This is a genomic window from Streptomyces daqingensis (genome assembly GCF_014645895.1).
Lineage (GTDB): Bacteria > Actinomycetota > Actinomycetes > Streptomycetales > Streptomycetaceae > Streptomyces > Streptomyces daqingensis.
This window is the reverse complement of the sequence record NZ_BMMP01000004.1, coordinates 114,865-339,288: the sequence shown is the minus strand read 5'-3', so window position 1 is coordinate 339,288 and position 224,424 is coordinate 114,865. Positions and strand designations below refer to the sequence as shown.

The window sequence follows — 224,424 nt, the reverse complement described above, 5'->3', positions numbered from 1 at the left end:
TGCCGAGCTTGTACTGGTTCCAGACGTAGAGCGGGAGCGATTCCTGCGCGCCTGAGAACGGGTTGGGGTTGATCAGCGGGTTGCCGAAGACGAGCAGCATCACGGGTGCCGTCTCGCCGGCGATGCGGGCGACGGCGAGCATCACGCCGGTGGCGATGCCGCCCATGGACGTGGGCAGTACGACCTTGAGGACGGTGCGCCACTTCGGAACGCCCAACGCCAGCGACGCCTCCCGCAGTTCGTTCGGGACGAGCTTCAGCATCTCCTCGGTGGAGCGCACCACGACGGGCATCATCAGGATCGCCAGCGCCATGGAGCCGGCGAATCCCGAGGGGCCGAAACCGAGTCCGAGGTTCCAGAAGGCGAGGACGAACAGTCCGGCGACGATGGACGGGATGCCCGTCATGACGTCGACGAAGAAGGTCACCGCCTGCGCGAGCCGGCCACGGCCGTACTCGACGAGGTAGACGGCCGTGAGCAGTCCGACGGGGGCGGCCATCAGCGTTGCCAGACCGACCTGTTCGACGGTGCCGAGGAACGCGTGGTAGACGCCGCCGCCTTCCTCGATGTTGGTCATGCCGCCCATCGAGTGGGAGAGGAAGTAGCCGTCGAGGAGTTCCGCGCCGCGGCTGACGGTCGTCCAGGCGAGGGAGACCAGGGGGACCACGGCGGCGGCGAAGCAGACCCACACGACGCTCGTCGCGACCTTGTCCCTGGCCTGGCGGGAGTCCTCGACGAGGCTCGTCAGCGCGTAGGTGACGATCACGGACAGCAGGGCGGCGATCAGCCCCTGCTGGACGCGGCTCTCCCAGCCGGCGAGGCTGCCCCCGCCGACGCCCAGGCCCACCGAGACCAGGACGACCAGCGCCGGGGTCCAGCGCGGCAGGCGCCGGCGGGCCAGGGAGGGGCCGGCGGAGGGCGGGCCGGTGACCTGCGGCCTGTCCGTCAGTGCGTTGTCGCTCATACGTGCCCTCGCTCCCGGGTGGTGCCTGCTCGGCGAAGTGCCCTTCCGTGCCTCATGCGTCGGCCCCCGAGTACTCCTTGCGGCGGGCGATGATGTAGCGGGCGGCGCCGTTGACGAGCAGGGTGATGACGAAGAGGACGAGGCCGGAGGCGATCAGCGCGTCACGTCCGAACTCGTCGGCCTCGTTGAACTTCGCGGCGATGTTCTGCGCGAACGTGCCGCTGCCGGGGTCGAGAAGGTGCCAGGTGAAGACGGAGCCGGGGGAGAGCACCGTCGCGACGGCCATGGTCTCGCCCAGCGCGCGTCCCAGGCCGAGCATCGAGGCGGAGATGATGCCGGACCGGCCGAAGGGCAGCACCGACATGCGGATGACCTCCCAGCGGGTGGCGCCCAGCGCCAGCGCCGCTTCCTCGTACATCTTCGGTGCCTGCAGGAAGACTTCGCGGCAGACGTTCGTGATGATCGGCAGGATCATGATCGCCAGCAGGATGCCGACGGTGAAGATCGAGCGTGCCGGGCTGCCCGGGTTGGACATCTCGAAGAGCGTCGTCCAGCCGAGGAACCGGTCCAGCCAGCGCGTGAGCCCGTCCAGGTAGGGGACGAGGAAGAGCGCGCCCCACAGGCCGTAGATGATGGAGGGCACCGCGGCCAGCAGGTCGATGACGTAGGCGAGCGGCGCCGCGATCCTGCGGGGGGCGTAGTGCGAGATGAACAGCGCGATGCCCACGGCGACGGGCACGGCGATCACCATCGCGATCACCGAGCTGACGGCCGTCCCGAAGGCGAGGATGCCGATGCCGAACGCGGGCGGATCCCCCTGGGGGTTCCACTCGAAGGCGGTCAGGAAGTTCGCCGAGTTGGCGGAGAGGGCGATCGACGCGCGGTAGGTGAGGAACGCGGCGATGGCCGCCATGATCACCAGCAGCGTGATGCCGGAACCGCGGGACAGACCGCGGAAGATCTTGTCGCCGGGGTGGACCGCCCTGCCCTTGACGGCGGACGGATCGCTGTCCGGCGGCGTCGGGGGCGGGGCCGTCGGGGCCGGCGAGGTGTGTGAGAGGTCCATGGTGTCTCCGGTCTGGGTCGGGGAGTCCCCTGGCGGCGGTGCACCGGACGGGCGGCCGGCGGGTACGCCGGGCAGGCCGGGGGTGGCGGGGGCGGTGGCCCGCGGAGGGGGCGGACGCCGGTGGCCGGCCCGCTGCCGGGCCGGCCACGTCACGCGCCGTGGCGGGGGAGCAGCCACGGTCCCGGCCGGGTACGGCCCGTCAGGACAGCTCCGGGATGGTGCTGCGGACCTTCTTCGCGACCTCCTCGGGGAGCGGCGCGTAACCCAGCTTCGTCAGCGTGCTCTGGCCGTCCTCACCGGCGGTGTAGGACAGGAAGGACTTGACGGCGTCGAGGGTGTTCTTCTCGTTGCCCTTGTCGCAGGCGATCTCGTAGGTGACGAGGACGATCGGGTAGGCGTTCTCGGCCTTGGTGGCGTAGTTCAGCTCCAGCGCGAGGTCCTTGCCCTTGCCGACGACCTTCGCGTCGGCGATGGCCCTGGAGGCGTTCTGGGACGTGGCCGCCACGGGCTCGCCCGCACCTGTGTCGATCTTGACGCTGTCGAGGTTGTTGGCGGTGGCGTAGGACAGCTCGAAGTAGCCGATGGCGCCGTCGGTCTGCTTGACCTGCTGGGCGATGCCCGCCGAACCCGACGCGGACTGGCCGCCCTCGGCGGGCCAGGACTTCTCGTCCTCGTACTTCCAGTCGTCCTCGGCGGCGGTGCCCAGGTACTTGCCGAGGTTCTGCGTCGTGCCCGACTCGTCGGAGCGGTGGAAGGCCTGGATGTCGGTGGCGGGGAGCTTCTTGCCCGGGTTGAGCTTCTTGATCGCCGGGTCGTTCCACTTCTTGATCTTCGAGTCGAAGATCTTGGCGAGAGTGGGCGCGTCCAGGGCGAGGTCCTCGACGCCGGAGAGGTTGTACGAGACGGCTATCGGGCCGCCCACCATCGGCAGGTTGACGCCCTGGCCGCCCTTGCAGACCTTCTTCGACGCCGCGACCTCGTCGGGCTTGAGCGCGGAGTCGGAGCCGGCGAAGGCGGTGGTGCCCTGCAGCCACTCCTGGATGCCGCCGCCGGAGCCGATGTCCTTGTAGTTGATCTGGGTGTTCCCGCACGCCGCCTGGTAGTTCTTCACCCAGGCGTCCACCGCGTTCTTCTGCGCCGTGGAGCCGGAGGCCAGCAGCTTGCCCTTGCCGTCGCACTCGATGCCGGCGGCGGCCTTCTCGGTGGTCTTCGAGGTGTTGTCGTCCGAGCCGCAGCCGGTGAGTACCAGGGCGCCGGAGACCGCGACGGCGCCGAGCGCGAGGGCGCGAAGCCGGTTCGTGCGCTGAAGCTTCACTTTCGTTCAGTTCCTTCCTGGAGCCCGCCGGCGGGGCGGCGCGCGAGACGTCTGTGGGTTCTGGCGGCCCCTGGGCGCGCTGCCCGGCAGCCGGTCGGGAGGCGGGCAGTCCGCGCTCCGTACGGCTGAAATTAGACAGATCAGGTGAAGCGGCCCACGGAGGTGAATGAACGCGCGGTGAACCTCGGCGGTCAGCTCGATGGCGCCGTGCGAGGCGGCGGAGGGGCCTGTTTTCGGGGAGTACCCGCGGGTAGGTCTTCCCCGGCGTGACCAGGCGCGGGGCGCTCCGGAGGGACTGGTTCAGGGGTCCGGGGCGGCGCCTGCGGGCCTGTTGTTCTCGGTAAGCGCGTGGCACCATCCGCTGAGTGGGCGGAAGTTGACGGGTTCTGACGGGCCGTCCGCCGCCCGCGACCCGGCAGGTGCGGCACGCATGCGGCAGTGCCTGCGGCGGACGTGACCACGAGGGGGCAAGGGTGGGCGGTACGGCGAAACACCGGGCGGTTGTGGCGGCCTGCGTGCTCGGAATGCTGGCGGTGCCCGCGGCGGGGACGGCCCACGCGGACCCGGGCGGCCGGGACGGCGGCGAGGGCGCGTCCGGTGCCAGCGGCCCGAGCCTCGAGGACGTCCAGAAGCAGATCGACCGGCTCCACGACCGGGCCGAGGCGGCGGCCGAGGCCTACAACGGCGCCGAGGAGCGGGCGAAGAGCCAGGCGAAGGCCGTGAAGAGCCTGAAGGAGAAGGCCTCCTCGCTGCGCGTGAAGCAGCGCGAGTACAAGAACACGGCCGGCGCGCTCGCCCGCGCCCAGTACCGCAGCGGCGGGATGCCCGACGAGGCCCGGCTGATCCTCCGCGAGTCACCGGAGGCGTTCATGCGTGACGCCTTCATCATGCGGAAGGGCCAGCGGGCGGCGATGGGCGTGATCACCACGCTCGCGCGCAGCGAGTTCAAGCTGGAGAAGTACGCCGACGAGGCCGCGGCCAAGCTGAAGGCGCTGGAGGCGAACCGCAAGCGGAAGGCGGCGGCCAAGAAGAAGGTCGAGAGGGAGCTGGAGCGGGCCGAACAGCTCGAATCGCGCCTTGCGAAGGACGAGTTGAAGCGGCTGCGGCAGCTGGAGGACGAGGCGGCCTGGGCGCGGCAGTCGAAGTGGCTGAAGTCCGGCGTGCTGGACGACATCAGCGGCAAGGCCTCGAAGGCGGGCAAGCGCGCGATCGCCTACGCCACGAACCAGATCGGCAAGGACTACGAGTGGGGCGCCGAGGGTCCCCGTACGTTCGACTGCTCGGGGCTGACCCTGCGTGCGTGGCAGGCGGCGGGCGAGGAGATACCGCGGACGTCGCAGGAGCAGTGGAGGCAGCTGCCGCGGGTGCCGCTGCGGGAGATGCGCCCCGGTGACCTCATCATCTACAAGCGTGACGCGAGCCACGTCGGCATGTACGTGGGCGGGGGCGAGATGGTCCACGCGCCCCGCACGGGGCGCCAGATCACCATCGCGGGCGCGGGCTCGCTGCTGATCAAGGGCGTCGTGCGCCCGGACAAATGAGGACGAACGGGCTCCGGTGTGCAGGCATATGCCATGTGACGTTTGCCGACATCCATTCCGTACATACGTGCGGGGGCGCTAGGGTCCCCTGACAGCCCGGACGACGCAGGCGCGGTGGACCAGCGCCGTTGGCCGGGCCTGGTGGCGTGCCGGCTGGCACGCGGCCGCACCCTCGGGGGGAGGGAAGGAAGCACACATGCCCGTAGGCGTGCCACGCGAAGACGCGGTGTCCGCGTCGCCGCGCGCGTCTGTACCGCGTCAGGCCGGTGGGCCCGGCCGGGCCGCGGCGCCCGCGAAGAGCGGGCTGTCGCTGCTGGTCATCGAGGACAGCCGCGCCGGAGGGCGCAGCGTCCCGGAGATGCTCGACGCCGCAGGCGGATACCTCCCGGGAGACCGGCTCTCCGACGCTTCGGGCGAGCGCATCAAGGTACGGACGGCGCGCAACCTCACCGAAGCCGAACGGCTGCTGACCGACGACGTGCAGTGCATCCTGCTCGACCTCGCCCTCACCGGCGCCCAGGGCGGAGCCACCGCCCACGAGTCAGGTGCGGAGGAGGCAGGGCGGGGAGCCGGCGCGGCGGCCGGAGCCCACGACGCGGACCGGCCCGGCGAGCGGGACGGAGAACAGTCGGACGAGCTGGAGATGCTGCGGCACGTGCTGCGTCTCGCCCCGCGCCACGCCGTACTCGTACTGACGGACGGCGCCGACGCGGAGCGCGCCGCCGAGGCCGTGCGGGTCGGCGCCCAGGACTACCTCTTCCGCGACGAGCTGGACGGACGGCTCCTCAATCGCGCCATCCGGTACGCCGTCGAACGCAAGCGCTCCGACCTGGCTCAGCGGCAGCTCACCGAGTCCCGGCTGCGCGCCCAGGAGAACGCGCGGCTGGAGCGTGGGCTGCTCCCGACACCGCTCCTCGCGGGCAGTGAGCTGCGCTTCGCCGCCCGCTACCGCCCCGGACGCTCCCGCGCCCTGCTCGGCGGCGACTTCTACGACACCGTGCGCACCGCCGACGGCACGGTCCACGCGATGATCGGTGACGTGTGCGGCCACGGCCCCGACGAGGCCGCTCTCGGCGTCGAACTGCGCATAGCCTGGCGGGCGTTGACGTTCGCCGGCCTCTGCGGTGACCAGCTGCTGGGGACGCTGCAGAAGGTGCTGGAGAACGAGCGTCCGAGCGACGAGGTCTTCGCGACCCTCTGCACGGTCGACATCTCCCCCGACGGGCGCCGGGCAGGGGTCTGCCTCGCCGGGCACCCCTCGCCGCTCGTCGCCGGCGCGGGAGGCACCGCACCGAGGCTGCTGCCGTACGACGACAGCGGTCCCGCACTGGGAGTGGTGCCGCGGGCCCGTTGGCCGCGGCGGCAGGTCGAACTGGGCCGGACCTGGAGCCTGCTGATGTACACCGACGGCCTCATCGAGGGCCATGTCGGCGAGGGGCGCCAGCGTCTCGGGCAGGAGGGGATGCTGGAGATCGTCACGGCGCGCATGGCGCAGGGGGCCCACGGCGAGCAGCTGCTCGACGCGACGATGGAGGACGTGCGGGGCCTGAACGGCGGCGAACTCACCGACGACGTCGCGGTGCTGCTCCTCGACCGAGGATGAACCGCGACCGGCGGGAGTGAACGGGGAAGCGCGGGAGCGGACCGGGGGAGGCGGGGTCACCGCTACCGGAGGGAGTTCACCGCGTCCGGCGCGAGTGAACGGCGGAAGGCGAAGCGCTGCGCGGTCAACCGTGTCCGTCGACGAGCCGGCTCCCCGGCTCAGCGGCCGTTGAAGGGCCCGTAAGGCCCGTCGCTGCTGCTGCCGCCCTTGCGCGGGCCGTTCCCGCTGACCTGCTTGAGGGCGGGGCGGACGTCGACGATGTAGACGATCGTCGCGATCAGGCCCGCCACCTGCAGGAAGAGGATGTTGAACATGTTCGCCGCGATGGTCAGGCCGAGAATGATCAGCCAGAAGACCTTGCTCTGCTTGCTCGCGGCGGCGTAGGCGCCGGTCGGACGCATCGCGCCGTCGATGAAGGCGAACACCGCCATGGCCAGGAGCACCATGGAGATAATCCCCAGCACTCCGAAGAACCCCTCCATCATCACGTCCACATCCCTGCGCGTTCGTAAGTGTCCTGAGTCGGTGAGCCGCTGAGCGTACCGGCCTGTCCGGCGGTCGCCCGTCGCCCCGTGAGCGGCTCGCCCTGCCACCGTACCCGCTCGCCGGACCGGTCATCCGGCCGATGCCCCCGAAGTCAGGACTCGTCGGACTTCGGCGCGGACTTGCGGCCGCCGTTGGACTTGGCGGTGCCGGTGCGGGCGTTGCCGGCCTTGCCGTCGCCGTTCTTCTGGGCGGCGGACTTCGCGCCGCCGGCCTTCGGGGCGTCGCCGGCCGTCCCCTTCTTGCCCGTGGCGGATTCGCCCGTGGCGGACTTGCCGGTGGCGCCCTTGGCAGGGGTGGTCTTCGCCGTCGTGGTGCGGCGGGCGCCCGCCGTCGCGGTCGTCGGCGAGGCACCGTCCGCGGCCTTCGCCCCGGCCGGCTTGGCAGTGCTGCGGCGGGGCTCGGCCGGCGGCTCGGCGACCTTGACCGGCTCGCGCTCGACCGTGACCTCGGGGACGTCGCTCTCGCCGCGCCAGTTCTTCACGGCGCCGCGGCCGCGGTCGGCCAGCTCGTCGTAGGTCTCGCGTGCCTTCACGGCGTACTCGGCTGCCATGCCGAGGCTCTGCAGCGCGAGGTGCTGTGCCTGCTCGCGCAGCTTCTTGATGTCGGTGTCGATGTTCCCCAGGGTCTGGCTGACCTTCGCCTGGGTCTCCTTCGCCTGCTTGCTGACGCGCGCCTGGACGTCCTTGGGGTCGGTCGCGCGTACGGCGGCGATCCGGTCCGGGGCCTCCTCGCGGATCTTGTCGAGCACGCCGGCGGCGAAGTAGAGGGGCTTGGGGTCGGTGAGCGTCCTGCGGAGGTCGTTGCCGTTGGGCATGGAAGGTCTCTCCCTGCTGATGTAGTGCTATCGGGCGTCGGCCTCGGGGGCCTCGGCTTCGTTCGTGCGGGTGTCCGCGGTCGTTTCGCGCTTCCGGGCGGGCCCGGTTCCCGCGTCCTGCCCGGGCTCCTTGGACGCCGTATGCCCGTTCTCCTTGCGGAACGACTCGTAGATCTGGAGCAGCGCCTGCTTCTGCCCGTCGTTGATCGAGGAGTCCGCGAGGATGGCGGCCGGGACCTGCAGAAGGTCCTCCCGCTCCCGTTCGTCGAGGATCCCGGCCTGTACGTACAGCGTCTCGGCCGAGATCCGCAGCGCCTTGGCGAGCTGCTGCAGGATGTCGGCGCTGGGTTTGCGCAGGCCGCGCTCGATCTGGCTGAGGTACGGGTTGGACACCCCGGCGGCGTCGGCGAGCTGCCGCAGCGAGAGCTTGGCGTTGCGCCGCTGCTCGCGCAGGAACTCGCCCACATTGCCGACGTTCAGGGAAGCCATGGTCTCCACCATGCCCCCACGTGCTAACTATTGCAAGCAAATCGCTTGCAAGTGTGGCGCATCTGTCACCGTGCCCATGTTCAGGGGCCTTGCCGTCGAGGGCCGCCGCCGTCACACGGTCGCCACGGCGAGCACAGTGGAGCTCGAAAGGCACAGGCCGGGCCGCGTGGGCAGGTAGCGCGCGCGGAGCGCGTCCGCGTCCAGCAGGGTCACGGTGCGGAACCCCGCCTCAAGGAGGAGGGATTCGACCTCGGCGACGGTGTAATCGGCGAGGACGGGCTCGCCTTCGGTGGCGACGGCCGCGTCTGCCGACGATCTGACGGCCCGTCCGGCACCGTCGAGCTCCTCGTCCGCGCAGACGAAGTCGGCGACCAGCGTCGTTCCTTCCTGCCGGGAGGCGATGGCGCGCAGAGTGGTCCGGGTCGCTGACTGCGGGAGGTACATCGTCACTCCCAGCCAGTTCCACGTCGCCAGCCCCGGCAGATCCGTCTCCTGAAGCTCCGTGGTGACCAGGTCGGCGGATACGAACCGGACGTTCGCCGCCTCCGCCACCCCTGCGTGCGCGAGCGCCGCCCGCTTCCAGGCCTGGGTGTCCGGATGGTCCACCTCCCAGATGCGGAAGAGACCGGCACGCGGATGCCGCCAGGCGAACGTGTCCAGGCCGGCCCCGAGCAGCACGTAGTCGGACCGGCCCCCGGACAGGCCCGCTACGGCCTCGTCCTCGGCCACTCGCGCGCGGAGCGCGTGGCGCAGACGCAGGGACCGGCGCACCTGAGGAGGCCAGCCGGCGATCGTCTCCTCCAGGTGCGGTCGTTCCGAGGCCGGGACGAGCTGTCCGGCCAGCGTGTCGTCCAGTACGCACACGGGGTCCTCGCGGGCGTGTTCTGCCCTGAGCAGGGCGCTGCCCATCGCCGAGCGGCTCGCGCGTCCAGGCTGCATGTATGTCCCCTTCGATCAGCCGTTGCCGTTGAGGTAGCGGTGGCCCGAGCGGAACCGCCGGCGTGCGACTGCGCAGCAGGGCGCGCGTGATGCGACGGGTTACGGGCTGGATGTCGATGCGGAGGGCGTCAGCCGGCGCTCACAACTCCCGGTCCGCCGGGGGGCGGAGCGGCTCCCAGGGACGCTTCATCGACCAGAAGCCCCAACGCTACTGCGGCTGCCGCCGGTTGGGCAGCCCACAGACATAACAGCGCTGTTATATTAGCGCTGTGACATCTGACGACCCGACGACGCGCCCTGACCCGTGGCAGTCGCTGCACCAGCTCCTGGCCGATCTGGACGCCGAGATCGAGCGCGTCTACACCGAGCGCGGCATCGAGGGGGTGAGACCGCGGTTCGCCTCGCCGCTGATCCGCCTCGCCCACACCGGCCCGCTGACCATCCGCGAACTCGCGGCGTCCCTGGGCCGGTCGCACTCCGCGATCAGCCAGACCGTCGCCGCCATGCGCAAGGAAGGGCTGGTCATCTCCGAACCGGGACCCGACGCGCGGACCCGCCGGGTGGAGCTGACCGGTCGCGGCCGCTCGCTCGTGCCGTTCCTGGAGGCGGAATGGCGCGCCACCCACGCGTCGGTCGCGGAACTGGACGCGGAGATCCCGCACGCGCTGACCGCCGCCGTCGCGGAGCTGCGGCGCGCCCTGGAACGCAGGCCGATGCGGGAGCGGATCCTCAGCCACCTCGTCGAGCCGGAGTCATGAGGCGGGGTGGCCGGTTCCTCGACACCCGGCCGCTGCGCGGCAGCCGGCCGTTCCGCGCCCTGTGGGTGGGCACCTCGGCCTCCCAGTTCGGCGGGCAGATCGCCACGGTGGCGGTGCTGGCCCAGGTCTGGGAGCTGACCCGGAGTCCCGTGGCCACCGGCGCCATCGGGCTCGCGACCGGCCTGCCGATGGTGTTGTTCGGACTGATCGGCGGCACGCTGGCCGACGTCCTCGACCGCCGTGCCGTGGTGCTCGCCGCCACCGCGGGGCAGCTCCTGGCCTCCGCCGGGCTCTGCGCCCAGGCCCTGGCCGGGAACCGGAGCGTGGTGCTGCTGCTCGTCCTGACCGCCGCCAACACGGCCGGCGCCGCACTGGGAGCGCCGGCCCGGCGCACCCTTCCCGTCAGGCTGCTTCCGGCCGATCAGGTCGCGGCCGGGCTCGCCCTGAACAACCTCTCCTTCCAGGCGGCAATGCTGGCCGGTCCCGCGCTGGCCGGAGTCGTCGTCGCCCGGTGGGACTTCGCCACCGCCTACGCCGCGCAGGCGGGGGCCGTCGCGGTCGCGCTGCTCGCGGTGGCGCACCTCCCCGCCGTGCGTCCCGAGGGAGGGGAGGCGCGGAGCGACCGGCGCCGTGCCGGGCGCGGCGGCTGGCGGATCGTCCTGCGCCGTCCGACGCTCTGGGGCTCGATGGCCACTGACCTGTCCGCGACGTTGCTCGCCATGCCCGTCGCCCTCTTCCCGCTGGTCAACGAGGCCCGGTTCGGGGGCAGTCCGCGGACGCTCGGCCTGTTTCTCTCGGCGGTGGCAGTCGGCGGCATCGCAGCGGGCCTCTTCTCGGGCACGGTGACGCGCCTGCGCCGAGGCGGCCTGGTTCAGCTGATCGCGGCAGGCGTCTGGGGTGTGGCGCTGGCCGGGTTCGGGCTGGCCGGGGCGCTGTGGCCGGCGTTCGGCTGTCTGGCCGTGGCGGGCGCCGCCGACACCGTCTCGGTGGTCACCCGCGGCGCCCTGGTCCAGCTGGAGACTCCCGACGCGTACAGGGGGCGGGTGTCCTCGATGGAGCACGTCATCGGCGTCGCGGGCCCCGAACTCGGGAACCTCCGGGGCGGCTTGCTGGCGTCGGTCACCTCCGCGCCCTTCTCCCTTGTCGCCGGGGGGCTCACGGCCGCGTTGGCGGTCGCCGCGGTGGCCGCGGTCAACGCGCCCCTCCGCGCGTACAGGACGCCTCCTCGGGCACCGGCCGACTCCGGGGCGGATGTCCCCGAACCGAATGCCTCCGATCCGGCCGCCCCCGAACCGGGCACCCCCGGTGCCCGGGCGTCGAGATGAGAGGTCAACCGAGCTCGGTCTCGGCGGAGTCGAGGTACGTACGCCCGGAAACCGTGAGGCGGCCGGCCGGCCGTCGTGGTTGACTCCTCCGCCGTGACCGGACTCAGCGATCCCGCGCTCGTCGACCTCCGCGCCTACGCGTACGGCGAGCCGGACACCTGCGTGACGAGCCGCTGATGAGCAGCGACCTGGTGGTGGCCGGCGCCGGCATCGTCGGTGCCTCGGTGGCCTACCACGCCGCCAGGGCGGGGGCCGCCGTGACTCTCGTCGACGCCGGGCGTCCGGGGGCCGGAGTCACGGCGCAGTCGTTCGCCTGGGTCGGAGCGGCCGGCGTACGCACCGGCCCGGCCGCCGCGTTGCGGGTGACCGCGACGGCGGAGTACCGGCGGCTGGAGGCCGAACTGCCGGGACTGCCGGTGACCTGGTCCGGCTCCCTTTCCTGGGACGCTGCGAACGTCCCGCCGGAAGCGGGGCCCGGGCAGGAGATCGTCGACGGTGCCACCGTCGCGGCGCTGGAGCCCGCCCTGCGGCAGCCCCCGGAGCGGGCCGTCTGGGCGCCGGGCGACGGAGCCGTCGACCCGGTGGGCGTGACCGGGCGGCTGGTCGAGGGCGCCCGCGCGCACGGCGCCCGGTTCCTTCCGGACACCCCGGTGACCGCGGTCCGCCGGGACGCCGCGGGCCGGGCCGCCGGAGTCGAGACGGCCGAGGGGCTTCTTCCCGCCGCGCACGTGGTGCTCGCAGCCGGGGTGGCGACGGCCGCGCTGGGTGCGCCGCTCGGGGTGCGCGTGCCGGTGGATCCGTCGCCGGCGACGCTTTTCCGGTTCCGCGCTCCGGCCGGTCTGGTACGCACCGTGGTCAGCAACCGGGACTTCGATCTCCGCCAGGTGACCGCGGACCGGCTGATCGCCGCCGCGGACTCGTCCGAACGCGCCCTCGCCGCCGTCCGGTCCACTTTCCGGGGCGCCGCGGACGTCGAGCTGCTCAGCGCCCGGACCGGCGCACGCCCCATGCCGGCGGACGGCGAGCCGATCGTCGGCCCGGTCGCCGCGGTGCCCGGCCTGTACGTGGCGGTGCTGCACGCCGCGGTCACGCTCGGCCCGGCCGTGGGGCGCCTGGTCGCGCGCGAACTGATCGACGGCGTCGCCGAGCCGGTGCTGGCGGGCTGCCGCCTCGACCGCTTCTAGCCTCCCGGTCACGGCTCCCGGCCGCGTCCCCCGGTCGCGACTTCCGTTCTTGGGTGTGACTCCGTTTCAGGCCCGCGCCTCGCGCTGCGCGCAGCGGCGTGAGCGTCCGCCCGCGTCCGCATCGCTCTTTCCGTGATGGAAACTCTTCGATAGTCTTTCCGTCATGGAAAGCAACGGAGCGGATGACGCTCGTGCCTCCCTGGACGCCGTGGCCGCTACCCGTGCCGGTGTAGCCGGCCGGATCGCCGCGCCCTGGTGGTATCACCTGGTGCTGGGTCTGCTGGTCGCCCAGCACGTGCTCGCGCAAGGGCTCGAGAACGCCAACTGGACGCTGCCCTCGATGGGGTTGCTGCTGGCCGGGTGTCTCGTGCTCACGCTGGCCTACCGCCGCCTGGCGGGGCTCTCCACCGCCAAAGCCCAGGGCACGCGCAGCCGCAACGTGCTGACCCTGCTCGGCCTGGTCGCTCTGGCCTGCGTCGCGAGCGCTTCGCTGACCGGGTCCGCGGCCGTCTCGTGGGTCGCGGCCGGGGTCGTCCTCCTTGCGACGATCGTCCTCGGCAGGCTGTTCGAGGCCGCTCTGCGGCGAGAAATCGCGGCCGACCCGGATCACTCCTTCTGATGTTCGACGAGATCGTGCACGCGCCCAACAGGCTCAGGATCTGTGCGTTCCTGGCCGTGGTGCGCGAAGCGGAGTTCGGCACCCTGCGCGACGAACTGGGCGTCGCCGACTCGGTCATGAGCAAGCATCTGAAGGTCCTCGCCGACGCCGGGTACGTGAAGGTGACCAAGCCGCGCGGTTCGGGCCGCGTGCGCACCTGGGCGGCCCTGACCCGCGCGGGCAGGAAGGCCTACGAGGACCACCTCTGGTACCTGCAGGCGCTGGCCGCCGATGCCGCTCGCGGCCCCGGCGGGAGCACCGGCGCGAACTCCGGCGGGTGAGCATCAGGGCAGGGGCCGGACGGCGGGACGTCAGCCGGTGAAGGGCTCCGGCCCGAAGTGGCCCCAGGCGATGAAGGCCGCCAGCGCGAGGTAGACCAGGTTCAGCGCCACGAACCGGTGTTCGCCGCGCCGTCCGTGCGTGATCATCGCGCCGATCATCAGCAGCACCCAGCAGACGGCGGTCACGGGCACCAGCACGGGCGCGACGCCCAGTGCGGCGGGCAGCAACAGCCCGGCTGCCGCCAGCAGTTCGAGGACGCCGAGGGTCTTCACGAAGCCGGTGCCGACGTCCGCGGTCCACCCGCCGCCCTCCGCCGCGGCCAGTCTCTCCTTGGGCACGAAGGCCTTGGTGACACCGCCGAGCAGCGCTACCGCAGCCAGCAGCCATGCGGCGACCCACAGCGCGACATTCATCTTCCGCTCCTACTGCCGGGGAACCCTTCCGCTCCGTACGACGAGGCAGCGGCCCCCGGCGTGACATCCCCTGATCCGGCGCGGCACAGGGGAGTGCGCGCGGACGCCGGGAGGTCCCCCGGATACGGTCTGGCACCGCGTCCGAAGGACCGCCTGCCGGCTGCCGTCCGACGCCGCCGCGCTGCGGTCGTGATGCCGCGTCGCGTCAGAGGCCGCTGCCCGGCAGCGCCGTGGAGGTCAACTCCTGCCCGGCTTGGCCGTGTTCTTCGCGGGAGCCGAGCCCACCGCTTCGCAGCGGGGAACGCTGTTGGGCGGCGCGCAGTCGTCGGGCGTGTTCTTGTAGACGCGGCTCTGGTTGAGGTTCACCTTGGGCAGCGCCTGCTTGGCGGGCGCCTTGGTGATGGTCCGCTCCGGGCCGGGGATGGGCCTCGTGTAGATGCCGAAGCGGCGCCCGTCGTTGTGGATGCCGCCGCCGCTGCCGGGGCCTCCGTTCGCGGCGTTGCGGGTGACGGTGCTCCGGTACAGGGTCGTCGGGTCGGTCTCCCCGATGAAGATTCCGCCGCCGAGCGTCTGCGAGATGTTGTCCCTGACCTTGGTGGAGTTCAGGCGCAGCGGCCCGATCTCGTTGTCGATGAGCAGGGTCATGATGCCGCCGCCGAGACCGCCGCCCGAGGTTCCGACCTGATTGCCGTCGACCGGCGTGTGGTTCAGCCTGCTGTCGCCTCCGTTCGCGAGACCGCCTCCCCAGGCGTCGGCGGTGTTGTCGCGGATGGCGCCGCCGTCCGTCCTCATGGTGCCGTTGGTGGCCGCTCCGCCGCCGACGAAGCTGGAGTTGTCGCGGACCGTCGAGTTCTTCATGGTGAGCGTGCCCAGGCTGTTCCAGACGCCGCCGCCCAGCCAGTGGGAGGTGTTGTTCCTGACGGTCACGTCGTTCAGGGCGACCGTTCCGCGCTCGTTGTAGAGGGCCCCTCCGTTGCTGTCGTAGAACGGGCTCGCAGGGGCCTCGCCGCCGCGGACGGTGAGCGAGTTCAGGGTGAGGTGGCCTGTCTGCCGTACGTGGAAGATGCGGAAGGCGCCGGAGGCGCTCAGGGGCCGCTGGATCGTCGTGCGGTTCCCGGAGATGCGCACCTTGCCGGTGATCTCGGGCAGGCCGTCGTCCTCGTTGTCGGCCTGCGGGAGGGAGTAGATGCAGTGGGGGGCCAGAACGATGCTGCCGCCGCGGGCGTTCGCGTTGTCGATGGCCGTCTTCAGCGCTGCGATGTCGTTGCACGGTACGCGGGTCGGAGCCTGCGCCTGGGCCTGCCCTGCGGGCAGGAGGGCGAGGCACAGGCCGAGACCGGTGGCGGCGGTGAGGGCTGCGCGTCTGAACGTGTCGGTCATGCGGCTTCCTTCGCTGCGGGAGGGGGCGCGGTAGGCGGCGGCGCCGCCGTGTGCGGGCGCACGGAAGGACGGGGCGTTCGCCGCTTCTGCGAGGTCTCGTGCTCCTGACGGGTTTCTGACGGATCGGCAGTTCGAGGTCTATCCGAGGTGCGTCGCCGCCGCACACGGAGATCGACCGTCTGGCGTCCCCGGGCCCCGCCGCCTGGTCGCGGCGCGTCGGTCCCGTCCCCGGGGCGCGTGCGCCGGGCTCGTACGGGCGCGGGCGCGGGCGCCGGAATCCGGTTGTCCGCCGTTCCGGCGCGCGGCTAACGTGCCGCGGTGGACCACTTCCCGAGCGCCTGGACGGCGCTGCTCAGCGCGGTCGCCGAGGTTCCGGACGAGGAATTCGAGCGGCCGTCGGGCTGCCGGGGCTGGCTCGTCCGGGACCTGGTCTGCCACCTCGTCATCGACGCCCAGGACGTCCTGATCACCCTGGTCACGCCCGCGGACGCCGAACCGACAGCGGACGACGTCACCTACTGGCGGCTCGTCGGGCCCCCGACCGGCGAGGACCCTCTCGACGCGCTGATCCCGCGGCTGGCCGCCGCCTACGGAGAGCCGGAGCTGCTGAAGTTCCACCTCGACGACGTCGGTTCCGCCGCGGGCCGCGCCGCCCGGCTCGCCGACCCGGCCGGACGCGTCGGCACCCGCGGCGAGGTGCTGACCGCTCGCGACTACCTGTCGGCGTACGTGCTCGAAGCGACGCTGCACCATCTCGACCTGGTCGCGCACCTGCCCTCGGCCGCCGGACCGCCCGCGGCGACTCTCGCGGCGGCCCGCATGTCGCTGGAGAGGATCGCGGGCGCCCCGTTCCCCGCTTCCTTCTCCGACGGGGACGCGCTGCTGATCGGCACCGGGCGCCGCGCACCGGACGCCGCGGAGGAGGCGGCGCTGGGCGGTCTCGCGGCGAGGGTGCCGTTCATCCTGGGCTGAGCCCGTGGCGCGGCGGCGAGCCCGCGCCCGGCGCGCGACCTGCCCGGCACCCGGCCTGTGCCGTCTCCCGCGGCCGTCTCGCTCAGTAGGCGCGGGTTGCGAGGAACATGCCCGCAGAGCGCAGCCGGCCGACGAGGGCGTCCCCGAGACCGGTGGCGGGGGTGAGCACTCCGCCGCCGCTGTCCGGCAGAGCGGCACGGTCCAGGACGAGGGCGAGTGCCGCTTCGCCGAGCATGACGGCGGTCGCTTTGTAGCCCGGGTCGCCGCTGGCCTTGAACCGTGCCGCGTAGCGGGCGCCGCTCGTGGTCCCGGCGAAGGTGTCCAGCGTGAAGTGGCCCTTCTCGCGTGTACGCGGGCCAGGACCCTCGCCCGGAGAGGGCAGGGCCCGGTCCAGCAGCGGCCGGGTGGGGCGCAGCGCCAGACCCGCGAAGAGGGCGCCGACGAGGCCCGCCGTGCCGGCCGCCACCAGCGGCGAGAGCACGGACGGCCCGAGCCGCATGGCTTCGCGGTAGCGGAAGCGCGCGCCGTAGGCGTGGCCGCGCAGGGCGGCGCTGCGCCGGACGATCCGCGTGTTGAAGGGCGCCATCGGGAAGGGGGCGAGAACGCCGCGCAGCGGGACGCCCGCTGCGGACGCACGGCCCGTCAGCAGGTCTTCCTGGCGGCCGAGTTCGGGTTCGCGCTCCCGGTCGGGGCTGAGGGTGTAGGGGTCCGCGGCGAGGCGGCGGGCCTCGCGGTCGTGCCGCATCGTGTCGATCTGCTGCCGTACCGAGTCGATGGTGCCGCCGCTGACGCCGCCGCTCAGCGCGGTCAGGACGGCGGTGGTGTCCGTCAGCTCGCCGGTGCCGTCCGCGCGGACCGCCTCGTGGAGCAGATGCACGTTGAGGTCGGAGGGTACGGAGTCGAAACCGCAGGCGTGCACGATGCGGGCGCCGGTGGACGCGGCCGTCGCGTGGTGGGTGTCGATGCTTTCCCGGATGAAGAGCGCCTCTCCGCACAGGTCGGCGTAGTCGGTGCCCGCCCGCGCGCAGGCGCCGACGAGTTCGCGTCCGTACCGCGTGTACGGGCCGACGGTGGTGGCGACCGCGTGCGCCGAACCGGCCAGCTCCTCCAGCGCCGCACGGTCCCCGGCGTCGGCGACGACCAGGGGCCAGTCGCGTGCGCGCGGGCCGAGTCCGTCGCGCACGGCGCGGAGCTTGTCCTCGCTGCGCCCGGCGAGCGCGATCCGGGTGCCCTCGGGCGCCGCCCGGGCCAGGTGACGGGCCACCAGGCCGCCCACGAAGCCGGTGGCTCCGTAGACGGCGACGTCGATGTCTCGTACGCGGGAGTGCGTGCTGGTCATGGCCGTGTCCTTCCGGTCTCCGGGCCCCCGGGCGGGCGCCCGTGCGGGGCGCCGTCGTGCCAACGTATCCGCACCGGCCGCCTGACCACGGCGCGGCCCGGCGGGTGCCTCCTCCGCGGGTGACCGGCCAGGGGCTCGTCGGGACGCGCGGCCGAGAGCCGGACTTCCGCCCGCGGCGATGTGGCCGCAGGCTGATGGCATGCAGAACACCACAGCCACCGCCGGTGAGGCGGAGCACCCCGGCGGCCTCTCCCGGCTCGCCCTCGCACAGGCCGAGTTCGACCCCGAGGTCGTCTACCTCGACACCGCCTCGCTGGGCCTGCCGCCCCGCCGTTCGCTGGACGCGCTGAACGGCGCGCTGGACGAATGGCGCACCGGCCGGGCCGCACCGCCCGCCTACGACGCGCCGCTCGCGGCGTCACGGGACTCGTACGCGCGGCTGGTCGGCGTCGACCCCTCCTGGGTGACGGTCGGCAGCCAGGTCAGCGCGTTCACCGGGCTCATCGCGGCGAACCTTCCCGACGGAAGCCAAGTGCTCACCGCGGAGGGCGAGTTCACCAGCGTGGTCTTTCCGTTCCACGCGCAGGCGCGGCGCGGCGTCGAGGTGCGCGAGGTCCCGCTGGAGCGGCTCGCCGAGGAGGTGACGTCCCGTACCGCACTCGTGGCCGTGGCGGCGGTGCAGTCCGCGGACGGACGCGTGGCCGACCTCGACGCCCTCACCTCCGCGTGCGAGGCGACGGGGACGCGCGTCCTGCTGGACGTGACGCAGGCGGTCGGCTGGCTGCCCGTCGACGCCTCACGCTTCGCGTACACCACGTGCGGCGGGTACAAGTGGCTGCTGGGGCCGCGCGGCACCGCCTTCTCCACCGTCCAGCCCGCTCTCGCGGACGAGATCATTCCGCACGGAGCGTGCTGGTACGCGGGCGGCGAGCGCTGGGACAGCCTCTACGGCGGCCCGCTGCGGCTCGCCTCGGACGCCCGCCGGTTCGACTTCTCCCCCGCGTGGCACGCCTGGGTCGGCCAGGAGCCCGCGCTCGAACTGATCGAGGGCATCGGCACACGGGCGCTCCACGAGCACAACCTCGGACTGGCGAACCGCTTCCGCAAGTCGACGGGGCTGCCCGCGGGGGACTCGGCGATCGTCAGCGTGGCGGTGGACGACAGTGCGCACGAGCTGCTGAAGAGTGCCGGCGTCGTCGGGAGCGTGCGGGCGGGCAGGCTGCGTCTCGCGTTCCACCTCTACAACACGGAGGCCGACGCGGACCGTGCGGCGGAGGTGCTGGAAGGGCACCTCGACGAGGCGGCGGAGGACGGCGCGCGGAGCTGAAACGCGCCCCGCGACGCGTCCGTCCGCCTGATGCCGCAGCGGTGGCGGCGCCCGCGACGCTGCGGCCCTGGCCGTCCGGACGGACGAACTGCCGTCCGGACGGCCAGGGCCGCTCTCAGGGCACGGAACGCCCCTGCAAGGGCGTCGGGCGACAGGCCGTCAGGACTTTTTGACGGTGATGCCCCCGTTGCTCGTCGACAGGTCGAGGCGGTGGTCGCCGGACGGGTCGTCGCGCACGCCGATGTTCTTTTTGCCGTTCTTCGTCTCCGCCGAGACCTCGTAACGGCCGTCCGGCGCGGTGACGGAGATCGCGCCGTTGGACGTCCTGGCCCGCACGTCCTGCGGTGTGGCCAGCCTGACGTCGATCGCGCCGTTGGAGGTCTCGGCCCGCAGGCGGTCGCCCTTGAGGCCGCGTCCGTTGATACGGCCGTTGGTGGTGTGCACGTCGACGGTGCCGTCCACGTCGTCCAGGTCGACGGCGCCGGTGTCGGTGCGCACGTCCACCTTGCCCACGCCGGAGAGGCTGACACCGCCGGTGGTGGTGCGGCCGCTGACGGGGACCCTGGGCGGCAGGTCGACGGTGTAACTCACCTCGCAGTCCTCGCCGCAGCCGCGGAGCACCAGCACGCCGTTCTCGACGCGGTGGGTGGCCGCCGGTTTGTCGCCGCTGAACTCGACCCGGCGGTGCACGGCGACGTCGGTGACCGTCTGCTTGCTACGGAGCTTCACCCCGCCCGTGCGGATGTCCAGGCGCACGGAGGTGACCTTCTCCGAAAGAGTGACGTCGTCCTCGAAGGTCTCACCGGGCACGAGCCCGCACGCGGACAGCGCGGACGCGCAGGCTCCGGCCGCGACGGACGCCCCCAGGAGGCGGAGCTGCCTGCGCATGATTTCTCCCCGTTCAGTCGGAAGACACCCGGAAAAGGGCGCCTTCGGTGGTCTGTGCCCGATGAGGTTATGGCACCGGTCGCGGCGCTGCCATGAGGCAAACCCCCGGTTCGGGCGAGGGGTTGCCAGCAGGACGGGGCGGCGGGACGGCACGTGCCGTGCGGCGGCTCCGGCCCCCTGGCCCCGGCCGCGGACGGCCGGAACGGCCGCGTCAGAACCCGGGCGGACGGCCCGTCAGAGACGGGGCGCGCCAGGACGCAGGGGCGTCGGGCGGCCGGCCGGGCCGTGGCCCGGGCCAGTCGGGCCGGGACCTTCGGACGTCGGGTACGGGACCTGCGTCCCGGTCCGCCGGACCGAGGCACGTGCCGTCCAGGGACCGATGTCCACGCGCGGGACCCGCGTCTAACGTGCCGTCATGCGTATCGGATTCTTCGGAACGGGAAACGTCGCCGGGGCACTGGCGGGACGCTGGGCCGCCGCGGGACACGACGTCGTGCTCGGATCGCGGCACCCCGAGGAGCGGGCGAAGCCGGGACGTGCCGTCACCGGGCTCGCGGAGGCGGCCGGACACGGGGAGGTGCTCGTCAACGCCACGCCCGGTGACGCCTCGCTGGACCTGCTGCGACGTGTCGGGGCGCCCGCGCTGGAGGGGAAGGTGCTGATCGACGTCGGAATCGGCTTCACCGAGGACATGGCGCTCGCTCATCCCGTCGTCTCCCTCGGTGAGGAGATCCAGGAGGCGTTCCCGGCGACGTACGTCGTCAAGACGCTGGCCACCATGACGGCCTCGGTCATGGCGGACCCGGGCGGGCTGCGCAGCCCCGGCAACGTCTTCCTCTCCGGCGACGACGCCGGGGCCAAGAGCACCGCCGGCCGCCTGCTCAACGACCTCGGCTGGCCCGACGCCGCGCAGCTGGACCTGGGCGGCATCGCCACAGCGAGGGGCCAGGAGCACTACGCGCTGCTCTTCCTCGGCGTCGCCGGAGCGCTCGGCACCCACGCCTTCAACATCTCCGTGGTCACGGGCTGATCCGCTGCCGCGGGAGCCGCCGGAGCGGCACCACCCCGTCCGCGGCGCGGACCGCGGCTCTGCTCTCGGCGACATCCGGCCGCCGCACGGACGCGCCGGGGCAAGATGACGGGCATGGCCCTCGGATTCAGCGGCGACGTCGCCCACTACTACGCGAAGTTCCGGCGGGGCTACCCGCCGGAGGTCCTCGAAGTCCTCGCCGGTTCCTTCGAGTTGGGCCACACGGACACCGTGCTCGATCTGGGCTGCGGCACCGGCCAGCTCACGGTCCCCCTCGCCGGGCGGGTCGGCGCGGTGATCGGCATGGACCCCGAACCCGACATGCTCCGCCATGCGCGCGAGGCAGCCGCCAGGCAGGACGCCGGCAACGTCACGTGGGTCCTCGGCGCGGACACCGACGTGCCCGCCCTCGGGAAGCTGCTGGGCGGACGGGCCCTCGCGGCGGCGGTGATCGGGCAGGCGCTCCACTGGATGCGGCACGCCACGCTCTTCGGCGAGCTGCTGCCGCTGCTCCGCCCCGGCGGAGGGATCGCCGTCGTGGCCAACGGCGCGCCCGCGTGGCTGCAGGACAGCGACTGGTCGCGGGCCCTGCGGGGCTTCCTCGAGGAGCACTTCGACACGGAGCTGCGGGACACGTGCGGCACGGCGGAGCGGGACCGGCTGCGGTACGCGCGCGCCCTGGAGGCGGCCGGGTTCGAGGACGTCGCCACGAGGCACGTCTCCTACGTCGTGGAGCTTTCCCTGGACGAGGTCGTCGGCGGCGTCTTCTCCGCCCTTCCCGAGGACCTGCTGCCGGCTCCCGGCGCCCGTGCCGGCTTCACGGCCCGCGCGGGCGAGGCGCTGGGGGCGTCGGACAGCTTCACGGAGCACGTGGACGTCTCCGTCCTGACGGCCCGGGCCCCCGGGAACGGCAAGGGCCCGGGCACGCGTCCCCGTACGTGAGGCCCCGGGAACGGCACGGCCCGCAAAACGGCACGGACCTGCGCGTACGTCCCCGCCGGCGGCCTGCTCCGGTCCGTCCTTGACCTTGCCCTTGGGGCAGGCCGCAGCATCGGCGGGGCCGGGCGGGCCGCCCGGCGTGAGGAGGAGCGGACATGGGGCTGCTGACGATCGGGGCGTTCGCGAAGGCGTCCCGGCTCTCGCCGAAGGCGCTGCGCCTCTACGGCGAGCTCGGACTGCTCCCGCCCGCCCGCGTCGATCCGGTGACCGGCTACCGCCTCTACGCCCCCGGGCAGCTCGAACAGGCCCGGCTCGTGGCGTGGCTGAGACGGCTCGGCATGCCTCTCGCCCGCATCCGCGACGTGACGGCCATGGACGGGCCGGCCGCCGCACGCGAGGTGGAGGCGTTCTGGGCGGAGGTCGAGGACGACGTCGCCGCACGGCGCGGCATGGCCGCCTTCCTCGTCGACCACCTGTCACGGAGGGAAGGGCACATGCCGAACCACGACCGGCCACTCGCCATCAGCTACGCCGCACTGTCCGACACGGGCCTCGTACGGCAGACCAACCAGGACGCCGCATACGCCGGTTCACGGCTGCTCGCCGTAGCCGACGGGTTCGGCCGCGGGGGCGCACCCGCCAGCACGGCGGCAGTCGAGACGCTGCGGAGGCTTGAGACGGACGGCGCGCTCACGGATACGCTCTCCGCCGCAGACCTGCTCAACGTCCTGGAGGAGCGCATCACCCAGGCAGGGCGGGCGGTGAGCGCCGCGGCGGCGCCGGGGGCGGGGACGGAGGAGGCCGGGGAAACCGGGGAAGCGGTCGCGGACGACGGCGCCCGGGGCCGCGCCGTACCGGGTGAGGCGCTGGACCGACCGGGTGACGGACAGGCAGACGGCCCCCGGGACGAGGCCGGTACGACACTCACCGCGATGCTGTGGGCGGGCTCCCGGCTCGCCCTCGTCCACATCGGCGACTCCCGCGCGTACCTGCTGCGCGAGGGCGGCTTCTTCCAGATCACCCACGACCACACGCTCGTACAGCAGATGGTCGACGAAGGGCGCATCACCGCCGAGGAAGCGGCCTCCCATCCGCAGCGCGCGCTGCTGATACGGGCGCTCGGCGCGGCCCGGGAGACCCGGCCCGACGTGCGGCTGCAGGACGCCCGGCCGGGCGACCGCTACCTGCTGTGCTCGGACGGGCTGACCTCCGTCGTGCCCTCGGAGAGGGTCCGCGAGGCGGTCGCGGGAGGGGCCGCGCCGGAGGAGACCGTGCGCGAACTGGTCCGCATGGCACGGCAGTCGGGCGGGCCGGACAACGTCAGCTGCGTGGTGGCGGACGTGCGTGCGGCGTGACCCCGCCCGGGGAGGGACGCGGCGCGACCCTCCCCGGTAAGCGGACGCCGGTCAGGCGCTCTCGCCGAAGAGGCGCAGCAGCTCCGTCTTCTCGAACATCCGGGCCGTCTCCACCGCCGAGGGCTCTCCCGCCCGGGGGTCGGCGCCGTGGTCGAGGAGCATGCGCACCACCTCGTCCTCGCCCTTGAAGACGGCGCCCGCGATGGGCGTCTGGCCCTTGTCGTTGGGCTTGCCGGGATCCGCGCCGCGGTCGAGGAGGACCCGCACCGCCTGGGCGTGGCCGTGGTAGGCCGCCAGCATGACGAGGGAGTCGCCCCTGTCGTTCGTGAGGTCCGCGGGGATGCCGGCGTCGACGTAGGCGGCGATCGTGTCGGTGTCGCCATGCCGGGCCAGCTGGAAGATCTTCTGGGCGAGTTCGAGGACCTCGGGGTCGTGCGCGGGTTCGTTGCTCTCGGGCGTGGGGGCGTCGGTCATCGCGTTCTCCTCGTCCTGCTGCGCCGGGGCGGGCCCGCCGCACCTCCGTCGGAGCACTGCCCGGGCCGGAGCCCCGGGAGGGACGGCACGGTGCTTCGCCTGCCCACCTTACGTACGCTTCGTCGCATGCCCGCCTACAAGCCCCGCACCCTCACCGTCGTGGCGCTCCTGGCCGCGGCGGTTCTGACGGTGCTGTGGGTCCTGTTCGTGAAGCAGGGCGACGGGGTCTCCTCGCCGCTGCGGGAGGCGTCCGGGTGGCTCCTGACGGCGGCGGGCTGCGGCGCGCTGTACTGGCGGCACCGCATGCCGGTCGCCGTAGCCGTGTTCGTGCTGCTCTGCAGCGGCGTCTACTTCCCCGTGAGCGACCGGGACGTGCCGCTGCTCATGCTGGCCTTCGCCGTGGCCCTGTACACGGTCGCCGCGGACGGGCACCTGGCCGCCGCGACGACGATCGCCCTGGTCACGCTGGCGGCCGTGGCGTACGGGGAGCTCGTCCTGTCGGAGGGCGAGCGGCACGTCGACGACGCGGCGATGTTCCTGCTCGCCGGCTGGTTCGTCGGCCTGGTCGCCGCCGGGTACGCGCAGCGCACCCGCCAGGCGTATCTGCGGGAAGCGGAGCAGCGGGCGCTGGCCGCGGAGCGGGAGAAGGACGTGCGGGCCCTGCGGTCCGCGGCGGAGGAGCGGCTGCGCATCGCCCGCGAGCTGCACGACGTGCTGGGCCACAGCATCTCCCTGATCAACGTGCAGGCCGGGGCGGCACTGCACCGGCACGCGAAGGACTCCTCCCGTACGGGCGAGCTGGTGCGGGCCATGGAGTCGGTGCGGGACGAGAGCCGGGAGGCGCTGCGTGAACTGCGCGCCACACTGGGGGTGTTGCGGCAGGTGGACGAGCCGGCGCCGACCACTCCCGCGGCCGTCGGCATCGTCGGCATCGAGGCGCTCGGGGAGCGCGCCCGGCGCGCGGGCGTCGACGTGCGCGTCGAGGTGGACGTGCGGGCCGAGCTTCCTCCGCAGATCGACCTCGCCGCGTACCGCATCGTGCAGGAGTCGCTGACGAACGTCGTACGGCACGCGTACGCGCGGACGGCGCTGGTGCAGGTGAGGGCCGAGGCAGAGGGCGGATCCGGTGACGGGGCCGGTGACGGGTCCGCTCGCGAGGGCGGCGCTCGCGAGGGCGCCGGCGAGGGCGGGGGAGGAGCGGCGGTGCTGCGGGTGCGGATCGAGGACGACGGGCGGGGCGCCCCGAGCGGAGCGAGAGGCAGCGGAATCAGCGGTATGGAGGAGCGGGTGCGGGCGCTCGGCGGTCTGCTGACGGCGGGCAACGCGTCCCGGGCCGGGACGGGCGGCCGTACGGGGGACGGCGGACCGGCGGACGGCGGCGCGGACGACGGCGCCGGTGGGGGCCCGGGCGACGGCACGGGCTACGTGGTGGAGGCGCGGCTGCCGCTGCGCGGGGAGGGGACGCGGTGATCCGGGTGCTGCTGGCCGACGACCAGACGCTCGTCCGCGCGGGCTTCAAGTCGATCCTCGTGGACGAGGACGACATCGAGGTCGTGGGCGAGGCGTCGGACGGCCGCGAGGCGGTGCGGCTGGCGAGGGAGTCGAAGCCCGACGTCGTGCTGATGGACATCCGCATGCCGGAGCGCGACGGGCTGGAGGCGACCCGGGACATCGCCGGCGACGGACGTCTCGACGGGGTGAGGGTCGTCATCCTGACCACGTTCGACGTCGACGACTACGTCTACGGAGCGCTCCGCGCCGGAGCCTCCGGGTTCCTGGTGAAGGACACCGAACCGGCCGAACTGCTGCACGCCGTGCGGGTCGTGGCCCGTGGCGACGCGCTCATCGCTCCCGCCGTCACACGGCGGCTGATCTCGGAGTTCGCGGGACGTGCGCAGCGGCCCGGTCCCAGCCCCCGGCTGAACGCGCTGACGGAGCGCGAGCGCGAGGTCATGACGCTGGTGGGGGCCGGTCTGTCCAACGACGAGATCGCGCAGCGGCTCGTCCTCAGCCCGGCGACGGCGAAGACCCACGTGAGCAGGCTGATGACCAAGCTCGCTGTGCGGGACAGGGCGCAGCTCGTCGTCCTCGCCTACGAGACGGGCATGGTCACCCCGGGCTGGTTGTCGTAGCACGCGCCCCCAGGCCCGCCGCTGCGTCGCGTCCCGCGTGCCCCCGCGTGTGCGGTGACGGCCGGGCCCCGGCCCGGGTGCGGCTCGGGGTTCGCCCTCAGGGGTCCGTAGGGGGCGGCCGCAACCGGGGGAGTACGGGCGGGGCCGCGTATCACCGCTGAGGGGTGACGCCCCGACGGCAGCCGTACGCGCACGCTGGCGGACGTGGACCCCCAGACTCTCGACCTCGCGCGATGGCAGTTCGCCCTGACGGCGGCCGGTCACTTCCTCTTCGTCTCCCTCACCCTCGGCCTGGCGCCCGTCCTCGCCTGCGTCCAGACGTGGGCGGTGTTCTCCGGAGCCGAGGTGCACGGCCGGATGGTGCGCTTCTGGGGGCTGCTCTACGTCGTCAACTACGCCGTGGGGATCGTCACCGGCATCGTGATGGAGTTCCAGTTCGGCATGGCCTGGAGCGGGCTGGGCCACTACGCGGGAGGGCTGTTCGGCGCCTCCCTCGCGATGGAGACGGTGGTGGCCTTCTTCGTCGAGTCGACCTTCCTGGGCCTGTGGATCTTCGGCTGGAACCGGTTCGGCAAGTGGGTCCACCTGGGGCTGCTGTGGGTGGTCACCCTCACCGCCTACGTGTCCGCGTACTGGATCCTGGTCACCAACGGATTCCTCAACAACCCTGTGGGCTACAGGAGTTCGTCCGACGGCGCCGGAGGCGGCGGCGGGATCGAGCTGGACAGCTCGTGGGCGGTGCTCACCAACCCCAGCACGCTGCTCGCGTTCTTCCACATCTTCGGCGGGGCGCTGCTCACCGCCGCCGTCTTCATGGCGGGTGTGAGCGCGTACCACCTCTTCAAGCGCAGCCCGGCGCACGAACTGTTCCGCAAGTCGCTGCGCATCGGCGTCTACCTCGCGGTGCCGGCCCTCTTCCTCACGGCGGCGCTGGGCGGCGTCCAACTGGCCTCCTTGGCAGGCGTACAGCCCGTGAAACTCGCCGTCTTCCAGGGGCAGGAGAGTGAAGTCGCGCGCCTGCAGGCGGAGTCGGCGGCCCAGTTCGGAGCGGGCGACTACGTGCCGTCCACGGCGCTGACGCGCGGCGGAGCGATCGTGATGCTCCTCGTCTTCGCGCTGCTGCTCCATGTCTGCCTGCCCGGAGCGGTGCTGGCCGCCTTCAGCAAGGCCGTCCACCGGTTCCGCGCCTGGCACGTGGTGCTGATGGCGCTGGTGCCGCTGCCGTACGTCGCGATGACGGCCGGCTGGGTCTTCCGCGAAGCGGGACGCCAACCCTGGGTGATCCAGGGGCTGCTGAAGACGGAGGACGCCGTCTCGCAGCTCTCCGCCGGGCAGATGCGGACCTCGCTGGCCGTGTTCGGGACGCTCTTCGCCCTGCTCCTCGTCCTCAACTGGTGGCTCCTGCTGAGGACGGCCGCACGAGGCCCCGGCGACCCTCTGCTGGGCCGCGACGAACGAGAGCCGGACGGCGGGGGCGGCGACGGACACGGCGGCCACGGCCATGGAGACGGTCTCGGCCATGGAGACGGTCGTGGAGCGGGAGCCGCGGGCGGCACCGGTGCCGGCGGGCAACTCCCGGTGTGGAGCCTGTGATGCCGCAGACCGTGCTGGAGACGCTCGCCGCCGGGCTGCTCGGGTTCTTCACCGCCGGCTGGTCCGTGCTGGCGGGCGCCGATCTCGGGCTGGGCATGGTGCTGCCGTACCTGGCCCGGGGGCCCCACGAGAGGCGCTTGGCCGTCGCCGCCGTCGTGCCGTTCTTCCTCGGCAGCGAGGTGTGGCTCGTCGCCGCGGCCGGTGTCTTCACGGGCTGCTTCACCGTCCTGGAAGGAGAGCTGTTCCAGGGGCACGCCATGGTGCTGATCCCGCTCCTGGCGGGCTGGATGCTCCGCGACACCGGCCTGTGGTGGCACGTGAACGGACAGCCCCGCGGCGGCCGCCGCGGCGGACTGGCACTGGGCGACTGGCTCGTCACCGGCGGCAGTTGGGCCGTGGCCCTGTCATGGGGCTGGCTGCTCGCCGGACTGTTCGCGGGCACGCCCGGCCATGCCGCGGGCGGGTTCCCCGCGGCCCTGACGGCGCTCGGCGTCGCCGCTCTCTTCGCCGCGCACGGCCTCGCGTTCGGTGCGCTCCGCCTGACGGGCGGCCCCCGCGAGCGGGCGCGCCGCCTGACCGTGCGTGCCCTGGGGCCCCGTCGTGCTCTGGCCGTCACCGGCCTGGCGATGGCGGTTCTCCCGCCGGCCGCGGGGGCCCGGCTGCCGCTGGCGGAGTCGGCCGTGACGGAACCGGTGCTGGGCCTGCTCGTACCGGCGCTCCTGGCCGTACTGCCGCTGCTGCTCGCCGCCCAGGTGTGGATGTGGCGGAGCTTCACCCGCCGTCCCTGGCGGCCCGTGCCCCCTTCAGCCGGCGGCGCCCCGGCCTCGTCCGCCGGCAGCCCGGCGCCCGCGGCAGACCCGCCGCCCCCCGACGACTCGACTCTCGTACTCCGACAGGACCGCAAGGAAGGTGACTCGTGATGGGCCGCTCAGGCACCGAAGCCCAGCCGGACCCCGGGACCCGGGCGGGAGGGGGCGGGGACCCGGGACGCGCGACGGGCACCGGCCCGCCGAGGGGAAGCGTCTTCGAACGCGTCGCCGCGCTCTCCGCCAGGCGCCGCTGGTGGGCGCTGCTGCTGTGGGTGGTCCTGCTGGCGGGCATCCACGTGCTCGCTTCAAGCGCCGGTGACGCCTACCGCAACGATTTCTCCCTCCCCGGCACCGATTCACAGCGGGCCCTGGACGTGATGCGGAAGCACGGTTCCGTGCAGGCCGGGGACAGCGTCCAGATCGTGCTGCACGACGAGCGCGAGGGCGGGGTGCGCGCCACGGCCGTACGGAAGCGCGTCGAACCCATGCTGGAGGAGGTCGGCGGACTGCCCGGCGTCGCCCAGGTGCGCAGCCCGTACCAGGACGGCTCCGCGGTCTCCCGGGACGGGACCACTGCCTACGCCGCCGTCACCCTCGACGGCGGGGCCGAGCAGGTTCCGCCGGAGCGCGCGGAACGCATCCTCACCACCGCCCGCGACATCCAAGGGGACGGCCTGCGCGTGGAGTTGGGCGGGGAAGCCGCCCGGGCCGCGGAGGAGTCCGGGGGAGGCGCGGCCGAAGGCGCGGGCATCCTGGGCGCGCTGGTCGTCCTCGTCTTCCTCTTCGGGTCGCTGATCGCGGCCGGCGTCCCCGTGGTGACGGCCGTCTTCGCGGTGGGGACGGCCCTCGGACTGATCGTGCTCGCCTCGCACGCCTTCACCGTCGCCGACTTCACGCCCTACGTGATGATGCTCGTCGGCCTGGGCGTGGGGATCGACTACGCACTGCTGATCTTCACCCGGTACCGGGGCGAACTGCTGCACGGCCAGGACCGGGAGAGCGCCGCACGACGCGCCATGGACGCCGCGGGCCGCACCGTCTTCTTCGCCGGCTGCACCGTGATCATCGCGCTGCTCGGGCTGGTCGTCCTCGGTCTCGGATCGCTCCAGGGAGTGGCGCTGGCCGTCGCGCTGACCGTGCTGGTCACCATGCTCGCCTCGCTGACGCTGCTGCCCGCGCTCCTCGCCGTCGCCGGGGGCCGCATCGAACGCAACGTGGCCCGCCGGGCCGCGAAGCGGCGCGAGGGCGGGCCGGGCGGCGTCGACGGCGGTCCCGACGGCCCGGGCGGGGGCCGTCCCGAAGGAGCGAGGTGGCGCCGCTGGGGCGCGGCCGTCCAGCGCAGGCCGTGGGCCGCGCTGCTGGTGTCGGTGATCGCGCTCGGCGCGCTCGCGGCTCCGGCGGCCGGCCTGCGGCTGGGCTTCGCCGACGCCGGGAACGACCCGCGAACCAAGTCCAGCCGCGCGGCGTACGACCTGCTCGCGGACGGCTTCGGGCCGGGCTTCAACGGCCCGCTGATCGTCGTGGCCGAGAGCCGGGACGGGGAGAGCGTGGCCGAGGCCGCGGGTGAGCTTCACCGCGAACTGTCAGGGGCCCCGGGGATCGCCGGGACCTCGCCACCCGTCCCCACCTCCGACCCGTCCGCCGCGACCGTCTTCGCCTACCCCGGCTCCGCACCCCAGGACGAGGCGACGTCCCGCCTCGTGGCGAAACTGCGGACGGACGTACTGCCGCCGCTGGAGCAGCGCACCGGGGCCCGGTTCCTCCTCGGCGGCCCGACAGCGGCGTCCGAGGACTTCGCAGCCACGGTCGCCGACCGCATGCCGCTCTTCGTCGGCGTCGTCGTCGGGCTCTCGGCGCTGCTGCTCACCGTGGTCTTCCGCTCCGTGCTGATCCCGCTGAAGGCGGCGGTGCTGAACCTGCTGAGCATCGGGGCGTCCCTCGGCGTGATCACCCTCGTCTTCCAGCACGGCTGGTTCGGTGTGCAGCCGGGACCCGTGGAGGCGTTCATCCCCGTGATGATCTTCGCGATCGTCTTCGGACTCTCGATGGACTACGAGGTCTTCCTGCTCTCCCGCATCCACGAGGAATGGGAGCGCACCCGGGACCCGTCCCTGGCGGTGCGCGAGGGACTCGCCCACACCGGCAAGGTGATCACGGCAGCGGGCGCCATCATGATCGTGGTCTTCGCCGCCTTCATGCTCAGCCCGGACCGGATGCTGCAGCAGTTCGGGCTGGGACTGGCGGTGGCGATCCTGCTCGACGCGGTCGTCATCCGCTGCCTGGTCGTGCCCGCGGTCATGCGGCTGCTGGGCCGGGCGGCCTGGTGGCTGCCCGGGTGGCTGCGGAAAGCGCTGCCGCGAGTGCGTCTGGAGCACGGCTGACGAACGGGGGCCCGCGCGGTGCGGACGGGGCGTGCGCCGCCCTGCCGCGCCGCGCACCCCGCCCGGGCGTCGCCTCGTCAACGCCCCCTTGCCCCCGGCGGGTTCAGACGTGCGCGCCCGGATCGACGGCCAGTACCACCTCGCGCAGGGAGTCGACGATGTACTCCGCGCCGGCCGCTCGCAGCTGCTCCGCCTTGCGGTCGCCGGGCGCGTAGCCGAGGAAGGCCACCCCCGCCGCGCGCGCCGCCTCCAGGTCGCGGACGGCGTCCCCGATCATCAGCGCGTCCTGCGGGGACGTGCCGGTCGACTCCAGAGCCTGCAGCAGGCAGTGCGGGTCGGGCTTCAGCCGCAGCGGCCCCTCGGCGCTGCGCCCGTGGATGCGGTCCGCGAACAGCTCGCCCGTATTCCGGGTCTGCAGGTAACGCTCCACGGCCTGCTGGGAGTTGTTGGTGGTGATCGCCAACTGCCGCCCCGTCGCGGAGAGCGTGCGCACGAGGGTGTCCGCGTACGCCGTGGGGAAGGCGCCCGGCGCCGCCTGCACCTCCTCCTTCGTCAGCGCCCGCTCGATGTCGCGGGCGAGACCGCGCTCCACGAGTCCGGGCCGCTCGAAGGAGGCGCGCAGTATCTCCAGCGGGTCCTCGGTCTCCGGGAGCCAGCTTGCGGCGTCCCCCGCGAACTCGTCGGTCAGTACGGCCTCACGCAGCCGTGCGGCGATGGCGGGCGTCGGACGGTCCCGGAAGAGATGGCAGACGGGTCCGTCGAAGTCGAAGAGCACGCTCTTCGCGGCACCGATGAGATCGCGCATTCCGCTCCTCTTACCAGGTCCGTCGCGAGTGGTCGCTCAACTATCTCCCGCGCGGTCCACTGCGTACAGCGTGAAGACGGCGGGGCAGCGGCCGCCGGTCGCGGTGCCAGGAGCGCAGCGCGGCCTTCACGTGCGCGTGGTCGGGGACGTCCCTCAGCTCCAGGGCCGCCTCGGCCCGCAGCAGCGCCCTGCGCACGGATGCGGCGGCAACGTCGAAGTCGCTCTCTGCCGCGTCGGACGGCAGCGCCCCGGCCGCGCGGATCGTATCGGGGAAGACGGACTGCGCGTACTCGAAGTCGAGGTAGAGACGCAGGTCGGACTCCATGCCCGCGAGCCGGTCCACCAGTCCCCGGTTGCGCATCTCCCGCCGCCACAGTCCCGTCAATCGGCGCCCCTCCTCAGGGGTGTACTCCATCCGCACGAGATGCGTCGCCAGGTCGTGCAGGGGGTCGCCGAAGAGCGCGCACTCCCAGTCGACGAGGGTCAGACCGCCGTCCTTGCGGCGCAGCAGGTTGGCGCGGTGGACGTCGGCGTGCAGCAGCGAGTACGGACGCTCGTGCAGCCGTTTCGCGTCGCGGTGGAACCGCTCCATCGCGTCGTCCGGGATGCCGAGCGCGCGGAAGAGGGAGCCGAAGCGGGGGCGGTTGCGCAGGTGGACCTCGTGATGGGCGAAGTCCGCGAGGTTCTGCAGGAAACGCGTGCTGTCCCCGTCGCCGCTCCATTCCGCGGGCAGCGGAGGCAGGCTGCGCGCCGGGACCTCCGCGAGGTCGCCGAAGAGCGAGGCGATGAGGCGCAGCGTCTCGTCCCCGAGCGGCGTTCCGGGCGGCGCCGTCTCGGACAGTGCGCAGCCTTCGACGTACGAGTGGAGCGCGCGCCGGCCGAGCGTGAGCAGTACGCGGGGCACCCCCGGGAGCACGGGGTGCAGGGCGCGGAGCACGTCGCCCTCGTGCCACACACGGGGCAGGACCTGCACGGTCTCCAGACGGGTGCGGATCTTCCCGAACCGGCCGGGTGCCTGCACTATCGAGGCGAGCGGTTCGCGCAGCTCCACGACGTAGTTGTGGTGGTGGTGACCGTGGAGCAGGAACCCGTCGGGGCGGCGCCGGTGCTGCTCGAAGTGCCACCGCAGACGCCAGCGCTCCCAGGCGGTGGGGGAGTCCGAAGCGGCCGGGGACGCCGCGATGGACCCGGGGGGAACAGTCATGCGCGCCACCGGATGATGACTCAGAGGACAGTGAGGGCGCTGAGACTACCCCCTGCGCGGCGCGGTGCTGCCACGGCCGTCCTGCTCAGCCGAGGGGAAGCGGCGTGGCGATGGTCTCCCAGAGGGAGTCGAACCAGTCCTTCGAGTTCTGGACGAACGCGATCTCCTGCCTGTCGTGGCTGCCCGGGCCCGCCGTGGAGCGGAAGAGCGTCGTCTCGAACCCCAGGACGTCGAAGATCTGCAGGGTCTCCCCCTGGTACGACACCTCGCCGGGCACCACGTGGTAATAGCCCGTCAGCGCCTCGGTGCCGTTGAGGACGTAGAGCTTCTGCAGCGGCGTCGCCGCCACCGTCCGGATCTCGCAGCTGACGTCGGGAACCTCGTAGCGGTCCGAGAAGCTCGCGAAGCTCATCTGCAGGGCCGTCGCCCACGTGCGCTGGATCGACCGGAGCCGGTCGAGCGGGCGGGGATCGCCGGGGTCGTCGACGAGGCGGGGGAGCGCCAGGGACGCGTCCGGGCTGGGGATGATGACGCGCACCTTGATGGAGCGGGGTGTGAGGAGGCCGTCCGCGATGGCGCGGTGGGGCCTGGCGAGGGCGTTGTTGAAGGTCTCGGTGGTCAGGGAGAACGCGTCGATCGTGACGTGTTCCGCGCGGAACGCCTCGTAGAGGCGCTCCGCCAGTTCGGTGCCCGCCGGTTTCGGCGCTCCGTGGGAGTGGGCGGGTTCGGCGACGGTCGGGGGCGCGCCGCGGCCGGTGTCGGTGAGCAGCCCGTCGCGCTTGAGTTCGTCGAGGGCCTGGCGGATCACGGTGCGGTTGACACCGAACTCGCTGACCAGGTCCTTCTGTGTGGGGATGCGGGCTCCGATCGGGAGCTCGCCCGAGTCGATCCGTTCCCGGAGTCTGGCGGCGACCACTTCGTGCTGCGGGCGTCCGTGTTCAGCGGGGGTCGTCTTGTCCACAACAAGAAGGTACAACTTCGGGCCAAGCCGCGGGAGTTGTTGGACAACTGTTTTCAATCTCCCGCCAAGTGGGCAGACTTCAGTTGAAGTTGGCGAACAACTTGATCCGCATGGCGAACAAGTGCAGCAGGTATCACCAAGTAAGCGCAGTACCCGCCAACATCACCCGCAATTCGGCAACATCGTTCCGGTTCTTCCGCCTGTCCGACGCCGTACGGGCGCCTCGCTCCGTCTTCTCCGTGCTTCACGAAGGAGGTCTTGCCATGCCTCTGTACGCGCTCATGCTCGCGGGAGCAGTCCTCGGTTTCGAGCGGCTGGTGGAATGGCAGTTCGGTGCCCTCGGGGTCATCGGCTTCGTACTGCTCAGCGTCGGTGTGAAGGCCAAGAACATCACCTGCAGCTGCGTCGGCGCGGTGGTTCTCACCATGCTGATCGTCTGACTGCGCGGCGCGCGGTTCCCATCCCACGCCATATGCCGCGCGCCGCGTACCTCCGCCGCCTCCGCCTTCTCGTGCTGCCGCAACTCCTCAGCGTCCGTGCCGCGTCAGCTCACCGGACAGCCCCTAGGCTGCACGCGGCCACACGACGAGGCGGAGGCGGAGTGAAGATCCCCACGGAGCTGGTCGGTGCCCGTGTCTCGCGCACGTCCTTCGACCAGCAGGTCCGGGTCGGCTTCACGGCCTACCGCTACGGCGCCCGGACGCGTCTCGACGCGGAACTCGTCATCGAGACGGGCTTCACCCTCCGAGACGCCTCCGGATCCCGGTATGCGCTCGAACCCGGTGGAGGACGCGAACTCGCCCCCGTCCTGGGCCTCTTCGACGGGATGGTCACCGGGGTCGACGTGGAGGGCCACGGCGAGCTGAGGCTCGTCTTCGACGACGGGTCGCGTCTGACCGTGGGCCCCGACCCCTGCTACGAGTCGTGGCACCTGACGGGAGAGGGGGTCACGCCCGTGCTGGTCGGTCCCGGCGGCGAGACGCCCTGGCACCGCTGACGCCGCAGGCCGGCGACGGCCTGTCCGCTGCCCGCCGACCGTGCCGGACGTCGGGGCGCACCGGGTCAGAAGACGTCGGGGCACCAGGCCCTGCGCGAGGTGCGGAAGAGCGCGTCCGCCGACGCGGCGGCCCCCTCGCGCTGCTCCTCGGCGCGGCCCAGCGCTGCCAGCCTCACGGCTGACTCGTCGCCGAGCAGCAGAGTCCCCAACTCCCCGATCTCCAGGCTCAGATCGGGGTCGGCGTCGCAGGGTTCGCACACCGCCCCGTCGGGCCCGGCCTCCAGGTGGTACCGCCCGCCCGCGAGACCCGCCGCGTCGTGCAGGTCGAGGACGAGCGTGCCCGGCACGGCGTAGCTGCGGGACTCCAGCAGGCGCGGGACGTCGAGAGGGCGGAGCCACAGGAAGTCCGCGACGGTCTGCAGCCGGGCCGCACGCGGGTCGGGCAGCAACAGCGGCAGCACGTCGTCGGGCGCGCGGAAGCCTGAGCGGACGCGGGCGACCCAGTCGATGGAGAGGACGAACTCCCACAGGGCGCGCTCGGCGGCGGGGGTGAGCGCGGTGAGCGAGGAGACCTCGACGGTGTTCTCCGGCAGCTTCGTCGCCCAGTGCTCCTTCACGCTGTAGACGACGAGGCCCTGGGCCTCCCCGGCGGCGTCCCTGTGGACGGCGAAGAAGGGCATGGTGAACTGGTCGCCCGGGTACCGGTGCTGCCCCGTCAGCTGCCGCCACCACCGGCCGGTGCGGTCGATGACGCCCTGCCTGTGCGGCTGCCCGCGGTAGCGCTCGTACAGCTCGGGCCCTACGGCGCGCACCTCGTCCGCGTCGGCGAACCGGACGCTTCCGCCGTCGGCAGGGCCGGAGTGGCGCGGGTCGAGGCCGGCACGGGCGATCTCGACCTCCCACTCGGCGATCCAGGCGGCCGGGCCGAAGCCGTACCGCCCGTAGATCGGGTACTCGGCGGAGATCAGCGACGCCATGGCGTCCCCCCGCTCCTTCGCCGCTGTCAGCGCCCGCGCCATCATCTGCGAGAGCAGGCCGCGCCGCCGGTGCGTCGGGGAGACGGTGACGTTCGTGACGGCGCACGAGGGCAGGCTCGCGCCGCCCGGAAGCGTCAGTTGCTGCGGCATGGTGCGGAAGGTCCCCACGCAGCGGTCCCCGTCGAACGCGCCTTGCGTGCGGGCCAGTTCGATGCCCGGCGCACGGGAAGCCGCCTCCTCGTCCGAGACCTCGGAGGAGCGCAGGAAGCCGACGGCGACGGCACGGAACCAGGCGGGCAGCTCGTCCGGCGAGGTGAGAGTACGGATCTCCAGGGACATGCGGGCCACGTTAGGCGGGAACGTCCCCGGGCCGCACCGGGATATCGCGCGGCCGGACGGGGCGTGCGCCCGCTCGGAGAGCGAGCCGGAGCGTGCGCGTACCTGGCGTGTGCCGGTACAGGAAGCGGCGCGCGTGCCCGTACCGGATACGTGCGCCTGCCCCGCGGCCGCCGGGGCTCAGAAGGCCGCGCGGACCTCGCCGACCGGCCGTCCCCCGCCCATCAGCGGCGAGTCGGCGATGCGACCCAGCACGGGGGAGTCGACCCCGAGGTCCGCGAGCGCGCGGGCCAGCACCGGGCCGACGGCGCGGTTGCCGCCGTCGTAGAGCTTGAAGGCGAGGGCGCGCCCGTCCGGCAGTCCCACCGCCTGCACCGACTCGGCGCCCACCTTCGCGACGACGCCCGGCACTTCGCGCATCAGCCAGGTGTCGATGCGACGCGTCCCCGCGACGTACTCCGGGTGTGCCCGCATCGCGGCGGCGACGCGGCCCTCCGGGCTGTCCGCCGGCGCGAGCGCGACGGCGCGGAACGCGCGGGCCAGCCCTGTCAGGGTGATGGCCATCAGGGGAGCGCCGCAGCCGTCCGTCCCGACGTGGGCGACACGGTCGCCGGAGAGGGATTCGAGGGTGCGGGCGATGAGTTGCTGCAGCGGATGGGAGGCGTCGAGGTAGCTCTCCCGCGGCCAACCGTTCGCCGCGCAGACGGCGAGCATCGCGGCGTGCTTCCCGGAGCAGTTCATCGCGACGCGGCTGCACGCCGCCTCGCGCGAGCCGGCCACGACCAGCGCGCGGTCGGCCTCCTCCTGGTCGATGGGGAGTTCTGCCGGGCACTGCAGGCTGTCCTCGGTCAGCCCCTGCTCGGCGAGCATCTTGCGGACGAGGTCGAGGTGGAAGGGCTCGCCGGAGTGGCTGGCCGTCGCGAGCGCGAGCCGTTCGCCGGTCAGGCCGAGCCCCGCACGCAGCATCGCCGACGCCTGGACGGGCTTGTTGGCCGAGCGCGGGAAGAAGGGGGAGGTCACGTCGCCCAGCGCGCGCTCCACGCGGCCGTCCGCCGCCAGCACCACGAGGGAACCCCTGTGGTGGCCCTCGGTGAACCCCGAGCGGACGACCTCGGCGAGCACCGGCGGTATCGCGCCGCCGTCGCCGAGGCGAGAGGACGCGGCGGGGGCGGACTGTGAGGACGGAGCGGCCGGCGCCTCCTCGCGCGCGCCCGGCGCCTGACCGCCGGACGTCAGGACGCCGGAGGACTGGTCACCGGAGGACTGGTCGCCGGACGTCTGGTCACCGGACGTCTGGAACGCACCCGGGCTGGGGGAGGACATGCGGCGGAGCCTTTCCGGTCGGCGACCCCGTCCCGTCGCCGGGCACCCCCGGCCCGGCCGTCGCCGCCCGGCTCTCAGGGGAGGAGGTCTTGCACTTGCGCTTCACCTTCACGGTACCTGCGGGCGATCTCGGTACTGCACGCGTCCGCCGTGCGCTGCATCACCTGGCGGCGCTGCGAGACGTGCTGCTCGTAGCGGACGAGCCGGCCCATGGCGTCCCGCAGCTCGCCGTCCGTACGGGCGGTCAGGTCGCTCAACTCGACCTCCGCCAGCATCCCTTCGGCCAGCGAGCGGTACTCCTCGCTCTGCGGAGTGCCCAGCGTGACGTGCCGTGCCGAGGTGCGGTGCCGCGACGGCCCGTCGGCGAGGATCTCGGGGAGCAGCTCCAGCAGCGGCGACCCGGGGGCGGAGCGCCGGGCGAGCTCGGCGCGGAGGATGTCGATGCGGCCCTGCAGCAGGCGCCGGACGTAGCTGAGGTCGCCCTCCTCCTGCTGTGCGCGGCGCAGCAGCGCCCGCACCTCGGGCAGCCGCAGCCCGTGCAGCTCCGCCCCGGTACGGACGCCCGCCGAATCGGGGCCCGGCGGGCTGAGCGGGGCGGTGGCCGAACCGGCACGGGCGGCGGCCGGTGGGCCGCCGGGTGGACGGGCGGCGCCGGTAGCGCTCATGGGCGGTGTCCCCTTCATCCTTTATGGCCGTAATGGCGGCGAGAGCTGCGGTACGTACCGCGTGTACGCATCGTGCCACTGTGGGCGGCTCTCGCGCAGCGATGTCGCACCCATCCGGAGCATGCGAACACATCGCCGAGCCGCACGGCATGATGGCTGCTATGCGAGCTGTGGTGCAGAGAGTGAACGGTGCGAGCGTCGTGGTGGAAGCGGATCCGCCGGACGGCTCGGCGCCGGAGACCGTCGGGGAGATCACCGGCGAGGGCCTGTGCGTCCTCGTCGGCGTCACCCACGAGGACACGGGCGCGACGGCGGCCCGACTGGCCGCCAAGCTCTGGTCGTTGAGGATCCTCGACGGCGAGAAGTCCTGCTCCGACGTGGGTGCGCCGCTCCTCGTCGTCAGCCAGTTCACCCTCTACGGTGACGCGCGCAAGGGCCGCCGCCCCACCTGGAACGCGGCCGCCCCGGGCCCCGTCGCGGAGCCGCTGGTCGACGAAGTCGTCGCGCAGCTCCGCACGTTGGGCGCGGAGGTCGCGACGGGGCGGTTCGGCGCGAAGATGCGGGTGTCGCTGACCAACGACGGCCCGTTCACCGTCCTGCTGGAGATCTGACACGGCGCCGGCCGGCAGGGCGCCGGCCGCCCGCCGCGAGCGCGGAGAGGCGCCGCGTCAGGGGGCGACGACGACTTCCTGCGCCGCCGCCGTGGCGTCCTCGCCGACGATCAGCTGGGCGTCCACGGGAACGTTGCGCTTGATCAACGCCATGGCGATGGGCCCGAGTTCGTGGTGGCGGGCGGAGGTGGTGACGAAGCCGAGCTTGCGCCCGTCGGGCCCGTCGGAGGCGAGCCGCACCGCGTCGCCGTGCACGGGGAGGCGCACCTCGCTGCCGTCCAGGTGGAGGAAGACCAGGCGGCGCGGCGGCTTGCCGAGGTTGTGCACGCGGGCGACGGTCTCCTGCCCCCGGTAGCAGCCCTTGTCGAGGTGGACGGCCGAGCCGAGCCACCCCAGTTCGTGCGGGATCGTGCGGTGGTCGGTCTCCATCCCCAGCCGCGGGCGGTGGCTCTCCACGCGGAGCGCCTCGTAAGCGAGAAGGCCGACGGCCGGTCCGCTCGTCTCCGCGAAGGACTTCAGGGCGGTGCGCGGCAGGAAGAGGTCCCGGCCGTGCGGCGTCTCCCGCACGGCGGTGGCCTCGGGCGGTTCCGTGATGGAGCCCGCCGGAAGGTGGACGACCGCGAACTCCTCGGAGCGGTCGGCGATTTCGACGCGGTAGAAGAACCGCATGCTCTCCAGGTAGGCGATGAGCGCCTCCTGCGTGCCGGGCTCGGTGTGCATCCAGACGGTCTCGCCGTCGTCGACGAGGTACAGGGCGTGCTCGATGTGCCCGTTCGCCGAGAGGATCAGCGCCTCCGTGGCGTGCCCGGCGGGGAGTTCGCTGACGTGCTGGGTCAGCAGCAGGTGCAGCCACGAGAGCCGGTCGTCGCCGGAGACGGTGACGACCCCGCGGTGCGAGAGGTCGACGAACCCGGTGCCCTCGGCCAGTGACCGCTGCTCCCGGAAGAGGTCGCCGTAGTGCGCGGCGACGCCTTCGTCCTGGCCTTCTGCCGCGACGGCGCCGGGCAGCGAAAGGAGCGGAGAGTTCATGCGGCACCACCGGGCTGCGGGAAGAGGCGACGGACCTGGCTTTCGAACGGCATACGACCAGCCTACGACGGGGCTCCGCGGCGCTTCGAGGGCCGCGGGACCTGCTCGTCCGCTTCGGGTTCCGCCGCGCCACGCCGCTTCTCGGTGCACTTCGCGCAGCGGCCGAAGATGGCGAAGTGCTTCATGTCGGTGTCGAACCCGAACGTCTCGCGGATCCGGTCGACGAACGCGCCGGCCACCGTCAGCTCCGCCTCGATCACGTCCGAGCAGTCGCGGCACACGAGGTGCATGTGGTCGTGCCGGTCGGCGAGGTGGTACGTGGGGGCGCCGTGACCCAGGTGCGCGTGCGAGACGAGACCGAGCTCCTCCAGCAGTTCCAGCGTCCGGTAGACGGTGGAGATGTTCACGCCGCCCGCCGTGCGCCGGACCTCGGCGAGGATGTCGTCGGGCGTGGAGTGCTCCAGCTTGTCGACGGCCTCCAGCACGAGCTGGCGCTGCGGCGTCAGCCGGTATCCGCGCGCTCTGAGGTCGCTCTGCCAGTCGGTTGTCACCACACGGTCAGTGTAGGACCGCGGCCTATTTGAAGAAGGCGATCCCGTCGTCGGGCAGATCGCCCAGGTCCTTCGCCCACTCGCTGGGGTCGACGGCCTTCTTCAGGTGTGCCGACATGTACGGCTGGAGGGGCACGCCCGGAGCGGCCCGCTCGCCCACCCACATAAGGTCGCCGTTGACGTAGCCGTAGAGGCGCTTGCCGCCGCTGTACTCGCCGGCCGAGGGCGTGCGGGCGATGGCGTCCGTCGCGAGGTCGATCTGCGGCTTCTGGTCGGCCATCTCGCCGTACCAGACCTCGGCGATCCCCTGGTCGCGCACCATGACGACCTCGACCTTGCGCTCGGAGTCGATGCGCCAGAAGCCGCTCTCGGTCTCCAGCGGACGCACCTTCTTGCCGTCGTCGTCGAGCTGCCAGCTCTGCGAGACGTACTGGAGGAAGTCACGCCCGTCGTGGCTGAAGGCGACCTCCTGCCCGAAGTTGCACTTGTCCGTGCCGGGGCCGTCCTCTCCGTCCAGGGCGGCGACGCCCGCGCCCTGCCAGTTGCCGAGCAGGAAGGCCAGGGGGACGAGGTCCGGGTGCAGGTCGGACGGGATCTCGATCATGAGGACTCAGACGATCTGTAGGAAGCCGTGGAAGGGTTTACGAGCGGAGCCGGTGAGAGCCGGCCGCCGGTGCGGTCAGCGCTGGCCCTGGTAGAGCTTCTTGAGCGTCAGACCGGCGAAGGCCGCGGTGCCGACGCAGACGAGGACCATCAGCGCGGTGAAGAATGCCTCAAGCACGGGGTGTGCTCCTTGGATGTGGCGAAGTGTGCTGTTCGACGTACGCCCCCGAGTCTAATCCGCTCCGCGGAGGCCTCCCGCCGCCGGGTGCGGGGCGTACGGGAGGCGGGCGGGCGCCCGCGCGGCCGTGCCGGGCGGCCGGTCAGTAGACGAGCGCCTGGACGCCCTCGCCGGTGATCTCGCTGACGAACACCTGGGCGCCCGCGATGCGCACACCGTCGAGGACGTCCTTCTGCTCGATTCCGCGGCGGGCCGCGCACTGGGTGCACAGGGTGATGCCGCCCCCGGCCCGCACGCCCTCCATCAGTTCGGGAAGGGGCGCCGCGTGCGGCAGTTCGAACTCGGCGGCGCGGCCGGGCAGCGCGAACCACGCGGATTCGCCCGTGAGCCACAGCGAGACCTCCACGCCGCTGGCCGCCGCCACCGCGGCGACCGTGAAGGCCTGCGAGCACCGCTCCGGAGCGTCCGCCCCGGCCGTCACCTTGATCACGAGCTTCCTGGTAGCTGCCATGCGGGCAAGCGTATGCCGGTCGGGGCTGACGGGACGTCCCGGCTGACAGGAGGGGCCACGCCGGGTGCCGGACGCGACGGAGCCGCGCCCCGGGACGTCCCGGGACGCGGCTCCATGGGTGCTGCGGCGGTCAGACCGCGATGGCGACCTCCGAGAGGGCGCCGTCCTCGGCCACGACCTTGCGGTCCGCCGTGGCGCCCGGGACCAGGGCGCGCACGGTCCAGGTGCCCTCGGCCGCGTAGAAGCGGAACTGGCCGGTGGCGGAGGTGGGGACCTCCGCGGTGAACTCGCCGGTGGAGTCCAGCAGCCGCACGTAGCCGGTGACGGGCTCGCCGTCGCGGGTCACGCTGCCCTGGATCGTCGTCTCACCGGGCTTGACGGTGGAGGCGTCGGGGCCGCCCGCCTTAGCTCCGCACATGGGATTTCCCTTCGGTTTCTTCAGTCTGGGGATCGGGGCCCGGAGGCGGGGATTCAGTCCTCGGTGCCGACGGCGACGGGGACGCCGACCAGCGAGCCGTACTCCGTCCAGGAGCCGTCGTAGTTCTTGACGTTCTCCTGGCCCAGCAGCTCGTGCAGCACGAACCAGCTGTGGGCGCTGCGCTCGCCGATGCGGCAGTAGGCGATCGTGTCCTTGCCCAGGTCGACGCCCTCGCCCTCGTACAGCTCCTTCAGCTCCTCGTCGGACTTGAAGGTGCCGTCGTCGTTGGCCGACTTCGACCAGGGGATGTTGCGGGCGCTCGGCACGTGGCCGGGACGCTGGGACTGCTCCTGCGGCAGGTGGGCCGGGGCGAGCAGCTTGCCGCTGAACTCGTCGGGGGAGCGGACGTCGACGAGGTTCTTGGTGTTGATCGCCTCGACGACCTCGTCGCGGAACGCGCGGATGGAGGTGTCCTGCGGCTTGGCCTTGTACTGGGTCTTCTCACGCGACGGCACCTCGGCGACCAGGTCGCGGGAGTCGAGCTCCCACTTCTTTCGGCCGCCGTCGAGCAGCTTCACGTCCTGGTGGCCGTAGAGCTTGAAGTACCAGTAGGCGTAGGCCGCGAACCAGTTGTTGTTGCCGCCGTAGAGCACGACCGTGTCGTCGTTCGAGATGCCCTTCTCGGAGAGCAGCTTCTCGAAGCCCTCCTGGTCGACGAAGTCACGGCGCACCGGGTCCTGGAGGTCCTGCTTCCAGTCGATGCGGACGGCGTTCTTGATGTGGTTCTTGTCATAGGCCGAGGTGTCCTCGTCGACCTCGACGATGACCGTCTTGGGGTCGTCGATGCGGTCCTGGACCCAGTCGGCGTCTACGAGGACGTCACTGCGGCTCATGGTTCTCCTCCGAGGCAGGTTGCTGATGAGGGCGGCACCTCCACGCGTGGCCGCGGGGAGGTTCGTACTGATGCGGTGCTTTCGCGCCCGTTCGCAGGGGATCGTCAGGCGCGCGGGCAGGGCGCCGTGCGGCGGGGAGCCGGAGTCCGGCGGGCGGACGCGGATGCGGACGAGCAGCCGCCGGCTGTGGGGCTCCGGCTGAGCGTGCTGGTGGCAGCCGTCAGGAGGGGATGCGACAGAGCATTGCGGCGACACGGCACAGATCGACTGCACGCCGCTTCGTGAGGTCCGCCTGTCGCTTCATGTAGCCGATCGTAAGGACGTCGGAGGTCCCGTGTCACCGTGAATCCATATGGTGAGACGTGTGCGATCACAATGTGGGATGCACGCCGCGAGAGACGGGCCCTCCGGGGTGCCGCGGTGCGGCGAGCGGCCGGAAGAGACCCGCTCGCGGACGCTTCTGTCTCGGCTGCCGGACGGGGCGGCGCCCGGTGCGGCTCCTACTCGGAGAGCTCCAGGTCCTTGCCCCGCACCGACAGCTCGATGCCCTTCTTCGTCGCCTGGACCCGCTCCAGCTCCAGGCCCGGGGGGAGTCCCGCTATCTTCCGCGCGAAGTCGATGCGCTGCCGGATCGCGCCCTCCAGGCCGGGGATGCCGTCTCCCGGCACCTCGTCGGCGTGCAGCTCCACGATGTCGCCCTTCGAGACGGAGACCGTGCTGGTGACGCTGCGTTCGAAGGTCTGGCCGAGCAGGGTGATCCCGGCGGAGACCTTGACCCGGCCTTTCCCGTTCTTGTCCTTGCCGCCGTAGCTGACCCGGACCCCCTCGTGGGCGGCCTTGGTCAGCTCCTTGTAGGAGACGAAGGCGCTGCCGGTGGCCGTCTCGGCCACGGCGGAGGAGTAGTCGCTGCCGATGCGCACGTTCTTCAGCCGGGCGTCGACGCGGCTGACGGTCAGGGCGTCGCCCGGCCCGGCCTTCATGCCTTTCAGCTCCGCGTCGATCTGCTCGAGTTCCCGGCCGGCGATCTGGGTGAGGAAGGGGAAGCCCTTGATGTCGACCGAGGCGTCGGTCGAGGAGGAGACGCCGTCCGCGCCCTTGATCCTCTCGGCCGCCTCGTCCTCCGCGAGCTTCACGGCGAGCCGGTCGGCGCCGACGAACAGCACCGCGAGGACGAGGAGGACGAGGAGCCCCCTGCGTAGTGCGCGCATCTGCGATCTCCCCCATGTAGCGGCGGCTCTCGGCTCGGCCGGGTCTCCGGTCTGCGCAGACCCGCGGGCCACGGGCAGCCCGTAGACCCGGGGTCACGGGTCTGCCGCGAGCCTAACCCGAGGGATTTGTCAGACGAAGGCCCGACCGAGCAGATAGACGGCTGGTGCCGCGAGGGTCAGCGGCAGGGCGACGCCCGCCGTCATGTGCACGAACCGCGACGGGTAGTCGTAGCTCGCCACTCGCAGGCCCGTCAGGGCGCAGCCGCCCGCGACCAGGCCGAGCAGTCCGCCCGCTGCGGCGGGACCCGCGAGCCCGACGCCCCCGCTCAGGCCCGTCAGCTGCCCGGCCGCGATCCCCGCGCCCGCCGCGGCGAGCAGCGCGACCGCGGGCGAGACCCACGGCGGCAGCGGTAGCGTACGAGCGAGGGCGGCGACGGCCACGGCGGCGCAGCCGGCCGTCACGGCGTCGGACCCGGCCATGTCGAGCGTGGCGAGGAACCCGGCGGCGACGACGGTCAGCGCCGTCGCCGTGAACGCCGCGGTCAGGGCGTAGAGCCGCTCGTCCCCCGGCCCGGACCGGTTGCGCAGGTGGAGCGTGAGGGTGAGCAGGCACCAGACTCCGAGCGTGCCCAGGACGACGGCGGCGGCCTGCCCGCTCCACGTCAGGAGAAGGCCGGCGTCGGCGGCCAGGCCCCCGAGGAACGCGAGGGCGATGCCCTGCCGCGCGGGCCACATCCCGTTGAGACGGAACCAGCCCGCGGCGGTCACCGCCTGGAGCATCAGGACGGCGGCGGCGAGCGGGAGCGGTCCCAGCGGGGCGGCCCCGCCGACCAGCACGGCGAGGGCGGCGGTCAGCAGCGCGGGCTGGAAGCCGGGTGCGATGAGGGGCGAGCCGCCGGCGCGGCCCGGAACGCCCGGCCGTCCGGGCGCCGTCGCTCCCGGCGGGGTGATAGGCATCTGGCCCGTCGCGGACGCCGCGGCCGTACCCGCGGGCGCGCCGGAGGGGACCGGACCGGACGCGTTGCCGGGCGCTGCCGCCGGCATCGGGCCGGGGCCGGGGTGGGGGCGCCCGTAGCCCGCGTACCGCGTCCCGTACGTCTCCTCGGGGCCCCGGTGTGGCGGCTGTTCGCCGTCGCCGTACGCCCTGTGCTGCGGCTGGTCGCTCATGCGCAGCCTCCCGCGAACGGGGGGAGCACCTCGACGGTTCCGCCGTCGCGCAGCGCCACCGCCTGGTGAGCGCGCTTGCCCACGGGCTCGCCGTCGACGAGGAAGGAGCAGCGCAGCAGTACGCGTGCGAAGTCGGGGCGTTCGCCGTGCCGTTCGCGGGCACTGTCGAGGGCGCCGGCGAGGGTGTCGGCCTCGTACCGCTCCTCGGCCACCCCGGCGGCGGCCTTCGCCGCAGCCCAATAACGGATCGTGCCACTCGCCATCGTGGTCCTGTCCCTCTCAGCCGTCCCGGTTGCGGGACCCATCATGCCGGGCCGCGGGCGGCGCGCTCCCATCGAGCGCCGACCCATTCCCCGACGCGGTGCAGGAGCGCCGGTCCGGCGGCGTTCTCGGCGTGACCGAACCCCGGCACGATCCACAGGTCCGTGCTCTCCGGGGCGCCGGCCCCGGCGAGGGACCGGGGGTGGTCGAGGGGGAAGTACGGGTCCTGGTCGCCGTGGACGACGAGCAGCGGTGTGGGCGCCAGTGCCGGTGCGGCGGCCACGGGGGAGAGGGGGACGGGGTCCCAGTCGTGCGGCTGGATCCGGGTGCGCAGCCCGTACCGCGAGACGAGGCGCCCCACGGGGTGCTGGATCGCCCAGTGCACCCGCCGCATGGGTGCGGTGCCGCGGTAGTACCAGCGGGCGGGGGCGCTGACGGCCACGACGGCGTCGGAGTGCGTGCCCGGGCGGGCGGGGGCGGGCGCTCGGCCGTCCGGCCCGGGGGAGACGCCGGAGAGGGGCAGCGGATCGCGCGCGTCCCGCGCGGCCGTGCCGTCCGGTGCGCCTGTGCGCCCTTCGTGCGCCCGCGGGTACGCGTCGGCTCCGCCGGGACGTTCGCAGACGTCCGCTTCCGCCCCGCCCGGACGGTGCAGCGCCCCGTGCCGTACGACGACCGAGCCGCCCATGGAGAAACCGACCGTCGCCACGCGCGCGTGGCCCAGGGCCCGCGCCCAGGAGACCGCCGCCGCCAGGTCGAGGACCTCGCGGTCGCCGACCGACGAGTGGCCCCCGGAGCGGCCGTGCCCCCGGAAGGAGAAGGTGACCACGGCTCCGTACTGCGTGAACAGCCGCGCGGCCCTCCGGATCGCGGGCCGGTCGGCCGCACCGCTGAAGCCGTGTGCGAGGACGATCGCGCAGGGGCCTTGCCGCAGTCCGCGGACGGCGGTTCCGTCGTCTCCGGTCACCGCGGGGCCCGCGTACGGGTCGTAGACGGCTTCGATGCGCACTCCGTCCGCGGTCCGCAGCGTCTCCCGGCGGGTTCCGTCCGGGGGTGTCCGGCCGCCGTCGTGGCCGTGCGCTGTGCCCGCGGCGGGGGCGCCGGAGCCGTCCGAGGGGGAAGAGCGAGCGAACTCACACTCCGCTTCGTCACTCATGTCGGCTATTCTGCTTGCAGTGAAGGACCCGGGCAGCGCCGCCCCTCGGGTCCTTTTGTGCTTTCAGGAGCGCATACGTACGAAGCAGTCCCGTGCCGTACCGAAGTCCCCCAGGGACCGAGGAAGGACCTCACGTGAGTTCGCTACTCCTGCTGACGAACGCCCTCCAGCCCAGCACCGAAGTCCTGCCCGCACTTGGCCTGCTGCTGCACAACGTGCGTGTGGCACCCGCCGAGGCCACCGCCCTCGTGGACACCCCCGGTGCGGACGTGATCCTCGTCGACGGACGGCGGGACCTGCCGCAGGTGCGCTCCCTGTGCCGGCTGCTGCACTCCACCGGGCCCGGCTGCCCGCTGGTCCTGATCGTCACCGAGGGCGGACTCGCCGCCGTCACCGCGGACTGGGGCGTCGACGACGTGCTGCTGGACACGGCGGGGCCCGCCGAGGTCGAGGCGCGGCTGCGGCTCGCGACGGGCAGGCAGCAGGCGGGGTCGGAGGACGCACCCACCGAGATCCGCAACGGCGACCTGTCCGTCGACGAGGCCACGTACAGCGCGAAGCTGAAGGGGCGGGTCCTGGACCTGACCTTCAAGGAGTTCGAGCTGCTGAAGTACCTGGCCCAGCACCCCGGCCGCGTCTTCACCCGCGCCCAGCTCCTCCAGGAGGTCTGGGGCTACGACTACTTCGGCGGCACCCGCACGGTGGACGTGCACGTGCGGCGGCTGCGGGCCAAGCTCGGCCCGGAGCACGAGTCGCTGATCGGGACGGTGCGCAACGTCGGTTACCGCTTCGTCTCGCAGGACAAGGGCGAGAAGTCCGCGGAGGAGCGCGAGGCGGCCGCCGCGGCCCGCGCCGTCACCGACGCGGCGACCCGGGTCGCCCGCGAGGCCGTCGACGGTCCCGACCCGCGGGACGCCGGCTACGGGCCCGTCGAGGGGGACGTGCGGAGCGGTCGTACGGCCCGCCCGTGAGCGGCCGCACGCCCAACCCGTGAGGCCCCTCAAACGGCCGATGCTTCCCGCGTAGACTGCCCGGGTGGCCAGGGTGACGCGGGACGATGTGGCAAGGCTGGCGGGTACGTCGACCGCGGTCGTCAGCTATGTGATCAACAACGGGCCGCGGCCCGTAGCACCGGCTACGCGTGAGCGCGTGCTGGCGGCGATCAAGGAGCTGGGGTACCGGCCCGACCGGGTCGCGCAGGCCATGGCCTCGCGCCGGACGGACCTGATAGGCCTCATCGTCCCGGACGCCCGGCAGCCCTTCTTCGCGGAGCTGGCCCACGCCGTCGAGCAGGCCGCCGCGGAGCGCGGGAAGATGGTGCTCGTCGGCAACTCCGACTACCTGGACGAGCGCGAGGTCCACTACCTGCGGGCGTTCCTCGGCATGCGGGTCTCCGGTCTCATCCTCATCAGCCAGGGCCCCAGCGAGCACGCCGCCGTGGAGATAGACGCCTGGGACGCACGCGTCGTGCTGCTGCACCGCCGTCCGGAGGCCATCGACGACGTCGCGGTCGTCCTCGACGACGTGGGCGGCGCCCAGCTGGCCACCCGGCACCTGCTGGAGCACGGGCACGAGTACGTGGCCTGCCTCGGCGGCATCGACTCCACGCCGGAGTCCGGCGACCCCGTCACCGACCACGTCGAGGGCTGGACCCGCGCGATGAAGGAGGCCGGGCGCTCCGTCGAAGGGCGCCTGTTCCAGGCCCCCTACAACCGGTACGACACCTACAAGCTGGCCCTGGAGCTGCTGCAGTCCCCGGACAGGCCGACGGCGGTCTTCTGCTCCACCGACGACCAGGCGTTCGGCGTCATGAGGGCGGCCCGCGAGCTGGGCATGGACGTGCCGCAGGACCTGGCGGTCGCAGGATTCGACGACGTGAAGGAAGCGGGCCTGACGGACCCGCCGCTCACCACGGTGGGCTCCGACCGCGAAGGCATGGCGAAGGCCGCCGTCGACCTCGTGCTGGACGATTCGCTGCGGGTGACCGGCTCCAGGGGCCAGCGCGTGCGGCAGTTCCCGGCGGGGCTCGTCGTCCGCCGCTCGTGCGGCTGCGGCTCGCCTCCCCGGCGCTGACGGGGGCCGCATCCCCGGTGATGCGGGCGGGCCGGTGCGGTTTGCCGTGGTTCTCTGAGCCTTCTCAGACGCGTCTCAGCTTCCTCTCATGGAGCCGGGGGACGGTGTGCCCATGACCGGACATCAGGGCTCCCCCGCCCGCCCGGGGCACGACCCGGCGCCTGCTCCCCTCCGCCCGGGCGGTCCGCGCGGGCCCGGCGTGCTGCGGATGCCGGTGGCGGCGGTGGCCGTGCTGGCCGTGGGGGCCGCGGCCCTCGGCGGCGGTGCCGCGGCCGGCGTGCGGCACCTGCTCGGCGAGGACACGAGCGGCACGGCCGCCGGCGCGTTCGCGGGCGGCAGCCGTTCCTCCGCGGAGGACGCGGGAACCGTCTCCTCGGCGGCGGAGAGGGTCGCTCCGAGCGTCGTGGAGATCGAGGCGTCCTCGGGCGGCGGGCGGAGCACCGGATCGGGAGTGGTCGTCTCCGGCGGCGGCGAGATCCTGACGAACAACCACGTGGTCGCCGGCGCGGACCGCGTCCGGGTCACTTTCCACGACGGCGGCACCGCGACCGCCGACGTCGTCGGGCGGGCCGCCGACCGCGACATGGCGCTGATCGACGCGCGCGGCGTGAGCGGGCTCGACCCGGCGGAGCTGGGCGACTCCGACCAGGTCGGTGTGGGAGACCAGGTCGTCGCGCTCGGTTCTCCGGCCGGGCTGTCGTCCACCGTCACGAGCGGCGTCGTCTCCGCGAAGGACCGCGAGGTGACGGTGGGGAGCGCGGGCGGCGAGCGCGGCGGCGGAGACGGCGGCGAGTGGCCCTTCGGTCTCGGCGGTCTCGGAGACGGCGGGCCGGGCGGGGACGGCGCCACCTACGAGGCCATCCAGACGGACGCCCCCCTGAACCCCGGCAACTCCGGGGGACCGCTCGCCACCCTCGACGGCCGCGTCGTCGGGTTCAACTCCGCGACGTACGCCTCCGGTCCGGGCGGATCAGGCGGTTCGCGGGGTTCGGGGCCGGCCGCCGGCGCTGCGGAGAAGGGCCGCGGCAGCGTGGGGCTGGGCTTCGCCGTGCCCGTCGACGCCGTGGCTGAGGTGCTCGGCGACCTGCGCTCGGGCGCGGGGGTGGGCTGACCGTGCACGACGGAACGCGCACCCCGTACGGCTTCGCCCTCCACGCCCCTATGGGACCGGCAGGACCCGCCGTCGGTCCCGGCGCGGAACCCTGGGGGTCCCCCGTGGCGGCCGCGTCCGCGGAGGCGCCCTCCGATGGGAAGCTTGACCCCATGACGGCTTGGAAGGTGCTGATCGTCGACGACGAGCCCGCCGTGCGCGACGCGCTGCGCCGCAGCCTCACCTTCGAGGGGTACGAGACGGCGCTGGCCGTCGACGGCGTGGACGCCCTGGAGAAGGCCGCATCGTACGAACCGGACCTGATCCTCCTCGACGTACTGATGCCGCGCATGGACGGGCTGACGGTCGCCCGGCGGCTGCGCGCCTCCGGCCGCCGCGTCCCGGTGCTGATGCTGACGGCCCGCGACACCGTCGGAGACCGGGTGACGGGCCTCGACGCCGGAGCCGACGACTACCTGGTCAAGCCGTTCGAGCTGGACGAGCTGCTCGCCCGGATACGGGCGCTGCTGAGGCGCAACTCCTACGCCCAGGAGCACGGGAGCGCGCCCGGCGGTGAGGGCGTCGCCGGCTCAGGCTCCCTCGCGTTCGCCGACCTCAGCATGGACCTGGGGACGCGGGACGTGACACGCGGCGGACGGCAGGTGGAGCTGACCCGCACCGAGTACACGCTGCTGGAGATGTTCCTCTCGCACCCCCGCCAGGTGCTCACCCGCGAGCAGATCCTCAAGGCGGTCTGGGGCTTCGACTTCGAGCCGTCCTCGAACTCCCTGGACGTGTACGTGATGTACCTGCGCCGCAAGACGGAGGCCGGGGGCGAGCCGCGGCTGGTGCACACCGTGCGCGGCGTCGGCTACGTCCTCAAGGACGACGGGGCGTGAGGCTGCCCGGCGCCGCCGCCCTGCGGCCCAGGTTCTCCCGGCCGCAACTGCGTTCGCGGCTCGCGCTGCTGGCCGCCGTCACGGTGGCCCTGGCGGTGGCGGCCTGTGCGACGGCGTGCTGGTTCCTCGTGCGGGGCCAGCTGATCGGCTCGCTGGACGAGTCGCTGCGCAACAACAGCAGGGTCGACCCGAGCTTCATCGTCGGGCAGGTCAGGACCGGGCAGTGCTCGCCCGCCGACGAGCGGGCCCCGAACCCGTTCGGGGCGACCGTCCAGGTCGTGGACCAGGACGGCAAGAGCTGCGTCATCGTCGGCAGCAAGGTGGAGGTCTCGCCCGCCGACGTCGACGTCGCCGAGCACGAGCGCGCGGAGGCGGTGCACACGTCGCGCAGCCTGGACGGCTCCGGCACGGACTACCGCGTGCTGACCAGCCAGGTGGAGGGCACCGACGTGGCCGTCTCCGTGGCCCGGCCGCTCACGGAGACGGACAGGTCGCTGCGGAACCTCGCGCTGATCCTCGCGGCGGTGGGCGGGACGGGCGTACTGGCCGCCGCCGGCGCCGGCGTCGCACTCGCGCGCGCGGGGCTCCGGCCGGTGGACCGCCTCACCGGAGCCGTCGAGCACATCGCGCGCACGGAGGACCTCGGGGTGCGCATCCAGGCCGAGGGCGACGACGAGATCGCCAGGCTGTCGCGGTCGTTCAACTCCATGACGGAGGCGCTCGCGTCGTCCCGCGAGCTCCAGCAGCAGCTGATCGCCGACGCCGGACACGAGCTGCGCACGCCGCTCACCTCGCTGCGCACCAACATCGAACTGCTCGTACGCAGCGACGAGACGGGACGCTCGCTCCCCCCGGAGGACCGCCGTGCGCTCCTGGAGTCGGTGCGGGCGCAGCTGAGCGAACTGGCCTCCCTCGTGGGCGACTTGCAGGAGCTTTCCCGGGAGGCGGCCCCCGGCGGCAGCCGGACGGAGCCGGTCGCACTGCACGAGATCACCTACCGCGCGGTGGGGCGGGTACGGCTGCGGCTGCGCAGCAAGGGCATCACGATCACGACGGGACGCGTGGAGCCGTGGTACGTGCAGGGGGAGCCGGCGGCGCTGGAGCGGGCCGTGGTCAACCTCCTGGACAACGCGGGCAAGTTCAGCCCCGAGGAGGGCACCGTCGACGTGGGCCTGGACGGCGGCACGCTGCGCGTGCGCGACCGGGGTCCGGGCGTCAGCGAGGACGAACTTCCTTACGTCTTCGACCGGTTCTGGCGTTCGCCGTCGGCGCGGGCGCTGCCCGGCTCGGGGCTCGGCCTGTCCATCGTCGCCCGTACCGTCGAGCAGTCCGGCGGCGAGGTCGTCCTCCGGGCCGCCGAGGGCGCGGACGGTGGGACGGAGGCGGTGATGAGCCTGCCGGGGACGCCGGAGCCGCCCCCGCGGGAGCCCGAGGAGACGCCCCCGCAGGGCGACGGCACGCAGCACCCGTAGCGTTACGCGGGACTCGTAGTTTGACTTCAACTCAACTTCAAGTTCGATCCTTGGCGCAGTGCGCGGGCGGGGCACGCAGGACGTGCCCCGCCGCGCTTCCAGTGCGACAGAGGAGATTCCCATGGAGAACACCACGCCGCTGCGGCTCGCGGTCATCGTCGCCAGCGTCCGCGCGAACCGGTTCGGGCCGACCGTCTCCGGCTGGTTCGCCGATGAGGCGGAGAAGCACGGCGGCTACGACGTCGACCTCGTCGACCTGGCCGAGACGGGACACGGGCTCCCTCTCGCCATGCCCGGGTCCGGAGCAGAGCTGCCGCCCGAGGTGGAGCGCGTGCGAGGCGGCCTCGCGGCCCGGCTCGCCGCCGCCGACGCGTTCGTGATCGTCACCCCCGAGTACAACCACAGCTTCCCCGCCGCGCTGAAGAACGTCATCGACTGGTTCCACGGCGAATGGCACGCGAAGCCGGTCGGTTTCGTCTCCTACGGCGGCATGGCGGGCGGCCAGCGCGCCGTCGAGCAGCTCCGCCAGGTCTTCCCCGAGCTGCACGCCGTGACCGTCCGCGAGACCCTCAGCTTCCACACGGCCTGGGAGCGCTTCGCCGAGGACGGGCGGCCGCACGACCTGGAGGGGAGCAGCGCGGCGGCGAAGGGCATGCTGCGGCAGCTCGAGTGGTGGGGCCGCGCGCTGCGGGAGGCACGTACGCGCACCCCGTACGGCGCGGTCGCGTAACCCTGCGGCCCAAGCCCCGCCGGCCCGTCCGGTCCGCCGTCCTCCGGGCCACGGCCGCCGCACCACGGTGGCCGAGGGGTGGAGCGCCGCGCCGGTCTCGTAAGGTCGTGTGCCATGAGCGACGTGGTGGTTGTGGACGAGGCGTCAGCCGAAGTCGTACGGGAGACGCAGTCGCTGCTCGACGAGGCGGCACGGAACGACGGGCAGGCGCCCCTGTCCGAGCAGGGGTGGCTGCAGCTGCGGGGCGGGCCGCGGCCGGGTGTGCGGCATCTGCTGCTGCGCGAGGACGGCCTGCTCGTGGGGTACGCGCAGCTGGAGGACACCGACCCCGTCGAGCCGCCCACGGGCGAGCTGGCCGTCCATCCCGCCTTCCGCGGACGCGGCCACGGGAGGCGGCTCGGCCAGGCACTGCTGCGGGAGTCGGGCAAGCGGCTGCGCGTGTGGGCGCACGGCGGGCACCCCGCGGCACGGCATCTGGCGCAGGCCCTGGGGCTCACGCTCTTCCGTGAACTGCGCCAGATGCGGCGTCCGTTGACCGGCGCCTCGACTCCCGCCCTGGCAGAGCCCGTCCTGCCCGAAGGGGTGACGGTGCGGACGTTCCGGCCCGGCGAGGACGACGAGGCATGGCTGGCGCTGAACGCCGCCTCCTTCGCGCACCACCCCGAGCAGGGCAGCCTCACCCAGCGCGACCTCGACGACCGCAAGGCCGAGCCCTGGTTCGACCCGGCGGGCTTCTTCCTCGCCGAGCAGGACGGCGAACTCGTCGGCTTCCACTGGACGAAGGTGCACAGCGCGCGGCAGCTCGGTGAGATCTACGTGCTGGGCGTCGCTCCCGGCGCGCAGGGCAGCGGTCTCGGCAAGACGCTCACGGCGATCGGCCTCCGGCACCTCGAACGGGACCGCGGGCTGCCCACCGCGATGCTCTACGTCGACGCGGACAACCTGGCCGCCGTCAGCGTCTACGAGCGGCTCGGGTTCACCACGTACGAGACGGACCTGATGTACCGCACGGAGAGCTGAGCCGGGGGCCCCACCGGCCGGGGTCCGCCCATCGCGACGGGGCGCGGACGGCGGGGACGGGGACACGGATCTGCGGGCACGCCGCGTCCCGGTGGTGCGGCGCTCGCCTGGACGCCATGTGCGCGTAACCGTCGCTTCAGGCGCGCTTGCGAGCATCGCGGGATGCAGCACCCCGCACCTGACCTCGCCACCCCTGCCGGGCCCGCCGGCACGGGGAACAATGGGGTCATGAGCGAGCCCGTGTCACGTGCCGCGTCCCCCGTTCCCCACCCCTCGCCGGCCGTACGTCCGGCCGCCGCGGACGTGGACGGCCCCGTCCCCGCCCTGGACCCGGACCTCGACGCCGACCCGGACGTCCTCCCGCCCGACGCCCCCGGCGGCGACCCGCCGGACGACCTGCCCGCGGACCGCTTCCTCGAACGTGAGCGCAGCTGGCTCGCCTTCAACGAGCGCGTCCTGGAGCTGGCGGAGGACCACGAGCCGCCGCTGCTGGAACGGGCGAACTTCCTGGCGATCTTCGCGGGCAACCTCGACGAGTTCTTCATGGTCCGCGTCGCGGGACTGAAGCGGCGCCTGGCGACCGGCGTCGCCACCCGCTCCGCCTCCGGACTCCAGCCGCGCGAGGTCCTGGAGGAGATCTGGACGCGCTCGCGGGAGCTCATGGCCCGCCACGCCCGCTGCCACCAGCAGGACATCGCCCCGGCCATGGCCGCGGAAGGGCTGCACCTCATCCGCTGGCACCAGCTCACCGAGGACGAGCAGGGCCGGCTCTGCACGCTCTTCCGCCAGCAGATCTACCCCGTGCTGACGCCGCTCGCGGTCGACCCGGCGCACCCCTTCCCGTACATCTCGGGGCTCTCGCTCAACCTCGCCGTCGTCGTGCGCAACCCGGTCACCCGGCACCAGCACTTCGCACGTGTGAAGGTCCCCCCGCTGCTGTCGCGCTTCCTGGAGGCGTCCCCGCACCGCTGGGTGCCCCTGGAGGACGTCATCGCCGCGCACCTCGAGGAGCTCTTCCCCGGCATGGAGGTGCTGGCGCACCACATGTTCCGCGTCACGCGCAACGAGGACCTGGAGGTGGAGGAGGACGACGTGGAGAACCTCCTCCAGGCGCTGGAGAAGGAGCTGCTGCGCCGCCGTTTCGGGCCGCCCGTGCGCCTGGAGGTCGAGGAGTCGATCGACGGCTACGTGCTGGAGCTGCTGGTTCGCGAGCTGAACGTCTCCGAGTCGGAGGTCTACCGGCTGCCGGGGCCGCTGGACCTGACGGGACTGTCCGAGGTCGTCGCCGCGATGGACAGGCCGGACCTGAAGTACCCGAAGTTCGTGGCCGGCACGCACCGCGATCTCGCCCAGGTGGAGTCCGCCCAGCCGCCCGACGTCTTCGCCGCGCTGCGCGAGCGGGACGTCCTGCTCCACCACCCCTACGACTCCTTCTCCACCTCCGTGCAGGCGTTCCTGGAGCAGGCCGCGTCCGACCCGGACGTCCTCGCGATCAAGCAGACGCTGTACCGCACCTCGGGCGACTCGCCGATCGTCGACGCCCTCATAGACGCGGCCGAGTCGGGCAAGCAGGTCCTGGTGCTGGTCGAGATCAAGGCGCGCTTCGACGAGCAGGCCAACATCAAGTGGGCGCGCAAGCTGGAGGAGGCCGGCTGCCACGTCGTGCACGGCCTCGTCGGGCTCAAGACGCACGGCAAGTTCTCGCTCGTCGTGCGGCAGGAGGGCGACACGCTGCGGCGCTACGCCCACGTGGGAACCGGCAACTACCACCCCAAGACGGCGCGCACGTACGAGGACCTCGGCCTGCTGACCGCCGACCCGCAGGTGGGCGCGGACCTCTCCGACCTGTTCAACCGGCTCTCCGGCTACTCGCGCCGCGACAGCTGGCGGCGGCTGCTCGTCGCGCCCAGCTCGCTGCGGGACGGTCTCGTCTCGCGCATCCACAGGGAGATCGGCCACCACAGGGCGGGACGCCCCGCCCACGTCCGCTTCAAGGTCAACTCGATAGTCGACGAGGCCGTCGTCGACGCCCTGTACCGCGCCTCGCGGGCGGGCGTCACGGTCGACCTGTGGGTGCGGGGGATCTGCGCGCTGCGTCCGGGCGTCCCGGGGCTGAGCGAGAACATCAGGGTCCGGAGCGTCCTCGGCAGGTTCCTCGAACACTCCCGCGTCTTCGCGTTCGCGAACGGAGGTGACGCGGAGGTGTGGCTCGGCAGCGCCGACATGATGCACCGCAACCTCGACCGGCGCATCGAGGCCCTGGTGTGCGTCCCCGACCCGGCACACCGCGCCACGCTGTGCCGGCTGCTGGAGACGGGTACGGCGGACGACGTCGCGTCGTGGCACCTCGGCCCGGACGGTGAGTGGACGCGGCACGCGTACGGGCCGGACGGCGAGCCGCTGCGCAACGTCCAGGAGTCGCTGATCGAGAGCCGGAGACGCCGCCGTGGCCCCGCCGGGTGACGCGCCGCCGCTGCCGGGCTTACGGCCGTCCGGTACGGGCGGCGGCGCGGACCTGCGGAGGCGCCCCGCCGCGGAGCACGCGGCGGAGGAGGACCTGACGACCGGGGCCGCGGCGCGGCCCGTACCGCGCCGCCGGCCCGCCGCCGACCGCCAGACCGCCGATGCCTGCGACAAGTGAGCCGCCGATGCCACAGATGCCCGCCCGGGACCGGACGCCTGCCCCGCACCGGACGCCCTGCCGGCCCGGCACCGCCGGTGCCACCTCGGCCGCGTACGAAGAGGCTCCCCCGCCCCCGCACGGGGAGACCCACGGCATCACGCCGCCCCGTCCGGAGTGGCCGGCCGGGGCCGACGCGGGCGAGGTGCTGAGCCGCTACCTTCAGGCGTGGGCCTCGGAGTTCCTGCGGAGTCTGCGGCTGCACCGGGAGAGCGCCGGAAGCGCCGAGACGGCGGGTCCCGCGGCCGAAGCGGTGCGCAGGCTCGGCCAGGCGTCGCGCCGCCTCGGCGGCACTCTCCGCACGTACCGCCCGCTGCTCGACGCGGCCTGGGCGGACCGGCTCTGCGGCGAACTGCGCTGGCTGCCGGCCACGTTGTCGCGCGAGTACGGTCACGCGGCCCGGCTCGACCGGCTGCTGTCGGCGCTGCACAGGCTCAGCGGCGACGGCGACGGCGACGGCGACGGCGACGGCGACGGCGAGGTCAAGGTCGAGGACTACGGCGTGGACATGGTCTACGACGACGGGCGCGGAGGGGCAGGCGACGGACGCCGCGGCAGCGGGCAGCCGCCGGGCTCCGGTTCGCCCCTGCAGGCGGGGGCGGCCCGGGCGTCCGCGCTGCTGGAGCGGCAGCTCACCCTCGCCAGGGCACGCGCCCACTCGGCGGCTCTCCAGGCGCTCGGCTCGAACCGCTTCCACGCCGTCGTCGACGCGGTCGCCGTCCTGGCCTCCGAGGTGCCACTCGCGCACGGAACGGTGCGGGCCACCGCGGGTGCGGCGCTCGTCCCGGCGGCGGACGAGGCGTACGCGCGCCTCGTCCGGGCCGTGGGGGAGCTGCCGCTTCCGGTGCCTGGGCCGCAGTCGCCGTACGCGGTGGAGGAGGGGCCCCGTCCCGTCACCGCCAGGACGTCACGGCTGCGGGGGGACGCGGCGTGGCACGAGGTGCGCGTCCTGCTGCGGCTGCACCGGTACGCGGAGGAGGTGCTCCTGGAGTGCCCGCCCGGTCCGGACGGGGCCGGGCGGACGCGTGACCCGTCCGGCGGGGCCGCCCCCGACGGCACCGAGGGGCGCGCGGGCCGTGAAACGGCCGAGGTGCGGGGACCGGCCGTGGAGCGGTCGCGGCCCGGTTCCGTGCTGGAGGAGCACCGTGAGGCCGTCGAGGCCGCGGAGGCGGCGGCCGCCGCGGCGCGCACGCCGCGTATCGCCCCGTCGACGGCGTACGCGCTCGGAGTCCTGCACGCGGACCAGCGCCAGGCGGCCGGGGCGGCCCGTCTGGCCTTCGCGGGACTGTGGCGCGGCGGTCACGGTCGTCCCGCTCCGTAGCGGTCCCTGTGCGCCGTGTCCGGTCCGACCGCCGGGTCATCTCGTTCCGTAGCACCTGTGAGCTGCGACTTCACATGAGTTGAGTGTGTGGTTGTCAACTTTCCTCGGGTTGAGGTATATAAGAAAGCACAGGGCATCGTTCGGAAGAAGCAGCTACGGAGGGAGTGACCCGTGATGCTCATGCGTACCGATCCGTTCCGGGAGTTCGACCGCCTCACCCAGCAGGTCTTCGGAACGCAGCACCGTCCGGCGGGTATGCCGATGGAGGCATACCGGGCCGGTGACGACTTCGTGATCCACTTCGACCTGCCGGGCGTCGCGCCCGAGAGCATCGACCTGGACGTGGAGCGGAACGTGCTCACCGTCCACGCGGAGCGCCGTTCGCCGGCCCCCGAGGACGCCGAGCTGATCGCGGCGGAGCGGCCGTCGGGCAAGTTCAGCCGCCAGCTCTTCCTCGGCGACACGCTCGACGCCGACCGCGTCGACGCCGCCTACGAAGCCGGCGTCCTGACGCTCCGCATCCCGGTCGCGGAGCAGGCGAAGCCCCGCAAGATCCAGATCAGCGGCGGCGAGAAGGCCGCCGAGATCACCAGGTGAGCGGGGTTGTGCCACTGAGGTGAGGCACACGCGGCGGGCGACGCGACGTCCGGCGACGCGCCGCCAGCCGCACGTGAAGTCCGTCACCAGAGCGTTTCCTTGACGGTCCCCGGGCCACTCGGCCCGGGGCTGCCTATGTCCGGGTTGCCGAAATGGGAGGAACACACAGGTATGCGGTGGAGCGAACTCGTAAGCAGGGTCGGCGAGCACGGGCGTTACGAAGACGACGCCGAGGCGCGGCGCAAGGTCAGGATCGTGCTCTCCGAACTGGGCGGCCACCTCGCGCCCGACGTACGGGCGGAACTGGCGCGGTGCCTGCCCGCGCCGGCGGCGGAGGCGCTGACGTACCAGATGCCGGCGACGAGGAAGCTGACCGGCTCCCAGTTCGTGGAGTCCGTCTCCGGGCGTATCGAGAATTCGACGCCGGCCACTGCCCGGTGGGACGTCAGTTCGGTGCTGTGCGTCGTCGCTGAGGCGTGCGGCGACGAGCTGACGGACCGCATACTCGCGGCCCTTCCGCAGGGTTACGCACTGCTCTTCGGCCGCGGCGAGCTGATGACAGCCGCCTGACGACGGCCTGCCCCGTGACGCGGAGTAGTCAGCCATCGCGCCGGTGACGCCGGCCGGCTCGTCGGCCCGCCGGACAGCTCGGGATCTGTCCGGCGGGCCGACGGCTGCCTGCCCCCGGGAGTCGCGATCCGTCCATTTCATGCCAGCCGTCCACCGGTGGGCCCCTACCGTCCGCCGCCGACCGTCCGCCGCCGGGTCAGCTGCCGCGTGGCGCGACCGCCTCCCAGCCGACCGTCAGCTCCCCCTGCCGCCAGCGATGCGGCGTGCGGGCGACGGGCCAGTCCACGGACAGTGCCCGCGCCGTCCGGATCCAGCGCTGCCTGGCGCTCAGGGCGCCGTACGGCGCGGCCGTGGCCCAGGCGCGGTCGAAGTCCCGCAGGAACGAGTGAACCGGCTCGCCCGGCACGTTCCGGTGGATCAGCGCCTTCGGCAGCCGCTCGGCCAGGTCGGACGGTTCGTTCAGCGCGCTGAGCCGGGCGGCGAACGTCACCGATCGCGGTCCCTCCGGTCCGAGGGCGATCCACACGTGCCGCCGTCCGATCTCGTCGCACGTGCCGTCGACCAGCAGCCCTCCGGGGGCGAGGCGCGAGCGGAGCCGCTCCCACACGGCGGGGACCTCCTCTTCGCCGTACTGGCGGAGCACGTTGGCGGCGCGGATCACCGCCGGGCGTTCCCCGCCGGGGAGGGGCACCTCGAAGCCGCCGCGTACGAACCGCAGCCCCTCCCGCTCGTAGGGCCGGGCGGCGGCGACCCGCTCGGGAGCGATCTCGACACCCACCACGCGGGTCGCGGCATGCACGGTCCGCAACCGTGCCAGCAGTTCGACGGCGGTCCAGGGCGCTGCGCCGTAACCGAGGTCGACGGCCAGCGGCGGACGCGGCGAGCCGCGCAGCGCGGGGCCGTGGACCGCGGCGAGCCAGCGGTCCATGCGGCGCAGCCTGTTGGGGTTGGTGGTGCCGCGCGTCACCGTCCCGACGGGACGGTCTGGGGGACGGGCGGCCATCGCATGAGCCTAAGGGCACGAGGGAGGAGCGGGCTCCTGGGGCGGTACGTCCGCCGGGGAAGGAGCCGGAAGGGCGGGTCTCGTCACGATTCGGCAAACCAGGAATGAGAACCGGGTCTCCCGGTGTTCCGCATCCCGGGGCCCCGGTGGTGGGACGACCGCCGGCCGTACGAGGAGGCAATCGCCCGTGAGCCAGTACATAGCCCGGCTGGGCCAGCGGCGCACCTGGCTGCCGCAGCAGCAACGGCCGCGGCTCCGGTTCCACGGACCGTTCCGCCGCCCCCGCAGGGTGGCCATGCTCAGCGTCCACACCTCGCCCCTGCACCAGCCCGGCACGGGCGACGCGGGCGGAATGAACGTCTACATCGTCGAACTCGCCAAGCAGCTCGCCGCCCACGGCACTCAGGTGGAGATCTTCACGCGCGCCACGGCGGCCGCTCTGCCCCCCACCGTGGAGCTGGCGCCGGGCGTACTCGTCCGCCATATCGACGCCGGGCCGTACGAGGGCCTGGCGAAGGAGGAACTGCCCGCGCAGCTCTGCGCGTTCACGCACGGCGTGATGCAGGCGTGGGCCGGGCACCGGCCCGGCTACTACGACCTCGTCCACTCCCACTACTGGCTGTCGGGCCACGTCGGCTGGCTCGCCGCGCAGCGGTGGGGCGTGCCGCTGGTGAACGCGATGCACACCATGGCCAAGGTGAAGAACGCCGCGCTCGCGAAGGGCGACACCCCCGAACCGCCCGCGCGCGTGATCGGCGAGACGCAGATCGTGCGGGCGGCGGACCGCCTCATCGCGAACACCGCCGAGGAGGCGGCCGAACTGGTCCGCCACTACGAGGCCGACCCGGCCCGTACCGCCGTCGTCCACCCCGGCGTGAACCTGGAGTGCTTCCGGCCCGCCGACGGACGGGCCGCGGCACGCGCCCGGCTCGGCCTGCCGCAGGACGCGCTGATCCCGCTCTTCGCGGGCCGGATCCAGCCGCTCAAGGCGCCCGACGTCCTCCTGCGCGCGGTCGCCGTCCTCGTCGGCGAGGATCCGGCTCTGCGCGGACGCCTGGTGGTCCCCGTCGTGGGCGGCCCCAGCGGCAGCGGCCTCGCCAGGCCGGAGCGGCTGCACAAGCTGGCGGCGAAGCTCGGCATCTCGGACGTGGTGCGCTTCCGCCCGCCGGTCGGGCAGGAGGAGCTGGCCGACTGGTACCGCGCGGCGAGCGTGCTCGTCATGCCGTCGTACAGCGAGTCGTTCGGGCTGGTGGCGATCGAGGCCCAGGCGTGCGGGACGCCGGTCGTGGCCGCGTCGGTGGGCGGGCTGCCGGTGGCCGTCCGGGACGGCGTGAGCGGGTTCCTCGTCGACGGGCACGACCCGGGGGAGTACGCGAAGGCGCTGCGCCGCTTCGTGGCGGACGCGGACGGGGACGGCGGCACGTCCCCTGGGGAGGGCGGGCTGGCCCGCAGCATGGGAGAGGCGGCGGCACGTCACGCCGCGGGCTTCGGCTGGGACGCCGCCGCGTCCGGCACCCTCGAGGTCTACGCCGCCGCTCTGCACGATCAGCGCCGTCGCCTACGATCTGCCCATGTCTGACGCGAAGGGTGCCGGGAGCCGCACCGCGAGGGAGGCCGTCGAACAGGCGCTGCGCGAGGCGGAGCTGGAGTGGGAGAGCCCGTCCGAGGGCACGTACGTCGTCACGCTCCCCGGCACGCGCAAGCTCTCGACCACCTGCTCGCTGGCTGTCGGCAAGCACACCCTGTCGGTCAACGCCTTCGTCGTCCGCTGCCCGGACGAGAACCACGCGGCGGTGCACCGCTGGCTGCTGGAGCGCAACACCCGTATGTACGGGGTGAGTTACGCGATCGACAAGCTCGGGGATGTCTACCTGGCAGGCCGGCTGCCGCTCGCGGCCGTCACCCCCGAAGAGATCGACAGGCTGCTGGGCGCGGTGCTGGAGAACGCCGACGGGTCGTTCAACACCCTGCTGGAGATGGGGTTCGCGACGGCCATCCGCCGCGAGTACGAGTGGCGTACCTCGCGCGGCGAACCCACCCGCAACCTCGACGCGTTCGCCCGTCTCACCGGGGCCGGCGACGACCGCGGGGCGCGCGGCGACTCCGCGGGCTGAGACGCCGGCAGACACGAGTGCACCGGGCGCCCGGTCGTGTTCCGTCTCCGGCCGGGTCAGCGCACGCCGGCACTCCTGCCCGCAAGTCCGCCTGCCCGCCCCGCGCTTGTGCCTGTGCCGCGACGCCGGGCTCCGCACCGGCCGCGTCGCACCGGCCGCGTCGCGGTGGGTGCGGCCCGCGGTGAGGGAAGCCGTCAGGACCGGAGCGGGCACCCGCCCTGCGGGGAAGCACGCCGCCGGGCCGGTGCAGCAGAGGGCCGGGGCGATGCGGTCCCCCGCAGGTGCGTGAGCGGCCGCGTGCGGCTCTGCGCACTGCCCGCACCTGCGGGGGAGGGATCCCGCCGGACCTGCTGCCCGTCAGGTCGCCCCGATCCCGTCCATCGCCGGATCACCGGCACACCCGGATCATCCGCCCAGTCCCCACTCCGCCGCGACGAGGCCGCTGGAGCAGATGGTGTCCAGGAAGTGCTGGCCCGCCTTGCCGCAGCCGTCGCCCGGCTTCACGGGAGTCCCGTGGCCCATGCCCTGCACGGTGTAGCTGCGTACGACGACGTTCCCGCCGCCGTCCTCGTAGTCGGAGCGCGTGGTGCCGCCCTCCAGCTCCTCGGTGGCGTCGGCCTCCTGGTCGGTGCCGTGCACGTCCGTCCACTGCTTCACGGACTCGTCCGCGTTGGCCGGTACGACGGTGGTGTCGCCCGTGCCGTGCCAGACGGAGACCGTCGGCCGCGCACCCGTGTGGTCGGGGGACGCCTTCCTGACGAGGTCGCCCCAGGCGGCGGCGGACTTCGTGACGCCCGGGCTCATGCACGTGAACGCCTCGGCCACCGTCGCCGCGCAGCCGTGCGGCAGGCCCGCGATGACGGCGCCCGCCTTGAAGACGTCCGGGTAGGAGGCCAGCATCGAGGACGTCATGGCGCCCCCGGCGGAGAGCCCCGTGACGAAGACCCGCGAGGCGTCGGCGTCGAGGTCGGCGACGGTCTTGTCCACCATCTGCTTGATCGACTGTCCTTCGCCCTGGCCCCGCGCGACGTCGCCGGACTGGAACCAGTTGAAGCACTTGTTGAGGTTGTTGCCCTGCTCCTGCTGCGCCGCGACGACGGAGAAGCCGCCCGCGTCGGCGAAGCTCTTCCAGCCCGCGCCCTCGAAGTACGTGGCCGCGTCCTGCGTGCAGCCGTGCAGCACGACGACGACGGGGCTGCCCGCGGGCAGCCCGTCCGGCGTGTAGCGGTACATGCCGAGGCCCCCGGGGTTGGAGCCGAAGTCCTCCACCTTCTCCAGACCGGCGGCCCGTGCCCCCGCGTCCGCGGACGGCTCCGACGACGGCGGTTCGGCGGACGCTGTCGCACCTGCCAGTAACGTCAGCGCGACCGTGGTGACGACGGTGGAGAGCAGAGCGGCTCCGCGGCGTGTGGCTCTCATAGGCGCTCCTTCGTGGGGGGAAGCGTGGGGGTGAGTCCCGTGGGGGATGCAACGACCGTAGGGGCCCGGCAGCGCCCGGCCGAACGTGTCGTACGTCCAGCTGTCCGGCTCCGCGAGTGTGGCGGGAGCACATTGGGCCGCCCTGTGAGCGCGCCTAGCTTTGCGGCATGACCGAGCAGTTCACCCCCGGCCCGCCCTCCGTCGCCCTCGACCTCACCGGGCGCACCGCCCTGGTGACCGGTGCCGCGAGCGGCATCGGCCGCGCGTGCGCGCTGCGGCTGGCAGCCGCCGGAGCGAAGGTACGGGCCGTCGACCGGGACGCGGCGGGGCTCGACGCCCTGCAGGAGACCCAGCCCGGGGCCGCCACGCAGCCCCACCCCCTCGACCTCGCGGACCCGGAGGGACTGGACGCGGCGGAACGCGCGGCCGCGGGCGCCGACATCGTCGTCAACGGCGCCGGCATCCAACTGGTCCGCCCCATCGAGGAGTTCCCGCCCGACGGATTCCGCCGCATCCTCACCCTCATGCTGGAGGCGCCCTTCCGCCTCATCCGGGGAGCGCTGCCCCACATGTACGAGCAGGGCTGGGGCCGCGTCGTGAACATCTCCTCCGTGCACGGGCTGCGCGCCTCCCCGTACAAGTCGGCCTACGTCTCGGCGAAGCACGGCCTGGAGGGCCTGTCGAAGGTCACCGCTCTGGAGGGTGCCGAGCACGGCGTCACCTCGAACTGCGTCAGCCCCGCCTACGTCCGCACGCCCCTGGTCGAGCAGCAGATCGCGGACCAGGCGGCGGCCCACGGCATCTCGGCGGACCGCGTCGTCACGGAGATCCTGCTCGCCGACTCCGCTCTCAAGCGGCTCCTCGAACCCGAGGAGGTCGCCGAGTCCGTGGCCTACCTCTGCACGCCCGAGGCGTCCTTCATCACCGGTGCCTCGCTGCCGCTCGACGGCGCCTGGACCGCCCACTGAGAACGCCCGCACCGCCGAACGGCCCGCGCCCGCTGCCCCGGTGCCGGTGCCGGCCCAATCCCGGCCCGGCCCGCCACCGGTCCCGGCGGTCACGACCGGCTCGCGCCCCTGGCGTCACGTACGTCGCACGGGTAAGCCTGTGACCATGCCCCGAGCCCTCCCCGACGCCGCCTACCTGGAACTCCTCTCCCGCCGCGCCCCCGCGGAGGCCTACGACGAGCCCCTCGCCCGGGCCCGGGCGAGCGGGGCGCCGCCCGAAGAGCTCGCCGACCTCGAGAGCGGCAAGCTCCTCGCCCTGCGCATCCGCGCGGAGCTGGAGGGCCGCAGGCGGCGCGAGGCGGAGCTGACCGCGCTCATCGAGACCGTCCACGACCTCGCCGGCCTGCGCGACCTCGACGACGTGCTGCGCGCCATCGTGCAGCGCGCCCGTTCGCTGCTCGGTACCGAAGTCGCGTACATGACGCTCACCGACCACGAGCGCGGCGACACCTACATGCGCGTCACGGAGGGCTCCGTCTCCGCGCGCTTCCAGCAGCTGCGCCTCGGCATGGGCGAGGGCCTGGGCGGCCTCGTCGCGCAGACGGCCCGCCCGTACGTCACCGACGACTACCCGGCGGACGAGCGCTTCCGGCACACCAGCCCGATCGACAGCGCGGTCGGCGAGGAGGGACTGGTCGCCATCCTCGGCGTGCCGCTCCTCCTCGGAGGGCGGGAGGTGATCGGCGTCCTTTACGCCGCCGACCGCCGGGCCCGGGTCTTCGAGCGCGAACAAATCGCCCTGCTGGGCTCGTTCGCGGCCTACGCGGCCGTCGCCATCGACAACGCCCGCCTCCTCGGGGAGACGAGGGACGCGCTCGCCGAGCTGGAGACGGCAAACGAGACCATCGAGCGGGCGAGCGACGTCCACGACAGGCTCACCGAACTCGTCCTGCGCGGCGGCGACGTGACGGACGTCGCCGGCGCGGTCGCCGAAGTCCTCGAAGGCCGCGTCGAGTTCGCGGAGCCGGTCGCCGCGTCGGCTCAGCCCGCGGTGGAACGCTCGCGCAGCGTGGGGTACGCGGTGCGTGACGGCGACGACTGGGTCACCGCGGTCTCCGCGGGCGGCGAACTCCTCGGCGCCCTGGTCCTCCAGGGCCACCCCGATCTGAACCCCGTCGACCAGCGCACCTTCGAACGCGCCGCCATGGTCACGTCCCTGCTGCTCCTCGCACGCCGTTCGGCCAGCGAGGCCGAACAGCGCGTACGCGGGGAGCTGCTCGACGAACTCCTCGACGCCGCCCGGCACGACCCCAGGCTGCTGCGCGACCGCGCGGCCCGCCTCCACGCCGACCTCGACGCCCCGCACGTACTGCTCAGCGCCCGGCTCGACGGGCAGGCCGGAGCGGACGCGGAGGAGAGCCTGGGACGGCAGCGGCTGTGGGCCGCCGCGTCCCACCTGGCCGCCACCAGGCGCGGGCTGGCCGCCGCCCGCGAAGGCGGCACGGTGCTGCTGCTCCCCCTGTCGGGCGCCGACGACCCGCGGGAGGGAGGCGCGGCACCCGCCACGCCCTCACGGCTCGCCCAGGACGTCGCCGCGCAGCTCGGCGTCGCGGCCGGCGCCCCCGTCACCGTCGGCGCATCCGCTCCCGTCCCGGCGCCCGCCGCGCAGCCCGGCGCCGTCGCGGCCGCCTACCCCGAGGCGCGTCGCTGCGTGGACGCCCTGCGGCTGCTCGGCCGGGCCGGGCACGGCGCGGCGGCCGAGGACTTCGGCTTCATCGGCATGCTGCTCACCGACAGCCGCGACGTGGGGAGCTTCGTCCGCCGCACGCTCGGCCCGGTACTGGACTACGACGCGCGGCGGGGCACCGACCTGGTCGCCACGATGGAGGCGTACTTCGCGTGCGGCATGAGCCCCGCCCGTGCGAAGGACATGCTGCACGTGCACGTCAACACCGTCGCCCAGCGCCTGGAGAGAGTGGCCAGGCTGCTGGGCGACGACTGGCAGTCCCCGGAGCGCGCGCTGGAGACCCAGCTCGCGCTACGGCTGCACCGCCTTTCGCATGCGGTCGGAGGATGAGGGGACGGCGTCCCCGGCGGGAGGGCCGACGGCGTCGTCCTCGCCGATCCGCGTCAGGTCCCGCGACCTGGTCTCCTTCGCGCAGAGGATCGCGACGACCGTGAGCAGCGCGGCCCCGATCACGTACAGCGAGATCGGCGTCGAGGAGCCGTAGTCCGCGAGCAGCGCGGTGGCGATCATCGGTGCCGGCGCGCCCGCCGCGACCGACGAGAACTGCGCGCCGATGGACGCGCCGGAGTAGCGCAGCCGCGTGGCGAACAGCTCCGAGAAGAAGGCCGCCTGCGGCGCGTACATCGCGCCGTGCAGCACGAGGCCGACCATCACGGCGAGCACGATGGCCCCGAAGCTCCTGGTGTCCAGCAGCTCGAAGAACGGGAAGACCCACAGGCCCGTTCCGACGGCACCCAGCAGGTAGACGGGGCGGCGCCCCAGACGGTCGGACAGCGCGCCCCAGGCCGGGATGACGGCGAAGTGCACCGCGGACGCGATGAGCACCGCGTTGAGCGCCGTCTGCTGGGACAGCTCCAGCTCGTTGGTGGCGTAGACGAGGATGAAGGCCGTGATGACGTAGAAGCTGATGTTCTCCGCCATACGGGCACCCATGGCGATCAGCACGTCCTTCCAGTGGAAGCGCAACACCGCCACCAGTGGCATCTTCTCCACCTGGTGCTCCCCGGTGACCTTCTTGGCCTCCGCCTTGCGGGCCTCGGCGCGGGCGCGGGCCTCCTTGAAGACCGGCGACTCGTCCACCGCCAGCCTGATCCACAGGCCGATGCCCACCAGCACACCCGACAGCAGGAACGGCACCCGCCAGCCCCAGCTCATGAACGCCGCGTCCGACAGCACCGCGGTGAGTATCGCGAGCACCGCTGTCGCCAGCAGCTGCCCGGCGGGCGCGCCCGTCTGCGGCCACGAGGCCCAGAAGCCGCGCCGCTTGGCGTCCCCGTGCTCGGAGACCAGCAGCACCGCGCCGCCCCACTCGCCGCCCAGCGCGAACCCCTGGATCAGGCGCAACGTCGTCAGCAGCACCGCAGCCGACGAGCCGATCGCGCTGTGCGTCGGCAGCAGCCCGATCGCGAAGGTCGCCCCGCCCATCATCATCAGACTCAGCACGAGCAGCTTCTTGCGGCCGATCTTGTCGCCGTAGTGCCCGAAGACGAGCGCTCCGACCGGACGTGCCGCGAAGCCGACGGCGTAGGTGAGGAAGGCGAGCAGCGTGCCGACGAGCGGGTCGGACTCGGGGAAGAAGAGCTTGTTGAAGACCAGGGCGGCTGCCGAGCCGTACAGGAAGAAGTCGTACCACTCGATCGTCGTGCCGACGAGGCTGGCCGCGACGATGCGCTTCAGGGACGAGGACGGCGTGCCGGAGGCCGCCGAACTCTTGGCGACTGTTGAGTTCTCGGGGGTCATGGCGTGACCGTAGGGACGAATCGGCTGTCGCCCCATGTGCTCGGCAGCCACAGCGGGGTGGCCGGATATCGCCTCCGGGCACACCCAGTAGGGTTCACCGCATGGCCGACGCACCGTACAAGCTGATCCTCCTCCGCCACGGAGAGAGCGATTGGAACGCGAAGAACCTGTTCACCGGCTGGGTGGACGTGAACCTCACCGAGAAGGGCGAGAAGGAGGCGGTACGCGGCGGCGAGCTGATCAAGGACGCCGGCCTCCTCCCCGACGTCCTCCACACCTCCCTGCAGAAGCGGGCCATCCGCACCGCCCAGCTCGCGCTGGAGTCCGCCGACCGGCTGTGGGTCCCGGTCCGCCGCTCCTGGCGTCTCAACGAGCGGCACTACGGTGCGCTCCAGGGCAAGGACAAGGCGCAGGTGCGCGAGGAGTTCGGCGAGGAGCAGTTCATGCTCTGGCGCCGCTCGTACGACACCCCGCCGCCGGAGCTGCCCGACGGCTCCGAGTACTCCCAGAGCGACGACCCGCGCTACGCCGGCGTCCCCAGCGAGCTGCGGCCGCGCACCGAGTGCCTGAAGGACGTCGTCGCGCGCATGCTGCCCTACTGGTTCGACGGCATCATCCCGGACCTCCTGGCGGGACGTACCGTCCTCGTCGCCGCGCACGGCAACTCCCTGCGCGCCCTCGTCAAGCACCTCGACGGGGTCTCGGACGAGGACATCGCGGGGCTCAACATCCCCACGGGCATCCCGCTCAGCTACGAACTGGACGCCGACTTCCACCCGGTGAAGCCCGGCGGCACCTACCTCGACCCGGACGCGGCGAAGGCGGCGATCGAAGCGGTCAAGAACCAGGGCAAGAAGTAGCGAAGTTTGTGATCATGCCCCTGAGCTGCGCACTCGGCGCGGCTCAGGGGCATTTTCGCGGTCTGGGCGGGCCTCGTCCGGCTCGCCGGAGGCGTCCGGGGCCGCGCACTCCCTCGGTCCGGCAGCCGGCTCAGCGCGGAGCCGTTCGACTGGCCGTCCCGGGACTCTCCGCGCACATTGAGAGCGTGGAGAGGCATTCCAGCGCTCGGCAGCCCCAGCCCGGCAGGGAACGGCAGGCGGACACGTGGGGCAGCCGGGTCACGGACGGAGGCCGCTTCGCCGGGACGCCGTCCGTGCGCCGCGTCGTGTCCCCGCTGCCGGTGGTGATGATCCTCGTCGCGATCGGGCTGGACCTCGCCACGGCCCCCACGCTGACAGGCTCGGCCCTGTTCTGCGCGGCCCCGCTCGTGGCCGCGCCCTTCTTCACGACCATCGGCACCGCGCTGATCGGGATGTTCTCGGTCGGGGGCGTCGCGCTCATGCGTGTACTCGACGAGATGTCCACCGGGCTGATGGACCTCTCCGAGACCGCTTCCACCGGTGTCGTGGCCCTCCTCGCGATCGTCATCAACCGCCTGCTGCGCCGCAGCGGGGCCGCCGTCTCCAGCGCCCGCACCATCGCCGAGGCCGCCCAGTTCGCGGTGCTGCCGGTGCCCCCCACCCAAATCGGCGGCCACCGGATCGCCGCGCGCTACCGGGCGGCGCAGATCGACGCCCGCATCGGCGGCGACCTGTACGCGGTGCAGGAGACCCCCTACGGTGTCCGGCTCGTCGTGGGCGACGTACGGGGCGCCGGCATGGACGCGGTCGGGACGATGGCGGTCGTGATCGGGGCGTTCCGGGAGGCCGCGGAGCAGGAGGCGACGCTCCAGGCGGTCGCCGCCCGCCTGGAGCGCGCCCTGCACCGGGAGGCCAAGCGCCAGCACGGCGACGCCTACGACGAGGGCTTCACCACGGCGCTGCTCGCGGAGATCCCCGTCGGCCGTCCCGGGACGCTGCGCACCGTCAACCGCGGCCATCCGTCCCCGCTGCTGCTCGCCGGCGGCGACGTCCGCTTCATCGAAGCGAGCAGGCCCGCCCTCCCCCTCGGCATGTCCGGGCTGGGCGCGGCGGCGTCCGACCGTGTCGACGAGGCCGCGTTCCCCCCGGGCACCACGCTGCTCCTCTACACGGACGGGTTGTCGGAGGCGAGGAACGCCGACGGTGAGTTCTTCGAACCGGACAGGGCGCTCGCGGGCCGCGACTTCGACGACCCGGAGACCCTCCTGGACGCAGTGCTCGTGGACGTCCACGAGCACACCGGCGGCGCCTCCTCGGACGACATGGCCCTGATGGCGCTCGCGGCGGAGCCGGAGCCAGGAGGCACGGGGCAGGGCGACCGCGACGGGTGAGCCCGCCGGCAGGAGCCGCCGACAGGGCTTCACGGCAGACCTGCCAGCCGTACCCGTGGCGGCGGTCAGGCCCCCGGGCGCCGCGCGAGGAAGACGAACTCCCGCCCCGGCCGGTCCGGAGCGTCGCGGACCTCCTCCACGGCGAACCCCTCGTCCGCCAGCTCCGCCTCGACCTCCTCGCGTTCGGGAAAGCGCAGCACCGACGTCGAGGTCAGCACGTCCCCGTCCGCCGCGAACGCGTACGTCCAGCGGATCGTCACCAGCGGTCCGCGGACGTCGAGCAGATCGACCCACGTCTCGACGCGGCCCGTACCCGGAACCTCCGTGACGCTGTACGAGGCATCGCGATTCCACCTCTCCCAGGCGCGCATCGCCGGGTTCCGGATCTCGAAGACGAGGCTCCCGCCCGGGCGCAGCGCGCCGTACACGCCCCGGAGGGCCGTCTGCCAGTCCCGGGGGTCCGCGATGGCGGGGGCGACGTTCGCCGTCATCGTCACGGCATCGACCTGCATCGGCGGAAGTGCCGCCGCGTCCCCGCAGATCCAGCGCACCCGCTCGCCGCCCGGCTTGGCCATGGCCACGTCGAGCGACGCCTGGGCGGGATCGGCAGCGGTGACCTCGATCCCGCTGCCTGCGAGCAGCAGCGCGAACGTCCCCGTCCCGCAACCGAGGTCGAGGACCCGGCGTGCGTCCAGCTCCCGGACGATGCCGAGGTACGGAACGAGGTCGCCGCGGTCCGGGTAGAGCCGGTCGTAGAGCGCGGCCAGCCGTGGGTGCCCGTACTCCTCGTCCGCCATGCGGCCGACGCTAGACGGACGCGGCACTCGCGGGCAGCTGGTTTTCCGCAGGGTGGCCGCCCCGCGTGCGCCCTCCGCCGGCGAGGGCGTTCAGACCCGGCGGTACATGATGTGCAGCCCGACGTAGCCGTGCACCGGGTGGCGGAAGCCGTCCGGGACGGTGCCCAGCACCTCGAAGCCCAGGTCCTCGTACAGCCGTACGGCTGAGGTGTTCGTCTCCACGACCGCGTTGAACTGCATGGCGAGGAAACCCTCGGCCTTCGCCCATTCCAGGCTGTGCCGGCACAGGGCGCGCCCGATCCCGCGCCCGGCGTGCGCGGGGTCGACCATGTAGCTCGCACTCGCGATGTGCGCGCCGTTGCCGCCCTGATTGCTGTACATCTTCGCGGAGCCGACCACCGTGCCGGTGTCGTCCACGGCGACCACCGTGCGGCTGGGCGGGGACAGCATCCAGAGCTCCCGCCCGGTGCCGCTGTCCGTGTCCGGGGCGTAGGAGAAGGTGTCGCCTGCCGCGACGATCTCGTGGAAGAACGGCCAGACGGCGTTCCAGTCGTCAGGGGTCGCTTCTCTGATCAGCACGGACAGAGCGTCGCAGCAACGCACGCCCTCGCGCCAACCCGTCTCACGGCGAGCCACCGGCAGCGGGTCCCCGGCAGAGGCCTGTCGGAGCAACGGTCCTGAACTCGTTCTCCGCACGCACCCGGTACCAGGTCGTGTTGCCGTGGACGTCCTCGCCCGTCACGTAGCAGGAGATCGGGACCTTGGTGCCGGGCCCGAACCTCGCGACCCCCGAGACCGACTCCCTCGGTGCCGACCGCTCGGTGAGCTCGCTGACGTCGCCGCGCACCGTGGCGTACGGCGCGGCCGGTGTGGCGGTCTCCTCGCCCTCTCCGTCCGCGACCTCGCTGTCACCGGAGACGTCGCCCTGGCCGACGACGTTCTCGTTGCCGAGGACGACCTGGTTGTTGTCCCCCGTGGCTGTGGTGGCCGTGGTGGCCGTTCTCGGCCTCGTCGGCAGCGAAGGCGGCCGACGCGCTCCCGCCCGCCGGAGTCAGCGCGGCCACCATGGTCACGGCGATCCGCATCTTGTTCGTCTCATATCGATTCCTTTCGGTGAGGAATACGCAGAGCAGAACCTGCACCAAATGCGGACAGAAGCGATCGTATGATTATTGGTCTGAACGTGAGTGTGCCGCAGACGCCGGTTTCCCTTCCGGACGCGAACAGGCCGGAGGCCCTGCCCCGTCGAACTGGGCAGGGCCACCGGCAGCCGCAGCCACCGCGGCGGCGCCCCCTGGGACGGCCCCGGGACAGGCCCGCGGCCGGCGCTGGCCCCTCGGCGCCCGCCGCTCGCCCGTACTCCGCGACCGCCCCGTCCGCGGCGGCGAATCAGCCGCAGCTTCCCCCGCACCGGCAGGGACCGCCGGACTGGCATCCGCAGCCGCATCCCGAACCGCACCCGCACGCCCCCAGTACGTGCTGGGACGGACGGCTGAGGCCCTGTGCGGCGGCGGGCGGCGCATCGGTTCGATCGGCCATGGTTCCCTCCTCTTCCTCCCCCGGTCGCCGTCCAGCCTCAAGCGGGACACATGGGCGCATCAAGGGCGCGCCGTTGCACGGAGTGCGTCATGCGGGAGGGCGAGGGCCCGGGACGGCGGCCACCGCGGCCGCCACCGCCGACGGGGAGCGAGGAGGCGCGGTCAGCGCACTCAGGCGCCCTCGACCGGAGCTGTGCCGTCCGCGGCGGCTGCCATCGCGGGGTCGATCTCGTCCGCGTAGTCGCCCGTGACGAGGTAGACGACGCGTCGGGCGACGGACACGGCGTGGTCCGCGAACCGCTCGTAGTACCGGCCGAGCAGCGTGACGTCCACGGCCGTCTCGATGCCGTGCTTCCAGCGGTCGTCCATGAGGTGCTGGAAAAGGGTGCGGTGCAGGTCGTCCATCGCGTCGTCGTCCTGCTCCAGCTGCAGCGCCAGATCCACGTCCTTGGTGATGATCACCTCGGCCGCCTTCGCCATCAGCCGCTGCGCCAGCTGCCCCATCTCCAGCAGCGTCGCCTGCAGGTCGCGCGGTACGGGCGAGTCCGGGAAGCGCAGCCGGGCCACCTTGGCGACGTGCTGCGCCAGGTCGCCCGAGCGCTCCAGGTCGGCGCTCATCCGCAGCGAGGTGACGACTATCCGCAGGTCCGTGGCGACGGGCTGCTGCCGGGCGAGCAGCTGGATGGCCTTGGTCTCCAGGTCGCGCTGCAGGTCGTCGACCTTCTCGTCCGCCGCGATGACGCTCTCGGCCAGCTTCAGGTCCGCGTCCAGCATCGACGTGGTGGCACGGCCGACGGCGGAGCCGACGAGCCGGGCCATCTCGACCAGGCTGTCGCTGATCGAGTCCAGCTCCTCGTGGTAGGCGTCCCGCATGACAGTCCTTCCCTTGCATGGGTCTCCCGACGGAGGGCCCGCGGGCCCGCGGCCCTCCACGCTCCCACGCTGCGTCCGGAATGCGTCCGCCGCCGACCCCCGAAGTGAACCGGCCACGGCCTCAAGGTGAACTCTGGGGGACGAGTGTTCGAGCCGCCCGGGGTTCCGCTGGGGCACCGCTCCCCGGCATGCATAGCCTGGTGGCATGAACGTGAATGCGGCGGTCGCCGCAGCGGCTGCGATCGCCGGGGTGTGCACCGGCGTGATCGCGATGCTGGCGTTCCGCTGGAGCGAACGCGAGCAGGCCCGTCCCACCCGTTCCTCACTGCACACCGAGGCCGTGCTCCCGCCCGGCGTCGACACCGTCCTCTCCGTCCTCCGCTCCTCCGCGGTCGTCCTCGACGAGGCGGACTCCGTGGTCAAGGCCAGCTCCGCCGCTTACGCGCTGGGGCTCGTGCGGGGCGGCAAGCTCGCCGTCGAACCGATGCTGCAGATGGCACGCGACACCCGCAGGGACGGCGAGATACGCCAGGTCGAACTCGACCTCCCCAGACGCGGTACGGGCAGGGGAGAGGCGCTCGCCGTCTCCGCGCGGGTCGCCCCGCTCGGCTCCCGCCTGGTGCTCCTGCTCGTCGAGGACATGACGGAGGCCCGCCGCATCGAGGCCGTCCGCCGCGACTTCGTCGCGAACGTGAGCCACGAGCTGAAGACCCCCGTGGGCGCCCTCTCCCTCCTCTCCGAAGCCGTACTGGACGCGGCGGACGACCCGGAGGCCGTGGAGCGCTTCGCAGGCCGCATGCAGTACGAGTCGACGCGGCTGACGAGCCTCGTCCAGGAACTGATCGACCTCTCGCGCGTACAGAACGACGACCCGCTCGAGGACTCCGAGCCGGTGGGCGTGCACGAACTGGTCGCCGAAGCCGTCGACCGGTGCCGCCAGTCGGCCGACAGCAAGCAGATCACCCTCGCCTCCCCGGCGGCCGCCTCCGGGACAGGGAACGGCCTGTACGTCTGGGGCAACCGCAGCCAGCTCGCGGCCGCCCTCGGCAACCTCGTGGAGAACGCCGTGAACTACTCGCCGGCGCGCACCCGGGTCGGCATCGCCGGCCGCCGGGTGGCCGCCCAGGGCGGGGACCTGATCGAGATATCCGTCAGCGACCAGGGGATCGGCATATCGGAGCGGGACAAGGAGCGGGTCTTCGAGCGCTTCTACCGCGTCGACCCGGCCCGCTCCCGCGCCACCGGCGGCACCGGCCTGGGCCTGGCCATCGTCAAGCACGTGGCCGCCTCGCACGGCGGGGAGGTCACCGTGTGGAGCGTCGAAGGGCAGGGCTCCACGTTCACCCTGCGGCTGCCGGAGGCCGGCGGCGCGCGGGACCGCACGGAGGAGGAGAAGCGCGGCCGCGGCCGCCTCTCGGGAGCGCTGCGCAAGCCCGCCGAGTACGAGTACGCCGAAGAGTTCGACGACCCGGACGACGATGCGGAGGACGACCCGGACGCCGACGCGGACGACGGCGCGCACGGACCGGACGACCCGTCCAACCCGTCCGGCGAGGCCGCCCCGCACCGCGACGACCCCCACGGCTCCCACGACCCCCGGACCCGGAACGGCGCCGCCGGTACCGCCGCTCCCGCCCGCTCCACGCCCATGCCCACACCCCCCGCAAGCTCTTCGGCGCGCGAGCTGTCCCGCGCCTACGAACCCGCCCCGGAGGTCCTCCCGTGACCCGAGTGCTCGTCGTCGAGGACGAGGAATCGTTCAGCGACGCACTGTCCTACATGCTGCGCAAGGAAGGCTTCGAGGTCGCCGTCGCGTCCACGGGGCCCGACGGGCTGGACGAGTTCGAGCGCAACGGCGCCGATCTGGTCCTGCTCGACCTGATGCTGCCCGGCCTGCCGGGGACGGAGGTCTGCCGTCAGCTGCGCGGCCGCTCCAACGTCCCGGTCATCATGGTGACCGCCAAGGACAGCGAGATCGACAAGGTCGTCGGGCTGGAGATCGGAGCCGACGACTACGTCACGAAACCCTTCTCGTCCCGCGAACTCGTCGCGCGGGTGCGGGCCGTGCTGCGCCGCAGGGGCGAACCGGAGGAGGCCGCCCCCGCCGCCCTGGAGGCCGGTCCGGTGCGGATGGACGTCGACCGGCACGTCGTCACCGTCTCCGGCGGCAAGGTCGATCTGCCGCTGAAGGAGTTCGACCTGCTGGAGATGCTGCTCCGCAACGCCGGCCGGGTCCTGACGCGCATGCAACTGATCGACAGGGTCTGGGGCGCCGACTACGTGGGCGACACCAAGACGCTGGACGTCCACGTCAAGCGCCTCCGGGCCAAGATCGAGCCCGACCCGGGCGCACCCCGCTACCTGGTCACGGTCCGGGGCCTCGGCTACAAGTTCGAGCCGTAGAGCGCAGGCGGGGCGCGGACCCGGCGCTGTCCCGGGCCCGCACGCCCGTCCCGCCCGCCGCACGCCCGCCGCACGGAGCGCACGGAGGCACGAGAAGGCCCCGCCCGTACGGACTGCACCGTACGGGCGGGGCCTCTCACACCTGCGCCGGGAAGGCGCCCAGGGGTCAGTGCGAGGCGCCGTGGCCGGCGGCCTCGTCACCTTCCTCGCCGGAAGGCGACTCCGGCTTCTGCGCCGCCTCGCCCTCGCCGGGCTTCTCCGACTCGGACTCCGACTCCGGCTCGCCCTCGGACTCCGAGGGCGACGCGGACGGGGAGCCGGAGGCGTCGCCCGGCGAGGGCGCCGCGCTCGGCCCGAACTTCTCGTAGTCGCCGTGCGGCGGCACCACGGTCGCCCGCAGCGTCACCTTGCCCGTGCGGCTCAGCACGAAGGAGACGGCCTGCGCGTTGCCGTTCTCCACGGAGGAGGCGGCGCTCTGGGGAAGCTCTGCGGAGGCGTTGTCCTTGCCGCCGAGGGCGAGCGACCCGCCGGCCGGCACGGTCAGCTCCTTCTCGCCCTTCGCGGGGCTGAGCTCCACCCGGGCGCCGGCGCCCTTGACCTTGATCGACGTCAGGGTCTCGTCCTTGGTGCCGCCGTTGAAGATGCGGCCGGTCACCACGGACGGACCGGAGCCGTCCTCGGAGGTGATGACGTTGACGTTCTGGATCTTGACGTCGCCCACGGAGGTCGCCGCGTTGTCCGGCTTGACCTCCAGGGTCTGAGCGTCCTTCCCGGCGCCGCAGGCGGACAGTGCGGCTACGGCGAACGCGAGGGCTGTGGCGGCGAGGGTGCCGCGTCGAATGCTGCTGCTCACGGCGGCGGCAACTCCTGGGCGGGTCGTGGCGACCGGACTGCGAGCCGGTCGCGGACGGGCAGGTTCCCCGCCCGGAGGCGGGTGCGCCGTGTCGACGTGGGGTCCGGGACGCCGACATTGGGCGCGATCAGGTTACCGAGCCTCTGTCGGGGGCCCGCACCCGACCCTCCTGGGCGGGCCGCCGCGGGTGCGTCCGACTGCTCTGCGGGGAGCCCGCCGCGTATCTCTCCGAGGCCGTTTCCGGGGAAAGAATGCGAACGGCTTGTGAATTGATCAGCGGAACTGCTGATCAATTATTGAGAAAGTCCTCGGAACGTCACAGAGGGCCGAACGAGCGACGACTTACAGCCGGACAAAACGGACGGTGGGCGCTTTCCGGCGCACCTTCTTCGCTGGTGTCGGTGATGTTTCGCTCCGCTCACAGAAGTGCCCCGACCTGCGAATACCTGTCCGAACGCGGTGGCCGCAGCACGTAACCGGTGTGCTTGTCAAGCCCCGAGATGCGGCCTGACCTGCGAAAACGCCATTCAGAAGAGCCCGATTCCGTGTTACTCTGGATAGTCACGGAAGGGGTACCTGACACATGACGTTCAAGGTTGGCGACACCGTGGTCTATCCCCATCACGGGGCCGCGCTGATCGAGGCTATCGAAACTCGCCAGATCAAAGGCGTGGACAAGACCTACTTGGTTCTGAAGGTTGCGCAGGGCGACCTGACGGTGCGTGTGCCGGCGGACAATGCGGAGTTCGTGGGCGTACGCGATGTTGTCGGTTCGGACGGGCTGGACAAGGTCTTCGAGGTGCTCCGCGCGCCGTATGCCGAAGAGCCCACCAACTGGTCCCGGCGCTACAAGGCGAATCTCGAGAAGCTCGCGTCCGGCGACGTGATCAAGGTGGCGGAGGTCGTCCGCGACCTGTGGCGCCGTGAGCGCGAGCGCGGGCTCTCCGCGGGTGAGAAGAGGATGCTCGCCAAGGCGCGCCAGATCCTGGTGAGCGAGCTCGCCCTCGCGGAGAACACCAACGAAGACAAGGCCGAAGCGCTGCTCGACGAGGTCCTCGCTTCCTGACCGGATGATCTGCCGGCCACGGGGCGCGCGACGGGTGCGGCAGTCGGACGGACATCAGGCCGTAAGGCGTGAGCAGCCCGATGCAGTAGAGCAAGCCGGCAGCGTTATACGAGAGCAAGGCTGTGCCGCAGTGCCCGAGTGACGTAGTTCAGTCGCCGGGCGCTGCGGCATGTCTGCGGTCAGAGCGTGCAGGCATGCCTACGTCATCCGGCGAATCCCGGCTTCGTTCAGTAACGTTCTCCCCGCCCGCCGCGTACGACGCGGCCTTTCACAGTTGCTCTGGTGCGTGCCGGGCCCGGGCAACTGCCTCGACCGGAGTTCACGGAAGGGCCGGTCAAGGCTCGCGCCCGGCACGCCCCCAACCTACGGCCGGGGGTATCCCTGGCCATACCCACCCCGGCTGAGGACACAAACCTGAACGTGCAACCGATGTCAATCCAATCCGCGGGCGAGTCGCCGACCGGTGCGGCGCCGGCGTCCGGAGCACCCGACGGCGCACCCGGCGCCGACCCCCGCACCGCACCGGATCCGGCGTCCCCGCAGGGCGGGCACCGCACCGCCGCGATCATTCCGGCCGCGGGCCGCGGAGTCCGCCTGGGTCCCGGAGCGCCCAAGGCGCTGCGCACGCTGAGCGGCACCCCGATGCTGGTGCACGCCGTACGGGCGATGGACCGTGCACGGGCCGTCTCGCTGATCGTCGTCGTGGCGCCGCCGGACGGAGCCGACGAGGTGCGGCACCTGCTCGACGAGCACACGTCGCTGGCCCCGGGCGGCGAACTCCCCGCCACCGACGTGCTGGTCGTCCCCGGCGGTGAGACCCGCCAGGACTCCGTCCGCCTCGGCCTCGCCGCCCTGCCCGGCGACGTCGACGCGGTGCTGGTGCACGACGCCGCGCGTCCGCTCGTGCCGGTCGACACGGTCGACGCGGTGGCGGCGGCCGTACGGGAGGGGGCGCCGGCCGTGGTGCCGGCGCTGCCGGTGCCGGATACCGTCAAGGAGGTCGAGCCCCGCCCGGGCGGCGGCCCGGAACCCGTGACGGGCACCCCGGAGCGGTCCCGGCTGCGGGCGGTGCAGACACCGCAGGGCTTCGCCTTGAAGGTGCTCGCCGCGGCGCACGAGCAGGTGGCCCGGGAAGGCGACGGCGCCACGGACGACGCCGGCATGGTGGAGCGCCTGGGGATCGAAGTGGTGGTCGTCCCGGGACACGAGGAGGCGTTCAAGGTGACGCGCCCGCTCGACCTCGTGCTGGCCGAGGCCGTGATCGCGAGGAGGCGCGCCACCGATGGCTTCTGAGGACTCCCGGCAGCGGACCGGTCACGCGGCGGCGACGCCGGTGCTTCCGCTGGTCGGCATCGGAACCGACGTGCACGCCTTCAAGGAGGGTCGCGAACTGTGGTGCGCGGGCCTGCTCTGGGAGGGCGAGCGCTTCGGCCTGGACGGGCACTCCGACGGGGACGTCGCCGCGCACGCAGCCTGCGACGCCCTCTTCTCCGCCGCCGGCATCGGCGACCTCGGCGCCCACTTCGGCACCGGCCGCCCCGAGTGGTCCGGTGCCTCCGGCGTCACGCTGCTCACGGAGGCGGCGCGGCTCGTACGGGCCGAGGGGTTCACCGTCGGCAACGTCGCGATCCAGGTGATCGGCGTCCGGCCCAAGATCGGCAAGCGCCGGGCGGAGGCGCAGCGGGCACTGTCGGACGCGGTCGGCGCGCCGGTGGCGGTCTCCGGCACCACGACGGACGGGCTGGGCCTGACGGGGCGGGGCGAGGGGCTGGCCGCGATGGCGACGGCTCTGGTCGTGCCGCTTCCCTGACTCGCTTCCGGGACCCGCTTCCGTGATCCGTCGGCCGCGGCGTCCGGGACAGTGCCGTGCGGCGGCTCCCTCGTACGGGTGAGCCGCCCCGTGGCGCCGGAATGCCGCGCGCCGGCGGGGAGTTGACGTATCGAGACTTCGGGCGGGCGGCGGCAGCGGCCGGCCTCAGAGCGTTCACGAGCGAAGGGCGACCCCATGGCAGTGCAGTTCTCCGACGAGCTCAAGCGGGTGCTCGACGGCCCCGTCTTCGTCCACATCGCCACCATTCAGCCGGACGGTTCGCCGCAGGTGTCACCGGTATGGGTGAAGCGTGACGGGGACGAGCTGCTGATCTCCACCACCGTCGACCGCCGCAAGACGAAGAACCTGCAGCGGGATCCCCGTGTGACCGTCCTGGTGCATCCCGCGGACGCGCCGTACTCGTACGCGGAGATCCGCGGCACCGCGACGCTGACCACGGAGGGCGGGCGCGAGCTGATCGACGCGCTGGCGCAGAAGTACGTGGGCAAGAGCTACGCCGAGTTCAACCCGAACTCGGAGCAGGACGCCGAACGCGTCGTCGTCCGCGTCACGCCGCGCAAGGTCGCCGGCCGCCTCTGAGGCCGCGGGGCCGCCGGCGGGGGAGCCGGCGGCGTCGGCTTGGCCGCGGCGGTCCTGTCCGCCGGGCCCGTCGCCCGCCGTGCGCCGTGCGCCGTGCTGACGAATGTCACTGACTGCCGTGTGTTGACGGTCGGCGCGGCGAGCGGTCTCGCGGGCCTACTACCCTGGCCGCGTGAGTATTCGTCTGTACGACACCGGCGCCCGGCAGATCCGAGAGTTCGTCCCGCTCGAGCCAGGGCGCGTCTCGATCTATCTCTGCGGCGCCACCGTGCAGGCGGCACCGCACATCGGGCACGTCCGGTCCGGTCTGAACTTCGACATCATGCGCCGCTGGTTCGCCCACCGGGGCTACGAGGTGACGTTCGTCCGGAACGTGACGGACATCGACGACAAGATCATCGTGAAGGCGGCCGAGCAGAACCGCCCCTGGTGGTCGATCGGTTACGAGAACGAGCGGGCCTTCACCGCCGCGTACGACGCTCTCGGCTGCCTCCCGCCCACCTACGAGCCCCGCGCCACGGGCCACATCACCGAGATGACCGAGATGATGAGCAAGCTCATCGACGACGGTCACGCCTACGCCGCCGACGGCAACGTCTACTTCGACGTCCACTCCTACGAGGGCTATCTCCAGCTCTCCAACCAGGAGTTGGACAACCTCCTCCAGCCGGAGGGCGAGGGCGAGACGGGCAAGCGCGACCCGCGCGACTTCGCGATGTGGAAGGCGGCCAGGCCCGGCGAGCCGAGCTGGCCCACGCCCTGGGGGCCCGGCCGCCCCGGCTGGCACCTCGAGTGCTCGGCGATGGCGCACAAGTACCTCGGCTCCGCCTTCGACCTGCACGGCGGCGGCGTCGACCTCGTCTTCCCGCACCACGAGAACGAGATCGCCCAGTCCAGGGCGTTCGGCGACGAGTTCGCCCGCTACTGGGCGCACAACGCCTGGGTCACCATGAGCGGCGAGAAGATGAGCAAGTCGCTCGGCAACTCGGTGCTCGTCAGCGAGATGGTCAAACACTGGCGTCCGATCGTGCTCCGGTACTACCTCGGCACCCCGCACTACCGTTCCACGATCGAGTACAGCGAGGAGTCGCTGCGCGAGGCCGAAGCGGCGTTCGGCCGGATCGAGGGGTTCCTGCACCGCGCGGGAGAGACCGTCGGGGACGTGCGTCCCGCGGCGGAGGTCCCGGCGGCCTTCGCCGAGGCCATGGACGACGACTTCGCGGTGCCGCAGGCGCTCGCCGTCGTGCACACCACGGTCCGGCACGGCAACGCCGTGCTGGGCGAGGGAGACAAGGACGCCACGGCGAAAGCCTTCGCGGAGGTGCGGGCGATGCTCGGCATCCTCGGTCTCGACCCGATGGACGCCCGGTGGCAGTCCTCGCAGGACGACGCGGGCCGCGGCGGGGAGCTGCGCGACGTCGTCGACTCGCTGGTCCGCCTCGTGCTCGACCAGCGGCAGGCGGCCCGGGCCCGCAAGGACTACGCGACGGCGGACGCTATCCGGGACGAGCTGAAGCAGGCGGGGCTCGTCATCGAGGACACGCCTTCCGGGCCGCGCTGGGAGCTGGACAGCGGCAGCTGAATCCGCCGCGGCAGCCGACAGCCCCGCCCGCGTCCGGACGGAGGGACGGACGGCCTACCGGACTCGTCCCGCGTGCGCCCGCCTCCCGACGAGCGGCAGGTCAGGGACGCGTGTCCGGTACGGCGCGCTCCAGGCGGCACCGCCTCCCGTACGCCCGCACCCGGAGCACATCGGGCGTGTGTGCGAGCCGACAGTGATCCACTTCTTCGGGACGCCCCTCCCTCCGCGATAATGCCGGGACGGGTCCCCGCCGTCAGCGGGCGCGGGACCGGACACATTCCAGCAGCGACCGCCGGGGAGCCCGCGGCGGCTGACCGAGCAGAGAAGCAGGTGCCCCGATGGCCGGGAACAGCCAGCGCCCCAGCCGGCGCACGTCCAACAAGAAGGGCGCCCAGGTCGGCAGCGGCGGCAATCGCCGCCGCTCCCTCGAGGGCAAGGGGCCGACGCCGCCCGCCGAGATGCGCAAGGGCCACGCCAAGCAGCGCGCGGCGCAGGCCAAGGCGCGGCGCGCGCAAGGGCGTCCGCAGCGCCGGACCGGCGGCAAGAGCAGTTCGGAACTGGTCGTCGGCCGCAACTCCGTCGTCGAGGCGCTGCGCGAGAACGTGCCCGCGACGACGCTGTACGTGCAGCAGTTCATCGACAACGACGACCGGGTGCGCGAGGCCGTGCGTCTCGCCGGAGAGACCCGCACCGTCAATCTGCTCGAGGCGCCGAGGCCGGAGCTCGACAGGATGACGAAGGGCCTGCACCACCAGGGCCTCGTGCTGCAGATCCCCGAGTACGACTACGCACATCCGGACGACCTCACGGCCTCCGCGCTGGACGAGGGCGAGGACGCGCTCATCGTGGCGCTGGACGGGATCACCGACCCGAGGAACCTCGGCGCGATCGTCCGCTCCGTCTGCGCCTTCGGCGGCCACGGCGTCGTCGTACCGGAGCGGAGGGCGGCGGGCATGACGGCCGGTGCGTGGAAGACCTCCGCGGGCACGGCCGCGCACACGCCGGTCGCGCGGGCGTCGAACCTGACGCGCGCGCTGGAGGCGTACCAGAAGGCCGGCCTGATGGTCGTCGGCCTCGACGGGGACGGCGACGTCGAACTGCAGGACTGCGAGGCGCTCGACGGCCCGGTCGTCGTGGTCGTGGGCAGCGAGGGCAAGGGCCTCTCGCGGCTCGTCGGCGAGACCTGCGACGTCCGCGTGCGCATCCCGATGCCGGGCGCCGCCGAGTCGCTGAACGCCGGGGTCGCGGCGGGCGTCGTGCTCTACGAGACGGCACGCCGCAGGGGTTAGGCCCTCGATGCCACGGCGGCGTGAGGGGTCCGAACGCCGGGCGCCGCCGGGCAGTTGGGGCGATTGCGGGCAGTTCAGCTGATTTGACGGGCCTCGGACAGATTGGGGCGGCCCGGGCAGTGTCTTAAGCGTCCGTCACTCGGTTAGATGAGTGTGGACACCAGAACACCCCGCACGCCCGGCCCCTCGGGTGGGCGCCCTGGGGACACCCAGCGGAAGAACCCGAGCGGTTTCTACGACGACACCCCAGCGCTGAGCACGGTCAAGGTCCCCTCCGATCCGGCAGAGGTCGTCGTCACCCACGCCAGCTTCCGGGTGCAGCTCACGCCGCCCTCCGGCACGGCCACGCGGCCGTCCGCACCGGAAGCCGGCGCCGCACCGGCCGAGGCCGCCGACCTGCCGCCCCGCCGCCGGGGCCCCGTCGACTGGGGGCGTACGGAAGACCCGGACGCGCTCTTCGACACCGGCTCCGGCGCGAGCGGGCTGCGGCAGGGGGCGCACGGCATGGGGACCGGCACCGCGGAGCCCGCGGCAGCCACGACGCAGGTGCTTCCGCGCATCGCGGACGACACCGCACCGCCGCGCCACGACCGCTACGCCGACGGCTACGAGCGCTACGACGGGCCCCGGGGTTACAGCGGAGCCCCGGACCGCACCCGCGGCACCGGGGCCGACAGCACGGGCGGCTCCCCGACCGTCGTCGGGCAGCGGTCCGCCCGGCCGTCCGAGTCGACGCAGCCGCACCGGCTGCTGGAAGGGGTACGCCCCGCCCAGGGCGCGTTCGACACCCCCGAACGGGGCTCCTACGACGGCGACTCCGGCTCCTACGCCTACGACGACTCCTACGACGGCGATCTGGACGGGAAGGGCCGCTTCGACGACCGGGCGGACTTCCGCGACGGCCCCGAGGCGGACGCGGAGGACGAGCGCGACGGGCTGGGCGCCGTCACACGCATCGGTGCGCGCCGCCAGGCGTACTACCCGGGCCGCCGGATGAACCTCGGCGTCGTGCTCCTTCCGATGCGGATCTTCCTCGGCTTCATCTCGGTCTACGCCGGCATGGGGAAGCTGTGCGACCCCGTCTACTTCGACGGCGGCGAACGCGGCTCGATGGTGACCTGGCTGAACTCGCTCGAACCCTGGGCCATCGCGTCGCCGCTGCACGACTTCGCCGTCGCACACCCCGTGGGCGCGGGGCTGACCGTCGCCTTCGTCCAGATCATCGTCGGAGTGCTGACGGTGTGCGGACTGTGGCAGCGCCTCGCAGCCTCCGTGGGCGTCCTGCTCTCGGCGGCGCTTCTCATGACCGTCAGCTGGAGCAACGGCCCCGCGTACGAGGCCCCGGACATCATCTATCTGGCCGCGTGGAGCCCGCTCGTCATCGCGGGGGCCCCGGTGTACTCGATCGACGGACGGCTCGCCGGCGACGCCTGGCGGAAACTGGGGCCGCGCGCGGACCTGTGGGAACTGCGCCGGCGCGTGCTGCGCCGCGGCACGGTGATCGCCTCGGTGGTGACGGGGGTCGCGCTGCTGACCGGCTCGCTGCTGGGCGGCGCGGTCCGCTCCGCCCAGACCGCGCGCGTGCAGGAGCCGGGCGAGCCGCCCACCAATCAGCTTCCCGGCTCGCCGCTGCCCAAGACCCCCGGCGCCCGGGACAGCGGCCTGCCCACACAGGGGCAGGGCTCAAAGGCCCCCGGCAGCCGGCACTCCGGAGGGCCGTCGGCCTCGGCGTCGCCCGGGGACCGGCGCGGGGGCGGCCCGTCGTCGCCAAGCCAGCGCGAGACCGTACAGGCGCCCCAGCAGACGGTGCCCGGCGTCCGTCCGCCGCAGCAGTCGAACCCGGGGGTGCAGGCGACCAGCGGCGGCAGCACCGGAGGGACGGGTGGCGGCAGCACGGGTGGCGGCGGCTCGAACTCCGGTGGCGGCGGGGGCGGTTCGAGCTCCTCCGGTGGGGGTGGCGGCAGTTCGTCGGGCGGCAGCGGCAGCGGCGGCGGCGGGGGCCTCGGCGGGCTGCTCGGCTGACCGGCGCTCTCCGCTTCCGTCCAGGACGGGCGGACGGGATGGACGGGCGGGCGAGACGGCGGTGGTCGCGGGCGCTGTCCGTCGGCCAGGGCTACCGCCGCCCGTCCGTCACCTCCGCCAACTCCCGCGCGGCCTCCGTCAGATCCTTGACGGTGTCGATCGCCCGCCAGTACGCCCCCTGCGGCAGCGGGAAGCCGGCGAGCAGCCGCCTGCGGGCCAGCCCCGGGAACGTGGTCCGTTCGTGGTCCCCGCGCTCGGGCAGCATCCCGGCGAACGACGCGGAGAAGACGTAGACGCCCGCGTTGACGAGGTAAGGGGAGGGCGGCGCCTCGACGAAGTCGAGCACGTGGCCGAAGCTGTCGGTCTCGACCGCGCCCCACGGGATGCGGGGGCGCGCGAGCGCGAGGGTCGCGACGGCGTCCCGCTCGGCGTGGAATGCGGCCATCTCGCGCAGCGGGAAGCGCGTCCAGATGTCCCCGTTCGTGGCGTACCACGGCTCGCCGGGACGGGGAAGCGAGGCCGCGGCGTACTTGAGACCGCCCCCGCGGCCCAGCGGCTGCTGCTCGACGACGACCTCGACCCGCACGGGACCCGTGCCGTCCTCACCGGCCGAGGTCTCTCCAGCCGAGGTCTCGCCGGCGCCTGCCGGGTGGTCTGCGGCGCCTGCCGGGCCGCCTGCCGGCCCGTTCGCGGACCCCCGTGGGGCCGGGAGGTCGGCTGTCGACAGCCACTCCCGCAGCACCTCGGCCAGGTGCCCGCAGGAGACGACGACGTCGGTGACGCCTTCGGCGGCCAGCCAGGCGATCTGGTGGCCGATGATGGGCAGGCCGGTCCCGGGGATCTCCACCATCGGCTTGGGGCGGTCGTCCGTGTAAGGCCGCAGCCGGGTGCCCTGGCCTCCGGCGAGGATCACGGCTTGAGTGGGGCGCAGCGTCATGCAGCGCACTTTATGCGGCGGCGCGCTTCAGACGGCCGGACCGGGCACGGGCCAGCCCGGACCGGATCGGGCAGCGGGGCGGCGGGCGCCCCGCGTGCGGCCGTCAGGGCGTCCGGAGGGTGCCCGCGGCGAACGAGGTGTCGCAGACCGGCCGCGAGTAGCGGTGCGCACGCTCCACGCTGCCGTACTTCTGCACGGCGGCACGACCGAGCGCACGGGCGATCGACGTGCAGTGCCGGGCCAGGGACGGCTTGCGTGCCATCTCCCGCTGCAGGCTGGTCAGTGCGGCACCCGGGTCCTTCTCCTGCAGCTCCGCGAGGAGGAGCCGCCGCAGCGCCTCCTCCGGTGCGCGGGGCGCAGCCTTCGTGGACGCCTTGTGGGACGCGGTGAGCACCTGGTTCCCGGCGGACGAGTTCGCCCAGGGAACGCTTGCCACCGCGAGCGTCCCGGACAGGACGAGGACGACCGGGAGGACCAGAGCGAGGGATCGGCCGATACGGCGAGCTACGTGGTTCACGGACCGGATCGTAGCGAAGAGTGGCGATTTGGCGACATTCGGTAACTCCGTCGGGCGACGGGGCGCCCCGGCGTTCGAGACCGCGGCGGCCGGACCCGAACACGGAGAGCGAACAGGGGCCGCATCTCGGGGAGTTGATCCCGAGATGCGGCCCCTGGAAATGTGCTCACGCGTGGAAACCGTGCTCGCGCGTGGAAGCCGTGCTCACGCACCGGACGTCGCCGCCGCTCTCACGAGTGGCCGTCCGGCTCCGGCGTCAGTCCGGTCCGGTCCGGCTCCGCGTGAGTCGCCGCAATCGCTCAGTCGCTGAGGCGCTCGCCGGTGGAGGTGGAGAACACGTGGGTCTCGCCACCGCGCGGCACCACGTGGACGACCGCGCCCTTCTCCGGCACGCTGCGGCCGGAGACGCGGACCACCAGGTCGCACTCCTCGCCGCCGACCTTCGCCGTGCCGTAGACGTAACCGTCGGCACCGAGCTCCTCGACGACGTTGACCGTGACGGCCACACCGGCCGGCTCGTCCTTCGTCAGAGCCTTGTCGCTACCGTCGCCGTTGACGAGGTCGAAGTGCTCCGGGCGGACACCGACCGTGACGGTCTTGTCGCCCTTGTCGACGGCCGCGGACAGCGCCTCACGCTCGACGGGCACGACGCTGTTGCCGAACTTCACGCCGCCGTCGGCGATCGGCACCTCGACGAGGTTCATTGCCGGGGAGCCGATGAAGCCCGCGACGAAGAGGTTCTCGGGGCGGTCGTACATGTTCCGCGGCGTGTCGACCTGCTGCAGCAGACCGTCCTTCAGCACGGCCACACGGTCGCCCATGGTCATGGCCTCGACCTGGTCGTGCGTGACGTACACGGTGGTGATGCCGAGACGGCGCTGCAGGCCCGCGATCTGCGTACGGGTCTGGACGCGGAGCTTCGCGTCGAGGTTCGACAGCGGCTCGTCCATGAGGAAGACCTGGGGCTCACGCACGATCGCGCGGCCCATCGCCACACGCTGGCGCTGACCGCCGGAGAGCGCCTTCGGCTTGCGGTGGAGGTAGTCGGTGAGGTCGAGGATCTTCGCCGCGTCCTCGACCTTCTTGCGGATCTCCGACTTGTTGACGCCGGCGATCTTGAGCGCGAAGCCCATGTTGTCGGCGACGCTCATGTGCGGGTAGAGCGCGTAGTTCTGGAACACCATGGCGATGTCCCGGTCCTTGGGGGGCAGGTGCGTGACGTCGCGGTCGCCGATGCGTATCGCGCCTTCGTTGACGTCCTCGAGCCCGGCGAGCATGCGCAGAGAGGTGGACTTGCCGCAGCCGGAGGGACCGACGAGTACCAGGAACTCGCCGTCCGCGATGTCGATGTTGAGCTTGTCGACCGCGGGCTTGTCGCTGCCGGGGTAGATGCGCGTTGCCGCGTCGTACGTGACCGTAGCCATGAGTGCTCCTTCACCGGCAGGTACGTGCCGGACGATCCGTCGTAAAGGGAGTACGTTTCACCTTCGTGAACGTGCGGTGACGCTAACCTGCGGTTGCTCGTCTTGTCAGCCCTCGGACAGCAACGAAACCGCATCGCGGCCCCCCGAGGCCGAGTGGGTAGACTGCACGCGCACGCCCGCCGCCTTAGCTCAGCTGGTTAGAGCATCTGTCTTGTAAACAGAAGGTCGTCGGTTCGAATCCGACAGGCGGCTCCCAGGTCAGAGGCCCCTCGGAAGTTTCCGAGGGGCCTCTGACATCAGCGGGTGACATCAACGCGGTGCTCAGACCAGCGCGGGAACTCCTGCGGCGCCGTCGTCGCCCTCCTCGTTGTCCTCTGTTCCGAGGGTGTCGTCCATCCGCTCAGCGGCTGCTTTGAGCGTCGTCTCCATCACGTGCGCGTACGTGTTCATGGTCAGCGTGATGGTGCTGTGCCCGAGCGTTTCCATGATGGTGCGGGCGTCCACGCCCTGAGCCAGCAGGAGCGAAGCGCAGGTGTGCCGGAGGTCGTGCACTCGTACGCGGCGCACGCCGGCCTGACGGCAGAGCACGGTAAGCATGCGGTTGAGGCCGCGCGGCTCCGTCGGCCGGCCTGTGGTCGTGGTGAAGACGAGCTTGTCCGGCTGGTGGGGGAGTGGCTCCCACTTCTCTCCCGCAGCTGCTTGCTCCTTCGCCTGCCCCTTGGCATGGTCCTTGAGCGCGGCGACGCACCGTCGCGGGAGCGGAACGGTCCGCAGCGAGCGCTTCGTCTTGGGGGTGCCGAAGATGAGCTCCTTCCTGACCCGCTGAAGGTTCCGCCGTACTCGGAGCTGTCCGTTGTCGAGGTCGATGTCATCCCACGTGAGGGCGAGTGCTTCACCGCGCCGCAGACCGACGGAGACGAGCAGGAGCCACAGGGCGTGATACCGGTGTGTGCGAGCGGCCCGTAGGAGCTGCTGTGCTTCTTCGCGGTCCAATGGCTTGACCTCCTGACTGGCTGCGGCTGGTGTTTCCACGACGCGGGCGACGTTGCGACCGACCAACTCCTCACGTACGGCCTGCTGGAGAGCGGCGCTGAGCGTGGCGTGGACGTACTGAACGGTGCGGGCGGAGGGGCGGCGCTGGCAGCACTGCCCCTTCGCGCAGCACACCCGATCCGGCTTGTCACGGGCTGCGTCGGCGCCGCGCAGGCAGCACAGGCAGGAGCCCTTGAACTGGGTGAGGAAGAGCCGGATGTCAGCAGGGCTGAGCCTGTTGAGCGTTTTCCTGCCGAGCGCGGGTGCGATGTAGAGACGAACCAGCCCCTCGTAGCTGTTTAGCGTGGAGGGCTTGAGCCGAGTCGGCGCCACGGCCGATAGCCAGTACGTGAGGTAGTCGGCCAGGGACATGGTGGAAGTGGCGGCGGGGATGCCCTGCCGGGTCTTCTCCTGGATCGCGGTGAGCTTGTCCTTCACCTCGTCGCGGGTCTTGCCGTAGACGAACTTGCGGACGCGGGTGCCGTCGGGGCGGTAGACGTAGGCGGCAGCGTGGTATCGGCCGTCCTTGCGCTTGGTGATGGTGCCTTCGCCGTTGGCGCGTCGCTTGACCATCAGGCGGCCTCCTGCATGTTCTGGCTCATGAAGCGGGTGATCTCGTCGGCGGGGATGCGGCGGGAGCGGCCGACGGTGAAGCTGCGAAGTTGTCCGGAGCGGAGCAGGTCGTAGACCTTGCTGCGGCTGAGCTTGAGCGCAGCCATTACCTCGGGAACGGTCATGGCCTGCACGGGCGGGACTTGGGCAATGTGCACCGGGACTCCTTTGCGGGGCTGTGCAGCACGAGCACGGAAGGGGATGGGTCGCTACGTGTGTCCGAGGTGGGGATTTCTGCGTCACCGCGTCATCTGCGTCACCATCGGGCGCTGACCTGGTGTTTTGTGGTGACGCAAGGGGGTGACGCGGTGGGCATGTGGTGACGCAGGCGTGCGCCGCGGGGTGACGCAGGTGTACGCGGAATGACGCAGGATTGAGGTCTGCGTCACCCCTGTTGTGGCTGGTCGGAGGCCGTTTTCCGGTCATTGGTGACGCGGTGACGCAGCTTTCCCCTACTTAGGAAAAAAGAGAGGGGAGCCTGTTGTCTTTGTGGTGCGGCTCAGGGAGTTGAGAAGGAGCCGCTTCGCGGCGCGTTCTTCGGGCGGCGGCAAGCCGCCGAAGGGCAAGAAGAGCACCCCCCGGCGCTGCGGAGTGGTGCTCTTCTTGCTTGTCCGCCCGGCAGGTCAGAGCAGCTGCTGTTGCTCCGCTGCGGGTGCGGGGCGTCGGGTGATTTCGATGTAGCGGCCCTGTTTGGTGCGGCCCCAGTCGATGAGCACACCGCGCGCTGCCAGCGTGGGCTGGAGGCGCTTGAGACGGTCGGAGAGGACTTTGCCGGTGGTGGGCCAGCCCTTGGGCATGGGACGGCACTCCTCGCCGCTGTAGAGGCGGCTGAGGGCGTTGAGCCACTCTGAGGACGTCATCCGCTCTGGTACGCCGGGCGTGAGGTCGGAGGCGTGCTTGAGGACGGTCTGCGCGAGCAGGTCGCCCTCGATGACGTCGTCGTTGAGGTCATCCAGGCTGGCCCGGTAGGCGGCCAGGGCCCCGAGCCCGGTTGCGGCGTCGAGCTGCGCGCACAGGCGCGCGAAGTCCGCCATCCGCAGATCGGTCGGGGTCTCCGCTTCCGCCGCCCGCACTTGGACCGTCAGGTCGAGCAGGGAGCCGAGGATCACGGGCAGCACCTCCTCGAACTCCGCCCACAGCTCCGCCTCGGTGCGGCGGGTGCGGGGCCGCTCCAGCCGCAGCGGCAGGAGACGTTCGGCGAGGTCGGGTCGGATGACGCCGACGTCGATGCCGGTCATCAGCAGCGGCCGGCGGTAGCGGGCCCGGACCACGTCCCCGTCGGTGAACAGGGCGCGTTTGACGTTCTCGGCACCGGTGACGATGCAGCACATCGCGTCGGACAGATCCGGGGTCATGTGGGAGAGGTTGTCCAGCGCGGTGACCCATCCGGCTGCCACGGCCGCGATCAGGTTCTCCTCATCCTTCGGGGCACGCCGCAGGTCTCCGCTCATGCCCTCGATGATCCGCAGCAGCATCCGCCCGCCGGTGGACTTCCCCGCCCCCTGGGGGCCGGTCAGGAACGGCGCGGGGACGGGCACGGAGGGTTCCAGGCAGCCGATGAGCCAGGCGAGGGCGAGGCATTCGGTCTCGGCGGTGGCGAAGTTGCACAGCCTCAGCAGGAGGTCGATGCCTTTGCCGTCGGTGTCCTTGGCAGGCAGGGGGAGTTCCCCGGTCAGCTGGGTGCGCCGCCAGCGCACTTCGTGCGGGTCGGGGACGGCGATGTCCCATCCGCCGGGGTGGATGCGGATGGACTGTCCGTCGTTGCGGCCCAGGTCCAGCCACGTCGCACCGGAGAACCCGGGCGCGACGCGGATGTGGACGGGCTGCACGTCCTGGCTGAGTGCCAGTGCTTCGATCAAGTCGAGCGCCTCCTTCATCGCGGTGCCGTTGAACACGCCCAGGCCGTCGTGGAACAGGCCGACCATGAGTTCCTGCCGGTGACTTCCGGTGGTGCCTTGGGAGCGGATCGGGCGGGCCACCGGCTGACCGTTGCGCTGCGCGTAGACGGTCCCGTCCGCGGTGCGGAAGTACCGGAAGTGCGCTTGCGCGTAGTCGGCGATGACCTCGCGGCCCGGTGTCTTCTCCTCCTCGGACATGGGCTACATCCCCAACCTGGTGCGGGCGTTGGACCACGCCTCCGTGCAGTGCCGCACCGACTCGCCCTTGGCTTGAGCGGCGGCGAACAGCCGCTGCACGTGGGTGTCGGTGAGGCAGCCGCACCAGCCGTGGACGGAGAGCACGGCCAAGAACGCCCGGTAGGCCGTGTTGTGGACCGCGCTGCGGGCCTCGGTGATGCGCCCCTCGGCCATGGCGATGCCACGCTCAAGGAACACCGGGGTGCGGTGGGGGCACTCCCCGCCACCAGCCAGCGCGGGCACTGTCACGGCTGGCCGGACGATGGTGGGCTCCTTCACCGTCAGTGCTCGCACGGCGTCCGGGAGATCAGCCATGATGCCGGCGCCGGGCCCGAGCCAACGGGCGTAGGACATGGTCGACTTGATGTCGACACCGTCGCGTACGCCGTTGGACGAGGGCATCGTGCCCCGGTAGATCCAGTGCTCGCCCCGCGTCGTCGCCACCGTGCGGGTGGGCGGCAGCGTGGCGCGCGCCCATGCGATGGCGTCAGCGTCGTCCAGGTCGACGACCGTGACCCCGGCGCCGCCCGGGTGGTACGCCACGTGCGCGGCCCGCTCCCAAGCTGCCTGCCACGGCTGGGAGTTGAGCACGGCCGTCTCGGTGGTGGCCGCGGCCCAGGCGTGGCACACGAGCGGACAGAAGCAAGCGCCGGCAGTCTTCATGTTGGGCCGACCACCACAGGCGTTGTCACGGCATGCCGTGCAGTTGCCGAAAGGCCGCTTGCCCCGGCTGAGCGGCAGTACCGGCAGCCCGGACGCGGCCAGCCCCAGAGCGGTACTGAGCAGCAACGGCCGCGGGCCGGATGCTCGCGGGATGTCGGTGGCTTGGGTCATGCTGGGAGACCTCCTTGGTCTCGTTGCAGGGACAGGAGACCGGGGCGACCGCGTGTCTTTGGCGAGAGGTGCGGTCGCCCCGGGGCGGATCGGTCGCTCTGCTCTGGGGGGTTCTCAGTCTTCGGCTGAGGGGATGCGCGCGAGGATCTCCTCGCGCTCCTGTTCGCTCAGCTCCCGCATCTCGTGCAGGGTGCCGAGGTCGACGACCTCTTCGAGCGCGTCACGTACTTCCTGGGTGAGCTGGGTGGGGCTCATGGCCTCGGCTTGCACGGTGTGCCGCATGTGCTCTCCGCGCCGGTCGGTCGCCTTCTGCGGAGCGGAGGGAAGGCGGTAGCGGGCGATCTGTTCCTCTGTCACGCCGAGCCGTGCAAAGGTCGGCGGCTCGCCCCCCATGTCGGCCACGAAGGCGCTGATGTCCTCGGCTGCCGAGTCGAGAATGGATAACCCGCTCGGGTCGTGGTCCCCCAGGTGAAGCACCGTGGTGGGCACGTCCCGCCAGGAGATGCGCTGCGCGGCGGAGTGCTTGACCGTGACGGAGTCGAATCCGCCTGAGCTGTAGGCGGTCACGCCGTATTCGTTGGCGACGCGGGCGACCATGGGCACCATGCCGGCCGCCTCCACCCACAGCTCGACCGCGATCGGTTGGCCGTCCTCGGGCGAGTGGCGGTAGCCGCGGGCGCTGTTCTCGATGGCGCGCCAGAACTGATCCGGGGAGTCCCACCCGCCAGCCCCGATCTCGGTGCCGCCGTCGTCCCGGATGGCGTGCATGGGGATCATGCGGGCGCGGCGGGCGCGGTTGAGGGTTTCCAGCAGGCGGGAGTAGGCCTGCTCGGTCTTGTCGTAGCCGTGGCCACCCACCAGGCGGTAGAAGACCTGCCGCGCGGTCATCGGCAGATAGGCCCGGTTCTCGTCCAGCACGTGCAGCACCTGGTCGACGAGGTGCTGCACGTGGGGGCGTGGCGTCCAGTCGGCGAAGCCACGTACGCGGGTGCGCTTGTAGGAGCGTCCCGAGACGGTGTTGGTCATGCTGGGAGACCTCCTTGGTCTCGTTGCAGGGACAGGGAGGCCGGGGCGACCGCGTGTCTTTGGCGAGAGGTGCGGTCGCCCCGGGCGCGTTACTTCGGAGCGGGGCGGAGGTACTTGCTTCCGGCCTCGCGGCCACGCTGCCCGGCGTGGAAGAGGCGTCGGCCAACGCGGAGTCGGCGGCGCTGTCCGCGGCAGCGGCGGCAGAGCTTGGAGCGCTTGCGCAGCTCTCGGAGGCCGGTGCCGGAGCACTTGCGGCAGTAGCCGAACGGGCTGGCCGCGCACAACGCTGCGTAACCGGCCAGTGCGGCGGCGATTAGGCCGATGGCGATGAGCATGCAGGGGTCACCTCCCCTCTGCAGAGTCGGTTCGAGGGGTTCCGGCTGGTCAGGTGCTAGACGCTAGTTCCCTGATCACAGGCGGGTTTTGGTGCTAGTGGGGCTGCTAGACCTAGCAGGGGAGCCTGCTAGGTCTAGCAACCGTGTGCGGCCTATCCGGATGCCCGTTCGGCGTTACGGTGCGTGACAACGGCGGCGAGATCGGCACGCTTGATGCCGCGCCGGTTGCCGCCCTTGCCGTCCTCCGACGTGCCCCACACCTGGCCGGTCTTGACGCCGTGCGGCTTGAGCGCGGAAGTGACCTGCTCGCCCTTCCAGCCCGTGTACCGGTCGGGCCAGCGTTCGGCGAGGCGGGCGGCGATGCGCTCGTTCCACACCTGCTCCTCAGCCGCGGGGATGACGTCGAGGATGTCGCGGAGCTGGTCGAACTCCCCGGCCAGGCGCTCGGGCTGCTGCCCGAGGGCGTGGCCGGTGATGTTGCCGTACTCCTCCCGCATGGTGCGGGCCCGTGCGACGACCTTCTCCGCTCCGACGGCGTCGACGAACGCGGAGGCGACGATCTGCGGGTCATCGCCTTCACCGGCCATGAAGCAGATGCCGCGGTCCTGGCGGGAGAACATGGTGGCGCGGATGCCGGCCTTGTACATGCCGGTGCCCAGCACCATGTCGTTGACCTGGTGTCCCATGACCTTCAGGCAGAACCGCAGGACGGCGTTGCTGCTGATGCCCGGCGGGAGGGACTTCGCGTCCGGGCGCTGGGTGGAGAACATGCCGACGATGCCCAGCGCGGGGCCGCGCTTGGTGATGTCGGTGGCGATTTCCTCCAGCTCAGCGCCGTACTCCTCGTGCTCGAACGGCACCTGGCACTCATCTGCCGCCACCACGATCGGGTGCAGCCCCAGCGACTTGTCGCTGGCCAGCTCCGGGGTCACCTTCGACTCCGGGCACCGGTTGCGCGGCAGGCTGCGGACCAGCTTGGAGCGGCGGCGCAGTTCGGCCTTCAGCTCGCGCATGGAGTGCAGGACGTACTCCATGTCCTCGTCGTCGTCCCCGGCGCGGTAGCGGTGGCAGACCGGCTCCAGGGCGCCGAAGTCGCCGGTGCCCTTGAAGTCGAAGACGTGCAGCTCGGAGCGCACATCCAGGGCGGCGATGAGCAGCAGCAGCCGTTGGAGGAACGTCTTGCCCATGCGGGGCACGGCGCCGATGACGACGGAGGCGAACATCAGCGTCACTGAGACGGGCCGCATGCGCTGGTCGTTGCCGAAGACGACGGGCTTGAACAGGTCCACGGCGCCGGACTTCAGCAGCGGCCAGGCGGGGCGCTTCTGCTCGTTCATGGGCCGGTCACCGACCCACAGCACCATGCGGCCCTCGTGCTCATCCGGGTCGCCGGAGGGCCACACGCAGCCGACCTTGCGTCGCAGGCCCGAGGCGAGAGCCTCGCGCTTGTCCATCACGTCATCCGGGGTGGTGCCGTAGGGAAGGTCCAGGTCGGCGCGGTAGCCGGGCCCGTCGCGGCAGATCTCGGAGACGAACTTCATGCCGTCCATGTCGCCGCCCTTCTTGATGGCGGCGGAGATCTTCGGGTTGCCGATGGCGTTGAGCCCGCGCAGCACCACCGAGCTGGTCAGCTTCGGCACCTCGGTCCGCAGCACGGCCGGACCGACTACCGGAGCATCCTTGTGCTGCCCGCCGTACCCGATCGCGAGTACACCCAGCACAGCGAGCGAGTACGCCCACCCGGGGGCGAGTACATACACCGCCGAAGCGAACGCTGCGCCGAAGCACAGGACGAGGGCGGCGAGGATGCCGCGAGTACGTACCCGCTGCCCGCGCAGCTTCGCCAGCCGCATGTACTCCTCAGCGTCCTTCGCCTCCACGGCGGCAGAGCGGAGGGGAGCGGCCTCGCGGTCCCAGACCCACCGCCCCGTCGCGACGCACAGGCGTGCGGCCCCGCGGGGGGACATGGACGCCAGGCGTGCGGCGTACCAGGGCAGCCGCACCGAGTGGTAGCCGGACGCGTACAGGCCCCGTGCTGCGGTCCGCTTGACGGTCATGACGAAGTCGACCCGGCGGCGCAGCCACGCGGGCAGGATCGGGGCCCGCTTCTCTGAGTACACCCCCGTACTCGGCAGCTTCGGCGGATCCACCAGGCGCACCGCCGGCGCCTCCTCCGGCTCGTCCGCGGTGGGCGGGGCGTCGGGCTTGTCGAGGGAGACCGTGCCCTGTTCGGGTACGGCCCGCAGTACGCGCTCGCCTTCGGGTACCGGGGTACCCGGAGCGTCGGGGCGGTGTACCCCGTTCATGGTTGTCTCGGTCATGCTGGAGCAACTCCTGTCTCTTTGATGGGTGCAGGGGCCCGGTACGGCCGACGTGCTTGCCGGCTTTGGCGGCCGTACCGGGGCGGAATCAGCGAGGGGCGCCGCGTTCAACCAGCCGTAGCCGCCGCTCAGCAGCCCGGCGTGTCTCGCGGGCGGCCTGGCGCTCCGGACCGCGAGGCGCCGTGCGCTCCTTCACGCGTGCCTGCGCGACTTCGTCTTTCGCGGCGTCGAGCGTCCGCTGGTGGGCTGCGGCTTTGCGTCGGCCGCGGTCGCGGGCTGCGGCGTCGATGCGGTCCAACTGCCGCTCGATACCGGACACGTCGCCTGCGGAGCGCTTCGCGCCCTTCAGCAGCAGGCGGGCACGCTTGGCCTTCTCAGCCTTGGTGTAGACGGGGGTAGCCATAGGCTCAGCCTCCAGGTGGTAGCTGTCGGGGTCGTTCCAGTCGGGCTCGTCCTGCTCGGGCACGGCGGGTACGGACTCGGTGTATCCGCCCACGTCAACGCCGTTCTCGTCGTAGACGGGTACGTACTCGATAGCCATCAGTCCTGTACCTCCTTGTGGTCCTGTGCGGCGGTTTCGCTGATGGCAGCGGATACGGCCAGGCGGGCCCACACGTCGGCCTGCTGGATGGTCTGCTCGCGCAGTTCGCTGTGGTGCCTGCTGGTGAGCAGGGCCTCGGCGCGCTCGCGGTACTCAGCAGCGGTCAATGTGCTCTCCTCTCGATGCCTTCAGCTGCGCTTCTTCGCGCGGCCGGGCTTCTTCGTCTTCGGCTCGGCCTTCTTCGCGGCTGGCTTCTTCTCGGGCTTGCTCTTGGAGGCGCTGTAGTCGTCGTAGGCGCTGGTGTACTCGCCGTCGTAGCGCTCCCACGGAAAGGTCATCCGCCCCTCCTTTCGGCAGTCATCGCTCACCACCACCGGGACTGCTTGGGGACGGTGCCGGGGTGGCCGGCGGCCTTGCAGGCGATGCACGCCTGGCAGTCCTCCCTCGACCCGAGGTGCCGGTGGGCATTCGGGTCGTGGGCGTGCTGCCAGCACTGCGGGCACTCACCCGGCGGCGTCCCCAACGGAGCCTTCATGCGATCTCCTTGGGTGATCCGGGGACTGTTCAGCTCTTGCTGAGTTCTTCGCGGTAGCAGGTGGCGGTCTGGCCGTCGCTGTCCTGCTGGATCCGCACCAGGGCGTCGCTCGTCTCGACAACCACCCCGGTCTCGCCGCCCCGATGGTTGGTGGGCTGGACCGGGTTGGTGACGGTGACGTGGTCTCCGGCGCGGTAGCGGTTGTTGAACATCTGCTCTCCCCTTACGTGTTGGCCGGACGGGGTTGTCCGGCCCCACCACGCCCGCCGGGGCGCCCGTACCCGCTGCCAGGCGGGTACGGGTACACCGGTGGGCGCAGAAGGGCCGTCAGCCCTTGCCGCCGCGCACGTCCTTCCAGATGCCGTAGAGCACCAGGACGCACAGGGTCAGTGCGACGGCTGTGATGGCGACCGCGACGGCGGACACGGCGACGGAGAGCATCAGCGCGCTTCCGCCGACGCCGATCCCGACCCACTTCGCGGCCCCGCCGCCGGACTTCACCACGACCGGCGCGGGCACCGGGGTAGGTGCCTGCGGGCGGGGGTCGTAGCAGCCGCAGGCGCTGCTGTGGATGTGCTTCTGCAGCTCCATCAGGCTGCTCCCTTCAACTCATCCCGGATGCGCTGAGCGCGCTTCTGGCCGATGCTGAACTCACCCCGCAGGAGACGGACCGAGGGCGTCTCTCCGCTGGTGAGCATTGCGGAGAAGCGCTCACGCGCTTCACGGGTCAGCGGGTCCTCCTGGCCGGCGGTCAGCTCGTAGTCGCCGGGTACCGTCCAGTCCGGGTCGGGTACGTGCTCGTGCACCGCCGTGCGGGCTGCTTCGGCCGGGTACACCAGCGGCTCACGCACGGGCTCCAGCGCCGTGCGCATCGCCTCGAAGTCCTCCGGCGAGTACACCGCCGCAGCGAGCGCGGGTACGGCGGGCACGGCGTCGGGTACGCGCTCGACCGTCGTCACCGGCTTCTCGACGAGCGCCGGTTCGGGCTGCGCGGCGGCGAGCTGGACCGTCCACGGGGAGGGAAGGTCGACCGTGGCCAGCGACGCCGCATGCCGGCGCGCACTGAGCAGATCCAGAAGCATCTGCTTCTGCTCGGGCGAGGCGCCAGCCTGTGCCTTGCCCACGGCCGCCGACAGGCGACGCGAGAGCCGGGCACGACCACGCGCCTGCTGCGGCTTCTCCGACAGCTTCGCGGCCAGGTCAACGGCCTTGACCGTCCACCGGTCCCGGGTGATCTGCTCCGCATCACGGCCACGGCGCGCCACACCCAGACGGGAGAGCAGCCGCTCACGCACCTCACGGGCCAGCACCGCGGGAAGGGACTGCGAGTCCATACCCGGCTTGGCGTGACGCAGCTCGATGCCCATGGCCAGGTGCCACAGCAGCGCCGCACACACCGGGCCGAAGAACGCCCGCAGCGACGCGGGCGCCACGTCGTAGAGCACGAACGCGGGGATGACCTGCACACCGGTGATGAGCCACACCAGCGTGCCCGGAGTCCCCGGAGCCCCGTGCGAGCGGACGTTATGACGCGCCATCAGCGCCACGGAGAACAGCGCCACCTCCGCGGCGGCGAACATCGCGCCCCGCTCGATCAAGTTGTCCATCTCCAGGACCGTCCCGGCAAAGCGCCAGGAGATGTCACCGGAGTACGCCGTACACAACGCCGCCGCGAACCCAGCAGCCACCACCGCGGCAGGAGTCCGACGAGCGGACTCTGTCGAGGCCCGGCGCCTGCGGGAGACATCCCACGCGACCACAGCCGCGACCGGCACCAGCACCGCCAACACCACCGGCAGCGGGTGCACTTCGACCCACGTCAGCAACGCGTTCACGGCGTACCCCCTGGCGCCTGATCAGGCCCCACGTACAGGAAGCCGAAGAGGGCCTGCTGCAGCTCCAGGAAGTCGCGGCCAGCGATGAACTTGGGGTAGCCGTGCTGCTCGAGTACGGCGGCCACGTCGAGGGCCAGGCCGACCGTGAACCGAGGGTCTTCCTTCGGCCGGGGCCGGACCGGGAACGCACGCTCGCTCATCACGCCACCTCCTGCTCGGGCAGGGGCCAGTCGGCGGGCTGCGGCTGCTGCTGAGCAGCCAGCTCGCTCGCCAGCCGGTACCGGGCCTGTGCGTCAACGCGGGACGAGGCCCCGGCGCACCAGCCGCCGGCGGCCAGCTCTGCGGAAGTGAGGTCGGCCTGCATCTGGAGTCGAGCGGCCAGAGCCGAACGACGCCTCTCGAACGCGTTCATCAGGCCACCTCCGGCAGCAGTTCGGCAGCCTGGTTCGTCAGCTCACGACGCGCGGACAGGGCCCTGCGGCCCTCGCGGCGGGTGCGCCGCCGATCCAGGTCCCGCACCGGCCGGACCGGGGCCGAGATCTGCTCATCCATCGCGGCGATGTCCGCCTCGATGGCGGGCATCTCGCGCTCGATGGCATCCAGCTCCGCATCCGTGGGCTCAAGCCACGGGGCGAAGGCGGTAACAGCCTCTTGAACAGTGACGATGTGATCCATGGGTCGTGCTCCTAGGGTTTTGGAACGGCCCACAACAGCGCCCCCGGAGTGCCAGCTCCGGGGGCGCGCGCCGTTCGATCGGTGGTGGTGGTTCAGCGCAACGGCACTTCGGCCGCGTGCGGATGAGGACGAGGCGGCCGCGTCGGCAGCGGCGGCTTCGTCCTCTCGTGCTCAGCGCCGGCCATCAACGACCACCCTTGCCACGGGCGTTGTCCTGGCTGCGCTTGTTCGCCTCGCCCGCCTTACGGGCTAACTCGTCCCGCTCGGCATCTGTCAGACTCGCGATCACAGGTGACTCCTCATCAGTTGCCTGTACGCGGTCCCTCGGGTGGCACCCCGGGGGACCGCTCTCATGTGCGGAACCAGCGGATTCCGGCTCCCCTCAGCCCTGCTCGTACGAGACGAGCAGGGGAGGCAACCGCCGCAGAGCGCTGCGGAGCTGGTTGACGTGCTGGTCTCCTTCGGGAGCGTGCTCCCGTGTCAGGCCTATGGAGACATCGCCTTTCGGCTTAAGCCCTCCGGTTGACCAGGGGTCCGGGTCCCTCGGCCCGCTCTGTCCCGGGCCCCTTCGCACCGTGAGATCTAATCTCATCTGGTGCGCACCAGTAGAATGCATCTGGTGCGCACCAGTGTCAAGCGCTTCTTCTGAAGAGCTGTCCTCGGCGCACTTCCATAGGACCTGTCTGGAGCCGTGGCCGGTAGCCAACTGGGGTTCACTACAGAGCAGTTAAGGGACCTGTTAACCCCTGTCGACCTGCGCAGATGTGAGGCATGCTGGCAAGCGACGGCTCGCCCACCGCGCGAGGAGGGGACGAGATGATGAACGGCTTGAGGGCTGCGCGAGCGGCGCGAGGGATGTCACAAGAGCGACTCGTGCGCGCCCTCGATGCGCATGCGCGGCAGCGACGGATCGAGGTCGCCAGCCTCGCGAGTCTGCGCACTTACGTCTCCGAGTGGGAGAACGGCAAGCGCGGGATCAACGACCACTACGCCGCGATAGTGCGCGCGATTCTCGGTGTCACGGATGACGAGCTGCGCCCGCAGGCCGCCTCGTCGTCGTTGGCGCCACCAGCGGCGGACGGCTATGACGAGTTGCTGAACCGCATTGATGCTGCTCGCAACGTGAGTCAGTCCATGGTCCAGACGTTCTTGGATCAGACGGAACTACTGCGGACCATGGACCGTCAGATGGGGGCGTCGTCGCTCGTTGACCAGATGACGAGTCATCTCTCGACGCTGGAAGAGGCGCTGACCTTCGCAGTACTGCCCGACACTCGGCGCCCGGTGGCTGTTGCTCTTACCGGGGCTGCGACCCTGGCCGCCTGGCAGGCGCTCGACGGTGGTTTCGTGGAGCGGGCCTGGCGACACTACGAATTGGCAAAGCGGGCAGCCCAAGAGGCGGATGCACCGATGTACCTCGTGCACGCCATGGGAGAACAGGCGTACGTGCTCGCGGACGCCGGCCGTCTGCCGGACGCAATAGCGCTGGTCAGGTACGCCCGCGAGACAGGCGGTCAACGCCTGTCTCCTCGACTTCAAGCGTGGTTGCATGCCGCTGAGGCTGAGCTCTGCGCGAAAGCAGGCACGCCAAGTGAAGCCCGGAGGGCGATCGAGGCGGCGACGCGCTGCCTGCCGGCGGGCGAGTCTGCCCGAGATGACGACATGCCGAGCATCTTCCTGAATCACGGCCACCTCACGCGCTGGCGCGGCAACGTGCTGGCCCTGCTGGGAGACGACGACGCCGTGGCGAGTCTGTATGACGCCCTCGACGGCGTCGACCCCAGCTTCGTGCGCGCTCAGGCGGGACTCCGCTGCGATCTGGCACAGGCTCACCTCGTGCGAGACGAGCCCGACCAGGCGTCGGATCACTTGCGCGAAGCGCGCCTTCTGGCGAAGCGGACCGGCTCAGCGCGCCATTTGAGGAGGATCGAGCGGCTTACCCAGCAGCCGTAACCCCGCCGATCCCACGGTTGGCAAGGAGGTGCAGGAGCGCCACGAGCGTGCCCGATCCCAACAGGTCACCCTTTGCCATCAGACCGCGGATGTCCGAGAGGGGCACCCACTCGACGTGGCCGGCCTCCTCCTGATCTGTCGGCTCGCCAACGCGCGTGGCTCCGCGTCCGACAAAGACCTCGTGTGGTGAGTCCACCATCCCGACCATGGGCTGATAGGTGACGACGTGCTCCAGGGCATCTGGACGCCAGCCCGTCTCTTCCTCGACCTCGCGCAGCGCTGCTGCTCTCGCATCCTCACCGTCGTCGACGATCCCGCCCGGGAGCTCCCAGCCCCAGGACTGCGTGACGAAGCGGTAGCGCCACAGCATCAAGACCCTGTCCCGGTCGTCCACGACAGCCGCGATCGCGACGTGATGCAGGCGCACCAAGTGATGCTCGAAACGATCGACACCTGGCGGCTCAACATCTACGAGGTCGAGGTCCACCCACTTGTTCTCGTAGATCGTCCGCCGTCCGTGGATCTTCCAGGGTGCCAACCCTTCCGGGGCCTGTGTGGAGACTCCGCCGGCCACGCGATAGGAGCTGCGCCCGTGAACCACTAGGAGGCCCTCAGACACGAGCCGTGCGAGAACTTGCCGCAGCGCCGTACGTCGCACCGGTAGCCGTTCCTCAAGCTTCCGCTCGCTGGGCAGCTTGCTTCCAGGCCCCAACTCCCCCGACTCGATCCAACTGCGGATCTCGTTGTACGCCTCCGTTGACTTCGGACCCATCCTCGGAGCACTCTCCACTCTCGTCGTCTGGTGCGTGCCAGCGTATCCGCGCTGGGTGAGGTCGGACAGGGGCATCAGTGACGATCTCCTTAGCTCTGACTTGGCGGGCTTTGCGCAGTTCAGGGCGATGCATCGGAGCGTGTGATGTGTGCGGCCCAGAGGCACGTCTTTGACATCAACTGCTGACATCAACGTCGTCGTACTCAGCTGCACACCTGCGGACTCGTACTGCTCGTCGGGCCGTGGTATTGGCAGAGCGCTTCAGCAGCCGAGTGGAGTCGCCCGCGCCTTGTAAACAGAAGGTCGTCGGTTCGAATCCGACAGGCGGCTCTGGAGAAGCAGCAGGTCAGAGGCCCCGTACCGTGGATGGTGCGGGGCCTCTGTGCGCTGTACAGCAGTGAAGTACAGCGACCGTGGTGATCCTCAGGAGTTGGTGGCCCCTGGTCGAAGCCGGAGAAGAGCCGCTGCAGTGCCTCGCGGATCTCTTCGTCGATGGCATTCCCAGCTGGGTCACGCCTCTTGTTTGCGGTCGGTGCAGCCGCGTGGTGTCCGTCTCGCTGCGTAAACTGCCGGATCGCATGCCCGTCTGTGAGGTACGCGCACACTGGCGGTGCCCGTTCAGCCCGAAGGACTGAGGCGTGCCCGACCGACCTGAGGTTGTCTGCATCTGCGGCTCTACACGGTTCGCGGACGAGATGAGCGCCGCGAATCGTGATCTGACCTTCGCAGGTGTCATCGTCCTCGCGCCGGGGGTCTTCCTGCGCGCCGAGGATCACGGAGCAGACGAATTGATCACCGACGCGCAGAAGGCCGTTCTGGGCGCCCTCCACCTGCGCAAGATCGACATGGCTGACCGGGTTCTGGTCGTCAACCCAGGCGGGTATGTCGGCGAGTCCACGAGCAGGGAGATCGCATACGCCCGCGCCACCGGGAAGCCGATCTCGTTCACCGATCCCGTCTGACCGATAGTTGCTTCGTGGTGAGCGCGGCAACGAATTGGGGCGGACGGTGAAGAAGAGCCGGAAGCCAGCCGTTTACAACGCGGTCAGACAAGATCTCCTTGACGCGCAGGCCATTGGCCGGTCATGGCCATGTCCGAGCCGGCAACCGCACCGTCCCGGTACGCCGTTGATCCCGACCAAGGTGACGCTCTCGTGCCTTGGACGTCCTCGGTCAAAGGAATACTGCCGATCCTTGGTCGCCAACTCCGCAGACACGCGGCATCGTTGCTCCTGTCAGCACGCATCGCTGTCCGTAGGAGGGCGCTACCGTAACTGCATGCCGCACGTCTCCGCGCTCCTCATCATCGACATGCAGAACGCCCTGGTGGCGATCTCGCACCGGGCATCTGCAACCGTCGCCGCCATCGCCGGTCTTCGCGAGCGAGCCAAGGCCGCTGGTGTGCCGATCGTGACTGTGCAGCACCGGGGTGAGGGCGTGGAAGTCGGTACCGAGGGCTGGCAGATCGTCCCCGAACTCGTCCCCTCCGCCGACGAGGCGGTCGTCCACAAGACAAGCGCAGACAGCTTCCTGAACACCGATCTGGACGGAACCCTCCAGGCGTTGGGAGTCACCGAGGTGGTGGTCACGGGGTTCGCGACCGAGATCTGCGTGGACACCACGGCTCGGCAGGCTCTGAGTCACCGGTACGACGTGGTTCTGGTCGCCGACGGACACACCACTTCCCACCGACCCGCCTCCAGCGAGTTGGCCCCACCGGAGCAATCGATCGCACACCACAACGAGATCTACCGGCACCTCGATTTCCCCGGGCGCAGTATCCGTGTGCTGTCCGCGTCCGAAGTGCATTTCACACCTGTCGAGACTCCACGCTCCGCCCCATGATCATCGGGGCACCGGGCTGATGACCCAGCGGTGGCGGCACGGTCGTTGGGCGGTCTCGACACCGCTGCGGGCGATGCGGTGGGTGACGCCGCGTCCGCGTAACCAGCTCCGCAGGTGGTTGTAGCCGTAGCCCTTGTCTGACGCGCTTGATTGTTGTGTCGAACTTCAGAAAAACCGCATACGACTTGAACCAGCAGATTCGTCCAATAGCAGTCGAGACCCATGGAGCATCGAATGCCTCGCCATGACACGTCAAACGCCCCGGTCTTCAGTCTGTACTACATCGCTATCGATACCGAGGCCGGTGTGACGCCGGAGCAATTCGAAGCCTTTGTTCGCCATAAGGGCGTGCACATACCCTGCTACCCCGGATGGCGTTGGACGCTGCTGCGCGGCCTGCGTGGCGAACGAGCCGGCCAGTACATGATGCTGTTCGAGATCGACGACGCCGGGCAGCGCGACCGCTACCTGGAGGCTGACGGCAATCAAACAGAATTGGCACGCCAGTTCTGGCGCGATCGTCCCGAGGCTCGGGAACTTGTCCGTGAATGGCGAAAATACGGCACATTCAGCGAGTTGCCCACGATCTATACCGACTACCGTTTGCTGGCGGAGAACAAGAACAGCACCGTCGCCGATGGACCGCGTTACCAGGAGCGCGGCCCGGGAGAAGAACCTCTCGCCCGGGTGATCGGGATCCACAATCTCGCGCTGCGCCCCGACGTCCGGGCAGATACCTTCGAAAGCTTCATCGCCGAAAATCATCATCGCATCGAGGACTATCCCGACTGGAAGTTCCGCCTGCTGAAAGGCGAGCGCGGAAACCGGCTGGATCAGTACGTAGTGCTGATGGAGATCGCCAGCCTCGCGGCACTCCATGCGTTCTATCCTGATGCGGACATCGCGACTGATGAGGCTGCTGAATTCGCCAAGACCTATCGGGACACGAAGCAGATGTACGAGGAATGGAAGCAGCTGGCTTCGTTCTCCGGCTCACCGCAGATCTACACCGATTACCTGTCGGTGGCGGAGAGCCGGAGCTGACGCGCGTGAGGTGATCCCACCCAGGCTGCGGGGTAGGGCGTTGTAGGTTCGTTCGCGTGTCCACGTCAAGCACCTGGCGATCCGCTGGTTGCGGGACCGGTGTGAACACGCCGATGCCGGCTTCGTCGTAGCCGTTGTCGGCCGAAATCTTGCACTCGTTGAGGTCGCTTGCTCCGCAGTCGCAGTCGCCAACTGCGCCCTCATCTCGACGATCCAGGCGATCGCATGCCATGCCGTACGGCTCGAGACTTCAGCCAACCGGGTACCACTCGGAGCGGGTTGGCCCTCCGGACAGCCCCTGCCATCATCCTCCTATGACGGGGGCTTTACAGCGAGCGACTGTAGCCGCGGTCTGGGATCAGCAGAGTGTGTGGTCTCAGGCTGCCGGACAGCTGAAACAGCAGGTTGTGCGGGCGCGGGTCACTGCGTTGGCACTCGGTCTCGTGGCTGCGGCGTCGGGGACCGCGGCGTCGCAGGTGATGGCGTGGAGCGACACCGCCGGCAAAGTGCTGGCCTTCGCCGCCGCGGTCGCCGCCGGATGCGCGCCGCTCTCAGCCAGGCGCGGCGGGCCCGACAAGGTCAGCGACTGGACGAGGCTGCGCGCCGTATCCGAGGCGCTCAAGGCGGAGACATACGTTTGTCTCGCCGGAGCCGGCGCCTACCGGGATGACGGCGGCAGTGACCTGCTGCGGGAGCGAGCGCAACGGTTCGTGACGGAGGGCGGTGACCTGCTGCGGCACATTACCGGGGTCACGGCCGTGCAGCGCCCGCTGCCAGAGGTAGAGGACATGCGGTCGTACGTGGACCAGCGCCTCAGACGGCAGTTGGACGGGTACTACCGGCCCCGGGCCGCGTACATGCAGCGGAAAGTCCGGCTGCATGAACGGGCCGAGTTCGCGCTGGGCGGGGTCGGGGCGGTGCTGGCGGCCGTCGCCGCCACGTGGAACGAGGAGCAGATCGCGGCGTGGGTGGCCGTCGCGGCATCGGTCGGCGTGGCGGTGACCGCTCATGCCCTGGCCCAGCGATACGCCTACCAGCAGCTGGAGTTCACTCGGACATCCGAGGAGCTGGAGCGTCTGCTGACGCAGTGGTCGGCCTGTTCCGAGCCGACGCCGGAAGTCGTCGACCGGTTCGTGAACGAGTGCGAGCACGTGATCTCGGTGCAGAACGAGGCGTGGATGATCCGCTGGGCGGTGGGCTGAGCAGCTGCGTCCCCGCGGTTCCGTCCTGTCCCTGCACTCCGCTCAGCAAGGCCAGTGGTACCTCTCCCTGCGGCCACGGACTGTCATTCAGGCTCGCTGTGTGATGCGTACGGCCCCCAACGTCCACCGATGTGACACGGGGGCCGAGTGCCGCCGGTTTGACAGGTCCCACAGGGTCACGGGTAGGCGGCTGACGAGTCCGCCTTCGGCATTTCCCTGCGGGGGCGACGTGACGTCTGTCAGGTGCGGCCGGAACTGTCCACAGCCTGTGGGTTCAGCCCGCCGGTCCGCCGGTTCAGCACCCGGTGCTACGCCGGTCGGCCCGTCCCGTTCGGTTGCGCCGGTCGGCCGCAGCTCGTGGTCGGCCCGCCCCGGGGCGGCTGTGCGCGTTCGGAAGCCGGTGGAGCTGTGCCTGTCCGTGATGCGGCAACTCCCCTACGCTCTATCAGTTTTCACGCGGACTACGGGTGGAACCGCGCGGACGCCGTGCTCATCGTCGCGGAACCGGTCAAGCACGGGCTGCTCAAGGTTCGCGGGTGGCGGTTCGGCAGCTTCAGCCCGACCAAGGCGGGCTGGGAGGAGTACAGGCGGAACTTCATGTGGTCCGAGAGGAGCGAAGCGGTGCACATCTCGGCGAGTTCCGGCGGTTTCGTCGTGGCGAACGTCAGCAGTCCTCACGGCTATTGCTCAGGGAGGCGACAGCAACAGCGCCGGCATGCGCGTCTCCCAGCAAAAACTCGTCGAGGCGCTGAAGGAGGACGCGCGCAGTGCTGAGCCCGAGGAAGCCGTCAGGGCGCGGGAGTACGCCGAAGACCTGGAGGAGGCGGTCCGTACCGAAAGTCCGGCCAGAGCGGACCGGATCCTCGGCAGGATCAACACCCTTCTCTCTTCGGCGACGTCGGCGTTTTCGCTGACGAGGGACCTGCTGCCGCCCGGCAGTTGAGCCGTGCCGGACCGTCCGGGCCCCTGCGGCCGAAGCGCGTGAACTCTTTCGAGGGCTCGTGCGGAGTACGGGCAGCAGAGGAACATCCACGACCAGACAACGGGAGACCTCATGCACAAGCGCATGCTGCGCAGATCGGTCCTGGGCGTAGCCGGCTGCGTCACGCTGGCTCTCATGGCTCTGCCGGAAGCCAGCGCGGCTCGCGATGTGGCGCTGATCCTCGACTACACCGTGGCTAAGGAGTGCCGGGTGTACGAGAACTACCCCAAGGACGGGGTGGTCGGGAACGACCCGGAGTGGAAGATCAAGCCCGGGGAGATCGTCGCCTGGCGCTACAACGTCAACAGCCACTGGGCGATGATCAGCGACAAGAAGTACCGCAAGAGCAAGGACCACGCCTGGTGGGGGTTCGTCGACCCGAGCTGCATCGGCACTTCGGTGGGCGGCGAGCCGTTCCCGACGCCGGACAGCTCCTACCCGGCCGGGCGCGCGGTGCCCAAGCGCATCCTCGAGGGGCGCAGCGCCGTCGAGAAGGACCACTACCGCAAGGTCGACTTCCGCGTCGCGGCCGGCCCGGTGGTCGACTCGAAGCAGCGGATCGCCAGCAAGGGCACGCTGCGGGACTTCCCGAACCGCTTCGTGATCGGCAACGTCAAGGGCGACTGGCACGTCCACCGGACCTCGGAGCGGAAGGCCGGCTGGACCAAGGTCTACGTGCCGAACGCGAAGCGCTGGGGCTGGGTGCAGGACACCCACTTCTGACGGTCACCGCCGGCACCCGCTTCTGACGCCCACGGACGACACAGCAGGGCGGGCTCCCGCCCTGCCCGCTCCCGCACATGTCAGGTGACCGGACAAGAGGGGAGAGGCCCGTTCGGCCGTGGCAGGCGAACGGGCCTCTCTCGGTGTTTCTCGTGCCGGGCGCCGGCCCGCGCCACGTCCCGGCCGGCGCCTTGCCCCCGGGCGCCTCCCCTTCCCTCAGCGCTCCAGTCCGGACTCCAGCAGACGTCCCACCGGCCTGCGCGCCGCGAGGAGGGCGAGCCCGATGCCGATGCCGCACACGGCGGTGACGGTGAAGTACGCGGAGTTGCCGATCTTGGTGAAGAGCTGGCCCAGCAGTCCCGCCAGGGACGAGCCGAGGGCGAGCGTGAGGAAGTTCAGCCCGACCATCTGGGACCGGAACTTCTCGGGTCCGATCCTCGTGGCCAGCGACAGCCCCATGGGACCGACGAAGACCTCGGAGGAGCCGGCCAGCATCATGAACAGCAGGATGAGGAACAGCGGGATGTCGGCTTTGCCGGTGGCCTCGGCGATGACGAGCAGGAACAGGTAGGCGCAGCCGATCTGGGCGAGCCCGATGCCGACCTTGGCCACCGTCCCGGGCTGGCGCTCTCCCAGCCTGTTCCACATCCTGGCGATGAGCGGCGTGACGAGGACGGCCGCGAGCGGGCTGACGGTGGTGATCCAGGCGACGGGGAACTTCCAGTCCCCGATGGTCAGGTCGATGCGTTCGGTGATGAGGATCGATATCGCGGTGAACTTCTGGAAGAGGAACCCGAAGTACACCCCGGACGCCAGGAACAGGGGAAGGTAGCCGAGGATGCGCCGCCGCTCGTCGCGGCTGACGGCGGACGTCCGCGTCATCGTCAGGAAGTAGGCGGCGGCCGCCGCGAGCGAGGCGAAGGTCACCACGGTGGACAGGTTCTCCGCGTGGAGAAGGCCGGTGGCGACGGCGGCGCCGATGGCCGCCAGCGATGCCAGGACGGCCAGGGCCAGCAGCGGCCGACGGTTCCCGGGGAGCGGGTTGTTGACGGTACGGGCCCGTTCGGGGAGCTGCTTCATCGATGCGGCGTACTGGATCAGCGCCGCGCACATGCCGATCGCCGCCAGCCCGAATCCGTAGTGGAAGCCGAGTTCGTTCTGGGCGAGGCCGGTGGTGAGGGGGCCGACAACCGCGCCGATGTTGATGGCCATGTAGAAGTACGAGAAGCCGACGTCGCGGTAGCGCTCGTCGCCGTCCAGGACGAAGCCGACGATCGAGGTGATGTTCGTCTTCAGCGCTCCGGTGCCGAGGACGATGCACACCAGTCCGATGCCCAGCCCGGCGAAGCCGGGTGCGAAGGCGAGGACCAGGTGTCCGGCGGTGATGACGACGGCGCCGTACAGCACCATGTCGCGCGGGCTGACGAGCCTGTCGCCGAGCCAGGCGCCGAGGATCTGGGACAGGTATACGGCGCCGCCGTAGGCGCCGACGATGCCGGACGCGACGGCCGGGTCGAGGGCGAGACCGCCGTCCGCGAGTTCGTAGAGCAGGTAGAACGAGAGGATGCCCTGGAGGCCGTAGAAGGAGTAGCGCTCCCACAGTTCGGTGAAGGCCATGCTCCACAGGCCGCGCTTGAGCGGATGCCCGGGTCGCCCGTCGGCCGTCCCGTCGGTCTCGCGGCCGGCCGCCGCGGTTGTCTGGTCCGGTTTCATGTTCATTCGCTGAGTCCTGCCAGTCGCGAGCCGAAGCGGGCTATGAGGGAGGTGTTCCGGGAGTGGCGGCTCTCCTCCCACCGGTCGGCGATGCCGAAGAGCCGGTACATGGCGTGGATGCCGACCCAGCGGAGCGGTTCCGGCTCCCAGCGTCCTGAGTCGTGGTCGTTCCACGGCAGCCTGGACAGCGCGGTGTCGCGTCCCGCTGCCCTGTCCAGGAGAGTGCGTGCGGCGAGGTGGGCGGCGGTGACTCCGTGGCCCGCGAAGCCGCGCGCGACGCCGATCCTGGAGCCGGGGTCGAAGGTGATCCCGGCGCACCAGTCGCGGGTCACGCCGATGGCGCCTCGCCACGCGTGGTCGACGGTGAACTGCAGGTCGGGGAAGAACAGTCGGAGCCGTTCGCACAGCGTGCGCACGGTGCGGGCGTCCACGCCGCCGCGTCCGGGCGTCCCGGAGTTGAAGGCGTAGGGCGTGCCGCGGCCTCCGATGGCGATGCGGTCGTCGGCGGTGCGCTGCGCGTAGACGAAGGTGTGCGCGGCGTCGCCGAGGCATTCCCTGTCCTGCCAGCCGATCCGCTGCCAGACGTCGTCGGGGAGCTGATCGGTGACGATCATCGACGAGTTGACGGGGACGACGTCGCGCTTGCCGAGGCCGCGGACGTCGCAGTCGACCTGGCCCGAGTAGGCCTCCAGGCAGGTGAGGACGGTCCTGCTGCGTACGGCGCCGCGCGGTGTGAGCACGGTGCCGGATGCGATGCGGGTGGCGGGCGTGCCCTCGACGACGCGTACGCCCTTGGCCTCGACGACGGCCTTGAGGCCGAGGACGAGCTTGGCGGGATCGATACGGGCGGTGGTGCGGGTGAGCAGGCCGCCGAGCGCCGGGCCGACGGCGATGCGCTCCTTGACGGCGCCCGCGTCGAGGAGCGCGACGTCCTGCTCGCGGTATCCGCCCGCGAGGTCGGCCGCGTGGGCCAGTTCGAGGCGTCTCATCGCGGCCGGTGTGGTGGCCACCCGCAGGTGCCCGCCCCGGTGCTGGTCCGCCTGGACGCCCTCCTTCTCGAGGATGCGGAGGGTGTCGTCCACGGCTGCGTCCATCTCCCGCTGGAAGGCGGCGACGGCGGCGGCGCCGTCCTCCCCGCGGGCCCGGGCGGCTCGCGCGTACACCGCGCGGTTGCCGGGGAGGAGGGGCGAGAGCCAGCCGCCGTTCCGCCCGGAGGCGCCGTAGCCGACCTCCTCGGCCTCCAGGAGGGTGATCTTCGCGTCGGGGTCGTCGCAGGCCGCGTGGTAGGCGGCCCACAGTCCGGTCAGACCGCCGCCGACGACGGTGAGGTCCTGCTCCTCGACGGGCAGGTCCGCGACCCGGTGCCGCGGCGGGCCGGCCGGCCCGTCCGCGGTGTGGGCGGCCCGCATCCAGTGCGATATCTCGCCGTTGCGGTACGCGGTCATCGAAAGCTCCAACCGGGGGTGCGGTGTCTGGGACGGGTCAGTAGGTGGGGGGCGCCATCGCCCACAGCACGCGGGCCTCCTGCGTGCCGCCCGCCTCGGCGACCCGGTGGGGGTCGCTGCTCAGGTAGTGGATCGAGTCGAGGGCGGAGAGCCTGTGGCGCTGCCCGCGGACCTCGACCTCCACCTCGCCGGACAGGACCAGCAGCAGCTCCTCGGAGCTCCCGTGCGTGTAGGGCTCGACGCCGGTGGACCCGCCGGGCGCGAAGTGGCCGAGGAGCACTTCCAGATGGTCGAAGGAGCCGGGCGTGAGCTTGATCTTCGTGGCGCCTTCGCCGAACGACATGCCGTGGGTGTCGCGGAACCGCAGCACCGGGCTGGATATGGATCCGCCCTGCTCGAAGAGGTCCCCGACGGTGAGTTTGAGCACCCCGCACAGCCGCTGGAGGGTGTGCACGCTCGCGTTCGCCTGGTCCCGCTCGACCTGGGAGAGGTATCCCTCGGTGAGGCCGGTCTGTTCGGCTACGTCTTTGAGCGTGAGGTGGAGGGCCCGCCTGCGCCGTCGCAGTCTGGCCCCGACTCCGGTGCTGGATCCGGGCTGGTCATTCGGCATGGGCGGGAACCTAACAAGACTTTGCCGTAGTCACAATGGGCGATGCCTTGATCAAAGATTTCTTTGATGGTGCCGGTCAGGGCGATCCTCGGCCGGTGCGACAGCCGGGAAGAGGGCGGGGACGCGAAAGCAGGACGGCGGCCGGTGCGACAGTCCGGAGGACGGCGGGAGGGCGACGGGAAGACGGCGGGAAGCGTCCCCTGCTGCCGATGGCGTCCGTAGGATCGACCCGCCGTGAGACGACGAGGGGTGGAGGGCGTGATGCCCGGTCAGGTCAGTGCGGTGAGCCGCAGCGAGACGTACTCGTTCAGCAAGCCCAACCGCGAGGCTGTCACGCTGCTCGCGGGGCTCGGCGTGGAAGGAGACGTCCACGCGGGCGAGACGATCCGCCACCAGTTCCGTATGACCTATGAGCCGGACCTGCCCAATCTGCGCCAGGTCCATCTGATGCACGAGGAGCTCTTCGCCGAACTCGCGCTCAAGGGTTTCGAGGTCTCCGCTGGTCAGCTCGGCGAGAACATCACCACGCGCGGGGTGGACCTGCTGGGCCTGCCGGCCGGCGCTCTTCTCCGCATCGGGGAGCAGGCCGTGGTCGAGGTGACGGGACTGCGCAACCCGTGCTCGAAGATCAACGACTTTCGCAAGGGGCTGCTCGGCGAAGTCTTCGCCGTGGACCCCGCGTCCGGCGAGTTCACCTTCAAGTCCGGCGTCATGGCTGTGGTCCGCCGAGGAGGGGCCGTCCGGCCCGGCGACGCCGTCCGAGTCGAGCATCCGCCCGGTCCCCACCGGCCCCTGGAGCGGGTGTAGGTCAACACATCTAGGACTTGTCGCGAAGAGAACGGGTCGACGAGTTGAGCCGCGTCCGGCCATGTCGAGGGAACTGTCGAGCGAGCTGCCCCTGCGCGGTGTCCGGGCGTGGTGTCCGTGCGCGGTGCGCGTCGGCGGTTCGGTTCCGTACGGCCGTCGCGGACGCCCGCCCCGCCCCCGGACAGGCGTCGTCCCCCGGCCGACTCCCTTGGCCGGGGGACGAGTTGCCGCTCTCGCCCGGTGTGCCGCTCTTGGCGTGCGGTCCGCGGTCCGCGGCTTGCACTGTGGTCGGTCGGTCGGTCGCGTCCGCCCCGGGTCCGGCCTGGACGCCATGCGCCGGGCGGGGGCGACGGCTCGGCCGGACGGGGGCGACGGTGCCCGCCCGTCCGGCCGCGACGGCTCAGCGCAGGAAGCTGCCGAAGCGCGCCTTGGTGACCGGTCCCGCGACGTCGCCGGGGCCGAAGGCGGCCGCACCCTGAGTCGTCAGGCCCTCGCCGGTGCCGCGCAGCGACCAGACCGCCCCGGCCGAGGCGTTCTCCTTCACCGAGGAGACGTTCAGGTCGCGGTGCCCGTCCCCGTCGACGTCCTTCAGTGCGCAGGCCGCGCCGAACTCGTCGCCCGATTCCGCGACGCCGGGTACGTCTGCCGTGTCCTGGTGCACGACCTGGCTGCCCTCACCGGTGACGCCCGAGGAGCTGCCGTGCAGGAGCGCGACGGAGCCGGCGTCGGTGAGCCCCCCGAAGTCCTCGCCGCTGATGCCGAGTGCGATCTCCGCGCGGCCGTCGCCCGTGACGTCGGCGACCGAGACGCACGAGCCCGTCCTGTCGCCCTCCTCCTCCACGCCGGGGAAGCCGGGCAGGTCCTGGCCGAAGGACTGGCTGCGGTCCCCGGACGGACCGGAGGCCGACCCGTAGACCACGGTGACCTGCTGGTTCACGTCGTCGCCGAGCACGACGTCGTCGAAGCCGTCACCGTCCACGTCCCCGACGTCGGCGGCGCCGTCGTCACCGACGGACCCGAAGTCGCCGACGGTGCCGGTCGTGGTGAAGCCCGCTCCGCCGCCGAGCAGGACGTGGTTCCCCCACACGCCGTCGCCCTCGTACTGCCAGATCGCGATGTCCTGGCGCTTGTCACCGTTGACGTCGCCCACCGCGTTGGCGGTGACGGGGCCGCTGACGGAGGAGGGGCCGTCGACGCAGGAGTCGTCCTCCGCGCAGCCCGGACCGTCGTCGCCGTAGCCCCACCACTCCGACCGGTCCATGAAGTCGAGCCGTTCGGCGGGGGAGCCGTCGCGGGCGATCGGGCCCTTGAAGAGGGCGGCCGCCTGGGCCTCGGGGTCGTCGCCACCCACGTCGCCCTCGCCGAACAGCGCCAGGTCGGTCTTGCCGTCGCCGTCGAAGTCACCGGCCTGGGGTGTGCCGCCGTATCCGTCGAGGGCCGTGCCGCCGGAGAGCCCGGACGGCGAGCCCCACATGATCACGCTGCCGGACGGGGCGTCGGCGGAACCGATGACGAGGTCGCCGTAGCCGTCCCCGTCCAGGTCTCCCGTGCTGAAGGCCGAGCCGAACTCCTGCCCGGCGGCGGCCGATCCGGGCACGCCGCTCGTGGAGCGGCTCACCAGCTTCTTGCGCGACGGGTCGAGGCCGTCCGCCGAGCCGTAGGTCACCGCCACGTAGCCCGCCTCCGACTTGCCGGAGACGGTGCCTCCGGGGGCGCCGGAGACCAGGTCGGCGTAGCCGTCGCCGTTCAGGTCGTCCGCGGGGGCCACCGCCCCGGCCGGAGCCGCGTGCGCCTCCTGCGGAAGGGCCAGGGCGCTCAGGCCGCCCGCCGCCAGCAGCGCGGCGGCGAGCGGCGCCGCGGTACGGGCGGCCCGTCCGGCGCGGTGGCCGCGGGTGTCGGGACGTCTTAAGGGTGTCATCCGGAAAATCCCCTCCAGGTTGTCTAAACCATTCCTCATCGGAGACACGCCTGGGCCCGAGTCGGTTCCACCGGGACGGCCGTCGCGTCGGCGGGAGGCGGGTGTGCGGAGTACACCGCGGCTCATGGGTCCGCGCCGTACGGCGGGTCGCCAACGGACATCGGCGCACGGGGACTTCGCAGCTCACGCCGCGGAGCGGCCGGTCCCCGTGACCGCCGGACGCGGCGTCGCGCACGGCAGTCGGCCGAATGAGGGACTCCGTACGGAAGTTCGCCGAGTGCGGGGCTGTGCACGGCAGTTCATGGCGCGGCAGCTTCCTCGCCGTGCCCGCCCCGCACATCCCCCATCGCGGCCACAAGGCTCTCTTGTCATGTAACTGCACTACAGAACAAGCATCTTCAGTCAAAACATGAACTAGGCAGAACAAAGCTCTTGTCTTTCGAACAGTGACACCAAATACTCCCTTCAGCGCTTGTCAGGGGCACGACGGACATAACGTTCGCCGTGCCCGTTGACTGCGCCTCACGGGCCCGTGAAACGGACCCCCGATTCCTTACCTGGAGGAAGAAGTGAGGATCAGGCGCACCACCCCCACCAAGGGCATCCGCGGACGCACCCGGCTGATCGCCGGACTGTCCGGACTGGCCGCAGCGGCAGCGTTCACCGCGCCCGCCGTCGCAGCCGAGGCCCCCGCCACCCCCCAGTTCAGCGCCTCCCAGCTCTCCGCGGCGAGCGACGCGGTGCTCGACGCGGACGTCGCCGGCACCGCGTGGCACGTCGACAAGAAGAGCAACACGCTCGTCGTCACGGCCGACAGCTCCGTCTCCAAGGCCGAGATAGCGAGGATCGAGAAGGCGGCCGGGCCCCAGGCCGCGGCCCTGCAGATCGAGCGCACCCCCGGCAAGATCCGCAAGCTGACGCAGGGCGGCGACGCCATCTACGCCGACAGCTGGCGCTGCTCCGCGGGCTTCAACGTCCGCAGCGGCAGCACGTACTACATCGTCACCGCGGGTCACTGCACCGACGGTGCCGGCACCTGGTACTCCAACTCCGGCCGCACCTCGGTGATCGGTCCGACGGCCGGGTCCAGCTTCCCGGGCAACGACTACGGCCTCATCCGCTACAGCTCCTCCTCCGCCAGCCACCCGGGCACGGCCGGAGGCGCCGACATCACCAGCGCCGCCAACGCCACCGTCGGGATGTCCGTCACCCGGCACGGCAGCACCACCGGCACGCACAGCGGCTCCGTCACCGGCCTCAACGCGACGGTGAACTACGGAGGCGGCGACATCGTCTACGGCATGATCCAGACGAACGTGTGCGCGGAGCCCGGCGACAGCGGCGGCTCCCTGCGCAACGGCAGCAGGGCGATCGGCCTGACCTCCGGCGGCAGCGGAAACTGCACGACCGGCGGTACGACGTTCTTCCAGCCGGTCGTCGAGGCGCTCAACGCCTACGGCGTCAGCGTCTACTGACCGTCCACTGACCGGAGCCGGCGTACGCCACCTCCGGGCCGGAACCCGGGTCGTACGCACGCGACGGTCCGGGTTCCCCCGGAGCGCCGCACGGTCACTGCCAGGGCCCCCTCGGAACGTTCCGAGGGGGCCCGCTCCCGTTCCGTCCGACCCCGTTCCCGCCCCGCGACGGCCGTGACGTCCGGCACCTTCCCAGCGCCGCGGCGTGCGTCCGGCGTCCCGGGACTGGCCCCGGACCGATCAGCCGCGAGAGGCGAACGAGCCTGTGCGCAGAGCAAGTTGGTGCACCGGAGCGGCTCCGGCCGGCGCATGGGTACCTCGCCCGGGGGCGGCCGCTCCTCGTGCGTTGATTGCGGGTTCGGGAGGGGTGATGAATAGTTGAAGGAGGACATCATCGGCAAAAAGGAAAAGGTGCCCTCCAGGTACGAGGAGTGACCTCCCGCTTGCAGTACCCCGCCCGAAGCCGCCAGGACGCGTCCGTCCGCGCCCTGGCGCTCGCCGCCCCGTACCCGGTGCTGCTCATGCACGCCGACGGGACCGTGGCCGAGTACAACGCCCCGGCTGAGGCGCTCTTCCCCAGGGTCGTTCCCGGATCCCCCGCGTCGGACGTCCTGCCGGTTTGGCTGGCCGAGGCTGCCGCCGCCGAGTCCGACGGCGCCGTGCACGGCCGGATAGGGCAGCGGCCCTACACCGTCCGCACCGCGCCGGTGGGCGACGGTTCCACCGCCCTGTGGCTCGTGGGCGAGTCCGAGGACCGGCCTGCGGCCGACGAGCTGGCGCGGGAGCGCCGGCACACCCGCTTCCTCGTCGAGGCGTCCGAGGCGCTGTTCTCCACGCTCAATCCCGGCAGGTGCATGGAGGTGGCAGCGCAGCTCGCCGCGAGGTACCTCGCGGACGCCGCCGTCGTCATCTCCCCGGGCGACGGCCGGAGGCTGCCGGTGGCCATGTGCGACGCCGCCGGGCGCGTGACGCGGCGCACGGAGACAGCTGTCCCGGAGCAGGTGCCGGGCCTGGCCGAGGCGCTGCGCGGGTTCCCGCCGGTGCCGTTCCGCTGGATCGACCCCGAGCTCGCGGACTGGCTGCTGCCGGAGGGGGCCGACGGCGTCAAGGCGGTCGCTCTCGTCCCGCTGCCGGGGCAGGGAGTCCCGGCGGGTGCGCTCGTGCTGCTGCGCGCCACCGGGGAGGCCGAGTTCAGCGAGGGCGAGGAGGAGACCGCCGCACTGTTCGCGCAGTGGGCGGGTGCGGCGATGTCCGCGGCCCGGCTGTACGCGGAGCAGGCGTCGATCACCGACGTCCTCATGCGCGAGCTGCTTCCGCCGGTCCTCGGCGAGGCGGACGGACTCGAGCTGGCCTCCCGGTACCGCCCCGCCGGGGACAGCGAACGGGTCGGCGGCGACTTCTACGACGTCCACCACACGGTCGGTTCCGAAGCCGTGCCGGGCGGCACCCTGGTGGCGCTCGGCGACGTGTGCGGCAAGGGGCTCGAAGCGGCGGTCCTGACGGGCAAGATCCGCAACACCCTGGGAGCGCTGCTCCCGCTGGCCGCGGACCACCAGCGCATGCTCACGATGCTGAACCAGGCGCTGACGGGCACCCACCACTCCCGTTTCGCCACGCTCGTGCTCGCCTCGGCGGAGCCCGCCGAGGGCGGCCTCCGGCTGCGGCTGACCAGTGCGGGCCACCTGGCCCCGCTCCTCGTGCGCCGGGACGGCACCGTCGAGGAGGCCAGGACCCGGGGCACGCTCATGGGGGTGCTGCCTCAGATCGAGTCGGAGACCGACGAGGTCCTCCTGGCGCCCGGTGAGACGTGCCTGCTGTACACGGACGGCATCACCGAGGCCAAGGGCGGGCCGATGGGCGACAGCCGGTTCGGCGAGGAGCGGCTCAGACGGGCGCTCGCCGAGTGCGCCGGGCTCCCGGCGGAGGTGGTGGTCGAGCGTGTGCACATGCTCGCCGCCGAGTGGGTGGGCGAGGACGAGCACGACGACATGGCCCTGATCGCGCTCACCGCTCCGCGACGGCCCGAACCGGCGGCGGCGAGCCCGGACCTGGAGGGTGACGCGTGACCGTCCCGCCTTCGGACTTCCCGCCCGGCGACGAGCCGGGGCAGCCGCCCGAACCGTCCGGACCCGTGCTGTTCACGCCGGGGGCTCCCGCCGGCCCCGTGCCGCCCGGTCCGCAGGGCGAGCTCGCCGCGGAGTGGGCCGGGAGGCTCTGGCGCGCCGTCGAGGCCGGCGACGAGTACGTCGCGCTGAAGACGGTGCGTGACGCGCTGGACGCCGGACTGGAGCCCGAGAGCGTCCTGCTGGACGTCATCGGGGCCGTGCAGCACCGCGTCGGCGTCGAATGGGCGGCCGACCGCATGTCCGTGGCGGCGGAGCACGCCGCGACGGCGATCAGCGACCGGGCCGTCGCGGCGCTCCCGCCGCAGGAGAACCCGGAGCCGCGCGGCCGCGTCACCGTGGCCTGCGTGGACGGCGAGTGGCACGCGTTGCCCGCGCGGCTGCTGACCGAGGTGCTCCGGCTGCGCGGCTGGCAGGTCGACTACCTCGGCGCCCAGGTGCCCTCGTCGCACCTCGTCTCCCCTCTGCACCGCACCGGTTCGGAGACGGTCGCCCTGTCCAGCTCGCTGCCCACCCGGCTCCCCACCGCGCACGCGGCGATCACCGCCTGCCAGGCGGCGGGCGCGCCGGTCATGGTCGGCGGTGCGGCGTTCGGCCCGGGCGGACGGTACGCGCGGGTGCTCGGCGCTCAGGCCTGGGCGCCGGACGCGCGGGCCGCCGCCGACCGGCTGGCCGAGGGGATCCCGCTGCCCGCCGGCGGCCGTCCCGCGGGCGAGCTGCCGCACCTGCGCGACCAGGAGTACACGATGGTCAAGCGCAGCTCCCGGGAGCTGGTGCGCGCCACCTTCTCGGGGCTGGAGAAGCGCTGTCCGGCCATGGCGGACTACAGCGAGGCGCAGCGCGAGCGCACCGCCGAGGACCTCGCCCACATCGTCGACTTCCTCGGCGCCGCCCTGTACGTCGACGACGTCGGGCTCTTCACCGGCTTCCTGGGCTGGACCTCCGACATCCTCGCGGCCCGCGGAGTGCCTCCCGCCTCGCTGCTGCCGGGACTGGACCTGCTCGACGAGCAGCTCCGCGACTTCCCCCGCACCAGGAACCTGCTCGCACGCGGCCGGGAGGCCGTGGAAGAGCGCTGCTGACCCGCGGCGCGTCATGCCCGGGGGCGTAGGCGCCCTTCCGGTACGGCCCCGCGCCCCTCACCGCCACGGCCCGCTCGGCTCATCCGGTCCCGGGCGGCGGTTCATCCGGTGGTTCCGTGCGGCGGCGCGATCCGCTTCTCGAACCAGTGGTGGGCGTACGGCTCGTCGTTGAAGGCGGGGACCTCCTGGAAGCCGGCCGAGTGGTACAGCGCGATCGCGGCGTCGAGGGTCTTGTTGGTGTCCAGGCGGAGCACCCGGACTCCCTTCTCGGCAGCGCGTGCCTCCAGTTCGGCCAGGAAGCGGCGGCCGAGGCCCAGCCGCCGGGCCCGGGGCGCGATCCACATGCGCTTGATCTCCGCCGGGGCTCCGGAGGGCAGCTTCAGCCCGGCGCAGCCCACCGGCTCGCCGTGCAGCCGGGCGACGACGAACAGGCCGCGCGGCAGGCGGAGTTCCCCCGCGTCGGGCAGGAGGCTCAGCGCGGGGTCGAAGCCGCTGTCGAACCGCTCCTGAAGCTCGGTGAAGTAGGACCGCAGGCAGTACTCCGCGTCCGGATGGTCCGGGTCGACGGTCTCCAAGGTCACGGTCGAGGCGGTCAGCAGCCGCTCGACCTCCGCCATCGCGTCGACGAGGCGGGCGCGCTGGGAGGGGTTGAGCGGTTCGAGGAGCGAGCCGGCCAGCTCGTCGCTGCCGGAGTCGAGGGCGGCGCGCTCGGCGCGTCCGGCTTCGGTGAGGCGGACGGTGCGCACCCGCCTGTCCCGCTGCTGCCGCTCGACGGTCACGAGCCCGTCGTTCTCCAGTGAGCGCAGCAGCCGGCTGACGTATCCGGAGTCCAGCTCCAGCCGCTCGCGCAGCTCCCGCACGTCGCGTCCGCCGTCCCCGGTCTCCCACAGCAGCCGCGCCGCACCGATGGGCCGCTCCCGCCCGAGGTACCGGTCGTTCAGCGCGCCCACGCGCTCGGTGACGGTGCGGTTGAACCGCCGTACTCGCTCGATCTGCACTCGCTCGACCTGTGCCTCGTCCATTCTCTGACTCTAGTCAGAGAATGGTGCGGGCGGCCAGGGGCTGAGCCGATCCCCTCACCCCGGCCCGCCAGGCCGCGTGGGCCGGCAGTCGCGGGCCGCCCGGTTACGAACCGTCCTGCCGCTGGTCGCCGGCGGGCGAGCCGTCCGGCTCCGGGACCGGGTCGAGCAGGTGGGGCCCGTTGTTGCGGACGTTGTTGACGGCGGTCGAGACGGGCCGGGCGTCGAGGCGGCCGCCGGCGGGAGAGGAGAGCAGCGAGCGGAGCTCGTCCGGGTCCTGGTGTGCGGGGTCGAGCCACGCCGCCTGGTCGCCGGGGGTGATGGCGAGCGGCATGCGCGGGTGGACCCGGCCGGCGGCGTCGGTGGCCTCGGTGGTGATGACGGTGCACGTCGCCCACCACGCCCGCGGGTCGCCGTCGTCGCGCTCAGGGTCGCGCCAGAACTCGTACAGCCCCGCCAGCGCCATGATCTCGCCGTCCTCCGGCGTGATGAAGTACGGCTGCTTGTAGCTCTTGCCGGTGCCGGCCGCCCGGGCCGTGCGCCACTCGTAGAAACCGTCAGCGGGCAGCAGGCAGCGCCGCTTGGCGAACGCACGCCGGTAGGCCGGCTTCTCGTGGACGGTCTCCACGCGGGCGTTGATCATCTTCGGGCCGACGTTCGGGCTCTTCGCCCAGAACGGCACCAACCCCCAGCGCAAAGGCCTGAGTTGCCGCTCGACCGCTCCTGTCTCACGGTCGGGTGCCTCGACGACGGCCCACACCTCGTCCGTGGGCGCGACGTTGTAGTTCGGGGCCAGCGCCTGCTCGGGCTCCCACCGGTCGACGTCGAAGAGGCCGGCGAGGTCCTCGGGCGCGCGGGTGGAGGCGTATCTGCCGCACATGCGTCCACATTGCCACGCCGGGGCGGAGAGCGGTGCGGGGCTACTCGTCGACCTTGTCGATCTTCTCCTGGTCGACGACGCCCTCCTCGTCGAAGATGTCGTCGCCGTTGTACGCCCGGTGCGTGACGATCACGACGTAGTCCTCGTCGTTGAGGTCCTCGCACTCCGCGGGCCGCGGGTCGCTCATGGCGTGCTTCGGGGGCTTCTTCATGTGTGCGACTTTCGCCGCGCACTCTTCGGCGATCTTCTCCTGTGACTGGGCGCAGCCGGTCAGTGCGGCGATTGCGATCAGTGGTGCGACGGCACGAGCGCGCATGGTCCCCCCTCCTTGAAGCGTGGAGAGGATGGTAGCCGTGCGGAGCTTCCGCATCACCCGAAGTAATGAAAGGGATGCGCAGTCCGGTGCCGGCCTGCTACGAGCCGGCCGCTCCCCGGTCTGCCCGCACTCGGCGAGGCGCCCTATTTATACGTTTATCTGCCGTTACATTCGATCTGCTGCAGCGCGACTCATCGACATCTACGGAGGCACGCATGCCCCTGCCAAGGTCCGGCCCGTCGCGCCGTGCCCTCTCCGGCACGGCGGGTACCCCCGCCGTCATCCTCGCCGCAATCGCCCTGCTGCTGACGCTTCCCGGAACGGCGCAGGCGCAGGGCGAGGGGGAGCGGCCGGCTCACCCAGAGAAGGACTGGATGGGCTCCACCATCCGTGCCCACGAACGCGACACGAGGGACGCCTCGTCCCGGACGCTCGCCGCGTCCGTAGAAGGGGTGGACGTCTCCAGCCACAACGGCGACGTCCCCTGGTCCGCCTTGTACAAGCAGGGTGTGCGGTTCGCCTATGTGAAGGCGACCGAGGGCACCACCTACACCAACCCCAAGTTCGCCCAGCAGTACAACGGCTCCTACAAGAGCGGCATGATCCGCGGCTCGTACCACTTCGCCCTGCCGTCCAACTCCAGCGGTGCGGCGCAGGCGAACTACTTCGCCTCGCACGGCGGAGGCTGGTCGCGGGACGGCAAGACGCTGCCGGGCGCTCTCGACCTGGAGTACAACCCGTACGGCTCCGCCTGCTACGGCAAGTCCCAGAAGGCCATGGTCGACTGGATCTCCGACTTCGCTAAGACGTACCGCGCGCGGACGAGCCGGCACATGGTCATCTACACCTCCACCACCTGGTGGAAGAAGTGCACCGGCAACTCGTCGAAGTTCAAGAGCACCAGTCCGCTGTGGATCCCGAGCTGGGGGTCGTCGGTGGGCGCGCTGCCCGGCGGCTGGCCCTTCCAGACGTTCTGGCAGTACAGCTCGACCGGGAAGACGGTCGGCGACCGCAACCGCTTCAACGGCGCGCTGAGCCGCCTCAAGGTCCTCGCCACGGGCTGAACCCCGAGGCGTCACGGTCCGTGCACGAACCGGCCGGTGCACCCGCGCACTCGCGGGGCGCCGGCCGGGCGCATGTCCGGGCCCGGACATACGCGAGCCTCTCCCGCACGCCGGGGACGCGCCCCCGCCCCTCCAGGGCGCCCGCTTCCCGCCCCTTCCGGGCCTCCCCGCCGTTCCCGGATTCGCCTGCCGCGGCATTCGTGGTCCGCGCGCCTCCCGCAGCACCATGGAAGAAGCACACGGGGGCGATTGGAGGAGAGCCTCATGATGGAAGTCAAGACGATCGACAAGGCCGACGAGCGGCGCGACTTTCCCCGGGGACACCTCGAGAGCCTGCACCTGACCGGGATGGACTTCGCGGTCGCCACGTTCGAACCGGGCTGGCGCTGGACGGAGTCGGTGGGCCCCATCGCGGGCACGGACACCTGCCAGGTCCACCACAACGGGTTCGTGATGCAAGGGCGCCTGCGCATCAGGATGGACGACGGAACCGAGGCCGAAGTGGGGCCCGGTGACGTATTCGTCTGCTCGCCGGGGCACGACGCCTGGGTCGTCGGCGACGAACCGGTGATCGTGTACGACTTCGCCGGAGGCATGGCGAGCGAGTACGCCAAGCCGGCGAGCTGAGCGAGACACCCGTCTGGACTCCCGTCCCGTACGCCCGCGCGGGACGGGTGACGGACGTCGGGCGCCGCCGCGCGGTCCGGCCGCCGCCGCGTTGTCGGTGGCACGCTGCACGATGTGCGGATGGCGAGGACGACGACGAAGAAGAGCACGGGGGCGGTGAACAGCCCCCGGCGCCCGGAGATCTCACTGCCGGAGCTGCGGCCGTACCGCGAGGGCGCGGGGCTTGAACACGATCACGACGGAATCGGCTTCGAGGACGCCGATCTCTCGGGCACGGACGGCTCGGGGGCGACGTTCCTCGACTGCGCGATCCGGCGCTGCTCCCTCGACGAGGCCCGGTGGGAGAGGGTGCGGCTCCTCGACAGCCTGATGGAGGGCGTCACGGGCGTCGGCACGGACCTGGCGGGAGCCGAGCTGCGCGACGTGGAGATCGTGGACGCGCGGCTGGGCGGCGTCCAGTTGCACGGTGCGCACCTGTCCAGGGTCATCGTGCGCGGCGGGAAGATCGACTTCCTCAACCTGCGGCAGTCGGTGCTGTCCGACGTCACGTTCGAGAACTGCGTCCTGGTGGAGCCGGACTTCGGCGGGGCGAAGCTCGCCAGGGTGGCGTTCTCCGGCTGCGTGCTGCGCGGCGTGGACTTCACGAAGGCGGCGATGACGGACGTGGATCTGCGCGAGGCGGCCGAACTGGACATCGCCGCAGGGGTGGGAGAGCTGGCCGGCGCGGTCGTGAACACGAGTCAACTGCTGGATCTCGCACCGGCGTTGGCGGCTGAGATGGGGCTCCGCGTCGAGCGGTGAAGTGCGCCGTCGAGCGGCGAGATCCGCCCGCGTCCGCCGTCCGCGACCGCGGGCGGCGAGGCCGCTCAGACGCGGGGGAAGCGTGCCTGCAGGCTCCACACGGCGGGATTGCCGGCGAGGTCCTCGTGCATGTCCGTCAGGTCGGCGACCAGGTCGTGCAGGAAGTCCCGCGACTCGCGCCGCAGTTCGGTGTACGCACAGGTGAGGGGGGTGTTCCGGCCGTCCTTCCGCGTGACCCAGTCGGCGGTGACGTCCACCCAGCCGAAGCGCCTCTCGAAGCGCATGCGGTCGGTGCTCTCGGTGAAGTCGAGTTCGGCCCGCAGCGGTCCGGGCGCGCGGCTGCCGCGCGGGTCGGCGTCGAGGTCCGCCACGACGTCGCACAGCGCCCAGGCGAAGTCGAGTACGGGCAACCAGCCCCAGGACGTGGCCAGTTCGTGGTCGGTCTCCGTGTCGGCGAGATAGACGTCGCCGCAGAAGAGGTCGTGCCGCAGGGCGTGGACGTCCGCCGAGCGGTAGTCGGTCTGCGGCGGGTCGGGGAAGCGCGGCGAGAGGGAGTAGCCGATGTCGAGCACCGCCCGATCGTGTCACGGCCTGGACGGGGGCCGTGGCGGGCGTCCGGGCCCGACGGGGGAGGGCCGGGCAGACCGCGAGGGCGGTGCGCCGTCCCGACGGGGGACGGGCACCGCCCTCGGCGGCTCGTGGCACTGCGTCAGACGTTGACCCCGAAGTCCTGGGCGATTCCGACGAGGCCGGAGGCGTAGCCCTGGCCCACGGCACGGAACTTCCACTCCGCACCGTTGCGGTACAGCTCGCCGAAGACCATGGCGGTCTCCGTGGCCGCGTCCTCGCTCAGGTCGTAGCGCGCGATCTCCTTCTGGTCCGCCTGGTTGACGATGCGGATGAAGGCGTTGCGCACCTGGCCGAAGTTCTGGCTGCGGGCCTCGGCGTCGTAGATGGAGACCGGGAAGACGATCTTCTCGACGTCGCCCGGCAGCCCGGCCAGGTTCACGTTGATCTGCTCGTCGTCGCCCTCGCCCTCACCGGTGACGTTGTCGCCGGTGTGCACGATGCTCTGGTCGGGCGTCGTCTTGTTGTTGAAGAAGACGAAGTGCTGGTCGGAGTAGACCTTCCCGGCCGGGTTGACCGCGATGGCGCTCGCGTCCAGGTCGAAGTCCGTGCCCGTGGTGGTGCGGACGTCCCAGCCGAGGCCGACCGTGACGGCCGTCAGCCCCGGGGCCTCCTTGGTGAGGGAGACGTTGCCGCCTTTGGACAGGCTTACAGCCATGGGGATGCCCTTCTTTCGTAGTGAGTCGCGGAGACTCGCTTCGATCACAAAACGTGTCTGCTGTCACCCTGCACAACGCAGCCGGAGAGCGGGCGGGTTCCAGCAATCCGCACGTTCCTTGTCCGCTCCGCGCGGAAGCACGCGCGGACGCGCGGCCCGGGCAGTGCGGCGGCACCGGAAAAGGCGGTGACGGGCGGGTGGGGACACGAGACCATGGAGCCATGTCCCCGCCCTACGTCATCCGCGGCTCGGTCTCCCTGCCGGAGGCCGAACTGGTGTGGCGTTTCATGCGCTCCTCGGGCCCGGGCGGCCAGCACGTCAACACCAGCGACACCCAGGTGGAGCTCCGCTTCGACCTGGCGGCGACGACGGCGCTGCCCGAGGTGTGGAAGGAGCGCGCCCTGGAGCGGCTCGCGGCGGGGGGCCGCCTCGTGAACGGCTCCGTCGTGACCGTACGGGCGAGCGAGCACCGCTCCCAGTGGCGGAACCGGGAGGCTGCGGCCTCCCGTCTGGCCGCGCTGCTCGCGGAGGCCACCGCTCCGCCGCCGCGCCCGCGCCGCAAGAAGAAGGTGCCGCGCGGGGTGAACGAGCGGCGGCTGCGCAAGAAGCAGCAGCGCGGCGACCTCAAGCGGGGCCGCTCGGGCCGCGACTGGATCTGAGGATCCCGCGGGCCCGGCCGCCGCGCCGGTCGCTCAGGAGCTGCCTCTGGAGAGCGTGTGGTAGCGGCCGCGGTAGTAGGTCAGCGGCCCGCTGTCGGGCACCTGGGGCAGCCCCGCCGCCAGCACCCGTCCGATGACGAGGGTGTGGTCGCCCGCCCGTACGCGCTGCTCCGTGTGGCATTCGACGGTGGCGAGCGCTCCGTCGACCAGCGGAGCGTCCGAGGCCCCGCCGCGCGTGTGCGGGAGGTCGCGGAAGAGGAGCTTGTCGCTCAGCCGGCCCTTCATGGCGAAGCGTCCGGCCGTCTGGCGCTGGTTCTCCGTGAGCAGCGAGGCCGCCCAGTACGGCTGGCGCTCCAGCAGCTCGTCCATCCGTGAGCCGTCCCGGACGCTGACCATCACCAGAGGCGGTTCGAGGGAGACGGACAGGAAGGCGGTCGCGGTCATGCCGACGTCGGCGCCTCCCGGGCCGTCGTCGGGGTCGTGGGCCGTCACCAGCACCACGCCCGCTGCAAGCCGGGCCATGGCAGCCCGGAACTCGTCCTCGCTCACCCCGCCAGCATGGGGCATGCGGCCCTCCGGCGGGCCGGGGCTCGGCTGATCCTGCACTGCATATGACACGTCAAGGACGGTAACCAATGCCGGGCGGCCCATGCATCGGGCCCTGGGACCAGGACCAGCGACCCAGCCCGCGCGCGGACGTCCGTGACAAAGATGTGTCGCTCGCGTGTTCTTCGTGCGCGCAGACGATGACCGGCCGGTAATGGGTCTGTGACCAGGGCGGAGGTGGGAGAGCGTCGTGCGGCCGCTGGGAAACGGGGCCGGAATGCCCTGATTGCAGGGGCAGTTGGGCGCACGAAAGGCGCCCGTTCGGCGCTCTACGCTCGGGTAACGCCGTACCGTTCGGGCAGGGGATGCCGCCGGCGGGCGCTCCGGGAAAGCTTCGACCGGTGGCGCCGCGTGTGACAGGCTCACACGGAGAGGAGTCAACGGGCTGCATACAGTTGTGACTTGAGTCACAGCGAGCAATAATTGTTGACCCTGTGTACCTGGTGTACAGCTCACTGTGATTCAGTGGCCGTGGCAGTCGGACGACGACGTCCCGCGAACACCTGGAGTTGACGGACGAGGCTCAGGGGGAGGGCGATGGAAACCGAGTCGGAGCCCTATGTCCGCCTTGCCAGCCTGCGCCGGCTGCACCACGTCGTGGCCCGGCTCAGCACCGCCCGCAGCCTCGCCGACACCCTGCAGACCGTCGCCGACGGCGTGGTCGAGGGACTGGGATTCGAGATAGCCGCGGTGAACCTCGTACGCCCCGAGGGCGACCTCGTCGTCGCCGCCGTCGCCGGGAGCCAGGGCGCCGAGGCGATGATGGCGGGCCGCGTCGGCTCCCGCGCCTCGTGGGATCGCCGCCTGTCCATGGGGGAGCAGTGGGGCAACCTGCGCTTCATCCCGTACACGGAGGGCTGGGTCCTCGACGAGGACGACGTGCCGCAGTGGCACCCCGCGGGGCCGGCGCCGCAGAACGCGGACGACTGGCATCCGATGGACCGGCTCTTCGCGCCGCTCTACGCCTCCGACAGCGAGCTTCTGGGCGTCCTGTCGGTGGACAGGCCCCGCAACGGCCGCCGCCCCGGAGCCTGGGGGCGCGAGGCCCTCCAGCTGTACTCCTCCCAGGCCGCCATCGCCCTCAGCAACGCACGGCTGCGCTCCAACATGCAGCGCGCGCTCGTCCGCCTGGAGCGGGAGCAGTCGGCGCTGCGCGCGAGCGAGGAGAGCTTCCGCCAGGCCTTCGAGTACGCGCCGAGCGGCATGGCCGTCGCCGAGATGGGCGGCGAGCAGCACGGCCGCCTGATACGCATCAACGACGCCCTGTGCAGGCTGCTGGGGCGGCCCGCCTCCGCGATGAGGCGCTACTCCTTCTCCGACATCGTCCACCCCGAGGACATCGGGACGCTGCTGCGCACGTCGGCCGAGGGCGGCCGGGCCGAGCTGCGTCTCGCCCGGCGGGACGGGTCCTATGTGTGGGTCTCGCTGCGCAACTCCGTGGTGGCCGACACCGCCGACGGTCCGCGCTTCCTGCTGACCCACGTCGAGGACATCGAGGACCGCAAGCGGCACGAGCTCCAGCTCGCGCACCGCGCCAGCCACGACTCCCTGACGGGCCTTCCCAACAGCGCCGAGCTGCGCGCCCGCCTGAACGGGCGGCTGTGCGCCCGCTCCGGGCCGGTCATATCCGGCGTCGCGCACACCGGCCTCAGCGGCTCCGACGTCTCCTTCGGCCCGGGCCTCGGCTACGACGAAGCCGGCTCGGGCGTGCTGGCCTCCACGGGCATGTACGACCCGCACCACACCCACACGGTGCCCCCGACCGGGAAGGGGCCGGGTGAGAAAGGTCTCGCCGTCCTCTTCTGCGACCTGGACGGCTTCAAGTCGATCAACGACAGGTTCGGGCACAACTGCGGCGACGCCGTCCTGGTCGAGGTCGCCCGCCGGCTGTCGGCTGGGGTGCGGGACAACGACACCGTCGCGCGGATGGGCGGCGACGAGTTCGTGGTGCTCACCGACGGCGTCGGGCCGGCCGAGGCGCAGGACCTCGCGGTGCGGCTGCGCAACGCCATCATCCCGCCAATTCGTGTCGACGGCCGCGCAGTCCGCGTGGGCGCCAGCTTCGGCATCGGCTGGGCCGGGTGCGGGATGACGGCGGAGGAAGTGCTGCAGTCGGCGGACCAGCGGATGTACGTGGAGAAGCGTTCACGCTCGAAGGGGCAGCGCCGGGCGGGCTAGGTTCTGTCTGACAAATCCCGCCTGGTTGGCGGTGTCCGGCACGCGTCCTCACTGCGTTGTCGATCGTCGGCGCAGCCCGCTGCGCTCTCCTCCCTCCGCCTTGCGATCACACGCACCGGACACCGCCAACCACGTCCTGACGGACGTACGACGCTATTTGTCAGACAGAACCTAGGGCGGCACCTCGTCCGGATCTCCGCCCGTCCGTTCACGCCCGCGGCCCCGGGAGGCGTTCCGCCGCCCGGAACGAGGCGGTGCGGAGTGGCCGGAGTATCGCTGGAGGCCCGTCGCCGGCATTCCGCCGTTGGCGTGAGGTCCACTCCGGAGAGGTAGGCTCGGCCGGATACCTGACGCAGTAGGGAGTGACAGGGGATGACCGCCGAGAACGAAGGTGCCGGCCAGACGCCGGAAGCCGACGACCCGTTCGGCTACCTGTACCGCCAGCAGGGCGGTGACGGCTCGACGGCGCCGCAACCCGGGACCCCTCGGCGCTCGTACAACCAGGTCCGCACCGTCGGCGAGCGCCAGTACGGCGGCCCGCGGACGCAGGGCGCCGGCTACGGACAGCAGCCCAACGCGCACTACGCGGCACCCGAGACGATGGCCGGCGGCCGGGCCGTCACGCAGCAGCACCCCGTGCAGAGCGAAGGCAACGGGCACCGCGGCGCCAGGGCCGCCGGCGGACGCAGCCGCAACGGTCTGCTCATCGGCGCGATAGCCGTCGTCGCCGCGGTCGTCGTGGGCATCGGGGCGGCGATCTACTTCAACAGCGGTTCGTCCGAGAAGGCCGACACCGGCGGACCCGCGGCCGGCACCGGCGACGACGAGGGCCCCAAGCAGGACGAGCCGGAGGACGAGAAGCTCAGCAAGGGCCAGCTCGTGGGCCGCAAGCAGGACGCGGCGAGCCTTGCCCTCGGCGGCGGCGCCGCGGCGGCGAACGACGTGCCCAACGCCCAGGGCAAGAACGGCAACTACGTCGGCGCCATGAACAATCCGGGCGCGGCGGCCACCTGGACGACCGAGGTGCCGGAGTCCGGGGCGTACACCCTCTTCGTGCGGTTCGGCGTACCGGGCGAGGACGCAGACTCGACGCTGACCGTGAACGGCCAGGCCCAGCAGAAGCCGCTCAGCATGAAGAACTTCGCCCAGGCGAAGAAGGGCGAGTGGGACAAGGGATGGACCCGCACCTGGGCCTGGGTCGACCTCAAGGAAGGCCGGAACACCTTCAAGATCTCCTGCGAGCCGGGGAACAAGTGCAACTTCAACCTCGACCAGATGTGGCTGAAGGCCGGCCAGGTCAAGCAGTAGCACCGGCGGGCACGGCGCCTGTCCCGGCCCGGAGCTGACCGCCTCGGGCCGGCAGCCGAACCGGCCCACGCCGGCGGGTGCCGGTCAGTCGGCCGCCGCTTCTCCGCGTTCCTCGACCCGCACCTGCGCCAGCAGGTCCCGGTGGACCTCCTCGTCGAACTCGCCCGCCGTCGGAGCCCGTACGGTCGCGGCCGACAGGGCGACGGCCCGGGCGAGCCGCTCCGGCCAAGGAAGCCGCTCGACCAGGCCGGAGATCAGTCCCGCCACGGCCGAGTCGCCCGCGCCGGTCGGATTGCCCGTCAGGGGGCGGGGCGGGCTCGCCTGCCATGTGCCGTCCGGGGTGACCAGCAGCATTCCCTCGGGCCCGAGGGACGCCGCCACCGCGTGCGCTCCGCGCCGCTGTGCCGCCCGCGCCGCGCGCAGGGGCTCGGTGGTGCCGGTGATGCCCGCGAGTTCGCCGGCGTTGGGCTTGACGAGGTCGGGACGTGCGGCGAGGCCCCGGCGCAGCGGTTCGCCGCTGGTGTCCAGCACGACGGGCACGTCCGCCGCGTGTGCTTCGCGGATCAGCAGCGCGTACGCGCCGACGGGCACGCCCGGCGGAAGGCTGCCGCACAGGGCGACGGCCTTGATCCGGGAGCTGCCCCCGGCCGGCCCGCCACCGGCAGCTCCCTCGCCGCTTCCGCCGTCGCCGCTTCCGCCGTCACCGCTTCCGCCGTCACGGGGTGGAGGGCCGTCCCCGGGGTGTGAACTTCCGTGCCCCGCCGGGGCGTTGCAGCGCAGCAGCTTCCCGTACATCTCGAGGAACGCGGCCCACTCGTCGGCGGCGATGTGCGGGCCGGGCTCGTTGAACTGCGTTGCGTCGCCGGTGGATTCGTCCACGATGCCGACGGTGCGCCGGGTGCTGCCCCCGGTGGGCACGAGCGCGTCGGAGACGCCTGCCTCCCGGCTCAGGAGTTCCCGGACCCATTCGCCCGTGCGGCCCCCGGCGAACCCGGTGACGACCGTGGCGTGCCCGAGCGCGGCGAGGACGCGTGCCACGTTGAGCCCTTTGCCGCCCGGGCGTTCGGTCACGTCGCGCGCCTGGTGCGAACCGTGGACGTCGAGGCGGGGCACCCGGTAGGTCAGGTCGAGGGCGGTGTTGAGCGTGACCGTCAGGATCACCGGAAACACTCCAGGGGAGGCTGGGCGAGGGCGGGCGGGGGCGTCGCGGGGGCGGCCGGGCGGACGCGCGTAGAGGTGTCCGTGGCAACCGCGCGAGCGATCATGCCACTTGGCCTTACGGCGTGCGACCCCTCGCGCCGAACCGGCGGACGCCCGCCGGTCACCCCTCCGCGGCGCCCGCGGGCGGGGGCACCACCCACTCGCCGTGCCGCATCACGCCCGCGACGGCGAAGTCCGCGTCGAGGACGACGAGGTCGGCGTCCTTGCCGGTCTCGAGCGAGCCCGTCCGGTCGTCGACGCCGAGGAGGCGCGCGGGGTTGGCGGAAAGTGCGCGTACGGCGTCCTCCACCGGGAGGCCGTCGACGGTGACGGTCCGCTGGAACGCCCGGTCCAGGGTGAGGGTCGACCCGGCGATGGAGCCGCCCTCGACGAGCCGGGCGACACCCTCGCGCACGTCGACCTCCAGGGGGCCCAGCGGGTAGCGGCCGTCGCCCATGCCCGCCGCGCCCATGGCGTCGGTGATGAGCGCGACGCGGTCCGCGCCCGCGCTGCGGAAGGCCAACTCCAGTACGGCGGGGTGCAGATGGGTCCCGTCGTTGATCAACTCGACGGTGACGCGCTCGTCTTCGAGCAGTGCCGCGATGGGGCCCGGCGCGCGGTGGCCGAGCGACGGCATGGCGTTGAAGAGGTGGGTGGCGACCGTCGCTCCCGCTTCGACGGCCTCCACCGTGCCCTCGTACGTTGAGTCCGTGTGGCCGACGGCCGCGATGACGCCGCTGTCCGCGAGGGCCCGTACGGACTCCAGCCCGCCGGGGCGTTCGGGGGCGAGGGTCATCATCCTGGCGCTGCCGCGGGCGGCGTCGACGAGCTTGCGCACCTCCGCCGGGTCCGGATCGCGCAGCAGTCCCGGGTCGTGCGCCCCGCAGCGCTGCGGCGAGATGAACGGCCCCTCGAAGTGCACGCCCGCCAGATCACCCTGCTCCGTCAACTCGCTGAGGACGCCCGCCTGCTGGGCCAGTTCGCCGAGTTCGCCCGTCACGGTGGAGGCGACCATCGTCGTGGTGCCGTGCCGGCGGTGTGTGTCGATGACGGTGAAGGCCTGCTCCACGGTGCCCGCGGAGAAGGAGGCGCCGCCGCCGCCGTGCACGTGCATGTCCACGAAGCCGGGCACGATCCAGTGGCCCGCCAGACGGTGTGTGGGCGCTTCGCCGGGGACGTTCGCCGCGATCGTGCGGCCCTCGACGCTCAGCGTTCCCGCGTCCTCGACGCCGTCCGGCCGGACCACCCTCGCCCCGGCCAGCACGGTACGCCCGGCCGGGCGGTGACCAGTGGAATTCGTGGCGCTCATCGGCTGGAAACCTCCGCGGAGAGTAGGTCTTGGGCGAGAAGTCCCGCGCCCAGGCAGCCCGCGGCGTCCCCGAGGGCCGCCGGGACGATGGTGGGTACGTGCTGGAAGGTGGTGCGTGCTTGGACTGCGTCCCGCAGCGGCGTGAAGAGGACGTCGCCCGCCTCGGCCAGCCCGCCGCCCAGGATCACCGTGCGCGGATCGAGCAGGGTGAGGGCGGTGACGAGCCCCGCCGCGAGCGCGTCCACCGCGTCCCGCCACACGGCGACCGCGCGTCCGTCATTGGACTCGACCGCTCTCGCCGCGTCCGCCGCGGTGGCCGACGGGTCGCCGCACGCCGCGGCCCAGGCGCGTCCCACCGCGCCCGCGGAGGCGAGCGCTTCGAGGCAGCCGCGCTGCCCGCAGCCGCACTCCGGTCCGCCGGGACGCACCACCACGTGGCCAATCTCGCCGGCGCTTCCGTGGGCGCCCGGTTCGAGGCGCCCCTCCAGGCCGAGCGCTCCCGCGATGCCGGTGCCCAGCGCCATGAAGAAGAAGCGGTCGACGCCCTTCCCGGCTCCCAGGCGCCCTTCCGCGAGCCCGCCCGTACGGACGTCGTGGCCCAGTGCCACGGGGATGCCGCCGAGGCGTTCCGTGAGCAGGGCGCGCAGCGGTACGTCGCGCCAGCCGAGGTTCGCGGCGTAGACGGCGGTGCCGGTGGACGCGTCGAGGATGCCGGGCACCGCCACGCCCGCGGCGGAGGGTTCGGCGCCGAACTGCCGGACGCCGTGGGCGCGCAGTTCGGCGGCGAGGTCGAGGATGCCGTCGACGACGGCGCCGGGGCCGGCCTCCCGCGCGGTGGCGCGCCGGGTCTCGTACAGCAGGCCGTGCTCCGTGCCGGGCCCGCTCTCCGTGCCGAGGGCGATGAGGGCCGCCTTGATCCTGGTGCCGCCCACGTCGAGGGCGATGACGTACTGCGGGTTACCGGGGCTGAGGCTCACGGGATCAGTGTCGCCCGATGGACGCCAACAGGTCTAGTCCACTCGCGATATCTCTCGGGTTTTTCGCAGGTGGCGCGAGGGGCGCGCGGGAGGGGTGGACGGGACGGACATGTACTGCGTCCCGTGACGCGGCGTCATGCATAGGGTGAAGAAGGCGGAAGAAGGGACGACTGTTGCGAAAGTGATATGAGGAATGGCATAGACCTTCGGCGGTGCGGGCGGAAGACTCCTCTCCCGTGCGTGCCCGGCCGGCCGGAGAAACGGGGCAGGGCGCCCGGCCGGAGCGGGTCATCTGCTGTGAGGGGGTAGTTGCTGTGAAGCGTCGGAGCTTTCTGGGCATGGCGGCGGCGGGGGCGACGGGCAGCGGCCTGGCGGCTTCCGGATGCGGTGCCGGGGCGAGCGCGGAGAGCGTCACTCTGAGGATGGTCGCCGCCGACTACGGCGACCCCCGCCGCGGCAACAGCACCCAGGGCTACTGGGACGCGCTCGTCCGCAAGTTCAGCCAGCGGTACCCGGGCGTCACCGTCGACGTCACCGTCCTCGACTGGAAGGACGTGGACAAGAAGGTGGCCGCGATGGTCGCGGAGGGACGCGCCCCCGACATCGCCCAGCTCGGCTCCTACGCGGACTTCGCCGCCGGCGGCAAGCTCTACAGCGCCGACGAGCTGCTCTCCATACCCGTGCAGGCCGACTTCCTCCCGCGCCTGGCCGAAGCCGGCAAGGTGGAGCGGGTGCAGTACGGCCTGCCGTTCGCCGCCAGCACCAGGCTCCTCTTCTACAACCGGAAGCTCTTCGCCAAGGCCGGTCTGGACCCGTCGAAGCCACCCCGCGACTGGGGCCGACTGGTGCGCACGGCCAGGCGGTTGAAGGCCGCCGGGGTGCGTGTTCCGTACGGGCTCCCGCTCGGCCGGGAGGAGGCGCCGGCCGAGGCGCTGATGTGGGTCCTCGGCGGCGGAGGCGGCTACACCGACAAGGCCGGGTCCTGGACCATCGACGCCCCGGCCAACATCAGGACCTTCGAGTGGATGCGGCAGAACCTCGTCGGCAGGGGGCTGACCAACCGCTCCCCGGGAAGCACCGACCGGCAGGACGTGTTCGACGCCTTCACCAGGGGCCGGGTCGGGATGCTCAACGGCCACCCCAAGCTGATGAAGGAAGCCGCCGCGAGCGGGGTGGACTACGGCACCGCGGTCCTGCCGGGCGACGAGGGTCCGGCCGACACCACGCTCGGCGTCGCCGACTGGATCATCGCGTTCAAGCAGGGCGGCCGCCGTGAAGAGGCGGGAAGGTTCCTGGAGTTCGTCTTCGAGGAGAGGAACCACTACACCTTCGTCGACCGGTACGACCTGCTCCCCGTGACGACCTCCGCGAACGAGCGGATGCGGGCGGCGCCCGAGCACAAGCGGCTGCGCCGGTTCCAGGACCAGCTGCCCGGCGCGGAGTTCTACCCCGTGGGCAAGGTCTCGTGGGCCCGGGTCAGCCGCGAACTCAAGACGTCCGTGGGGAACGTGCTCGAACGGGGAGCGGACCCGGCGGCCGTGCTGGGCGTCATCCAGCGGAAGGCGGAGGCCCAGGACTCCGCGACGCGGGCGCGCTAGGGTGCGTCGTTTGGTTCTTCGTCGATCAGCCCGGGGCGCTGGACGCGGTGCATCGCCAGGCGGAGGATCGCCCTCGTACTTGGGGTCCCCCCCCATGCCGAAGGCCAGGGGAGTACTCGGGCGACTCCGGCAACGCAGCAGACGGGCGTGCTGGGCGTCGCGAGCCCGCGAAGATCCACACGACGTGCCCCAGGCCTGGCGGCAGCGCGGGCCCGCACGGCCGACGGCCGTGTCCGGACCGGGAGTTAGATTGGACGGATGAGCGCCGAAGAGGACGGTCCGGAGGTGGCCTCGGAGGAGCGGCCTTCCGGGGAGCGTCCTCCCGGAAAGCCGGCGGCTGACGAGGCGGCCGCCGGGCCCGTCGAGCGCGCTCTGCCGCACGGCCTCTCGGCGCGCGACGTCGCCGTACTCGCCCTGGAACGCCGCGGCTGGAGCGGCCCCGGCGTCAAAGAGCGCGCGATACGCGAGCAGTTGGACATGTCGCCCACCCGCTACTACCAGCTCCTCAACGCCCTGCTCGACGACCGGAACGCCCTCGCCCACGACCCCGTGACCGTCAACCGCCTCCTGCGCAGACGCGAGGAGCAACGCGCGCGCCGCTAAGGCGTTCCCGCTGCCTCGGCGGCACAGCGCGACACGGACGGCACGGCGACACGACGGAACACGGACGGCGCGGCGGGACCGGGGACGCAGCCATACCGCCGCGCCCCTGAGCTGCCGATAGGCTCGCACCATGGCAGCCCTACCCACCCCCCGTACCACCGCGGGACGCGAGGGCCTCGACGCGATCACGGCCGACCCCGGGCGTGCCGTCGTCGCTCTCGACTTCGACGGCACGCTGGCGCCCATCGTCCCCGACCCCCGTGACGCCCGCGCCCATCCCGGCGCCGTTCCCGCGCTGTCCGGCCTCGCGCCGCGGCTGTGCGCGGTGGTGGTCGTCACGGGGCGCCCGGCGGCGGACGCCGTGCGCTACGCGGGGCTCGAAGGCGTCGCGGGCCTCGAACACCTCACCGTCCTCGGCGCGTACGGGGCGGAGCGCTGGGACGCCGCCACCGGCTCGGTCACCGCGGCACCCCAGCCGCCCGGCGTCGCGGCCGTACGGACCGAACTGCCGGGTCTGCTGCGGGAGTCGGGGGCACCCCCCGGCACGGCCGTCGAGGACAAGGGCAGGGCCGTCGCCGTGCACACGCGGCGCACCGACGATCCGGCCGCCGCGTTCGCCCTCCTGAGCGGCCCGCTGCGGGCGCTGGCAGAGCGGCACGGCCTGCTCGTCGAACCCGGCCGCATGGTCCTGGAGCTGCGTGCCCCGGGCGCCGACAAGGGCGCGGCGCTCGAGGCGTACGTGCGCGAGGCCGGCGGCGGCGCGGTGCTGTACGGCGGCGACGACCTGGGCGACCTGGCCGCGTTCGGCGCCGTGGAGAAGCTGCGCGGCGAGGGCGTGCCCGGCCTGCTGGTGTGCAGCGGCGGCGGTGAGACGGGCGAGAGCGTCCCGGAGGTCGCCGACCGGGCCGACATCGTCGTCGACGGTCCGTCCGGCGTGGTCCGGCTCCTGGAGTCGCTGCGCGCCTCCCTCGACGGCGGAGCGTAACCCGCGAGAGGGCCTGACGCGCCTTAGGGCCTGTCTGACAAATGGCGCCTGGCTCGCGCCGCCTGGCACGCACGTCTGCTGCGTTGTCGGACCGACCGAGTAGCCCACTACGAGGACGGACCTCCGCCTTGCATCCGCACGCACCAGACGACGCGAGCCCCGCCCTCCGGGCGAACGGCGCCATTTGTCAGACAGCCCCTAGAGCGCGTGCAGTTGGTCGAGGAACCAGCGGTCGGGCGGCAGCGCCGTGGCCGCCGAGGCGAGCCGCCGGGTGCGCTCCGTGCGCTCGGAGGGCTCCATCGTGAGGCCCTCGTGCAGGGCGCGTGCGGTGTCCGCGATGTCGTACGGATTGACCACCAGGGCGTCCCCGCCCATCTCCTCGTACGCTCCCGCCTCCCGCGAGAGCACGAGCGCGCAGCCCTCGTCGGAGACGACGGGCACCTCCTTCGCCACGAGGTTCATGCCGTCCCGGATCGGGTTGACCAGCGCCACGTCGGCGAGCCGGTAGGCGGCGAGGGAACGCGCGAAGTCGTCCTTGAGGAACAGCACGACGGGCGTCCAGCTGTCCGTTCCGTAGGCCGAGTTGATCTCGTCGGCGACGCGGGACACCTCGTCCATGTAGTCGCGGTAGACGGCAAGGTCCTGCCGGGACGGGTAGGCCAGCGCGAGGTGCACGACGCGTTCGCGCCACTCGGGGTGGTCGTCGAGGAGGCGGCGGTAGGCGTGCAGTCCGCGCACGATGTTCTTGGACAGCTCGGTGCGGTCGACGCGTACGAGCGCCCGCCGCGCCTCCCCGTCCGGTCCGGTGCCGATCTCCTCGCGCAGCGACGCGATCCGGTCGTAGACGTCTTCGCGGTTGGCGCGCTCCCGCAGGAATTCGGCGTCCGCGCCGAGGCCGTGCACTCCGAGCCGGGTCGTGCGGCCTTCCAGCGTGACGAGGAGTTCGCCGGTGGGCTCGTCCGTGCGGACGTCCGCGCCGAGCAGCCGCTCGCAGCAGTCGGCGAAGGCTCCCGCCCAGCGCCGGGTGAGGAACGCGGCGCGGTCCGCCCCGAGGATGCCGCGCAGCACTTCGGCGCCGACGGCGTCGGGCAGCATCCGGTAGTAGTCCGGCGGTGCCCAGGGGGTGTGCGAGAAGTGCCCGATGCGCAGGTCCGGCCGGAGGCGGCGCAGCAGGCCGGGGACGAGCGTGAGGTGGTAGTCCTGCACCATCACCGTGGCGTTCTCGGCGGCCTCCGCCGCGAGCGCGTCGGCGAAGGCGCGGTTGTAGCGCTCGTACGCCCCCCACTGCCGCTCGAACTCCGTGTCGAAGGACGGTTCGAGGGGCGTCTGGTACAGCAGGTGGTTCACGAACCAGAGCACCGAGTTGGCGACCCCGTTGTAGGCGTCGGCGAAGTCGCCGGCCGGGATCTCCAGCATGCGCACGGACTGTCCGCCGGTGTCAGCGGGGTCCAGCCTGCCCGCGAAGCGGCGCGCCGCCTCGCGGTCGCCGTCGCCCAGGGCGGCGCACACCCAGACCGCTCCGCCCCCGTCGCCTCCCGTGCTCTCCGCGCTGATCGCGGACAGCCCCGAGACGAGCCCTCCGCCGCCCCGCTTGACGGACAGTGAGCCGTCCTCGGCCTTCGCGTACGAGACGGGCCCGCGGTTGGAGGCGACGAGGACGCGGGCCTGGGCGTTTCCCTGCTGGGCGGAGCTGTCGGCAGCCATGGCCGGAGCTTAGCCCCGTCCAGATCCACGCAAACGTGACATGCGCCGCGCGTGGCGCCCGCCCTCCGCCGCGCCACTACGCCGCACGCCGGGCCGCGTACTCCGGGATCTCACGCATCGGCGGACGCTCCACGGTGTCCACGGCGTGGCTGCGCGGCGCGAAGCCCCCGAACCCTGTGCCGTCGCCGACCCGTTCGAACTGCGTGAGCGTCGGGTGGGCAGGCCGGCTGCCGCGGGCCAGCCGCACCTGCGCCGTGTGGTGGATCGCCGCGGCCATCCGTCCCAGCGCCTGCCCGTCCTGATGCCTGTGGTGGCGCACGCCGACGTCGACCTGGCCGAGCGCGTCGAGCCCGGCGGCGTGCAACGCGTCGACGAGCAGCCCCAGTTCCACGCCGTAACCGACGGGGAAGGGCAGCTCCTCCAGCAGGGTGCGCCGTGCCGCGTACTCGCCGCCGAGGGGCTGGACGAAACCCGCCAGCCGTGGCCAGTGGAGGTTCAGCAGCGGGCGGGCGACGAGCTCCGTCACCCGGCCGCCGCCCGAGGGGTCGCCGCCCAGCGGCCGGTCGTACATCGCCTTGACGAGCTGGAGCCGCGGTTCGGTGAGCAGCGGTCCGACGATGCCGGAGACGAAGCGGGCGGAGAAGTCCCGCAGGTCGGCGTCGACGAAGCAGACGACGTCGCCGCTCGTCACCAGCAGCGAACGCCACAGCACCTCGCCCTTGCCGGGCAGCGCCGGCAGCCGCGGCAGCACGTCGTCGCGGTGCACGACCGTCGCGCCCGCGTCCTCGGCCACCCGCGCGGTGCGGTCGGACGAACCCGAGTCCATCACCACCAGCTCGTCCACGAGGGGGACGGGCAGCGCCGGCGCCATCAGCTCACTGCGGATCACCGAGACGATCTCCCCGACGGTCCGCTCCTCGTCGAGTGCCGGCAGGACCACGCTCACGCGGCTGCCCGAAGCGTGCTTCGCAGCCGCCAGCGCCGCCGGCGGGCGTTCGCCGCACGACCAGGAGCGATGCCTCAGCCACTCCTCGACTTCCTCCAGCACGCACGCACTCCCTGTGATCCATCTCGCGGTTCGGACGGCTGTCTCAACGGCCGGGTCCGTCGGCTACAGTCTTGAACAACGCGGACGGCGTCCGCATGCCGGGTCCCGCCCGGCTCCCGCCGCTGACCGCACAGGCCGCCGCCAAGGCGTCCACAACTTCATACCGCTCATCCAGAGGGGCAGAGGGAACGGCCCGTTGAAGCCCCGGCAACCCTCCGGCCGGTCTCGCGTCCAGCGTCACAGCTGATGTCCAGTGCGAGGCTCCCGGCTCGGGAAGGTGCCAATTCCGTCTCGTGGCGAGATACGTCACGGGGAAGATGAGGAGAAAGGGCCTCGCCGAATCATGGCTGTTCAAGCTGCTTCCGAGCAGTCCACCCCCCTTCCCGGCGACGCGGGCGTCCAGCTCGGTCCCGCCGCCGCGCTCAGCTGCCGCGAATGTGGGGAGCGACTGCCGCTCGGCCCGCTCTTCGCCTGCGCGGCGTGTTTCGGGCCGCTGGAGATCGCATACGACTTCCCCGGCGGCGACCCCGCCCGGCTCCGTGAGCGGATCGAGGCCGGGCCCGACAACATCTGGCGCTACGCTCCGCTGCTGCCCGTTCCGGCGGACGTCGCGTCGAAGCCGAACATCAACCCCGGCTTCACCAAGCTCGTCAAGGCCGACCGGCTCGCCCGCGAGCTCGGCGTGACCGGCTCCCTCCACATCAAGGACGACTCCGGCAACCCGACGCACTCCTTCAAGGACCGCGTCGTCGCCATCGCCGTGGAGGCCGCGCGCGCCTTCGGCTTCACCACCCTCTCCTGCTCCTCGACGGGCAACCTCGCGGGAGCGGTCGGTGCGGCGGCGGCCCGCGCGGGACTGCGCTCGTGCGTGTTCATCCCGCACGACCTGGAGCAGGGCAAGGTCGTCATGGCCGCGGTCTACGGCGGCGACCTCGTCGGCATCGAGGGCACCTACGACGACGTGAACCGTTTCTGCTCGGAGCTCATCGGCGATCCGATCGGCGAGGGCTGGGGCTTCGTCAACGTCAACCTCCGCCCGTACTACGCGGAGGGCTCCAAGACCCTCGCCTACGAGATCTGCGAGCAGCTCGGCTGGGAGCTTCCCGACCAGCTCGTCGTGCCCATCGCCTCCGGCTCGCAGCTCACCAAGATCGACAAGGGTCTGAAGGAGCTCGTCGCCCTGGGGCTCGTCGAGGACAAGCCGTACAAGATCTTCGGCGCGCAGGCCGAGGGATGCTCGCCGGTCTCCCGCGCCTTCAAGGACGGGCACGACGTCGTGCGTCCCGTCCGCCCGGATACGATCGCCAAGTCGCTGGCCATCGGCAATCCGGCGGACGGCCCCTACGTGCTGGACATCGCCCGCAGGACGGGGGGCGCCGTGGAGGACGTCACCGACGCGCAGATCGTCGACGCCATCAAGCTGCTGGCGCGGACCGAGGGCGTCTTCGCCGAGACGGCGGGCGGTGTGACCGTCGGCGTCACGAGGAAGCTCATCGAGGAGGGCCGGCTCGACCCGTCCCTCACCACCGTCGTTCTCAACACGGGCGACGGACTGAAGACACTGGACGCGGTGGCTCCCACGACGGGGCCGTCCGCGGTCATCCGCCCCAACCTGGACTCCTTCCGAGAGGCTGGTCTCGCATCATGAGCGTCAACGTCCGTATTCCGACCATCCTGCGTACCTACACCGGCGGTCAGGCGGAGGTGAGCGCCGAGGGCTCGACGCTCTCGGAGGTGCTGGCCGACCTGGAGAAGAACCACACAGGCATCGGCCCCCGCGTGCTGGACGACTCGGGCAAGCTGCGCCGTTTCGTCAACGTGTACGTGAACGACGACGACGTCCGGTTCGAGCAGGGCCTCGAGACCCCGACGCCCGACGGCGCGGGCGTTTCGATCATCCCGGCGGTGGCGGGCGGCTGCTGAGTCGTGAGGGCTCGGTGAAGGCCCTTTGCCGCTTCCGTCGACCCGCACCGGCGAATCGCCCCCTTCCAGGACAAGTCCGAAGCGGAGGGGGCGATTCCGCGTCTCGGGCCGCGATAGAGTGCGAGGAATCCCCGCCCCGCAAGTGATCCGGCACGTGCCGGACGCATATGAGAACGCGACAAGTTGTGCGCGAAATCGGGGCGGCAATTGTCGTGTTGGCGCACTATGCCTGGCCCTTCTTGCCCTGGTTTCCCGGGAGTTGAGGGCATTCGACCGCTCGGCCCCTGCCTAGATTTCTCGTCTTCATGACCTGTTGCAGAGGGCGTCCGTGCAGATACATTCAGCCGCGGTCGACGCGTCCTGGCTCGTGTGTCCCGTGCTCCCGCCGTGGGGGAGGGGCCAGCCGGGGGCGAGGTCTGACCCGGGTTCGTGAAGTGCGGGCTCGTGCAAGGGCCAGTAATAGGGGAGTTGGGCATGGCTCAGGGCACCGTCAAGTGGTTCAACGCGGAGAAGGGATACGGCTTCATCGCGGTCGACGGTGGTGCGGACGTGTTCGTGCACTACAGCGCGATCCAGATGGACGGCTACCGCACCCTGGACGAAGGACAGCGGGTCGAGTTCGAGATCTCGCAGGGGCAGAAGGGGCCGCAGGCTGACATGGTCCGCGTGACGGCCTGAGCGCCGGCCACACTGCGCAGAGTTGCTGGAGGGGCCGCATCCCGGTTTCGGGATGCGGCCCCTCTACGCGTGTCCACGGCGCTGCGGCACGGCTTCCGGAGGGGCCGGCCGGCGTCCCCCGGCGTCCGGCGTGATGTCCTGAGGGCGCTTGCACTCGCAGGGGTCGAGTGCTAATCATTGCGTTAGCACTCTACGAGTGAGAGTGACAGACAAGGACCGGGTCGGTGAGGCTCGTCCGCCGCGTGGAGCAAGGAACCACACGGTGAGCGTGCCGTCCGTCGCGGGCACCAGCGCGGTCCGGATAGACCCGTCCCCTGGTTGTGCAGGGGGATCCCCAGTCCGGGAGGGACCACTTCACATGGCCAAGATCATCGCGTTCGACGAGGAGGCGCGGCGCGGCCTCGAGCGCGGGATGAACCAGCTCGCCGACGCCGTCAAGGTCACGCTCGGCCCCAAGGGCCGGAACGTCGTGCTGGAGAAGAAGTGGGGCGCCCCCACGATCACCAACGACGGTGTCTCCATCGCCAAGGAGATCGAGCTCGAGGACTCCTACGAGAAGATCGGCGCCGAGCTGGTCAAGGAGGTCGCGAAGAAGACGGACGACGTCGCCGGTGACGGCACGACGACCGCGACCGTCCTGGCCCAGGCGCTCGTCAAGGAAGGTCTGCGCAACGTCGCCGCGGGCGCCAACCCGATGGCCCTGAAGCGCGGCATCGAGCGCGCCACCGAGGCCGTCTCCGCCGCCCTGCTGGAGCAGGCAAAGGACGTGGAGACCAAGGAGCAGATCGCCTCCACCGCCTCCATCTCCGCCGGCGACCCCCAGATCGGCGAGCTCATCGCCGAGGCGATGGACAAGGTCGGCAAGGAAGGCGTCATCACCGTCGAGGAGTCGCAGACCTTCGGGCTCGAGCTGGAGCTCACCGAGGGCATGCGCTTCGACAAGGGCTACATCTCCGCGTACTTCGCCACCGACATGGAGCGCATGGAGGCGGAGCTCGAGGACCCCTACATCCTCATCGTCAACTCCAAGATCGGCAGCGTGAAGGACCTGCTGCCGCTGCTGGAGAAGGTCATGCAGTCCGGCAAGCCGCTGCTGATCATCGCCGAGGACGTCGAGGGCGAGGCCCTGTCCACGCTGGTCGTCAACAAGATCCGCGGCACCTTCAAGTCCGTGGCCGTGAAGGCCCCGGGCTTCGGCGACCGCCGCAAGGCCATGCTGGGCGACATCGCCATCCTCACCGGCGGCACGGTCATCTCCGAAGAGGTCGGCCTCAAGCTGGAGAACGCCGGGCTGGACCTGCTGGGCCGCGCCCGCAAGGTCGTCATCACCAAGGACGAGACGACCATCGTCGACGGCGCGGGTGACAGCGAGCAGGTCGCCGGCCGCGTCGCGCAGATCCGCGCGGAGATCGACAACTCCGACTCGGACTACGACCGCGAGAAGCTCCAGGAGCGTCTGGCCAAGCTGGCCGGCGGCGTCGCCGTCATCAAGGCCGGTGCCGCCACCGAGGTGGAGCTCAAGGAGCGCAAGCACCGCATCGAGGACGCGGTGCGCAACGCCAAGGCAGCCGTCGAGGAGGGCATCGTCGCCGGTGGTGGCGTGGCTCTGCTCCAGGCTTCCAGCGTCTTCGAGAAGCTGGACCTCGAGGGCGACGAGGCGACCGGTGCGCAGGCCGTCAAGTACGCGCTGGAGGCTCCGCTCAAGCAGATCGCCGTCAACGCCGGCCTCGAGGGCGGCGTCGTGACGGAGAAGGTGCGGAACCTGAAGAAGGGTCACGGCCTGAACGCCGCGACCGGCGAGTACGTCGACATGCTGGCCGAGGGCATCAACGACCCGGCCAAGGTCACGCGCTCCGCGCTGCAGAACGCCGCCTCCATCGCGGCGCTCTTCCTGACGACGGAAGCCGTCATCGCCGACAAGCCGGAGAAGGCGGCCGCGGGTGCGGCCGACCCGACCGGTGGCATGGGCGGTGGCATGGACTTCTGATCGCGCAGCGGTCAGCGGTCCCGCCCGCACCAGCCGGGCAGGTCGAGAACCGAGGGCGGCATCCCGGAGCACCGGGATGCCGCCCTCGGCGTGTCAGACGCGGGCGCCGTTGTCGCCCGGGCGCCGTCCCCGCGGCCGCTTGCGCGGTTCACGCGGCAACTGCTCCGGCGGCCGACTGTCCGCGCCACCGCCGTCCTTGGACCGCTTCGCGCTCCCGTTCCGGCCGCCGCCCGAGCCGCGGCGGGGCTTCCCGGAGTCCCGGCGCCTCTCGAACTCGACGGCGAGCGGCGCCCCGACGAACATCGACGAGTACGAGCCGACCACGATGCCGATGAGCAGGGCCACGGCGAAGTCGTTGAGCGAGTCGCCTCCCAGCGCGGCGAGGGCGGCGACGATGAACAGCGCCCCCATACCGGTGTTGAGGGTGCGCGGCACCGTCCGTACGACAGCCCGGTTGACGATGTCGCGGAACGCCGTCCCGCGCGGGGTGCCTCCCTCGCTGCGGACCCGGTCGAAGATGACGACCGAGTCGTTGACCGAGTAGCCGATCACGGTGAGCAGCGCCGCGAGGAAGACCCCGTCCACCGGCTTGCCCAGCCAGGCGAACGCCCCGACGAGGATGACGGCGTCGTGGGCGAGGGCGAGGACCGAGGCGGCCGAGAACGTCCAGCGGAAGCGGAACGCCAGGTAGGCCAGCTGCGCCGAGAGGGCCACGGCCAGGGCGATCAGGGCGTTCTGGCGCAGCTCGTCGCCGAGGCTCGGCCCGAACAGCTCGTCGCGCACCTTGTCGGCCTCGCCGCCGAGCTCGGCGAGCGTCGAACGTACCGTCGCCTCCTGCTCGTTGGTCAGGTGCTCCGAGCGTACGGAGATCTCCTCGCCGCCCGAGCTCTGCACGAGCGCGTCCGGAATGCCGGCGTCCGCGAGCGCGGCGCGGGCCTGCTCGGGGGCGACGGCCGAGGACGTCGTGTACTCCACCAGCCGCCCTCCGGTGAACTCGACGCCGAAGTCCAGCCCGCGCAGCACGATCCCGGCGACGGCGGCCAGCACCGCGAGGGACGAGAAGGCAAGCCAGCGCCGCCCGTGCCGCATCCAGTCGGGGGCACGCTCGGTGAGCTTGGTGCGTACGCGGCCCAGCGAGGCCAGGCCCGTCAGCTTCGGGCGGGCGCGGACGGCGCGTCGGGCGACCACGGTGTCCGCCAGTACGCGCGTGACGACCAGGGCGCTGATCATCGAGGCCAGCACGCCGATGGACAGCGTCACCCCGAAGCCGCGCACCGGCCCGGAGGCGAGGGTGAACAGCAGCAGTGCCGCGAGCAGCGTCGTGACGTTGGAGTCGACGACCGCGCCGAAGGCGCCGCGGAAGCCCTTCAGCGTGGCGGTCCGCAGGCTTCTGCGCCGGGGCGGCGCGGACGCGTACTCCTCGCGGGCGCGCTCGAAGACGAGGACGTTCGCGTCGACGGCCATGCCGATCGCGAGGACGAAGCCCGCGAGGCCGGGAAGGGTGAGCGTCGCTCCGAACGCCAGCAGCGCCGCGTACGAGATCAGCCCGTAGCAGAGCAGGCCGACCGCGGTGAGGAGGCCGAGCAGCCGGTAGACGGTGACGATGAACGCCGAGGTGAGCAGCACGCCGATCACGGCGGCCCCCGCGCTCGCCTCGATGGCGTCCTCGCCGAGCGTCGGGCCGACGGTGCGCTGCTCGATGACCTCGACGGGTACGGGGAGGGCGCCGCCCTCGATCAGCGTGGCGAGTTCCTTGGCGCTCGCCTCGCTGAAGTCGCCCGTGATCTGGGTGTTGCCGCCCTTGATGCCCTGGTCGCACTGGACGGACGGGTCGATCTGCGGCGACGAGATGACCTTCTCGTCCAGCACGATCGCGACGCGCCGCTGCGGATCGCCGGGCGGGGCGCAGGCGGCCTTGCCGGTCAGGTCGGCCCAGGTGTCCTTGCCCTTCGACCGGAAGCCCAGGTCGATGAACCAGCCGGAACCCCGCTGGGAGTCGATGGCCGCCTCGGCGGCTTTCACCTCCTTCCCGGTCATCGCGGCGTCGCCGACCTGCACGCGCCGCCCGGACTCGTCGGGCAGCACGCCGCCCTCGCCCGCCCGGGAGGGCTTCTCGCCGGTGCCCTTGGGCGGGGTGCCCTTGACGGGGTGGAAGGTCAGCTGGGCCGTGCGGCCGAGTACTTCGGCGGCTTCACGCGGGTCCTGGAGTCCCGGCAGTTCGACGATGATGCGGGTCTCGCCAGAGCGGACGACGGTCGGTTCGGCGACGCCCAGCGCGTCGACGCGCTGGCGCAGCACCTCCATGGCGTCGTCCGTCGTCCGGGACGTGGCCTTCGATCCGGCGGAGTCGCGGGCTTCGAGGACGATCTGCGTACCGCCGCGCAGATCGATGCCCAGGCGGGGCTGTTTCGTGACGGCGAGTACCGCGGCCAGAGCCATGACGGCAAGCGCGATCACCGCCCGCACCCTGTTGGCGCGAGTCATGGGTGTTCTTCCTCCTGCACAGGCACACCGGCGGCAGCCGTCCGGGACGGGCACCGGTGCTGGTCGGCTTGGGACCGGGGCGCCCTCGGCGCGAGCGGAGGGGCCGCCGGGTGATGCCGGCGCCGCGTCGGGGCGGACGCGGGAGTACCGGGCGCGGGGCGCCGGTCCACCGCGTCAGCGCGTGCGGACGCCGGGTGTCAGATGCCTGCCGGGGAAGGGGGCGCGCGCCCGTAGCGCGGCGATTGGTGCGCGAGGTGCGCGGCCGAGACGGAGGGCGGTCCCGGGAGGACGGAGCCGTCCCAGGCCGGGTTCTCCCGCGCTGCCTCGGGCAGCAGCGGAGTGTCGGGCTGGCCGGCGAGCAGGGGCGGAGCGGAACGCGCCACCCGCACGTGGGGCGCGTCGTCCGCCGCGTCGGGTCCGGGCGCGGCGCTGATCGCGTGCGCTCCCGCAGCCTGGGCCGGCTGGTGCGGGGCCGCCGCGACGGGCGAGGTGCCGCCGAGTACGGCCAAGACCACGGCGAAGAGGATGCCGGCCAGGCGGACGGACCGGGGCGCGGGCGACGCCGTGCGGCTGATCACCATGCGCTCTCCTCACCGGTCCGGCCGTGCCCGCGCTGGATCGGTGGCGCGGTCTGCCCACCATGCCACAGGCGCGGTCCGGCGGTGCGGGATCGGTCGGTGCGCCACCGGCGGGGGAGTGGTGACGGGGCGGCCCGCGGCCGTGGTGCTCAGGACGGGCCGTCGGGCTGTCCGGGCGTCAGGCCGCTTCGGTGTGCGGGGGCGCCGAGCGTCAGCGAGAAGCGCCGGGCGGCGGCGGCCACGGCCTGCCCGCATCCGGCGAGGGCGCCCTCGTCCGAGAAGCTGCCGAGGGTGGCGGCGCTCATGCCGCCGACGGCCGTGCCCGAGTGGTCGAAGACCGGGGCGCCCACGGCGATGACGCCGGCCTCGTTCTCCTCGTGGTCCTCGGCGTACCCGCGGCGGCGTACCGCGGCCAGTTCCTCCAGGAGCCGGGCGGGGTCGGTGTGCGTGCGCTCCGTACGCGCGGGCATACCGGTGCGCTTCAGCAGCGCGAGCACCGACTCTTCCGGCAGGGCGGCCAGGACGGACTTCCCGACGGACGTGGAGTGCAGGGCGAGGCTCATGCCGACGCGGGAGGCCAGCCGGTAGGGCCTGTCGGCCTCCAGCTTCGCCGCGTAGACCGCTTCGTCCCCGGTGAGCAGCGCGAAGTGGACCGTCCAGTCCGTCTCTTCGCGGAGCTCCTCCAGGGTGGGCAGCACCTGGTTGGGGAGGTCGACCTCGCGCTGGTGGCTGCCGACGAGGGTGAGGATGCGGGGGCCGCCTGTGTAGCTGCCGCGTCCCAGGTACCGGGCGAAGCCGCGCTGGACGAGGGTCTGCAGGATGCGGTGGACCGTCGGCTTGGGCAGCGAGGTGACTTCGGAGATCTCGGCGATGCTGCGGTGCCGGGCCAGCGCCTCCAGCACGTCGAGTGTCTTGTCTGCCGCGGTACGGCGCGCCTCACTGGCCATCGCCCCAGTCTACGGGCGGCGGCAGAGGGGTCCAGGGCGTGCGGAGCGGGGGCTCGGGGCGTGCGCGGGCGGGGGTTCAGGGTCTTCCGGGCGAGGGCGGCGGCGCGCCGGGTCTTCCTCTGCGCGGTGGGTTCCCAGGCACGGAGGCCTGTGGCAGCATCTCGGCATCCTCCCAGTATTTCCGGAACGGAATTCCTTCACGCGGAATATTGAGCTGCGGCGAGACGTGAGGAGACGCCGATGTCCAGTACAGCCAGCCGCGCGGACGTCCCAGAGGGGCGCGGCGCGGGAACCGGCGGCGAGCTGCGGCGCGTGGTGACCGCGTCCGTCGTCGGCACCGCGCTCGAGTGGTACGACTTCTTCATCTACGGCACGGCCGTGGTCCTCGTCTTCAACGACCTCTTCTTCGTCCAGGACGACCCGGCCATGGGGACGCTCATCGGACTGGCGACCTTCGGCGTCGGCTTCGTCTTCCGCCCCGTCGGCGGCTTCTTCTTCGGGGCGCTGGGCGACCGCATCGGCAGGCGGTCCACGCTCGTTCTGACGACGCTCGTGATGGGCCTGTCCACCGGCGTGATCGGCCTGCTGCCGACGTACGAGTCGATCGGCGTCGCGGCGCCGGTGCTGCTGACGCTCATGCGGGTGTGCCAGGGACTGGGCGCCGGGGCCGAGTTCGGCGGCGCCTCCACGCTGCTCGCGGAGCACGCGCCCGCCGAACGGCGCGGGTTCTACGCCTCGTTCGCGCAGATGGGCGTCCAGATCGGGCTCGTCCTGGGCATGGTGGTCTTCCTGCTGGTGGGGCTGATGCCGCAGGCGAGCCAGCAGTCGTGGGGCTGGCGGCTGCCGTTCCTGTTCAGCTTCGTGCTGATCGCCGTCTCGCTCTACCTGCGGCTGCGGGTGGCCGAGTCGCCGGTCTTCCAGCGCATGAAGGCGGAGCGGGACGTGGTGAAGCTGCCGGTGCGCGAGGCGCTGAAGCGCTACCCGCGCAGCTTCCTCGTGGGCATCGGCGCGCACATCTGCGACACGTCCGTCGTCTACATCTACGCGACGTTCTCCGTGTCGTACCTGACGGTCCAGGTCGAGCAGCCCAAGTGGGTGGCGCTGACCGGGGTGATCTCGTTCGGGCTGGTCGTGATCGCCCTGCAGCCGGTGTACGGAGCCCTCTCGGACCGGATCGGACGCAGGCCGCTCAACCTCTTCAGCGTGATCTTCACCGGGCTGTTCGCGTATCCGTTCTTCCTGCTGCTGGACACGGGTGTGCCGGCCGTCATCTGGCTCGCGATGATCCTGGCCACGTCGCTCGGACTGGCGCCGATGATCGCGGTCCAGCCCGCCTTCTACGCCGAGCTGTTCGGGGCCCGCGTGCGCTACACCGGCTTCGCGGCATCGCGGGAGATCGGTGCCGCGCTCGCCGGGTTCTCGCCGTTCATCGCCGCGGCGCTGCTCGGATACGCGGACGGCGACCCGTGGCTCGTCGCCCTGTTCATGGCGGGTACCGCTGTGGTCTCGCTCGTGGCGTTCCTGTACTCCAGGGAGTCCCGCGAGACGGACGTCGGTCTCGCCGAGCACGCTCCGGCGGGGCCGGGCGCCGGTCAGTCCCGGCGTGACGGGCCTGAGCTCTCCAAGGGCGCGGACCCCGGCCACGGAGAGGGGTGAGGCGGCGATGGAACTCCGCGGGAAGGTCGCCGTCGTCACCGGGGGCTGCACCGGCATCGGACGGGCGACCGCGGTGGCCCTCGCCGAGGCGGGGGTGCGCGCGGTCGCGGCGAGCTGGACGCGGTCGGCCGGGGCGGCGGAGGAGCTCGTCCGCCTCGCGGCGGGCCACGGGTGCGAGGCCATGACCGTACGGGCCGACGTGTCCGACGACGCGGCCGTACGGTCCTTCGCGGGCAGCGTGCTGGAGCGCTACGGGCAGGTGGACGTGCTGGTCAACAACGCGGGCACCACCCGCGCCGTGGCGGAGACCGACCTCGACGGGCTGAGCGACGAGATCTGGCACGAGTTGCTGGACGTCAACGTCGTCGGCGCCTTCCGCACCACCCGCGCCTTCGCGCCCGCTCTCCGCGAGGCGGCCGGTGCGGTGGTCAACGTCTCCTCCATCTCCGCCTATCGTGCGGGCGGTTCGTCCATCGCGTACGGCGTGAGCAAGGCCGCCATGCTGCAGCTCACCCGGAACCTCGCGAGCGCTCTCGCCCCGGAGGTGCGCGTCAACGCCGTCGCTCCGGGCACCGTCGCGACCCGATGGCAGACGGGCCTGCACGGGGAGGAGGGGTTCGCTGAGCGCGCCCTGGCCGAGCGGGAGCACGTGCCGCTGCGCAGGACCGCCGAACCGGAGCACGTGGCGCAGGCGGTGACCGGGCTGCTGGGGATGGACATGGTGACGGGCGAGACGGTCGTCGTGGACGGCGGCAAGCACGTCCGGTACTGAACGCGCAGCCGGGGGAGTTCTCCGGGCGAGTTCAGCCGCCCGGGCGCCGCGCGTCGTTCCTGTGCCGCAGCAGGGCGGCCAGCACCGACCCGGCCAGTACCGCGACGGCCACGCTGAAGCCGATACCCGCGGCGCGCAGCCCGGCGAGGTCCGTCGCGATGCCGACCCCCACCACGGGCAGCGACAGCGCCACGTAGATGACGATGAAGAACGTCGAGGCCACGGCGGCCCGCCGGGAGGCGGGTGCGGCGGCGTTCACGGCGGTGAGTCCGGCGCGGAAGCTCATGCCCTGCCCGAGCCCCGCCACCAGGCCCGCGATGACGAGGAGTTCGAAGGACTCGACGGCGAGCGCCGCCGTCAGCAGGGACATCCCCAGGACGAGCCCCGCGCATCCGGCGGCCAGCGACGCCTCTCCGAAGCGCGGGACGAGGAGGATCTGACCCGCTGTCGAGGCGGCGAAGACCGAGAAGACCACGCCGCCGGAGAGCGCCAGACTGGGCATGTCCAGCACCGACCCGAGGAACGACGGGGCGACGGCCGTGAACAGCCCGAGCACCGAGAAACCCGCGAACCCGGCGATGGCGGCCCGCACGAAGACGCCGCGCACCTGCGGCGGAACGCTCGGCCTCATGACCCTCGGGCGCCGGCGGCCGGAACGGGAACCCGGACCGGCATCCGCACCCTGGCCGGAGCCCTGACCCGGACTCCCGCCGAGCCGCACGGGTTCCGGCATGAACCACACCCCCGCTGTGACGGCGATCAGCAGGCCCAGGTCGACGGCGTACGGCAGGCGCAGCGGGTCCGGGGCGAACTGGGCGAGCAGTCCGGCCAGCAGCGGACCGCTGCCGAGCCCGCCCATGTTGACGACGGTCGCGACGAGACTGGCCCGCCCCGTGCCGTGCCGCCCGGCCAGATCGACGAGGGCGGCCGTGGCCGTACCCGTGAAGATCCCGGACAGCACCCGTCCCACGAAGAGCAGTTCGAGGTCGTCGTACGCGACGAGGAAGACCACCGCGCTGAGCACGGAGGCCGCCAGCCCCGGCAACAGGGCGCGGCGGCGGCCGATTTCGTCCGACAGGCGCCCGAAGAGGAACAGCGCCGCGAGCACGCCCACCGCGTACGCCGCGTAGATCAGCGTGATCACAAGGGTCGAGAAGCGCAGTTCGCGCTGGTAGACGACGTACAGCGGGGTGGGCAGGGTGGTGCCGAGCATCGTCACCCCGAACGCCGCGGCCACCAGCCAGAACGCGACCGAGTACGGGGCCGTCGGACGCCCTTCGCGTGCGCGGTGTTCCTCGCCGGGTGCATGCATGGCTTCATGATCGGCACACCTGCCGCGCTACGTGAACAGGCCGCGCAGCGGCCCGTGCTGTGCGGGGGCGTTCTCAACGCTTCTCCCGCACGCGGGGTTTGTGCCTCCCCCGTACGGGCTACCCGGAGGTCAACTATCCGCTAAGCGCAGAAAGCTCGGGGTAGGTCACCGTGTCCACAATTGTGATCATTGTTCTGATCGTGGCCGTTGCGGCTGTCATCGCCGGTACGGCCTACGCCCGCCTCGCCAAGAGGGGCGGGGGGAACCGCGGCGCGAGCCTCAGGCGGCGCTTCGGACCCGAATACGACCGGGTGCTCGCCCGGCACAGCGGCGACTCCAGGGCCGCCGACCACGAACTCTCCGAGCGTGTGCGCCGGTACGGGACCATCGAGGCGCACCCGCTCCCCCCGCACGTGCGGGAGCAGTACGTGACGCGGTGGGCGGCGGCGCAGGAGCGTTTCGTCGAGTCGCCGCAGGAGGCGCTGGCCGAGGCCGAACGCCTGCTGGCCGGACTGGCCCAGGCCCGCGGGTTCCCGGGGCCGGAGCGTCCCGACGAACATGTCGACGCGCTCTCCGTCCACCACGCGCACCACGTCGAGGGCTACCGGCGCGTGCACGCCGCCGCGGCCGGTCTGAGCGGCACCGAGGAGATGCGTGAGGCCATGCTCCAGGCCCGTGCGTTCTTCGACGCGCTCGCGGCCGAACCGACGGGCCGCACCGCGGGCGCCGGGAAGCACTTCGGCCGTACGGGCCGCGACCGCACCCACCGTCCGCTGACCCACGACGGCCACGCGCGGCGGCCGTTGCTCTCGCCGCGCGGCAACGCGAAGGGACGTGAGGCGCTGTGACGACCTACGAATCCGGCAGGCACACCGGCGCCGGGACGCCCCCGGCCGCTCCGGCACCGCCCGTCGCCCCTCCGGCGGAGACGCCGGGGCAGCCGGCAGGCGGCCCGGCCGCCGACCCGGGCTCGACCCGGAGTCCGGCGTCGGCCGACACGGCGGCCCCGCCGCCCGTCCCGCCGGGCGCGCCCGCCGATCCCGCGGCCGCCGCCGGTTCCGGACCGGGCCACGGGCTCGTACCGCCGGCCGCGGACCCGCGGACCGACCAGGCTCAGGATCACCGGACCGCGGCCCTCCGCAGCACCGGCGACGCAGCAGGCCCGCTGCTCGGGCTGGACGAGCGGGACCGTCTCACGGCCCGTCTCCACCACGCCGTGAGCGGGTTCGTCGACGGTCCGCGGAAGGCCGTCGAGGAGGCGGACCACGTCTTCGACGAGGCTGCCCGCCACCTCACCGAGGCACTGGCCCACCGGCGCCGCGCGCTGCAGCAGCGGCTGCAGCGGGACGAGCAGCGCACCGCCGCCGGTTCCGGCGGCGCGGACGCCGGCACGGAGGAACTCCGGCTGGCCCTCCGGGAGTACAAGGAGGCGACGGAGCGCCTGCTGAAGCTCTGACCGGCGGTCGCGGCCGCCGGAGGACCGCAAGCGCGGACCGGCCCGGAGGGGACATCCCGTTCCCTCCGGGCCGGTCCGTGTCCGGGCCCGGAAACCGCTCGGGCGGACCGGGCCAGGTGCCGTCGCGCCCTGCCGGGCTCCGCCCGGGACTCCGGCCGCAGCCCGCCCGGGACTCCGGCCGGATTCCGCTCAGACACCGACCGGGCGTCTCGGGCCCCCTTGGCCGTCGCCGTCCTCCTCGTCGGCCCCGTCCGGCATCCCGCCGCCGCGGGCCGGCGCACCGGGCTCCGCCGCCGCGGGCACCCCGCCCGCCACGACCCGGCCCGCCGGGCGGGCCGACTCCGGTGCGACGTCGAGCTCCGCCAGCATCTGCTTGCTGAAGCCGAAGAAGTACGTCGCGACGAAGCCCGCCACGTAACCCGTCGCCATGCCCAGCCCGTACACCGCGGCGATGGCGCCCAGCCCCTGGTTGCCCTTGAGGAGGGGGAAGAGCGCCCAGCCGGAGGGCCCGATCGCGGTGGAGCCGACGGACGTCCCGATCTGGTGGAAGAGCCCGACCACGCCGCCTCCGACGGCCCCGCCCACGCAGGCGGTGACGAAGGGCCGCCCGAGGGGGAGCGAGACGCCGTAGATCAGCGGTTCGCCGACGCCCATGAGCCCCGCGGGCAGAGCCGACCTGATGGTCTTGCGGATCGAGGTGTTGCGGCGCAGCCGGAGGTAGACGGCGAGCGCCGCCCCGACCTGGCCGGCGCCGGCCATGGCGAGGACCGGCAGCAGCACCGTGAACCCGTCCTGCTCGATCAGGGTGGTGTGGATGGGGATGAGCGCCTGGTGCAGGCCGAGCATCACGAGCGGGAGGAAGAGGCCGCCGAGGACGAACCCCGCGACCGCCCCGCCGCGCAGGAGCAGCCAGTTGGCGGCCTCCCCGATCCCGGTGGAGACCAGCCCGCACACGTACATCAGCCCGAAGAGGGTGACCAGACCGGCCACGAGCACCGTGACGGTGGGAGTGACCAGCACGTCCACCGCTTCCGGCACCCGGCGGCGGCACCACCGCTCCACGTGCACCGCGAGCAGGGCGGCGAAGAGGGCGCCCAGCACGCCGCCCTGGCCGGGGGCGAGCTTCTCGCCGAACGCCGAGACGTCGGAGACGCCGGCGAAGACGATGACCGCCGCCGCCGCACCGCCCAGTACGGGCGTACCGCCGAACTCCGCCGCGGTGTTGATGCCGACGAACACCGCGATCAGCGACATGAAGCCGGTCGAGATCGCCGTCAGCGCCGGGACGACGCCGGACGCCCACTGCGCGCTGCCGCTGCTGACGAGGTTCGTCAGCAGCCCGTTGATGCCGGCGACGATGCCGCAGCCGATGAGGGCCGGGATGAGGGGGACGAAGATGTTGGCCACGCGGCGCAGCATCAGCTTCACCGGGGTGGCGTTCCTGTGCCTGCGCGCGGCGCGGATCGCCTCGCCCCGCTCCGCCAGCTCCTCGGCGGTGGCGTGGCCCGCCGGTACGGGGGGAGCGTCGGTCCCGGCGGCGTCGCCTCCGTCCGGCGCGGACGCGGCGGCGGGGTGCGGATCCCGTTCGACGAGGGTCCTGAACTCGGGGGTGACCCGGGCGACCTTGCCCGGGCCGAGCACGATCTGGAACGCCTCGTCGTCCTCGACCAGGCCCAAGACCGCCGGCAGCGCGCGCAGCGCGGCGTCCTGCACCAGCGAACGGTCGTGCAGGCCGAGTCTCAGCCGGGTCATGCAGTGGTTGATGGAGAAGACGTTCTGCGCGCCCCCCACGAGGGGGAGCAGAGCCTCAGCGATCTGGCGGTTCTGGTCTGTGCTCATGGGTGCGGTCGCTCTCTGGCGGTCCGGGGGGCCCGGAACGTGGTGCGGTCGGGCGTGCCGGCCGGGACCTCGCCGGGACTGCGCCGGCCGTCCGGCGCCCCCCGGCGCCGGTCGCGGTCTCCGTCAGCCGCTTGGCACCACTGTCAGCCCTCACCCGTGGCCGTGCGGATCGCAGCGCGCAGGTGCCCGTCGGCGTCGGCGAGCAACTTGGCGGCGGTACGGCCGTCGACCCCGGCCAGAATGATCAGGATCGCGTTTTTCACCTCGTCGTCCGCTTGGGTGAGAGCGGCCTCGATCGTCTCGTCGTCGGCGCCCGTCGCGAGGGAGACGATGCGGCGCGAACGGGCCCTCAGCTTCTCGTTCGAGGCGCGGACGTCGACCATCAGGTTTCCGAACGTCTTGCCCAGACGGATCATGGTGATGGTCGAGAGCATGTTCAGGACGAGCTTCTGCGCCGTTCCCGCCTTGAGCCGTGTGGAGCCCGTGAGCAGCTCCGGACCGACGACGACCTCGATGCGCTGCGCGGCGGCGGCGCCGAGCGGCGAGTTCGCGTTGCAGGAGAGGCCGACCGTGAACGAGCCGTGGGTGTTGCGCGCGTACTCGACGGCGCCGACGGCGTACGGGGTGCGGCCCGAGGCCGAGATACCCACGACGGTGTCGTCCGCCGTCAGCTGGAGCCCGTCGAGGTCGGCGGCGGCCAGCTCCTTGCTGTCCTCCGCGCCCTCCACGGAGGTGCTCACCGCGGCCGGGCCGCCCGCGATGAGGCCGACGACGTCGGCGGGGTCGGTGTTGAAGGTCGGCGGGCACTCGCTGGCGTCGAGCACCCCGAGGCGTCCGGCGGTGCCCGCGCCCGCGTAGATCAGACGGCCCCCACGGGCCATGCGCTCCGCGATGCCGTCGATGGCCGCGGCGATCCGCGGCAGCTGGTCGGCGACGGCGGCGGGGACGGTGGAGTCCTCGCCCGACATGATCCGGGCGATCTCCAGCGTGGGCAGCCGGTCGATCTCGGAAAGCTCGCTGCGGAACGCCTCCGTGGTCAGCGTCTCCAGCTGGGCGCGCAGTTCGCGGTAGTCGGCGCCGCCCGTGCCGCCCCGGGCCGGGCGGGGGGCGTCGTCGTTGCAGGACGGCGGTGTGTCGGCGGTAGAGGTCATGGAGGGAACGGCTCTCTCTGGCAGGCGCGGTTGCGGCTGGGAGGGTTGCAGTCGGTGCGTGTGCTGCGTGTGGTCTGTACGGGTGCTGAGCGGAGCTGCCTCGCGGGTGCGGGGTGCGGGGTGCGGGTGCGGCGACAGGCGCTTGACCCTTCCCCCGCGGCCCGGGCCGGGAACCGGTTCCGACCGGGACGGGCGTCACGCCGGTGGCGTAGGGCAGCTCCTCGCGCGGTCAGCGTGGACGGGGCGAATGCCGGTGTGCGAGTGCCTCGTAGGAGGCGGAGAGCGCGGGGGCCGTGCTCTCGTACGTGCGCTGCGCCACCCCGATGAACAGGCAGTCCACGACGAGGAGCTGGCTCGTGCGGCTGGACATGGCCGCGGGGCGCAGCTCGCTCTCGCGGGCGGTGGAGGTGGCCAGCACGTGGTCGGCGTACTGGGCGATCTCACCGTCCGAGCGTCCCGTGATCGCGATGGTGGTGGCGCCGCGGTCGAAGGCGACCCGCAGCGGTTCGATGACGTCGACCGTCCGCCCCGAGTGGGTGATCGCGACCGCGACGTCCCCGGCCTGCAGCTGCACCGCGGTGGTGACGGCCAGATGGGGGTCGGCCTCCGCGTTGGCGACGTGCCCGATCCGCAGCAGCTTCTGCGCGAGGTCCTTGCTGACCAGGCCGGACGCCCCGACCCCGTACACGTCGACGCGGCGGGCCGCGGCGAGGGCGGTCACGGCGGCCTCCAGCTGGACGGTGTCCAGGCCGGCGGCGGTGTCGGCCAGCGTCTGCTGCTCGTCGAGCGCGAGCTTGGCCACGACGTCGGAGATCGGGTCGTCCACCGCGATGTCGGCGGTGACCGCGGGTGCGGCGCCGGACTCCTGCTGCGCCGCGAGCCCGGCGAGGGCCAGGCGCAGGTCGCGGTAGCCCGGGAAGCCGAGGAGCCGGGAAGTGCGTACGACCGTGGCCTCGCTCGTACCGGTGCGCTCGGCGAGACCCGTGACGGTCAACTGGGCGCAGCCGGCGGGGTCTCCGGCGACGGTCTCCGCGACGCGCTGCATCGAGCGCGTCATCGAGGGGGCCATGGTGCGCACCTTGGCGGCGAGCGCGCCCGGGGCGGGCGGGCCGGGAGCGGGCCGCGGTGCTGCGGGAGGCGGGCCGGGCGAGGCGCCGGAGCCGGGGGCAGGGCCGCCGCCTTGGGGTCTTCCCTGGGCCCGGTTGTTTCTGGCGAAACTTTCCTTCAGGTAGGTCGTCATCGCCGGAAGATATTTTCACCACGGAGGGTGCGTCAAGGCTTTCAGGCCATATCGACCGGGATCTTCGCGCCGCTCCGGGGCGGGTGCCGTCGCCCTTTTGGTGCAATGGAGGCATGGACCAGCTGGAGCAGACACTTCACGCCGCACGTGCCCTCGTGCTCGCCGACCTGGAGGCCGGCAAGGTCGCGGACGCCGACGTGGTCTCGCTCGTCGAGGAAGCCGTCTCCCACCGCCGGTGGTGGGTCGAGCAGTGGCCCGAGGGCGTCGCCTTCGTGAACGGGCTGATCGCCCAGGACGTGCAGGACGCCCTGCTCGAACGGTACGGGCGGTGGCCGCTGTGCCCCGTGTGCCTCGGCTCCGACCCGCACGCGCTGGACATCGAGCCCGCGCTGGGTGAGGACCCGCACTGGGTGTGCAGCAAGACGACGACCTCGGTGGCGCGCGTCGGGGCGCTGAACAAGTGGCTCTGAGCCGCCGCCTCCGGACGGCGCGGCGAGGACCCGCACGGCGATGGATGTATGGCCTGACCTGCGGCGATGACGCCCGCGGCGGCGTCGCGGGCGTGGGGACGCACGCTTGCCGCTCCGGGGTGCACGCCTGCTCTGCCGGGACGCGACGCCGATGACCGTCTACATCGATCCGCCCGACTGGCCGAGGAGGGGACGCATGTGGTCGCACCTCGTCAGCGACTCCTCCTACGAGGAGCTGCACGCGTTCGCAGCCGCGATCGGCTGCCCGCGCGGGGCCTTCGACCGCGACCACTACGACGTGCCGAGCACCCTCTACCAGGCCGCTGTCGGTGCGGGGGCGGTCGAGGTGGGCTGCAAGGAACTGCTGCGGCGCCTCACCGGTGCCGGACTGCGCAGGCCGCGCCGACGGGGACCGGTGCCGCCCACCGGCTGAGGTTCACCGCCTGAGGTCACCGGCTGACGTTCGCCGGATGACAGTCGGCGGATGGCGGATGGCGGATGGCGGATGGCGGATGGCGGATGACAGATGACAGATGACAGATATCGGATGACGACTAACGGATGGCGCTCAGCGTTTGACGCTCACCCCCCTGCGTTTGCCGTCTGACGAGCGACGGATGACAAATGACGGATGACAAATGACCGATGACGACTGACCGATGACAACTGACAGATGACGCTCATCGTTCGGCGCGCTCATCGGGGGTCGGGGCACACCGCCGCGGGCTCGTGGCGCGGCGGACGGACGCGAGCGGCGGTCTTCCTCCGCACGTGCGACGCCCATGCCGTCGTACCCACGCCGGCCGCCGCGAGGGCGGCTCCCGTCCAGGCCACCGACTGGTAGCCCCACCCGGCGTCGATCACCAGGCCGCCCAGCCAGGGACCGGCGGTGTTGCCGATGTTGAACGACGCCGTCGTCGTCGCTCCCGCCAGGGTGGGCGCCGTGCCTGCGACGTCGAACATCCGGGTGTTCAGCGCGGGGGCGGTCATGAACGCCGTGACGCCGAGCAGGAGCGCCAGCCCCACCGCGGCGGCACCGCTCCGGGCGAAGAGGGCCAGCAGCGCCAGCGCCGCCGCCGACGCCGCGATGCCGCCGTACATGGTGCCGAAGAGGTGCCCGTCGGAGATCCGGCCGCCGATGGCGGTGCCGAGGAGCCCGCCCAGCCCGAAAAGCGCCAGCACCGTCGGCACCCAGCTCTCGCGCAGGCCGGCGACCTCCGTGAGCAGCGGCGCGAGGTAGGAGAAGACGGCGAAGACCGCGGCGCCGTTGAGGGCGATGGTGAGGACGGTGAGCCACACCTGCCTGTCCCGGTAGATGCGCACCTCGCGGGCGAGCCTCGGGCGGTCGTCGCCCGTCGGCGGCTGCGTCCGCGGTACGAACGCCAGCACCCCGGCCAGCGCGACCGCCGACATCACCGCCACCGCCCAGAACGCCGACCGCCATCCCGCGTGCTGGCCGAGCAGCGAACCCGCGGGAACCCCGAGGATGTTGGCGATGCTCAGCCCGCCGACGAGAACGGCCATCGCCCGGGCCCGCACGTCCACGTGGACGACCGAGACGGCCACGGCGGCGCCCACTGCCCAGAAGCCGGCGCAGGCGAGTGCGCTGACGACGCGGGAGGCGAAGAGCAACTCGTACGTGGGGGCGACCGCTCCGGCCACCTGGCCGACTCCGAAGACGAGGAGCAGTGAGATCAGGGTCGTGCGGCGCGGCAGCCGCAGCGTCGCCGCGGCGAGTACGGGCGCACCGACGACCATGCCGACCGCGAACGCGGAGATCAGCAGGCCGGCCTGGGGTATGGAGACGCCCAGGTCCCGGGAGAGGGGCTGCAGCAGGCCGGAGAGCATGAACTCGGAGGTGCCGAGCGCGAAGACGGCCAGTCCGAGGACGTAGACGGACAGCGGCATGCGGCTGCGACCGGAGGGACGAGTCTTGCCGCCGAGGGGGCCTGAGCCGGGCGGAGCCTGCGAGGCGGCGGTCTGGAGGGCGGTGTCCCGTGCGGCGTTGCCGGGAGCGCCGGAGGCGTCGCGGGAAGGGGCGTGGGCCGGGCGGTCGCTCTCTGCGCTGGAGTCGGGCATGTCACGCGTCAACGGCGCGCAGGCGCGCGGCATTCCGGTGAGACGTCCCGCAAGGGGCGGGTCCCGCGGGGGTCCCGCGCAGGTCCTGTGCGTACGGCGGTCCGGTGAACCGGCGGCCCGGCGCACCGGCGGGTTGAGGCGGCGGCGCGCTCCACGGCGGCGGGCTCTGGAGGCCGGAGGCGGGACGCCTTAGGGGTGGCGGCCGAGCAGCGCCACCAGCCGTTCCTGCGGCACCGCGTCGTCCGGCACGGGCACCGGAGGGTCGAAGACGCCCGCTCCCTGCCAGCTCTCTGCCATCGGGGCGATGTGGGCGTAGACGGCGTCGGCGAGTTCGTCGTGCATCCGGCTCCGTACGCCGATCCCGCGGGCGAGGTCCCAGCCGTGCACCGCCAGATCGGTGGTCATCTGCCAGCCGTACTCCGTCGCCGGGCTCTTGCCGCCGGTGACGTGGACGTCGCCGTGGAGCGCGCCCTCGCGGTGGAACGCCGGCCACGAGCCGCTGCCCGCCCGCTCCCAGGCCGCCACCGGGTCGCCGCCGACGACGTCGCCCTCGTAGCGGTCGCCGACCTGCGCGAGCGTCTCCCCGGCGAGCAGGTGCGGTGCCCAGAGGTGTTCGCTGACGAGATGGTTGACCAGGTCCCGGACGTTCCAGTCCGAGCAGGGCGTGGGCTCCTCCCACTGCCGGGGGCCGACCTCGTGCACCAGCCGGTCCCACTCTTCGAAGGCCGAGTCGAAGGCGTCGATCAGGTCCATGCCGTCCATGGTGCGCCTGCTGTGGCGGGCGGCATCCCGGCTGACCCGTACGAGCCTCCTCCGGGAGTTGCGGACCACCTCTGATTATGTGACGTATGTCACTTGGCCGCGTGTCATACGGGGAGGCCCACAGGTACGTGTACCGGGCGTCCGGGCCGTACGCAGCGGCGTACGGCTCCGGGCAGCGCGGTCGCCGGGCTGCGTGCACTCGGGGGAGTGCCGGGGCGGCTGCGGGTGTGAGCGGAAGAGCCGGCCGCCCACGCCCTGCCGTCCCGGCACGCGGGCCGGCGCCGCGCACCACCGGCGATCTGCGGGCACCGCGCCTCGCCGCCGGAACCCACGCGCCGGAACCCACGCCGCCGGAACCCGCGGGACCGGCCACCGGCGTCTGCCGCCGGGCCATCCGCCGCCGGGGTGGCCCGTGGCGCCGCGCCGTCGCCAGGCGCCCGTCAACTGCCCTTCTCACCGCTCCGGTCGGGCCTCTCGTCCGCCGGGCAGACCGGCACCTCGGTGGTGTTGCGGGTGCGTACGCCCGGCAGCCAGCCCCGGAGGCGGCCGCCGTCGCCGCCCTCCGCCTTCTCCACCCGGTACCAGCGCGTCGAGGAGATGCCCTTCTCGTCCGTGACGAGCCTGCCGTCCGTGACGACGCAGTCAGCGGTGAGACGGTCGCCGTGCCAGACGCGGCCCGCCGCGTTGTCCGGGTCGGCGTAGAGCGTGTACGGGTTCCTGGCGATCCGCAGAGAGCACTCCAGGGTGCGGAGCTCCCGGCACGGCTTCTCGACGTTGTACACGCGCAGCGTGACGGCGCCCCCGCCCGAGTCCGCGGGCGGCGCCGTGCTCTCCCCGGGCGCCGGACCGGACGCCGGGGAGACCAGCCACCACGTGCCGCTGACGACGACGGCCACCGCCGCGGCGGCGACTGCGATCAGCACCAGCGGACCCGGACGCCGTGGCGCGGGTACGTCGGTGCCGGCGGTGACGTCGCCGCGCGTGGCGCGCACCCTCTCCCACAGGCCGTCCGGGACCTCTATCTCCGCGTCGGCGGACCGCAGCCGCTCGCGCAGGACCCGCGCCGTCTCCTCGCGTTCAGCACGCATGCCGTTCTCCTCTCGAGCGGCCCGCGCGCTGTGGGAACGCGCCTCGCAGCTTGTCCAGTGCCCGTCTCCGGGTGAGTGCCACGGTGCCCCGGTGCAGGCCCAGGATCTTCGCGGCTTGGTCGATCGTGTAACCGTCCAGATCGACGAGGACGACGACGCCGGCCTGACGTACCGTCAACTGCCGTAGCAGACGGACGGTCTCCAGCTCCGACGCCCTGCGCTCCAGGCCCCCGTCGTCCGCCTGGCGGCCGGGCCCCGGGGAGGCCGCACTCGACTCCCCCGCGAACTCGACGTCGGCGACGAGCACTTGGCGCCGTTCCCGCCGCCAGCCGTCGCGGACGACGCTCAGCAGAGAGGAGAAGGCGTAGGCGTAGGGCTCCGGGTGGGCGAGGAAACGCTCGGGCCGCGCGGCCAGTTTGAGATACACCTCGTGGACGGCGTCCTCAGCCGACTGGCGCGACCCGGCGAGCATCGCAGCCCTCCGGTACAGCCGGTGCAGCAGCTCGCAGAAGACGTCGTCGAACGAGGGGCCGGGTTCGTTGCCGGTGTCGGAAGTAGTGACCACGTGGCCTGCGACCCTCCGTGGTGGGTTGCGTCTGGGTGGTGTGGCGGTGCGTCAAGTCCGTCGTGCCTCGTCATGGTGCGTCACGGCCGCCCGGGCCCGGGGCTCGGCTGCGCCCTGACAGGCTGGCAGTTCAGGGTCGTGGGAACCACCGGAGGCCGCAAGTCCGCCCGCTTTGGGACGATCGTCTCCCCGGCGACCCGTGCGTTCGCCCCTGCTTGTTGCTCCCCGCCGTCCTCGGAACGTTCCGCTCAGCGTCCCCCGGCCGTCCTCACGGTTCCTCTCAACTCGGCCCGTCCTCCCCGGTCTGCGAGCCGAGCAGCCCCAACTCGGTAGTGAGGTTGCGGCGGGCGGCCTCCTCCCACCGCTCCCGGGCGTAAGGAGTGCGGAACAGCTCGGGCAGGCCGAGGAGTTGACGCAGTACCCCGGCGCGCCCCGCGCGGAAGCGCTCCTCGGGGACGAAGGCGTACTCCCGGCGCACGGCGGCGGCGTAGGCGGCGTACTCGGCGGGGGTGCCCGCCAGCACGGCCAGGTCCGCGTCGCACAACAACTCCCCGGCGGTGTCGCCCGGTTCGGGATCGTGGGTGACGGTGAGGCGTACGAGCCGGACGACCTCCTCGGTACGCTCCGGGCCGACCCCGGCTTCGAGCAGTGCGCGTCTCGCGAGGGAGGCGCTGCGCTCCTCGTTCTCACTCCTGTCGGGGCGGTAGACCGCGTCGTGGAACCAGGCCGCCAGCCGCACCGTGTCGGCGTCCGCCCCGGGCGAGTGGGGGGCGAGTTCGTCCACGCGGCCGAGCACGGCTTCGAGGTGGCCGACGTCGTGGTAGTGCCGCTGGGGTTCCGACCATCGGCCGATCAGGTCCTCGCCGTACGGTTCGGGCGGTGGCTCCTCCTCGCCGTCCCGGACCCGTACGAGAAGAGCGCGCCATTCCGCGAGCAGCCGCTCGCGCGTGGCACGGGAAGCGGTTTCGTCGGTTGCCATGGCGCGATTCTCCCTCCGCCGACGGGGCGGGACGGTCCGGGGCCGGGTGACGCGCGGGTCCGCGGACGGCTCCTGACGCCCTTTCCGGCTTCGGCACGGCCGGCGGGCCCGGCTCCACCGGCGGCGCGATGCCGCCTTCCCGGGAGGTCGGAGGTGTGGCAGAGTGCGGAACATGTCTAGACCAATCCTCGAGGTCATCGCCCTGACGCCCGACGACGCGCGGGCGGCGCAGGCCGGAGGGGCCGACCGTCTCGAACTGGCCGCCGACATGGCCTCCGACGGCCTCACCCCGGACCGGCAGACCTTCGCCCGCGTCCGCGCGGCCGTCGGCCTTCCGCTGCGCGTCATGCTGCGCGCGTCCACCGGGTTCACGGCCGGAGACGACGGCGCGCTCGCCCGGCTCTGCGAGCAGGCACGCGGGCTGCGCGCCGAGGGAGCCGACGAGTTCGTGCTCGGCTTCCTCGACGGTTCCGGGCGGCCGGACCTGCACGCCCTCGCGGCCGTCACGGCCGAAGTCGGCGGCTGCTCCTGGACGTTCCACCGCGCCATCGACCGAGCGGCCGACCGCGCCGGGCTGCGCCGTGCGCTCGCCGGACTTCCGCCGGATCCCGGAGACGAGGAGGCACGGCGCGCGGATCCCGTGCCCGCGGATGCGGACGGTGCGGTCCCGCACGGAACGGCGGCGTGCAGCGCCCCGGACACCTATCTGACGGCCGGGTCGCCGGCCGGCGTCGGCGCCGGACTCGACGTGCTCCTCGCTGAGGCGGCACGCACCAGGGCCGGTGAACCGGGTTACGGGGCGCGGATCCTGGCCGGCGGAGGGCTCCGCCTCGACCACGTCCCCGCACTCGCCGCGGCGGGGATCAGCGCGTTCCACATCGGCGGCGCCGCGCGTCCGAACGGATGGGACAGCCCTGTGGACGCGGTCAGAGTGCGGACGTGGCGCCGCGAACTGGACGCCACGTTCCAGGACGGCTGAGCCACCGGCCGCCGCGCGCCCGTCAGTCAGTCCGCCCGCCCGCCCGTCCGCCCGCTCGTCAGTCCGTCCGCTCCAGGTCCTGGCGCGTGATCGCCCACCTGTCGTGGTCCCGCCACTCGCCCTGGATCAACTGGAAGGCGGGGGAGTGCCCTTCGAGACGGAAGCCCAGCCGTGCGACGAGCTTCGACGAGCGGGTGTTCTCCGGCTGGATGTCGGCCTCCAGGCGGTGCAGCCCCAACTCCTCGAACGCGTAACGGATCACGAGCCCCAGTCCCTCCGTCATGTATCCCCGTCCGGCGGCGGGCGCGTAGGCGACGTAGCCCAGGGTGCCGCGCTGCAGGCTGCCCCTGACGATGTTGTTGACGTTGACGCCGCCGACGATGTCCCCGCCGTGCCGCAGGCAGACCAAGTACCCCTCGTGAGTGGGCTCCTGGAATCGGGCGACGTACTGCGCGAAGGCCTCCCGGCTCATGTCGCGCTGCGGCACCCACGGCCGGTGCAGCTCCGCGCTCTCCCGTGCGAGGGCGGCGATTTCGTCGCGGTCTTCGCAGGTGACACGCCGTATCCCCACCCGGGGGCCGCTGAGGAGGAACTCGCTGTCCGCTGACGCCATCGCCCGACGGTATGCGGTCGCAGGGCCGGCCGGGAGGCGGTTCCGCAGCGTGTGCCTCCCGGCCGTTCCCGACCGCTTCCGCGTTCCCGAACCGTCACCCCGTGGCGCGCAGGTGCGGACCCGTCGTCACATGGAGGGCGTCAGCACGACGAAGTCGGCGCCGAAGGGGTCCAGGCAGACGGCCATACGTCCGACGCCCTCCGCGTTCTGCGGCCCCATGACGACGCTCCCGCCGAGTTCGCCGACCCTGGCGGCGGCTCCGTCGCAGTCGGTGACGTGGAAGACGGGGTGCCAGAACGGGTCGCCGCCGGCGAGGGCGAGGGTGTCCTGCGGGACCTGCATCAGGCCGCCGTGCATGCGCTCCTGCTCCTCTCCCGCCGGAGTGATCATGACGTACGTGGTCTCCGGGTCGTCCGGGACGGGCATCTCGCTGTACTGCCATCCGTAGAGGCGCTTGTAGAACTCCTTAGCCGCGCCCGCATCGGTCGTGTAGAGCTCGACCCACATCAGCGAACCGGGCTCGTCGACGCTCTCCAGACCCGGCGTCTTGCTCGGCTGCCATGCGGCGAACCGGCCGCCCTGGGGGTCGCTGAACTGTGCAAGGCGCCCCTGGTCGTCGACCTCGGACGGCCCCAGGCGGACGGTGCCGCCGAGCCGGCGGACCTCCTCCGCCGTCTCGTCGAGGTCGGGCGTCCTGAAGTAGACCATCCAGCCGGAACGGGCGTCCTCGTCGAGCGGGCCCACCGCGGCGACCGTCTTCCCGTCGTTCTTGAACAGACCGTAGGCGTCGTCGCCCGGTCCGAACTGCTCCAGCGTCCAGCCGAACACTCCGCCGTAGAACTCCTTCGCGGCGGAGACGCTCCTGACGCCGATGTCGAGCCAGCACGGAGCGCCTGTCGAGAAGTCAGTGGTGATCATGGTGATTCCCTCCGCAAGTCCCGGACACGAGCCGGTCCGTCCCCTGTACGGCCCAGCGTCCCATCGCGCGCCCGCTCCCGCGCGCCGAGCGGCGGGGGCCCGGCCGGGTCAGGCGGGGCGCGGTGCCGGGCCCCGCGTGCTGTCGCGGACCCGCAGCACCGTGCGCAGCACCACGGTCTGCAGGGGCTTGCCGGACCCCGCGACGCGGTCCTGGAGCAGTTCGGCCGCGGAGGCGCCCAGGTCGTACGACGGCAGCTGGACGGTGGTCAGCGGGGGACGGACGAGAGACGCCCAGGGCAGATCCCCGAACGAGAGGACACCGAAGGCGGGCGGCTCGACGTCCGCCTCGCGCAGGGCCTGCAGGGCGCCCAGCGCCATCAGGTTGTTGGCGACGAAGACGGCGTCCGGGCGTTCGGGGAGGGCCAGCAGCTCCCGCATCGCGGCGTGGCCGCCCTCGACGCGGAAGTCGCCGTGCCGGGTGCGGTCGTGGATCTGCTCGTCGGACGTGCCTGCGTCGCGCATGGCCGAGCGGTAGCCGGCGAGCCGGTCCTCGGAGGTGGAGGTGCCGGCGGGGCCCGCGATGCACGCGACGCGCTCGTAGCCGCGCTCGAGGAGGTGGACGGTGGCGTCCTCGGCGCCGTGCCGGTCGTCGACGGTCACGGCGTCCACTTCGGCCGCACGGGGCCGGCGGTCGACCGCGACGACGGGCATGCCGCGCGCGACGAGCCCGGAGAGGTCGGTGCGCGTGCGGGAGGCGGCGGCCACGATCACGCCGGCCATCTGCTCGGCGAGTGCGACGTCGAGGTAGCGCCGCTCCTTCTCGACGTCGTCGTCGGTGTTGCACAGCACGACGGAGAGGCTGCCGCGCAGGGCGGTGTCCTCCACTCCGCGGGCGAGCGAGGCGAAGAAGGGGTCCTCGACGTCCGGAACGAGGAGGCCGATGACGCTGGCACGCTGCGTGCGCAGCGAGCGCGCCACCCGGTTCGGGGAGAAGCCCAGCACGGCGGCGGCCTTGCGGACGCGTTCCGCGCGTTCCGCGGTGACCCGGCCGCCGTTGAAGACGCGGGAGACGGTCGCCGGGGAGACCCCGGCGGCGCGCGCCACGTCGCTGATCGTTGCCACCCGGCTCCTCCACGCCGTCGCGTCCTCCGGCCGCGGGACCGCCACCGGCGATCTCCGGCCCTTCCTGCGGGGACACCTTACTGACGTGAAATGGATTTCAGGGGTCGGAGGCGGCATTGTTCGCCCTGAGGAGCGCAGTGAGAACGAAGAGTAGCGACGGGGAGCTGTCCGTCGGACACCCCGCGCAGGGCCCTCGTTGTAATCGTTTTCTCGACGCCCGACGCCCGACGCCCGACGCTCGACGCTCGACGCCCGACGCCCAGCCCGCGTCAGCCGGCGAGCGCTTCGGGCAGCGGCGCCGCATGCACCACGGTCAGCCCGGAGACGGCGCGGGTGAGCGAGACGTAGAGGCGGCGCAGACCCGTGCGGAGGTCGGGCTCGCCCTCCACCACGGCGGACGGCTCGTCCAGCACCACGTAGTCGTACTCCAGGCCCTTGGCGAGGGTGGCGGGCACGAGCGTGAGGCGGGAGTCTGCGCTGGTCTCCGTGCCGGGCTCCAGGTGGCTCAGGCCGCCCGTCCTGAGGGCCTCCGCCAGCGCCGGGATGCGGGCGTCCGCCGCGATCAGTCCGACCGAGCCCTCCTTCTCCAGCGCCTCCCGGCACGCCTCGACGACGGCCGTGTCGAGCCCTCCGGCAGGGCAGCGCCGCACGGCGAAGTCACCCGGCGACTCGCGGACAGACGTCGCCTCCTCCAGCTCCGGCGCGATCTGCGGAAGCAGGCGCGACGCGTAGGCGATGACCTGGCGCGGCACGCGGAAGCCGAGCGTCAGCTCCTCCACGGCCGCGCCGGGCTTGCCCAGGTGCAGCAGCGCCTCGTCCCAACTCGGCGTGGCCCAGGGCGTCGTGCCCTGCGCGATGTCGCCGAGCACCGTCACGGAACCGGTCGAGCAGCGCCGTCCCACCGCGCGGTACTGCATGGGTGACAGGTCCTGCGCCTCGTCGAGGACGACGTGGCCCAGCGAGGCCGTGCGGCTGATCAAGTCGGCGGCCTCGTCGACGAGTACGGCGTCCGCGAGCGACCACGGTGCGGACCTCACCCCCCGCGCGGGCTTCGGCCACAGCACGGAGCGCTGCTCCTCGGCGGTGAGGACGCCGTCCGCGTGCTCCGCGAGGAAGTCCGCTTCGGACAGCAGCCGGAGCACGAGTTTCGCCGGATCGACCGCGGGCCAGCAGGACTTGACGACCGCCTTGACGGCCGGGTTCCGCGCCACGGCGTCCTGCACGCGGTCGTCCGGTGCCTCGCCGGCCTGTTCCATACGGACCAGCACCGCGTGGGCGATCCGCTGCGGCAGCGCCTCCCGCGCGGCGCCGTAGCGGATGTCCCGGGCCAGCAACTCCTCGATGATCTCGGCGAGTTCGTGGGCGGGGACGCGCCAGCGGCGCGAGCCGCGCACCACCACGCACGGCTCCTCGGGCGGCGTCACCCCCGCACGCACCGCCCGCCGCAGCACCTGCGCCATGCGGGCGTCGCCCTTCACGCGGGCGGCCTCGGCGCTGTCCGCCCCGCGTACGGGGACGTGCGCCACCAGGTCGTCGACGGTCGCCTGCCGCACGCTCATCTCGCCCAGTGCGGGCAGCACTTGCTCGATGTAGTGCAGGAAGGAGGCGTTGGGGCCGATGACGAGCGTGCCGGTGCGCGAGAGCCGTTCGCGGTGCGTGTACAGCAGGTACGCGACACGGTGCAGCCCGACCGCGGTCTTCCCGGTGCCGGGCGCGCCCTGGACGCACAGCGAGCCCTCCACCCCGGCTCGCACGATCTCGTCCTGCTCGGGCTGGATCGTCGCGACGATGTCCCGCATGGGCCCCACGCGGGGGCGTTCGATCTCCCGCTGGAGCAGCTGCGAGGTCTTCTCGTCCTCGCCGGGGTCGCTCAGCCGCTCGTCCTCGTACGCCGTCAGCTCCCCGCCGGAGTAGCCGAACCGGCGCCGCAGCTCGACGTCCTGCGGGTCTTTCCGGGAGGCGCGGTAGAAGGGCTGGGAGACGGGCGCCCGCCAGTCGACGACCATCGGGTCGCCGTCGGCGTCGTGGACGTGGCGCCGTCCGATGTGGAAGACGTCGCCGCCGTCGGAGCCCTCGGCGACGGCCGCGTGCGGCAGATAGTCGAGCCGTCCGAAGAAGAGCGGCGTCCCTGCGAGGTCCGCCAGCGACTTGATGCGGGCCTCCACGTCGTTGCGCAGGGTCTGCGCGTTGACCCAGTTCGCGGCGACGTCCGCGATGTCGAGGGCCTCGGCCTCCTCGCGCATGGCCCGCAGCGCGGCGCGGGACGTGGCCAGATGGCGGCGTTCCGCGCCGAGCGGACCGGATTCGGCGCCGGGCTCGTCGAGCGGACCGGATCCGGGTCCGTCCGTCGAGTCGTGCTGGGGCTGGGCAGGGGCGGACACGGTGTTGCCTCCGGCGGGTACGCGGTGGTGTTCGGTGCTGATGTCCGCGGCGGTGTCGGCACACGCTGACGGTGCTGACGGTGCTGACGGTGCGTCGCGGAGAGGTCAGAGCACCGGCCGGTTTCCGAGCGGCCGGGGGCCTCCCGGCACGGGAGGCGGCAGACGCGGAATCCTAGCGGCGCGGCCGGACCGGGTGCCAACCGTTTTCATCCCGCGGGGTTATGGTCTGCCGCCGGAGAAGACGACACGCCCTGGCCGCGAGCGGGCCCGGGCACCCCTGAAGGAGAGTCGCCACAGTTGAGGACAGGGCTCGGAGCCTGCATCGGACGGAAGCGGCACGCGGCCGCACTGCTCGCCCTCTCCCTCGCGGCGTTCGCCGCCGTCTGCGCGGTCGACGGCCTTCCGATGGCGGACGTCCACGTCTACCGGGCGGAGGGGGAGGCCGTCTCCCGCGGCACGGATCTGTACGGCTTCGCCGTCACGGCGTGGAAGCTGCCGGCGACCTACCCGCCGTTCGCGGCGCTGCTGTTCGTTCCCGTCGCCTGGCTCTCCCTCGGTGCGGCGAAGGCCGCGTTCCTCGCCGGCAACGTCGTCCTGCTGGTGCTGCTCGTGCATCTGTCCCTGCGCTTCACCGCCGTACCGGGCGGAAGGGAGGTGCGCCTGCCGCTCCTGCTGACCGCCACCGCCGCCGGCCTGTGGCTGGAACCGGTCTTCCAGACGGCCCTCTTCGGGCAGATCAACCTGCTGCTGGCCTGCGCCGTCCTGTGGGACCTGGGGCGGCCCGACGGCGCACGCGGCAAGGGCATCGCCGTCGGCGTCGCCGCGGGCGTCAAACTCACCCCCGCCGTCTTCGCCGTCTACCTGCTGCTGACGGGACGGGTGCGGGCCGCCCTCGCGGCACTGGCGGGTTTCGCGGGCACCGCGGCGCTCGGAGCGCTCGTACTCCCGGGCGCGAGCTGGGAGTTCTGGACGAGGCGGATCTTCGAGACGGCCCGTGTCGGCAAGGCGTGGATCGTCGACAACCAGTCGCTGCAGGGCCTCGCCGCCCGCGTCGCGCACACCGCGGAGCCCGGGATGCTGTGGCTCGCCCCGGCCGCCGTCCTCGCGGCGGCCGGGCTGGCCCTGGCGTGCCTGCTGCGCCGCCGGTACGGGCTGGAGGGCTGGGGCGTGCTCGTCACCGCCCTGACGGCACTGCTGGTCTCACCGATCAGCTGGTCGCACCATTGGGTGTGGTGCGTGCCGCTGCTCGTCCTCATGGCGGCGGAGCCGGCGCGACGGGGCGCCGCCCTCGCCGTGTACGCCGTCTTCAGCGCCCGCACGCTGTGGCTCGTGCCGAAGCACGGCACCCTCGACCTCCGGCTGCCGTGGTGGGCGCAGCCGCTGGCCTCGCCGTATCCGCTGCTGACCGTCGCGCTGCTCGCGGGTGTCGCGGCCCGCTGCTACTCCGCCTCCGGCCCTGCCCCGCCCCCGGACGGGTCCGGGGCGCCGGGCGCCTCGGGAGAGCCGGTCTCGGCAGCGGACTCGGGCGCGCCGGTCAGCAGGTCGTGCGAGTCGACGATGCGGTAGGCGTAGCCCTGTTCGGCGAGGAAGCGCTGCCGGTGCGCGGCGAAGTCCTGGTCGATGGTGTCGCGGGCGACGACGGAGTAGAAGCGCGCCTCGTGCCCGTCCGCCTTGGGACGCAGCACCCGCCCGAGCCGCTGCGCCTCCTCCTGCCGCGACCCGAAGGTCCCCGACACCTGGATGGCCACCGTCGCCTCCGGCAGGTCGACGGAGAAGTTCGCGACCTTCGAGACCACGAGGGTGCTCAACTCCCCCTCGCGGAAGGCGTTGAAGAGCTTCTCGCGCTGCCTGTTGGTCGTGTCGCCCTTGATGACGGGCGCCCCGATGTGCTCGCCCAGCTCGTCGAGCTGGTCGATGTACTGGCCGATGACGAGGGTCTGCTCCCCTTCGTGCTGCCGCACCAGTGCCTCGGTCACGCGCCGCTTGCTGTCGGTCGTCGCGCAGAAGCGGTACTTCTCCTCCGTCTCGGCCGTCGCGTATGCGAGGCGCTCGGAGTCGGTGAGGCTCACCCGCACCTCGACGCAGTCGGCGGGGGCGATGTAGCCCTGCGCCTCGATCTCCTTCCAGGGCGCGTCGAAGCGCTTCGGCCCGATGAGGGAGAAGACGTCGGACTCGCGGCCGTCCTCGCGGACGAGGGTCGCCGTCAGCCCGAGGCGGCGGCGGGCCTGGAGGTCCGCGGTGAACTTGAAGACGGGCGCCGGCAGCAGATGCACCTCGTCGTAGACGATCAGGCCCCAGTCACGCGAGTCGAACAGCTCCAGGTGCGGGTAGACGCCCTTCCGCTTGGTCGTGACGACCTGGTACGTGGCGATGGTGACCGGCCGGATCTCCTTCTTCGTGCCGCTGTACTCGCCGATCTCGTCCTCCGTCAGCGACGTGCGGCGCACCAGCTCCGACTTCCACTGCCGGGCCGAGACGGTGTTGGTGACGAGGATCAGCGTCGTGGCCTGCGCCTGCGCCATCGCCCCGGCGCCGACGAGGGTCTTGCCCGCACCGCACGGCAGGACGACGACGCCGGAGCCGCCGTGCCAGAAGTTCTCCACGGCCTGCTGCTGGTAGGGGCGCAGCGTCCAGTCCTCCTCCCGCAGCGTGACCGGGTGCGCCTCGCCGTCGACGTAGCCGGCCAGGTCCTCGGCGGGCCAGCCCAGCTTGAGCAGCACCTGCTTGATCTGGCCGCGCTCCGAGGGGTGCACGACGACGGTGTCCGGGTCGACGCGGTCGCCGACGAGCGGCTGCACCTTCTTCGAGCGCAGCACCTCCTCCAGCACCGGCCGGTCGCTGCTCTCCAGGACCAGGCCGTGCGTGGGGTGCTTCAGCAGCCGCAGCCGCCCGTACCGGGCCATCGTCTCGGCGACGTCGACGAGCAGGGCGTGCGGCACGGGGTAGCGGGCGTACGCCACGAGAGCGTCGACGACCTGCTCGGCGTCGTGCCCCGCGGCCCGCGCGTTCCACAGGCCGAGCGGGGTGAGGCGGTAGGTGTGGATGTGCTCGGGCGCCCGCTCCAGCTCCGCGAAGGGGGCGATGGCGCGGCGGCACTCGTCCGCCTGCTCGTGGTCGACCTCCAGAAGCAGCGTCTTGTCGCTCTGGACGATCAGGGGACCACCGTTCACGCGCGTTTCCTCCGTCTCGCGACTGCGGGAGATGCGGTCGGGCGGCCGTCGGGAGGCCGGCTCCGGCACACGGGTCAATCGTCCAGTGTGCCCCATGGGCGCATTTCGGTGTCGTGGCGGCCGCGCACGGCCACACGGGCGCCTGCCGTGCGTGTGGCCTCGCGCAAAGCTCCGAGGTCTATACGGTTATACGCCCAAATACGAGGTGTAGTGGTCCGTGTGAGATGCGTGACCACGAGACCGTGTCCGGGGCGCGCCGGAGAGAACTGACGAAGGAGAGCACCGGGATGGCGACGAAAGTTGCGGTAACCGGGCACATGGAGCTGTCCGAGGAGACGGTGCCGCTGGTGCGCGCGGAACTGGAGCGGCTGCTGCGCATGTTCGAGCCGTCGGGACTCGTGGGGCTGTCCTGCGTGGCGCCGGGCGCCGACTCGCTGTTCGCCGAGTCCGTGCTCGCGGCGGGCGGCCGGCTCGTCGCGGTGCTGCCCAGCAGGGACTACCGGACGGCGACCGTGAAGCCCGACCACGCGGAGACCTACGACCGCCTCACCGCCGCCGCGGACGAAGTGCTGGTGCTCCCGTTCGAGACGGCGAGCCGCGAGGCGTACGAGGCCGCCAACGCGGTCCTGCTGGAGCGCGCCGACCGGCTGGTGGCGATCTGGGACGGCCAGCCGAACGCGCTGGAGAAGGCGGGGACGATGGCGGACATCGTCAGCGGGGCGCGCGGCGCAGGTCTCGCCGTCGACGTGGTGTGGCCCGCGGGGGCGTCCCGGCAGACCGCGACTGCCGCGGGCTGAACGGCGGCCCGCCGGCCGTCAGTTGTCGGCCAGCTCCGCCGCGCCCGTGATGCGGTGCAGCGGGTAGGTGCGCACCTCGTCGGCGGTGTGGTCGTAGGCGGTGACGAAGCCGCCCTCGACGCGCACCGGCGCGATCACCCGCTGGCTCGCGGCCCCGTCCGCGTTGACGTAGCCGATCCACACCGCGTCGCCGGAGAGCACGGCCGACTGCATCGTGGCGATCGTGTCCGCGGAGGTCGTGCGGGGCGGCTCGCCGCCCTGCGAGCGCGGGCGCGGGGCGCGTCCGCCCGGCTGCCGCGGCTTGTGCTCGGCCGTGGCCGCGTGGTCCCCGGCGCGGATCGCCCGTACGGCTGCGGTGAGCAGCGCGGTGTCCGGCACCGGCGGGCCGTCGGGAACGGGGTCCGGCGCCGAGCGCGGAGGTGTGCGGCGCGCGTCGGCACGCGTGATCATCACGTCCCCCTCGTCGGACTCGGCGGCCGGGGCGTAACCCATCTCCCGCAGCTTCGCCAGGAGCTGGTCGGGCGGCAGGGCCGAGGCGAGGACGGTCGGGGCGAGCTGCCGCGGACGAAGCGCAGCGGACCGCTTGTCCGCCATGATCTCGTTCAGCAGCGCCTCGTCGTCGCAGCGCACGTACGAGGAGGCGGCGCCGACGCGGAGCCTGCCGTGCCTGCGCGCGACGTCGTCGACGAGGTAGCTCAGCGGCTGCGGCACGGGTGTGCGGGAGTGGGCGGCGAGGAAGGCGTGGACGTCCGAGGCCGTGCGTCCCGCGTCGAGTGCGCGCCGGACCGAGGCGGGGGTGAACCGGTAGACGGTGGCGCCGCCCTTGGACTCGACGTCGGCGAGGACGTTGAGCATCGCCGCGAGGGGGCGCTCCAGCGGGCCGGGGGCGACCGCGGTCAGGTCGGCCTGGAGCAGGATGTGGTCCAGCGGCTCCGGCAGCAGCGGAGCCAGCAGGGCGGAGGCCTCCGAGGCCGTGGCCTCCAGGGCCGCCACCTCCGAGGCGGTGCGGGCACCGGCGCCGGCTTCCGTGGAGAGCAGGACGCGGGCGTACGAGGCGAGCGCGCCGCGCCCCGTCAAGCCGAGCAACTCCGCCTCGTGCAGAACCGATTCGGCCAGTTGTGCGCGCATATCGGCCGGTCCGGGCTCCTCGGAGGCCCCTGCCGTCGGGGGCGTCTCCGTGCCCGGCGGCGGCGCCGAGCCCCCGCGCAGCGGGTGCTCCCACCGGAGCCGCGCGAGCACCGAGTGCTGCGCGGGTGCGGCACCGGGCGCGAGGGCCGTGAGCAGCGTCAGCGTGCGGCACCGCACGTCCGCGGTCAGCCCGCGGTCGAGGCCCTGGCCGAGCGCGGCCAGCGCGCGGCCCTTCGCGTCCCGCGCTCCCACGAGGGCGGGTACACGGGTGCCGGTGAGCCAGCGGACGACGATGTGCGCCCACCGTTCGTGCGCCGGCCGGCGCAGCCAGTCGTCGTACGCGGGGGTGGGTGCGTAGACCTCGTCGGCCTCGCCGTCCGGGGCCAGGAGGCCCGCGGCGTAGGCGAGTTCGATCCAGAAGGCCGCGACGGGCTCGGGCACGTCGAGGACGGCGGCGGTGCGCTTGAGGTCGCGTACGCCGAGACCGCCGGAGCGCAGCACGGAGGGCGGGTCCGACTCCCAGTCGGCCAGCAGGTCCTCCAGGGTGCCCAGGGCGGAGAGGACCTGTCCGGCCGCCGTGGCGTCGGCCGTCTCCGGGGGGTACTCGCGGCGCGGCATCAGCGGCGGCGGCACCGGCTCGACGTCGCGGTGCGCCCGGCCCCCGCGCAGGTGCAGGGCCACTTCGCGGGGGAGCACGACGGTGCGGGCGGAGGAGCGTACGAGGAGGGCGCGGTCGAGGAGCCAGGTCACCGGCGGCGACGGGCGGTCCGCGTGGACGGAGCCGTAGGGCGGGCCCCAGCGCAGCTTGTCGAGCATGAGCAGCGACTCGGGCGGCGCCTCGTCCAGGAGCCCCGCCATGCGGGCACGGTCGGTGAAGAGGTCCGTCAGCGCGGCCAGCGCGCTGACCGGGTCGTGGGTGGGGCCGAGGCCCGCGTTGGCGAGGATGTCCTGCAGCCGTCCCGGCGACATGCCGGACGTGGCTTCGGCGAGGGTCGGGCCGAGGCCGGTGGGCGAGGGCGCGGACGGGCTGGGCGTCAGCAGTTCGCGCGCCGTCCGCACGAGGCGGAGGCGGTCGTCGCCGCCCCACAGCAGGGCCTGCGCGCGCAGGGTGCGCAGCGCGCGCGGCAGCTCGCCCGCCACGTGCCGTGCCGGATCGCCGGGCCCCTCCACGCGGTCGGGATCGCCGCGAAGGAGGCCCAGGAGCGTCTCGTACGGGCAGGGGTCGGGTGCGACGGCGATGGCCTCCGCGGTCTGCAGCGCGAAGCGGTCCAGCCGTTCGACGGCCCGCACGACGGAGGCCCGGGTTCCGGCGCGGGTGGCCAGCTGGGTGAGGTCGTTGGGCACCGGGGAGAGCAGGTCCGGGCGGATGCGCAGCAGCTCGGCGAGCGCGCTGTCGTCGCGGGCGCGCAGGTCGTCGGCGAGCGTACGGGGTGCGGCCGTGCCGCCGTTCTGCTCGGGGCTCATCCACACCACGTTAGCGGGACGGGCGGGGCGCGGTCGCGCCCGCGTCGGAGGCCGCCGGGCGCGGTACCGTCGTGTCCGAGCCTGGCGAGTGGCAGGGCAGGCGCCAAGAGCGAGCATCCGTTGGGGAATTGGTGGGGATCGAGAGCGATCAGCTCGTGTTCGACTACCTGAGCCGGATCGGCGATCTGGCGCACAGTACGTCGATGACGGCCGCCGAGCGCGCACGCCTGGTGAACGGGCTGCGCGGCGAGATCGACCGGATGCGGGCCGAGCAGGGCGGGGCGGAGAGCAAGGCCGCCGTGCGGAAGATCCTCTCGCGGCTGGGGCGGCCCGAGGACGTCGTCACGGGAGCGGGCGGCTCCGTGCCCGCGCCGCGCGGCGGCACCTCCGGCAGCGGCTCCGCGAGCGGCGACAGGTACGGCGGCGACAGGTACGGCGGGGGGACCGGCACAGGCACCGGCGGCGGCACCGGTTCCGGGGAGCCGAAGGTGTCCCTGTGGAAGCGGGGCACGTCGCGGCGCGGCCTCCCCGGCGAGCCGTCCGCGCCCGCCGAACCCCAGGTCACGGCCGCCAGAGGAGCCTCCGCACCGCACCTGGCGGGGATCGACGAGCTGGGGCCCGAGGAGTCGGACCCGGACTGGTGGCGGGTCGACCCCAGCCCGTACGGCGACAGCGGCGGGCGGACCTTCGGCAAGCCCGTGCCCGGCTTCGTCGGCGGCATCGAGATACCGCAGATGATGAAACCCCCGCCGGTGCCCGGCGAAGAGGGCGGCCAGAGCAAGGACGGCGCGGGGGCGGCGGTCCCCGGCGCGCGCGAGGCCGGCGCCCCCGTCGACGTGGTCGAGGACGCGGGCGGTGGCGCCGGCCGGCTGCGCGGCCTGTGGCGGGGACGGGGGGCGCAGGGCGGCCCCCGCGCCGGCGGGGTCGTCGAGTGGACGGCGGCGGTGCTGCTGGTGGCGGGCGCCGTGGCGGGGTCGCTGATCCCGCTGGCCGTGGGGTGGCTGGCGGCGTGGTGGTCGCCGAGGCTGAGCCGCGTGGAGGCCAAGTGGGCCGCGGCGGGGATGCCCGGGCTCGTCGCGGGCGGCGCGGTGGTGTGGGTGTGGGGCCGTATCGACGACCGCTGGGGCGAGCGGATCCCGCAGGGCGGTGACGCGCTGGGGCAGGTGCTCGCCGAGGCATGGCCGGTGCTGCTGAAGATCGCGGCAGTCGCCAGCGCGCTCTTCCTGGCGTGGCGGGCCCGGAGACCCAGGGGGTGAGCCCGTGGCCCGGCTGAACGTGGCGACGTGCCAGTTCCCGGTGAGTGCGGACATCGCGCGCAACGGCCGCTACGTCATGCGCCAGATGCGGACGGCGAAGCAGCGGGGAGCGGACCTCGCGCACTTCCCGGAGGCCTGCCTGCCGGGTTACGCGGGCACCGACATCGCCGGCCACCGGGGCTTCGACTGGGAGCTGCTGCGGTCGGTCACCCGCCGCGTCATGGCACTGGCGGGGGAGCTGGGGCTGTGGACGGTCGTGGGCTCCGCGCACCAGCTGACGGGGGAGCGTAAACCGCACAACTGCCTCTACGTGATCGACGATTCGGGCGCCGTCGCCGACCGCTACGACAAGCGCTTCTGCGCGGGCGACGCCACCGGCGGCACCGGCGACCTGGCGCACTACACGCCCGGCGACCACACGTGCGTCTTCACGGTCAGGGGAGTGCGCTGCGGCGCGCTGATCTGCCACGACTACCGCTATCCGGAGCTCTACAGAGACCTCGGGCGCCACGGCGTGCAGCTCGTCCTCCACTCGTTCCACGCGGGGAACCGCACGCCCCGACGGGTGGCCGCGCTCCGTGCCGAGCTGGGCGAGGACCTCGAACGCCTCAACGCCGGAGGGGTGTTCAGCCACGCCACCGTGACACAGCGGGCCATGATGACCGCCGAGGCCGCCGCCAACCACATGTGGATCAGCTGCCCCAACACCTCGGCTCGCGAGAGCTGCTGGGGCGCCTTCTTCGTACGCGCCGACGGCATGACCACCGGCCGCCTGCGCCGGAACCGTGCCGGGGTGCTGCTCTCAGCCGTCGACACGGAGGAGGAGCTGTACGACTCCACCGCGGCGTGGCGCGACCGGGCGGCGTCCGGGGTGCTGCACAGCGGGACGGTGGCGGACGATCCGCGTTCCGCGCGGCGGACGGAGCTGTAGTAGGGCGGCGGTAACGGGGCGGCCGGCGGCCGCTTCCGGCGCGCAGGGCAGAATGCGCGGCATGGCACCACAGGCACCGCCCCCGCACCGCCAGGGCGCCGGCGACGGCCCCACCGTCGGCTTCGACCTCGACATGACGCTGATCGACTCCCGGCCCGGCATCCGCACGACCTACGAGGAACTCTCCGCCGCGACGGGCACGTACATCGACGCCGAGCTTGCCGTCACCCGTCTCGGGCCGCCCCTGGAGCAGGAGCTGGCCCACTGGTTCCCCGACGAGCGGATCGCGGAGGCCGGTGAGCTCTACCGCGAGCTGTACCGGCGGCACGGCATCGGCCCGGCACTGGCCATGCCGGGCGCCCGCGAGGCCGTGGCGGCGGTCCGCGAGGCGGGCGGCCGGGCCGTCGTGGTCACCGCCAAGCACGAGCCGAACGCGAAACTGCACCTGGAGCATCTCGGCATCGAACCGGACGCCGTGGTGGGCTGGTTGTGGGCCGAGGCGAAGGCGGAGGCGCTGAAGGAGCACGGAGCGAGCGCGTACGTCGGCGACCACACCGGCGACGTACGGGGCGCCCGTACCGCCGGCGTCGTCTCCGTCGCCGTCCCCACCGGGCCGTGCGGTGCGGAGGAACTGCGGGCCGCCGGGGCGGACGTCGTGCTGGAGGACGGGCTCAAGGCCTTCCCCGAGTGGCTGGACTCCTTCCGCCGCTCCGGGACGGCCTGACCGGACGGCACGCGGCCCGGCGGGACGCGGCTCAGCGCGCCGTGGAGTTCCGCACGGCAGAGCGCGCCTCGCGCCGCTGCGCGGCGGCGGAGCGGACGACCCCGCCCGCGGCCACGGCGAAGCCCACGCCCATCAGCATGCAGACGAAGTAGGCGGGGGCGGGGAACGGCTCCGTCCCGAGGAAGAGCGGGGCGACCGTGACGAGTGTGGCGAGCGCGCCGACGAGGAAAATCACGCCGCCGATCCGCACGAGAAGATCACCGGCGCCGGACGTTTCAGTGTTCACACGGCCAGGGTAGATCGGTGGGAACTGTACGGAGGAACCACTCGGCGGATCCCCCGGGCCGGCGGCCCGGTGGTACCCCCGGTCTCCGGGCGCCGGGGGGCTAGCCTTGGCGGTGAGCGGGTCATTCGGCCCGCTCGCTGCTCTTCGGAGTCCGGTTCAGGACAGGATCGCAAGCACTCACCGATCACGAGCTTTCAGTTCAGGACGCAGCCGAGGCTGCCCGGCAGTACGAGGACGAGGACAGACGTGCCTACCGGCAAGGTCAAGTGGTTCAACAGCGAGAAGGGCTTCGGCTTCCTCTCCCGCGACGACGGCGGCGATGTTTTCGTGCATTCCTCCGTGTTGCCCAGCGGGGTGGACGCGCTGAAGCCCGGCCAGAAGGTCGAGTTCGGCGTCGTCGCCGGGCAACGCGGCGACCAGGCCCTCTCCGTGAGCGTGCTGGACCCGGCCCCCTCGGTCGCGGCGGCGCAGCGGCGCAAGCCCGACGAACTGGCCTCCATCGTCCAGGACCTCACCACGCTCCTGGACGGCGTCTCGCACTCCCTCGAACGCGGCCGCTACCCCGACAAGCAGCACGGACGCAAGATCGCCGGAATGCTGCGGGCCGTCGCGGACCAGCTCGACGTCTGAGGCCCCGGGCCGCCCCTCAGGGGAATCGCAGCGCGTCGTCGGTGAGGGGCGGCACGAGCCCCTCCGCCGCGGCACGGGTGAGCAGTCCGCGTACCGCCGCGATGCCGTCGTCGCCGAGGTCGGCGGTGAACTCGTTGACGTAGAGGCCGATGTGCTGGTCGGCGACGGCCGGGTCCATCTCCTGCGCGTGTTCGAGGACGTAGGGGCGTGACGCCTCCGGGTCCTCCCACGCCATCCGCACGGAGGCGCGTGCCGCGTCGGCCAGGGAGAGCAGCGTCTCCGTGCCCAGGGACCGACGTGCCACGATCGCGCCCAGCGGGATCGGCAGACGCGTCGTGTTCTCCCAGTGCTCGCCCATGTCGGCCAGCTTGTGCAGCCCGTACTGCTGGTACGTGAAGCGCGCCTCGTGGATGACGAGCCCCGCGTCGACCCTGCCGTCGCGCACCGCCGGCATGATCTCGTGGAACGGCAGCACGACGACCTCGCCGACGTCGCCCGGCACCTCCTCCGCCGCCCACAGCCGGAAGAGCAGGTAGGCGGTGGAGCGCTCGCTCGGCACGGCGACGGTTCCGCCGTGCAGCGCGGCCGCGTCCGTCTCGCCGCGCGTGAGGACGAGCGGGCCGCAGCCGCGGCCGAGCGCACCGCCGCAGGGCAGCAGCGCGTACTCGTCCAGGACCCAGGGCAGCACGCCGTACGAGATCTTCAGGACGTCGAGTTCGCCGCGCTGCGCCATGCCGTTGGTGACGTCGATGTCGGCGAACGTCACTTTCAGCGGCGGGGCGCCGGGTACGCGGCCGTGCGCCCAGGCGTCGAAGACGAAGGTGTCGTTGGGGCACGGCGAGTAGGCGATGCTCACCGTGCTGTCCGGCGCCCGCCGGCCGGGGACGTGGGTGTGCGCGCTCATGCCTTCCATGCTCGCAGCACGGGCAGCAGCGCGGCGCAGCCGCCCCCGAGGGCCGCCAGCGCCTCGTCGATGCGCCACGAATCCCGGTCGCGGGGCCCGCAGGGGTTGGAGACGGTGCGCAGTTCGAGCACCGTCACGCCGTGGGCCGCGGCGGCCTCCGCGACGCCGAAGCCCTCCATCGCCTCGGCCGCCGCGTCCGGGTGGCGGGCCGTCAGCTCCGCGGCGCGCCCGGCCGAGCCGGTCACGGTGGAGACGGTGAGGACGGCGCCGGCCGCCGCTCCTGTCGCCTCGGCCGCCGCGCGGACGAGCTGCCCGGGCGGCCGGTGCTCGACCGTGCCGAAGCCGAGTTCCGCGACGGAGGAGAAGCCCGCCGGTGTGGCGGCGCCGAGGTCGGCGGCGACGATCGACGTGGCGACGACGGTGCCGCCCGGCGGCTGCCCGAACCCCCCGGCGATACCCGCCGAGACGACGGCGTCGTACGGCTCGCCCGCCGCCGAGGCGGCGGTGAGCGCCGTGGCGGTGCCCGCGGCGGCGGCGGCCGGGCCGACTCCGGCGGCGAGCACGTCGGCGACGAGCGGGCCTTCGCCGGTAACGGCGTGCGCGCGGTGCAGTGCGTACCCGGCCTGCCCGCACGGCAGCGGCACGGGCTCCGCATCGCCGAGGCCGGAGGCGACAGCGTCGCGTTCGGCCGGGACGGCGGTCACGATCAGGACGCGCACCGCGCGGGAGGGTGCGCCCGGGGACGGGGACGGCGGCTGGGGCACGGCCGGGCCACCCCGCCCGTCAGCCGGACTTCTTCAGGTCGAGGTGCCAGACGCCCTTGAAGTCCTTGCCTTCCGTCTGGACGACGCTCACCTGGGCCGTCTTCTTCGCCTTGCCGCCGCCGCCCGCGGACTGCTGCTGGAAGAAGGCGTCGCCGTTGAAGGTGTAGTACGTCTTGTGGATCGGGTCCGGCAGGGCGGGACGGCCGTCGACCACGAGGAGCCAGCCGCTCTCGGCGGTGTCCGGCTCGACGCCGAGGCGGAGCTTGTCGCCCGCGCCGACCCGGACCGTCGTGCCGGCCTTCTCGCCCAGGCACTTCTTCGCCTCGCCGGTCGGCAGCGTCTTGCCGTCGTCGTAGCAGGCGGCCTCGGTGGTGACGGATTCGCTGTTCACGGTCGCGGTCACCAGCGGAGTCGGCTTCTCGCACGCCGACAGGGCGAACAGGCCGAGGGCGGCGCCCCCGACGGCAGTGACCCGGGAGCGGAGGACCCGCCGGGAGATCGCGTAGCTCATGTGCGGCAGGCTACCGGGCAGTCCCGGGCCGTCCGGCGGGCGGGTGCCCGGTCAGGCGGTGCGCGGGTGCGGGGAGCCGTGCCGGGCCGACCGCAGCAGGTTCCGCACGGACAGTGCCACGCCGGTGGCTACGAGCAGGGCGCCCACGCACATGCCGAGCGTGCCGATCAGCGGCAGCGAGATGCCCAGCCCGCCGCCCACGACCCACGACATCTGCATCAGCGTCTCCGAGCGTGCGAAGGCGGACGTGCGCACCTCCTCCGGCATGTCCCGCTGGATGAGCGCGTCGAGGGAGAGCTTGCCGAGGGCCTGGGTGATGCCCGCCGTGGTGGCGACGGCGACGAGCGTGACCGTGCCGTAGAGCACGGACGCGGCGACGGTCGCGGTCAGCGCGAGGGTGAGGACGCAGGCGATGATCAGTTCCGGGGCCCGGGCCTTGAGCCATGAGCCTATGGCCGTCCCCAGCGCGTTGCCGCCGCCCGCCGCCACCGCCACGACGCCCAGCGAGACGGCGCCCGACAGCCCGCTCAGCGGCTGGTCGCGGAGGAGGAAGGCGAGGAAGAAGGTGAGGAAGCCCGAGAGTCCGCGCAGGGCGGAGTTGGCGACGAGGGCGCTGCGGACCGGAGCACCGACGGAGCGCAGCCCGGGCCGCCGCTCACGGGCGCCGTTGCGCGGCTCGTCCCGCGGTGCCTTGCGCAGCGAGACGACTCCCGGCGCGAGCTGTGCTTTCCGCTCGCCCTTCGCGGAGTCGACCTTGCCGGGCAGGGTGAAGGACAGGAAGGCGCCGAGGGCGAAGACGGCGCACGCGCCGTACAGGGGCCAGTGCGAGCCGAGTTGGTGCAGCCCCGCGCCCAGCGGCGCCGCGGCCCCGGTGGCCACGAGCCCGGCGAGGGTGACCCGGGAGTTCGCCTTCACCAGCGAGAAGGCCCGCGGCAGCAGGCGCGGCACGACGGCCGAGCGCACCACCCCGTACGCCTTCGACGACACGAGCACCGCCAGGGCCGCCGGGTAGAGCTCCAGGTCGCCGGTCTCCACCGCCCCGGCCATCGCCAGAGCCAGCACGGCCCGCGCGAGCATCGACGCGGCCATGGCCGCACGCCGTCCGTGCGGCACCTTGTCCAGGAGCGGGCCGACGACGGGGGCGAGGAGCGCGAACGGAGCCATCGTGACGAGGAGGTAGAGCGCGACCCTGCCGCGTGCCTCGCCTGTAGGGACGGAGAAGAAGATGGTGGAGGCGAGAGCGACCGTGATGAGCATGTCGCCCGCGGAGTTGACCGCGTGCAGCTCGATGAGCTTCCCCAGCCCGGACTCGCCCGCCCCGTGCGCGTGCGTGACGCGCCGCAGGCGCCTGGCCACCGCCGCGGGTGGCCGTCGCACGGCACGCGCGGCTCCGCGAAGCTTCTGACGCAGGCGTCGGGGCTCGGCAGCCACGAGCTTCAGTTTGCCCCACGGGCCGCGTGCGATGCGGAGAGTCCACGCCGTACGGCGCCTCCGGGGCAATCCCTCGACGAGTTCCGCCGATTGTGTGGGGTAGCGTGGTCGGCGGTGCGCTCCGCACGGCCCCGAGCGGGGCGCGGACGTCGCAGCGGCTCCCCGGTCCCGCTCCGTCCGCATTCCGCACGTCCCTTCCACGGCCGCCGTACGGGAGAGCACGCCGACAACGGCGCTATGGCGTAGGAGAGACGATTCTTGTGAGTGCTGCATGAGTGCCGCGACGCGAAGCGGCCGTACCCGCCGCTCCTCCGTGCCCGACCGGCTGTGCGCCGAAGCCGTCGATCTGGCTAGGGAAGCCGTCGAGGCGGTGGCCGCCCCCGGCGAACTCGGTGAACACGTGGACGTCGTCGCCGACGGGGACCGCGTCGTGACCCACCTCTTCGAGTGCCTCGTGCCCGGCTACAGGGGGTGGCGCTGGGCGGCGACGGTGACCCGCGCATCGCGGGCGAAGTCGGTCACTCTGGACGAAACCGTTCTGCTTCCCGGCCCCGACGCCCTCCTCGCGCCCGAGTGGGTCCCCTGGAGCGAGCGGCTGCGCCCCGGCGATCTGGGCCCCGGCGACCTGCTGCCCACCGAGGCGGAGGACCTCCGCCTCGAACCGGGGTACGCCGGTGACGAGACGGCGGACCTTCCGCGGGCGGACGGGGCGGCGTCGGTCCCCGGCCTCGAGGACCTCGTCGAGGACGAGGACGTCGATCTGCTGCCAGGCCCGCCCCGGGACGTCGACGCCGTGGCCTCCCCGCCGGAGCGCGGCACCATCGCGGCGGTCGCCGAGGAGCTGGGCATGGCCCGGCCGCGCATCCTCTCCCGGTTCGGGCTGCTGTCCGCCGCGGAGCGCTGGGAGGAGGAGTACGGACCGGACACGCCCATGGCGCAGTCCGCTCCCGCGAAGTGCGTGACCTGCGGCTTCCTCATGCCCCTCACGGGATCGCTGCGGCAGGCGTTCGGAGTCTGCGCGAACGAGTACAGCCCGGCCGACGGGCGCGTGGTCTCGCTCGCCTACGGCTGCGGCGGGCACTCGGAGGCGGCGGTCATGCCGAAGACCCCGCAGCCTCCGCCGCCCGTCATCGACGAGACGCGGGCCGACGAGCTGTCGTAGGTCCCGGCCCGCGGGCCGGGTGGGGGTGGCGGGACGACGAAGGAGACGGCGATGGTTCAAGGCGGCGCACAGGCGGACGTGTTCGGCACGGCACGGCTGAGGCGGAGCGTGCTCGACGCCTGGACGGCGTCCCCGGCGCGTTTCCGGGAGGACGCCAACGCCGAGCAGGAGCTGGCCCTCGGCGGCTACCGCGACCGGCTCGTCGTCGAACTGGCGCAGAACGCCGCCGACGCCGCCGCCCGCGCGGGAGTACCGGGACGGCTGCGGCTGACCCTCCGCGACGGCGTCCTCGCCGTCGCCAACAGCGGTGCCCCGCTGGACGCGACGGGCGTGGAGTCGCTCTCGACGCTGCGCGCGTCGGCCAAGCGCGAGGAGCGGGACGGGGAAGCTGTCGGCCGGTTCGGTGTCGGCTTCTCCGCGGTCCTCGCCGTCTCGGACGAGCCCGCGGTCCTCGGACGCACCGGCGGTGTGCGGTGGTCGCTCGCGGAGGCGCGGGAGGCCGTGCTCGAAGCGGCGGCCGAAGTACCCGCGCTGGGCGAGGAGTTGCGCCGCCGGGACGGTCACGTCCCGCTGCTGCGGCTGCCGCTGCCCGCCGAGGGCACGGCACCGGAGGGCTACGAGACGGCCGTCGTGCTGCCCGTACGGGACACCGCCGCGGAGGAGCTGGCGGAGCGTCTGCTCGACGCCGTGGACGACGCGTTGCTGCTGACGCTGCCGGGCCTCGGGGAGGTCGTGGTCGAGCTGCCCGGTCAGGGCGCCCGGACCTTCACCCGCCACGACCTCGGCACCGGCACGGAGGGCGCGGACCCGGGAACGGGTGACCTTCCGGACGTCGCGGGGGCACCGGAGTCCGGCGGCTCCGGAATCGTGGAGATCCGCTGCGAGGAGGGCGACGGAACGCGCACCGTCCGGCGCTGGCGCGTGGCACGAGCGAGCGGGACCGCCGCCCCGGAGCTGCTCGCGGACCGTCCCGTCGAGGAGCGCCTGCGTCCCGGATGGTCGGTGACGTGGGCCGTCCCCGAGAAGGACGGGCACCCGGTGCGGCCGCCGACCGCGGCGCACGTGCACGCGCCGACGCCGACCGACGAACCCCTGGGGCTGCCCGCGCTGCTCATCGCGGGCTTCCCGCTGGACCCGACGCGGCGGCACGTCGCGCGGGGCCCGCTGACGGACTTCCTGCTGGAGCGCGCCGCCGACGTGTACGTGCGGCTGCTGCGCGACTGGCGGCCCGTCTCGCCCGGCCTCGTCGACCTCGTGCCCGGACCGCTGGGGAAGGGCGAACTCGACGGCGAGCTGCGCCGGCTGCTGCTCGACCGGCTCCCGGAGGTCCCCTTCCTCGCCGGCGCCGCGACCGGCGAGGACGGCGCGCCCGTGGTGCTGCGGCCCCGCGAGGCCGAGATCGCCGAGGGCGCGGGCGCCCGTACGGTCGGCGTCCTCGCGGAGCTGTTCCCCGGTCTGCTGCCGGCGGGGCTGGAGCGGCGTACGGAGCTGCGGGCGCTGGACGTGGCGCGGGTGCCGCTCGGCGAGGTCATCGACCGCCTCGCGGGCGTCGAGCGGTCGCCGGACTGGTGGTGGCGCCTGTACGACTCGCTGGCCGGGGTCGACCCCGACCGCCTCACGGGGCTGCCCGTACCGCTGGCCGGCGGTGCGGGCGGACAGGGCCGGACGGGGCCGCGTACGGCCGTCGGCCCGCGCCAGGTGCTGCTGCCCCTGCCGGACTCCGCCCTGGAGCAGGACCGCGCACGGCAACTCGCCCGCCTGGGGCTGAAGGTGGCGCACCCCGACGCCGCCCACCCCCTGCTGGAGAAGCTCGGCGCGACGGGGGCCACACCCCGGGCCGTGCTGACGACGCCGCAGGTACGCGCGGCCGTCGCCGCGTCGCTCGACGACGAGGACGCCTGGGACGGCGGACTCGGCGAGGACGGCCAGGGCCCCCTGGACGCCGAGGAGCTCGCGGAGGCCGTGCTCGGACTCGTACGGGACGCGGGCCTCGCGCCCGGCGACGAGCCGTGGCTGGGCGCGCTGGCGCTCCCCGACGAGGACGGCGAAATCGCGCCCGCGAGCGAACTCGTCTACCCCGGGAGCCCTTTCGAGAGCGTCATCCGCGAAGGTGAACTCCCCGCGTGCGACGCGGAGTTGTGCGAGCGCTGGGGTGAGCAGCCGCTGACCGCCGTCGGCGTGCAGGCCGCGTTCGCGCTGGTGCGGGCCACCGACGTGGTGCTCGACCCCGACGAGATGGAGCCCCGCGAGGGCGACTTCGCGGAACCCGACGACGTGGGGCTGCTCGACGCGGTCGACGTCTGGTGCGAGGACGTCCTGGACCAGCTCCCCGAGAGCGGGGCGGCGGTCCCGCCCGTGGCGTCCGAACTCGTGGCCGTACGCGACCTGGACCTCGTCGACGACGACTGCTGGCCCGCGGCGCTGGCCATGCTCGCCGAGCCTCCGCTGCGCGACGCGCTCACCGCACCCGTGCGCGTCCTGCTGCCCGACGGCGTCACCGAGACCGTGCGCCCGTACACGGCGTGGTGGCTGCGCGGGCACCCGGTGCTGGACGGCCGGCGTCCCGCCGGGCTGCGCGCGGCGGGCGGCGACCCGCTGCTGGACGGGCTCTACGAGGAGGCGGACGCCTCCGGCTTCTCCGACGCTCAGGTGCTGCGCGCACTCGGCATCCGCACGTCCGCGGAGGCGCTGCTGGAGGAACCGGGCGGCGCGGCGGAACTCCTCGGGCGGCTCGCCGAACCGGACGTGGAGGTCGGCCATGCCCAGCTTCATGGCCTGTACGGACTGCTGGCCGGGCTCGACCCGGACGAGGTGACCCTCCCGGACGAGCTGCGCGCCGTGGCGGCGGCCACCGGCGACGTCGAGGTCGTGCCGAGGCAGGACGCGCTCATCGCCGACGCCCCCGACCTGGTCCCGCTCGCCGGGGGCCGGATGCTGCTTCCCGTACCGCCCGCCGGAGCCGAGGGGCTCGCCGCGGTACTGGAGGTGCGCCGTCTCGGCGAGGCCGTCCCCGGTGCCGTCGACGAGGCGGCCTCCGGGGAGGGCACGGAACGCGCGGTGCCCGACGCCGTGCGCATCCTGCTGCCGGACGCCCCGCTGACGTACCGCGAGCACGACGAACTCGTGGTCGACGGCGTCGACGTGGACTGGCGCCTGACACCCGACGGCGTGCTCCACGCGGCGACGCTGGAAGGTGTGGCCGCCGGGCTGGCCTGGTCCGCCGGCCACTGGGCGCGCCGTTTCGAGGTGGCCGCCCTGCTGGAGGACCCGGGGCGCGTGGCCGAACTGGAGCGCGCCCGCTGGTTCGGCTGAGCCGCCTGCTGGGGAGGGCCCGGAGCCTGTCCGGGCGGACGCCCGGCAGCGATGAGTTCCGGACCGCCCGCCGGTCATTCCGGGCATGACTTCACTCTCCCTCACGACCTTCCTGTCATTGGACGGGGTCATGCAGGCGCCCGGCGGGCCCAACGAGGACACCAGCGGCGGATTCGACCAGGGCGGCTGGCTCGTGCCGTACGCCGACGCGCAGATGGGCTCTTTCATGAGTGAGACGATCGCCGCCGCGGAGGCGTTCGTCCTCGGGCGCCGCACGTACGAGATCTTCGCCGGGCACTGGCCGAGCGTGACGGACCCCGACGACCCCATCGCCACCAGCCTCAACAACCAGCCCAAGTACGTCGCCTCGACGACCCTCACCGACGCGGAGTGGCACAACACGACCGTGCTCAGCGAGGACGTGCCGCGGCAGGTCGCCGCGCTGAAGAAGCAGACGGCGGGGGAGCTGCAGATCCACGGCAGCGGGCAGCTCGCACGGTCCCTGATGGACCACGACCTCGTCGACGAGATCCGGCTGCTGACCTTCCCGGTCGTACTCGGCAAGGGCAGGCGCCTGTTCGCGGAGGGCGCGCTCCCCACCGCCCTGGAACTCACCGGCAGCCGCACCACGGAGACCGGGATCGTCATCCACACTTACAGGTGGTCGGGCCGCCCGGAGTACGGGACCTTCGAGCGGGACTGAGCCGGCCGGCTCCGGGAGACGCCTGCCCGGCGTCCCGCGGCCCGGCGAGGCCGTCCGTGCGCCGCCGCGGTTACTGTCGGGCGCATGGGTACCGAGGAGCCGCCGGCGGAAGCGGAAGGGGAGCCGGGCCCGCCCTTCACCGAGGGACGGGCCCGCGCGCTGCTCGCGGCGGCGGGCGAGCGGGCCGGAACCGGCGAGGCGGAGCTCCTCGCGCTCGGGGAGAACGCCGTCTTCGCTCTGCGGGCGGCTCGGGAGACCGGGGAGCCCGCCGTCGTGCGCGTCGGCCGGGGCCCGTGGCAGCGCGAGCGGGCGGCACGCGAACTGCGCGTCGCGGCCTGGCTGGAGGAACGAGGAGTGCCTGCCGTACGGGCGGCCCTCCCCGGCGTCGCCGTCGTCGACGGACACCCCCTCACCTACTGGCGGCGCCTGCCCGACCCCGTACGAGCGGCCACGCCCGCGGACCTGGCCGAGCTGCTGCGCCTCGTGCACGCCCTGCCCGCCCCGCCTTTCCCCCTGCCGCGCCGGGGGCTGCTCTCCGGCGTGGAGCGGTGGCTCCGGCTGGCGGGCGGGGCGGTCCCGGCCGAGGACGCGGCCTGGCTGCGGACGAGGCGCGACGAGTACGAGGCCGCCGTCGCCCGCCTCACGCCCGTGGTCCCGCCGGGTCCCGCCCACGGCGACGCCCTGCCCCGCAACGTCCACGTCGGCCCGGGCGGACCGCTGCTGCTGGACCTGGAGACGTTCTGCGACGACATGCGCGAGCACGACCTGACCGTCCTCGTCCTCAGCCTCGACCGGTACGGACTGCCGGTACGGGAGTACGAGGAGTTCGTACGCGGCTACGGCTGGGACGTCCGCGAATGGCCGGGCTGCACGGTCCTCAAGGGCGCGCGGGAGACGGCCAGTTGCGCGTGGGTGGCGCAGCACGCCCCCGGAAATCCCGCCGCGCGACGGGAGTTCGGCCGCCGGGTGGCGTCCCTCAGAGAGGGCGACGCGGCGGTGCGCTGGCACGCGTTCTAGCGTGCGGGTCTGCCCGTGTTTCCGGCCGGTTCGTGCCGCCTGCGGGCGGCGTCAGCCGTACCGGCCGAGTGGCCCCGGCTCAGCGCGGCCGGTTCCGGTCGAGGCGCCTGCGCAGGGCCTTCGCCGCCGCGTTGTCGCGTTCGTGGTGCCGCGGGTGCCTCACCCACCGCCAGACCGCCTCCAGGGCCACGGCTGCCGCTGCGGCGACAGCGACTCCCGTCCAGGGCATGGCCGTCCCGACGAGCTTCAGCGCGAAGAAGTGCTGCAGCCACGGCGTCGCCAGTACGGCCAGGAAGCACAGCCCCATCGTCAGCACCAGCAGGACACGCCACCACGAGTAGGGCCGGGCCACGATCGCCAGCACCCACATGGCGATCAGGAAGAGCGTCAGCGTCGCCACGCTCGTCTCGGCGGCGAGCGAGCCCTTGCCCGTGTAGTGGTGACGGGCCAGCAGATATGTCGCGAACGTGGCCGTTCCCGCGATCAGCCCGGCCGGTACCGAGTACCGCATGACCCGGCGTACGAAGTGCGGCCGCGCCCGCTCGCGGTTGGGAGCGAGGGCGAGGAAGAAGGCGGGGATGCCGATCGTCAGCGACGAGAGCAGGGTCAGATGGCGCGGCAGGAAGGGGTACGGGACCTGCCACAGGATCACCAGCGCCGCCAGCAGCACCGAGTAGACGGTCTTCGTCAGGAACAGGTACGCGACCCGCTCGATGTTGCCGATGACGCGCCTGCCCTCGGCGACGACGGACGGGAGCGTCGCGAAGCTGTTGTCGAGCAGCACGATCTGGGCGACGGCCCGCGTCGCCTCCGAGCCCGTGCCCATGGCGACCCCGATGTCCGCGTCCTTCAGCGCCAGGACGTCGTTGACTCCGTCGCCGGTCATCGCCACGTGGTGGCCGTGGGCCTGGAGGGCGGCCACCATGTCCTGCTTCTGACGGGGCGACACCCGCCCGAAGACCGTGCCCTTCTCCAGCTCGCGCACCATGCCCTCGGCGTCGTCCGGCAGCCGGCGGGAGTCCACGGGGTGCTGTGCGCCGGGCAGCCGCAGCTTGGCGGCCACCGCTCCGACCGAGACGGCGTTGTCGCCCGAAAGGACCTTCGCGGTCACGTCCTGGTCCGCGAAGTAGCGCAGCGTGTCCGCCGCTTCGGGCCGCAGCCGCTGCTCGAGCGTCACCAGCGCGGCCGGCTCGGTCCGCCGGACGGCCTCGTCGCCGGCGCTCCGCTCCCGGTCCGGGATGCCGTCCGCGGAGGCGAGCAGCAGCACGCGAAGCCCCTCGCGGCTGAGCCGGTCGACCTCCTCGAGGACGGGATGGTCCGGCGGGAGGAGGACGTCGGGCGCGCCCAGCAGCCAGCTCCGGCGGGTGCCGTCCGGCTCGACGAAGGTCGCGCCGCTGTACTTGCGCGCGGAGGAGAACGGCAGGGACTGTTCCGTACGCCAATTCGCGGAGCCGCCGTCCGGGGAACCGGAACCGTCGGGAGAGCCCGTGGGGCCGGACCCGTCCGGGGAGTACGCGTCGACGATGGCGCGCATGCTGGCGTTCGGACGCGGATCGGCCGAACCCAGTGCGGCCAGCACGCGCTGCAGATACGCGGTGCCGGACGACCCGCCGGCCTTGCCGTCCTGGAGGGCCCGCACGCCGGTGACGTCCATGCCTCCCTCCGTCAGCGTGCCCGTCTTGTCGAGGCAGACGACGTCCACCCTGGCGAGGCCCTCGATGGCCGGAAGCTCCTGGACGAGGCACTGCCGCCGCCCCAGCCGGACGACGCCGATGGCGAACGCGATCGAGGTCAGCAGCACGAGCCCTTCCGGCACCATCGGGGCGATGCCTCCGACCATGCGGCGGATGGCGTCTTCGATGTCGTGGTGGCGGACCAGGAGCTGGCTCAGCACCAGTCCGATCCCCGTCGGAACGATCATCCAAGTGATGTACTTCAGCAGGTCGTTGATGCCGCTCCGCAGCTCGGAGTGGACGAGCGTGAAGCGTGACGCCTCCTCCGCGAGCTGCGCGGCGTAGGCGTCGCGCCCGACCCGCGTCGCGGTGAAGGCGCCGCTGCCGGCGACGACGAAGCTGCCGGACATGACCCGGTCGCCGGGGCGCTTGAGGACGGGGTCGGCCTCGCCCGTGAGCAGGGACTCGTCGATCTCCAGGGCGTCGGACTCGGCGACCTCACCGTCCACGACGCACTTGTCGCCGGGCCCGAGTTCGATGAGGTCGCCGAGCACGATCTCGTGGGTGTGCAGGTCGCGCGTCTCCCCGTCCCGTCTGACCTTGGGCCGGGCCTCCCCGATGACGGCGAGCGAGTCCAGCGTCCTCTTGGCCCGGAGCTCCTGGACGATGCCGATGAGCGTGTTGGCCAGGATCACGAAGCCGAACAGGCTGTCCTGGACGGGGCCGACGACGAGGATGAGCAGGAACAGCACGCCGATGATGGCGTTGAAGCGGGTGAGGACGTTGGCTCTGACGATGCTCGCCGCGGAGCGGCTGCTGCGCACCGGAACGTCGTTGACCTCGCCGCGCGAGATCCGTTCCTCCACCTCCGCGGTACTGAGTCCACGCGCCTGCGCGGGCGCGGACCGCCCCTCTTCCCGCTGTGTCATGCCATGACGTTACGGGCGCTTCATGATGCTTGTCCCGTTTCGCCGGGCGCGTTGACGGTGGTGAGCGGGCCGCGCGAGCCTACGGGGCGGCGTCCCGAGGAAGCGCGTCACGCCGGGAAGGCGCCTTCGGGGGCGGCGGAGCGGCGCTCCGCAGCGCGCCGCGCAACGCGGAACTCAGCGGCTCCGGCAGGGGCTCACCCTGAGTGCTCATCACCAGAGCTGCGGCCACCTTGTGCAGCTTGACGTTCGCGTGCTGCGAGACGGTGACCAGGAGCTTCCACGCGGCGGGCGGTGTGCAGCGGTAAGTGGCCATCAGGACGCCGTGCGCCTGGTCGATCACCGAGCGCGTCTCCATCGCGCGGCGCAGCTGCTCCAGCTCGGCATGCGGACTCCCGGCGTCGCCCATGCTTGCCCCGATTCCACTCAGGGTGCCCGGTGGTGCACCTCTGTCCCAGCGGATGTATGGGCATATGCCCGATGAAGGGATCATACTCAGCCACTTCCGGTGACCGGAACCGAGGTGAAGGGCGGGCCGGCTCAGCGGGCGACGAGGCCGAACGCGAGGTGGAAGCGGTCGATCGGGGGCCTGCTGAGGCCGGGGTAGTCCTGGACCCGCCGCTACCGCGGAGGCAGTGCGGAGGAGTCACCCTCGTCGCCGACCGCGTCCGCGTGTGCCCCGGCGCTCTCCCACTCGGCGTAGTCGAGGACGCGGGTCCCGTCCGCGCTGACGTGGAAGTGTGCCGGGATGAGACCCGGATGCGGTGCGGGGTCTCCCTCCATGGCCTCGAACACCGTGTCAGACCAGGCGCGTTGGCGGTCGGCGTCGGGCCCGTCGAACTCCACGTCGACGATCGCGACGCAGCCCGGCGTGCGGGCGTCCGCGGCGGATCCGGTGCTCCGGCAGCGCTGGAAGCGTCCGAGTCCGAGGCGCTCGATGCCCGGTACGGCCGCGTCGATCTCGTTCACGCGGGCTCGGCGGTGCTCGCGTGCGTAGTCGCCGTAGGCGTCGTGGTCCGTCCACGGCGAACGGCGCAGCAGGGTCTCGCCGTCCTCGCCCTCGTAGATTCAACGACGGTTGAGGTCAACCGTCCCGGGAAACGCCGGCCGGCACAGGTCGCTCAGTCTCCGGACGGCTGCGGCGGGCCGCTGCTCTCCCGCTCCTGCTCGCGCCGGATGCTCCGCTCCCGAGCCCGTACGTACCACCAGCCGAGCAGGCCGAGGCCGGCGCCGGCGGCGCAGGTCCAGATGAACCACTCGTGGCCGTGGCGCGCGTACCAGTCGTAGAAGGGGAGCTGGCCGAGGAAGAGGAGGAGCCACAGTCCGGTGCCGACGAGGACGGTGCCCGTGACGGGCCCCTCCAGGGGCTCGGGGGCTTCGCGCTCGCCGTCGGTCCACCGGTCCATGAGACCCATCGCCGCAGCTCCCTCGCGCTCGTCGGCTCGAATGTCCCGCACAGCCTAACCAGGCGCCGCAGAGCGGTGGCAGGCAGTGCCTCTACGCGCGGAGATGGCGTTCAGCGACTCTGTTTGCTCATACTGACCGCAAATCGGATCGATGGATTCCGTTTAGCTTTCCGGTGTGATCCGGTTCGCTTCCCCTCCGGGCCTGCAGCGCCGCAGTCCGTCGCCCCACGCAACAACCGAGGTCACTCATGTCCTCTCTGGACGCCACCCCCGTAGACCGCTTCTTCCAGATCTCCCGGCGGGGTTCCACCGTAGGGCGGGAGGTGCGGGGTGGTCTGGCCACCTTCTTCGCGATGGCATACATCATCGTGCTGAACCCGATCATCCTCGCGTCGGCGGAGGACAAGTTCGGCCACAAGCTCGACAACGCGCAGCTCGTCACGGCGACGGCGCTCGTCGCCGGGCTGACGACCGTACTGATGGGCCTCATCGGGAACGTCCCGATCGCGCTGGCCGCCGGACTCGGCATCAACGCCGTCGTGGCGCTGCAGCTCGCACCGAAGATGAGCTGGCCCGACGCCATGGGCATGGTGGTCCTGGCGGGCCTGGTGCTGATGCTCCTCGTCGCCTCGGGCCTGCGGCAGCGCGTGATGGACGCCATCCCGGCGGGCATGCGCCGCTCCATCGCCATCGGCATCGGCCTCTTCATCGCGCTGATCGGCCTCGTCGACTCCGGTTTCGTCACCCGCAACCCCGACGCCGCGAACACGACGGTGCCGCTCGGGCTCGGGCAGGGCGGTCAGCTGCAGGGCTGGCCGGTCCTCGTCTTCGTGCTGGGCGTGGCCCTGATGTTCGTGCTCGTCGTGCGGAAGGTGCGGGGCGCGATCCTGATCGGCATCGTGACCATGACCGTCGTCGCCATCGTCGTCAACGCCCTGGCGGAGATCCCCGGAGAGGCGTGGGGGCTGGCCGTGCCGAGGGTGCCGGACTCGCTCGTCGGCACCCCCGATTTCGGCCTGGTCGGGCAGGTCAGCCTCTTCGGCGGTTTCGGGGAGGTAGGCGTGCTGACGGGCTGCCTGTTCGTCTTCACCGTGCTGCTGTCGGGCTTCTTCGACGCGATGGGCACCATCATCGGCGTCGGCGAAGAGTCACGGCTGACCGACGAGAACGGCCAACTGCCCGGCATGGGCCGCATCCTGATGGTGGACGGGGTGGGCGTCGCGGGCGGCGGCCTCGGCTCGTGTTCGGCGAACACCTGCTTCGTCGAGTCCACCGCCGGTGTCGGAGAGGGCGCGCGCACGGGGCTCGCCAACCTCGTGACCGGCGGCCTCTTCCTGGTCGCCCTCGTCCTCACCCCGCTCGCGACCATCGTTCCGTCCCAGGCGGCGACGCCCGCGCTCGTCGTCGTCGGTTTCATGATCATGGCCTCGAACGTGGCGTCGATCGAGTGGGGCGACCCCACCGTGGCCGTGCCGGCGTTCCTGACCATGGTGTCGATGCCCTTCACCTACAGCATCACCAACGGCATCGGCCTCGGCATCCTCTCCTTCGTCCTGCTGAAGGCCGTGACCGGGCGGTTCCGGGAGGTGCCGTGGCTGCTGAACGCCGTCGGGTTCTGCTTCCTCGTCTACTTCATGCTCGACCCCATCGAGCAGGCCCTGGGCGTGCGCTGAGGCCCGGCGGGTCCGTGCTCCCGCGGCGGTCGGTGACGGCCGGCTCGGCGGCCTCCGTACGCCCTGCGGAGCCGTAGAAGCGCTCCGTCCTCTCCAGGGACGCCTTGAAGCGCTCGTCGAAGTCGTCGCGCACGAGCGTGCGGACCACGTAGTCCTGGACGCTCATGCCGCGTTTGGCGGCGTGGTCGTGCAGCCTGTCGAACAGCTCGCTGTCCATCCGCAGGCTGAGCACCTTCGAGGTCATCGAGGTCATGCGCTCAACGGTCCCGGTACCGCCGGGGGTGACGCGTCAGATTTCCGTGCGAACTCACTCGTATGTGTGATTCGAGAGACAAGGCGTGACCCCGCTTCCGGCTGTTCTTTAGCCTAGGTAATGAGTTACGCTAAGGAGATGCCGGATACGCCCGGGCGCACCAGAGCGCCACTCCGTGACAGCGAGCCCGACATGGCGGCTGTGAACGCTCTGCGGACAGGCGTCATGCGCCTCTCGCGGCGCCTGAGGCACCAGCGTGTGGACGAGTCGCTGAGCCCGACCGAGATGTCGGTGCTCGGCACCCTCGCCCGCTGCGGTTCCGCGACGCCCAGCGAGCTGGCCCGCAAGGAGCACGTGCAGCCTCCGTCGATGACTCGTATCGTCGCGATGTTGGAGGCCAAGGGGCTGGTCCGCCTGGAACCGCATCCCGAGGACCGCCGCCAGAAGACGGTCACGCAGACCGAGCGGGCCGAGTCGATGCTCGCCGCGAGCCGCGAGAAGCGGAACGCCTGGCTGGCCGAGCTCGCCGGACAGCTCGACGAGGACGAGTGGGCGCGGCTGGCTGCCGCGGCCCCCGTGCTGGAGAAGCTCGCCCACTCATGAGGAGCACGGCAAGACGCATACCCCACGACGGAGAAGAGGAGGCGAACCTGATTTGAGTACGGGCAACGGAGCACATTCCGCACCCGCACCACAGGACGAGCCCGCAACCGACACCACGACCAGCGCCGCGGACGAGACCGCGACCGGCACCCCGGACGAGACCGCGGCCGGAGCCGCGACGCGCGCGGAGACCCGCACCGCCGCACCCGCCGGCGCCGCACCACCCCCGAACAGCACGGAACCCCCGGCCCGGGCCGGGGAGCAGGAACCCGGCGAGGCCCGCAAGCCGTCGATGTTCAGCTCCCTGCGCATCCGCAACTACCGGCTCTTCGCCATGGGCCAGGCCGTGTCCAACACCGGTACCTGGATGCAGCGCATCGCCCAGGACTGGCTGGTCCTGAGCCTCACCGGCTCCGCCACCGCCGTCGGCATCACCACGGCGCTCCAGTTCCTGCCGATGCTGCTCTTCGGCCTGTACGGCGGTCTGATCGCCGACCGCTACGACAAGCGCCGGCTGCTGCTGGCCACCCAGTCCGTCATGGGCCTCACGGGACTGGCCCTCGCCGTCCTCACGCTCAGCGGGCACGTGCACATCGCGCACGTCTACGTACTGGCCTTCGTGCTGGGCCTCGCCACGGTGGTCGACAACCCGGCCCGGCAGACCTTCGTCTCGGAGATGGTCGGGCCCGCCCAGATACGCAACGCCGTCTCCCTCAACTCGGCGAACTTCCAGAGCGCCCGGCTGGTCGGACCCGCCGTCGCCGGTGTGCTGATCGCCGCCGTCGGAAGCGGCTGGGCCTTCCTGTTCAACGGCCTCTCCTTCCTCGCGCCCGTCGCGAGCCTGCTGCTCGTGCGCCCCGGGGAGCTGCACCGCACCGAGCGGGTCCCGCGCTGCAAGGGTCAGCTCCGCGAGGGGCTGAGCTACGTGCGCAGCCACCCCGAGCTGATGTGGCCCATCGTGCTGGTCGGCTTCGTGGGCACCTTCGGCTTCAACTTCCCGATCTGGCTCACGGCGTTCACGGACCGCGTGTTCCAGGAGGGCGCGGGCACGTACGGGCTGCTCAACACGCTGATGGCCGTCGGCTCGGTGGCGGGCGCGCTGCTGGCGGCGCGGCGCGGTACGTCCCGGATGCGGCTCATGGCCGGGGCCGCGCTGATGTTCGGCGTGCTGGAGATGCTGGCTGCCCTGACGCCGTCCTTTTGGCTGTTCGCGGCCTTGATGGCGCCCATCGGCATCATGGGGCTGACGTTCAACGTCACCGCGAACTCCAGCGTGCAGCTCGCCTCGGACCCCGCGATGCGGGGCCGGGTGATGAGCCTCTACATGATGGTTTTCATGGGCGGTACGCCGATCGGCGGGCCGATCATGGGCTGGATCACCGACACCTTCGGGGCGCGCGTCGGCTTCCTGTCGGGCGGCGTCATCTCCGCCGTCATCGCGGTCGGAGTCGGACTCGCCCTGGCGCGCGCCGGCGGCCTGCGGCTCCGTTTCGACATGCGGCGCGGGCACCGGCACCTGAGGTTCGTGCCGCGCGAGTCCGGCCCGGAGCCGGACGACGGCCCGGAGAGCGCCGCTCCGCCCGGGGCGGCCGGCGAGCGCGAGAGGGTGCCTACTGCGGCGTAACGGACAGACCGTATGCTCATCGGCATGAGCATGGCCGAATCGCCTGGGGCGTCCCGTACCGACGAACTCCAAGGGGCCGAGAGCCTTCCCGGCCCCCGTTCCTCGGGCGGCGGGGAGAGCGTCCAGGCGGTACGGCGACGGCTGGAGCGCCTCATCGGCGTCGCGGCCACCGAGGGCAACTCGCTGCGGGCACTGCGCAACGGCGACGAGATCTTCCCGGCGATGCTGGAGGCGATCCGCTCCGCGCGGCACACCGTCGACATGATGACGTTCGTGTACTGGCGGGGCGAGATCGCCCGCGAGTTCGCCCGCGCCCTCGCGGGCCGCGCCCGTGAGGGCATCCGCGTGCGGCTCCTGCTGGACGGGTTCGGCAGCCGGCTCATCGAGAGGGACCTGCTGGACGAGATGTCCGGGGCCGGCGTCCAGGTCGTGTGGTTCCGCAAGCCGATGTGGATCTCGCCCGTCAAGCAGAACCACCGCTGCCACCGCAAGGTGCTGGTCGTCGACGAGCGGGTCGCGTTCACCGGCGGCGTGGGCATCGCCGAGGAGTGGTGCGGGAACGCCCGTCACAAGGGCGAGTGGCGGGACACGCACGTGGAGCTGCGCGGTCCGGCCGTGGACGGGATCTGCGCCGCGTTCGCCCAGAACTGGGCCGAGTGCCACAAGGAACTCTTCGACGACTACGACCGGTTCGTCGAGCAGGAGGCAGCCGGCGAGTCCGTCGTGCAGGTCGTGCGGGGGTCGGCGAGCTTCGGCTGGCAGGACATGCAGACCCTGCTGCGCGTCGTACTGGAGTCGGCGCAGGGCCGCGTGCGTCTCACGACGGCCTACTTCGCCCCCGACGCCTACTTCATCGAACTGCTGACGAACACGGCGCGGCGCGGGGTCGAGGTCGACATCCTGCTGCCGGGGGCCTACACGGACAAGCGGGTCTGCCAGCTGGCGGGGCAGCGCTACTACGAGGAGCTGCTCGCCGCGGGGGTGCGGATCTGGCAGTACCAGCCGACGATGCTGCACGCCAAGATCGTCACCGTGGACGGCGTGGTGTCGCTCGTCGGCTCGACCAACCTGAACCGGCGCTCGCTCGACCACGACGAGGAAGTGATGCTCGCGGTGATGGACGAGTCCTTCACCGCGACGCTGGACGGCCACTTCGACGACGACATGGCCCTGAGCGAGCCGGTCTCGATGCATCACTGGCGGCGCCGGGCTTTCGCGGAGCGGGTCCGCGAGGCCGCGATCCGGCCTCTCCGCCGCTTCCTCTGAGGAAGCCGGGCTCTCAGAAGTCCAGGCTCTGAGGACTCCGGGCTCTGCGGGGTCCGGGCGCCGGGTGCGGTGTCCGCGGTGGGCGGCATCCTTGTCGCATGAGACTCTTCGCGGCCCTGCTGCCGCCCGCCGACGTCCTGGACGGGCCCGGTCGACTCGCTGAAGCGGTAGGGCAGTTGCACTCGATGCCAGGAGCCGGGCAGCTGCGCTGGACGGACCGGGCCAACTGGCACATCACCCTCGCCTTCTACGGCGAGGTGCCGGACGCCGTCCTGCCCTCCCTCGAGGAGCGGCTGGCACGGGCCGCCGGCCGCGCACGCCCCCTGCGGCTGAGAATCGCCGGCGCGGGCCGCTTCGGCGACCGCGCGCTGTGGGCCGGACTAGACGACGGCGAGGACGACGGCGAGGAGGGCGACGGAAGCGGCGGCGCCCCGGACCATGAGGGCGTGGCCGGCCGGAGTAGCCGGGGCGGTACCGTCGCCGAGGCGCGGCCCGGGCGGGCGCGCCCCGGGGTGCGCCCGGTCGAGGCGGTGCGGCGGCTGGCGGCGGCGGCAGCCGCGGCGGGACGCCGGGCCGGGGTGGAGCTGGAGGACTCCCGGCGCTTCACACCGCACCTGACCGTGGCGCGTCCCGCGAAGGGCACGGTGGATCTGCGTCCGTACGCGGCGGCGCTCGGCGCCTTCCGCGGCAGGTCCTGGACGGCGGACGAACTCGCCCTCGTGCGCAGCAACCTGCCCGACAGCGGAGTCCCCGGGGAGCAGCCGCGCTACGAGAAGGTGGCTGCCTGGCCGCTGGGCGGTTGAACCGTCCGGTTACGGTTGGGGGCGTGAATACGAAGACGAGGACGCGCATCGTCAGCGGTGCGCTGGTGCTGCTGCTCATCGTTGTGGCCATCGCGGCCGCCGTGGGCGGCTGACCGGAGCAGAACGGCAGGAGCCGCGCCCCGCCGCCCTCAGGGCGGGCGGGGCGCGGCCGTGCCGCCGCGCGCAGGGGCCCGTCTACCAGGCGAAGGCCTCGGGGCTGGGTCCCGGGCCGGGGAAGATCTCGTCGAGGGACGCGAGGAGCTCGTCGCTCAGCTCCAGTTCCACGGCCCGGACCGCGGAGCGGAGCTGTTCCGCGGTGCGGGGGCCGACGATCGGTCCCGTCACGCCGGGCCGGGTGAGCAGCCAGGCGAGCGCGGTCTCACCGGGTTCCAGGCCGTGCTCCGCGAGCAGGTCCTCGTACCGCTGGATCTGCTCCCGCACCTTCGTGTTCGACAGCGCGTCCGCCGACCGTCCCGACGCCGTGCGCCCGGCCTCACCCTGCTCCGCCTTGCGGATGGCGCCGCCCAGCAGGCCGCCGTGCAGCGGCGACCAGGGGATGACTCCCAGGCCGTACGCCTGCGCCGCGGGCACGACCTCCATCTCCGCCCGGCGTTCGGCGAGGTTGTACAGGCACTGCTCGCTGACGAGGCCGTACGTGCCGCGGCGTGCGGCAGTCTCGTTGGCCCGGGCGATGTGCCAGCCGGCGTGGTTGGAGGAGCCCGCGTAGAGGATCTTGCCCTGCTGCACGAGGACGTCGACCGCCTGCCAGATCTCCTCCCACGGCGTCGCACGGTCGACGTGGTGGAACTGGTAGAGGTCGATGTAGTCGGTCTGAAGGCGCTTCAGGCTGGCGTCCACCGCCCTGCGGATGTTCAGCGCCGAGAGGCGGTCCTGGTTGGGCCAGGGCTCACCGTCCGTGCCCATGTTCCCGTAGACCTTCGTGGCCAGCACGGTCTTCTCGCGGCGGCCGCCGCCCTTGGCGAACCAGGTGCCGAGGATCGACTCCGTGCGGCCTTTGTTCTCGCCCCAGCCGTACACGTTGGCGGTGTCGAAGAAGTTGATGCCCGCACCGTGTGCGGCGTCCATGATCGCGTGACTGTCGCTCTCGCCGGTCTGCGGGCCGAAGTTCATCGTCCCGAGCACGAGGCGGCTGACCTTGAGTCCTGTCCGTCCAAGCTGCGTGTACTTCATATCCGGACAGCCAAGCCGCTGGAGCGGACTCGAAGCAAGCCCCCGCCGGTCCGCGCCCGGCGCGGCGCCCGGACGCCCCACCGGGAGGCGGGTACCGGTGCCGCCGCCTGCGGAGCCCCGTGAGGGCGGGGCGGGCGGCGCGCCGATGCTGGAGACTGGGCCCCATGTCTGTGCTTGTGCGCCGCGTCGTCGCGGTCGTCGGGGTCGCCGCCTTTGCCACGTTCGGTTCGCTGACGGGTGCTCACGCCGCCGCAGCGGCCGCGCCCGCCGCTGACGGGGACGGCAAACCGGAGTCCTTCCGCATCGAGAGCCCCCGTATCACCGAGTCCAGCGGGCTCGCCGCGAGCCGCAGGCACAAGGGGGTCTACTGGACGCACAACGACTCCGACGACGGGCCGTACGTCTACGCGGTCGACTCCGCCACCGGCAAGACCGTCGCGACGGTCACCCTCCAGGGCATCGACCCCCGCGACGTGGAGGGCATCTCCATCGGCCCGGACGGCGCCGTGTACGTCGGAGACATCGGCGACAACCTCAACGGCGGCTGGAGCGAGGTGTGGATCTACCGCTTCGACGAGCCGGAGCGGCTGCGGGACGTGACCGTCACCCCGGCCCGCTACACCGTGCGGTACGCCGACGGGCCGCGTGACGCGGAGTCGCTGATGGTGCATCCGAAGACCGGCCGTGTCTACATCGCGAGCAAGAGCCAGAAGCGGGACGGCGGCATCTACGAGGGCCCCGGGCAGCTCTCGGCGTCCGGCGTGAACGTCTTCCGCAGGATCGCCCGTACGGAGATCACGGCGACCGACGGCGCCTTCTCACCGGACGGGACGCGCCTCGTGCTGCGCAGCTATCTGGGCGGCGAGATGTTCAGGTGGCGCGACGGGAGGCCGAAGGCGCTCGACCGCCCCGTGAATCCCCCTCTGACCGGCCAGGGCGAGTCGGTCACCTTCACACCGGACGGCCGCACGCTGATGTGCGGCGCGGAGGGCGAGAAGAGCCTCGTCGCCCCGCTGGAGCTGGACGGGGAGCTGCTGCCGGAGACCGTCGAGGCGCGTGAGAAGGGTTCGGACGGCGCGCGCGGCGGCAGCGGCGCCTCCCCCGGCGGGGACGGGCCCGCCGACCGGAACGTGGTGGTCGGGGGGCTCACGGTCGCCGCGGTCGTGGGGCTGTGGGTGGTGCTGCGGCGGCTCTTCCGGCGGCGCGGCTGAGTCCGCGTCACGGACCTGCCGCACCCGGCCTTTCCGAGGGCGCCCTGTCCGCGGGCGCCGCCCCGCAGTCCGCCGCGTCCGCCCGGCCCGCCGCTCACGCGCGAAGGGCGGGCGGGGACGCGTATGTCCCCGCCCGCCCTCGTGGCGTGAGTGGCGCCTACCTGGGAGTTGAGCGAGAGTGCCCCGTCCTTCAGGACGGGGGTGAATCGCCCCACGACGGCGGCCCGCTCAGTCTGGCCGCTTCTGCTGTTCGATGTACTCCTTGACCACCTGGAGAGGCGGGCCGCCGACCGATCCGGCGAAGTACGAGGGCGACCAGAAGTGGCCGTGCATGGCGGCTTGGTTCACGCGGGCAGTGAACTCTGTGCGCAGTCGTCGAGCGGACACACCCTTCAGGCTGTTCACCAGGACGGACAGGGCGATCTTCGGCGGATAGTGCACGAGAAGGTGCACGTGATCGGCCTCGCCGTTGAACTCGGTGAGGGTGGCGCTGAAGTCTTCGCACACCTTGCGCATGATCTCTTCGCAGCGCGTCAGCATCTCGTCGTCCATGGCGCCTCGCCGGTACTTCGTGACGAAGACCAAATGTGCATGCAGGTTGTAGACGACCGTCCGACCCCTGCGAATATCGGGATTCGGTTCCCATCGAGGTGACATAGACCAATGCTAAGATAGAGGTCATGCAGCTTCGGTACAGCTTCCGCTTGTACCCGAGCGCCGGTCAGCGCATGGCGTTGGCGAGGGCGTTCGGGTGTGCGCGGGTCGTCTTCAACGACGCATTGCGCGTCCGCGAGGAGGCCCGCGCGGCGGAACTGCCGTTCATCCCGTCCAGCGAACTGTCCAAGCAGCTCACCGCCTCGAAGAAGACCCCCGAGCGGGCATGGCTTGGCAAGGTGTCGTCGGTGATACTCCAGCAGTCCCTCCGGGACTTGGACACCGCGTACAAGAACTTCTTCGACGGCCTCAAGGGCAAGCGACCGAAGATGGGGCCTCCCCGGTTCAAGTCCCGCAAGGACACGCGGCAGTCCATTCGTTTCACCGCGAACGCGTCGTGGCGGATCACGACGGGCAGGAAACTGCGCCTGCCGAAGATCGGCGACGTGCCCGTGCGCTGGTCACGTGCCTTGCCGTCCACCCCGTCCACCGTGACGGTCATCAAGGACGCCGCAGGTCGGTACTTCGCCTCGTTCGTGGTGGAGACCGAGTCGACCGAGGTGCTGCCCGAGGTAGACGCCGAGGTTGGCATCGACCTCGGGCTGGGGCACTTCGCGGTCCTGTCCAACGGCACGAAGGTCGACAGTCCTCGCTTCTTGCGCCGGGCCGAGAAGCGGTTGAAGAAGGCGCAGCGGGAGCTGTCCCGCAAGCAGAAAGGCTCCGCGAACCGGGGCAAGGCCAGGGTGAAGGTCGCCCGTGCCCACGCGAAGGTCACCGACGCACGGCGCGAGTTCCACCACCAGCTCTCCACCAAACTGATCCGCGAGAACCAAGCGGTCGCCGTGGAAGACCTGGCGGTGAAGGGACTCGCCCGCACACGCCTGGGCAAGTCCGTGCACGACGCCGGATGGTCGGCGTTCGTCGGAATGCTGGAGTACAAGGCCGCACGCTACGGCCGCACCTTCGTGAGGATCGGCCGGTTCGAGCCGACCTCGCAGGTGTGCTCCGTGTGCGGCGTCAAGGACGGCCCCAAGCCCCTCCATGTTCGTGTGTGGACGTGCGGGGCATGCGGGGCCGTCCTTGACCGAGACGTGAACGCGGCGGTTAACGTCGCGAAGGCCGCTGGACTGGCGGTGTCAGCTTGTGGAGCGCAGGTAAGACCGGAACGTGTTCTGGCACAGCGCGTTGAAGCAGGAACCCACCGAGACCCGCAGATGCGGGGAGTAGGAATCCCGGTCCTTTAGAGCCGGGAGGATGTCAAAGGTGCTCGATCACGTAGTCCACGCAGCGCGTCAGCGCCTCCACGTCGGAGGGCTCGACCGCCGGGAACATCGCGACGCGGAGCTGGTTGCGGCCCAGCTTCCGGTAGGGCTCGGTGTCGACGACGCCGTTGGCGCGCAGCACCTTCGCGACGGCGGCCGCGTCGACGTCGTCGTTGAAGTCGATCGTGCCGACGACCTGCGAGCGCTGCGCCGGGTCGGAGACGAACGGTGACGCGAACTTGGCTTCCTCGGCCCATCCGTAGAGCGTCCTGGACGAGGTGGCCGTGCGGCGCACCGCCCAGTCGAGCCCGCCCTGACCGTTGATCCAGTCCAGCTGGTCCGCCAGCAGGAAGAGGGTGGAGAGGGCGGGGGTGTTGTACGTCTGGTTCTTGCGCGAGTTGTCGATCGCGGTCCGCAGATCGAAGAACGCCGGGATGTGGCGGCCGGACGAGGCGATCCGCTCGGCCCGCTCCAGGGCGGCGGGCGAGAAGAGACCGATCCACAGCCCGCCCTCCGACGCGAAGGACTTCTGCGGGGCGAAGTAGTAGACGTCGCTCTCGCTCACGTCGACGGGAAGGCCGCCGGCGCCGGAGGTGGCGTCCACCAGGACGAGCGCGCCGTCGTCGGCGCCCGCCACCCGCTCGATCGGCATGGCGACGCCGGTCGAGGTCTCGTTGTGGGTGAGGGCGTACACGTCGGTGCCCGCCTCGGCACGGGGCTTCGGGTGCGTGCCGGGCTCCGACTCGACGACGGTCGGATCGCCGAGCCACGGCGCCTGCTTGGCGGCCTTCGCGAACTTGCTGGAGAACTCGCCGAAGGAGAGGTGCTGCGACGTGCCCTCGATCAGGCCGTGCGTCGCGATGTCCCAGAAGGCGGTGGTGCCGCCGTTGCCGAGGACGACCTCGTAGCCGTCGGGGAGCTGGAAGAGTTCCTTGACACCTTCGCGCACGCTGCCGACCAGGTTCTTGACCGGGGCCTGGCGGTGCGAGGTGCCGAGCAGTGACGTACCGGTGGCAGCCAGGGCGGCCAGTGCCTCCGTACGTACCTTGGACGGGCCCGAGCCGAATCGACCGTCGGCGGGCTTGATGTCAGCGGGAATCTGGAGATCAGCCACAGGTGAAGGGTAGTGCGTCGCTTTACACGGCAGGGGGCGAGGTCCACCGGGTGAGACGCCGGGCAGGTCAGACGGCCCTCAGGGCGGCGGCCTGGCGCTCGCTTCCGCGGACGGCGGGTCGGCCCCGGACCGGCCATCCCCCGCGAAAGGCGTGTCCCTCCGCGGGGGAGGGAGCGGCGACGGCGCTGTGTTCCCAACCACCGCCGCCTTCATCCGGTGCAGCGCTGCTGGATGCACCACGGCGGGTCTCCGTTCACGCGGACTTCAATCGTGGTTCTGCCAGGTCGGCACGGTCGCGGTGCCGGAGGCAGGCGCGGGGGAGCTCAGTTCCGGCGGTGCGGGACCCCCTGGACCGGCTTGGGGAGGGGCGCCCTGGCCGGGGCGACGACGACACGGGCGTCGGCGGGATGTGTCCGCAGGGCGGCGGCGGGGATGCCGCGCAGCTCGCCCTGGAGCAGCCGGTGCAGCCGATTCGCGCTCCTGCGGTAGAAGCGGCGCTGCGTGAGACGTCCGAACAGCATGAACCCGATGCGGATGAGGGGTCTGCGGATGGGTGCCCGCCGCGAGTAGCCGGTGATGACGAAGTCGACGGCGCCGGTGTGCAGATGCTTGACCACCTCGTAGGTCAGCTCGCCCTGTTCGAGGTGGCCCTGGAGCGTCTGGTAGCTCCAGCCCCATACGCGGCGGGCGTGCTCGCCGGAGCCGTGGACCTCGTCCGTGACGCTGGTCACCCGTACGCCCATGTCGAAGCGGAGCCCGTAGAACCGCCCTTCGAGCAGCATGTCCCGGCCCAGCAGCGGGGTCGTCGAGTCGTAGACGGAGCGGAGGATGCGGGGCTCCGCGAACTGGTAGTCGCGGACGAGACGGCGGGCGGTCTCCCACGAACCGCCGGGGACGGGGTCGCCGGCGCTCTCCGGCGGGAGGGGCTGCACGAGGGTGTCGATGTGCCATCCGCCTTCGGCTCCCGGCCGGGGTGCCGGCCCGGGGTAGTTGACGTCGAGTGAGGCCAGGGCGCGCAGGGCCCGTACGGCCTCCTCGCGGTACAGGCGTCGCTCTCGCGGCATGGTGCGCCTCACTGGTCTTCGGCAGCCGCGGTACAAGCGTCGCGCCCGGCGTGGACGGGGAGGCGTGCGAGGCGTGCCGCCCGGCGGACCCTCACTCCAGTTCCGCCACCGACTGGCTGATCGTCCACAGGGTGGGGCCCCACAGGCCGACGAAGATGGCCCGGCGCTCCGCGTTGCCGCGTTCGTCCTGGTCGAGGCCGGCGGCCCGCATCCACAGCGTGAGGCACAGGGCGATGGAGCCCATGGCCGCGGTCTGGATGTACGAGCTGCGGACTCCGAGACGGTGGATCACCTTCGCGGTCACGTCACCGGCCTCCTTCTCAGCGATCGACAGGATGACTCCGACTAAGCAGACGAATAAGTCACATGGTGTCATGAAGGGCATGTCCACACCGCACGCAGCACCTCCGCAGGGACCTTCGCTGAAACGCAGGGCGGGAGCCGTGCTGCGCTTCCCGCTGGGCGTGCTGCTCGTCTCATGGCAGTACCTGTGGCGTGTGACGGCGCTTCACCGCAGCGAGACCCCGGGGGACGCGGACGACCTTCCGCCCCGGCTGGCGGAGCGCCTCACCGACGAGTGGAGCAAGCCGCTCTCGGACGGCGTAGGGCCGATGTTCCACCGGCGGTTCACCGTGCGGATCGAGGGTGCCGCGATGACTCCCGGGGAGCTGATGGAGGCCGTCGCCGCCAACCTGAACAGGGTGGCGCCGTCGACGGTCGCGGTCTTCCACAAGACGCGGGGGGAGGCGGGTCCGCCGTGCGAGGGGGACGAGTACCGCGTGCAGATGCCGGGCCCCTGGGACGGGCCCGTCCGGGTCCTGCACTGCGACGCGACGTCGTTCCGCCTGGGGACGCTGCGCGGCCATCTGGAGGCGGGGCAGATCCAGTTCAGCGCGCGTACCGCCGAGGACGGGCTGCTCGAGTTCCGGACGGAGGCCTGGTCGAGGGCGGGGGACAGGCTGGCCGATCTGCTCTACAGCCGGCTCCGCGTCGCCAAGGAGATGCAGTTCAACATGTGGGTCCACTTCTGCCTGCGGGCCGCGGCCATCGCGGGCGGACGCGTCGTCGGGGGCGTCCGCATCGACACCCGCAGTATCCCCGAGGAGCTCTGCCGGGACACGGCGGAAGGCTGACGGACGCGACGGAGGGGTGACGGGCCGGTGCGCGTCCCGCTTCCCGCCCGCCGGCCCGTCTCCCGGGGTCGCTCCGGTCCTTCGTGGGCGTCACGCGCGGGCGTCGCCCGGGCGCGGCGCCCGCCGTGCCGTCACTCCTCGGTGCCGTCCGCGCCGCGCTCCCGGGGCTCCTCCTGCATGCGAGCCGCGACTGCTGCCAGGAGCTGGACGACGTGCTCCTCCACGGCTGCCTTGCGGACGCCCAGACCGGTGAGCACGCCGTCGCCGTCCTCGAACTCCAGCAGTGCGAGCAGGAGGTGCTCCGTGCCGACGTAGTTGTGGCCGAGCCGCAGGGCTTCCCGGAAGGTCAGTTCCAGCGCCTTGCGCGCCCCGGCGTCGTAGGGGATCAGGTCGGGCACCTCGCCCGCGGCGGGAGGCAGTGCCGCTGCCGCGGCCTCCCGTACGGACTCCGGCGTCACGCCCTGGGCGGTGATCGCCTTCGCCGCGAGGGCCTCCGGTTCGCTGAGGAGTCCCAGTACCAGGTGCTCGGTGCGGATCTCGTCGTTGCCCGCGGCGTGGGCCTCGTTGTGCGACGCGGCGACCACGTTCCTCGCCCGCGGGGTGAAGCGGCTGAAGCCCTGACCGGGGTCGAGGTCCGGGTTCTCGCCGGCACCCTTCGCCACGAAGCGCTTCTGGGCCGCCTGCCGGGTGACGCCCATGCTCTTGCCGATCTCCGTCCAGGACGCGCCGGAGCGCCGCGCCTGGTCCACGAAGTGACCGATCAGGTGGTCGGCGACGTCGCCGAGGTGGTCCGCGGCGATGACGGCGTCGGAGAGCTGGTCGAGGACTTCCGGGTGCACCTTCTTGATGGCCTCGATGAGGTCGTCGAGGCGGACGGTGGGGGTCATGGGGGTCGGATTCACCATGCTGTCAACGGTAGGTTGACGCACGGTGAGTGTCAACCTTTGGTTGACGTCTCGTCGTGCCTCAGGCGCCTGCCAGCTTGCGCACGGTGGCCATGTCGTCGAAGGGGAGCAGCTTTCCGCGGACGGCCTGGTGCGTCTCGCTGCCCCGCCCCGCGATGAGGACCGTGTCGCCGCGGCCCGCAGCGGACAGTGCGTAGGCGATCCCCTCCCGCCTGTCGGCGAACCGCTCGTACGGGGTGCCGGTGGAGGCGAGACCGGGGACGATCTGGTCGAGGATCGCCTCCGGGTCCTCGTGCCGGGGATTGTCGGACGTGAGGACGCACAGGTCGGAGTAGCTCCCGGCGATCTCGCCCATCTCGGCGCGCTTGGTGACGTCCCTGTCGCCGCCGCAGCCGAAGACGGTGATGACGCGGGCGGGCGCGAAGCCGCGCAGGGTGGCGAGGACTTTGCGCAGCGAATCCGGTGAATGGGCGTAGTCAACGATGACGGAGGTGCCGCGTGGCGTCTCGAACCGCTCGAACCGGCCGGGGACGGGAGGCATCCGGTCCAGGGCGCGGACGAGCTCTTCCAGGTCGTGCCCCAGCCCGTGGCACGCGGCCACCGCCGCCAGGGCGTTGGCCACCGAGAAGCGGCCGGGGACGGGGACGGCAGCCGGGTACTTGCGGCCCGCGTGGTGCAGCGTGAACCGGGTGCCGAAGGCGTCCATGTCCAGGTCGGAGGCCCGGTAGTCGGCGTCGGCGTCGAGGGCGTACGTCGTCGCGGAGCCCGGCATCATCGCGGGGACCATCGCGCCCACCGGGTCGTCGGCGTTGACGACAGCGCGTCGGCAGAGGCCCTGGAAGAGGCGCAGCTTGGCGTCGCGGTAGTCCTCCATGGTGCCGTGGTCGTCCAGGTGGTCCTGCGTGAGGTTGGTGAAGACGCCGACGTCGAGGAAGGCGTGGTCGACGCGGTGCGTGAAGAGGCCCATCGAGGTGGCCTCCAGCACGACGCTCCCGACCCCCCGGTCGCGCATGCGGGCAAGCAGGTACTGGAAGTCCGGCGACTCGGGCGTGCTCAGCGCGGAGGGCGGCATCGGGATCAGCTCATCGCCGATCCGGCTGCCTGACGTACCGATGACACCTGCCCGGGTACCGGAGGCGATCCTCAGCAGGGACTCGATCATGCACGACACGGATGTCTTGCCGTTGGTGCCGGTCACCGCGACCATGTCCATCTCCCGTCCGGGCTCGCCGTGGTAGCGCGAGGTGACGAGGGTGGCCGCGGTACGTGCGTCGGGCACACGTACGACACAGACGCCCTCTGCGGCTGAGGCCGGCACCGCCGTGCCGGCGCACTGGACGAGGAGAGCCGCCGCGCCGCGAGCGAGAGCCGTCTCGGCGAGCTGTGGTCCCCCTTCCAGGTGCTCGGGCACCGCGATGAAGAGCGAACCCGGGGAGACCCGCCCGGCCTCGAAGTGCACACCCGTGGTGATCTCCGTCTCCGGGTCGCCCTGAAGCACTCGGTGGTCGTGTCCGGAAAGCAGTTCGCTCAATTTCACAGGGGCCCCTTCGGGGTCTGGTGCGGCGCACGCCCGGCCACCGGCGGTCGCCTGGTGTACGACGGCGCCGGGCCTGGCGGTGCGGAAACGCGGGTGGGTGGCGTGTGTTCAGCCGGAGACGCACACGTGGGCGGAACGCCCTGGGGCAGGGCGTTCCGAGAGCAGAAGTTCGGGACGAGCGTCGGCGAGGGGGCGGACCGGCCGCGGTGGGTGGTGCACGTTCCCGCGCTGCGAACGGGGACGAGCGCTAGCCGTGGCCGCGCAGGGCCCTACAGCCGTTCTTGGGTGCTTCGGCGTTGCCGTCCCCGGCGCTGATCCTTACGACGGCGATGCGCGCCGCGCCTGCGGTACGCGGCGGGCGAGGGGCCTGTGCGAGGCGCGTCCTCACCGTGCGTACGCAGTACATGAGGTGAGTGTACGCCCTGTTCCGGGCGGCTTACCGAGGGTGGATCCGCCGTATCGGTCCCCGGGGGAGGGTGCCGCCGGGAGGCGGTCAGCGTGCACGCTTGTCCCATGGCACAGGCACGGGATGCGGCGGGCCGGGACTCCCGGGGACGCACACGAGGCACGGACAGTCAGGCGGCAGGACTGCACAGCGACGCGGCGGCGCCGCAGGCGGACGCGGGCGAGGTGGAGGCGGCGCTCAGAGCGGCCGTCGGGGGCGAGGTCGAGTTCTCCACCACCTCGCGGGCGCTCGTGACGATGGACGCCTCGAACTACCGGCGCGTGCCGATGGGCGTCGTCGCCCCCCGCGACGCGGACGACGTGGCCGCGGTGCTCGCCGTCTGCCGCGAGTCGAACGTGCCGGTGGTCGCGCGCGGCGCCGGGACCTCGATCGCGGGCCAGGCCACGGGCACGGGCGTCGTCCTGGACTTCACACGGCACATGAACCGCATCGAGCACATCGACCCCGCGGCCCGGACCGCCGTCGTACAGCCCGGCGTCATCCTCGACCGGCTCCGCGACGCGGCGGCCCCGCACGGCCTCACCTTCGGCCCCGACCCCTCCACGCACAGCCGGTGCACGCTCGGCGGGATGATCGGCAACAACTCGTGCGGCTCGCACTCGGTGGCCTGGGGCACGACCGCCGACAACGTCCGCGAACTCGACGTCGTCGGGCACGCGGGGGAGCGGATGCTGCTGGCCCCCGGCGGCGACGGCGTCCCGGCCCGGCTGCGGGAGGGCGCGCGGGAGCTGGTGCGCCAGGAGATGACGCGGCTGCGCACCGGCTTCCCCGAACTCCCGCGCCGCATCTCGGGTTACGCGCTGGACGAGCTGCTGCCCGAGAAGGGCGAGGACTGGGCCAGGGTGTTCACGGGCAGCGAGGGGACGCTCGGCCTGCTGACCCGCGCGACGGTCGGGCTGGTGCCCGCGCCGGGAGCACGCGTCCTGGCGGTGCTCGGCTACCCCGACGAGAGCGCCGCCGCCGAGGCCGCCGCCGGGCTCCTTCCCCACGGGCCGCTGACCGTCGAGGGCATGGCCAACGACCTCGTCTCGGACGCCGCCAGGACGGACCTGCCGCGCGGCGGTGCCTGGCTGTTCGTCGAGGTCGGCGGGGACGACGAGGCGCACGCGCGGGCGCGGGCCGGGGAGCTGTGCCGCGCCGCGGCGGACGGCGTCACGGACCACCGGCTGATCGTGCCGCCGGGCGCGCAGCGCGCGCTGTGGCGCATCCGCGAGGACGCCTCCGGCACGGCGACGCGGATGCCGGGCGGGCCCGGCGGCGAAGGGGACAGCGAGGCGTGGCCCGGCTGGGAGGACTGCGCGGTGCCGCCCGCCCGGCTCGGGGCGTACCTGCGCGACTTCCGCGCGCTGCTGCGGCAGCACGGGCTGCGGGGGCTGCCGTACGGGCACTTCGGCGACGGCTGCATCCACGTGCGCATCGACTTCGACCTGCTCGGCGACGAGGGGATCCGCCGGTTCCGGACCTTCTCCCACGAGCTGGCGGACCTGGTGGTCGAGCACGGCGGCTCGCTGTCGGGCGAGCACGGCGACGGGCAGGCGCGGGCCGAGCTGCTGCCGCGGATGTACGGGCCCGAGATGGTGGAGCTCTTCGGGCGCTTCAAGGACCTCTGGGACCCGGCCGGGGGCCTCAACCCGGGCATGCTGGTGCGGCCCGCCCGCATCGACGAGAACCTGCGCTTCGCGCCGCTGCCGCGCGAGCCGGTCGACGTGGAGTTCGGCTACCCGCACGACGGCGGGGACTTCTCCGCGGCTGTGCGGCGCTGCGTCGGCGTGGCCAAGTGCCGCAACACGGAAGCCGGTTCGGGTGTGATGTGCCCGTCCTTCCGCGCCACGGGCGAGGAGAAGCACTCGACGCGCGGGCGCGCCCGGCTGCTGCACGAGATGCTCGCCGGCGAAGTCGTCACCGACGGCTGGCAGTCGGAGGAGGTGCACGACGCGCTCGACCTGTGCCTGTCGTGCAAGGGGTGCCGCAGCGACTGCCCCGTGAACGTCGACATGGCCACCTACAAGGCCGAGTTCATGCACCACCACTACCAGGGCAGGCGCCGCCCGATGGCGCACCACTCGATGGGCCGGCTCCCGCAGTGGCTTCGGCTCGCGGCGGCGAGCAGGACGGCGCCGCTGCTCAACGCCGCCGCCCGCGTACGGCCGCTGGCGGCGATCGCGAAGCGGCTGGGCGGTATCGCGCCGGAACGGGACATCCCGCCGCTGGCGGCGGAGCCCTTCACGCGGTGGTGGCGCAGGCAGCGCGGCAAGGACGCGGGGCGCGCAGAGTCCCGGGGCGACGGCGGCAAGGCCGGGAAGACGCTGGTGCTGTGGCCGGACACCTTCACCAACTACCTTTCGCCGGAGGCCGGTTCGGCTGCGGTGCGGGTCCTGGAGGACGCCGGCCTGCGGATCACGGTGCCGCCGAAACAGGTGTGCTGCGGGCTGACGTACGTCTCGACGGGACAGCTCGACCTGGCCCGCGCCGTCATGCGCCGCACGCTCGACCACATCGAGCCCGCACTCGACGCGGGCCTTCCCGTGACCGTGCTGGAGCCGCCGTGCGCGGCGGCGCTGCGCACGGACGTACCGGAGCTGCTGAGCGACGACCCGCGTGCGCGGCGGCTCGCCGCGGCGGTCCGGACGTTCGCCGAGACGCTCCAGGAGTACGCCCCGGACTGGGAACCGCCGCGGATCGACCGTCCTGTCGCAGGCCAGACGCACTGCCACCAGCACGCCGTGATCGGGGACGAAGCGGACCGGAAGCTGCGTGCACGGGCCGGTCTGACAGGGGAGTTGAGCAAGGGCTGCTGCGGCCTGGCGGGCAACTTCGGCTTCGAGAAGGGGCATTACGAAGTGTCCGTCGCCTGCGCGGAGGACCAGCTGCTGCCCGCCGTGCGGGAGGCGGGCGGCGATGCCGAACTGCTGGCGGACGGCTACTCCTGCCGCACGCAGCTGGAACAGCTCGAAGGGCGGTCCAGCCGCCACCTCGCGGAAGTCCTCGCGGAGGGGCTGGAGCGGCGCGGGGGCGCCGACCGCGGGGAAGACGACGCGTGAGGACCGGGATCCAGCCGGGTTGACGCTCTCGCGGCCGGCGGAAGGGCCGGGCAGGGACGGTGTGCGGCCCTGGGGGTGCGGTGCGGCGAAGCCGCTTCACTTCCAGGGTCGCGCCCACAGAGGCGGCTGGCGGTGGGCGTCGCCTGCCCAGTTCTTACGGGCGTACTGCCACTTCTGCTCGGCTTCGAGCCGCTCGGGTGCCGCCTGCTGGGCCTGGACCAGTTCCTCGACCTCGCGGAGGCCCGCCTGCCTCGACCTGTCCTCGTCCGCCTCGATCTCGTCGATGCGGGCCGTCAGTTCGGCGTCCCTGGCCTCCTGCGAGCGGGCGAACTCCTCGTCGGCCACGGCCTGCCTCCGGATCCTGTTCCTGAAGGCCTTGACGTCCCGCTCCTCGTACCGGCCACGTGGGTAGACGGCGGAACGCTCGTCGCCGTCGGACGTCGTCACGTTGATGTAGCAGTTCTCCTGCGGGGACAGTTCGGTCGCCACCGTGATGCGGGCCAGCCGCAACGGGTCGCCGTCGGGGGTGGGGGCCGCGTCGGGGGTCACGCGGAGAAACTGCAGATGGTGCTCGTGCAGGCGCAGCTCTCCGAAGTCGTCGGCCAGTGCGGGTCCCAGCTGCGGCCGGCGCACCTTCTCGCGCTCCTCCTTCAGCGATCGGACGAGCTCTCTGCTTCTGCGGCCCGATTCGGCGACGCGTGCTTGCACCGCCTCCACCGCTCGCTGTTCCCCGTGCTGCACCGACCGCCTCCGCGCGCGGGCCTGCCGCAGGTCGTTGCGCGCGCCGCGGTACCGGGCGGCGTAGACGTACTCCCGCTTGTCCCAGCTCGCCGGGTAGAGGCGCAGGTGGCGCCCGGCGGCGAGCGCGCCGCCGGCGAGGGCCAGCAGGAGTAAGTCCACGATGTCCAACGTCCGTCCCTTCCTCGGTACTTCACCGGCAGTGTTCCACCGGCCTGTACCCGTACGCGGGTACTGCGGGGCAACCGCTATGTGTCGTATGCCGCACCGGCGGCGGGAAGTGTGGTGCGCGGCGTGCAGCGGGAGCCGTGGGGCCTCCGTGGCGTCCGGCTGCCGGGGTACGGGCCGTGGCCGGCGGCCGTTCCGTCCCGTCGTCCGGACCGGAAACTTTCCAAGCATGCTTGCTTGTTTTTGTCTTCGCTGTCACGCTCGTGGTCCGGACGAGCGAGGGGCGGGCGGGCGATGACGGAAGCCGCGGGCAGCGCGGACGGTCCCGGCGCGGATGCCGGTAGAACCGCCGCCGATACGGCTGCGGCCGTTCTGGCGGACCTCCGCGACGAAGGCGAGGCGCTGGACGGGCTCGTGGCGGAGATCGAAGCCGAGTCCTGGACTCTGCCGACGCCCGCCCCGCGTTGGACGGTCGCGCACCAGATCGCCCATCTCGCCTGGACCGACCGGCAGTCGCTGACGGCGCTCACCGACGAGGCCGCCTTCGGGCGCGCCTCGCAGGCCGCCCTCGCCGAGCCCGGACGGTTCGTCGACGAGGGCGCGGAGCGAGGTGCCGCGCTGCCACCGGCGGAGCTGCTGGAGCAGTGGCGGGCCGGGCGCGCCGAACTGCTGCGGGCGCTGGGGCAGGTTCCGCGTGGCGCCCGCATCCCCTGGTACGGGCCGTCGATGAGCGCCGCCGGTATGGCCACCGCGCGGATCATGGAGACCTGGGCGCACGGCGAGGACGTCGCCGACGCGCTCGGCGTGCGACGCGAGCCGACGCGGCGCCTGCGCCACGTCGCGCGGATCGGTGTGCGGGCGCGGGACTTCGCCTACGCCGTGCGCGGGCTGCAGCCGCCGGAGGAGGAGTTCCGCGTCGAACTGCGGGGCGTCGACGGTGAGTTGTGGACGCACGGGCCCGCCGGTGCCGGGCAGCGGGTGACCGGGGACGCGGTCGGCTTCTGCAGGCTCGTGACGCAGCGGATCCACCTCACGGACGCCGGCGTGCACGCGCAGGGCCCGGACGCCTCCCGCTGGCTGGAGATCGCGCAGGCGTTCGCCGGGCCGCCCGGTGAGGGCCGCCCGGCGAGGAGCGGCTCGTGACCGGGCGGGAAGCGGAAGGTCGCGACGTGAACGGACGGGACGTGAACGGGCGCGAGGTGCTGCGCGTCGGGAACTGCTCGGGCTTCTACGGCGACCGGTTCCAGGCCATGGAGGAGATGCTCACCGGCGGCGAGCTGGACGTCCTCACCGGCGACTACCTCGCCGAGCTGACGATGCTCATCCTCGGCAAGGACCGCATGAAGGACCCCGGGCGCGGCTACGCCAGGACGTTCCTGCGGCAGCTGGAGGACTCGCTGGCCCTCGCCCGCGAGAAGAACGTACGCATCGTCGTCAACGCGGGCGGTCTGAACCCGGCCGGACTGGCCGCCGCCGTACGGGAGTTGAGCGGTCAGGTGGGAGTTCCCGCCGAGGTGGCGCACGTCGAGGGAGACGATGTGCTGGCGCGGGGCTCGTGGGGCGAGGGCGTGCTGACCGCCAACGCCTATCTCGGCGGCGGGGGGATCAGCGCGTGCCTGCGCGCCGGTGCCGACGTCGTGGTCACCGGCCGCGTCACGGACGCCGCGCTGGTGAGCGGCGCCGCCGCCGCCCACTTCGGGTGGTCCGGCGAGTCCGCCGGGGACAGGGACGCGCTGGCGGGAGCCGTCGTCGCGGGGCACGTGCTGGAGTGCGGGACGCAGGCGACGGGCGGCAACTACGCCTTCTTCGCGCAGGAGGGCATCGACGTGCGCCATCCCGGCTTCCCCGTCGCGGAGATCGAGGCCGACGGTACGTCCGTCATCACCAAGCACCCCGGCACCGGCGGCGCCGTGACCGTGGGAACGGTGACGGCGCAGCTGCTGTACGAGACGGCGGGCGCCCGCTACGCGGGTCCCGACGTCACCGCCCGCCTCGACACGGTGCGCCTGCGCGACGCGGGCCGGGACCGGGTGCGGATCGAGGGCGTCCGGGGGGAGGCGCCGCCGCCCGAGCTGAAGGTGGGGCTGACCCGCATGGGCGGCTGGCGCAACGAGGTGGCCTTCGTGCTGACGGGGCTCGACATCGAGGCCAAGGCGGCCCTCGTACAGGCGCAGATGGAGGACGCGCTGGAGCGCTCCGGCAGCCGTCCCGCACAGGTGACGTGGACCCTCGCGCGAACGGACCGCGAGGACCCCGCAGTTCAGGAGGAGGCGAGCGCGACGCTGCGGCTGGCCGTACGCGACCCCTCCGCCGACGCGGTGGGGCGCGCCGTCAGCGGCGCCGCGATCGAGCTGGCGCTGGCGAGCTTCCCCGGCTTCCACGTGACGGCGCCGCCCGGGAAGGGCGCGCCGTACGGAGTGTTCGAGGCCGCCTACGAGAAGGCCTCGCGCGTACCGCACGTCGCGGTGCTGCCCGACGGGAGCCGTGAGGACGTCCCTCCGCCCCGTACGACGCAGGAGCTCCGGCCGGCCGCGGAGCCGGAGTTGCCCGAGCCGCTGCCCCCGGGGCCGGTGCGCAGGGTGCCGCTGGGGACGGTCGTGGGAGCGCGCAGCGGGGACAAGGGCGGCAGCGCCAACGTGGGCCTGTGGGTGCGCAGCGAGCCGGCGTGGCGCTGGCTGGCGCACGAGATGACCGTCGACGTGTTGTGTGAACTGCTGCCGGAGACGGCCGGGTTGGCGGTCACACGTCACGTCTTCCCCGGTCTGCGGGCCGTCAACTTCGTGATCGAGGGACTGCTCGGTCAGGGAGTCGCCTCCCAGGCGCGGTTCGATCCGCAGGCCAAGGCGCTGGGGGAGTGGCTGCGTGCTCGGTATGCGGACGTGCCGGAGGAGATCTGCGAGGGGGTGGTGGGCCCGTGAGCGTGCTGGGCTCGACGCTGGACGTGCGGGGCGACGACTACGCCGCCGCCAGGGAGACGATGCTGCGGCGGCTCGGCGAGCTCGACGCCGAACTGCTCAAGTCCGTGGCGGGCGGCGGTGAGAAGTACGTCCGGCGGCACCGCGGACGCGGCAAGCTGCTCGCCCGCGAACGTGTCGAGCTGCTGGTCGACCCCGACACCCCGTTCCTGGAGCTCTCGCCGCTGGCGGGCTGGGGAAGCGACTACACGGTGGGCGCGTCCCTCGTGACCGGTATCGGCGTCGTCGAGGGCGTGGAGTGCCTGATCACGGCGAACGACCCGACGGTACGGGGCGGTGCGAGCAACCCCTGGACGCTGAAGAAGGCGCTGCGGGCCAACGAGATCGCCTACGCGAACCGGCTGCCTCTCATCAGCCTCGTGGAGTCGGGCGGTGCCGACCTGCCCAGCCAGAAGGAGATCTTCATCCCGGGGGGCGCGCTCTTCCGCGATCTCACGAGGCTCTCCGAGGCCGGAATCCCCACCGTGGCCGTGGTGTTCGGCAACTCGACGGCGGGCGGCGCGTACGTCCCCGGCATGTCCGACCACGTGATCATGGTGAAGGAGCAGTCGAAGGTCTTCCTCGGCGGGCCGCCGCTGGTGAAGATGGCGACCGGCGAGGAGTCCGGCGACGAGGAGCTGGGCGGCGCGGACATGCACACCCGCGTCTCCGGGCTCGGCGACTACTTCGCGCTGGACGAGCCGGACGCGCTGCGCCAGGCGCGGAGCGTCGTTTCCCGGCTCAACTGGCGCAAGGCGCACGGCAGTCCGGCCGCCGCGACGGTGGCGCCGCCCGAGTACGACGAGGAGGAGCTGCTCGGCGTCGTCCCCGGCGACCTGCGTACGCCGTTCGATCCGCGCGAGGTCGTGGCCCGCGTCGTCGACGGCTCCGACTTCGACGAGTTCAAGCCGCGTTACGGCACGAGCCTCGTCACGGGCTGGGCGCGGCTGCACGGCTATCCGCTGGGCATCCTCGCCAACGCCCGCGGCGTGCTCTTCAGCGAGGAGTCGCAGAAGGCGACCCAGTTCATCCAGCTCGCCAACCAGCGCGACATCCCGCTGCTTTTCCTGCACAACACCACCGGCTACATGGTGGGCAAGGAGTACGAGCAGGGCGGCATCGTCAAGCACGGCTCCATGATGATCAACGCGGTGTCCAACTCGAAGGTGCCGCACCTGTCGGTGCTGATGGGCGCCAGCTACGGCGCGGGCCACTACGGCATGTGCGGACGGGCCTACGACCCGCGGTTCCTGTTCGCGTGGCCCAGCGCCAAGTCGGCCGTCATGGGTCCGCAGCAGCTCGCCGGCGTGATGTCGATCGTCATGCGGGAGTCCGCGGCGGCGAAGGGCAAGCCGTTCGACGAAGAGGCCGACGCGGGCCTGCGGGCGATGGTGGAGCAGCAGATCGAGGCCGAGTCGCTGCCGATGTTCCTCTCGGGGCGGCTCTACGACGACGGGGTGATCGACCCGCGCGACACCCGCACCGTGCTGGGCATGTGCCTGTCCGCCATCCACACCGGGCCGGTCGAGGGCGCGCGCGGCGGCTTCGGCGTCTTCCGGATGTGAGGGGCTGTGACGGGCCGATGAGCGGCGGAGTGGAGCAGAGAATGATCACATCGGTGCTGGTCGCGAACCGGGGAGAGATCGCCCGGCGCGTCTTCCGCACATGCGCCGAGCTGGGCGTCGCCACCGTCGCCGTCCACTCGGACGCCGACGCGCACGCCCCGCACGTACGCGAGGCCGACGCGGCGGTCCGGCTGCCGGGCGACGCGCCCGCCGAGACGTATCTGCGCGGCGACCTCGTCATCGAGGCGGCGCTGGCGGCGGGTGCCGACGCCGTGCACCCGGGCTACGGATTCCTCTCCGAGAACGCCGGTTTCGCACGGGCGGTGCGGGACGCCGGACTGGTGTGGATCGGCCCGGACGCCTCGGCCATCGAGGCCATGGCGTCCAAGACCCGCGCCAAGCAGCTCATGGGCGAGGCCGGCGTACCGCTGCTGGCGCCCGTACGGCCCGAGGAGGCCACGGAGGCCGACCTGCCGCTGCTGGTGAAGGCCGCGGCGGGGGGCGGCGGACGCGGCATGCGCGTCGTGCGCGAACTCGCCGCCCTTGAGGGGGAGATCGAGGCCGCGCGTGCGGAGGCCGCGGCGGCGTTCGGCGACGGCGAGGTCTTCGTCGAGCCGTACGTGGAGCGCGGCCGCCACGTCGAGGTGCAGATCCTGGCGGACGGCCACGGGACCGTATGGGCGCTGGGCACCCGCGACTGCTCGCTGCAGCGGAGGCACCAGAAGGTCGTCGAGGAGGCCCCCGCACCCGCGTTGAGCGCGGAACTGCGCGCCGAGCTGCACGAGGCGGCCGTGCGTGCGGCGCGGGCCGTGGACTACCGGGGCGCGGGCACGGTCGAGTTCCTGGTCGCGTCCGGCGGGCCGGGCGGGACGGGCTCCGCGGGCGGCGGCCTCGGTCGCCGCGCGTACTTCCTGGAGATGAACACCCGCCTCCAGGTGGAGCATCCCGTCACCGAGTGCGTCTACGGAGTGGACCTCGTGGCGCTCCAGATCCGTGTCGCGGAAGGCGGGGCCCTCGACCCCGGAGGGCCGCCCGCGCCCCGGGGCCACGCCGTGGAGGCCAGGCTCTACGCGGAGGACCCGGCACGCGGCTGGCAGCCGCAGACGGGAACCCTGCACCGCCTGGAGGTGCCCGGCGTACGCCTCGACAGCGGCGTCGCGGACGGCGACGAGATCGGGGTGCACTACGACCCGATGCTGGCGAAGGCCGTCGCGTTCGCGCCGACACGGCGGGAGGCCGTCCGCAGGCTGGCGCACGCGCTGGAGCGCGCCCGCGTGCACGGCCCCGCCACGAACCGCGAACTCCTCGTACGGTCGCTGCGCCACCCGGACTTCGCGGACGCGGGCAGCGGCGGCGACGGCGCGGACGGACAGGCCGCGGGGCTCGACACCGGGTTCTACGACAGGCACCTGGAGGAGCTGACGCGGCCCGGGGACGCCACGGCACGCCGGCTCGCCGCCCTGGCTGCCGCGCTGGCCGACGCCGCCCGCAACCGGGCCGCCGGCACGACGGTCACCGCGCGACTCGGCGGCTGGCGCAACGTGCCCTCGCAGTCCCAGGTCAAGACGTACAGGACGGAGCCCTCGCAGGAGGAGATCGAGGTCCGCTACCGGCTCACGCGCGACGGCCTGCGCGTCGAGGACGGCCCTCACCCGGACGGCGAAACGCCTGCGGCGGAGGCCGGTTCGGGGCCCCTCTCCGGTGTGCGGCTGCGCCTCCTGGAGGCCCTTCCGGAGCGTGTCCGTCTCGAAGTCGACGGCGTGCGGCGGGAGTTCGCCGTGTCGCGGTACGGCCGTCACGGCGAGCACGTCCACGTCGACGCCCCGCCGCCGCTCGGCTCCCACGCCTTCACCGCCCTTCCCCGCCTCCGGGAGCCGGAGACCCGCAACGAGCCCGGTTCGCTGCTCGCACCGATGCCGGGGACGGTCGTACGCGTCGTCCAGGGCCTGGCCGTCGGCGACGCCGTGAAGGCGGGAGAGCCGCTGCTGTGGCTGGAGGCGATGAAGATGGAGCACAAGGTCGTCGCTCCCGCTTCCGGGACCCTCACCGCGCTGCACGCCGAGCCGGGGCGCCAGGTGGACGTCGGCGCCCTGCTCGCCGTCGTCACCGAGGACGGCCGGACCGGAGCGGAGGACGCCGCGCGGACCGGAGCGCCCGCCCGGAGCGACCAGCCCGAACCGTCAGAACCGTCCGCCCAGAGTGACCAGTCCGCTCAGAAGGAGACGTCATGACCTCAGTGAACGCGGCCCTGCTGGAGTCCGAGGAGCAGCGTGACCTGCGAGCGGCCGTCGCCGCGCTCGGCAAGCGCTACGGGCGCGAGTACTTCACGGACGTCGTGCGCGACGGCAAGCACACCGACGAGCTGTGGGCCGAGGCGGCCTCGCTGGGCTACCTCGGCGTCAACCTCCCCGAGGAGTACGGCGGCGGAGGCAGCGGGATCACCGAACTGGCCATCGTCCTGGAGGAGTTGGGCGCGGCCGGATGCCCGTTGCTGATGCTGGTCGTCTCGCCCGCGATCTGCGGGACCGTCATCGCACGCTTCGGCACCGAGGAGCAGAAGCGTGCCTGGCTCCCCGGACTCGCCGACGGCAGCCGCAAGATGGCCTTCGGCATCACCGAGCCCGACGCCGGCTCCAACTCGCACCGCATCACCACCACCGCCCGCCGCGACGGAGAGGACTGGGTGCTGACGGGCCGCAAGGTCTTCGTCTCCGGCGTGGACATCGCCGACGCGACGCTCATCGTCGGCCGCACCGAGGACGAGCGCACGGGCAAGCTCAAGCCGTGCCTGTTCATCGTCCCCCGTGACGCGGACGGCTTCACACGCAACCCCATCGAGATGGAACTGTCCGCGCCCGAGAAGCAGTTCGAGCTCGTCCTCGACGACGTCCGGCTGCCCGCCGACGCTCTGGTGGGCGGGGGCCCCTCCCACGCCGGAGGCCGCGGGGGAGAGGACGCCGGGCTGCTGCAGCTCTTCGCGGGGCTCAACCCCGAGCGCATCATGACGGCGGCGTTCGGCATCGGCATGGGCCGCTACGCCCTGGAGCGGGCCCTGGACTACGCCCGCACGCGGCAGGTGTGGAAGGAGCCGATAGGCGCCCACCAGGCCATCGCGCACCCGCTCGCCCAGGCCCACATCGACCTGGAGCTGGCCCGCCTGATGACGTCCAAGGCCGCCGCCCTGTACGACGCCGGCGACGACATGGGCGCGGGCGAGGCGGCGAACATGGCCAAGTACGCGGCGGGCGAGGCGTGCGTGAAGGCCGTCGACCAGGCGGTGCACACCCTCGGCGGCAACGGCCTCACCCGGGAGTACGGGATCGCCTCCATGATCACCGCGGCGCGGGTGGCCCGCATCGCGCCGGTCAGCCGGGAGATGATCCTCAACTTCGTCTCGCACCAGAGCCTCGGGCTGCCCAAGTCGTACTGACCGTGCGGCGGCCGGGGCGTCACGGGTACTGCCGGAAACGTGCCGATGGCAGCAGACTGTGAGGTCACTTCTGGCCATTTGTCCGGCCAGGCCGGCCTGCCGCGCCGTTCCCGACCGCCGCTCCCGGAGGACCGCATGCACTTCCGCAGTGAGTACCCCGACGTTCCTGTCGTCGACGAGCCCATCCACGACGCCGTGCTGGGAGGGAGCGCCGCAGCGCACGCCGCCCGCACCGCGCTCGTGGACGGGACCGGCGGCGGCTCGCTGACGTACGGGGAACTCGACGGCTTCAGCCGCCGGATCGCCGCGGCGCTGGCGGAGGCCGGTGTGCGCAAGGGCGACGTGGTCGCCCTGCACAGCCCCAACACCGTCCTCTTCCCGGCGGCCTTCTACGGCGCGACGCGTGCCGGGGCCGCCGTCAGCACCGTCCATCCCCTCGCGACGGCGAAGGAGCTGGCACGCCAGCTCCGCGACTCCTCCGCGCGCTGGATCGTCACCGTCTCGGCGCTGCTGGAGACGGCGCGGCAGGCTGCGGAAGAGGCCGGGGGCGTCGAGGAGATCTTCGTCTGCGACCGGGTGGAAGGCCACCGCAGCCTGCTGGACATGCGCGACAGCACGGCGGCCGAGCCGCATGTGGAGTTCGACCCGGCCGAAGACCTGGCCGCGCTGCCGTACTCCTCCGGCACCACGTCGATGCCCAAGGGCGTGATGCTCACCCACCGCAACATCGCCACCAACCTCGCGCAGATCCACCCGCTGATGCCGAGCGGCCCCGGGGACACGCTGCTGGCCGTGCTCCCGTTCTTCCACATCTACGGCCTCACCGCCCTGATGAACGCGCCGCTGCGCAACGGGGCCACGGTCGTGGTCCTGCCGCGTTTCGAGCTGGACCAGTTCCTGTCGGCGATCGAGGCGCACCGGGTGAACGCCCTCTACGTCGCGCCGCCGATCGTCCTCGCCCTCGCCAAGCACCCGGACGTCGACAAGTACGACCTGTCCTCGCTCGAGTACGTCGTCAGCGCCGCCGCCCCGCTCGACGCGGACCTGGGGGCCGCGTGCGCGCGGCGGCTGGGGCTGCCGGAGGTGAAGCAGGCGTACGGGATGACCGAGCTCTCCCCGGGGACGCACCTGGTGCCCCGGCACTCGGCGGCCGCCCCGCCCGGCACCGTCGGCAAGCTGATGCCGAGCACCGAGATGCGCGTCGTCGCCCTGGACGACCCCGGCCGCGACCTCGGCGCGGGCGAGACCGGCGAACTGCTCTTCCGCGGCCCGCAGGTCATGAAGGGCTACCTGGGCCGGACGGGGGAGACCGCCGCCATGATCGACGCCGAAGGGTGGCTGCGCACGGGCGACGTCGGACGCGTCGACGACGAGGGCTGGCTGTACGTCGTCGACCGCGTCAAGGAGCTCATCAAGTACAAGGGCTACCAGGTCGCTCCCGCCGAGCTCGAAGCCGTGCTCCTGGCCCACCCGGCGATCGCCGACGCGGCCGTCATCGGGGTGGAGGACGAGGAGGGCAACGAGGTCCCGAAGGCGTTCGTCGTCCGGCAGCAGGGGGACGAGGGCGCACGGCTGACGGAGGAGGACGTGCTGGCGTACGTGGCCGGACAGGTCTCCCCGTACAAGAAGGTGCGGCGGCTGGAGTTCATCGCGGACGTGCCGCGCGCCGTCAGCGGAAAGATCCTGCGGCGCGAGCTGCGCGCCGCGGAGGCCGGCGAGGCATGAGCCGACCGCCGGCGGGCGCCGGGCGGTCCGGCCGCGACACGAGCGAGAGGACGGGCGAGAAGTGAGGACAGCCGCCGAACAGGACGCGACCAGGGGCCCGTTGGTGCGCAGCGCGCACGCGAAGGGGATCACCACGCTGACGCTCGACTCCCCGGGCAACCGCAACGCGCTGTCCGTGGGACTCGTGAGCGAGCTGTACGCGGGACTGGAGAAGGCAGCCGAGGACGGGGGGACGCGCGCGGTCGTCCTCACCCACACCGGCAACACCTTCTGCGCGGGCGCCGACCTGCGCGAGGGCGGCCAGAGCCCGGGGGACCTCGCGGCGGTGCTGCGGACGATCGTCGAGCTGCCGAAACCGGTCGTCGCCCGCGTGGACG

At 72.4% G+C, this 224,424-nt stretch carries 211 protein-coding genes, 1 tRNA gene, 1 pseudogene and 1 riboswitch (2 of these 214 cut by a window edge); of the genes and pseudogenes, 105 read left to right on the top strand and 108 right to left on the bottom strand.

From position 1 onward, the window contains the following. The 3 genes from pstA to pstS all read right to left on the bottom strand — a co-directional run. Window positions 1-964 carry the 5' portion of a phosphate ABC transporter permease PstA gene (gene pstA / locus IEY56_RS08645; RefSeq protein ID WP_189036507.1) on the bottom strand. It extends 122 nt beyond the left edge of the window, so only the first 964 of its 1,086 coding nucleotides appear in the window; its start codon is at window positions 962-964; its stop codon lies beyond the left edge, outside the window. Window positions 965-1,016: 52 nt separating this feature from the next. Then, a complete protein-coding gene (pstC, locus tag IEY56_RS08640) occupies window positions 1,017-2,030 on the bottom strand; it encodes a phosphate ABC transporter permease subunit PstC (protein WP_189036506.1) in 1,014 nt (337 codons plus the stop codon). 199 nt (window positions 2,031-2,229) lie between these two features. Next, the gene (gene pstS, locus IEY56_RS08635) at window positions 2,230-3,345 is read right to left on the bottom strand and encodes a phosphate ABC transporter substrate-binding protein PstS (RefSeq protein ID WP_189036505.1); all 1,116 of its coding nucleotides are present in this window, start codon (window positions 3,343-3,345) and stop codon (window positions 2,230-2,232) included. Window positions 3,346-3,869: 524 nt separating this feature from the next. Here pstS and IEY56_RS08630 point away from each other — a divergent pair. Beyond that, entirely contained in the window at window positions 3,870-4,886 is a 1,017-nt protein-coding gene (locus IEY56_RS08630; protein WP_189036557.1) for a C40 family peptidase, read from the top strand. 196 nt (window positions 4,887-5,082) lie between these two features. Next, a complete protein-coding gene (locus IEY56_RS08625) occupies window positions 5,083-6,489 on the top strand; it encodes a PP2C family protein-serine/threonine phosphatase (protein WP_189036504.1) in 1,407 nt (468 codons plus the stop codon). A gap of 158 nt (window positions 6,490-6,647) precedes the next feature. Here the strand turns inward: IEY56_RS08625 and IEY56_RS08620 are convergent, their stop codons facing one another. The 4 genes from IEY56_RS08620 to IEY56_RS08605 form a co-directional block, all read right to left on the bottom strand. After that, window positions 6,648-6,977 carry a DUF2516 family protein gene (locus tag IEY56_RS08620; protein ID WP_189036503.1) on the bottom strand — a complete coding sequence of 110 codons (330 nt, stop codon included), beginning with the start codon at window positions 6,975-6,977 and terminating at the stop codon, window positions 6,648-6,650. Window positions 6,978-7,126: 149 nt separating this feature from the next. Next, a complete protein-coding gene (locus IEY56_RS08615) occupies window positions 7,127-7,849 on the bottom strand; it encodes a hypothetical protein (RefSeq protein ID WP_229711717.1) in 723 nt (240 codons plus the stop codon). Window positions 7,850-7,876: 27 nt separating this feature from the next. Next, a complete protein-coding gene (locus IEY56_RS08610; protein ID WP_189036502.1) occupies window positions 7,877-8,338 on the bottom strand; it encodes a helix-turn-helix domain-containing protein in 462 nt (153 codons plus the stop codon). A 111-nt stretch (window positions 8,339-8,449) separates the two neighbouring features. After that, window positions 8,450-9,277 carry a class I SAM-dependent methyltransferase gene (locus IEY56_RS08605; protein ID WP_189036501.1) on the bottom strand — a complete coding sequence of 276 codons (828 nt, stop codon included), beginning with the start codon at window positions 9,275-9,277 and terminating at the stop codon, window positions 8,450-8,452. A gap of 269 nt (window positions 9,278-9,546) precedes the next feature. Between IEY56_RS08605 and IEY56_RS08600 the strand changes: the two genes are divergently transcribed. The 5 genes from IEY56_RS08600 (at window position 9,547) to IEY56_RS08580 (ending at window position 13,483) form a co-directional block, all read left to right on the top strand. Then, window positions 9,547-10,035 carry a MarR family winged helix-turn-helix transcriptional regulator gene (locus tag IEY56_RS08600; protein ID WP_189036500.1) on the top strand — a complete coding sequence of 163 codons (489 nt, stop codon included), beginning with the start codon at window positions 9,547-9,549 and terminating at the stop codon, window positions 10,033-10,035. After that, window positions 10,032-11,360, top strand: a complete 1,329-nt coding sequence (locus IEY56_RS08595) for an MFS transporter (RefSeq protein ID WP_189036499.1) — start codon at window positions 10,032-10,034, stop codon at window positions 11,358-11,360. The genes IEY56_RS08600 and IEY56_RS08595 overlap by 4 nt, the downstream gene beginning before the upstream one ends. Window positions 11,361-11,536: 176 nt before the next feature. Further along, window positions 11,537-12,544: an NAD(P)/FAD-dependent oxidoreductase gene (locus tag IEY56_RS08590; RefSeq protein WP_189036498.1), complete on the top strand. Its 1,008-nt coding sequence runs from the start codon at window positions 11,537-11,539 to the stop codon at window positions 12,542-12,544. A gap of 163 nt (window positions 12,545-12,707) precedes the next feature. Next, window positions 12,708-13,163 carry a hypothetical protein gene (locus tag IEY56_RS08585; RefSeq protein ID WP_189036497.1) on the top strand — a complete coding sequence of 152 codons (456 nt, stop codon included), beginning with the start codon at window positions 12,708-12,710 and terminating at the stop codon, window positions 13,161-13,163. Then, on the top strand, window positions 13,163-13,483 hold the full coding sequence (locus IEY56_RS08580) for a transcriptional regulator (protein WP_189036496.1): 321 nt from the start codon (window positions 13,163-13,165) through the stop codon (window positions 13,481-13,483). The genes IEY56_RS08585 and IEY56_RS08580 overlap by 1 nt, the downstream gene beginning before the upstream one ends. Window positions 13,484-13,513: 30 nt before the next feature. Here the strand turns inward: IEY56_RS08580 and IEY56_RS08575 are convergent, their stop codons facing one another. After that, the gene (locus IEY56_RS08575; protein WP_189036495.1) at window positions 13,514-13,897 is read right to left on the bottom strand and encodes a DoxX family protein; all 384 of its coding nucleotides are present in this window, start codon (window positions 13,895-13,897) and stop codon (window positions 13,514-13,516) included. Between the two features lie 237 nt (window positions 13,898-14,134). After that, window positions 14,135-15,277, bottom strand: coding sequence for a hypothetical protein (locus tag IEY56_RS08570; protein ID WP_189036494.1), 1,143 nt, complete (start codon window positions 15,275-15,277; stop codon window positions 14,135-14,137). 318 nt (window positions 15,278-15,595) lie between these two features. On the opposite strand from IEY56_RS08570, the gene IEY56_RS08565 reads away from it, so the two are divergent. Next, complete coding sequence (locus IEY56_RS08565) at window positions 15,596-16,249, top strand: maleylpyruvate isomerase N-terminal domain-containing protein (RefSeq protein WP_189036493.1); 654 nt, start codon at window positions 15,596-15,598, stop codon at window positions 16,247-16,249. Window positions 16,250-16,331: 82 nt separating this feature from the next. On the opposite strand, the gene IEY56_RS08560 is transcribed toward IEY56_RS08565, so the two are convergent. Continuing rightward, window positions 16,332-17,588: a saccharopine dehydrogenase family protein gene (locus IEY56_RS08560; protein WP_189036492.1), complete on the bottom strand. Its 1,257-nt coding sequence runs from the start codon at window positions 17,586-17,588 to the stop codon at window positions 16,332-16,334. Between the two features lie 199 nt (window positions 17,589-17,787). On the opposite strand from IEY56_RS08560, the gene IEY56_RS08555 reads away from it, so the two are divergent. Continuing rightward, window positions 17,788-18,915, top strand: coding sequence for an aminotransferase class V-fold PLP-dependent enzyme (locus IEY56_RS08555; RefSeq protein WP_189036491.1), 1,128 nt, complete (start codon window positions 17,788-17,790; stop codon window positions 18,913-18,915). A gap of 159 nt (window positions 18,916-19,074) precedes the next feature. Here the strand turns inward: IEY56_RS08555 and IEY56_RS08550 are convergent, their stop codons facing one another. Beyond that, window positions 19,075-19,803, bottom strand: a complete 729-nt coding sequence (locus tag IEY56_RS08550) for a DUF4097 family beta strand repeat-containing protein (protein WP_189036490.1) — start codon at window positions 19,801-19,803, stop codon at window positions 19,075-19,077. Window positions 19,804-20,218: 415 nt separating this feature from the next. Between IEY56_RS08550 and IEY56_RS08545 the strand changes: the two genes are divergently transcribed. From IEY56_RS08545 to IEY56_RS08535, 3 genes are all read left to right on the top strand, one after another. After that, window positions 20,219-20,833: an NADPH-dependent F420 reductase gene (locus tag IEY56_RS08545; protein WP_189036489.1), complete on the top strand. Its 615-nt coding sequence runs from the start codon at window positions 20,219-20,221 to the stop codon at window positions 20,831-20,833. A 114-nt stretch (window positions 20,834-20,947) separates the two neighbouring features. Beyond that, window positions 20,948-21,775 (top strand): class I SAM-dependent methyltransferase, encoded by an 828-nt coding sequence (locus IEY56_RS08540; protein ID WP_189036488.1) that lies wholly within the window; start codon window positions 20,948-20,950, stop codon window positions 21,773-21,775. A gap of 152 nt (window positions 21,776-21,927) precedes the next feature. After that, a complete protein-coding gene (locus IEY56_RS08535; RefSeq protein WP_189036487.1) occupies window positions 21,928-23,127 on the top strand; it encodes a MerR family transcriptional regulator in 1,200 nt (399 codons plus the stop codon). Window positions 23,128-23,178: 51 nt separating this feature from the next. On the opposite strand, the gene IEY56_RS08530 is transcribed toward IEY56_RS08535, so the two are convergent. Then, window positions 23,179-23,601, bottom strand: coding sequence for an ankyrin repeat domain-containing protein (locus IEY56_RS08530; RefSeq protein ID WP_189036486.1), 423 nt, complete (start codon window positions 23,599-23,601; stop codon window positions 23,179-23,181). Between the two features lie 126 nt (window positions 23,602-23,727). On the opposite strand from IEY56_RS08530, the gene IEY56_RS08525 reads away from it, so the two are divergent. The 5 genes from IEY56_RS08525 (at window position 23,728) to IEY56_RS08505 (ending at window position 30,516) form a co-directional block, all read left to right on the top strand. Further along, the gene (locus IEY56_RS08525; RefSeq protein ID WP_189036485.1) at window positions 23,728-25,071 is read left to right on the top strand and encodes a sensor histidine kinase; all 1,344 of its coding nucleotides are present in this window, start codon (window positions 23,728-23,730) and stop codon (window positions 25,069-25,071) included. Continuing rightward, complete coding sequence (locus IEY56_RS08520; RefSeq protein ID WP_189036484.1) at window positions 25,068-25,733, top strand: response regulator; 666 nt, start codon at window positions 25,068-25,070, stop codon at window positions 25,731-25,733. The genes IEY56_RS08525 and IEY56_RS08520 overlap by 4 nt, the downstream gene beginning before the upstream one ends. Before the next feature lie 204 nt (window positions 25,734-25,937). Further along, window positions 25,938-27,326, top strand: a complete 1,389-nt coding sequence (locus IEY56_RS08515) for a cytochrome ubiquinol oxidase subunit I (RefSeq protein WP_189036483.1) — start codon at window positions 25,938-25,940, stop codon at window positions 27,324-27,326. Beyond that, complete coding sequence (locus IEY56_RS08510) at window positions 27,326-28,246, top strand: cytochrome d ubiquinol oxidase subunit II (RefSeq protein ID WP_229711716.1); 921 nt, start codon at window positions 27,326-27,328, stop codon at window positions 28,244-28,246. The genes IEY56_RS08515 and IEY56_RS08510 overlap by 1 nt, the downstream gene beginning before the upstream one ends. Next, entirely contained in the window at window positions 28,246-30,516 is a 2,271-nt protein-coding gene (locus IEY56_RS08505) for an MMPL family transporter (protein WP_189036482.1), read from the top strand. Before IEY56_RS08510 ends, IEY56_RS08505 begins: the two co-directional genes overlap by 1 nt. Window positions 30,517-30,619: 103 nt before the next feature. On the opposite strand, the gene IEY56_RS08500 is transcribed toward IEY56_RS08505, so the two are convergent. From IEY56_RS08500 to IEY56_RS08490, 3 genes are all read right to left on the bottom strand, one after another. Continuing rightward, window positions 30,620-31,321, bottom strand: coding sequence for an HAD family hydrolase (locus IEY56_RS08500; RefSeq protein ID WP_189036481.1), 702 nt, complete (start codon window positions 31,319-31,321; stop codon window positions 30,620-30,622). 40 nt (window positions 31,322-31,361) lie between these two features. Next, complete coding sequence (locus IEY56_RS08495) at window positions 31,362-32,525, bottom strand: phosphotransferase (protein WP_189036480.1); 1,164 nt, start codon at window positions 32,523-32,525, stop codon at window positions 31,362-31,364. An 85-nt stretch (window positions 32,526-32,610) separates the two neighbouring features. Next, window positions 32,611-33,486, bottom strand: coding sequence for a GntR family transcriptional regulator (locus IEY56_RS08490; protein WP_189036479.1), 876 nt, complete (start codon window positions 33,484-33,486; stop codon window positions 32,611-32,613). Between the two features lie 263 nt (window positions 33,487-33,749). Between IEY56_RS08490 and IEY56_RS08485 the strand changes: the two genes are divergently transcribed. Together IEY56_RS08485 and IEY56_RS08480 are read left to right on the top strand one after the other, a co-directional pair. Further along, on the top strand, window positions 33,750-33,926 hold the full coding sequence (locus IEY56_RS08485) for a hypothetical protein (RefSeq protein ID WP_175439819.1): 177 nt from the start codon (window positions 33,750-33,752) through the stop codon (window positions 33,924-33,926). Window positions 33,927-34,087: 161 nt separating this feature from the next. Beyond that, window positions 34,088-34,483: a DUF6188 family protein gene (locus IEY56_RS08480; protein ID WP_189036478.1), complete on the top strand. Its 396-nt coding sequence runs from the start codon at window positions 34,088-34,090 to the stop codon at window positions 34,481-34,483. 65 nt (window positions 34,484-34,548) lie between these two features. Here IEY56_RS08480 and IEY56_RS08475 read toward each other — a convergent pair whose 3' ends face one another. From IEY56_RS08475 to IEY56_RS08465, 3 genes are all read right to left on the bottom strand, one after another. Next, window positions 34,549-35,799: a GNAT family N-acetyltransferase gene (locus tag IEY56_RS08475; RefSeq protein WP_189036477.1), complete on the bottom strand. Its 1,251-nt coding sequence runs from the start codon at window positions 35,797-35,799 to the stop codon at window positions 34,549-34,551. 177 nt (window positions 35,800-35,976) lie between these two features. Further along, complete coding sequence (locus IEY56_RS08470) at window positions 35,977-37,119, bottom strand: asparaginase (protein ID WP_189036476.1); 1,143 nt, start codon at window positions 37,117-37,119, stop codon at window positions 35,977-35,979. A gap of 74 nt (window positions 37,120-37,193) precedes the next feature. Beyond that, window positions 37,194-37,784 carry an RsiG family protein gene (locus IEY56_RS08465; RefSeq protein WP_189036475.1) on the bottom strand — a complete coding sequence of 197 codons (591 nt, stop codon included), beginning with the start codon at window positions 37,782-37,784 and terminating at the stop codon, window positions 37,194-37,196. A 161-nt stretch (window positions 37,785-37,945) separates the two neighbouring features. On the opposite strand from IEY56_RS08465, the gene dtd reads away from it, so the two are divergent. Beyond that, the gene (gene dtd, locus IEY56_RS08460) at window positions 37,946-38,395 is read left to right on the top strand and encodes a D-aminoacyl-tRNA deacylase (protein ID WP_189036474.1); all 450 of its coding nucleotides are present in this window, start codon (window positions 37,946-37,948) and stop codon (window positions 38,393-38,395) included. A gap of 57 nt (window positions 38,396-38,452) precedes the next feature. Here the strand turns inward: dtd and ygfZ are convergent, their stop codons facing one another. From ygfZ to IEY56_RS08410, 11 genes are all read right to left on the bottom strand, one after another. Beyond that, window positions 38,453-39,424, bottom strand: a complete 972-nt coding sequence (ygfZ, locus tag IEY56_RS08455; RefSeq protein WP_189036473.1) for a CAF17-like 4Fe-4S cluster assembly/insertion protein YgfZ — start codon at window positions 39,422-39,424, stop codon at window positions 38,453-38,455. A gap of 62 nt (window positions 39,425-39,486) precedes the next feature. Then, window positions 39,487-39,978: a Fur family transcriptional regulator gene (locus tag IEY56_RS08450; RefSeq protein ID WP_189036472.1), complete on the bottom strand. Its 492-nt coding sequence runs from the start codon at window positions 39,976-39,978 to the stop codon at window positions 39,487-39,489. Between the two features lie 22 nt (window positions 39,979-40,000). Continuing rightward, window positions 40,001-40,579, bottom strand: coding sequence for a heme-binding beta-barrel domain-containing protein (locus IEY56_RS08445; RefSeq protein WP_189036471.1), 579 nt, complete (start codon window positions 40,577-40,579; stop codon window positions 40,001-40,003). 319 nt (window positions 40,580-40,898) lie between these two features. After that, a complete protein-coding gene (locus IEY56_RS08440) occupies window positions 40,899-41,267 on the bottom strand; it encodes a DsrE family protein (RefSeq protein ID WP_189036470.1) in 369 nt (122 codons plus the stop codon). Between the two features lie 130 nt (window positions 41,268-41,397). Then, window positions 41,398-41,685 carry a DUF1416 domain-containing protein gene (locus tag IEY56_RS08435; RefSeq protein ID WP_189036469.1) on the bottom strand — a complete coding sequence of 96 codons (288 nt, stop codon included), beginning with the start codon at window positions 41,683-41,685 and terminating at the stop codon, window positions 41,398-41,400. A gap of 53 nt (window positions 41,686-41,738) precedes the next feature. Next, window positions 41,739-42,578: a sulfurtransferase gene (locus tag IEY56_RS08430; protein ID WP_045861992.1), complete on the bottom strand. Its 840-nt coding sequence runs from the start codon at window positions 42,576-42,578 to the stop codon at window positions 41,739-41,741. 220 nt (window positions 42,579-42,798) lie between these two features. After that, entirely contained in the window at window positions 42,799-42,882 is an 84-nt protein-coding gene (locus IEY56_RS29055) for a putative leader peptide (RefSeq protein ID WP_368073287.1), read from the bottom strand. A gap of 196 nt (window positions 42,883-43,078) precedes the next feature. After that, on the bottom strand, window positions 43,079-43,786 hold the full coding sequence (locus IEY56_RS08425; protein ID WP_189036468.1) for an LmeA family phospholipid-binding protein: 708 nt from the start codon (window positions 43,784-43,786) through the stop codon (window positions 43,079-43,081). A gap of 129 nt (window positions 43,787-43,915) precedes the next feature. Continuing rightward, a complete protein-coding gene (locus tag IEY56_RS08420) occupies window positions 43,916-44,953 on the bottom strand; it encodes a hypothetical protein (RefSeq protein ID WP_189036467.1) in 1,038 nt (345 codons plus the stop codon). Then, entirely contained in the window at window positions 44,950-45,216 is a 267-nt protein-coding gene (locus IEY56_RS08415) for a MoaD/ThiS family protein (RefSeq protein ID WP_189036466.1), read from the bottom strand. The genes IEY56_RS08420 and IEY56_RS08415 overlap by 4 nt, the downstream gene beginning before the upstream one ends. A gap of 41 nt (window positions 45,217-45,257) precedes the next feature. Further along, window positions 45,258-46,367 (bottom strand): alpha/beta fold hydrolase, encoded by a 1,110-nt coding sequence (locus IEY56_RS08410; RefSeq protein WP_189036465.1) that lies wholly within the window; start codon window positions 46,365-46,367, stop codon window positions 45,258-45,260. Between the two features lie 134 nt (window positions 46,368-46,501). On the opposite strand from IEY56_RS08410, the gene IEY56_RS08405 reads away from it, so the two are divergent. From IEY56_RS08405 to IEY56_RS08355, 11 genes are all read left to right on the top strand, one after another. After that, window positions 46,502-47,338: a response regulator transcription factor gene (locus tag IEY56_RS08405; protein ID WP_229711715.1), complete on the top strand. Its 837-nt coding sequence runs from the start codon at window positions 46,502-46,504 to the stop codon at window positions 47,336-47,338. 64 nt (window positions 47,339-47,402) lie between these two features. Continuing rightward, entirely contained in the window at window positions 47,403-48,440 is a 1,038-nt protein-coding gene (locus IEY56_RS08400) for a LacI family DNA-binding transcriptional regulator (RefSeq protein ID WP_045861989.1), read from the top strand. A gap of 112 nt (window positions 48,441-48,552) precedes the next feature. Continuing rightward, window positions 48,553-49,551, top strand: coding sequence for a S1C family serine protease (locus IEY56_RS08395; protein ID WP_189036464.1), 999 nt, complete (start codon window positions 48,553-48,555; stop codon window positions 49,549-49,551). 152 nt (window positions 49,552-49,703) lie between these two features. Next, a complete protein-coding gene (locus IEY56_RS08390) occupies window positions 49,704-50,429 on the top strand; it encodes a response regulator transcription factor (protein WP_189036463.1) in 726 nt (241 codons plus the stop codon). After that, entirely contained in the window at window positions 50,426-51,901 is a 1,476-nt protein-coding gene (locus IEY56_RS08385; protein ID WP_229711714.1) for a HAMP domain-containing sensor histidine kinase, read from the top strand. The genes IEY56_RS08390 and IEY56_RS08385 overlap by 4 nt, the downstream gene beginning before the upstream one ends. A 121-nt stretch (window positions 51,902-52,022) precedes the next feature. Further along, a complete protein-coding gene (locus IEY56_RS08380) occupies window positions 52,023-52,631 on the top strand; it encodes an NADPH-dependent FMN reductase (protein ID WP_189036462.1) in 609 nt (202 codons plus the stop codon). Between the two features lie 114 nt (window positions 52,632-52,745). Continuing rightward, complete coding sequence (gene mshD / locus IEY56_RS08375) at window positions 52,746-53,651, top strand: mycothiol synthase (protein WP_189036461.1); 906 nt, start codon at window positions 52,746-52,748, stop codon at window positions 53,649-53,651. Between the two features lie 228 nt (window positions 53,652-53,879). Then, the gene (locus IEY56_RS08370; protein WP_189036460.1) at window positions 53,880-56,114 is read left to right on the top strand and encodes an RNA degradosome polyphosphate kinase; all 2,235 of its coding nucleotides are present in this window, start codon (window positions 53,880-53,882) and stop codon (window positions 56,112-56,114) included. A gap of 185 nt (window positions 56,115-56,299) precedes the next feature. Beyond that, complete coding sequence (locus IEY56_RS08365) at window positions 56,300-57,652, top strand: CHAD domain-containing protein (protein WP_229711713.1); 1,353 nt, start codon at window positions 56,300-56,302, stop codon at window positions 57,650-57,652. A 174-nt stretch (window positions 57,653-57,826) separates the two neighbouring features. Then, entirely contained in the window at window positions 57,827-58,249 is a 423-nt protein-coding gene (locus IEY56_RS08360) for an Hsp20/alpha crystallin family protein (RefSeq protein WP_189036553.1), read from the top strand. Window positions 58,250-58,420: 171 nt separating this feature from the next. Then, window positions 58,421-58,819 (top strand): DUF2267 domain-containing protein, encoded by a 399-nt coding sequence (locus tag IEY56_RS08355; protein ID WP_229711712.1) that lies wholly within the window; start codon window positions 58,421-58,423, stop codon window positions 58,817-58,819. A 196-nt stretch (window positions 58,820-59,015) separates the two neighbouring features. On the opposite strand, the gene IEY56_RS08350 is transcribed toward IEY56_RS08355, so the two are convergent. Further along, window positions 59,016-59,822 (bottom strand): class I SAM-dependent methyltransferase, encoded by an 807-nt coding sequence (locus IEY56_RS08350; RefSeq protein WP_189036458.1) that lies wholly within the window; start codon window positions 59,820-59,822, stop codon window positions 59,016-59,018. Between the two features lie 187 nt (window positions 59,823-60,009). Here IEY56_RS08350 and mshA point away from each other — a divergent pair, with 187 nt between their 5' ends. Further along, complete coding sequence (gene mshA / locus IEY56_RS08345; RefSeq protein ID WP_189036457.1) at window positions 60,010-61,401, top strand: D-inositol-3-phosphate glycosyltransferase; 1,392 nt, start codon at window positions 60,010-60,012, stop codon at window positions 61,399-61,401. Further along, a complete protein-coding gene (locus tag IEY56_RS08340) occupies window positions 61,394-61,936 on the top strand; it encodes a type III secretion system chaperone family protein (protein WP_189036456.1) in 543 nt (180 codons plus the stop codon). Before mshA ends, IEY56_RS08340 begins: the two co-directional genes overlap by 8 nt. A gap of 405 nt (window positions 61,937-62,341) precedes the next feature. On the opposite strand, the gene IEY56_RS08335 is transcribed toward IEY56_RS08340, so the two are convergent. Then, window positions 62,342-63,355, bottom strand: a complete 1,014-nt coding sequence (locus IEY56_RS08335) for an extracellular catalytic domain type 1 short-chain-length polyhydroxyalkanoate depolymerase (RefSeq protein WP_229711711.1) — start codon at window positions 63,353-63,355, stop codon at window positions 62,342-62,344. 167 nt (window positions 63,356-63,522) lie between these two features. Here IEY56_RS08335 and IEY56_RS08330 point away from each other — a divergent pair, with 167 nt between their 5' ends. After that, window positions 63,523-64,323 (top strand): 3-hydroxybutyrate dehydrogenase, encoded by an 801-nt coding sequence (locus IEY56_RS08330; protein ID WP_189036455.1) that lies wholly within the window; start codon window positions 63,523-63,525, stop codon window positions 64,321-64,323. A 145-nt stretch (window positions 64,324-64,468) separates the two neighbouring features. Further along, complete coding sequence (locus IEY56_RS08325) at window positions 64,469-66,379, top strand: helix-turn-helix domain-containing protein (protein WP_189036454.1); 1,911 nt, start codon at window positions 64,469-64,471, stop codon at window positions 66,377-66,379. On the opposite strand, the gene IEY56_RS08320 is transcribed toward IEY56_RS08325, so the two are convergent. Continuing rightward, window positions 66,341-67,789: an MFS transporter gene (locus IEY56_RS08320; RefSeq protein ID WP_189036453.1), complete on the bottom strand. Its 1,449-nt coding sequence runs from the start codon at window positions 67,787-67,789 to the stop codon at window positions 66,341-66,343. The two genes, IEY56_RS08325 and IEY56_RS08320, sit on opposite strands and share 39 nt — an antisense overlap. Before the next feature lie 101 nt (window positions 67,790-67,890). Between IEY56_RS08320 and IEY56_RS08315 the strand changes: the two genes are divergently transcribed. Together IEY56_RS08315 and IEY56_RS08310 are read left to right on the top strand one after the other, a co-directional pair. After that, a complete protein-coding gene (locus IEY56_RS08315; RefSeq protein ID WP_189036452.1) occupies window positions 67,891-68,649 on the top strand; it encodes a phosphoglyceromutase in 759 nt (252 codons plus the stop codon). Window positions 68,650-68,834: 185 nt separating this feature from the next. Next, window positions 68,835-70,040 carry a PP2C family protein-serine/threonine phosphatase gene (locus tag IEY56_RS08310; protein WP_229711710.1) on the top strand — a complete coding sequence of 402 codons (1,206 nt, stop codon included), beginning with the start codon at window positions 68,835-68,837 and terminating at the stop codon, window positions 70,038-70,040. Window positions 70,041-70,105: 65 nt separating this feature from the next. Here IEY56_RS08310 and IEY56_RS08305 read toward each other — a convergent pair whose 3' ends face one another. Continuing rightward, entirely contained in the window at window positions 70,106-70,837 is a 732-nt protein-coding gene (locus IEY56_RS08305) for a class I SAM-dependent methyltransferase (protein ID WP_189036451.1), read from the bottom strand. 90 nt (window positions 70,838-70,927) lie between these two features. Beyond that, window positions 70,928-71,416, bottom strand: coding sequence for a GNAT family N-acetyltransferase (locus IEY56_RS08300; protein WP_189036450.1), 489 nt, complete (start codon window positions 71,414-71,416; stop codon window positions 70,928-70,930). Between the two features lie 182 nt (window positions 71,417-71,598). Here IEY56_RS08300 and IEY56_RS08295 point away from each other — a divergent pair, with 182 nt between their 5' ends. Next, complete coding sequence (locus tag IEY56_RS08295; protein WP_189036449.1) at window positions 71,599-72,006, top strand: hypothetical protein; 408 nt, start codon at window positions 71,599-71,601, stop codon at window positions 72,004-72,006. 220 nt (window positions 72,007-72,226) lie between these two features. Here the strand turns inward: IEY56_RS08295 and IEY56_RS29050 are convergent, their stop codons facing one another. Both IEY56_RS29050 and phoU read right to left on the bottom strand, forming a co-directional pair. Next, window positions 72,227-72,436: a hypothetical protein gene (locus IEY56_RS29050; RefSeq protein WP_074467999.1), complete on the bottom strand. Its 210-nt coding sequence runs from the start codon at window positions 72,434-72,436 to the stop codon at window positions 72,227-72,229. A gap of 110 nt (window positions 72,437-72,546) precedes the next feature. Next, window positions 72,547-73,248: a phosphate signaling complex protein PhoU gene (gene phoU / locus IEY56_RS08290; protein WP_189036448.1), complete on the bottom strand. Its 702-nt coding sequence runs from the start codon at window positions 73,246-73,248 to the stop codon at window positions 72,547-72,549. A 205-nt stretch (window positions 73,249-73,453) separates the two neighbouring features. Between phoU and IEY56_RS08285 the strand changes: the two genes are divergently transcribed. Together IEY56_RS08285 and phoP are read left to right on the top strand one after the other, a co-directional pair. Beyond that, window positions 73,454-74,974 carry a sensor histidine kinase gene (locus tag IEY56_RS08285; RefSeq protein ID WP_229711709.1) on the top strand — a complete coding sequence of 507 codons (1,521 nt, stop codon included), beginning with the start codon at window positions 73,454-73,456 and terminating at the stop codon, window positions 74,972-74,974. A 5-nt stretch (window positions 74,975-74,979) separates the two neighbouring features. After that, window positions 74,980-75,651, top strand: coding sequence for a two-component system response regulator PhoP (gene phoP, locus IEY56_RS08280; protein WP_506004086.1), 672 nt, complete (start codon window positions 74,980-74,982; stop codon window positions 75,649-75,651). A gap of 166 nt (window positions 75,652-75,817) precedes the next feature. On the opposite strand, the gene IEY56_RS08275 is transcribed toward phoP, so the two are convergent. Further along, complete coding sequence (locus IEY56_RS08275) at window positions 75,818-76,504, bottom strand: copper chaperone PCu(A)C domain-containing protein (RefSeq protein WP_189036447.1); 687 nt, start codon at window positions 76,502-76,504, stop codon at window positions 75,818-75,820. Window positions 76,505-77,087: 583 nt separating this feature from the next. Here IEY56_RS08275 and IEY56_RS08270 point away from each other — a divergent pair. The 7 genes from IEY56_RS08270 to IEY56_RS08240 all read left to right on the top strand — a co-directional run bounded on the left by IEY56_RS08270 (window position 77,088) and on the right by IEY56_RS08240 (window position 84,873). Next, window positions 77,088-77,570 (top strand): CarD family transcriptional regulator, encoded by a 483-nt coding sequence (locus IEY56_RS08270; protein ID WP_045861969.1) that lies wholly within the window; start codon window positions 77,088-77,090, stop codon window positions 77,568-77,570. Between the two features lie 429 nt (window positions 77,571-77,999). Then, window positions 78,000-78,863, top strand: a complete 864-nt coding sequence (gene ispD / locus IEY56_RS08265) for a 2-C-methyl-D-erythritol 4-phosphate cytidylyltransferase (protein WP_189036446.1) — start codon at window positions 78,000-78,002, stop codon at window positions 78,861-78,863. Beyond that, the gene (gene ispF / locus IEY56_RS08260) at window positions 78,853-79,380 is read left to right on the top strand and encodes a 2-C-methyl-D-erythritol 2,4-cyclodiphosphate synthase (RefSeq protein ID WP_189036445.1); all 528 of its coding nucleotides are present in this window, start codon (window positions 78,853-78,855) and stop codon (window positions 79,378-79,380) included. Before ispD ends, ispF begins: the two co-directional genes overlap by 11 nt. Before the next feature lie 195 nt (window positions 79,381-79,575). Beyond that, window positions 79,576-79,980 carry a PPOX class F420-dependent oxidoreductase gene (locus tag IEY56_RS08255; RefSeq protein WP_189036444.1) on the top strand — a complete coding sequence of 135 codons (405 nt, stop codon included), beginning with the start codon at window positions 79,576-79,578 and terminating at the stop codon, window positions 79,978-79,980. A gap of 172 nt (window positions 79,981-80,152) precedes the next feature. Then, a complete protein-coding gene (gene cysS, locus IEY56_RS08250; RefSeq protein ID WP_189036443.1) occupies window positions 80,153-81,562 on the top strand; it encodes a cysteine--tRNA ligase in 1,410 nt (469 codons plus the stop codon). 338 nt (window positions 81,563-81,900) lie between these two features. After that, window positions 81,901-82,851 (top strand): 23S rRNA (guanosine(2251)-2'-O)-methyltransferase RlmB, encoded by a 951-nt coding sequence (gene rlmB, locus IEY56_RS08245; RefSeq protein WP_189036442.1) that lies wholly within the window; start codon window positions 81,901-81,903, stop codon window positions 82,849-82,851. 147 nt (window positions 82,852-82,998) lie between these two features. Beyond that, window positions 82,999-84,873: a DoxX family protein gene (locus IEY56_RS08240; protein WP_189036441.1), complete on the top strand. Its 1,875-nt coding sequence runs from the start codon at window positions 82,999-83,001 to the stop codon at window positions 84,871-84,873. Between the two features lie 91 nt (window positions 84,874-84,964). On the opposite strand, the gene IEY56_RS08235 is transcribed toward IEY56_RS08240, so the two are convergent. The 3 genes from IEY56_RS08235 to IEY56_RS08225 form a co-directional block, all read right to left on the bottom strand. Then, a complete protein-coding gene (locus IEY56_RS08235; RefSeq protein ID WP_189036440.1) occupies window positions 84,965-85,810 on the bottom strand; it encodes a nucleotidyltransferase family protein in 846 nt (281 codons plus the stop codon). A gap of 103 nt (window positions 85,811-85,913) precedes the next feature. Then, window positions 85,914-86,327 carry a hypothetical protein gene (locus IEY56_RS08230; protein WP_189036439.1) on the bottom strand — a complete coding sequence of 138 codons (414 nt, stop codon included), beginning with the start codon at window positions 86,325-86,327 and terminating at the stop codon, window positions 85,914-85,916. Between the two features lie 299 nt (window positions 86,328-86,626). Beyond that, window positions 86,627-87,751, bottom strand: a complete 1,125-nt coding sequence (locus IEY56_RS08225) for an ABC transporter ATP-binding protein (protein WP_189036438.1) — start codon at window positions 87,749-87,751, stop codon at window positions 86,627-86,629. A 178-nt stretch (window positions 87,752-87,929) separates the two neighbouring features. Here IEY56_RS08225 and IEY56_RS08220 point away from each other — a divergent pair. Then, window positions 87,930-88,003: transfer RNA gene (locus tag IEY56_RS08220), tRNA-Thr, on the top strand. Window positions 88,004-88,072: 69 nt separating this feature from the next. Here the strand turns inward: IEY56_RS08220 and IEY56_RS08215 are convergent. The 16 genes from IEY56_RS08215 to IEY56_RS08140 all read right to left on the bottom strand — a co-directional run bounded on the left by IEY56_RS08215 (window position 88,073) and on the right by IEY56_RS08140 (window position 99,632). Beyond that, window positions 88,073-89,356 carry a tyrosine-type recombinase/integrase gene (locus tag IEY56_RS08215; RefSeq protein WP_189036437.1) on the bottom strand — a complete coding sequence of 428 codons (1,284 nt, stop codon included), beginning with the start codon at window positions 89,354-89,356 and terminating at the stop codon, window positions 88,073-88,075. Next, the gene (locus tag IEY56_RS08210; protein WP_189036550.1) at window positions 89,356-89,520 is read right to left on the bottom strand and encodes a helix-turn-helix domain-containing protein; all 165 of its coding nucleotides are present in this window, start codon (window positions 89,518-89,520) and stop codon (window positions 89,356-89,358) included. Before IEY56_RS08210 ends, IEY56_RS08215 begins: the two co-directional genes overlap by 1 nt. A 498-nt stretch (window positions 89,521-90,018) precedes the next feature. Continuing rightward, complete coding sequence (locus tag IEY56_RS08205; protein ID WP_189036436.1) at window positions 90,019-91,491, bottom strand: AICE element replication initiation protein; 1,473 nt, start codon at window positions 91,489-91,491, stop codon at window positions 90,019-90,021. 3 nt (window positions 91,492-91,494) lie between these two features. Further along, the gene (locus IEY56_RS08200) at window positions 91,495-92,364 is read right to left on the bottom strand and encodes a bifunctional DNA primase/polymerase (protein WP_189036435.1); all 870 of its coding nucleotides are present in this window, start codon (window positions 92,362-92,364) and stop codon (window positions 91,495-91,497) included. A gap of 114 nt (window positions 92,365-92,478) precedes the next feature. Further along, window positions 92,479-93,390 (bottom strand): hypothetical protein, encoded by a 912-nt coding sequence (locus IEY56_RS08195; RefSeq protein ID WP_189036434.1) that lies wholly within the window; start codon window positions 93,388-93,390, stop codon window positions 92,479-92,481. 487 nt (window positions 93,391-93,877) lie between these two features. Then, window positions 93,878-96,046: a P-loop NTPase family protein gene (locus IEY56_RS08190; protein ID WP_189036433.1), complete on the bottom strand. Its 2,169-nt coding sequence runs from the start codon at window positions 96,044-96,046 to the stop codon at window positions 93,878-93,880. 88 nt (window positions 96,047-96,134) lie between these two features. Then, complete coding sequence (locus IEY56_RS08185) at window positions 96,135-96,587, bottom strand: hypothetical protein (RefSeq protein ID WP_189036432.1); 453 nt, start codon at window positions 96,585-96,587, stop codon at window positions 96,135-96,137. Beyond that, the gene (locus tag IEY56_RS08180; protein WP_189036431.1) at window positions 96,587-96,754 is read right to left on the bottom strand and encodes a hypothetical protein; all 168 of its coding nucleotides are present in this window, start codon (window positions 96,752-96,754) and stop codon (window positions 96,587-96,589) included. The genes IEY56_RS08185 and IEY56_RS08180 overlap by 1 nt, the downstream gene beginning before the upstream one ends. A gap of 21 nt (window positions 96,755-96,775) precedes the next feature. Next, window positions 96,776-96,925, bottom strand: a complete 150-nt coding sequence (locus IEY56_RS08175) for a hypothetical protein (protein ID WP_189036430.1) — start codon at window positions 96,923-96,925, stop codon at window positions 96,776-96,778. Between the two features lie 26 nt (window positions 96,926-96,951). Next, entirely contained in the window at window positions 96,952-97,122 is a 171-nt protein-coding gene (locus tag IEY56_RS08170; RefSeq protein ID WP_189036429.1) for a pRL2-8, read from the bottom strand. A gap of 29 nt (window positions 97,123-97,151) precedes the next feature. Next, complete coding sequence (locus tag IEY56_RS08165) at window positions 97,152-97,334, bottom strand: hypothetical protein (RefSeq protein ID WP_189036428.1); 183 nt, start codon at window positions 97,332-97,334, stop codon at window positions 97,152-97,154. A gap of 115 nt (window positions 97,335-97,449) precedes the next feature. Next, entirely contained in the window at window positions 97,450-97,713 is a 264-nt protein-coding gene (locus IEY56_RS08160) for a hypothetical protein (RefSeq protein WP_189036427.1), read from the bottom strand. Further along, window positions 97,713-98,957, bottom strand: a complete 1,245-nt coding sequence (locus IEY56_RS08155) for a hypothetical protein (RefSeq protein WP_189036426.1) — start codon at window positions 98,955-98,957, stop codon at window positions 97,713-97,715. The genes IEY56_RS08160 and IEY56_RS08155 overlap by 1 nt, the downstream gene beginning before the upstream one ends. After that, a complete protein-coding gene (locus IEY56_RS08150) occupies window positions 98,954-99,157 on the bottom strand; it encodes a hypothetical protein (protein ID WP_189036425.1) in 204 nt (67 codons plus the stop codon). The genes IEY56_RS08155 and IEY56_RS08150 overlap by 4 nt, the downstream gene beginning before the upstream one ends. Then, a complete protein-coding gene (locus IEY56_RS08145) occupies window positions 99,157-99,369 on the bottom strand; it encodes a hypothetical protein (protein ID WP_189036424.1) in 213 nt (70 codons plus the stop codon). The genes IEY56_RS08150 and IEY56_RS08145 overlap by 1 nt, the downstream gene beginning before the upstream one ends. Then, entirely contained in the window at window positions 99,369-99,632 is a 264-nt protein-coding gene (locus IEY56_RS08140) for a DUF6284 family protein (protein WP_189036423.1), read from the bottom strand. Before IEY56_RS08140 ends, IEY56_RS08145 begins: the two co-directional genes overlap by 1 nt. Window positions 99,633-100,448: 816 nt before the next feature. Between IEY56_RS08140 and IEY56_RS08135 the strand changes: the two genes are divergently transcribed. Beyond that, window positions 100,449-101,585, top strand: a complete 1,137-nt coding sequence (locus IEY56_RS08135) for a helix-turn-helix domain-containing protein (protein ID WP_189036549.1) — start codon at window positions 100,449-100,451, stop codon at window positions 101,583-101,585. Here IEY56_RS08135 and IEY56_RS08130 read toward each other — a convergent pair. Continuing rightward, window positions 101,569-102,357, bottom strand: a complete 789-nt coding sequence (locus tag IEY56_RS08130; RefSeq protein WP_189036548.1) for an NUDIX domain-containing protein — start codon at window positions 102,355-102,357, stop codon at window positions 101,569-101,571. The genes IEY56_RS08135 and IEY56_RS08130 overlap by 17 nt on opposite strands. Window positions 102,358-102,995: 638 nt before the next feature. On the opposite strand from IEY56_RS08130, the gene IEY56_RS08125 reads away from it, so the two are divergent. The 6 genes from IEY56_RS08125 (at window position 102,996) to IEY56_RS08100 (ending at window position 108,153) form a co-directional block, all read left to right on the top strand. After that, the gene (locus IEY56_RS08125) at window positions 102,996-103,319 is read left to right on the top strand and encodes a hypothetical protein (protein ID WP_189036422.1); all 324 of its coding nucleotides are present in this window, start codon (window positions 102,996-102,998) and stop codon (window positions 103,317-103,319) included. A gap of 316 nt (window positions 103,320-103,635) precedes the next feature. Next, window positions 103,636-104,202 (top strand): cysteine hydrolase family protein, encoded by a 567-nt coding sequence (locus IEY56_RS08120; protein ID WP_189036421.1) that lies wholly within the window; start codon window positions 103,636-103,638, stop codon window positions 104,200-104,202. A gap of 234 nt (window positions 104,203-104,436) precedes the next feature. After that, the gene (locus IEY56_RS08115; protein WP_189036420.1) at window positions 104,437-105,246 is read left to right on the top strand and encodes a hypothetical protein; all 810 of its coding nucleotides are present in this window, start codon (window positions 104,437-104,439) and stop codon (window positions 105,244-105,246) included. A gap of 230 nt (window positions 105,247-105,476) precedes the next feature. Beyond that, a complete protein-coding gene (locus IEY56_RS08110; RefSeq protein ID WP_373292050.1) occupies window positions 105,477-106,448 on the top strand; it encodes a DUF4231 domain-containing protein in 972 nt (323 codons plus the stop codon). A gap of 715 nt (window positions 106,449-107,163) precedes the next feature. Then, window positions 107,164-107,391 carry a hypothetical protein gene (locus tag IEY56_RS08105; protein ID WP_189036418.1) on the top strand — a complete coding sequence of 76 codons (228 nt, stop codon included), beginning with the start codon at window positions 107,164-107,166 and terminating at the stop codon, window positions 107,389-107,391. Window positions 107,392-107,502: 111 nt separating this feature from the next. Then, window positions 107,503-108,153: a hypothetical protein gene (locus IEY56_RS08100; protein WP_189036417.1), complete on the top strand. Its 651-nt coding sequence runs from the start codon at window positions 107,503-107,505 to the stop codon at window positions 108,151-108,153. A 216-nt stretch (window positions 108,154-108,369) separates the two neighbouring features. On the opposite strand, the gene IEY56_RS08095 is transcribed toward IEY56_RS08100, so the two are convergent. From IEY56_RS08095 to IEY56_RS08085, 3 genes are read right to left on the bottom strand one after another with little or no spacing between them, the layout of a single operon-like run. After that, window positions 108,370-109,872 carry a peptide MFS transporter gene (locus IEY56_RS08095; RefSeq protein WP_229711707.1) on the bottom strand — a complete coding sequence of 501 codons (1,503 nt, stop codon included), beginning with the start codon at window positions 109,870-109,872 and terminating at the stop codon, window positions 108,370-108,372. Next, the gene (locus IEY56_RS08090) at window positions 109,869-111,311 is read right to left on the bottom strand and encodes an NAD(P)/FAD-dependent oxidoreductase (protein ID WP_189036416.1); all 1,443 of its coding nucleotides are present in this window, start codon (window positions 111,309-111,311) and stop codon (window positions 109,869-109,871) included. Before IEY56_RS08090 ends, IEY56_RS08095 begins: the two co-directional genes overlap by 4 nt. Before the next feature lie 37 nt (window positions 111,312-111,348). Further along, a complete protein-coding gene (locus tag IEY56_RS08085) occupies window positions 111,349-111,921 on the bottom strand; it encodes a helix-turn-helix domain-containing protein (protein WP_189036415.1) in 573 nt (190 codons plus the stop codon). Between the two features lie 261 nt (window positions 111,922-112,182). On the opposite strand from IEY56_RS08085, the gene IEY56_RS08080 reads away from it, so the two are divergent. Continuing rightward, entirely contained in the window at window positions 112,183-112,728 is a 546-nt protein-coding gene (locus IEY56_RS08080) for an MOSC domain-containing protein (protein ID WP_189036546.1), read from the top strand. A 400-nt stretch (window positions 112,729-113,128) separates the two neighbouring features. Here IEY56_RS08080 and IEY56_RS08075 read toward each other — a convergent pair whose 3' ends face one another. Continuing rightward, on the bottom strand, window positions 113,129-114,646 hold the full coding sequence (locus IEY56_RS08075) for an FG-GAP-like repeat-containing protein (protein ID WP_189036414.1): 1,518 nt from the start codon (window positions 114,644-114,646) through the stop codon (window positions 113,129-113,131). Window positions 114,647-115,215: 569 nt separating this feature from the next. Here IEY56_RS08075 and IEY56_RS08070 point away from each other — a divergent pair. The 3 genes from IEY56_RS08070 (at window position 115,216) to IEY56_RS08060 (ending at window position 119,326) form a co-directional block, all read left to right on the top strand. Beyond that, complete coding sequence (locus IEY56_RS08070; RefSeq protein WP_189036413.1) at window positions 115,216-116,121, top strand: S1 family peptidase; 906 nt, start codon at window positions 115,216-115,218, stop codon at window positions 116,119-116,121. 521 nt (window positions 116,122-116,642) lie between these two features. Next, window positions 116,643-118,187 carry a PP2C family protein-serine/threonine phosphatase gene (locus IEY56_RS08065; RefSeq protein ID WP_189036545.1) on the top strand — a complete coding sequence of 515 codons (1,545 nt, stop codon included), beginning with the start codon at window positions 116,643-116,645 and terminating at the stop codon, window positions 118,185-118,187. Between the two features lie 98 nt (window positions 118,188-118,285). Then, the gene (locus IEY56_RS08060) at window positions 118,286-119,326 is read left to right on the top strand and encodes a cobalamin B12-binding domain-containing protein (RefSeq protein ID WP_189036544.1); all 1,041 of its coding nucleotides are present in this window, start codon (window positions 118,286-118,288) and stop codon (window positions 119,324-119,326) included. 101 nt (window positions 119,327-119,427) lie between these two features. Here the strand turns inward: IEY56_RS08060 and IEY56_RS08055 are convergent, their stop codons facing one another. The 3 genes from IEY56_RS08055 to IEY56_RS08045 form a co-directional block, all read right to left on the bottom strand. Continuing rightward, window positions 119,428-120,348 (bottom strand): bifunctional helix-turn-helix transcriptional regulator/GNAT family N-acetyltransferase, encoded by a 921-nt coding sequence (locus tag IEY56_RS08055; RefSeq protein ID WP_189036412.1) that lies wholly within the window; start codon window positions 120,346-120,348, stop codon window positions 119,428-119,430. A 103-nt stretch (window positions 120,349-120,451) separates the two neighbouring features. Then, complete coding sequence (locus tag IEY56_RS08050; protein ID WP_189036411.1) at window positions 120,452-121,225, bottom strand: SOS response-associated peptidase; 774 nt, start codon at window positions 121,223-121,225, stop codon at window positions 120,452-120,454. Between the two features lie 40 nt (window positions 121,226-121,265). Beyond that, a complete protein-coding gene (locus tag IEY56_RS08045; RefSeq protein ID WP_189036410.1) occupies window positions 121,266-121,541 on the bottom strand; it encodes a hypothetical protein in 276 nt (91 codons plus the stop codon). A 215-nt stretch (window positions 121,542-121,756) separates the two neighbouring features. Here IEY56_RS08045 and IEY56_RS08040 point away from each other — a divergent pair, with 215 nt between their 5' ends. The 3 genes from IEY56_RS08040 to IEY56_RS08030 all read left to right on the top strand — a co-directional run bounded on the left by IEY56_RS08040 (window position 121,757) and on the right by IEY56_RS08030 (window position 124,033). Beyond that, window positions 121,757-122,605 (top strand): lysozyme, encoded by an 849-nt coding sequence (locus IEY56_RS08040; protein WP_189036409.1) that lies wholly within the window; start codon window positions 121,757-121,759, stop codon window positions 122,603-122,605. 264 nt (window positions 122,606-122,869) lie between these two features. Next, window positions 122,870-123,232, top strand: coding sequence for a cupin domain-containing protein (locus IEY56_RS08035; protein ID WP_189036408.1), 363 nt, complete (start codon window positions 122,870-122,872; stop codon window positions 123,230-123,232). A gap of 120 nt (window positions 123,233-123,352) precedes the next feature. Then, window positions 123,353-124,033, top strand: a complete 681-nt coding sequence (locus IEY56_RS08030) for a pentapeptide repeat-containing protein (protein ID WP_189036407.1) — start codon at window positions 123,353-123,355, stop codon at window positions 124,031-124,033. A 65-nt stretch (window positions 124,034-124,098) separates the two neighbouring features. On the opposite strand, the gene IEY56_RS08025 is transcribed toward IEY56_RS08030, so the two are convergent. Further along, window positions 124,099-124,605, bottom strand: coding sequence for a hypothetical protein (locus IEY56_RS08025; RefSeq protein WP_189036406.1), 507 nt, complete (start codon window positions 124,603-124,605; stop codon window positions 124,099-124,101). 137 nt (window positions 124,606-124,742) lie between these two features. Beyond that, on the bottom strand, window positions 124,743-125,318 hold the full coding sequence (locus tag IEY56_RS08020) for a TerD family protein (RefSeq protein WP_189036405.1): 576 nt from the start codon (window positions 125,316-125,318) through the stop codon (window positions 124,743-124,745). 221 nt (window positions 125,319-125,539) lie between these two features. On the opposite strand from IEY56_RS08020, the gene arfB reads away from it, so the two are divergent. Beyond that, window positions 125,540-125,977, top strand: coding sequence for an alternative ribosome rescue aminoacyl-tRNA hydrolase ArfB (arfB, locus tag IEY56_RS08015; protein ID WP_189036404.1), 438 nt, complete (start codon window positions 125,540-125,542; stop codon window positions 125,975-125,977). A gap of 33 nt (window positions 125,978-126,010) precedes the next feature. Here the strand turns inward: arfB and IEY56_RS08010 are convergent, their stop codons facing one another. Further along, on the bottom strand, window positions 126,011-126,544 hold the full coding sequence (locus IEY56_RS08010; protein ID WP_189036403.1) for a flavin reductase family protein: 534 nt from the start codon (window positions 126,542-126,544) through the stop codon (window positions 126,011-126,013). Window positions 126,545-127,120: 576 nt separating this feature from the next. Here IEY56_RS08010 and cdgB point away from each other — a divergent pair. Together cdgB and IEY56_RS08000 are read left to right on the top strand one after the other, a co-directional pair. Then, window positions 127,121-128,761, top strand: a complete 1,641-nt coding sequence (gene cdgB / locus IEY56_RS08005) for a diguanylate cyclase CdgB (protein ID WP_189036402.1) — start codon at window positions 127,121-127,123, stop codon at window positions 128,759-128,761. A 372-nt stretch (window positions 128,762-129,133) separates the two neighbouring features. Continuing rightward, window positions 129,134-130,069, top strand: coding sequence for a carbohydrate-binding protein (locus IEY56_RS08000; protein ID WP_189036401.1), 936 nt, complete (start codon window positions 129,134-129,136; stop codon window positions 130,067-130,069). 84 nt (window positions 130,070-130,153) lie between these two features. Here the strand turns inward: IEY56_RS08000 and IEY56_RS07995 are convergent, their stop codons facing one another. The 3 genes from IEY56_RS07995 to IEY56_RS07985 form a co-directional block, all read right to left on the bottom strand. Further along, on the bottom strand, window positions 130,154-131,230 hold the full coding sequence (locus IEY56_RS07995; protein ID WP_189036400.1) for a 1-phosphofructokinase family hexose kinase: 1,077 nt from the start codon (window positions 131,228-131,230) through the stop codon (window positions 130,154-130,156). A gap of 160 nt (window positions 131,231-131,390) precedes the next feature. Next, window positions 131,391-132,578 carry an N-acetylglucosamine-6-phosphate deacetylase gene (gene nagA / locus IEY56_RS07990; RefSeq protein WP_189036399.1) on the bottom strand — a complete coding sequence of 396 codons (1,188 nt, stop codon included), beginning with the start codon at window positions 132,576-132,578 and terminating at the stop codon, window positions 131,391-131,393. Then, window positions 132,575-133,555, bottom strand: coding sequence for an ROK family protein (locus tag IEY56_RS07985; RefSeq protein ID WP_189036398.1), 981 nt, complete (start codon window positions 133,553-133,555; stop codon window positions 132,575-132,577). Before IEY56_RS07985 ends, nagA begins: the two co-directional genes overlap by 4 nt. Before the next feature lie 314 nt (window positions 133,556-133,869). On the opposite strand from IEY56_RS07985, the gene IEY56_RS07980 reads away from it, so the two are divergent. From IEY56_RS07980 to otsB, 3 genes are all read left to right on the top strand, one after another. Further along, on the top strand, window positions 133,870-135,153 hold the full coding sequence (locus IEY56_RS07980) for an extracellular solute-binding protein (RefSeq protein ID WP_229711706.1): 1,284 nt from the start codon (window positions 133,870-133,872) through the stop codon (window positions 135,151-135,153). Window positions 135,154-135,411: 258 nt separating this feature from the next. Further along, window positions 135,412-135,756: a DUF3263 domain-containing protein gene (locus tag IEY56_RS07975; protein WP_189036397.1), complete on the top strand. Its 345-nt coding sequence runs from the start codon at window positions 135,412-135,414 to the stop codon at window positions 135,754-135,756. A 130-nt stretch (window positions 135,757-135,886) separates the two neighbouring features. Then, window positions 135,887-136,741 (top strand): trehalose-phosphatase, encoded by an 855-nt coding sequence (otsB, locus tag IEY56_RS07970; RefSeq protein WP_189036396.1) that lies wholly within the window; start codon window positions 135,887-135,889, stop codon window positions 136,739-136,741. A 198-nt stretch (window positions 136,742-136,939) separates the two neighbouring features. On the opposite strand, the gene IEY56_RS07965 is transcribed toward otsB, so the two are convergent. Together IEY56_RS07965 and IEY56_RS07960 are read right to left on the bottom strand one after the other, a co-directional pair. After that, window positions 136,940-138,445, bottom strand: a complete 1,506-nt coding sequence (locus IEY56_RS07965) for an alpha,alpha-trehalose-phosphate synthase (UDP-forming) (RefSeq protein ID WP_189036395.1) — start codon at window positions 138,443-138,445, stop codon at window positions 136,940-136,942. A 76-nt stretch (window positions 138,446-138,521) separates the two neighbouring features. Then, window positions 138,522-139,493, bottom strand: a complete 972-nt coding sequence (locus IEY56_RS07960; protein WP_189036394.1) for a glucosyl-3-phosphoglycerate synthase — start codon at window positions 139,491-139,493, stop codon at window positions 138,522-138,524. A gap of 164 nt (window positions 139,494-139,657) precedes the next feature. Beyond that, window positions 139,658-139,817, top strand: a riboswitch (SAM riboswitch). Between the two features lie 19 nt (window positions 139,818-139,836). Between IEY56_RS07960 and thrC the strand changes: the two genes are divergently transcribed. The 4 genes from thrC (at window position 139,837) to groL (ending at window position 144,081) form a co-directional block, all read left to right on the top strand. Continuing rightward, window positions 139,837-141,141: a threonine synthase gene (gene thrC / locus IEY56_RS07955; RefSeq protein ID WP_189036393.1), complete on the top strand. Its 1,305-nt coding sequence runs from the start codon at window positions 139,837-139,839 to the stop codon at window positions 141,139-141,141. Continuing rightward, window positions 141,138-141,416, top strand: coding sequence for a MoaD/ThiS family protein (locus tag IEY56_RS07950; protein WP_045861931.1), 279 nt, complete (start codon window positions 141,138-141,140; stop codon window positions 141,414-141,416). The genes thrC and IEY56_RS07950 overlap by 4 nt, the downstream gene beginning before the upstream one ends. A 474-nt stretch (window positions 141,417-141,890) precedes the next feature. Beyond that, the gene (locus IEY56_RS07945) at window positions 141,891-142,094 is read left to right on the top strand and encodes a cold-shock protein (RefSeq protein ID WP_028429801.1); all 204 of its coding nucleotides are present in this window, start codon (window positions 141,891-141,893) and stop codon (window positions 142,092-142,094) included. Window positions 142,095-142,452: 358 nt separating this feature from the next. Beyond that, complete coding sequence (gene groL, locus IEY56_RS07940; protein ID WP_189036392.1) at window positions 142,453-144,081, top strand: chaperonin GroEL; 1,629 nt, start codon at window positions 142,453-142,455, stop codon at window positions 144,079-144,081. A gap of 93 nt (window positions 144,082-144,174) precedes the next feature. On the opposite strand, the gene secD is transcribed toward groL, so the two are convergent. The 3 genes from secD to IEY56_RS07925 form a co-directional block, all read right to left on the bottom strand. Further along, window positions 144,175-146,565 (bottom strand): protein translocase subunit SecD, encoded by a 2,391-nt coding sequence (gene secD, locus IEY56_RS07935; RefSeq protein ID WP_189036391.1) that lies wholly within the window; start codon window positions 146,563-146,565, stop codon window positions 144,175-144,177. Window positions 146,566-146,762: 197 nt separating this feature from the next. Then, the gene (locus IEY56_RS07930; RefSeq protein ID WP_189036390.1) at window positions 146,763-147,146 is read right to left on the bottom strand and encodes a hypothetical protein; all 384 of its coding nucleotides are present in this window, start codon (window positions 147,144-147,146) and stop codon (window positions 146,763-146,765) included. A gap of 146 nt (window positions 147,147-147,292) precedes the next feature. Then, window positions 147,293-148,090, bottom strand: a complete 798-nt coding sequence (locus tag IEY56_RS07925; RefSeq protein ID WP_189036389.1) for an IclR family transcriptional regulator — start codon at window positions 148,088-148,090, stop codon at window positions 147,293-147,295. Window positions 148,091-148,330: 240 nt separating this feature from the next. Here IEY56_RS07925 and IEY56_RS07920 point away from each other — a divergent pair, with 240 nt between their 5' ends. Together IEY56_RS07920 and IEY56_RS07915 are read left to right on the top strand one after the other, a co-directional pair. Continuing rightward, window positions 148,331-149,746 carry an MFS transporter gene (locus tag IEY56_RS07920; protein WP_189036388.1) on the top strand — a complete coding sequence of 472 codons (1,416 nt, stop codon included), beginning with the start codon at window positions 148,331-148,333 and terminating at the stop codon, window positions 149,744-149,746. Window positions 149,747-149,753: 7 nt separating this feature from the next. Continuing rightward, window positions 149,754-150,518 (top strand): SDR family NAD(P)-dependent oxidoreductase, encoded by a 765-nt coding sequence (locus tag IEY56_RS07915; protein ID WP_189036387.1) that lies wholly within the window; start codon window positions 149,754-149,756, stop codon window positions 150,516-150,518. Between the two features lie 31 nt (window positions 150,519-150,549). Here the strand turns inward: IEY56_RS07915 and IEY56_RS07910 are convergent, their stop codons facing one another. Next, entirely contained in the window at window positions 150,550-151,830 is a 1,281-nt protein-coding gene (locus IEY56_RS07910; protein ID WP_189036386.1) for an MFS transporter, read from the bottom strand. Between the two features lie 200 nt (window positions 151,831-152,030). Between IEY56_RS07910 and IEY56_RS07905 the strand changes: the two genes are divergently transcribed. Beyond that, entirely contained in the window at window positions 152,031-152,678 is a 648-nt protein-coding gene (locus IEY56_RS07905; protein ID WP_189036385.1) for a hypothetical protein, read from the top strand. Then, window positions 152,675-153,286 carry a hypothetical protein gene (locus IEY56_RS07900; RefSeq protein ID WP_189036384.1) on the top strand — a complete coding sequence of 204 codons (612 nt, stop codon included), beginning with the start codon at window positions 152,675-152,677 and terminating at the stop codon, window positions 153,284-153,286. The genes IEY56_RS07905 and IEY56_RS07900 overlap by 4 nt, the downstream gene beginning before the upstream one ends. A gap of 189 nt (window positions 153,287-153,475) precedes the next feature. On the opposite strand, the gene IEY56_RS07895 is transcribed toward IEY56_RS07900, so the two are convergent. From IEY56_RS07895 to IEY56_RS07885, 3 genes are all read right to left on the bottom strand, one after another. Beyond that, entirely contained in the window at window positions 153,476-155,125 is a 1,650-nt protein-coding gene (locus IEY56_RS07895) for a PTS transporter subunit EIIC (protein WP_189036383.1), read from the bottom strand. A 143-nt stretch (window positions 155,126-155,268) separates the two neighbouring features. Beyond that, window positions 155,269-156,276, bottom strand: a complete 1,008-nt coding sequence (gene murQ / locus IEY56_RS07890; protein ID WP_189036382.1) for an N-acetylmuramic acid 6-phosphate etherase — start codon at window positions 156,274-156,276, stop codon at window positions 155,269-155,271. Between the two features lie 229 nt (window positions 156,277-156,505). Then, window positions 156,506-157,516 carry a MurR/RpiR family transcriptional regulator gene (locus tag IEY56_RS07885; protein WP_189036381.1) on the bottom strand — a complete coding sequence of 337 codons (1,011 nt, stop codon included), beginning with the start codon at window positions 157,514-157,516 and terminating at the stop codon, window positions 156,506-156,508. A gap of 113 nt (window positions 157,517-157,629) precedes the next feature. Between IEY56_RS07885 and IEY56_RS07880 the strand changes: the two genes are divergently transcribed. Both IEY56_RS07880 and IEY56_RS07875 read left to right on the top strand, forming a co-directional pair. Beyond that, window positions 157,630-157,986 carry a DUF8819 family protein gene (locus IEY56_RS07880; protein WP_189036380.1) on the top strand — a complete coding sequence of 119 codons (357 nt, stop codon included), beginning with the start codon at window positions 157,630-157,632 and terminating at the stop codon, window positions 157,984-157,986. 151 nt (window positions 157,987-158,137) lie between these two features. Beyond that, window positions 158,138-158,419 (top strand): DUF4031 domain-containing protein, encoded by a 282-nt coding sequence (locus IEY56_RS07875; protein WP_189036379.1) that lies wholly within the window; start codon window positions 158,138-158,140, stop codon window positions 158,417-158,419. Window positions 158,420-158,682: 263 nt separating this feature from the next. Here IEY56_RS07875 and IEY56_RS07870 read toward each other — a convergent pair whose 3' ends face one another. From IEY56_RS07870 to IEY56_RS07850, 5 genes are all read right to left on the bottom strand, one after another. Continuing rightward, the gene (locus tag IEY56_RS07870) at window positions 158,683-159,894 is read right to left on the bottom strand and encodes a Cmx/CmrA family chloramphenicol efflux MFS transporter (RefSeq protein WP_189036542.1); all 1,212 of its coding nucleotides are present in this window, start codon (window positions 159,892-159,894) and stop codon (window positions 158,683-158,685) included. Window positions 159,895-160,254: 360 nt separating this feature from the next. Further along, window positions 160,255-160,896, bottom strand: a complete 642-nt coding sequence (locus tag IEY56_RS07865) for a TIGR03086 family metal-binding protein (RefSeq protein WP_229711705.1) — start codon at window positions 160,894-160,896, stop codon at window positions 160,255-160,257. Window positions 160,897-161,267: 371 nt separating this feature from the next. Continuing rightward, the gene (locus IEY56_RS07860; RefSeq protein ID WP_189036378.1) at window positions 161,268-161,915 is read right to left on the bottom strand and encodes a hypothetical protein; all 648 of its coding nucleotides are present in this window, start codon (window positions 161,913-161,915) and stop codon (window positions 161,268-161,270) included. After that, a complete protein-coding gene (locus IEY56_RS07855; RefSeq protein WP_189036377.1) occupies window positions 161,905-162,480 on the bottom strand; it encodes an RNA polymerase sigma factor in 576 nt (191 codons plus the stop codon). The genes IEY56_RS07860 and IEY56_RS07855 overlap by 11 nt, the downstream gene beginning before the upstream one ends. Window positions 162,481-162,760: 280 nt before the next feature. After that, the gene (locus tag IEY56_RS07850) at window positions 162,761-163,459 is read right to left on the bottom strand and encodes an HD domain-containing protein (protein ID WP_189036376.1); all 699 of its coding nucleotides are present in this window, start codon (window positions 163,457-163,459) and stop codon (window positions 162,761-162,763) included. 172 nt (window positions 163,460-163,631) lie between these two features. On the opposite strand from IEY56_RS07850, the gene IEY56_RS07845 reads away from it, so the two are divergent. Beyond that, the gene (locus IEY56_RS07845) at window positions 163,632-164,438 is read left to right on the top strand and encodes a copper homeostasis protein CutC (RefSeq protein WP_189036375.1); all 807 of its coding nucleotides are present in this window, start codon (window positions 163,632-163,634) and stop codon (window positions 164,436-164,438) included. Window positions 164,439-164,496: 58 nt separating this feature from the next. Here IEY56_RS07845 and IEY56_RS07840 read toward each other — a convergent pair whose 3' ends face one another. From IEY56_RS07840 to IEY56_RS07825, 4 genes are all read right to left on the bottom strand, one after another. Then, window positions 164,497-165,051: a GNAT family N-acetyltransferase gene (locus IEY56_RS07840; RefSeq protein ID WP_189036374.1), complete on the bottom strand. Its 555-nt coding sequence runs from the start codon at window positions 165,049-165,051 to the stop codon at window positions 164,497-164,499. A 126-nt stretch (window positions 165,052-165,177) separates the two neighbouring features. Then, window positions 165,178-165,969 (bottom strand): VOC family protein, encoded by a 792-nt coding sequence (locus tag IEY56_RS07835; RefSeq protein WP_189036373.1) that lies wholly within the window; start codon window positions 165,967-165,969, stop codon window positions 165,178-165,180. A 108-nt stretch (window positions 165,970-166,077) separates the two neighbouring features. Next, window positions 166,078-167,091 carry a LacI family DNA-binding transcriptional regulator gene (locus IEY56_RS07830; protein WP_189036372.1) on the bottom strand — a complete coding sequence of 338 codons (1,014 nt, stop codon included), beginning with the start codon at window positions 167,089-167,091 and terminating at the stop codon, window positions 166,078-166,080. Between the two features lie 269 nt (window positions 167,092-167,360). Further along, complete coding sequence (locus tag IEY56_RS07825) at window positions 167,361-169,472, bottom strand: HelD family protein (RefSeq protein ID WP_373292049.1); 2,112 nt, start codon at window positions 169,470-169,472, stop codon at window positions 167,361-167,363. A gap of 348 nt (window positions 169,473-169,820) precedes the next feature. Here IEY56_RS07825 and IEY56_RS07820 point away from each other — a divergent pair. Next, window positions 169,821-171,002, top strand: a pseudogene (locus IEY56_RS07820) (glycosyltransferase 87 family protein); the annotation flags it as partial. Here IEY56_RS07820 and IEY56_RS07815 read toward each other — a convergent pair. After that, entirely contained in the window at window positions 170,912-172,642 is a 1,731-nt protein-coding gene (locus IEY56_RS07815; protein WP_308424123.1) for a DNA repair helicase XPB, read from the bottom strand. The pseudogene IEY56_RS07820 and the gene IEY56_RS07815 overlap by 91 nt on opposite strands. A 287-nt stretch (window positions 172,643-172,929) precedes the next feature. Here IEY56_RS07815 and IEY56_RS07810 point away from each other — a divergent pair, with 287 nt between their 5' ends. Continuing rightward, complete coding sequence (locus tag IEY56_RS07810; protein ID WP_189036371.1) at window positions 172,930-173,439, top strand: hypothetical protein; 510 nt, start codon at window positions 172,930-172,932, stop codon at window positions 173,437-173,439. An 18-nt stretch (window positions 173,440-173,457) separates the two neighbouring features. On the opposite strand, the gene IEY56_RS07805 is transcribed toward IEY56_RS07810, so the two are convergent. Beyond that, the gene (locus IEY56_RS07805) at window positions 173,458-176,031 is read right to left on the bottom strand and encodes a helicase-associated domain-containing protein (RefSeq protein WP_189036370.1); all 2,574 of its coding nucleotides are present in this window, start codon (window positions 176,029-176,031) and stop codon (window positions 173,458-173,460) included. 131 nt (window positions 176,032-176,162) lie between these two features. Here IEY56_RS07805 and IEY56_RS07800 point away from each other — a divergent pair, with 131 nt between their 5' ends. The 3 genes from IEY56_RS07800 to IEY56_RS07790 are packed head-to-tail and all read left to right on the top strand — an operon-like array spanning window position 176,163 to window position 178,942. Beyond that, the gene (locus tag IEY56_RS07800) at window positions 176,163-177,287 is read left to right on the top strand and encodes a hypothetical protein (protein ID WP_189036369.1); all 1,125 of its coding nucleotides are present in this window, start codon (window positions 176,163-176,165) and stop codon (window positions 177,285-177,287) included. A gap of 4 nt (window positions 177,288-177,291) precedes the next feature. Continuing rightward, window positions 177,292-178,218 (top strand): carbon-nitrogen hydrolase family protein, encoded by a 927-nt coding sequence (locus IEY56_RS07795; protein WP_189036368.1) that lies wholly within the window; start codon window positions 177,292-177,294, stop codon window positions 178,216-178,218. Between the two features lie 52 nt (window positions 178,219-178,270). Beyond that, window positions 178,271-178,942: an HAD family hydrolase gene (locus tag IEY56_RS07790; RefSeq protein ID WP_373292048.1), complete on the top strand. Its 672-nt coding sequence runs from the start codon at window positions 178,271-178,273 to the stop codon at window positions 178,940-178,942. Window positions 178,943-178,973: 31 nt separating this feature from the next. Here IEY56_RS07790 and IEY56_RS07785 read toward each other — a convergent pair whose 3' ends face one another. Then, window positions 178,974-179,228: a hypothetical protein gene (locus tag IEY56_RS07785; RefSeq protein ID WP_189036366.1), complete on the bottom strand. Its 255-nt coding sequence runs from the start codon at window positions 179,226-179,228 to the stop codon at window positions 178,974-178,976. 246 nt (window positions 179,229-179,474) lie between these two features. Between IEY56_RS07785 and IEY56_RS28925 the strand changes: the two genes are divergently transcribed. Further along, complete coding sequence (locus tag IEY56_RS28925; RefSeq protein ID WP_045867121.1) at window positions 179,475-179,858, top strand: cold-shock protein; 384 nt, start codon at window positions 179,475-179,477, stop codon at window positions 179,856-179,858. Window positions 179,859-179,874: 16 nt separating this feature from the next. Here the strand turns inward: IEY56_RS28925 and IEY56_RS07775 are convergent, their stop codons facing one another. The 4 genes from IEY56_RS07775 to IEY56_RS07760 form a co-directional block, all read right to left on the bottom strand. After that, window positions 179,875-180,762 (bottom strand): 1,4-dihydroxy-6-naphtoate synthase, encoded by an 888-nt coding sequence (locus tag IEY56_RS07775; RefSeq protein WP_189036365.1) that lies wholly within the window; start codon window positions 180,760-180,762, stop codon window positions 179,875-179,877. Beyond that, window positions 180,759-181,481 (bottom strand): futalosine hydrolase, encoded by a 723-nt coding sequence (locus IEY56_RS07770; RefSeq protein ID WP_189036364.1) that lies wholly within the window; start codon window positions 181,479-181,481, stop codon window positions 180,759-180,761. Before IEY56_RS07770 ends, IEY56_RS07775 begins: the two co-directional genes overlap by 4 nt. A gap of 64 nt (window positions 181,482-181,545) precedes the next feature. Beyond that, window positions 181,546-182,037 carry a DUF2771 domain-containing protein gene (locus IEY56_RS07765; RefSeq protein ID WP_189036363.1) on the bottom strand — a complete coding sequence of 164 codons (492 nt, stop codon included), beginning with the start codon at window positions 182,035-182,037 and terminating at the stop codon, window positions 181,546-181,548. A 51-nt stretch (window positions 182,038-182,088) separates the two neighbouring features. After that, window positions 182,089-183,477, bottom strand: coding sequence for an MFS transporter (locus IEY56_RS07760; protein WP_373292053.1), 1,389 nt, complete (start codon window positions 183,475-183,477; stop codon window positions 182,089-182,091). A gap of 262 nt (window positions 183,478-183,739) precedes the next feature. On the opposite strand from IEY56_RS07760, the gene IEY56_RS07755 reads away from it, so the two are divergent. The 4 genes from IEY56_RS07755 (at window position 183,740) to IEY56_RS07740 (ending at window position 189,662) form a co-directional block, all read left to right on the top strand. Continuing rightward, on the top strand, window positions 183,740-184,630 hold the full coding sequence (locus IEY56_RS07755; RefSeq protein WP_189036361.1) for a DUF3027 domain-containing protein: 891 nt from the start codon (window positions 183,740-183,742) through the stop codon (window positions 184,628-184,630). Window positions 184,631-184,681: 51 nt separating this feature from the next. Then, on the top strand, window positions 184,682-187,942 hold the full coding sequence (locus IEY56_RS07750) for a sacsin N-terminal ATP-binding-like domain-containing protein (RefSeq protein WP_189036360.1): 3,261 nt from the start codon (window positions 184,682-184,684) through the stop codon (window positions 187,940-187,942). Between the two features lie 85 nt (window positions 187,943-188,027). Continuing rightward, entirely contained in the window at window positions 188,028-188,645 is a 618-nt protein-coding gene (locus IEY56_RS07745) for a dihydrofolate reductase family protein (protein ID WP_189036359.1), read from the top strand. A gap of 84 nt (window positions 188,646-188,729) precedes the next feature. Next, entirely contained in the window at window positions 188,730-189,662 is a 933-nt protein-coding gene (locus IEY56_RS07740; RefSeq protein ID WP_189036358.1) for a phosphotransferase enzyme family protein, read from the top strand. Between the two features lie 79 nt (window positions 189,663-189,741). Here IEY56_RS07740 and IEY56_RS07735 read toward each other — a convergent pair whose 3' ends face one another. The 4 genes from IEY56_RS07735 to IEY56_RS07720 form a co-directional block, all read right to left on the bottom strand. Then, the gene (locus tag IEY56_RS07735; protein WP_189036357.1) at window positions 189,742-192,264 is read right to left on the bottom strand and encodes an HAD-IC family P-type ATPase; all 2,523 of its coding nucleotides are present in this window, start codon (window positions 192,262-192,264) and stop codon (window positions 189,742-189,744) included. Window positions 192,265-192,343: 79 nt separating this feature from the next. Then, window positions 192,344-192,670 (bottom strand): ANTAR domain-containing protein, encoded by a 327-nt coding sequence (locus IEY56_RS07730; protein WP_229711704.1) that lies wholly within the window; start codon window positions 192,668-192,670, stop codon window positions 192,344-192,346. A gap of 212 nt (window positions 192,671-192,882) precedes the next feature. Continuing rightward, entirely contained in the window at window positions 192,883-193,230 is a 348-nt protein-coding gene (locus IEY56_RS07725; protein ID WP_308424122.1) for an antibiotic biosynthesis monooxygenase, read from the bottom strand. A gap of 152 nt (window positions 193,231-193,382) precedes the next feature. Next, the gene (locus IEY56_RS07720) at window positions 193,383-193,676 is read right to left on the bottom strand and encodes a DUF2530 domain-containing protein (RefSeq protein WP_189036355.1); all 294 of its coding nucleotides are present in this window, start codon (window positions 193,674-193,676) and stop codon (window positions 193,383-193,385) included. Window positions 193,677-193,915: 239 nt separating this feature from the next. On the opposite strand from IEY56_RS07720, the gene IEY56_RS07715 reads away from it, so the two are divergent. Continuing rightward, window positions 193,916-195,340 (top strand): NCS2 family permease, encoded by a 1,425-nt coding sequence (locus tag IEY56_RS07715; protein WP_189036354.1) that lies wholly within the window; start codon window positions 193,916-193,918, stop codon window positions 195,338-195,340. Here the strand turns inward: IEY56_RS07715 and IEY56_RS07710 are convergent. After that, the gene (locus tag IEY56_RS07710; RefSeq protein WP_189036561.1) at window positions 195,300-195,593 is read right to left on the bottom strand and encodes a hypothetical protein; all 294 of its coding nucleotides are present in this window, start codon (window positions 195,591-195,593) and stop codon (window positions 195,300-195,302) included. The two genes, IEY56_RS07715 and IEY56_RS07710, sit on opposite strands and share 41 nt — an antisense overlap. Window positions 195,594-195,731: 138 nt before the next feature. On the opposite strand from IEY56_RS07710, the gene IEY56_RS07705 reads away from it, so the two are divergent. The 4 genes from IEY56_RS07705 to IEY56_RS07690 all read left to right on the top strand — a co-directional run bounded on the left by IEY56_RS07705 (window position 195,732) and on the right by IEY56_RS07690 (window position 199,889). Continuing rightward, window positions 195,732-196,196 (top strand): MarR family winged helix-turn-helix transcriptional regulator, encoded by a 465-nt coding sequence (locus tag IEY56_RS07705; RefSeq protein ID WP_229711703.1) that lies wholly within the window; start codon window positions 195,732-195,734, stop codon window positions 196,194-196,196. A gap of 52 nt (window positions 196,197-196,248) precedes the next feature. Continuing rightward, on the top strand, window positions 196,249-197,820 hold the full coding sequence (locus tag IEY56_RS07700) for an MFS transporter (RefSeq protein ID WP_373292047.1): 1,572 nt from the start codon (window positions 196,249-196,251) through the stop codon (window positions 197,818-197,820). 24 nt (window positions 197,821-197,844) lie between these two features. Then, the gene (locus IEY56_RS07695) at window positions 197,845-199,086 is read left to right on the top strand and encodes a phospholipase D-like domain-containing protein (protein WP_229711702.1); all 1,242 of its coding nucleotides are present in this window, start codon (window positions 197,845-197,847) and stop codon (window positions 199,084-199,086) included. A 98-nt stretch (window positions 199,087-199,184) separates the two neighbouring features. Beyond that, entirely contained in the window at window positions 199,185-199,889 is a 705-nt protein-coding gene (locus IEY56_RS07690; protein WP_189036352.1) for a 2'-5' RNA ligase family protein, read from the top strand. 195 nt (window positions 199,890-200,084) lie between these two features. Here the strand turns inward: IEY56_RS07690 and IEY56_RS07685 are convergent, their stop codons facing one another. Continuing rightward, the gene (locus IEY56_RS07685; protein ID WP_189036351.1) at window positions 200,085-201,080 is read right to left on the bottom strand and encodes an aldo/keto reductase; all 996 of its coding nucleotides are present in this window, start codon (window positions 201,078-201,080) and stop codon (window positions 200,085-200,087) included. 164 nt (window positions 201,081-201,244) lie between these two features. On the opposite strand from IEY56_RS07685, the gene IEY56_RS07680 reads away from it, so the two are divergent. Next, window positions 201,245-202,291 (top strand): SdiA-regulated/phytase-like domain-containing protein, encoded by a 1,047-nt coding sequence (locus tag IEY56_RS07680; protein WP_229711701.1) that lies wholly within the window; start codon window positions 201,245-201,247, stop codon window positions 202,289-202,291. A 228-nt stretch (window positions 202,292-202,519) separates the two neighbouring features. Here the strand turns inward: IEY56_RS07680 and tnpA are convergent, their stop codons facing one another. Then, window positions 202,520-202,948 carry an IS200/IS605 family transposase gene (gene tnpA / locus IEY56_RS07675; protein WP_189036350.1) on the bottom strand — a complete coding sequence of 143 codons (429 nt, stop codon included), beginning with the start codon at window positions 202,946-202,948 and terminating at the stop codon, window positions 202,520-202,522. Between the two features lie 23 nt (window positions 202,949-202,971). On the opposite strand from tnpA, the gene IEY56_RS07670 reads away from it, so the two are divergent. Further along, window positions 202,972-204,189, top strand: a complete 1,218-nt coding sequence (locus tag IEY56_RS07670; RefSeq protein ID WP_189036349.1) for an RNA-guided endonuclease InsQ/TnpB family protein — start codon at window positions 202,972-202,974, stop codon at window positions 204,187-204,189. A gap of 13 nt (window positions 204,190-204,202) precedes the next feature. On the opposite strand, the gene serC is transcribed toward IEY56_RS07670, so the two are convergent. The 3 genes from serC to IEY56_RS07655 form a co-directional block, all read right to left on the bottom strand. After that, entirely contained in the window at window positions 204,203-205,321 is a 1,119-nt protein-coding gene (gene serC / locus IEY56_RS07665) for a phosphoserine transaminase (RefSeq protein WP_189036348.1), read from the bottom strand. Between the two features lie 323 nt (window positions 205,322-205,644). Continuing rightward, window positions 205,645-206,385 carry a DUF1990 family protein gene (locus IEY56_RS07660; RefSeq protein WP_189036347.1) on the bottom strand — a complete coding sequence of 247 codons (741 nt, stop codon included), beginning with the start codon at window positions 206,383-206,385 and terminating at the stop codon, window positions 205,645-205,647. Between the two features lie 91 nt (window positions 206,386-206,476). After that, window positions 206,477-206,689 (bottom strand): hypothetical protein, encoded by a 213-nt coding sequence (locus tag IEY56_RS07655; RefSeq protein ID WP_189036346.1) that lies wholly within the window; start codon window positions 206,687-206,689, stop codon window positions 206,477-206,479. Window positions 206,690-206,768: 79 nt separating this feature from the next. On the opposite strand from IEY56_RS07655, the gene IEY56_RS07650 reads away from it, so the two are divergent. Next, the gene (locus IEY56_RS07650) at window positions 206,769-207,518 is read left to right on the top strand and encodes a DUF1990 family protein (protein ID WP_229711700.1); all 750 of its coding nucleotides are present in this window, start codon (window positions 206,769-206,771) and stop codon (window positions 207,516-207,518) included. A 131-nt stretch (window positions 207,519-207,649) separates the two neighbouring features. On the opposite strand, the gene IEY56_RS07645 is transcribed toward IEY56_RS07650, so the two are convergent. Both IEY56_RS07645 and IEY56_RS07640 read right to left on the bottom strand, forming a co-directional pair. After that, complete coding sequence (locus IEY56_RS07645) at window positions 207,650-208,423, bottom strand: Clp protease N-terminal domain-containing protein (protein WP_189036344.1); 774 nt, start codon at window positions 208,421-208,423, stop codon at window positions 207,650-207,652. A gap of 61 nt (window positions 208,424-208,484) precedes the next feature. Continuing rightward, the gene (locus IEY56_RS07640) at window positions 208,485-209,960 is read right to left on the bottom strand and encodes a UDP-N-acetylmuramoyl-L-alanyl-D-glutamate--2,6-diaminopimelate ligase (RefSeq protein ID WP_189036343.1); all 1,476 of its coding nucleotides are present in this window, start codon (window positions 209,958-209,960) and stop codon (window positions 208,485-208,487) included. A 513-nt stretch (window positions 209,961-210,473) separates the two neighbouring features. On the opposite strand from IEY56_RS07640, the gene IEY56_RS07635 reads away from it, so the two are divergent. Continuing rightward, window positions 210,474-213,467, top strand: a complete 2,994-nt coding sequence (locus tag IEY56_RS07635; protein ID WP_189036342.1) for an FAD-binding and (Fe-S)-binding domain-containing protein — start codon at window positions 210,474-210,476, stop codon at window positions 213,465-213,467. 96 nt (window positions 213,468-213,563) lie between these two features. Here the strand turns inward: IEY56_RS07635 and IEY56_RS07630 are convergent, their stop codons facing one another. After that, complete coding sequence (locus tag IEY56_RS07630; RefSeq protein WP_189036341.1) at window positions 213,564-214,367, bottom strand: hypothetical protein; 804 nt, start codon at window positions 214,365-214,367, stop codon at window positions 213,564-213,566. 300 nt (window positions 214,368-214,667) lie between these two features. On the opposite strand from IEY56_RS07630, the gene IEY56_RS07625 reads away from it, so the two are divergent. The 7 genes from IEY56_RS07625 to IEY56_RS07595 form a co-directional block, all read left to right on the top strand. Further along, the gene (locus IEY56_RS07625; RefSeq protein WP_189036340.1) at window positions 214,668-215,516 is read left to right on the top strand and encodes a TIGR03084 family metal-binding protein; all 849 of its coding nucleotides are present in this window, start codon (window positions 214,668-214,670) and stop codon (window positions 215,514-215,516) included. A 107-nt stretch (window positions 215,517-215,623) separates the two neighbouring features. Continuing rightward, window positions 215,624-217,291, top strand: coding sequence for an acyclic terpene utilization AtuA family protein (locus IEY56_RS07620; protein ID WP_229711721.1), 1,668 nt, complete (start codon window positions 215,624-215,626; stop codon window positions 217,289-217,291). Continuing rightward, window positions 217,288-218,892, top strand: coding sequence for an acyl-CoA carboxylase subunit beta (locus IEY56_RS07615; protein WP_189036339.1), 1,605 nt, complete (start codon window positions 217,288-217,290; stop codon window positions 218,890-218,892). The genes IEY56_RS07620 and IEY56_RS07615 overlap by 4 nt, the downstream gene beginning before the upstream one ends. Before the next feature lie 41 nt (window positions 218,893-218,933). Then, a complete protein-coding gene (locus IEY56_RS07610) occupies window positions 218,934-221,123 on the top strand; it encodes an ATP-binding protein (RefSeq protein WP_189036338.1) in 2,190 nt (729 codons plus the stop codon). Continuing rightward, window positions 221,120-222,322, top strand: coding sequence for an acyl-CoA dehydrogenase family protein (locus IEY56_RS07605; protein WP_189036337.1), 1,203 nt, complete (start codon window positions 221,120-221,122; stop codon window positions 222,320-222,322). Before IEY56_RS07610 ends, IEY56_RS07605 begins: the two co-directional genes overlap by 4 nt. 135 nt (window positions 222,323-222,457) lie before the next feature. Beyond that, window positions 222,458-224,047 carry a 4-coumarate--CoA ligase family protein gene (locus IEY56_RS07600; protein WP_189036336.1) on the top strand — a complete coding sequence of 530 codons (1,590 nt, stop codon included), beginning with the start codon at window positions 222,458-222,460 and terminating at the stop codon, window positions 224,045-224,047. Between the two features lie 61 nt (window positions 224,048-224,108). Beyond that, window positions 224,109-224,424 carry the 5' end (the start) of an enoyl-CoA hydratase family protein gene (locus tag IEY56_RS07595; protein WP_189036335.1) on the top strand. It continues 464 nt past the right edge of the window, so 316 of the gene's 780 nt are visible here — the first part of the coding sequence; it begins with the start codon at window positions 224,109-224,111; its stop codon lies beyond the right edge, outside the window.

Coding starts and splice junctions, on each gene's coding strand:
- pstC (WP_189036506.1), bottom strand. CDS start 2,030: ATGGACCTCTCACACACCTCGCCGGCCCCGACGGCCCCGCCCCCGACG.
- IEY56_RS08630 (WP_189036557.1), top strand. CDS start 3,870: ATGCTGGCGGTGCCCGCGGCGGGGACGGCCCACGCGGACCCGGGCGGC.
- IEY56_RS08625 (WP_189036504.1), top strand. CDS start 5,083: ATGCCCGTAGGCGTGCCACGCGAAGACGCGGTGTCCGCGTCGCCGCGC.
- IEY56_RS08615 (WP_229711717.1), bottom strand. CDS start 7,849: ATGCCCAACGGCAACGACCTCCGCAGGACGCTCACCGACCCCAAGCCC.
- IEY56_RS08610 (WP_189036502.1), bottom strand. CDS start 8,338: ATGGCTTCCCTGAACGTCGGCAATGTGGGCGAGTTCCTGCGCGAGCAG.
- IEY56_RS08605 (WP_189036501.1), bottom strand. CDS start 9,277: ATGCAGCCTGGACGCGCGAGCCGCTCGGCGATGGGCAGCGCCCTGCTC.
- IEY56_RS08595 (WP_189036499.1), top strand. CDS start 10,032: ATGAGGCGGGGTGGCCGGTTCCTCGACACCCGGCCGCTGCGCGGCAGC.
- IEY56_RS08590 (WP_189036498.1), top strand. CDS start 11,537: ATGAGCAGCGACCTGGTGGTGGCCGGCGCCGGCATCGTCGGTGCCTCG.
- IEY56_RS08585 (WP_189036497.1), top strand. CDS start 12,708: ATGGAAAGCAACGGAGCGGATGACGCTCGTGCCTCCCTGGACGCCGTG.
- IEY56_RS08580 (WP_189036496.1), top strand. CDS start 13,163: ATGTTCGACGAGATCGTGCACGCGCCCAACAGGCTCAGGATCTGTGCG.
- IEY56_RS08575 (WP_189036495.1), bottom strand. CDS start 13,897: ATGAATGTCGCGCTGTGGGTCGCCGCATGGCTGCTGGCTGCGGTAGCG.
- IEY56_RS08570 (WP_189036494.1), bottom strand. CDS start 15,277: ATGACCGACACGTTCAGACGCGCAGCCCTCACCGCCGCCACCGGTCTC.
- IEY56_RS08560 (WP_189036492.1), bottom strand. CDS start 17,588: ATGACCAGCACGCACTCCCGCGTACGAGACATCGACGTCGCCGTCTAC.
- IEY56_RS08555 (WP_189036491.1), top strand. CDS start 17,788: ATGCAGAACACCACAGCCACCGCCGGTGAGGCGGAGCACCCCGGCGGC.
- IEY56_RS08550 (WP_189036490.1), bottom strand. CDS start 19,803: ATGCGCAGGCAGCTCCGCCTCCTGGGGGCGTCCGTCGCGGCCGGAGCC.
- IEY56_RS08545 (WP_189036489.1), top strand. CDS start 20,219: ATGCGTATCGGATTCTTCGGAACGGGAAACGTCGCCGGGGCACTGGCG.
- IEY56_RS08540 (WP_189036488.1), top strand. CDS start 20,948: ATGGCCCTCGGATTCAGCGGCGACGTCGCCCACTACTACGCGAAGTTC.
- IEY56_RS08535 (WP_189036487.1), top strand. CDS start 21,928: ATGGGGCTGCTGACGATCGGGGCGTTCGCGAAGGCGTCCCGGCTCTCG.
- IEY56_RS08530 (WP_189036486.1), bottom strand. CDS start 23,601: ATGACCGACGCCCCCACGCCCGAGAGCAACGAACCCGCGCACGACCCC.
- IEY56_RS08525 (WP_189036485.1), top strand. CDS start 23,728: ATGCCCGCCTACAAGCCCCGCACCCTCACCGTCGTGGCGCTCCTGGCC.
- IEY56_RS08510 (WP_229711716.1), top strand. CDS start 27,326: ATGCCGCAGACCGTGCTGGAGACGCTCGCCGCCGGGCTGCTCGGGTTC.
- IEY56_RS08505 (WP_189036482.1), top strand. CDS start 28,246: ATGGGCCGCTCAGGCACCGAAGCCCAGCCGGACCCCGGGACCCGGGCG.
- IEY56_RS08500 (WP_189036481.1), bottom strand. CDS start 31,321: ATGCGCGATCTCATCGGTGCCGCGAAGAGCGTGCTCTTCGACTTCGAC.
- IEY56_RS08495 (WP_189036480.1), bottom strand. CDS start 32,525: ATGACTGTTCCCCCCGGGTCCATCGCGGCGTCCCCGGCCGCTTCGGAC.
- IEY56_RS08485 (WP_175439819.1), top strand. CDS start 33,750: ATGCCTCTGTACGCGCTCATGCTCGCGGGAGCAGTCCTCGGTTTCGAG.
- IEY56_RS08475 (WP_189036477.1), bottom strand. CDS start 35,799: ATGTCCCTGGAGATCCGTACTCTCACCTCGCCGGACGAGCTGCCCGCC.
- IEY56_RS08470 (WP_189036476.1), bottom strand. CDS start 37,119: ATGTCCTCCCCCAGCCCGGGTGCGTTCCAGACGTCCGGTGACCAGACG.
- IEY56_RS08465 (WP_189036475.1), bottom strand. CDS start 37,784: ATGAGCGCTACCGGCGCCGCCCGTCCACCCGGCGGCCCACCGGCCGCC.
- dtd (WP_189036474.1), top strand. CDS start 37,946: ATGCGAGCTGTGGTGCAGAGAGTGAACGGTGCGAGCGTCGTGGTGGAA.
- ygfZ (WP_189036473.1), bottom strand. CDS start 39,424: ATGAACTCTCCGCTCCTTTCGCTGCCCGGCGCCGTCGCGGCAGAAGGC.
- IEY56_RS08445 (WP_189036471.1), bottom strand. CDS start 40,579: ATGATCGAGATCCCGTCCGACCTGCACCCGGACCTCGTCCCCCTGGCC.
- IEY56_RS08440 (WP_189036470.1), bottom strand. CDS start 41,267: ATGGCAGCTACCAGGAAGCTCGTGATCAAGGTGACGGCCGGGGCGGAC.
- IEY56_RS08435 (WP_189036469.1), bottom strand. CDS start 41,685: ATGTGCGGAGCTAAGGCGGGCGGCCCCGACGCCTCCACCGTCAAGCCC.
- IEY56_RS08430 (WP_045861992.1), bottom strand. CDS start 42,578: ATGAGCCGCAGTGACGTCCTCGTAGACGCCGACTGGGTCCAGGACCGC.
- IEY56_RS29055 (WP_368073287.1), bottom strand. CDS start 42,882: ATGAAGCGACAGGCGGACCTCACGAAGCGGCGTGCAGTCGATCTGTGC.
- IEY56_RS08425 (WP_189036468.1), bottom strand. CDS start 43,786: ATGCGCGCACTACGCAGGGGGCTCCTCGTCCTCCTCGTCCTCGCGGTG.
- IEY56_RS08420 (WP_189036467.1), bottom strand. CDS start 44,953: ATGAGCGACCAGCCGCAGCACAGGGCGTACGGCGACGGCGAACAGCCG.
- IEY56_RS08415 (WP_189036466.1), bottom strand. CDS start 45,216: ATGGCGAGTGGCACGATCCGTTATTGGGCTGCGGCGAAGGCCGCCGCC.
- IEY56_RS08410 (WP_189036465.1), bottom strand. CDS start 46,367: ATGAGTGACGAAGCGGAGTGTGAGTTCGCTCGCTCTTCCCCCTCGGAC.
- IEY56_RS08395 (WP_189036464.1), top strand. CDS start 48,553: ATGACCGGACATCAGGGCTCCCCCGCCCGCCCGGGGCACGACCCGGCG.
- IEY56_RS08390 (WP_189036463.1), top strand. CDS start 49,704: ATGACGGCTTGGAAGGTGCTGATCGTCGACGACGAGCCCGCCGTGCGC.
- IEY56_RS08380 (WP_189036462.1), top strand. CDS start 52,023: ATGGAGAACACCACGCCGCTGCGGCTCGCGGTCATCGTCGCCAGCGTC.
- mshD (WP_189036461.1), top strand. CDS start 52,746: ATGAGCGACGTGGTGGTTGTGGACGAGGCGTCAGCCGAAGTCGTACGG.
- IEY56_RS08370 (WP_189036460.1), top strand. CDS start 53,880: ATGAGCGAGCCCGTGTCACGTGCCGCGTCCCCCGTTCCCCACCCCTCG.
- IEY56_RS08365 (WP_229711713.1), top strand. CDS start 56,300: ATGCCACAGATGCCCGCCCGGGACCGGACGCCTGCCCCGCACCGGACG.
- IEY56_RS08360 (WP_189036553.1), top strand. CDS start 57,827: ATGCTCATGCGTACCGATCCGTTCCGGGAGTTCGACCGCCTCACCCAG.
- IEY56_RS08355 (WP_229711712.1), top strand. CDS start 58,421: ATGCGGTGGAGCGAACTCGTAAGCAGGGTCGGCGAGCACGGGCGTTAC.
- IEY56_RS08350 (WP_189036458.1), bottom strand. CDS start 59,822: ATGGCCGCCCGTCCCCCAGACCGTCCCGTCGGGACGGTGACGCGCGGC.
- IEY56_RS08340 (WP_189036456.1), top strand. CDS start 61,394: ATGTCTGACGCGAAGGGTGCCGGGAGCCGCACCGCGAGGGAGGCCGTC.
- IEY56_RS08335 (WP_229711711.1), bottom strand. CDS start 63,355: ATGAGAGCCACACGCCGCGGAGCCGCTCTGCTCTCCACCGTCGTCACC.
- IEY56_RS08330 (WP_189036455.1), top strand. CDS start 63,523: ATGACCGAGCAGTTCACCCCCGGCCCGCCCTCCGTCGCCCTCGACCTC.
- IEY56_RS08325 (WP_189036454.1), top strand. CDS start 64,469: ATGCCCCGAGCCCTCCCCGACGCCGCCTACCTGGAACTCCTCTCCCGC.
- IEY56_RS08320 (WP_189036453.1), bottom strand. CDS start 67,789: ATGACCCCCGAGAACTCAACAGTCGCCAAGAGTTCGGCGGCCTCCGGC.
- IEY56_RS08315 (WP_189036452.1), top strand. CDS start 67,891: ATGGCCGACGCACCGTACAAGCTGATCCTCCTCCGCCACGGAGAGAGC.
- IEY56_RS08305 (WP_189036451.1), bottom strand. CDS start 70,837: ATGGCGGACGAGGAGTACGGGCACCCACGGCTGGCCGCGCTCTACGAC.
- IEY56_RS29050 (WP_074467999.1), bottom strand. CDS start 72,436: ATGCGCCCATGTGTCCCGCTTGAGGCTGGACGGCGACCGGGGGAGGAA.
- phoU (WP_189036448.1), bottom strand. CDS start 73,248: ATGCGGGACGCCTACCACGAGGAGCTGGACTCGATCAGCGACAGCCTG.
- IEY56_RS08285 (WP_229711709.1), top strand. CDS start 73,454: ATGAACGTGAATGCGGCGGTCGCCGCAGCGGCTGCGATCGCCGGGGTG.
- IEY56_RS08270 (WP_045861969.1), top strand. CDS start 77,088: ATGACGTTCAAGGTTGGCGACACCGTGGTCTATCCCCATCACGGGGCC.
- ispD (WP_189036446.1), top strand. CDS start 78,000: ATGTCAATCCAATCCGCGGGCGAGTCGCCGACCGGTGCGGCGCCGGCG.
- ispF (WP_189036445.1), top strand. CDS start 78,853: ATGGCTTCTGAGGACTCCCGGCAGCGGACCGGTCACGCGGCGGCGACG.
- IEY56_RS08255 (WP_189036444.1), top strand. CDS start 79,576: ATGGCAGTGCAGTTCTCCGACGAGCTCAAGCGGGTGCTCGACGGCCCC.
- rlmB (WP_189036442.1), top strand. CDS start 81,901: ATGGCCGGGAACAGCCAGCGCCCCAGCCGGCGCACGTCCAACAAGAAG.
- IEY56_RS08240 (WP_189036441.1), top strand. CDS start 82,999: ATGAGTGTGGACACCAGAACACCCCGCACGCCCGGCCCCTCGGGTGGG.
- IEY56_RS08235 (WP_189036440.1), bottom strand. CDS start 85,810: ATGACGCTGCGCCCCACTCAAGCCGTGATCCTCGCCGGAGGCCAGGGC.
- IEY56_RS08225 (WP_189036438.1), bottom strand. CDS start 87,751: ATGGCTACGGTCACGTACGACGCGGCAACGCGCATCTACCCCGGCAGC.
- IEY56_RS08215 (WP_189036437.1), bottom strand. CDS start 89,356: ATGGTCAAGCGACGCGCCAACGGCGAAGGCACCATCACCAAGCGCAAG.
- IEY56_RS08210 (WP_189036550.1), bottom strand. CDS start 89,520: ATGACCGTTCCCGAGGTAATGGCTGCGCTCAAGCTCAGCCGCAGCAAG.
- IEY56_RS08205 (WP_189036436.1), bottom strand. CDS start 91,491: ATGTCCGAGGAGGAGAAGACACCGGGCCGCGAGGTCATCGCCGACTAC.
- IEY56_RS08200 (WP_189036435.1), bottom strand. CDS start 92,364: ATGACCCAAGCCACCGACATCCCGCGAGCATCCGGCCCGCGGCCGTTG.
- IEY56_RS08195 (WP_189036434.1), bottom strand. CDS start 93,390: ATGACCAACACCGTCTCGGGACGCTCCTACAAGCGCACCCGCGTACGT.
- IEY56_RS08190 (WP_189036433.1), bottom strand. CDS start 96,046: ATGACCGAGACAACCATGAACGGGGTACACCGCCCCGACGCTCCGGGT.
- IEY56_RS08185 (WP_189036432.1), bottom strand. CDS start 96,587: ATGGCTATCGAGTACGTACCCGTCTACGACGAGAACGGCGTTGACGTG.
- IEY56_RS08175 (WP_189036430.1), bottom strand. CDS start 96,925: ATGACCTTTCCGTGGGAGCGCTACGACGGCGAGTACACCAGCGCCTAC.
- IEY56_RS08170 (WP_189036429.1), bottom strand. CDS start 97,122: ATGAAGGCTCCGTTGGGGACGCCGCCGGGTGAGTGCCCGCAGTGCTGG.
- IEY56_RS08165 (WP_189036428.1), bottom strand. CDS start 97,334: ATGTTCAACAACCGCTACCGCGCCGGAGACCACGTCACCGTCACCAAC.
- IEY56_RS08160 (WP_189036427.1), bottom strand. CDS start 97,713: ATGGAGCTGCAGAAGCACATCCACAGCAGCGCCTGCGGCTGCTACGAC.
- IEY56_RS08150 (WP_189036425.1), bottom strand. CDS start 99,157: ATGAGCGAGCGTGCGTTCCCGGTCCGGCCCCGGCCGAAGGAAGACCCT.
- IEY56_RS08145 (WP_189036424.1), bottom strand. CDS start 99,369: ATGAACGCGTTCGAGAGGCGTCGTTCGGCTCTGGCCGCTCGACTCCAG.
- IEY56_RS08140 (WP_189036423.1), bottom strand. CDS start 99,632: ATGGATCACATCGTCACTGTTCAAGAGGCTGTTACCGCCTTCGCCCCG.
- IEY56_RS08135 (WP_189036549.1), top strand. CDS start 100,449: ATGATGAACGGCTTGAGGGCTGCGCGAGCGGCGCGAGGGATGTCACAA.
- IEY56_RS08130 (WP_189036548.1), bottom strand. CDS start 102,357: ATGGGTCCGAAGTCAACGGAGGCGTACAACGAGATCCGCAGTTGGATC.
- IEY56_RS08120 (WP_189036421.1), top strand. CDS start 103,636: ATGCCGCACGTCTCCGCGCTCCTCATCATCGACATGCAGAACGCCCTG.
- IEY56_RS08115 (WP_189036420.1), top strand. CDS start 104,437: ATGCCTCGCCATGACACGTCAAACGCCCCGGTCTTCAGTCTGTACTAC.
- IEY56_RS08110 (WP_373292050.1), top strand. CDS start 105,477: ATGCCGTACGGCTCGAGACTTCAGCCAACCGGGTACCACTCGGAGCGG.
- IEY56_RS08105 (WP_189036418.1), top strand. CDS start 107,164: ATGCGCGTCTCCCAGCAAAAACTCGTCGAGGCGCTGAAGGAGGACGCG.
- IEY56_RS08100 (WP_189036417.1), top strand. CDS start 107,503: ATGCACAAGCGCATGCTGCGCAGATCGGTCCTGGGCGTAGCCGGCTGC.
- IEY56_RS08095 (WP_229711707.1), bottom strand. CDS start 109,872: ATGAACATGAAACCGGACCAGACAACCGCGGCGGCCGGCCGCGAGACC.
- IEY56_RS08090 (WP_189036416.1), bottom strand. CDS start 111,311: ATGACCGCGTACCGCAACGGCGAGATATCGCACTGGATGCGGGCCGCC.
- IEY56_RS08085 (WP_189036415.1), bottom strand. CDS start 111,921: ATGCCGAATGACCAGCCCGGATCCAGCACCGGAGTCGGGGCCAGACTG.
- IEY56_RS08080 (WP_189036546.1), top strand. CDS start 112,183: ATGCCCGGTCAGGTCAGTGCGGTGAGCCGCAGCGAGACGTACTCGTTC.
- IEY56_RS08075 (WP_189036414.1), bottom strand. CDS start 114,646: ATGACACCCTTAAGACGTCCCGACACCCGCGGCCACCGCGCCGGACGG.
- IEY56_RS08065 (WP_189036545.1), top strand. CDS start 116,643: ATGCACGCCGACGGGACCGTGGCCGAGTACAACGCCCCGGCTGAGGCG.
- IEY56_RS08055 (WP_189036412.1), bottom strand. CDS start 120,348: ATGGACGAGGCACAGGTCGAGCGAGTGCAGATCGAGCGAGTACGGCGG.
- IEY56_RS08050 (WP_189036411.1), bottom strand. CDS start 121,225: ATGTGCGGCAGATACGCCTCCACCCGCGCGCCCGAGGACCTCGCCGGC.
- IEY56_RS08045 (WP_189036410.1), bottom strand. CDS start 121,541: ATGCGCGCTCGTGCCGTCGCACCACTGATCGCAATCGCCGCACTGACC.
- IEY56_RS08040 (WP_189036409.1), top strand. CDS start 121,757: ATGCCCCTGCCAAGGTCCGGCCCGTCGCGCCGTGCCCTCTCCGGCACG.
- IEY56_RS08035 (WP_189036408.1), top strand. CDS start 122,870: ATGATGGAAGTCAAGACGATCGACAAGGCCGACGAGCGGCGCGACTTT.
- IEY56_RS08030 (WP_189036407.1), top strand. CDS start 123,353: ATGGCGAGGACGACGACGAAGAAGAGCACGGGGGCGGTGAACAGCCCC.
- IEY56_RS08020 (WP_189036405.1), bottom strand. CDS start 125,318: ATGGCTGTAAGCCTGTCCAAAGGCGGCAACGTCTCCCTCACCAAGGAG.
- arfB (WP_189036404.1), top strand. CDS start 125,540: ATGTCCCCGCCCTACGTCATCCGCGGCTCGGTCTCCCTGCCGGAGGCC.
- IEY56_RS08010 (WP_189036403.1), bottom strand. CDS start 126,544: ATGCCCCATGCTGGCGGGGTGAGCGAGGACGAGTTCCGGGCTGCCATG.
- cdgB (WP_189036402.1), top strand. CDS start 127,121: ATGGAAACCGAGTCGGAGCCCTATGTCCGCCTTGCCAGCCTGCGCCGG.
- IEY56_RS08000 (WP_189036401.1), top strand. CDS start 129,134: ATGACCGCCGAGAACGAAGGTGCCGGCCAGACGCCGGAAGCCGACGAC.
- nagA (WP_189036399.1), bottom strand. CDS start 132,578: ATGAGCGCCACGAATTCCACTGGTCACCGCCCGGCCGGGCGTACCGTG.
- IEY56_RS07975 (WP_189036397.1), top strand. CDS start 135,412: ATGAGCGCCGAAGAGGACGGTCCGGAGGTGGCCTCGGAGGAGCGGCCT.
- otsB (WP_189036396.1), top strand. CDS start 135,887: ATGGCAGCCCTACCCACCCCCCGTACCACCGCGGGACGCGAGGGCCTC.
- IEY56_RS07965 (WP_189036395.1), bottom strand. CDS start 138,445: ATGGCTGCCGACAGCTCCGCCCAGCAGGGAAACGCCCAGGCCCGCGTC.
- thrC (WP_189036393.1), top strand. CDS start 139,837: ATGGCTGTTCAAGCTGCTTCCGAGCAGTCCACCCCCCTTCCCGGCGAC.
- IEY56_RS07950 (WP_045861931.1), top strand. CDS start 141,138: ATGAGCGTCAACGTCCGTATTCCGACCATCCTGCGTACCTACACCGGC.
- IEY56_RS07945 (WP_028429801.1), top strand. CDS start 141,891: ATGGCTCAGGGCACCGTCAAGTGGTTCAACGCGGAGAAGGGATACGGC.
- groL (WP_189036392.1), top strand. CDS start 142,453: ATGGCCAAGATCATCGCGTTCGACGAGGAGGCGCGGCGCGGCCTCGAG.
- secD (WP_189036391.1), bottom strand. CDS start 146,565: ATGACTCGCGCCAACAGGGTGCGGGCGGTGATCGCGCTTGCCGTCATG.
- IEY56_RS07930 (WP_189036390.1), bottom strand. CDS start 147,146: ATGGTGATCAGCCGCACGGCGTCGCCCGCGCCCCGGTCCGTCCGCCTG.
- IEY56_RS07925 (WP_189036389.1), bottom strand. CDS start 148,090: ATGGCCAGTGAGGCGCGCCGTACCGCGGCAGACAAGACACTCGACGTG.
- IEY56_RS07920 (WP_189036388.1), top strand. CDS start 148,331: ATGTCCAGTACAGCCAGCCGCGCGGACGTCCCAGAGGGGCGCGGCGCG.
- IEY56_RS07915 (WP_189036387.1), top strand. CDS start 149,754: ATGGAACTCCGCGGGAAGGTCGCCGTCGTCACCGGGGGCTGCACCGGC.
- IEY56_RS07910 (WP_189036386.1), bottom strand. CDS start 151,830: ATGCATGCACCCGGCGAGGAACACCGCGCACGCGAAGGGCGTCCGACG.
- IEY56_RS07895 (WP_189036383.1), bottom strand. CDS start 155,125: ATGAGCACAGACCAGAACCGCCAGATCGCTGAGGCTCTGCTCCCCCTC.
- murQ (WP_189036382.1), bottom strand. CDS start 156,276: ATGACCTCTACCGCCGACACACCGCCGTCCTGCAACGACGACGCCCCC.
- IEY56_RS07885 (WP_189036381.1), bottom strand. CDS start 157,516: ATGACGACCTACCTGAAGGAAAGTTTCGCCAGAAACAACCGGGCCCAG.
- IEY56_RS07880 (WP_189036380.1), top strand. CDS start 157,630: ATGGACCAGCTGGAGCAGACACTTCACGCCGCACGTGCCCTCGTGCTC.
- IEY56_RS07875 (WP_189036379.1), top strand. CDS start 158,138: ATGACCGTCTACATCGATCCGCCCGACTGGCCGAGGAGGGGACGCATG.
- IEY56_RS07870 (WP_189036542.1), bottom strand. CDS start 159,894: ATGCCGCTGTCCGTCTACGTCCTCGGACTGGCCGTCTTCGCGCTCGGC.
- IEY56_RS07860 (WP_189036378.1), bottom strand. CDS start 161,915: ATGCGTGCTGAACGCGAGGAGACGGCGCGGGTCCTGCGCGAGCGGCTG.
- IEY56_RS07850 (WP_189036376.1), bottom strand. CDS start 163,459: ATGGCAACCGACGAAACCGCTTCCCGTGCCACGCGCGAGCGGCTGCTC.
- IEY56_RS07845 (WP_189036375.1), top strand. CDS start 163,632: ATGTCTAGACCAATCCTCGAGGTCATCGCCCTGACGCCCGACGACGCG.
- IEY56_RS07840 (WP_189036374.1), bottom strand. CDS start 165,051: ATGGCGTCAGCGGACAGCGAGTTCCTCCTCAGCGGCCCCCGGGTGGGG.
- IEY56_RS07835 (WP_189036373.1), bottom strand. CDS start 165,969: ATGATCACCACTGACTTCTCGACAGGCGCTCCGTGCTGGCTCGACATC.
- IEY56_RS07810 (WP_189036371.1), top strand. CDS start 172,930: ATGGCGACGAAAGTTGCGGTAACCGGGCACATGGAGCTGTCCGAGGAG.
- IEY56_RS07805 (WP_189036370.1), bottom strand. CDS start 176,031: ATGAGCCCCGAGCAGAACGGCGGCACGGCCGCACCCCGTACGCTCGCC.
- IEY56_RS07790 (WP_373292048.1), top strand. CDS start 178,271: ATGCGCGGCATGGCACCACAGGCACCGCCCCCGCACCGCCAGGGCGCC.
- IEY56_RS07775 (WP_189036365.1), bottom strand. CDS start 180,762: ATGAGCGCGCACACCCACGTCCCCGGCCGGCGGGCGCCGGACAGCACG.
- IEY56_RS07765 (WP_189036363.1), bottom strand. CDS start 182,037: ATGAGCTACGCGATCTCCCGGCGGGTCCTCCGCTCCCGGGTCACTGCC.
- IEY56_RS07755 (WP_189036361.1), top strand. CDS start 183,740: ATGAGTGCCGCGACGCGAAGCGGCCGTACCCGCCGCTCCTCCGTGCCC.
- IEY56_RS07750 (WP_189036360.1), top strand. CDS start 184,682: ATGGTTCAAGGCGGCGCACAGGCGGACGTGTTCGGCACGGCACGGCTG.
- IEY56_RS07745 (WP_189036359.1), top strand. CDS start 188,028: ATGACTTCACTCTCCCTCACGACCTTCCTGTCATTGGACGGGGTCATG.
- IEY56_RS07740 (WP_189036358.1), top strand. CDS start 188,730: ATGGGTACCGAGGAGCCGCCGGCGGAAGCGGAAGGGGAGCCGGGCCCG.
- IEY56_RS07735 (WP_189036357.1), bottom strand. CDS start 192,264: ATGACACAGCGGGAAGAGGGGCGGTCCGCGCCCGCGCAGGCGCGTGGA.
- IEY56_RS07730 (WP_229711704.1), bottom strand. CDS start 192,670: ATGGGCGACGCCGGGAGTCCGCATGCCGAGCTGGAGCAGCTGCGCCGC.
- IEY56_RS07720 (WP_189036355.1), bottom strand. CDS start 193,676: ATGGGTCTCATGGACCGGTGGACCGACGGCGAGCGCGAAGCCCCCGAG.
- IEY56_RS07715 (WP_189036354.1), top strand. CDS start 193,916: ATGTCCTCTCTGGACGCCACCCCCGTAGACCGCTTCTTCCAGATCTCC.
- IEY56_RS07710 (WP_189036561.1), bottom strand. CDS start 195,593: ATGACCTCGATGACCTCGAAGGTGCTCAGCCTGCGGATGGACAGCGAG.
- IEY56_RS07705 (WP_229711703.1), top strand. CDS start 195,732: ATGCCGGATACGCCCGGGCGCACCAGAGCGCCACTCCGTGACAGCGAG.
- IEY56_RS07695 (WP_229711702.1), top strand. CDS start 197,845: ATGAGCATGGCCGAATCGCCTGGGGCGTCCCGTACCGACGAACTCCAA.
- IEY56_RS07690 (WP_189036352.1), top strand. CDS start 199,185: ATGAGACTCTTCGCGGCCCTGCTGCCGCCCGCCGACGTCCTGGACGGG.
- IEY56_RS07685 (WP_189036351.1), bottom strand. CDS start 201,080: ATGAAGTACACGCAGCTTGGACGGACAGGACTCAAGGTCAGCCGCCTC.
- IEY56_RS07680 (WP_229711701.1), top strand. CDS start 201,245: ATGTCTGTGCTTGTGCGCCGCGTCGTCGCGGTCGTCGGGGTCGCCGCC.
- tnpA (WP_189036350.1), bottom strand. CDS start 202,948: ATGTCACCTCGATGGGAACCGAATCCCGATATTCGCAGGGGTCGGACG.
- IEY56_RS07670 (WP_189036349.1), top strand. CDS start 202,972: ATGCAGCTTCGGTACAGCTTCCGCTTGTACCCGAGCGCCGGTCAGCGC.
- IEY56_RS07660 (WP_189036347.1), bottom strand. CDS start 206,385: ATGCCGCGAGAGCGACGCCTGTACCGCGAGGAGGCCGTACGGGCCCTG.
- IEY56_RS07650 (WP_229711700.1), top strand. CDS start 206,769: ATGTCCACACCGCACGCAGCACCTCCGCAGGGACCTTCGCTGAAACGC.
- IEY56_RS07645 (WP_189036344.1), bottom strand. CDS start 208,423: ATGGTGAATCCGACCCCCATGACCCCCACCGTCCGCCTCGACGACCTC.
- IEY56_RS07635 (WP_189036342.1), top strand. CDS start 210,474: ATGGCACAGGCACGGGATGCGGCGGGCCGGGACTCCCGGGGACGCACA.
- IEY56_RS07625 (WP_189036340.1), top strand. CDS start 214,668: ATGACGGAAGCCGCGGGCAGCGCGGACGGTCCCGGCGCGGATGCCGGT.
- IEY56_RS07620 (WP_229711721.1), top strand. CDS start 215,624: ATGGAGGAGATGCTCACCGGCGGCGAGCTGGACGTCCTCACCGGCGAC.
- IEY56_RS07610 (WP_189036338.1), top strand. CDS start 218,934: ATGATCACATCGGTGCTGGTCGCGAACCGGGGAGAGATCGCCCGGCGC.
- IEY56_RS07605 (WP_189036337.1), top strand. CDS start 221,120: ATGACCTCAGTGAACGCGGCCCTGCTGGAGTCCGAGGAGCAGCGTGAC.
- IEY56_RS07600 (WP_189036336.1), top strand. CDS start 222,458: ATGCACTTCCGCAGTGAGTACCCCGACGTTCCTGTCGTCGACGAGCCC.